The organism is Buttiauxella cochleicola, from assembly GCF_021282405.1.
GTDB lineage: Bacteria > Pseudomonadota > Gammaproteobacteria > Enterobacterales > Enterobacteriaceae > Buttiauxella > Buttiauxella massiliensis.
Genome location: NZ_JAJSOU010000003.1, coordinates 1 through 230,686, shown reverse-complemented (window position 1 = coordinate 230,686; position 230,686 = coordinate 1). Strand labels below are relative to the sequence as shown.

General features: G+C 49.9%; 200 protein-coding genes, 2 tRNA genes, 2 rRNA genes, 1 other RNA gene, 1 pseudogene and 1 other annotated feature (1 of these 207 cut by a window edge). Of the genes and pseudogenes, 83 read left to right on the top strand and 123 right to left on the bottom strand.

The window, feature by feature from the left end; genetic code table 11:
• From LVQ79_RS05400 to ybbA, 3 genes are all read right to left on the bottom strand, one after another.
• Positions 1–138, bottom strand: partial view of a porin gene (locus LVQ79_RS05400; protein WP_232864284.1) — the beginning only. The gene continues 957 nt to the left of window position 1, outside the view; 138 of the gene's 1,095 nt are visible here — the first part of the coding sequence; the start codon lies at positions 136–138; its stop codon lies off the left edge, out of view.
• Between the two features lie 278 nt (positions 139–416).
• A complete protein-coding gene (gene ybbP, locus LVQ79_RS05395) occupies positions 417–2,831 on the bottom strand; it encodes a putative ABC transporter permease subunit YbbP (protein ID WP_232864162.1) in 2,415 nt (804 codons plus the stop codon).
• Positions 2,828–3,514 (bottom strand): putative ABC transporter ATP-binding protein YbbA, encoded by a 687-nt coding sequence (gene ybbA / locus LVQ79_RS05390; protein WP_232864161.1) that lies wholly within the window; start codon positions 3,512–3,514, stop codon positions 2,828–2,830. Before ybbA ends, ybbP begins: the two co-directional genes overlap by 4 nt.
• On the opposite strand from ybbA, the gene tesA reads away from it, so the two are divergent.
• The 5 genes from tesA to LVQ79_RS05365 all read left to right on the top strand — a co-directional run bounded on the left by tesA (position 3,482) and on the right by LVQ79_RS05365 (position 7,274).
• Positions 3,482–4,111 carry a multifunctional acyl-CoA thioesterase I/protease I/lysophospholipase L1 gene (gene tesA / locus LVQ79_RS05385; RefSeq protein WP_232864160.1) on the top strand — a complete coding sequence of 210 codons (630 nt, stop codon included), beginning with the start codon at positions 3,482–3,484 and terminating at the stop codon, positions 4,109–4,111. The two genes, ybbA and tesA, sit on opposite strands and share 33 nt — an antisense overlap.
• Positions 4,101–4,910 carry an SDR family oxidoreductase gene (locus LVQ79_RS05380; protein ID WP_232864159.1) on the top strand — a complete coding sequence of 270 codons (810 nt, stop codon included), beginning with the start codon at positions 4,101–4,103 and terminating at the stop codon, positions 4,908–4,910. Before tesA ends, LVQ79_RS05380 begins: the two co-directional genes overlap by 11 nt.
• A 56-nt stretch (positions 4,911–4,966) precedes the next feature.
• On the top strand, positions 4,967–5,821 hold the full coding sequence (locus tag LVQ79_RS05375) for a co-chaperone YbbN (protein ID WP_232864158.1): 855 nt from the start codon (positions 4,967–4,969) through the stop codon (positions 5,819–5,821).
• 89 nt (positions 5,822–5,910) lie between these two features.
• Positions 5,911–6,825 carry an SPFH domain-containing protein gene (locus tag LVQ79_RS05370; RefSeq protein WP_064557085.1) on the top strand — a complete coding sequence of 305 codons (915 nt, stop codon included), beginning with the start codon at positions 5,911–5,913 and terminating at the stop codon, positions 6,823–6,825.
• The gene (locus LVQ79_RS05365; RefSeq protein ID WP_232864157.1) at positions 6,822–7,274 is read left to right on the top strand and encodes an NfeD family protein; all 453 of its coding nucleotides are present in this window, start codon (positions 6,822–6,824) and stop codon (positions 7,272–7,274) included. The genes LVQ79_RS05370 and LVQ79_RS05365 overlap by 4 nt, the downstream gene beginning before the upstream one ends.
• 51 nt (positions 7,275–7,325) lie before the next feature.
• Here LVQ79_RS05365 and cueR read toward each other — a convergent pair whose 3' ends face one another.
• The 3 genes from cueR to LVQ79_RS22545 form a co-directional block, all read right to left on the bottom strand.
• Complete coding sequence (gene cueR, locus LVQ79_RS05360; RefSeq protein WP_232864156.1) at positions 7,326–7,727, bottom strand: Cu(I)-responsive transcriptional regulator; 402 nt, start codon at positions 7,725–7,727, stop codon at positions 7,326–7,328.
• An 85-nt stretch (positions 7,728–7,812) separates the two neighbouring features.
• On the bottom strand, positions 7,813–17,313 hold the full coding sequence (locus tag LVQ79_RS05355) for an autotransporter-associated beta strand repeat-containing protein (RefSeq protein WP_232864155.1): 9,501 nt from the start codon (positions 17,311–17,313) through the stop codon (positions 7,813–7,815).
• A gap of 214 nt (positions 17,314–17,527) precedes the next feature.
• The gene (locus tag LVQ79_RS22545; RefSeq protein ID WP_232864154.1) at positions 17,528–21,238 is read right to left on the bottom strand and encodes a C2 family cysteine protease; all 3,711 of its coding nucleotides are present in this window, start codon (positions 21,236–21,238) and stop codon (positions 17,528–17,530) included.
• Between the two features lie 524 nt (positions 21,239–21,762).
• Between LVQ79_RS22545 and LVQ79_RS05345 the strand changes: the two genes are divergently transcribed.
• The 7 genes from LVQ79_RS05345 (at position 21,763) to LVQ79_RS05315 (ending at position 32,130) form a co-directional block, all read left to right on the top strand.
• Positions 21,763–23,931, top strand: coding sequence for a type I secretion system permease/ATPase (locus LVQ79_RS05345; RefSeq protein WP_232864153.1), 2,169 nt, complete (start codon positions 21,763–21,765; stop codon positions 23,929–23,931).
• The gene (locus LVQ79_RS05340; RefSeq protein ID WP_232864152.1) at positions 23,928–25,325 is read left to right on the top strand and encodes an HlyD family type I secretion periplasmic adaptor subunit; all 1,398 of its coding nucleotides are present in this window, start codon (positions 23,928–23,930) and stop codon (positions 25,323–25,325) included. Before LVQ79_RS05345 ends, LVQ79_RS05340 begins: the two co-directional genes overlap by 4 nt.
• A complete protein-coding gene (locus LVQ79_RS05335) occupies positions 25,315–26,760 on the top strand; it encodes a TolC family protein (RefSeq protein WP_232864151.1) in 1,446 nt (481 codons plus the stop codon). The genes LVQ79_RS05340 and LVQ79_RS05335 overlap by 11 nt, the downstream gene beginning before the upstream one ends.
• Before the next feature lie 104 nt (positions 26,761–26,864).
• Positions 26,865–29,372, top strand: a complete 2,508-nt coding sequence (gene copA / locus LVQ79_RS05330) for a copper-exporting P-type ATPase CopA (protein ID WP_232864150.1) — start codon at positions 26,865–26,867, stop codon at positions 29,370–29,372.
• A 90-nt stretch (positions 29,373–29,462) separates the two neighbouring features.
• Positions 29,463–30,269, top strand: coding sequence for a TraB/GumN family protein (locus LVQ79_RS05325; RefSeq protein ID WP_232864149.1), 807 nt, complete (start codon positions 29,463–29,465; stop codon positions 30,267–30,269).
• Positions 30,270–30,680: 411 nt separating this feature from the next.
• Positions 30,681–31,160, top strand: coding sequence for a Cys-tRNA(Pro)/Cys-tRNA(Cys) deacylase YbaK (ybaK, locus tag LVQ79_RS05320; RefSeq protein ID WP_232864148.1), 480 nt, complete (start codon positions 30,681–30,683; stop codon positions 31,158–31,160).
• An 82-nt stretch (positions 31,161–31,242) separates the two neighbouring features.
• On the top strand, positions 31,243–32,130 hold the full coding sequence (locus tag LVQ79_RS05315) for an AraC family transcriptional regulator (protein ID WP_232864147.1): 888 nt from the start codon (positions 31,243–31,245) through the stop codon (positions 32,128–32,130).
• Between the two features lie 85 nt (positions 32,131–32,215).
• On the opposite strand, the gene ushA is transcribed toward LVQ79_RS05315, so the two are convergent.
• The gene (gene ushA, locus LVQ79_RS05310; RefSeq protein ID WP_232864146.1) at positions 32,216–33,868 is read right to left on the bottom strand and encodes a bifunctional UDP-sugar hydrolase/5'-nucleotidase UshA; all 1,653 of its coding nucleotides are present in this window, start codon (positions 33,866–33,868) and stop codon (positions 32,216–32,218) included.
• A gap of 189 nt (positions 33,869–34,057) precedes the next feature.
• On the opposite strand from ushA, the gene LVQ79_RS05305 reads away from it, so the two are divergent.
• Positions 34,058–35,266: an MFS transporter gene (locus LVQ79_RS05305; protein WP_064516732.1), complete on the top strand. Its 1,209-nt coding sequence runs from the start codon at positions 34,058–34,060 to the stop codon at positions 35,264–35,266.
• A gap of 215 nt (positions 35,267–35,481) precedes the next feature.
• Positions 35,482–37,143, top strand: coding sequence for a YbaL family putative K(+) efflux transporter (ybaL, locus tag LVQ79_RS05300; protein WP_232864145.1), 1,662 nt, complete (start codon positions 35,482–35,484; stop codon positions 37,141–37,143).
• A 39-nt stretch (positions 37,144–37,182) separates the two neighbouring features.
• Here ybaL and LVQ79_RS05295 read toward each other — a convergent pair whose 3' ends face one another.
• The 8 genes from LVQ79_RS05295 to LVQ79_RS05260 all read right to left on the bottom strand — a co-directional run bounded on the left by LVQ79_RS05295 (position 37,183) and on the right by LVQ79_RS05260 (position 45,865).
• Positions 37,183–38,499: a type II toxin-antitoxin system HipA family toxin gene (locus LVQ79_RS05295; protein ID WP_232864144.1), complete on the bottom strand. Its 1,317-nt coding sequence runs from the start codon at positions 38,497–38,499 to the stop codon at positions 37,183–37,185.
• Positions 38,500–38,748: a helix-turn-helix domain-containing protein gene (locus LVQ79_RS05290; RefSeq protein WP_151994784.1), complete on the bottom strand. Its 249-nt coding sequence runs from the start codon at positions 38,746–38,748 to the stop codon at positions 38,500–38,502.
• A gap of 177 nt (positions 38,749–38,925) precedes the next feature.
• A complete protein-coding gene (locus LVQ79_RS05285) occupies positions 38,926–40,230 on the bottom strand; it encodes an inosine/guanosine kinase (protein WP_151994783.1) in 1,305 nt (434 codons plus the stop codon).
• Positions 40,231–40,293: 63 nt separating this feature from the next.
• Positions 40,294–41,256: a ferrochelatase gene (gene hemH / locus LVQ79_RS05280; protein ID WP_232864143.1), complete on the bottom strand. Its 963-nt coding sequence runs from the start codon at positions 41,254–41,256 to the stop codon at positions 40,294–40,296.
• Positions 41,257–41,439: 183 nt separating this feature from the next.
• Positions 41,440–42,084: an adenylate kinase gene (gene adk, locus LVQ79_RS05275; RefSeq protein WP_034458097.1), complete on the bottom strand. Its 645-nt coding sequence runs from the start codon at positions 42,082–42,084 to the stop codon at positions 41,440–41,442.
• A 206-nt stretch (positions 42,085–42,290) separates the two neighbouring features.
• Positions 42,291–44,165: a molecular chaperone HtpG gene (htpG, locus tag LVQ79_RS05270; RefSeq protein WP_232864142.1), complete on the bottom strand. Its 1,875-nt coding sequence runs from the start codon at positions 44,163–44,165 to the stop codon at positions 42,291–42,293.
• A 117-nt stretch (positions 44,166–44,282) separates the two neighbouring features.
• Positions 44,283–44,888 carry a recombination mediator RecR gene (gene recR / locus LVQ79_RS05265; RefSeq protein WP_034458095.1) on the bottom strand — a complete coding sequence of 202 codons (606 nt, stop codon included), beginning with the start codon at positions 44,886–44,888 and terminating at the stop codon, positions 44,283–44,285.
• A 107-nt stretch (positions 44,889–44,995) separates the two neighbouring features.
• The gene (locus LVQ79_RS05260) at positions 44,996–45,865 is read right to left on the bottom strand and encodes a pirin family protein (RefSeq protein ID WP_232864141.1); all 870 of its coding nucleotides are present in this window, start codon (positions 45,863–45,865) and stop codon (positions 44,996–44,998) included.
• A gap of 104 nt (positions 45,866–45,969) precedes the next feature.
• Between LVQ79_RS05260 and LVQ79_RS05255 the strand changes: the two genes are divergently transcribed.
• On the top strand, positions 45,970–46,881 hold the full coding sequence (locus LVQ79_RS05255; RefSeq protein ID WP_226812123.1) for a LysR family transcriptional regulator: 912 nt from the start codon (positions 45,970–45,972) through the stop codon (positions 46,879–46,881).
• Positions 46,882–47,168: 287 nt separating this feature from the next.
• On the opposite strand, the gene LVQ79_RS05250 is transcribed toward LVQ79_RS05255, so the two are convergent.
• The 4 genes from LVQ79_RS05250 to LVQ79_RS05235 form a co-directional block, all read right to left on the bottom strand.
• Positions 47,169–47,498, bottom strand: a complete 330-nt coding sequence (locus LVQ79_RS05250; protein ID WP_034458087.1) for a YbaB/EbfC family nucleoid-associated protein — start codon at positions 47,496–47,498, stop codon at positions 47,169–47,171.
• A 212-nt stretch (positions 47,499–47,710) separates the two neighbouring features.
• Positions 47,711–49,630 carry a DNA polymerase III subunit gamma/tau gene (gene dnaX, locus LVQ79_RS05245; RefSeq protein WP_232864140.1) on the bottom strand — a complete coding sequence of 640 codons (1,920 nt, stop codon included), beginning with the start codon at positions 49,628–49,630 and terminating at the stop codon, positions 47,711–47,713.
• Positions 48,317–48,381: a sequence feature (DnaX frameshifting element), on the bottom strand. (Overlaps the previous gene by 65 nt.)
• A gap of 163 nt (positions 49,631–49,793) precedes the next feature.
• Complete coding sequence (gene apt, locus LVQ79_RS05240) at positions 49,794–50,345, bottom strand: adenine phosphoribosyltransferase (RefSeq protein ID WP_034458083.1); 552 nt, start codon at positions 50,343–50,345, stop codon at positions 49,794–49,796.
• A gap of 149 nt (positions 50,346–50,494) precedes the next feature.
• Positions 50,495–50,872: a DUF454 family protein gene (locus tag LVQ79_RS05235; protein WP_232864139.1), complete on the bottom strand. Its 378-nt coding sequence runs from the start codon at positions 50,870–50,872 to the stop codon at positions 50,495–50,497.
• A gap of 45 nt (positions 50,873–50,917) precedes the next feature.
• On the opposite strand from LVQ79_RS05235, the gene priC reads away from it, so the two are divergent.
• Together priC and rsmS are read left to right on the top strand one after the other, a co-directional pair.
• Complete coding sequence (gene priC, locus LVQ79_RS05230) at positions 50,918–51,454, top strand: primosomal replication protein PriC (RefSeq protein WP_232864138.1); 537 nt, start codon at positions 50,918–50,920, stop codon at positions 51,452–51,454.
• A 38-nt stretch (positions 51,455–51,492) separates the two neighbouring features.
• Positions 51,493–51,648, top strand: coding sequence for a pleiotropic regulatory protein RsmS (gene rsmS, locus LVQ79_RS05225; protein ID WP_151994775.1), 156 nt, complete (start codon positions 51,493–51,495; stop codon positions 51,646–51,648).
• Positions 51,649–51,651: 3 nt separating this feature from the next.
• Here the strand turns inward: rsmS and mscK are convergent, their stop codons facing one another.
• Together mscK and acrR are read right to left on the bottom strand one after the other, a co-directional pair.
• Entirely contained in the window at positions 51,652–55,032 is a 3,381-nt protein-coding gene (gene mscK, locus LVQ79_RS05220; protein WP_232864137.1) for a mechanosensitive channel MscK, read from the bottom strand.
• A 129-nt stretch (positions 55,033–55,161) separates the two neighbouring features.
• Positions 55,162–55,803, bottom strand: a complete 642-nt coding sequence (acrR, locus tag LVQ79_RS05215; protein WP_151994773.1) for a multidrug efflux transporter transcriptional repressor AcrR — start codon at positions 55,801–55,803, stop codon at positions 55,162–55,164.
• A gap of 143 nt (positions 55,804–55,946) precedes the next feature.
• Here acrR and acrA point away from each other — a divergent pair, with 143 nt between their 5' ends.
• The 6 genes from acrA to LVQ79_RS05185 all read left to right on the top strand — a co-directional run bounded on the left by acrA (position 55,947) and on the right by LVQ79_RS05185 (position 62,945).
• Positions 55,947–57,146, top strand: coding sequence for a multidrug efflux RND transporter periplasmic adaptor subunit AcrA (acrA, locus tag LVQ79_RS05210; RefSeq protein WP_034458072.1), 1,200 nt, complete (start codon positions 55,947–55,949; stop codon positions 57,144–57,146).
• A gap of 22 nt (positions 57,147–57,168) precedes the next feature.
• Entirely contained in the window at positions 57,169–60,318 is a 3,150-nt protein-coding gene (gene acrB, locus LVQ79_RS05205) for a multidrug efflux RND transporter permease subunit AcrB (protein WP_232864136.1), read from the top strand.
• Positions 60,319–60,872: 554 nt separating this feature from the next.
• A complete protein-coding gene (gene tomB / locus LVQ79_RS05200) occupies positions 60,873–61,247 on the top strand; it encodes an Hha toxicity modulator TomB (RefSeq protein ID WP_034458068.1) in 375 nt (124 codons plus the stop codon).
• 30 nt (positions 61,248–61,277) lie between these two features.
• A complete protein-coding gene (gene hha, locus LVQ79_RS05195) occupies positions 61,278–61,496 on the top strand; it encodes a hemolysin expression-modulating protein Hha (RefSeq protein ID WP_034458066.1) in 219 nt (72 codons plus the stop codon).
• Between the two features lie 322 nt (positions 61,497–61,818).
• The gene (maa, locus tag LVQ79_RS05190) at positions 61,819–62,385 is read left to right on the top strand and encodes a maltose O-acetyltransferase (RefSeq protein WP_232864135.1); all 567 of its coding nucleotides are present in this window, start codon (positions 61,819–61,821) and stop codon (positions 62,383–62,385) included.
• A gap of 101 nt (positions 62,386–62,486) precedes the next feature.
• A complete protein-coding gene (locus LVQ79_RS05185) occupies positions 62,487–62,945 on the top strand; it encodes a YlaC family protein (RefSeq protein WP_134183996.1) in 459 nt (152 codons plus the stop codon).
• A 43-nt stretch (positions 62,946–62,988) separates the two neighbouring features.
• Here LVQ79_RS05185 and ykgO read toward each other — a convergent pair whose 3' ends face one another.
• Positions 62,989–63,129, bottom strand: a complete 141-nt coding sequence (gene ykgO / locus LVQ79_RS05180) for a type B 50S ribosomal protein L36 (protein ID WP_232864134.1) — start codon at positions 63,127–63,129, stop codon at positions 62,989–62,991.
• A 293-nt stretch (positions 63,130–63,422) separates the two neighbouring features.
• Between ykgO and LVQ79_RS05175 the strand changes: the two genes are divergently transcribed.
• Genes LVQ79_RS05175 through LVQ79_RS05160 form a run of 4 tightly spaced genes read left to right on the top strand, consistent with a single transcriptional unit; the run spans position 63,423 to position 66,732 of the window.
• On the top strand, positions 63,423–64,460 hold the full coding sequence (locus tag LVQ79_RS05175; RefSeq protein ID WP_232864133.1) for an isopenicillin N synthase family dioxygenase: 1,038 nt from the start codon (positions 63,423–63,425) through the stop codon (positions 64,458–64,460).
• 18 nt (positions 64,461–64,478) lie between these two features.
• Entirely contained in the window at positions 64,479–65,288 is an 810-nt protein-coding gene (locus LVQ79_RS05170) for a MetQ/NlpA family ABC transporter substrate-binding protein (RefSeq protein WP_232864132.1), read from the top strand.
• Complete coding sequence (locus LVQ79_RS05165) at positions 65,285–66,076, top strand: methionine ABC transporter ATP-binding protein (protein WP_232864131.1); 792 nt, start codon at positions 65,285–65,287, stop codon at positions 66,074–66,076. The genes LVQ79_RS05170 and LVQ79_RS05165 overlap by 4 nt, the downstream gene beginning before the upstream one ends.
• The gene (locus LVQ79_RS05160; protein ID WP_151994765.1) at positions 66,061–66,732 is read left to right on the top strand and encodes a methionine ABC transporter permease; all 672 of its coding nucleotides are present in this window, start codon (positions 66,061–66,063) and stop codon (positions 66,730–66,732) included. Before LVQ79_RS05165 ends, LVQ79_RS05160 begins: the two co-directional genes overlap by 16 nt.
• A gap of 51 nt (positions 66,733–66,783) precedes the next feature.
• Here the strand turns inward: LVQ79_RS05160 and LVQ79_RS05155 are convergent, their stop codons facing one another.
• Positions 66,784–68,154, bottom strand: coding sequence for a PTS transporter subunit EIIC (locus tag LVQ79_RS05155; RefSeq protein WP_151994764.1), 1,371 nt, complete (start codon positions 68,152–68,154; stop codon positions 66,784–66,786).
• A 304-nt stretch (positions 68,155–68,458) separates the two neighbouring features.
• Here LVQ79_RS05155 and LVQ79_RS05150 point away from each other — a divergent pair, with 304 nt between their 5' ends.
• Positions 68,459–69,658, top strand: a complete 1,200-nt coding sequence (locus LVQ79_RS05150; protein WP_232864130.1) for an enolase C-terminal domain-like protein — start codon at positions 68,459–68,461, stop codon at positions 69,656–69,658.
• Here the strand turns inward: LVQ79_RS05150 and LVQ79_RS05145 are convergent.
• A complete protein-coding gene (locus LVQ79_RS05145; protein ID WP_232864129.1) occupies positions 69,646–70,368 on the bottom strand; it encodes a GntR family transcriptional regulator in 723 nt (240 codons plus the stop codon). The two genes, LVQ79_RS05150 and LVQ79_RS05145, sit on opposite strands and share 13 nt — an antisense overlap.
• Positions 70,369–70,513: 145 nt before the next feature.
• Here LVQ79_RS05145 and pdeB point away from each other — a divergent pair, with 145 nt between their 5' ends.
• The gene (gene pdeB / locus LVQ79_RS05140; protein ID WP_232864128.1) at positions 70,514–72,085 is read left to right on the top strand and encodes a cyclic di-3',5'-guanosine monophosphate phosphodiesterase PdeB; all 1,572 of its coding nucleotides are present in this window, start codon (positions 70,514–70,516) and stop codon (positions 72,083–72,085) included.
• A 5-nt stretch (positions 72,086–72,090) separates the two neighbouring features.
• On the opposite strand, the gene norR is transcribed toward pdeB, so the two are convergent.
• Positions 72,091–73,605, bottom strand: coding sequence for a nitric oxide reductase transcriptional regulator NorR (gene norR, locus LVQ79_RS05135; RefSeq protein WP_232864127.1), 1,515 nt, complete (start codon positions 73,603–73,605; stop codon positions 72,091–72,093).
• A 218-nt stretch (positions 73,606–73,823) separates the two neighbouring features.
• On the opposite strand from norR, the gene norV reads away from it, so the two are divergent.
• Together norV and norW are read left to right on the top strand one after the other, a co-directional pair.
• The gene (gene norV / locus LVQ79_RS05130) at positions 73,824–75,263 is read left to right on the top strand and encodes an anaerobic nitric oxide reductase flavorubredoxin (RefSeq protein WP_232864126.1); all 1,440 of its coding nucleotides are present in this window, start codon (positions 73,824–73,826) and stop codon (positions 75,261–75,263) included.
• A complete protein-coding gene (gene norW, locus LVQ79_RS05125; RefSeq protein WP_232864125.1) occupies positions 75,260–76,393 on the top strand; it encodes an NADH:flavorubredoxin reductase NorW in 1,134 nt (377 codons plus the stop codon). The genes norV and norW overlap by 4 nt, the downstream gene beginning before the upstream one ends.
• 53 nt (positions 76,394–76,446) lie before the next feature.
• Here norW and LVQ79_RS05120 read toward each other — a convergent pair whose 3' ends face one another.
• The 3 genes from LVQ79_RS05120 to yczE all read right to left on the bottom strand — a co-directional run bounded on the left by LVQ79_RS05120 (position 76,447) and on the right by yczE (position 78,364).
• Complete coding sequence (locus tag LVQ79_RS05120; protein ID WP_232864124.1) at positions 76,447–76,800, bottom strand: DUF1428 domain-containing protein; 354 nt, start codon at positions 76,798–76,800, stop codon at positions 76,447–76,449.
• A gap of 96 nt (positions 76,801–76,896) precedes the next feature.
• Positions 76,897–77,715 (bottom strand): GNAT family N-acetyltransferase, encoded by an 819-nt coding sequence (locus LVQ79_RS05115; RefSeq protein ID WP_232864123.1) that lies wholly within the window; start codon positions 77,713–77,715, stop codon positions 76,897–76,899.
• Between the two features lie 34 nt (positions 77,716–77,749).
• Positions 77,750–78,364 (bottom strand): membrane protein YczE, encoded by a 615-nt coding sequence (yczE, locus tag LVQ79_RS05110; RefSeq protein ID WP_232864283.1) that lies wholly within the window; start codon positions 78,362–78,364, stop codon positions 77,750–77,752.
• A 90-nt stretch (positions 78,365–78,454) separates the two neighbouring features.
• On the opposite strand from yczE, the gene yczR reads away from it, so the two are divergent.
• Complete coding sequence (yczR, locus tag LVQ79_RS05105) at positions 78,455–79,885, top strand: MocR-like transcription factor YczR (protein ID WP_232864122.1); 1,431 nt, start codon at positions 78,455–78,457, stop codon at positions 79,883–79,885.
• A 59-nt stretch (positions 79,886–79,944) separates the two neighbouring features.
• Here the strand turns inward: yczR and LVQ79_RS05100 are convergent, their stop codons facing one another.
• A complete protein-coding gene (locus LVQ79_RS05100; protein ID WP_232864121.1) occupies positions 79,945–80,583 on the bottom strand; it encodes a helix-turn-helix domain-containing protein in 639 nt (212 codons plus the stop codon).
• A gap of 234 nt (positions 80,584–80,817) precedes the next feature.
• Between LVQ79_RS05100 and LVQ79_RS05095 the strand changes: the two genes are divergently transcribed.
• On the top strand, positions 80,818–82,794 hold the full coding sequence (locus LVQ79_RS05095) for an alkyl/aryl-sulfatase (protein ID WP_232864120.1): 1,977 nt from the start codon (positions 80,818–80,820) through the stop codon (positions 82,792–82,794).
• Positions 82,795–82,945: 151 nt separating this feature from the next.
• On the opposite strand, the gene ffs is transcribed toward LVQ79_RS05095, so the two are convergent.
• Positions 82,946–83,042: signal recognition particle sRNA small type (gene ffs / locus LVQ79_RS05090), an RNA gene on the bottom strand.
• Positions 83,043–83,213: 171 nt separating this feature from the next.
• Between ffs and LVQ79_RS05085 the strand changes: the two genes are divergently transcribed.
• Positions 83,214–83,522 (top strand): MGMT family protein, encoded by a 309-nt coding sequence (locus LVQ79_RS05085; protein ID WP_151994754.1) that lies wholly within the window; start codon positions 83,214–83,216, stop codon positions 83,520–83,522.
• Between the two features lie 34 nt (positions 83,523–83,556).
• Here the strand turns inward: LVQ79_RS05085 and LVQ79_RS05080 are convergent, their stop codons facing one another.
• Positions 83,557–84,132 (bottom strand): YbaY family lipoprotein, encoded by a 576-nt coding sequence (locus LVQ79_RS05080; protein WP_232864119.1) that lies wholly within the window; start codon positions 84,130–84,132, stop codon positions 83,557–83,559.
• Positions 84,133–84,346: 214 nt separating this feature from the next.
• Here LVQ79_RS05080 and tesB point away from each other — a divergent pair, with 214 nt between their 5' ends.
• Positions 84,347–85,207 (top strand): acyl-CoA thioesterase II, encoded by an 861-nt coding sequence (tesB, locus tag LVQ79_RS05075; protein WP_151994752.1) that lies wholly within the window; start codon positions 84,347–84,349, stop codon positions 85,205–85,207.
• A gap of 110 nt (positions 85,208–85,317) precedes the next feature.
• On the opposite strand, the gene amtB is transcribed toward tesB, so the two are convergent.
• From amtB to LVQ79_RS05050, 5 genes are all read right to left on the bottom strand, one after another.
• Positions 85,318–86,604 (bottom strand): ammonium transporter AmtB, encoded by a 1,287-nt coding sequence (gene amtB / locus LVQ79_RS05070; RefSeq protein WP_151994751.1) that lies wholly within the window; start codon positions 86,602–86,604, stop codon positions 85,318–85,320.
• 31 nt (positions 86,605–86,635) lie between these two features.
• On the bottom strand, positions 86,636–86,974 hold the full coding sequence (glnK, locus tag LVQ79_RS05065) for a P-II family nitrogen regulator (RefSeq protein WP_034458018.1): 339 nt from the start codon (positions 86,972–86,974) through the stop codon (positions 86,636–86,638).
• 253 nt (positions 86,975–87,227) lie between these two features.
• Positions 87,228–89,006: a SmdB family multidrug efflux ABC transporter permease/ATP-binding protein gene (locus LVQ79_RS05060; RefSeq protein WP_232864282.1), complete on the bottom strand. Its 1,779-nt coding sequence runs from the start codon at positions 89,004–89,006 to the stop codon at positions 87,228–87,230.
• Positions 88,999–90,777 (bottom strand): SmdA family multidrug ABC transporter permease/ATP-binding protein, encoded by a 1,779-nt coding sequence (locus LVQ79_RS05055; RefSeq protein ID WP_232864118.1) that lies wholly within the window; start codon positions 90,775–90,777, stop codon positions 88,999–89,001. The genes LVQ79_RS05060 and LVQ79_RS05055 overlap by 8 nt, the downstream gene beginning before the upstream one ends.
• Positions 90,778–90,843: 66 nt before the next feature.
• Positions 90,844–91,305 (bottom strand): Lrp/AsnC family transcriptional regulator, encoded by a 462-nt coding sequence (locus LVQ79_RS05050; protein ID WP_064516763.1) that lies wholly within the window; start codon positions 91,303–91,305, stop codon positions 90,844–90,846.
• Between the two features lie 114 nt (positions 91,306–91,419).
• On the opposite strand from LVQ79_RS05050, the gene LVQ79_RS05045 reads away from it, so the two are divergent.
• Positions 91,420–92,469 carry a PLP-dependent cysteine synthase family protein gene (locus tag LVQ79_RS05045; RefSeq protein WP_232864117.1) on the top strand — a complete coding sequence of 350 codons (1,050 nt, stop codon included), beginning with the start codon at positions 91,420–91,422 and terminating at the stop codon, positions 92,467–92,469.
• A gap of 42 nt (positions 92,470–92,511) precedes the next feature.
• Here the strand turns inward: LVQ79_RS05045 and cof are convergent, their stop codons facing one another.
• Positions 92,512–93,333 carry an HMP-PP phosphatase gene (cof, locus tag LVQ79_RS05040; RefSeq protein WP_232864116.1) on the bottom strand — a complete coding sequence of 274 codons (822 nt, stop codon included), beginning with the start codon at positions 93,331–93,333 and terminating at the stop codon, positions 92,512–92,514.
• Between the two features lie 103 nt (positions 93,334–93,436).
• On the opposite strand from cof, the gene LVQ79_RS05035 reads away from it, so the two are divergent.
• The gene (locus tag LVQ79_RS05035) at positions 93,437–95,140 is read left to right on the top strand and encodes an SgrR family transcriptional regulator (protein WP_232864115.1); all 1,704 of its coding nucleotides are present in this window, start codon (positions 93,437–93,439) and stop codon (positions 95,138–95,140) included.
• Positions 95,141–95,204: 64 nt separating this feature from the next.
• Positions 95,205–95,900: a 7-cyano-7-deazaguanine synthase QueC gene (gene queC, locus LVQ79_RS05030; RefSeq protein WP_232864114.1), complete on the top strand. Its 696-nt coding sequence runs from the start codon at positions 95,205–95,207 to the stop codon at positions 95,898–95,900.
• A 49-nt stretch (positions 95,901–95,949) separates the two neighbouring features.
• Here the strand turns inward: queC and LVQ79_RS05025 are convergent, their stop codons facing one another.
• The 9 genes from LVQ79_RS05025 to bolA form a co-directional block, all read right to left on the bottom strand.
• Positions 95,950–96,348 (bottom strand): YbgC/FadM family acyl-CoA thioesterase, encoded by a 399-nt coding sequence (locus LVQ79_RS05025; protein WP_151994744.1) that lies wholly within the window; start codon positions 96,346–96,348, stop codon positions 95,950–95,952.
• Positions 96,349–96,472: 124 nt separating this feature from the next.
• The gene (locus LVQ79_RS05020) at positions 96,473–96,844 is read right to left on the bottom strand and encodes a helix-hairpin-helix domain-containing protein (RefSeq protein WP_232864281.1); all 372 of its coding nucleotides are present in this window, start codon (positions 96,842–96,844) and stop codon (positions 96,473–96,475) included.
• 163 nt (positions 96,845–97,007) lie between these two features.
• On the bottom strand, positions 97,008–98,879 hold the full coding sequence (gene ppiD, locus LVQ79_RS05015) for a peptidylprolyl isomerase (RefSeq protein WP_232864113.1): 1,872 nt from the start codon (positions 98,877–98,879) through the stop codon (positions 97,008–97,010).
• A 357-nt stretch (positions 98,880–99,236) separates the two neighbouring features.
• Positions 99,237–99,509, bottom strand: a complete 273-nt coding sequence (gene hupB / locus LVQ79_RS05010) for a nucleoid-associated protein HU-beta (protein ID WP_151994742.1) — start codon at positions 99,507–99,509, stop codon at positions 99,237–99,239.
• A gap of 210 nt (positions 99,510–99,719) precedes the next feature.
• Positions 99,720–102,074: an endopeptidase La gene (lon, locus tag LVQ79_RS05005; protein ID WP_151994741.1), complete on the bottom strand. Its 2,355-nt coding sequence runs from the start codon at positions 102,072–102,074 to the stop codon at positions 99,720–99,722.
• A 251-nt stretch (positions 102,075–102,325) separates the two neighbouring features.
• On the bottom strand, positions 102,326–103,600 hold the full coding sequence (clpX, locus tag LVQ79_RS05000) for an ATP-dependent protease ATP-binding subunit ClpX (RefSeq protein WP_120066138.1): 1,275 nt from the start codon (positions 103,598–103,600) through the stop codon (positions 102,326–102,328).
• Positions 103,601–103,733: 133 nt separating this feature from the next.
• Complete coding sequence (clpP, locus tag LVQ79_RS04995; RefSeq protein ID WP_064516635.1) at positions 103,734–104,357, bottom strand: ATP-dependent Clp endopeptidase proteolytic subunit ClpP; 624 nt, start codon at positions 104,355–104,357, stop codon at positions 103,734–103,736.
• A 320-nt stretch (positions 104,358–104,677) separates the two neighbouring features.
• On the bottom strand, positions 104,678–105,976 hold the full coding sequence (gene tig, locus LVQ79_RS04990) for a trigger factor (RefSeq protein WP_232864112.1): 1,299 nt from the start codon (positions 105,974–105,976) through the stop codon (positions 104,678–104,680).
• Positions 105,977–106,332: 356 nt separating this feature from the next.
• Complete coding sequence (gene bolA, locus LVQ79_RS04985) at positions 106,333–106,650, bottom strand: transcriptional regulator BolA (RefSeq protein ID WP_034457988.1); 318 nt, start codon at positions 106,648–106,650, stop codon at positions 106,333–106,335.
• Between the two features lie 305 nt (positions 106,651–106,955).
• On the opposite strand from bolA, the gene LVQ79_RS04980 reads away from it, so the two are divergent.
• From LVQ79_RS04980 to LVQ79_RS04945, 8 genes are all read left to right on the top strand, one after another.
• Positions 106,956–107,534, top strand: a complete 579-nt coding sequence (locus LVQ79_RS04980) for a lipoprotein (protein WP_034457986.1) — start codon at positions 106,956–106,958, stop codon at positions 107,532–107,534.
• A gap of 48 nt (positions 107,535–107,582) precedes the next feature.
• Positions 107,583–109,058: a muropeptide MFS transporter AmpG gene (gene ampG / locus LVQ79_RS04975; RefSeq protein ID WP_232864111.1), complete on the top strand. Its 1,476-nt coding sequence runs from the start codon at positions 107,583–107,585 to the stop codon at positions 109,056–109,058.
• A 473-nt stretch (positions 109,059–109,531) separates the two neighbouring features.
• Positions 109,532–110,479 (top strand): cytochrome o ubiquinol oxidase subunit II, encoded by a 948-nt coding sequence (gene cyoA, locus LVQ79_RS04970; RefSeq protein WP_232864110.1) that lies wholly within the window; start codon positions 109,532–109,534, stop codon positions 110,477–110,479.
• A gap of 19 nt (positions 110,480–110,498) precedes the next feature.
• Positions 110,499–112,490 (top strand): cytochrome o ubiquinol oxidase subunit I, encoded by a 1,992-nt coding sequence (gene cyoB, locus LVQ79_RS04965; RefSeq protein WP_232864109.1) that lies wholly within the window; start codon positions 110,499–110,501, stop codon positions 112,488–112,490.
• Positions 112,480–113,094 carry a cytochrome o ubiquinol oxidase subunit III gene (locus tag LVQ79_RS04960; protein WP_151994737.1) on the top strand — a complete coding sequence of 205 codons (615 nt, stop codon included), beginning with the start codon at positions 112,480–112,482 and terminating at the stop codon, positions 113,092–113,094. Before cyoB ends, LVQ79_RS04960 begins: the two co-directional genes overlap by 11 nt.
• Entirely contained in the window at positions 113,094–113,423 is a 330-nt protein-coding gene (locus LVQ79_RS04955; protein WP_034457975.1) for a cytochrome o ubiquinol oxidase subunit IV, read from the top strand. Before LVQ79_RS04960 ends, LVQ79_RS04955 begins: the two co-directional genes overlap by 1 nt.
• A 135-nt stretch (positions 113,424–113,558) precedes the next feature.
• On the top strand, positions 113,559–114,446 hold the full coding sequence (gene cyoE, locus LVQ79_RS04950) for a heme o synthase (RefSeq protein WP_232864108.1): 888 nt from the start codon (positions 113,559–113,561) through the stop codon (positions 114,444–114,446).
• A 147-nt stretch (positions 114,447–114,593) separates the two neighbouring features.
• Positions 114,594–115,958 carry an MFS transporter gene (locus LVQ79_RS04945; RefSeq protein WP_232864107.1) on the top strand — a complete coding sequence of 455 codons (1,365 nt, stop codon included), beginning with the start codon at positions 114,594–114,596 and terminating at the stop codon, positions 115,956–115,958.
• Between the two features lie 14 nt (positions 115,959–115,972).
• Here the strand turns inward: LVQ79_RS04945 and LVQ79_RS04940 are convergent, their stop codons facing one another.
• Entirely contained in the window at positions 115,973–116,464 is a 492-nt protein-coding gene (locus LVQ79_RS04940; protein WP_064516617.1) for a YajQ family cyclic di-GMP-binding protein, read from the bottom strand.
• A gap of 127 nt (positions 116,465–116,591) precedes the next feature.
• Between LVQ79_RS04940 and panE the strand changes: the two genes are divergently transcribed.
• Together panE and yajL are read left to right on the top strand one after the other, a co-directional pair.
• Entirely contained in the window at positions 116,592–117,506 is a 915-nt protein-coding gene (gene panE, locus LVQ79_RS04935) for a 2-dehydropantoate 2-reductase (RefSeq protein WP_232864106.1), read from the top strand.
• A complete protein-coding gene (yajL, locus tag LVQ79_RS04930; RefSeq protein WP_232864105.1) occupies positions 117,466–118,056 on the top strand; it encodes a protein deglycase YajL in 591 nt (196 codons plus the stop codon). The genes panE and yajL overlap by 41 nt, the downstream gene beginning before the upstream one ends.
• 12 nt (positions 118,057–118,068) lie before the next feature.
• Here yajL and LVQ79_RS04925 read toward each other — a convergent pair whose 3' ends face one another.
• The 3 genes from LVQ79_RS04925 to LVQ79_RS04915 are packed head-to-tail and all read right to left on the bottom strand — an operon-like array spanning position 118,069 to position 121,763.
• The gene (locus LVQ79_RS04925; protein ID WP_232864104.1) at positions 118,069–118,869 is read right to left on the bottom strand and encodes a dimethyl sulfoxide reductase anchor subunit family protein; all 801 of its coding nucleotides are present in this window, start codon (positions 118,867–118,869) and stop codon (positions 118,069–118,071) included.
• 9 nt (positions 118,870–118,878) lie between these two features.
• Positions 118,879–119,427: a 4Fe-4S dicluster domain-containing protein gene (locus LVQ79_RS04920; protein ID WP_232864103.1), complete on the bottom strand. Its 549-nt coding sequence runs from the start codon at positions 119,425–119,427 to the stop codon at positions 118,879–118,881.
• A gap of 2 nt (positions 119,428–119,429) precedes the next feature.
• Entirely contained in the window at positions 119,430–121,763 is a 2,334-nt protein-coding gene (locus tag LVQ79_RS04915; RefSeq protein ID WP_232864102.1) for a molybdopterin-containing oxidoreductase family protein, read from the bottom strand.
• 171 nt (positions 121,764–121,934) lie between these two features.
• Between LVQ79_RS04915 and LVQ79_RS04910 the strand changes: the two genes are divergently transcribed.
• Complete coding sequence (locus tag LVQ79_RS04910) at positions 121,935–122,624, top strand: IclR family transcriptional regulator (RefSeq protein WP_232864101.1); 690 nt, start codon at positions 121,935–121,937, stop codon at positions 122,622–122,624.
• 37 nt (positions 122,625–122,661) lie between these two features.
• On the opposite strand, the gene thiI is transcribed toward LVQ79_RS04910, so the two are convergent.
• A complete protein-coding gene (thiI, locus tag LVQ79_RS04905) occupies positions 122,662–124,110 on the bottom strand; it encodes a tRNA uracil 4-sulfurtransferase ThiI (RefSeq protein ID WP_232864100.1) in 1,449 nt (482 codons plus the stop codon).
• Positions 124,111–124,302: 192 nt separating this feature from the next.
• On the opposite strand from thiI, the gene xseB reads away from it, so the two are divergent.
• The 4 genes from xseB to LVQ79_RS04885 all read left to right on the top strand — a co-directional run bounded on the left by xseB (position 124,303) and on the right by LVQ79_RS04885 (position 128,408).
• On the top strand, positions 124,303–124,545 hold the full coding sequence (gene xseB / locus LVQ79_RS04900; RefSeq protein WP_034493701.1) for an exodeoxyribonuclease VII small subunit: 243 nt from the start codon (positions 124,303–124,305) through the stop codon (positions 124,543–124,545).
• Positions 124,546–125,445 carry a (2E,6E)-farnesyl diphosphate synthase gene (gene ispA / locus LVQ79_RS04895; RefSeq protein WP_232864099.1) on the top strand — a complete coding sequence of 300 codons (900 nt, stop codon included), beginning with the start codon at positions 124,546–124,548 and terminating at the stop codon, positions 125,443–125,445. It abuts the gene before it with no gap.
• A gap of 71 nt (positions 125,446–125,516) precedes the next feature.
• Entirely contained in the window at positions 125,517–127,379 is a 1,863-nt protein-coding gene (dxs, locus tag LVQ79_RS04890) for a 1-deoxy-D-xylulose-5-phosphate synthase (RefSeq protein ID WP_232864280.1), read from the top strand.
• 54 nt (positions 127,380–127,433) lie between these two features.
• Entirely contained in the window at positions 127,434–128,408 is a 975-nt protein-coding gene (locus LVQ79_RS04885) for an aldo/keto reductase (RefSeq protein ID WP_232864098.1), read from the top strand.
• A gap of 685 nt (positions 128,409–129,093) precedes the next feature.
• Here LVQ79_RS04885 and pgpA read toward each other — a convergent pair.
• The 6 genes from pgpA to nrdR all read right to left on the bottom strand — a co-directional run bounded on the left by pgpA (position 129,094) and on the right by nrdR (position 133,293).
• Positions 129,094–129,609 (bottom strand): phosphatidylglycerophosphatase A, encoded by a 516-nt coding sequence (gene pgpA / locus LVQ79_RS04880; protein ID WP_151995538.1) that lies wholly within the window; start codon positions 129,607–129,609, stop codon positions 129,094–129,096.
• Positions 129,587–130,564: a thiamine-phosphate kinase gene (gene thiL, locus LVQ79_RS04875; RefSeq protein WP_232864097.1), complete on the bottom strand. Its 978-nt coding sequence runs from the start codon at positions 130,562–130,564 to the stop codon at positions 129,587–129,589. The genes pgpA and thiL overlap by 23 nt, the downstream gene beginning before the upstream one ends.
• A 168-nt stretch (positions 130,565–130,732) precedes the next feature.
• Entirely contained in the window at positions 130,733–131,152 is a 420-nt protein-coding gene (gene nusB, locus LVQ79_RS04870) for a transcription antitermination factor NusB (RefSeq protein ID WP_232864096.1), read from the bottom strand.
• A gap of 20 nt (positions 131,153–131,172) precedes the next feature.
• Positions 131,173–131,643 (bottom strand): 6,7-dimethyl-8-ribityllumazine synthase, encoded by a 471-nt coding sequence (gene ribH, locus LVQ79_RS04865; protein ID WP_034457942.1) that lies wholly within the window; start codon positions 131,641–131,643, stop codon positions 131,173–131,175.
• Positions 131,644–131,722: 79 nt separating this feature from the next.
• Positions 131,723–132,838: a bifunctional diaminohydroxyphosphoribosylaminopyrimidine deaminase/5-amino-6-(5-phosphoribosylamino)uracil reductase RibD gene (ribD, locus tag LVQ79_RS04860; RefSeq protein ID WP_232864095.1), complete on the bottom strand. Its 1,116-nt coding sequence runs from the start codon at positions 132,836–132,838 to the stop codon at positions 131,723–131,725.
• Positions 132,839–132,843: 5 nt separating this feature from the next.
• Positions 132,844–133,293: a transcriptional regulator NrdR gene (nrdR, locus tag LVQ79_RS04855; protein ID WP_064516598.1), complete on the bottom strand. Its 450-nt coding sequence runs from the start codon at positions 133,291–133,293 to the stop codon at positions 132,844–132,846.
• 151 nt (positions 133,294–133,444) lie between these two features.
• Here nrdR and LVQ79_RS04850 point away from each other — a divergent pair, with 151 nt between their 5' ends.
• Both LVQ79_RS04850 and LVQ79_RS04845 read left to right on the top strand, forming a co-directional pair.
• Complete coding sequence (locus LVQ79_RS04850) at positions 133,445–134,005, top strand: SadB/YajI family lipoprotein (protein WP_232864094.1); 561 nt, start codon at positions 133,445–133,447, stop codon at positions 134,003–134,005.
• Between the two features lie 380 nt (positions 134,006–134,385).
• On the top strand, positions 134,386–135,264 hold the full coding sequence (locus LVQ79_RS04845; protein ID WP_232864093.1) for a nucleoside-specific channel-forming protein Tsx: 879 nt from the start codon (positions 134,386–134,388) through the stop codon (positions 135,262–135,264).
• On the opposite strand, the gene LVQ79_RS04840 is transcribed toward LVQ79_RS04845, so the two are convergent.
• The 6 genes from LVQ79_RS04840 to queA form a co-directional block, all read right to left on the bottom strand.
• Positions 135,261–135,437, bottom strand: a complete 177-nt coding sequence (locus LVQ79_RS04840) for a hypothetical protein (protein WP_232864092.1) — start codon at positions 135,435–135,437, stop codon at positions 135,261–135,263. The two genes, LVQ79_RS04845 and LVQ79_RS04840, sit on opposite strands and share 4 nt — an antisense overlap.
• A gap of 119 nt (positions 135,438–135,556) precedes the next feature.
• Positions 135,557–136,528 carry a protein translocase subunit SecF gene (gene secF, locus LVQ79_RS04835; protein ID WP_120066277.1) on the bottom strand — a complete coding sequence of 324 codons (972 nt, stop codon included), beginning with the start codon at positions 136,526–136,528 and terminating at the stop codon, positions 135,557–135,559.
• 10 nt (positions 136,529–136,538) lie between these two features.
• Positions 136,539–138,386: a protein translocase subunit SecD gene (gene secD, locus LVQ79_RS04830; RefSeq protein ID WP_151995543.1), complete on the bottom strand. Its 1,848-nt coding sequence runs from the start codon at positions 138,384–138,386 to the stop codon at positions 136,539–136,541.
• Positions 138,387–138,413: 27 nt separating this feature from the next.
• Complete coding sequence (yajC, locus tag LVQ79_RS04825) at positions 138,414–138,746, bottom strand: preprotein translocase subunit YajC (RefSeq protein WP_034457929.1); 333 nt, start codon at positions 138,744–138,746, stop codon at positions 138,414–138,416.
• 21 nt (positions 138,747–138,767) lie between these two features.
• Entirely contained in the window at positions 138,768–139,895 is a 1,128-nt protein-coding gene (tgt, locus tag LVQ79_RS04820; protein ID WP_232864091.1) for a tRNA guanosine(34) transglycosylase Tgt, read from the bottom strand.
• Between the two features lie 80 nt (positions 139,896–139,975).
• Positions 139,976–141,046, bottom strand: coding sequence for a tRNA preQ1(34) S-adenosylmethionine ribosyltransferase-isomerase QueA (gene queA, locus LVQ79_RS04815; RefSeq protein ID WP_034457925.1), 1,071 nt, complete (start codon positions 141,044–141,046; stop codon positions 139,976–139,978).
• 103 nt (positions 141,047–141,149) lie between these two features.
• Here queA and acpH point away from each other — a divergent pair, with 103 nt between their 5' ends.
• Complete coding sequence (gene acpH / locus LVQ79_RS04810; protein ID WP_232864090.1) at positions 141,150–141,731, top strand: ACP phosphodiesterase; 582 nt, start codon at positions 141,150–141,152, stop codon at positions 141,729–141,731.
• A gap of 201 nt (positions 141,732–141,932) precedes the next feature.
• Positions 141,933–142,535 (top strand): peroxiredoxin C, encoded by a 603-nt coding sequence (locus LVQ79_RS04805; RefSeq protein ID WP_034457921.1) that lies wholly within the window; start codon positions 141,933–141,935, stop codon positions 142,533–142,535.
• A 72-nt stretch (positions 142,536–142,607) separates the two neighbouring features.
• Here LVQ79_RS04805 and LVQ79_RS04800 read toward each other — a convergent pair whose 3' ends face one another.
• From LVQ79_RS04800 to malZ, 6 genes are all read right to left on the bottom strand, one after another.
• Positions 142,608–144,005 carry a DUF3999 domain-containing protein gene (locus LVQ79_RS04800; protein WP_232864089.1) on the bottom strand — a complete coding sequence of 466 codons (1,398 nt, stop codon included), beginning with the start codon at positions 144,003–144,005 and terminating at the stop codon, positions 142,608–142,610.
• Positions 144,002–146,692: a DUF2339 domain-containing protein gene (locus LVQ79_RS04795; protein ID WP_232864088.1), complete on the bottom strand. Its 2,691-nt coding sequence runs from the start codon at positions 146,690–146,692 to the stop codon at positions 144,002–144,004. The genes LVQ79_RS04800 and LVQ79_RS04795 overlap by 4 nt, the downstream gene beginning before the upstream one ends.
• Before the next feature lie 140 nt (positions 146,693–146,832).
• Positions 146,833–148,701 carry an amidohydrolase gene (locus LVQ79_RS04790; RefSeq protein WP_232864087.1) on the bottom strand — a complete coding sequence of 623 codons (1,869 nt, stop codon included), beginning with the start codon at positions 148,699–148,701 and terminating at the stop codon, positions 146,833–146,835.
• 23 nt (positions 148,702–148,724) lie between these two features.
• Positions 148,725–149,267: an antibiotic biosynthesis monooxygenase gene (locus LVQ79_RS04785; protein WP_232864086.1), complete on the bottom strand. Its 543-nt coding sequence runs from the start codon at positions 149,265–149,267 to the stop codon at positions 148,725–148,727.
• 3 nt (positions 149,268–149,270) lie between these two features.
• Entirely contained in the window at positions 149,271–149,912 is a 642-nt protein-coding gene (locus LVQ79_RS04780; protein ID WP_232864085.1) for a hydrolase, read from the bottom strand.
• Between the two features lie 177 nt (positions 149,913–150,089).
• Positions 150,090–151,904 carry a maltodextrin glucosidase gene (gene malZ / locus LVQ79_RS04775; RefSeq protein ID WP_232864084.1) on the bottom strand — a complete coding sequence of 605 codons (1,815 nt, stop codon included), beginning with the start codon at positions 151,902–151,904 and terminating at the stop codon, positions 150,090–150,092.
• 171 nt (positions 151,905–152,075) lie between these two features.
• Here malZ and LVQ79_RS04770 point away from each other — a divergent pair, with 171 nt between their 5' ends.
• Positions 152,076–152,369, top strand: coding sequence for a YicS family protein (locus tag LVQ79_RS04770; RefSeq protein WP_064556978.1), 294 nt, complete (start codon positions 152,076–152,078; stop codon positions 152,367–152,369).
• A gap of 46 nt (positions 152,370–152,415) precedes the next feature.
• Here the strand turns inward: LVQ79_RS04770 and proY are convergent, their stop codons facing one another.
• The 4 genes from proY to phoB all read right to left on the bottom strand — a co-directional run bounded on the left by proY (position 152,416) and on the right by phoB (position 157,621).
• Entirely contained in the window at positions 152,416–153,798 is a 1,383-nt protein-coding gene (gene proY / locus LVQ79_RS04765) for a proline-specific permease ProY (RefSeq protein WP_232864083.1), read from the bottom strand.
• Positions 153,799–153,869: 71 nt separating this feature from the next.
• On the bottom strand, positions 153,870–155,192 hold the full coding sequence (brnQ, locus tag LVQ79_RS04760) for a branched-chain amino acid transporter carrier protein BrnQ (protein WP_232864082.1): 1,323 nt from the start codon (positions 155,190–155,192) through the stop codon (positions 153,870–153,872).
• Between the two features lie 409 nt (positions 155,193–155,601).
• Complete coding sequence (gene phoR / locus LVQ79_RS04755) at positions 155,602–156,909, bottom strand: phosphate regulon sensor histidine kinase PhoR (RefSeq protein ID WP_232864081.1); 1,308 nt, start codon at positions 156,907–156,909, stop codon at positions 155,602–155,604.
• A 22-nt stretch (positions 156,910–156,931) separates the two neighbouring features.
• Complete coding sequence (gene phoB, locus LVQ79_RS04750) at positions 156,932–157,621, bottom strand: phosphate response regulator transcription factor PhoB (protein WP_232864080.1); 690 nt, start codon at positions 157,619–157,621, stop codon at positions 156,932–156,934.
• A gap of 191 nt (positions 157,622–157,812) precedes the next feature.
• On the opposite strand from phoB, the gene sbcD reads away from it, so the two are divergent.
• Together sbcD and sbcC are read left to right on the top strand one after the other, a co-directional pair.
• Entirely contained in the window at positions 157,813–159,030 is a 1,218-nt protein-coding gene (gene sbcD / locus LVQ79_RS04745) for an exonuclease subunit SbcD (RefSeq protein WP_232864079.1), read from the top strand.
• Positions 159,027–162,182: an exonuclease subunit SbcC gene (sbcC, locus tag LVQ79_RS04740; RefSeq protein ID WP_232864078.1), complete on the top strand. Its 3,156-nt coding sequence runs from the start codon at positions 159,027–159,029 to the stop codon at positions 162,180–162,182. The genes sbcD and sbcC overlap by 4 nt, the downstream gene beginning before the upstream one ends.
• Before the next feature lie 58 nt (positions 162,183–162,240).
• Here the strand turns inward: sbcC and mak are convergent, their stop codons facing one another.
• On the bottom strand, positions 162,241–163,152 hold the full coding sequence (gene mak, locus LVQ79_RS04735) for a fructokinase (RefSeq protein WP_232864077.1): 912 nt from the start codon (positions 163,150–163,152) through the stop codon (positions 162,241–162,243).
• A gap of 125 nt (positions 163,153–163,277) precedes the next feature.
• Here mak and rdgC point away from each other — a divergent pair, with 125 nt between their 5' ends.
• A complete protein-coding gene (gene rdgC / locus LVQ79_RS04730) occupies positions 163,278–164,189 on the top strand; it encodes a recombination-associated protein RdgC (RefSeq protein ID WP_064516551.1) in 912 nt (303 codons plus the stop codon).
• Positions 164,190–164,233: 44 nt separating this feature from the next.
• Here the strand turns inward: rdgC and ppnP are convergent, their stop codons facing one another.
• From ppnP to LVQ79_RS04705, 5 genes are all read right to left on the bottom strand, one after another.
• Positions 164,234–164,527, bottom strand: a complete 294-nt coding sequence (gene ppnP / locus LVQ79_RS04725) for a pyrimidine/purine nucleoside phosphorylase (protein ID WP_034457894.1) — start codon at positions 164,525–164,527, stop codon at positions 164,234–164,236.
• 80 nt (positions 164,528–164,607) lie between these two features.
• On the bottom strand, positions 164,608–165,285 hold the full coding sequence (locus LVQ79_RS04720) for an AroM family protein (RefSeq protein ID WP_232864076.1): 678 nt from the start codon (positions 165,283–165,285) through the stop codon (positions 164,608–164,610).
• A 280-nt stretch (positions 165,286–165,565) separates the two neighbouring features.
• Positions 165,566–165,757 (bottom strand): YaiA family protein, encoded by a 192-nt coding sequence (locus tag LVQ79_RS04715; RefSeq protein ID WP_151995559.1) that lies wholly within the window; start codon positions 165,755–165,757, stop codon positions 165,566–165,568.
• Between the two features lie 44 nt (positions 165,758–165,801).
• Positions 165,802–166,326 (bottom strand): shikimate kinase AroL, encoded by a 525-nt coding sequence (gene aroL, locus LVQ79_RS04710; RefSeq protein WP_151995560.1) that lies wholly within the window; start codon positions 166,324–166,326, stop codon positions 165,802–165,804.
• A 79-nt stretch (positions 166,327–166,405) separates the two neighbouring features.
• Positions 166,406–166,867: a YaiI/YqxD family protein gene (locus LVQ79_RS04705; protein WP_064553011.1), complete on the bottom strand. Its 462-nt coding sequence runs from the start codon at positions 166,865–166,867 to the stop codon at positions 166,406–166,408.
• A gap of 159 nt (positions 166,868–167,026) precedes the next feature.
• Here LVQ79_RS04705 and proC point away from each other — a divergent pair, with 159 nt between their 5' ends.
• Complete coding sequence (proC, locus tag LVQ79_RS04700) at positions 167,027–167,836, top strand: pyrroline-5-carboxylate reductase (RefSeq protein ID WP_232864075.1); 810 nt, start codon at positions 167,027–167,029, stop codon at positions 167,834–167,836.
• 32 nt (positions 167,837–167,868) lie between these two features.
• Here the strand turns inward: proC and adrA are convergent, their stop codons facing one another.
• From adrA to LVQ79_RS04675, 5 genes are all read right to left on the bottom strand, one after another.
• Positions 167,869–168,996: a diguanylate cyclase AdrA gene (adrA, locus tag LVQ79_RS04695; RefSeq protein WP_370639829.1), complete on the bottom strand. Its 1,128-nt coding sequence runs from the start codon at positions 168,994–168,996 to the stop codon at positions 167,869–167,871.
• Positions 168,997–169,089: 93 nt separating this feature from the next.
• The gene (locus LVQ79_RS04690) at positions 169,090–169,404 is read right to left on the bottom strand and encodes a PsiF family protein (RefSeq protein WP_232864073.1); all 315 of its coding nucleotides are present in this window, start codon (positions 169,402–169,404) and stop codon (positions 169,090–169,092) included.
• A 256-nt stretch (positions 169,405–169,660) separates the two neighbouring features.
• The gene (gene iraP / locus LVQ79_RS04685) at positions 169,661–169,921 is read right to left on the bottom strand and encodes an anti-adapter protein IraP (protein WP_232864072.1); all 261 of its coding nucleotides are present in this window, start codon (positions 169,919–169,921) and stop codon (positions 169,661–169,663) included.
• A gap of 230 nt (positions 169,922–170,151) precedes the next feature.
• The gene (locus tag LVQ79_RS04680; RefSeq protein WP_151995565.1) at positions 170,152–171,372 is read right to left on the bottom strand and encodes a multidrug efflux MFS transporter; all 1,221 of its coding nucleotides are present in this window, start codon (positions 171,370–171,372) and stop codon (positions 170,152–170,154) included.
• A 70-nt stretch (positions 171,373–171,442) separates the two neighbouring features.
• Positions 171,443–172,141, bottom strand: coding sequence for an extensin-like domain-containing protein (locus LVQ79_RS04675; protein ID WP_232864071.1), 699 nt, complete (start codon positions 172,139–172,141; stop codon positions 171,443–171,445).
• Between the two features lie 133 nt (positions 172,142–172,274).
• Here LVQ79_RS04675 and ddlA point away from each other — a divergent pair, with 133 nt between their 5' ends.
• On the top strand, positions 172,275–173,375 hold the full coding sequence (ddlA, locus tag LVQ79_RS04670; protein ID WP_232864070.1) for a D-alanine--D-alanine ligase: 1,101 nt from the start codon (positions 172,275–172,277) through the stop codon (positions 173,373–173,375).
• Positions 173,376–173,378: 3 nt separating this feature from the next.
• On the opposite strand, the gene LVQ79_RS04665 is transcribed toward ddlA, so the two are convergent.
• Complete coding sequence (locus tag LVQ79_RS04665; RefSeq protein WP_134184091.1) at positions 173,379–173,609, bottom strand: DUF2754 family protein; 231 nt, start codon at positions 173,607–173,609, stop codon at positions 173,379–173,381.
• Positions 173,610–173,881: 272 nt separating this feature from the next.
• Here LVQ79_RS04665 and LVQ79_RS04660 point away from each other — a divergent pair, with 272 nt between their 5' ends.
• Complete coding sequence (locus tag LVQ79_RS04660; RefSeq protein WP_370639828.1) at positions 173,882–174,208, top strand: DUF2755 family protein; 327 nt, start codon at positions 173,882–173,884, stop codon at positions 174,206–174,208.
• 88 nt (positions 174,209–174,296) lie between these two features.
• On the opposite strand, the gene LVQ79_RS04655 is transcribed toward LVQ79_RS04660, so the two are convergent.
• A complete protein-coding gene (locus LVQ79_RS04655; RefSeq protein ID WP_232864069.1) occupies positions 174,297–175,406 on the bottom strand; it encodes a DUF1615 domain-containing protein in 1,110 nt (369 codons plus the stop codon).
• Positions 175,407–175,601: 195 nt separating this feature from the next.
• On the opposite strand from LVQ79_RS04655, the gene LVQ79_RS04650 reads away from it, so the two are divergent.
• The 3 genes from LVQ79_RS04650 to LVQ79_RS04640 are packed head-to-tail and all read left to right on the top strand — an operon-like array spanning position 175,602 to position 178,802.
• Positions 175,602–176,057 (top strand): MarR family transcriptional regulator, encoded by a 456-nt coding sequence (locus tag LVQ79_RS04650; protein WP_232864068.1) that lies wholly within the window; start codon positions 175,602–175,604, stop codon positions 176,055–176,057.
• Positions 176,058–176,077: 20 nt separating this feature from the next.
• On the top strand, positions 176,078–177,256 hold the full coding sequence (locus LVQ79_RS04645) for an HlyD family secretion protein (protein WP_232864067.1): 1,179 nt from the start codon (positions 176,078–176,080) through the stop codon (positions 177,254–177,256).
• 10 nt (positions 177,257–177,266) lie between these two features.
• Positions 177,267–178,802 (top strand): DHA2 family efflux MFS transporter permease subunit, encoded by a 1,536-nt coding sequence (locus LVQ79_RS04640; protein WP_232864066.1) that lies wholly within the window; start codon positions 177,267–177,269, stop codon positions 178,800–178,802.
• Between the two features lie 34 nt (positions 178,803–178,836).
• On the opposite strand, the gene sbmA is transcribed toward LVQ79_RS04640, so the two are convergent.
• The 3 genes from sbmA to lpxP all read right to left on the bottom strand — a co-directional run bounded on the left by sbmA (position 178,837) and on the right by lpxP (position 181,657).
• Positions 178,837–180,054, bottom strand: coding sequence for a peptide antibiotic transporter SbmA (gene sbmA / locus LVQ79_RS04635; protein ID WP_232864065.1), 1,218 nt, complete (start codon positions 180,052–180,054; stop codon positions 178,837–178,839).
• Between the two features lie 98 nt (positions 180,055–180,152).
• On the bottom strand, positions 180,153–180,674 hold the full coding sequence (locus LVQ79_RS04630; protein WP_151995573.1) for an isochorismatase family protein: 522 nt from the start codon (positions 180,672–180,674) through the stop codon (positions 180,153–180,155).
• Positions 180,675–180,730: 56 nt separating this feature from the next.
• Positions 180,731–181,657, bottom strand: coding sequence for a kdo(2)-lipid IV(A) palmitoleoyltransferase (gene lpxP, locus LVQ79_RS04625; RefSeq protein ID WP_232864064.1), 927 nt, complete (start codon positions 181,655–181,657; stop codon positions 180,731–180,733).
• Between the two features lie 396 nt (positions 181,658–182,053).
• Between lpxP and LVQ79_RS04620 the strand changes: the two genes are divergently transcribed.
• Both LVQ79_RS04620 and ampH read left to right on the top strand, forming a co-directional pair.
• Entirely contained in the window at positions 182,054–182,341 is a 288-nt protein-coding gene (locus LVQ79_RS04620) for a hypothetical protein (protein WP_232864063.1), read from the top strand.
• A gap of 177 nt (positions 182,342–182,518) precedes the next feature.
• Complete coding sequence (gene ampH, locus LVQ79_RS04615) at positions 182,519–183,670, top strand: D-alanyl-D-alanine-carboxypeptidase/endopeptidase AmpH (RefSeq protein WP_370639831.1); 1,152 nt, start codon at positions 182,519–182,521, stop codon at positions 183,668–183,670.
• Between the two features lie 37 nt (positions 183,671–183,707).
• On the opposite strand, the gene LVQ79_RS04610 is transcribed toward ampH, so the two are convergent.
• From LVQ79_RS04610 to proB, 4 genes are all read right to left on the bottom strand, one after another.
• Complete coding sequence (locus tag LVQ79_RS04610) at positions 183,708–184,328, bottom strand: helix-turn-helix domain-containing protein (protein ID WP_232864062.1); 621 nt, start codon at positions 184,326–184,328, stop codon at positions 183,708–183,710.
• A gap of 133 nt (positions 184,329–184,461) precedes the next feature.
• Complete coding sequence (ehaB, locus tag LVQ79_RS04605) at positions 184,462–187,401, bottom strand: autotransporter adhesin EhaB (RefSeq protein WP_232864061.1); 2,940 nt, start codon at positions 187,399–187,401, stop codon at positions 184,462–184,464.
• Positions 187,402–187,895: 494 nt separating this feature from the next.
• The gene (gene proA / locus LVQ79_RS04600) at positions 187,896–189,149 is read right to left on the bottom strand and encodes a glutamate-5-semialdehyde dehydrogenase (protein WP_232864060.1); all 1,254 of its coding nucleotides are present in this window, start codon (positions 189,147–189,149) and stop codon (positions 187,896–187,898) included.
• A 10-nt stretch (positions 189,150–189,159) separates the two neighbouring features.
• Positions 189,160–190,263 (bottom strand): glutamate 5-kinase, encoded by a 1,104-nt coding sequence (gene proB, locus LVQ79_RS04595; RefSeq protein WP_064516501.1) that lies wholly within the window; start codon positions 190,261–190,263, stop codon positions 189,160–189,162.
• 295 nt (positions 190,264–190,558) lie between these two features.
• On the opposite strand from proB, the gene LVQ79_RS04590 reads away from it, so the two are divergent.
• Positions 190,559–191,659 (top strand): porin, encoded by a 1,101-nt coding sequence (locus LVQ79_RS04590; RefSeq protein WP_232864059.1) that lies wholly within the window; start codon positions 190,559–190,561, stop codon positions 191,657–191,659.
• Positions 191,660–191,705: 46 nt separating this feature from the next.
• Here LVQ79_RS04590 and crl read toward each other — a convergent pair whose 3' ends face one another.
• From crl to gpt, 3 genes are all read right to left on the bottom strand, one after another.
• Positions 191,706–192,107, bottom strand: coding sequence for a sigma factor-binding protein Crl (gene crl, locus LVQ79_RS04585; protein WP_232864058.1), 402 nt, complete (start codon positions 192,105–192,107; stop codon positions 191,706–191,708).
• Between the two features lie 57 nt (positions 192,108–192,164).
• The gene (gene frsA, locus LVQ79_RS04580; RefSeq protein ID WP_232864057.1) at positions 192,165–193,412 is read right to left on the bottom strand and encodes an esterase FrsA; all 1,248 of its coding nucleotides are present in this window, start codon (positions 193,410–193,412) and stop codon (positions 192,165–192,167) included.
• A gap of 242 nt (positions 193,413–193,654) precedes the next feature.
• A complete protein-coding gene (gpt, locus tag LVQ79_RS04575; RefSeq protein WP_034457839.1) occupies positions 193,655–194,113 on the bottom strand; it encodes a xanthine phosphoribosyltransferase in 459 nt (152 codons plus the stop codon).
• A 265-nt stretch (positions 194,114–194,378) separates the two neighbouring features.
• Here gpt and pepD point away from each other — a divergent pair, with 265 nt between their 5' ends.
• Positions 194,379–195,836, top strand: a complete 1,458-nt coding sequence (gene pepD, locus LVQ79_RS04570; RefSeq protein WP_232864056.1) for a beta-Ala-His dipeptidase — start codon at positions 194,379–194,381, stop codon at positions 195,834–195,836.
• 44 nt (positions 195,837–195,880) lie between these two features.
• Here pepD and dinB read toward each other — a convergent pair whose 3' ends face one another.
• The 8 genes from dinB to LVQ79_RS04530 form a co-directional block, all read right to left on the bottom strand.
• On the bottom strand, positions 195,881–196,936 hold the full coding sequence (gene dinB / locus LVQ79_RS04565; protein WP_232864055.1) for a DNA polymerase IV: 1,056 nt from the start codon (positions 196,934–196,936) through the stop codon (positions 195,881–195,883).
• Between the two features lie 108 nt (positions 196,937–197,044).
• Complete coding sequence (nqrM, locus tag LVQ79_RS04560; protein WP_232864054.1) at positions 197,045–197,269, bottom strand: (Na+)-NQR maturation NqrM; 225 nt, start codon at positions 197,267–197,269, stop codon at positions 197,045–197,047.
• A gap of 11 nt (positions 197,270–197,280) precedes the next feature.
• A complete protein-coding gene (gene nqrF / locus LVQ79_RS04555) occupies positions 197,281–198,504 on the bottom strand; it encodes an NADH:ubiquinone reductase (Na(+)-transporting) subunit F (protein WP_232864053.1) in 1,224 nt (407 codons plus the stop codon).
• A 12-nt stretch (positions 198,505–198,516) separates the two neighbouring features.
• Positions 198,517–199,113: an NADH:ubiquinone reductase (Na(+)-transporting) subunit E gene (nqrE, locus tag LVQ79_RS04550; RefSeq protein WP_034461600.1), complete on the bottom strand. Its 597-nt coding sequence runs from the start codon at positions 199,111–199,113 to the stop codon at positions 198,517–198,519.
• 6 nt (positions 199,114–199,119) lie between these two features.
• Positions 199,120–199,758, bottom strand: coding sequence for an NADH:ubiquinone reductase (Na(+)-transporting) subunit D (locus tag LVQ79_RS04545; protein WP_081908371.1), 639 nt, complete (start codon positions 199,756–199,758; stop codon positions 199,120–199,122).
• Positions 199,751–200,545 carry a Na(+)-translocating NADH-quinone reductase subunit C gene (locus LVQ79_RS04540; protein ID WP_034461598.1) on the bottom strand — a complete coding sequence of 265 codons (795 nt, stop codon included), beginning with the start codon at positions 200,543–200,545 and terminating at the stop codon, positions 199,751–199,753. Before LVQ79_RS04540 ends, LVQ79_RS04545 begins: the two co-directional genes overlap by 8 nt.
• Positions 200,538–201,776 carry an NADH:ubiquinone reductase (Na(+)-transporting) subunit B gene (locus tag LVQ79_RS04535; RefSeq protein ID WP_232864052.1) on the bottom strand — a complete coding sequence of 413 codons (1,239 nt, stop codon included), beginning with the start codon at positions 201,774–201,776 and terminating at the stop codon, positions 200,538–200,540. Before LVQ79_RS04535 ends, LVQ79_RS04540 begins: the two co-directional genes overlap by 8 nt.
• A 3-nt stretch (positions 201,777–201,779) precedes the next feature.
• Positions 201,780–203,123 (bottom strand): Na(+)-translocating NADH-quinone reductase subunit A, encoded by a 1,344-nt coding sequence (locus LVQ79_RS04530; protein ID WP_232864051.1) that lies wholly within the window; start codon positions 203,121–203,123, stop codon positions 201,780–201,782.
• Between the two features lie 486 nt (positions 203,124–203,609).
• On the opposite strand from LVQ79_RS04530, the gene dpaA reads away from it, so the two are divergent.
• Positions 203,610–204,347 carry a peptidoglycan meso-diaminopimelic acid protein amidase gene (gene dpaA, locus LVQ79_RS04525; RefSeq protein WP_232864050.1) on the top strand — a complete coding sequence of 246 codons (738 nt, stop codon included), beginning with the start codon at positions 203,610–203,612 and terminating at the stop codon, positions 204,345–204,347.
• Here dpaA and LVQ79_RS04520 read toward each other — a convergent pair.
• A complete protein-coding gene (locus tag LVQ79_RS04520; RefSeq protein ID WP_232864049.1) occupies positions 204,318–205,085 on the bottom strand; it encodes a class II glutamine amidotransferase in 768 nt (255 codons plus the stop codon). The two genes, dpaA and LVQ79_RS04520, sit on opposite strands and share 30 nt — an antisense overlap.
• Positions 205,086–205,139: 54 nt before the next feature.
• Complete coding sequence (lpcA, locus tag LVQ79_RS04515) at positions 205,140–205,721, bottom strand: D-sedoheptulose 7-phosphate isomerase (RefSeq protein ID WP_064553165.1); 582 nt, start codon at positions 205,719–205,721, stop codon at positions 205,140–205,142.
• A 213-nt stretch (positions 205,722–205,934) separates the two neighbouring features.
• Between lpcA and fadE the strand changes: the two genes are divergently transcribed.
• Both fadE and LVQ79_RS04505 read left to right on the top strand, forming a co-directional pair.
• Entirely contained in the window at positions 205,935–208,379 is a 2,445-nt protein-coding gene (fadE, locus tag LVQ79_RS04510) for an acyl-CoA dehydrogenase FadE (protein WP_232864048.1), read from the top strand.
• A gap of 87 nt (positions 208,380–208,466) precedes the next feature.
• Complete coding sequence (locus LVQ79_RS04505) at positions 208,467–209,234, top strand: amidohydrolase (protein WP_232864047.1); 768 nt, start codon at positions 208,467–208,469, stop codon at positions 209,232–209,234.
• On the opposite strand, the gene uraH is transcribed toward LVQ79_RS04505, so the two are convergent.
• From uraH to LVQ79_RS04480, 5 genes and pseudogenes are all read right to left on the bottom strand, one after another.
• The gene (uraH, locus tag LVQ79_RS04500) at positions 209,235–209,570 is read right to left on the bottom strand and encodes a hydroxyisourate hydrolase (protein ID WP_232864046.1); all 336 of its coding nucleotides are present in this window, start codon (positions 209,568–209,570) and stop codon (positions 209,235–209,237) included. It abuts the gene before it with no gap.
• Positions 209,567–210,082 carry a 2-oxo-4-hydroxy-4-carboxy-5-ureidoimidazoline decarboxylase gene (uraD, locus tag LVQ79_RS04495; RefSeq protein WP_232864277.1) on the bottom strand — a complete coding sequence of 172 codons (516 nt, stop codon included), beginning with the start codon at positions 210,080–210,082 and terminating at the stop codon, positions 209,567–209,569. Before uraD ends, uraH begins: the two co-directional genes overlap by 4 nt.
• A pseudogene (gene hpxK, locus LVQ79_RS04490) lies at positions 210,065–211,321 on the bottom strand (allantoate amidohydrolase); the annotation flags it as partial. The gene uraD and the pseudogene hpxK, both read right to left, overlap by 18 nt.
• Positions 211,321–212,562 carry a pyridoxal-phosphate-dependent aminotransferase family protein gene (locus tag LVQ79_RS04485; RefSeq protein WP_232864045.1) on the bottom strand — a complete coding sequence of 414 codons (1,242 nt, stop codon included), beginning with the start codon at positions 212,560–212,562 and terminating at the stop codon, positions 211,321–211,323. The pseudogene hpxK and the gene LVQ79_RS04485, both read right to left, overlap by 1 nt.
• A 190-nt stretch (positions 212,563–212,752) precedes the next feature.
• On the bottom strand, positions 212,753–213,592 hold the full coding sequence (locus LVQ79_RS04480; protein WP_232864044.1) for a MurR/RpiR family transcriptional regulator: 840 nt from the start codon (positions 213,590–213,592) through the stop codon (positions 212,753–212,755).
• A 116-nt stretch (positions 213,593–213,708) separates the two neighbouring features.
• Here LVQ79_RS04480 and LVQ79_RS04475 point away from each other — a divergent pair, with 116 nt between their 5' ends.
• The 4 genes from LVQ79_RS04475 to hpxZ are packed head-to-tail and all read left to right on the top strand — an operon-like array spanning position 213,709 to position 217,264.
• Positions 213,709–215,295 (top strand): gamma-glutamyltransferase family protein, encoded by a 1,587-nt coding sequence (locus tag LVQ79_RS04475; RefSeq protein WP_232864043.1) that lies wholly within the window; start codon positions 213,709–213,711, stop codon positions 215,293–215,295.
• Between the two features lie 10 nt (positions 215,296–215,305).
• A complete protein-coding gene (gene hpxX, locus LVQ79_RS04470) occupies positions 215,306–215,494 on the top strand; it encodes an oxalurate catabolism protein HpxX (protein WP_151995598.1) in 189 nt (62 codons plus the stop codon).
• A complete protein-coding gene (locus LVQ79_RS04465) occupies positions 215,491–216,870 on the top strand; it encodes an AtzE family amidohydrolase (RefSeq protein ID WP_232864042.1) in 1,380 nt (459 codons plus the stop codon). The genes hpxX and LVQ79_RS04465 overlap by 4 nt, the downstream gene beginning before the upstream one ends.
• A 10-nt stretch (positions 216,871–216,880) precedes the next feature.
• Positions 216,881–217,264 (top strand): oxalurate catabolism protein HpxZ, encoded by a 384-nt coding sequence (hpxZ, locus tag LVQ79_RS04460; RefSeq protein ID WP_151995600.1) that lies wholly within the window; start codon positions 216,881–216,883, stop codon positions 217,262–217,264.
• A gap of 43 nt (positions 217,265–217,307) precedes the next feature.
• Here hpxZ and puuE read toward each other — a convergent pair whose 3' ends face one another.
• Both puuE and hpxA read right to left on the bottom strand, forming a co-directional pair.
• On the bottom strand, positions 217,308–218,264 hold the full coding sequence (puuE, locus tag LVQ79_RS04455) for an allantoinase PuuE (RefSeq protein WP_232864041.1): 957 nt from the start codon (positions 218,262–218,264) through the stop codon (positions 217,308–217,310).
• A gap of 31 nt (positions 218,265–218,295) precedes the next feature.
• Complete coding sequence (hpxA, locus tag LVQ79_RS04450; protein ID WP_232864040.1) at positions 218,296–219,033, bottom strand: allantoin racemase; 738 nt, start codon at positions 219,031–219,033, stop codon at positions 218,296–218,298.
• Between the two features lie 222 nt (positions 219,034–219,255).
• Here hpxA and LVQ79_RS04445 point away from each other — a divergent pair, with 222 nt between their 5' ends.
• Positions 219,256–220,749 carry an NCS1 family nucleobase:cation symporter-1 gene (locus LVQ79_RS04445; protein WP_232864039.1) on the top strand — a complete coding sequence of 498 codons (1,494 nt, stop codon included), beginning with the start codon at positions 219,256–219,258 and terminating at the stop codon, positions 220,747–220,749.
• 44 nt (positions 220,750–220,793) lie between these two features.
• On the opposite strand, the gene LVQ79_RS04440 is transcribed toward LVQ79_RS04445, so the two are convergent.
• A tRNA-Asp gene (locus tag LVQ79_RS04440) sits at positions 220,794–220,870 on the bottom strand.
• Positions 220,871–221,004: 134 nt separating this feature from the next.
• A complete protein-coding gene (gene dnaQ, locus LVQ79_RS04435; RefSeq protein ID WP_232864038.1) occupies positions 221,005–221,736 on the bottom strand; it encodes a DNA polymerase III subunit epsilon in 732 nt (243 codons plus the stop codon).
• 52 nt (positions 221,737–221,788) lie between these two features.
• On the opposite strand from dnaQ, the gene rnhA reads away from it, so the two are divergent.
• Positions 221,789–222,265: a ribonuclease HI gene (gene rnhA, locus LVQ79_RS04430; RefSeq protein WP_064516408.1), complete on the top strand. Its 477-nt coding sequence runs from the start codon at positions 221,789–221,791 to the stop codon at positions 222,263–222,265.
• Here rnhA and LVQ79_RS04425 read toward each other — a convergent pair.
• Positions 222,213–222,980 (bottom strand): methyltransferase domain-containing protein, encoded by a 768-nt coding sequence (locus tag LVQ79_RS04425; protein WP_232864037.1) that lies wholly within the window; start codon positions 222,978–222,980, stop codon positions 222,213–222,215. The two genes, rnhA and LVQ79_RS04425, sit on opposite strands and share 53 nt — an antisense overlap.
• Before the next feature lie 36 nt (positions 222,981–223,016).
• Between LVQ79_RS04425 and gloB the strand changes: the two genes are divergently transcribed.
• Both gloB and mltD read left to right on the top strand, forming a co-directional pair.
• Positions 223,017–223,772, top strand: a complete 756-nt coding sequence (gloB, locus tag LVQ79_RS04420; protein ID WP_232864036.1) for a hydroxyacylglutathione hydrolase — start codon at positions 223,017–223,019, stop codon at positions 223,770–223,772.
• A 71-nt stretch (positions 223,773–223,843) separates the two neighbouring features.
• The gene (gene mltD, locus LVQ79_RS04415; protein ID WP_151995608.1) at positions 223,844–225,202 is read left to right on the top strand and encodes a murein transglycosylase D; all 1,359 of its coding nucleotides are present in this window, start codon (positions 223,844–223,846) and stop codon (positions 225,200–225,202) included.
• Positions 225,203–225,261: 59 nt separating this feature from the next.
• Here mltD and LVQ79_RS04410 read toward each other — a convergent pair whose 3' ends face one another.
• The 3 genes from LVQ79_RS04410 to LVQ79_RS04400 all read right to left on the bottom strand — a co-directional run bounded on the left by LVQ79_RS04410 (position 225,262) and on the right by LVQ79_RS04400 (position 228,229).
• Positions 225,262–226,029 (bottom strand): class I SAM-dependent methyltransferase, encoded by a 768-nt coding sequence (locus LVQ79_RS04410; RefSeq protein ID WP_232864035.1) that lies wholly within the window; start codon positions 226,027–226,029, stop codon positions 225,262–225,264.
• 70 nt (positions 226,030–226,099) lie between these two features.
• On the bottom strand, positions 226,100–226,903 hold the full coding sequence (locus tag LVQ79_RS04405; protein ID WP_034461607.1) for an endonuclease/exonuclease/phosphatase family protein: 804 nt from the start codon (positions 226,901–226,903) through the stop codon (positions 226,100–226,102).
• Positions 226,904–227,053: 150 nt separating this feature from the next.
• A complete protein-coding gene (locus tag LVQ79_RS04400) occupies positions 227,054–228,229 on the bottom strand; it encodes an MFS transporter (RefSeq protein ID WP_232864034.1) in 1,176 nt (391 codons plus the stop codon).
• A gap of 104 nt (positions 228,230–228,333) precedes the next feature.
• Here LVQ79_RS04400 and yafC point away from each other — a divergent pair, with 104 nt between their 5' ends.
• Positions 228,334–229,236, top strand: a complete 903-nt coding sequence (yafC, locus tag LVQ79_RS04395; protein ID WP_232864033.1) for a DNA-binding transcriptional regulator YafC — start codon at positions 228,334–228,336, stop codon at positions 229,234–229,236.
• Between the two features lie 7 nt (positions 229,237–229,243).
• Here yafC and dkgB read toward each other — a convergent pair whose 3' ends face one another.
• The 4 genes from dkgB to LVQ79_RS04375 all read right to left on the bottom strand — a co-directional run.
• On the bottom strand, positions 229,244–230,047 hold the full coding sequence (dkgB, locus tag LVQ79_RS04390; RefSeq protein ID WP_232864032.1) for a 2,5-didehydrogluconate reductase DkgB: 804 nt from the start codon (positions 230,045–230,047) through the stop codon (positions 229,244–229,246).
• Between the two features lie 177 nt (positions 230,048–230,224).
• Positions 230,225–230,301, bottom strand: a tRNA-Asp gene (locus LVQ79_RS04385).
• Positions 230,302–230,364: 63 nt separating this feature from the next.
• Positions 230,365–230,480: ribosomal RNA gene (rrf, locus tag LVQ79_RS04380) — 5S ribosomal RNA — on the bottom strand.
• 111 nt (positions 230,481–230,591) lie between these two features.
• A 23S ribosomal RNA gene (locus LVQ79_RS04375) occupies positions 230,592–230,686 on the bottom strand; the annotation flags it as partial.

Below are 230,686 nucleotides of genomic sequence, written 5' to 3'. Positions count from 1 at the left end.
GTCGCTATCGCCGGTCATCATATTGAATTGCGGACGAATACTACCGCCAACGGTAAAGTTAAGGCGGCTCAGCGGGTTACCCGCCTCAGGCTCTTGTTTTAATACTGTAATTTCTGCGTTAGCAGCAAACGAAGCCATGCCCAAAAGCAGGCCTGCTCCCACTAATTGTGGAACAACGCGCAATTTTGTTTTCATCAATAAACCCTGATTAGCTACTTATTATTAGAGATGAAAATATATCCTTTTATTTAAATATATTTCTAACGAATTTTTAATGTTTTGTGCCTTTAAGAATTGATCATTTTGTTAATACATATTAACAAATTCGAAATACAAGTAGATTTATAGCGCAACATAATACCAGGAATAAAAAAGCCACGGATAACACCGTGGCCATTTTTTAGATGGAATAATATTCAGGCAACAAACTGGCGGAATAACGCTTTACCTTTCAGCAAACGAATCCCTAACCAGCCGCCACACAGAGAAAGCAGCACCGCACCGGTTAACGGCAGGATTACCCACAACCGCCAGTCTGGTTCCCATGGGAAATCAAACACGCGTGTTTGCAGTACACCGAGCGCAGTTTCAGCACCAATCGCCGCCACCAGCCCGGAAACGAACCCCAGCACTGCAAACTCACACCACAAAGTCGTACGCAGCAGGCGTTTCCCGGCCCCCAGGGTGCGATATACCACCAGTTCCTGATGCCGTTGGCGCATCCCCACTTGAACCTGGGCCAGCAGTAACAGCACACCGCAAGCGGTAACCAGCACCACCATCACTTCCAATGCCCGACTGACCTGTTCCAACACCTGTCCGACCTGGCGCAGAATAGCCCCGATATCCAGCAAACTGACGGTAGGGAATTCACGGTTAAGTTGTGTTAACACGCCATTTTTCCCATCCAGATGGAAGCTCGTCAGCCAGCTTTGCGGTTGGTTGTCGAGCGCGCCCGGCGGGAAGATAAAGTAGAAATTAGGTCGCAGACTCTCCCAATCAACTTTACGCAGGCTGGAAACTTTCGCCGAGAAATCCTGGGTATCACCCATAAACGTGACGGTATCCCCCAGTTTAATCTTCAGCCGTTTTGCTACACCCTCGTCCATCGAAACTTCGCCTGCTTTCGGCGGCCAGGAACCAGCAAGTATCGGGTTATGCGTTGGTTTCTGGCTCTGCCACGTCAGATTGAGTTCGCGGTTAAGTGCTTCATCAGGATTACCCTCGGTGGATTTTCCGTTTATCGCCGTCATACGCACACGCACAATCGGGTAGAACGATTCCGGGATGATCTGATGCTCAGCTAAAAACTCTTTCACTGGCTGAACCTGCTCGGTGGCAATGTTTAGCAGGAAATAGTTCGGGCTTTCCGGCGGCAACTGTTGCTGCCAGCGGTCAAGCAAATCGCCACGCAGCACCAATAACAATGCCAGTAACATAAACGATAGCGAGAACGCTGCGAGCTGACTTAAGGTTGCCCATGGCTGGCGCAGAAGACGATTTACAGCCAGGCGCAGCGCGAGGTTTTTCAGCGTCAGCTTCTTCAGAAGCTTCAGTACACCCCAGCCGACAATGCCGCACAAAGCCGCGAGTACAACTGTACCTGCCAGTACAGCCCACAGCAGCGTGCTGCCGCCCATAAGCAGCGCTAAAAGTGCAACAACAACTATAAAGATGACGGGCAGATAGATTTTCAACGGCCAGACATTCGCTACCGCATCACGGCGTAATACGCGCAGTGGTTGGGTTGCCAGCAACAGGCGATAAGGACGCAGGCCGACCAATAACGAAATCACCACCATCGAGCCGATTGCCCACACCCAAGGCCACAGACTGGCTGGCGGTAAGGCGGCAGGCAATACAGGTTTAAGCAGGCGCATTAGCACCGCTTCAAACACCAGCCCTGCGGCACCACCGGTAACGGCCGCCAGCGCCAGCACCATCAACCATTGGCCGATAATCAGCTTGCGCAGTGCAGCACGCCCTGCGCCGAGGGTTTTCAGTATGGCGACTAAATCGTAGCGGCTACGGCAGTAATGATTCATAGCGACCGCAACGGCTGCGACTGCCAGTAATAACGTCAGAAGAGCGGAGAGCAGCAAGAATTGTTGCGAGCGTTCCAGAGACTTCCCGAGAGCGCCATCATCTTGCTCCATACCGTACCAACGCTGTTCCGGTTTAAGCAGTGGAACAACAAATTTTTCAAACTTATCGAGCTGGGCTGGCGTACCGCCAAATTTGTAGCGCCAGGAGATACGGCTCCCTGGCTGCACTGCACCGGTTTTCTCCACATCCGCAAGGTTCATCATCAAGCGCGGGGCCATCTGGAACGGGTTAAACCCAGAATCCGGTTCCTGGATAACTTCGCCCGCGATACGCAAAGTGGTGTCGCCTACGTCCAGGGAATCCCCTACTTTGAGATTGAGCAGTGCCATTAAGCGCGGAGCCAACAACACACTTCCCGGCTCAGGTTTCAGTCCCACCGGGTTGGTGTCGAGCTGGCCGTACATCGGGTAAACCTCATCGACGGCTTTTACCGATGCCAGTTGTGGCGTATCACCGGAAAAGGTCATGGTGGCAAAAGTCAGTTGTTTGCCGACTTTCAGTCCGTCCTTTTTCGCCTGCTCCAGCCATTCCTCAGGCACTTCGCGTGAGCTGCGTAACGCACGGTCACCCGCCATAAAATCACGGCTTTGCTGGTTTAGCCCTTGTTCCATGCGGTCGCTGATATTGCCTAGCGCCAAGACACACGCCACCGCCAGGCTCAACGCCAACCAGACAATCAGTAACGATGGCGAGCGCCATTCGCGCCAGAACCAGCGGGCAATCATGCTTCCTCCCACAGTTGCCCTTCGCGCAGGCGCAGGCGGCGGTCGCAGCGGGCGGCGAGCTGTTCATCGTGCGTGACGAGAATCAGCGTGGTGGCGAAATCGCGGTTTAACGAAAAGAGCAAATCGGCGATGCGGTCGCCGGTGTGGCGATCGAGATTGCCGGTAGGTTCATCGGCAAACAGCACTGTCGGGCGACCATTAAAGGCGCGAGCCAGTGCCACACGCTGCTGCTCACCACCGGAAAGCTGTGCGGGGAGATGATCCAAACGTTTACCCAAGCCAAGTTGTTCGAGCAGCGCTTTGGCGTGGGCGCGACTGGAGGAGTCGTTTTCGCCGCGTAATAATGATGGAAGTTCAACGTTTTCCAGCGCGTTTAGCGTGGGGACTAACATAAATGACTGGAACACAAAGCCGACGTTTTTCGCCCGCAGCGCCGCGCGCGCTTCTTCGTCCATGCTGTGTAACGGCTGGCCGCATAGGTGAACTTCCCCTTCGCTGCCATCATCAAGCCCGGCGAGGATCGCCAGTAGTGTAGACTTCCCGGAGCCGGACTCACCGATTAACGCAATGGTCTGCGCCGGTTTGACAACCAGCTCAACTCCGGTAAGGATGGAGAGCTGATGTTCCCCAGTTCCTACGGACTTACTAAGATGATGAACTTCAACAATGTTTTCCGCTGGCATTTGCCCTTCCTGTTTCTGGCTTTGATGACCTGTCGTGCCGCTTTTGCGGACACGTTGTTGATTCTGGGTGATAGCCTGAGCGCGGGTTACCGAATGTCGGCAACGGCGGCCTGGCCTGCTCTGCTGGATAAGAAATGGAACCAGCAAAATACTAGAGTTGTGAACGCCAGTATTAGTGGCGACACCGCACCACAAGGGCTGGCACGCTTACCCGCGCTGCTGAAACAGCATCAGCCTCGCTGGGTATTAATTGAGCTTGGCGGTAACGATGGCCTGCGCGGGTTTCAGCCACAAGCCATCGAGAAAAGTCTGCGCCAGATAATTAACGATGTGAAAGCGGCAAACGCTCAACCATTGCTGATGCAAATACGTCTGCCTGCAAACTACGGGCGTCGTTATAATGAGTCGTTTAGCGCTATTTATCCGCAACTTGCCAAAGAGTTTTCTATCCCTCTTCTGCCATTTTTTATGGAGGAGGTCTATTTGAAACCGCAATGGATGCAGGATGACGGTATACATCCGAATAGTGATGCTCAGCCGTTTATCGCCGACTGGATGTCTTCCCGTCTGGCACCTTTAGTTAAACATGACTCATGAACAATCGGGGCACCTCTCGGGTAAAGTTATGCAAAAATCAGTTTTAATTACAGGTTGTTCCAGCGGTATTGGTTTTGCCTGCGCACAAGATTTAAAGCAGAAGGGTTATCACGTTCTGGCAGCCTGCCGTAAACCCGCAGATGTTGAGCGCATGAACCAGGCCGGATTTACCGGCGTGTTGCTCGACCTCGACTCGCCCGAGAGTGTGAAAGCGGCGGCGGAACAAGTCATTGAACTGACCGGAAACCGCCTGTACGGGCTGTTTAATAATGGCGGGTACGGCGTTTATGGCCCGCTGCAAACCCTTTCACGCGGCCAACTTGAGCAACAGTTTTCGACCAATTTATTCGGCACCCACCAACTCACCATGTTGCTACTGCCGGCCATGTTACCGCACCGCGAAGGGCGCATTGTGATGACCAGCTCGGTTATGGGACTGGTTTCTACCCCCGGTCGTGGTGCTTATGCCGCCAGTAAATACGCCCTGGAAGCCTGGTCCGATGCACTACGTATGGAACTGCATCACAGCGGTATTAAAGTCAGCTTGATTGAGCCCGGCCCGATTCGCACTCAGTTCACGCAGAACGTCAACCAGACTCAAGCTGACCATCCGGTAGAAAACCCAGGGATTGCCGCACGCTTTACACTCGGCCCGGAAGCAGTAGTGGAAAAAGTGCGCCATGCTTTTGAAAGCTCAAACCCGAAATTACGCTATCCAGTGACGCTGGTCGCCCATGCTTTAACGTGGTTACGCCGCCTGTTACCTGGCCGTATGTTGGATAAAATTTTACGTGGTTAGTTGAAGGACAGCTCCTTGCCCCCATGTAAAAGCAAATCTTTATAAGGAATTGATTTATGTCTGCCCAATACAATATCGACATCACCGAAGCGAACATGCACCAGGTGCTGGAACAGTCCGTTACTACACCGATTCTGTTCTACTTCTGGTCAGCACGCAGCCAACACTGTGAACAGTTAACACCGGTTCTGGATAAGCTTGCAGCTCAGTATCAGGGCCAGTTTATTCTTGCCAAAGTGGACTGTGATGCAGAGCAAATGGTTGCATCTCAGTTTGGTTTGCGCAGCATCCCAACGGTTTATTTGTTCCAGAATGGTCAACCTGTTGATGGCTTCCAGGGGCCACAGCCAGAAGAAGCGATTCGCGCGCTGCTGGAAAAAGTTCTGCCGCGTGAAGAAGAGCTGAAAGCGCAAGAAGCGATGCTGCTGATGCAAGAAGGCAAACACGCTGAAGCGCTGCCATTGCTCAAAGACGCCTGGCAGATTTCCAACCAGAACAGTGAAATTGGTCTGATGCTGGCGGAAGTGCAAATTGCACTGAACCGTAGCGAAGATGCAGAAGCGGTACTGAAAACTATTCCATTGCAGGATCAAGATACCCGTTATCAGGGCCTGGTTGCTCAAATCGACCTGCTGAAGCTAGCCGCCGACACACCAGAAATTCAGCTGCTGCAACAGCAAGTTGAGCAAGATCCTGAAAACGCACTGTTAGCCAGCCAGCTGGCACTGCAACTGCATCAGGTCGGGCGTAACGAAGAAGCGCTGGAACTGCTGTTTAGTCATCTGAAAAAAGACCTCGGTGCCGCCGATGGCCAGGTGCGCAAAATGCTGATGGAGATCCTTGCCGCTCTTGGAACCGGTGATGCGCTGGCATCAAAATATCGCCGTCAAATGTATTCGCTGCTGTATTAAGGCTGCGTTGCTCAAATGACCTGATTCAAACTGAATCTTTCCACGTAAAGGGTTAGACTTACATCAAATAAACAATGGAGGTTTTTTTGATGCTAATCGTCATTCCCGTACTGATCCTCGTCGCGCTGATTATCGTCGGCGCCGGGGTAAAAATCGTGCCGCAGGGCTACCAATGGACCGTGGAGCGCTTCGGCCGTTACACCAAAACCCTGATGCCGGGCTTAAGCCTTGTGGTGCCATTTATGGACCGTATTGGCCGCAAAATCAATATGATGGAGCAAGTGCTCGACATCCCTTCTCAGGAGATCATCTCTAAAGATAACGCCAACGTCGCCATCGACGCGGTGTGCTTTATTCAGGTCGTTGACGCCCCTCGCGCGGCATATGAAGTCAGTAATCTTGAGCTGGCTATCATGAACCTCACCATGACTAACATCCGTACCGTGCTCGGTTCAATGGAGCTCGATGAAATGCTCTCGCAGCGTGACAACATCAACACACGCCTGCTGCATATCGTTGATGAAGCCACCAATCCATGGGGCATAAAAATCACTCGTATTGAGATTCGTGACGTTCGCCCACCGGCTGAACTGATTGACGCGATGAATGCGCAGATGAAAGCTGAACGTACCAAGCGTGCATACATTCTCGAAGCTGAAGGTATTCGTCAGGCGGAAATCGTCAAAGCCGAAGGGGATAAGCAGTCTAAAATCCTGAAAGCGGAAGGTGAGCGCCAGTCAGCATTCTTACAGGCTGAAGCCCGTGAACGTAGTGCGGAAGCAGAAGCAGCGGCGACAAAAATGGTTTCTGAAGCTATTGCTGCCGGGGATATCCAGGCGATTAACTACTTTGTTGCCCAGAAATATACCGACGCGCTGCAACAGATTGGTTCGGCCAATAACAGCAAAGTGGTGCTGATGCCGCTTGATGCCACAAGCCTGATGGGCTCGATTGCCGGTATTAGCGAACTTATCGCGCAAAGCGGTACCGAGCGTAAAAGATGATTGCCCTGCTATTTACCCATGCGCATATCTTCTGGCTAACGCTGGGTGGCCTGCTGCTGGCGGCTGAAATGCTTGGTGCCAGTGGTTATCTGCTGTGGAGCGGTGTTGCGGCTGTACTCACAGGTTTATTGGTGTGGATGGTGCCGCTGGGCTGGGAATGGCAAGGTGTTTGCTTTGCGGTACTCACACTGGTTGCCGCTTTTCTGTGGTGGCGCTGGCTGTCGACACGTAAACAGCAGGAGCCGGGCGAAGTGCTCAATCAACGCGGCCACCAGCTTATTGGCAGGCGTTTGCGTTTGGAAACCGCGTTAGTCAATGGCCGCGGCCATGTCCGGGTAGCCGATAGCTCATGGCCGGTGATGGCAGATAGCGATTTGACAGCAGGCACCGATATTGTAGTGGTCGCCGTTGAAGGGATTACGTTGAAGGTGAAGGCCGTTCAAGCGTGAGTTAATCAGATGGCGCTACGCTAATCCAAACCAGGATTGCGTAGCGACTGATTACTGACGATGGCAGCAACCCGAGAGGTTGTCGATAATCGGGCAATCTGCGCTATCGTCCCCTGGGCAAGATTCGGCAAGCGCCAGCAGTTGTTGGCGCATCGCCTGAAGCTCAGTGATATGTTTTTCAATATCCGCCACTTTTTGTAGCGTGCGGGTTTTCACATCCGCACTGTGTCGCGCCGGGTCGTTAAACAAGTTGACCAGCTCGCGACACTCTTCAAGATTAAACCCCACCTGCCGTGCCTGGCGCAGCAAGGTCAGCTCATCAAGATGCTTTTGCGAATAGCTACGGTAGCCGTTTTCAGAACGAAGCGGTGCTGTCACTAGCCCCTTTTCCTCATAAAAACGAATCGCTTTACTGGTTAAACCGGTCCTTTTCGCTACATCGCTGATGTTCATGTTTCCTCCTGATTTTGTCGGATGTCGCTTATCCGAGCTACGAAAGCGGGTCATTCATACTAACGATCCTGGCCCCAAAATCATATTAGAAGCGGATTTTCATACCCACCGACGCCGAAACATCAGATGACACGGAAGTATCACCACCACCATCCCATGTTTTTCCGATTTCAGTATAGCCCTGCACATCCGCAGTCACTGCCCATGTAGTGCCGACGGCAACTTCTGTAGTCTGGAAACGCTGGTTGGCATTGATATCCGTTGCTGCGGCGTTATTCGCCGTGTTCTTCCAGGTAACGGTGTCCTGTCCATCAGAAAGCTCCTGCCAGTAGTTGACGCGAACATACGGTTTCACTTTGCCGTAATTAGTGTCGTAATCCGCCGCCAGACGAACCCCAAGGCGACCAATAACAGAACCGTCAGCATTCACCGAGACTTTAGTTTTGCCGCGATCTTTGAGTGTCACGTCGTCAAAATCACTGTATTGGTAGATAAGTTGCGCCTGCGGTTCAATCAGCCAGTTACTGTCACCCAGTTGCCACGGTTTACCCACTTCGACAGATGCCGTAAACGAGTTGCCATCAGGATGGTAAGTCTCGCGGTCATACATATTCTTCAAATCAACCGAGTGGTACCCGTACTGCAAAACATTATCGACATACAAGCCGTTGGTATCAGTCCAGGTTCCGTAGCCGCCAAGGTAAGACGAGAAAGTAGAGTTATAAGCGTCGCCGCCACTCATCCCGGTTATGCCACTGATTGAGCTGTCGGTATCCATAAAGGTGGTGTACAAACCCGCACGCCACTTCTCGTTCTGCCACAGATCAAGCCCCATCTGCATGCCATTGTAGTTGGTGCTACTTTGCGATTGGGTTGGGTCATCATGTTTCTGGTCGACCGACTTCACGATGTAACGCGCCCAGAAACGCCCTTCCTGATCTTCAGGCACATCGGCCTTGTACAGTTGTTCATCGCCCACACGCTGGTGAAGTGTGCCGAGCACAGTCAGATCGGCCTGGCGGATAATCGCGGCCAGCGTATCAAACCCTGGAACATCCGGACGATAGCCCGCGCGCAGGAACCAGTCCTCACCCGCTCCCTGAGCATTTCCGGCAAACAACTGGTATTCCCATGCTCCGGCAGTCAGGACATCGCCGCCGATGTTAAAGGTATCTTTCGTAGTCTGTGCGGTGGTAGTTGCACCATTAACTGCGTCAACAACCATAATGCCATCACCTGTAGTGGGCTCACCCAACTGGCTAACATCAATATCTAAAAACGTGCTGCCGGAAGCCGTGCCGCCATTGATAACCAAACGGTCAGCAACACCAGGGCTATGTTGTTGCGCAGCAATTTTCAGCGTGCCATCGACACCCACATAGTTACCATTCACCGTGAATGTTGATCCCACGTCCCCGCCACGCAAATTGATGGTTCCCTGGTTAACCGTATTGGCGACCGTCTGGCTGTAGCCCCCGGTATCCAGAGTGGCCCCACTGCTGACAATATGGCTGGATTTCTGGCTAAAGCGGTTCTCGCCCGACGCCAGCAAAGTGCCTTTTTCGACAAGAGTAATCCCGCTCCAGGTATTACTACCGTTGATAATAGTGGTGCCACTACCTTGCTGCCAGACTCGTCCGGTGCCGGAGATATCACCGTTTAAGGTGAAGGTGTCGGCCCGGTTAATCGCAAGGGTCGCGTTGTCGACAATATTGCCGCCCACATTACCCGCCGTGCCACCGTTGCCCAGTTGCAACACGCCATCACTAATGGTGGTAAGTCCTGCAAAACTGCTGTCCTGAGTGAGCGTCAAAGTGCCTTTACCCAGCTTGGTGAAGTCGCCGTTGCCGGTAACGGCACTTACCAGCGAAACTGAGTTGCCATTGGTATCTATCGCCCCACCTACGCCGGAAAGCGTCACCTGGCGTGCCGTGTCAAAAGCGGCACCGTAGCGCAATGTGCCGCCGCTCAGACCAATGCCGGTTCCCGCAGCACCAAGGTTGCTGTCAGAAGAAACCTGCAACACGCCGCCGCTGACCTGCGTTCCTCCCTGGTATTGGTTATTACCATTGAGAATCAGGGTGCCGAGATCGGCTTTGTTGATGCCCCCTTCGCCGTCGATAACCGAGTTGATGGTCGCTGTGTAGCCCGCACTCGGTGCGGTGCCATCGCCTACGCGAATCACTGTATTGGCGGTATGCGTGGTGAGGTTATCACCGCCAATTACATAACCATCGGTGGCAAATTGTGCGCCGCTAATCGCGACTTCGCCCAGGCTTGTATCTATCGTGACATTACCCGCAGTGCCGCCAAATACCGCGAATGAGCCATCGCTAAACGGTGTATTAAAACGGCCGTCCGGGGTAGTGACGTCTGTCGTCCAGTTGTCATTACCGCTGCCGCTTTGCCAGATACCGTTGCCGCCGTCGATCTCGCCGTTGTTTTTCAGCGCCCCACCCGTACCGCCGAATCCATCCCAGAAGCGCATCACATAGCCGGTGCGGTTCACCAGATTGACCTGACCTGCAATTGAGGTTTGAACATAGAGATCGTCTGCTGCCGGAGGTGCGGAGCCGATATCCAGAATATTATCGGTCAACGCGCCGGTATAATTGAAGACGCGATAAACCCCGACATCAAAGCTACCGCCCGGCGTCTGCGTGATATTCAGTTTGCCGTTAAGGTTGAGATCGCCATTGATGTTGATCAGATCGTTAAGCGCGCCGCCAACGGTGTAAGGCTGTCCGAACTGGAAGTCGACTTGCGAATTTTGGTTGAGTGTTAATGCGCCCATCGTCAGCACACCAACGCTTGAAAGGTCCTGCCCTGCGGCCAGGTGTCCGCCGTCATCAACAACAACGCTGCCACCCAAGACGCCTGCGCCACCGAGCGTTGCGCCGTTATTGACGGTGGTTTTACCTGTCGCAGCCACTTGATTACCGTTGATCAATAACACGCCCTGGTGCGCAGTAGTGGTGCCAGTCCAGGTGTTGTTGGCGGTGAGATTCAACGTGCCCGTTCCCGTTTTCACCAGGCTTCCAGCCCCGTCGATGATTCCACTGATAGTGTCATTGCGCCCTAACGCACCTTCAATCAGAGTTGCTGCACCTAATGCAACGTTACCCGCACCTGATAGGGAACCCACTGATGTGCTCGCCAAAGCAGCACTGATATCAACTAAACCACCCGCCAGGTTAGATATTACCGCACCCGCGCCTTGCGCATTGTCGGCAAAAAGCACCTTGCCGCTGTTTGCCACAGTCGCGGAACCGGCATCTGCACTGCTTTGCAGCGCGAGTGTTGAGCTGGCGTCAACGGTTACATTTGCGTTATCACCGTGGCTTTCATCAGTGAATGTCGCATTAGCACCTTGTGTCAGATTGATGGTGCTCTGCCCGGCCCCTGCGGTGTCGTGGAATGCCAGACTCGCATCATTGACTTCAAAGGTATGGACCTCACCAGAGGCTGAATTATTGAGATTTAGCAATGCATTATTGGAAACAGAAACCTGGCTGTTCACCTTGCCAAACACCCCTGTAGCATTAGCATTGACGGTCAGTTGCCCGTTATTGTCGTTGCCGACAATATTTGTATCGCCCTGATAAATATTTTTCCGGTTCATCTCGAGGAAACTGCTGTCGCTGCCGCCCGAGGTATCATAGACGTTGAGCGGCCCATCACCGGCAATCAGACCCGCCGGCGTGAAGGTGTTACCGTATAAATCAAACGAACCACCGCTTGCGCCATCAAGATAAATATTACGATTAGTATTGAAATCAGCCCCAGCCTGCAAAGCCGAAGCATTTCTGATCGTTATGGATGTCCCTGAATCGCCCAGGCTTTCGTCTTTAGAGACCTGCAAAGTGCCGCCCCAGATCTCTACCCCGCCGCTGAAATCATTGATGCCATTGAGGATCAAACGGCCCGGATCGGTTTTCAGCAATCGCACCACACCGCTGTCTAACTCGTCCTGAACCAAATTCGCATTGATTGTCGTCGTCACATCATTACTGCCCGCAGCCCCGACCCGGATAACAAAGAAACTATCCGCCTCGGTTTCTCCATCCGACTGGAAACGGTTGGCCGGTTTTGGTGCCGTAGTATTGAAAGCATCCGTTACGGTGCTGATGTAATGCAATTGAGAGATGGCATTAAGTTGTTGCAGTACATAACCATCTGTCAGGAATTGCATACCAGAGGTGATGACTCGTCCATTGTCATTACTTATAGTGACAATGCCTTTTTGTCCCTCAAACACAGCAAAGGCAGTTGCTGCCCATGGCTCATTACCGACGCCATTTCCCTGAGTCCAGTTATTCGTCTGGCCGAATCGATTAGCACGCCAGACTCCATCCCCACCGTTGACATTATTATCGCCACCAACACCGCCAGTCCCATGACCCGCTGCGCTACCACCATCCCAGAACTGCAGTTCTGAAGCAGGATTCAAGTAATTCAGAATAAGGTTAACTTCATTAGGAAGAGCAGTCTGAATATAGTAATCACCACCATTATTCGCCGGAAGTGAAGCAATATTCATGATGTGATTAGTTAATTCTCCTACGTAGTTAAACAGGCGATAGACGCCCGGAATGAAGTAGCCCCCACTTGACAGCGTGACATTAAGATCACCATCAAGAACCAGATCCCCCCCCACATTCACGACATCGTTAAGTACCCCACCAGACACATAGGGTTCGCCCAGCTCAAACTTGCTGTTGGTGGTACTCGCCAACGTCAAATCGCCATTGATCGTCAGTTTGCCGACCCCACCATCTCCCGGCGTCAGCGTGGTGTTGCCTTCAAATGCGACATCCCCACCAATGGTGCCATTACCGCCTAATGTGGTGTTCGAATGGACGGTGGTAACCCCAGTTGCCTGGCTTTGATTACCGTTGACCAGCAATGTACCTTGATTAACTTCTGTCGCCCCTTTCCAGGCGTTGGCACCACCCAGTCGCGTAATCCCGATGCCATCTTGATGGAACGCCCCGCTCCCCGAAATCACACCGTTAAGGGCAATGTTGTCAGAACGGTCGATCGTCAAAATGCCATCATCGGTGATATTGGTAGTTTCAGACACACTACCGACAGTGCCACCATCACCCAATGCCAGTTCCGCCCCCGAGCCAATATAAGTGTTTCCAGTGTAAGTACTGTTGCCAAGCAATGTAGTTTTACCCGCGCCGATGCGCTCCATACCGCCGGTTCCACTGATAACCCCGGTATAAGTCTGGTCGCTTGCACCATCGAATGACAGCAGGCTGGTCGCGCCAGATGTGGTGACATTGTAATTATGAATGGAGGCGTCAGCGGACGTAGCAGCGCTGATGCCGCTGCGCAGCGTCGCGCCGTTATTGACATTAATGGCCTGCGCACCGGAGAGTGTCAGGTTATCGACAACTCGTGCATCGGTGGCGTCGCCATTTAAAGTCAGCGAACTCCAGCCGGTACCGATATTGGTGCCTTTTGCCAGGTTATCGGCGTTAAAGCTTCCCAATAATGCCGGAGCTGCGCCTTGATGTGTGCCATTGAGGGTCAGCGCGCTGTTAGTGCCGCCGTTACTCAGAATATGGATGACGTTCGCTAGTGAAACGTCGCCCAATGTGGCCCTGTCATTACCGTCGGCACCGCTGAAAGTCACGCCGCCGTTAAATGCCCCCGCCGTCCAACTGAACTGGTCGTTACCCGTTCCCAACACGATTTCACCACGCGTATTGGCACTCGCACCGCTTAATGCCACCACGTCATTGCCGCTACCGGTGAGAATAGCCTGCGCCGTGTTATTTGCCGCCAGCAAAGTACCACTATTGTTGACCGTCGTATTTCCCGCACCCGATGCATTAATCACGGCCGCACCGGTACCGAGGCTGTTGATAGTGCCAGTATTAGTAATCGTGCGAGCCGTGTTCGCCACGCCATCGGTGGCGACTATTGCCGAACCGGCCCCCGCCGCCATATTGATGGTTGCACCCGAGCTCACATTGCCTGCTGTTCGCGCCAGAATCCCGACACTGTTAGCGCCATTCCCGTTGATGGTATAGCCATTAGCAATCGTCAGGTTTCCGGTGGTGGGATTGCCTGTGGCATTCATAAAGGCAAAACCGTAGCCGCTGCCGGAAATGTTGAGTGTGTTATTGGTCCCTGCTGCATTAAAGGTTACAGCCGTACGAATTGCCGGGCCATCCGAGGCGTTAATCGTGACGCCATTAAGATTAATGTTGGACGTGTCAGCATTGTTGTTGATCCCAGCACCGCTGCCAGAGATATCGATAATGGTATTGGTCGCGGTAAAAGAGGTGGCTCCGGTGTCCATTCTCACACCATCGGCTCCACCAGATGCGGTGATATGGTTGCCCGTTCCGTTGACTGTTAGATTAGCGCCTGAACCAATCAGTTGAACCGCCGCCAGCCCACCCGTCGCATTGACGGTACCCAGACGGTTTACGATCGCATTAGCGCCTCCAACACGCAGGCCGACATTACCGCTTCCGGCTACACCGCTGACGCTAATGGTATTGTTATTGGTCAACACCCCATTATTCTGGATATTCACGCCGATATTATTGGTACCAGAAACACTGACCGGGGCATTCACGATCGCCGAGCCATTATCGTGCAACAAAATCCCGGTGCTGCCCGTTCCATTTAATGCAATTCCCGTGCCATTAAGGGTTAATTGCCCTAAGTGAGAAACGTTATAACCCGTAATCCCACTTTGAGAGGAACTGGTGGTAGTAGACGCATTGGAAGTAACGCGGGTAATAAGTTCTTCAGGATCAATAGTGCTGTCGATATTGTAATTCCGACCATCAACCACCACCGCTGTGGTATTGTTTCCGCCTAAAATAATACCCCCATCGCTAATCGTCCCTACTGCACCGCCAGTGACTTTTACCCCGACTGCGCCATTACCATTGACGAATATTTTGGCTGACCCGGTATCAAGAGAAGTCAGAGTATCGTCAGTGATATCCGTATTATTTTTGTCATCCAGGCCGTTGGCAAATATCCCAGTAGCATTTTGACCATTGACCGTAAGTTGATAGGTTGAAGCTGCACCCGTGCTGCCAGCAAAAGAGGCCCCGTGGTCAACAGCGAATAAAATTGAGTCTTTTTGGCCGCTATCGGTAATAACCGCATTGCCGATATTGATCTGCGCTTCATCGCCCCAGGCGTAATAGCCTATCTGTTGGGTGTTTTCAAAAGAGAGTGTGGAGGCCGCGTTAATATCGATTTGTGCATCGCCACGCGCGTGAACACCGATTGCTCCGGCGGATAACAGGCGAATAGTGGAGTTGAGGTTTACTTGGGCATGTTGGGTGTTCAGCCCTTCGGCGTACACCGCGTAGTTACGATAAGTATAGGGCTGGCCATCACTCCCGCCGGTATCGCCCGCCGTCCCCACGGTAATCGAGCTGCCTGCCATCGTGGAAACCGTCGCAGCTGCTTTCTGCGCTGACACGTTAATCGCAATATTATTATCGCCATCAACGTTAATCACGCCTGAGTGGGTTACGGAGCCGATGTTATCGACAACATTCAGACCATAGTTAGCCGCCGCCGATCCATTCGTCAGTTTGCCTAAGACATTGATCGTGCCGCTGTTTGTCACAGCTCCTGTCGCACCCTGCACGGAAATCCCGGCCGCGTTACGCGTTTTGGATTCAAGGGTGATGATGCCAGTGTTATTTACCGCTCCAGAACTTTGCGTATGGATACCGGCAGAAAGGTCCCCCCCGGTCATCGGAACAGCCGTCGGCGCAGTAGCATTTAAAACCGGCGTCACCCCGAGGTAAATTTTCCCGGCATTATTAAAGGTGGCACTGTCCTGCAGATAAACGCCATAGCCGCCTGCTTTCCCCGCGGTGTTATTGCTATTGCCCACCACCGCAATCGTGGCATTGGCGGCGTTAGTGACCGCCGTTGAACCCGACGCGTTAATGCCTCGCGCGTTGTTGGTGGTGGTGTCGGTGATCGCGACGTTAATATGACCGTTGTTAGTCAAAGTGCTGCTACCGCTACCCTGCATCCCCACGCTGCCTGCGTTCGAGACATTCTGGTTTGCGCCATTTTTTTCAATAAACAGCCCGGCGTTTAAGGTGCCATTGTTGATGGCCGTGGCATCCGTGGTCAGCATGCCAATCGATATGGGGCTGCTTCCGCTACTGCGCCAGGCATTGATTGCACCATTGTTGGTGATGATTGCGTCATTGTCGGCACGCATTACCGCCTTCGCACCATCCACCGCCAGGCTACCACCAACGGTGACAAGTCCTGATGCGTTCCCACCTGTGGCATAAATAACGTTTAAATCACCCGTGTCGACGGTCGCGTTGTTGGTGTGAGGGCCTTTGTCGTCCCAGACGTGATATGTCAGGTTGATGCTGGTGTTTTCTTCTTTACCGAGCATTCCGGTAATAATCGCATCATAGGTGCTTTGAGCTTCGACCGAAGAGTCAATCACCTCGCCATTCACGGTGGCACCAGCCGTTAGCCAGTACTGTATCTGCGGTTTACCAGCGTATGCGCCCTGACCTATCAGGAAGTCGTTAACCCCGGCAATATCATTGGAGGAATTAATAACAAAGGTTTTATCAAGTAGCCTGACGACCCGGTTCCCGACCTGCTCATAATTGGGCAGCGTGATGGAGAAATCATACTTTGCACTTTGCGCCTGAAGGCTTTGAGTATCCGTTGACAGCACAATCGCCGGGCGAAAATGGATGTAGTTATCTGAACGCCATTCGGTACGGCTGGTTGCACTGCCACTACCGTCCGCTTTTGCCAGCACGGAGTTTTTGGTCAACAAATCAATGGTGTTTGCTGCCGCGGCAATGGGAGCATTAGCGTCGCTTGAACCCACGTTGATATTGGCCTGCCCGCCGGTTGATGCCACAGACGCGATGCCAAAGTTATTAAAAATACGCATCGAGTTATGATCGTAAACCGGTATAACCATATTACTTACCGGCGTGTCACCCGCAGAAATAAAGGTCGACGAATCATAAACGCTGATGACCTGATAACTGCCATCCAGCCCTGGAACTTCTACGTTTAGCTCCTGGCTTTCTTGCGGAACAGCAGGTGCCGGTGAGTAGGTATATTGCCCAATATTTGCAGCCGTAATCGTGGTGGGATTTCCCGCCGAGTCGGTTGCGACAATAGTGATGATGCGGTTCGGATCGGTGCCGGTAGTACCAGGCAAACCGTTAATTACCGTGACACCCGTGCTGGTGCCGTTGGTTCCGGGAGAAATAGTCGGAATGGGGCCAAGGATATTTAGCTCGGTGCCAACCGGGTAATGGTTTGCAACAACCAGGCTATCAATAGTGAACGCATAGCCGGTTTCTTTCACGGCATCGTATGGAGGTAATAACACATAATTTGGGTATGCAACATTCCAGGTCACATCATCCGCATGGGCAAGGGAGATGTAATTTCCGGAAAGTAGTAATGCCGCCGCTAATAGTTTTCTGCGGCCCCTTCCCCCCCTGCCACCTTTTTTTCCTGTCCGAGATATTTCTGCTACAGCAATAAAACTGTTCGCAACATGGCTCCACACCAGACGATAAATATTATTCATAAGGAATCTCTGCATGGCTAAAAAGGGTAATAACGCGCTGAAACATAAAGACAACGACAAACACGTGTCGAAACACTTTAAGTAACATTAGTACATAGCCGTGCATTGAGAAGTAAATGGTAGAAAAAGTATTACTTAACTAATACTTCCTCAGGTAATGCGTTGAATATGGGGAAAACCTCCGCCCGATGGGCGGAGGTGAAGGGCTTAATTATCAGACATGTGACGCAGCGAGCTGCGGGTTATTCATATTGGCAGGTAATGCAGCAGTGGTGAGCGCTGCCGAAGGTGAAGTGTTCATTGCCGCCATTGCGTGAACAAGTTGCCCGGCAGCGTTGGATGCACCATTTGAATTCGCGATCCAAATACCCGTGCTGAAATTTCCGTGCTGCCACATTTGATCCATTGAGGCTTCAAACGTTCCCTGAACACCATCAGTACGGTCAGCCCCCCATGGGTTGGCAACAATAAAATCATTGGTTTTCTCATCAAAACCGATAATCGCAAACGCATGTCCACTGATAAAATTTGATTGACCGGTGGTGGCATTTGTTGAGTTTTCCCAACTGGAAATTGCCGCGGGTGCACCATTGAGCACCGCAGTTTTTAGAGTTTCAAAATCCGTGGTGTCCCAGGTTCCTTCCGAAGTCGCGACTGCTCTTAGTATTGTAAGAGTGTCGCCGGTGACTTCCATTAACTTTGCTTTACCACCAACCAAGCTTGAGTAGCTATTCACATCATTTAAATAGGTCGCTTCAAATGCGACGTTCGCACGCTCAACAATCGCTACCCAACTTGAGTTTGATGAATTGGCCCCACTACTATAAGTATTACCATCAACTGTAACCCAGTGAGCCACACCATTATTAAAGAACCTTACGCTGTAAGTATCATTCGGGTTCTGAACAATCATTGATTTGATGAAATCAGGTTGTGCGTTCACCACCGTAATAAGTGAGGAAAGGAGCGAACAATCTGCTACTCCTCCTTGATGGATATCATTAATGCTTGGGCCACCTTTGGCAAACAGCGGGCGCCCATCAACGTGTGCCAATGAAGAAGACGCTGGCGCGTTCGCACCATCAAACCAGGTTGAAATTAACTGGTTAAATTGTGTGATAGACGAGCCAACAGCCAGGCTACCGATTCGCTCGCCAGGCCCCGTTGCCGTCCAGTTAATGGATGCGCCACCGGTGCCAATCAACCCATTGACCAGGGAATAGATCGCCGAATCAGTCCCACAGACATTGCCAATCGCCTGCACGTAATTATTTATATCGTTGAACTGGTTTTCGGTGAGGTCCCCCGTCAATTGCGAGGCAAAATCTTTAAGCACGGATTCAATAGTTGTGAAACTGAACAATGAAGCATCGTTGGTCACGGCGTTGTGCATGAGAGTTTTCAAACCGGTGTCGCTTATCGTATCGACTAACGAGAATCCTGTTTCGACAGAAGTGTTAATTAATGACCTCTGGCTTTCTGGCAACTGGGCCACTTGATCAAGGGACATCATTTGCGAAACCGTTAATAGCTGGTCGTTCGACAAAGACGACATGACCTCCGTTAACGCAGACAAATCATTCAAGGCCCAAAAGTGTTGATAATCCAGACTCGCAAATGTGACTGGGGTCAGGCTCGCAAGCTGTGTTGGGGTAATTCCCGCAAAAGCCGCAATAGTCAAATTGTTGAGGAACGCAGCAGTAAACGCGGAAATATCATTGGTAAATGCTGGCATTTGCGCAGCGGTAAACCCCTTGGCCGCATCCGGAGAGATCCAGTCAATATGCTGCAAAGCCTGAGTTTGCTCAGGACTCAATGAGGAAATTTGTTTCTCCGTCAGTCCCAGATATTCCGTTTTTGACATCTGCTCAATAGCTGAAACTGAAAGTTTAGAAATATCTAAATTCCCAAACTGTTCACTGGTCAAAGACTTCAGGTACGGTGCGGCTACAACCTGCTCTGCTGTTAATGCCGCCAGGTGGTTATTATCCCACTTACTGAAATTAGACGCATCAATATGGGATAACTGCGCGGCAGTCACGCCTTTGATGGCTTCATCGCTTAAGCTGTTAAACCACGTGGAAGTGAAATAGCCCATGCTAACGCTAATACTTTGCTGCTGCTCCTTTGTAAACACGGCAATAGCTTCGCTCAGTAGCCAGTCCACATGGTTCATTGCGTAGATTTGGTCGGTACTTAAGCTCGAAATTTGTCCGGCGGTAATCCCTTCATATTGCGAACGGCTCAAAGCGTTGATGGCTGAGGTTGACAGCTTAGAAATATTTAACAGACCAAACTGTTCTCCACTCAAATCGCCAAATTTATTCATACTGCCAATTTGTTCAGCGGTTAATGCTTGCAGATGTGCATTATCCAGAGCGGCCATTGTTGCCGCAGATATTTGCGCGGCCTGCGCTGGCGTCAACGCCTGGAATGCTTCAATACTCAGATGGTTTAACCAACCAGCTGTGAAGTAGCCCATGCTGATGTTAATACTTTGCACCTGTTCTGCTGTAAAGGCGGTGGCAGCATCATCTGGCATCCAGGAGGTATGCCACATTTCATATATTTGTTCTGGTTTTAAGGTCGCTATCTGCTGAGCCGTCAACCCTTCATATTCCGTTTGACTTAAATAGTTTATGGCTACTTTAGAAAGCTGAGAAATATTTAACAAACCAAACTGCTGGCTAGTCAACGCGCTCAGATGCGTTATGGCAGCAACCTGATCCGTCGTGAGCTGCGAAAGCATGTCATTGCTAAAAGATGATATCTGAGCGGCAGTAAAACCAGTGACTGTCGCTGCAGGGATCCAGTCAATACGTTGCATTGCCTGAATTTGTTCATTGCTTAGGGTGGAAATCTGATGAGCTGTCAGCCCTGAGTACTCAGTTACGGTCCATCCGGCGATAGTCGAAGCTGACATCGCGGAAAGGTCTAATAAAGCAAACTGTTCATTGCTCAAAGTGCTAATACCGGTGATTGCATTAACCTGGGCAGCAGTTAATGCTTTCAAGTGGGCATTATCCAGACCACTAAGGTCGCCAATCAACGCAACCTGCTCCCCGCTTAATGCCTTTAACGATGCAATGCTCAACTTGTTCAAATTAGCTGAGGAGAATTCTTCTGCATGGATACTCGCCATCTGTTCAGCCGTGAAGCCGGTAGCAGAATTAGCAGGGACCCAGTCAACGTGCTTCATGGACTTAACTTGTTCGAGACTTAAGGTAGAAATTTGGTGCGCAGTGAGGCCTGCGTATTGCGCCTGGCTCATATCAGCGAAAAACGAAGAGGGTAGCCCGGAAATATTCAGCAATCCGTACTGGGGGCTACTCAGTGAAGCCAGATCAGGAATTAAAGCCACCTGTTCGGATGTTAAAGCCTTGAGATGTCCATCGTTTAAGGCCGCCAGCTTCTCAGACGATATCGCCTTGATATGTTCTGCATCCAGCAGGCAAAAATCCTGTAACTTTATCTGGTTCAGTTTGTTGATCGGTATCCCTTTAAAAGCTTCAGATGTGAGGCTGTTCAGCCAGGTCGCCGAGTACCACTGGTAATTATCATTAATACCGGCCACCTGATCAGCAGATAAAAGGCCCAGATGTTTAGTATCAAGTTTAGCGAGGCTGCTAAAAGTCAGCCTTGTCATCTGATCCGGCGTAATGGCTTTTGTTGCTGCTTCATTAAGCTGGTTTAACCATTCGCCAGTAACGATATAAAAATCCACCGCCAGTTCTGGAATTTGGTCTGCCGTAAAGCCGGATATGGCTTTGGGCGCAACCAGTTGTGCATTGCTCATCAAGTGAACCTGTGCAACGGTCATTTTGCTGACAAAATCAGCGGTAAGTGACGCGTAATCGGAAGCAGTCCAGGAACTAATTTTATTAAGGTCAGGTAGTGAAGCGTTGTTTGGTGTGGAGTCAGGCACAGTTTTTCCTTTTACCGAAATGAGTACTTATTTCGAGTTATATAAAAGACTAAATAATCATGTTAAAGATTTATTTGATTAAGAATTATTTTGATTTTTCCAATAAAAATAAAGAGATGCATTCCTGTAAATATTATCAATCAAACTATGAGTCAGCAGCTTTATTTTCACGTGAAACTTCCAGGCAATGCATTAAATATAGACATTTCAAAACAACCATATATTTACATGTCGCAGGTGGTTTCTTACCAATATAAACATATTTGCTTTTTTTATGATCGCAAAAACATTAAATACGAATGCAATGGTACGCAGCTGTTAAAAAAAACCAACAAAACACAATTCAAATTAACAAAGCTCAGGACAATCAATATCACCACTATTGTCCAAAAATACCCAACTTTCACCTAAATACACATTTTACAACCCATAATGGCTGTGATATTTAATCGCGCACATCCTATATAGCCTCTTATAACTGGCCCTGTTAATTAATATGACTCTTTTGTTGTCGGCGGTATCCCATGGATAGTGGTTTCTTCTGTTTGCAGGTCATCGGTGCTTTCCATCAGGTCGCGGTCGACAAAATTAACCTTCAGCATAAATTTGCAGGACATCTTGAGATATCCCCGGACGGGCAGCCCGTGTTTGGCCGCATGGCTATATTGCTGGCAGCTCAGGAATTAGGGCTTAAAACAAAAGTCGTGCGGCAGGATGTGCGCCGAATGGATAAAGCCGCATTACCTGCTGTGGCTCAGCATCGTGATGGGCGTTATTTCATACTGGGGAAATATGATCCGGGTAGCAAGAATGATAATCATATCGTAAAACCTCGTTTACTTATTCAATATGAAAACTGCCCTCCTGAATTTATTTCCATTGATGAATTGCCCGATATTTGGACGGGCGAAGTCATTTACTTCGCAAGCAAAGTAAATTTCACAGGAACATTAGCAAAATTCGATTTCACCTGGTTTATTCCGGCACTGATCAAATACCGGAGGATTTTAGGTGAAATAATGCTCATTTCCCTGGTATTGCAGTTAATCGGCTTAGCCACCCCGCTTTTCTTTCAGGTGGTGATGGATAAAGTTTTGGTTAATCATGCAATGAAAACTCTGCATGTTGTTGCTATTGGCTTAGTGGCAGCAAATATATTTGAAGCTTTATTGAGCGGAATTCGCACCTGGGTATTTGCACATACCAGTAGCAAGCTTGATGTCGAACTCGGCGCGCGTCTATTCCGCCATATGCTCAACCTGCCGATTGCTTATTTCCAGAGCCGACGCGTAGGAGATTCGGTAGCGCGTGTGCGAGAGCTGGAAAATATCCGTTCGTTTCTGACAGGTAATGCCATCACAGTCGTGCTCGATATTCTTTTCTCGTTCGTCTTCCTCGCCGTAATGTTCAGCTACAGCGTTAAGTTGACACTTATCGTGATTGCATCGATCCCACTCTATGTTTTTTTATCGCTGGTGTTCACACCGGTGCTGCGCCGTCGGCTAAATGAAAAATTCAATAAATCGGCCGAAAACCAGTCGTTCCTCGTTGAAACCATCAGCAATATCGACACCGTAAAAGCCATGGCCGTTGAGCCGCGCTGGGTTAAAAACTGGGATGACCAACTGGCGGGTTATGTGACTTCCGGGCTTTCAGCCACCAATATCTCAACTATCGCCAGTGGCGGTATTACGCTTATCAGTAAACTGGTGACCGCCGCTATTATGTGGATTGGTGCAAGTCTGGTTATCGATAACCAGATGACCGTTGGTGCGCTCGTAGCGTTCAATATGCTCTCCGGCCAGGTGTCACAGCCCATTTTACGCCTGGCGCAGTTATGGAATGATTTTCAGCAGGTCGGTATTTCCATGAGCCGCCTTGGCGATATTTTAAATACTCATCCTGAGGTTGTTGACCAGAAATCACGGTTGCCGCGACTCAACGGCGCAATTGAATTCGACCAGGTGACTTTCCGTTATCGCCCGGACGCTTCTGAAGTGTTACGCAAAGTGAGCCTGACGATTACCCCCGGCGAAGTGATTGGTATTGTCGGGCGATCCGGTTCAGGAAAAAGCACCCTGACGAAACTGGTGCAGCGGCTATACATCCCCGCAAGTGGCCGCGTGCTACTGGACGGGCACGATCTCACGGTGATAAACACCACGTCGCTCAGGCACCAAATTGGTGTGGTGCAGCAAGAAAACAACCTGTTTAACCGCTCGATTCGCGCCAATATCGCGCTGACTAATCCGACGCTGCCGATTGAGGCAGTGATAGAAGCCGCGAAACTTGCCGGTGCGCATGAGTTTATTTGTGAGTTACCGGAAGGCTACGACACCATGGTCGGTGAGCACGGCACAGGTTTGTCTGGCGGCCAGCGCCAGCGTATTGCCATTGCGCGCGCCCTAATCTCAAATCCACGTATTTTGATTTTCGATGAGGCAACCAGTGCGCTGGATTATGAGTCGGAAAAAATCATCCAGGACAATATGCGTCGTATCTGTGAAGGCCGAACGGTATTGATCATCGCACATCGCCTGTCTGCGGTGCGTGAAGCCAACCGTATCGTGGTAATGGAGCGCGGAGAGATTGCCGAAGTCGGTCATCATGATGAACTGGTTCAACACACCGGTGGGATCTACGCGCATTTATATACTCTGCAACAAGGCCCGGTAAGAGAGGCCTGCGTATGAGCCTCAAACTCCGCTATACCGCGTGGTGCGAATTGATGAAACGCTACCGTTCTCACTTTGCGTTTTTCTGGAAGCAGCGCCACTCACTCACGCCACCGGCTTTGAAAGCAGACGAAGCGGAATTTCTACCGGCGGCGCTGGCATTACAACTGGCCCCCGTTTCACCTACTGCTCGCTGGACGGCGCGCCTGCTTATGGTGTTAATCGTTTTCATGGTGCTGTGGGCGGTATTGGGTAAGGTTGACATTATTGTTTCCGCCAGCGGGAAAATCATTCCCTCAAGTCACGCCAAAACGATTGCCTCTGTAGAAACCGCGCGCGTTGAACATATCTTTGTTACCGATGGGCAAACTGTGCATACCGGTGAACCACTCCTGCTGCTTGATACGCAAATTATCGACCATGAAAAAATGCGCGCTGAAGTTGGCCAGGATAACGCTGCCTTGCAGGTTGCACGCTCGCGCGCCTTGCTGGCATCCATCGCCGCTCATCAATTTATTGGACTGAGCGATATAGAGAACATCACGCCAGAAAAGGTCGCTGATGCCCGTCAGCATCTGGCCAGCCAGTGGCTGAACGTAGAAAGCAGACTACGGGATCTGGATGGGGAAATTGCCCGTTACAGCCAGCAATTACCGATTGTTCGTGCGCGGGCACAAAATTATAAAGATCTGGCCGAAAACCATGACGTGTCGGTCACTTCATGGCAGGAAAAAGAGCAGGACAAAATTGAGCTGGAAGGCAAACTCGCCGATGCACGCCACCAGCGTGATTCATTTATCGCAGATACTCGTAAGAAAACCGAGGATGAGCTCAATGACGGGTTACGCCAGCAGGCCGAAGCACATCAGGATGTGCAACGAGCCGACGCCCATAAAACTCAACTTCAGCTCACCGCCCCGGTTGACGGCACAGTACAACAATTAGCGGTACATACGGTTGGTGGCGTAGTAACAGCCGCCCAGCCGTTGATGGTCATCGTACCCAAACAAAATCAGGTCGAGATCGAAGCAATCGTTGAAAACAAAGACATAGGTTTTGTGCACAAAGGCCAGCATGCCGCTGTGAAAATCGAGGCATTTGACTACACCAAATACGGCATGATGCAGGGTGAAGTGACTTATGTTTCCCGCGATGCATTGAATGCCGGAACCAGCAATGCAGCCGAAAGCGCACCATCTGGCCATAGCGATAACACGCAGAAATCACAGAACTCGCAATACGCCATTCATATCAAACTTGACCACAAAACGATGGATATCGATGGCGAACCCTCGACACTACGACCGGGCATGAGCGCCTCAATTGAAATAAAAACAGGTAGCCGTCGGGTCATTGAATATTTCCTCTCACCTCTGATTCAGCATTCGCATGAGAGTCTCAATGAACGGTAAAAAGTATTTAGCCTCTGTCTGTCTGTTGGGTTTACTGGTGCTGCCCACGGCCTGGAGTGAAGGGATCAATAATGTGCTCGATGATCCACTTCAGGCCAATCCCGACCAATTACAGGCGGGGGCGACGCTCCCAGACCAGAGCCGAATAAATTGTGCGACGTCAGTTGATTTCAGCCAGCCGCTAGCCCTGAACGACGCGGTGGATACCGCGTTGTGCAATAACCCACAAATCCGTGCCACCTGGGCGGAAATTAAAGTACAAAGCGGCGTGGTTGGCGAAGCCAGAGCCGCTTATTTGCCGACAATTAGCGCCACCGCCAGCCGACTCAGAGACACCAACACCGTCCCTGCGAGTTTTTTTGAACCCAGCACCACGACCACCACACGGGGTAATCAGTACTACGGTTCATTAAACTGGCGATTATTCGATTTCGGTGGCCGCTCAGCCAATCGCGAATCCGCTAATCAGATGTTACTGGCGGCCATTGCCGGGCACGACGCATCCTTGCAAAAAACAATGGCATCGGTGATTCAGGACTATTTTGAGGCGATGACCAGCGAAGCGGAAATGAATTCCCGCCAGCAAATCGCCGAGCTTGCCCAGCAGACACTTAGTGTGGCAAAGCGGCGTGAGGAGAAAGGGGCAACGACCCAAGATGATACGTTGCAGGCCGCAACCGCACTGGCGAAAGCGCAGCTGAACGCCATACATGCCAGCGGTGATTACCAGAAAAATCTCGCGGTGCTTAAACAGGCCATGGGGATAGATCTCGCCACCGGCATTCACTTACCGGCGCAACCGGATACGGTGATCCCTGCGGATATTCACGATCTTAATCAATGGCTTAAACAGGCTGAAACCCGTCACCCTGCGATTCAGCAAGCCCGGGCAAAATGGCTGGCTGATAAAGATAAAATCATCCAGGTACGCTCAGATGGTTTACCAACTATAGATATGACAGCGTATATCTCGCAAAACGGTTTCCCTAATCAGGGGCTGTCATCCAGCACTGAAACCAGTAAAGAAGTTGGCCTGACACTGACGGTTCCGCTGTTCGATGGCTTCAGTCGCCATTACAAAATTCTCGAAGCGCGGGCACAAGCTGAACAGAGCGAAGCACAACTTGAAGACACGACCAACCAAATCCTTACCGATGTGGTTAAAGCTTACGCCGACGCCAAAACCGCACTGGGTGTGCTGACCGTAAGCCAACAACTGCTCGATGCCGCACAAGCTGGGGTCGATTCTTCCCGTCGCCGTTACGAGAAAGATGTGGCCGATATTCTTGAAGTGTTAAATGCTCAGTCTGCGCTCGCGGACGCGCAACAACAGCGAATTCAGGCTATTGCCGAATGGCAATCCGCGCGCTTAGGCTTGCTGGCGAATACCGGGATATTAAGTCAGTTGCCGGGGGCAGAAAAAGTGAATGAGTGACAGACGCCAAAACAGTAAAAGAGATATTCCCTCGAGGGAAGCTTGACCTTCCCCTGAGGGGAAGGTTTAAGCTTGTCGTACTGTTAAATAAAAGGAGTCTGAAAATGTCTCACGTTATCGATCTAAACCTTGATGGCCTGACCTGTGGCCATTGCGTTAAACGCGTTAAAGAAAGCCTGGAGCAACGTCCTGACGTTGATACAGCTGAAGTCACGCAAACTCACGCCAGCGTAACCGGAACGGCTTCCGTTGATGAGTTAATCAACACCATAAAACAAGCCGGGTACGAGGCAACTGCGGCCAGCCACCCAAAGTCTGATCCGCTGACAGAGTCATCAATCCCGTCGGAAGTGCTGACAGCGGACGCATTGAAGCTTCCGACAGCTACCGAAGATGACGACGATAGCCAACAGTTGTTGATCAACGGGATGAGCTGTGCCAGCTGTGTCACCCGGGTACAAAGTGCATTGCAAAATGTCCCTGGTGTCAGCCTGGCGCGGGTAAACCTTGCCGAGCGCAGCGCCCTGATTATGGGCTCTGCCTCTGCCGAATCTTTAGTAAAAGCGGTGGAAAGTGTCGGGTATGGTGCGGAAGCCATCGAAGATGATGCGAAACGCCGTGAACGCCAACAAGAGACAGCCAACGCCGCTGTGAAGCGCTTCCGTTGGCAGGCTATTCTGGCCCTGGCTGTCGGTATCCCGGTAATGATCTGGGGAATGTTCGGTGACAACATGATGGTCACCGACGACAACCGCTCGTTATGGCTGACCATCGGGATTATCACGCTGGCCGTGATGGTGTTTGCCGGTGGGCATTTCTATCGCAGCGCCTGGCGCAGCTTGCTGAACAAAACCGCCACCATGGATACGCTTGTTGCGCTAGGCACCGGCGCCGCGTGGATTTATTCCATTACGGTGAATATCTGGCCACAGCACTTCCCAATGGAAGCGCGCCACCTCTATTACGAGGCCAGTGCGATGATTATCGGCCTGATAAACCTTGGGCATATGCTGGAACAACGTGCGCGCCAACGCTCTTCTAAAGCGCTGGAACGGTTGCTGGACTTAACGCCACCAACAGCACGAGTTGTCACCGAAGAAGGTGAAAAGACGCTGCCACTGGCAGAGGTCACCGCAGGCATGATCTTGCGTTTAACCACCGGTGACCGCGTGCCGGTCGACGGTGAAATCACCCAGGGCGAAGCCTGGTTTGATGAAGCGATGCTGACCGGAGAACCTGTTCCGCAGCAAAAATCCAACGACGAACCGATTCATGCAGGCACCGTGGTACAAGACGGCAGCGTATTATTCCGTGCCACCGCAACCGGCAACCACACCACGCTTTCGCGCATTATTCGTATGGTGCGCCAGGCGCAAAGCAGCAAGCCTGAAATTGGCCAGCTTGCCGATAAAATCTCAGCGGTGTTTGTGCCTGTAGTGGTACTGATTGCTTTGTTTAGCGCCGCAATCTGGTACTTCTTCGGCCCGGCTCCGCAAATTGTTTATACGCTGGTGATTGCCACTACTGTACTGATTATCGCCTGCCCTTGTGCCCTGGGTCTGGCAACACCAATGTCGATTATTTCCGGTGTAGGTCGTGCCGCTGAGTTTGGCGTATTAGTGCGTGATGCCGATGCCCTGCAAGGCGCCAGCACACTCGATACAATTGTGTTTGATAAAACCGGTACGCTAACCGAAGGCAAACCGCAGGTTGTCGCCGTCGTGACTTACAACGACTGTTCAGAAGCTGATGCATTAAGACTTGCGGCGGCCCTTGAACAAGGATCAAGCCACCCACTTGCTCGCGCTATTCTCGATAAAGCCGAAGGGGCTGAGTTACCGCAGGTTAATGCCTTCCGCACCCTACGTGGGTTGGGGGTTAGCGGTGAAACCGAAGGGCATCAATTACTGCTTGGCAACAAAGCACTGCTTGATGAGCAAAACGTCGATACCGGCCCTATGGCTGCTGAAATTGAAGCACAGGCAAGCCGTGGTGCAACTCCGGTGTTGCTGGCGGTCGACGGTAAACTGGTCGCCCTGCTCGCCATCCGCGACCCGCTGCGTGCCGACAGTATTAGCGCCCTGCAACGCTTGCACCGTAACGGCTACCGCCTGGTGATGTTGACCGGCGACAACCCCACTACGGCTAACGCCATCGCCAAAGAAGCGGGTATTGATGAGGTCATCGCGGGCGTATTGCCGGATGGCAAAGCCGAAGCGATTAAAAAGCTGCAACAACAAGGGCGACAAGTTGCGATGGTCGGCGATGGTATCAACGATGCGCCAGCGTTAGCACAGGCTGAAGTGGGTATTGCAATGGGAGGCGGCAGCGATGTGGCTATCGAAACCGCAGCCATCACGTTGATGCGCCACAGCCTGGTGGGTGTCGCTGATGCGCTGGCAATATCTAAAGCGACTTTGCGTAACATGAAGCAGAACCTGGTCGGGGCGTTTATCTACAACACGTTGGGTATCCCAATTGCTGCAGGGATTTTATATCCACTGACCGGAACGCTGCTCAACCCAGTAGTTGCAGGTGCTGCAATGGCACTGTCATCTATTACTGTGGTCAGTAACGCCAACCGTTTGTTGCGCTTTAAACCGAAGGACTGAATGAACTTCCCCACGGCGTAAAAACCGTGGGGAAATTTGCACCAGGCCACTCGCAGCGGTAGCATGACTTTTTAGCCAGGGAATCTGCAAATGGGTCTGCTATCGCGAATTACCTCATTGTTTTCAAGCCTTTTTAAACCCCAATACCCCTGGCCTGCTATGGATATTGTTCTACCCGGAGATCGCCATCTTCACCTTGTCGGCAGCATTCATATGGGTACGCGCGACATGGCGCCGCTGTCGAGCAAGCTTATCGATAAACTCAACAATTCCGATGCGCTAATTGTTGAAGCCGACATATCCGAAGGCGGTTCCCCCTTCCCGAATAATCCCGATGAACTCCCGCTTGAGCAACGACTATCAGCTGATGATTGGGCGCAGGTGGTGTCGTTAATCCAGGAGTTGGGAATCCCCCTGAGCCAAATTGATAATCAACCCGCCTGGCAAATTGCGCTGGTGCTACAGGCCCACCAGGCACAGCGACTAGGATTAAGAGCCGATTACGGGATTGATTTTCAGTTGCTGGAAGCCGCGAAGGCGCAGGCAGTACCGATTATTGAACTGGAAGGTGCGCAGCATCAGGTGGACATTCTCACCCGCCTTCCTGATGGCGGCATGCCGTTATTAACCGATACGCTCACCCATTGGCACACCAATGCGCGTTTGCTGCAAACGATGATTAGCTGGTGGCTGGAGTCGCCACCGCAAAGTGGGAAAGTGCTATTGCCCAATACATTTGGCGATGAGTTATACGATGTTCTTATGCATCAACGTAACCTTCAGTGGCTGCATTTCTTGCAACAACTTCCTGCCGGACGCTACGTTGTGGCCGTCGGAGCACTGCATTTATACGGTGAGGGAAACTTACCAGGGCTATTGAAAAATCCCACTAAATAAGCGGAAAGCCTGGTCTAAATAATTCGAGTTGCAGGACAAAAGGCTTTAGCCTTTTGAACAGCGCTTGCGCTGGCCCCTTCGGGGCGAGGCTACGCCGAGTAACGCGGCGACGCAGTGAATCCCCGGGAGCTTACTCCAGTAAGTGACTGGGGTGAACGAGGAAAGCCAACGCACCAGCAGCTTGAAGTATGACGACCGGGAAAAAAAACGGCCAATATCGCTATCGGCCCGTCAAAGAGGAATTTGTATATTATTTTAATTATTCTGGCCAAATTAATGGCCAGATACAGAATTGTCGCTCAATGTAACGATTAACGCCAACACTATTGCGTGACATTATAGTATTTGAAAGACTTATCACCCTGTTTATTAATTTGTGCGTATACCATACAAATTTACTAAGAAGGCTCCATGACACCCGCCGTAAAACTTCTCGAAAAAAACCGTGTTCCATTTCAGTTACATGCTTATGACCACGACCCAAGTGAAACAAACTTTGGTGATGAAGTGGTACGTAAACTCGGCCTGAATGCCGAGCAAGTCTACAAAACCCTGCTCGTTGCCATTAACGGGGACATGAAACACCTGGCGGTTGCCGTCACCCCAGTTTCCGGCCAACTGGACTTGAAAAAAGTGGCAAAAGCATTGGGTGCCAAAAAAGTGGATATGGCCGATCCCATGGTCGCGCAGCGCATTACGGGTTATCTGGTGGGCGGTATCAGCCCTCTGGGGCAAAAGAAGCTGCTGCCAACGGTTATCGATGCCCCCGCTCAGGAATTCCCGTCGATTTACGTGTCGGGTGGTAAACGCGGGCTGGATATCGAACTTGCCGCAGCGGATCTGGCAAAACTGCTGAAAGCCACGTTTGCTGAGATTGCTCGCCGCGACTGATCGTTATTTCCTCCCAAAATAGCAATCTCAGTCAGGACGTAAAAGAGAGTCGCTGGCAAAGTAAATGCTTGAGGGAGGAATAATGAATAGCGAAAGACACGAACTTTATGCCCGACGTTTTGAGCAAGTGTTTGCCTGGATTGAACAGCATCTTGATAGCGCGTTAACGGTCGAGCAACTAAGTGAAGTCGCCTGTTTTTCGCGTTTTCATTTTCACCGGCAATTCAGCCAGTTTTGCGGAATCAGCGTTAGCCGTTACATCACTCTAATGCGGCTAAAACGGGCCTCTTTCCGGCTGGTGAGCAACCCGCAGGAAAGAGTGATTAACATTGCTCTCGATGCCGGGTTTGAAAACCCTGAATCATTTTCCCGTGCCTTCAAAAATACCTTCGGCCTGACACCCAGCGAGTTTCGCAAAGATCCTGTTTGGGTTGACTGGCATGTGCATTTTCAATTTCCCGGACGGGAAAATCAGCAGAGGTTAAAAAATATGGACGTGAAAATCATTATTGTCGAACCGATGAAAGTCGCGGTGCTTGAGCATCTTGGCGATCCTATGCACGTAAATAATACCGTCGCGGCGTTTATTGAATGGCGTAAAGCATCAGGGCTTTCGGATTACAGTACTCAAGGGACTTACGGCGTTCCGTGGAACGACCCGCTGACCACACCGGGCCCGGAATTTCGTTTTGATGTATGTGGAGAGCTAAACCCGAAGGCCAACGGACGGGTTCCTGAAAATCCTCAGGGCGTTATCAGTAAAACATTACCCGGTGGGCGTTGTGCCGTGGTGCGTCACGTTGGTGCTTATGAGCGCATCAGCGATAGCGTTTATTATCTTTATCGCCAATGGTTGCCAAACAGCGGTGAGGAGTTACGCGATTTTCCGGTCTATTTCCGCTACCTCGAACTCGATAAAGACCATCCCGAGCATGTGCAGCAGACTGATATTTTACTGCCATTGAAATAAAGAATGGTGGATGTCGTTTCCGCTAATCCCCTTACAAAAGTTACCTTGTAGGTTGGATTAGCGTAGCGACATCCGACAAATTGCCTTACTGCCAGATCACCTCGCCTTTCGGCTCATAAGCATTAACATCAAGTGGTGAGTTCTTCTCGATATATTGCTTCAGCACTTCTGCATCCACAAAACCGGTGTTCACATAGCCCGGTTTTTTATCGATAGCAGGATAGCCATCACCTCCGGAAGCGTTAAAGTTTAACGTCGCCATACGGTAGGTTTTCGCAGGGTCAACCGGCTCACCTTTGATTTTCAGGTCCTGTAGGCCAGTAGCGGTTGCCACAAAGCTGACATTCGCGAACTGCGGGTAGGCACCCGAGTCTGGTTTTTTCTGCGCTACGGCACTGAGATATTCGGTAGCTTCTTTGCCCGTCATATCGGTATAAACCACTGTGTTACCAAACGGCTGAACCTTCAGCACATCTTTATAAGTGATGTCGCCGGTTTCAATCGAATCACGAATGCCACCGCCGCTCATCACAGCAAAATCAGCACCGGTACGGTCCATTTGTGCCGCCAACAGCAGACGCGCCAGGTTGGTTTGCACGAAACGTACTTTGCTACGATCGCCTTCCAAGTGGCCGTTAACGCTGCCCACTTTAACATTCAACTGCGCCTGGCCTTTATTCTGGAATGGCGTCAGCAGTGAGAGCATTTGCTGGTTTTCCGGGATCTGTGGCGTGTAAAGCACGCGCTCGCTTTCACCGTTATCGTAGGTGATTTTTTTCTTCAGATTGATGGGGATCAGCTGGTAATGCACCAGTTTCATTTCACCATTACGGAATTCAAAATCAGCACGACCTACGTATTTGCCCCACTCATGGGCCTGCACAATCCAGATACCGTTTTGCTGATCCGGCGCACATGGCGTGCCAGGCACGTAATCCACCTGCTTTTTATTTTCCGAAGCCATGCAGACCGGATCTTGTGAGTGCCCGCCAACAATCATCGTCAACGCACCAGCAGGGAGGCTGCGCGCCATTTCTACGTCGCCCGGCGCGTTAGAGCCATGGTCGCCGTTGTCATAGTGGCCCATATGGGTTGCCGCGATTAACACATCTGGTTTTTCAGTACTTTGCAGCTCCTGAATCACCAGCTTTGCTTCTTCAGCAGGTTTGCGGAATTCGATATCGGTGAAGTTTTCCGGGTTGCCAATTTTCGCGGTGTCGTCTGTGGTTAAACCGATAACCGCGATTTTAATATCCTGTGGCTTAAAGATGGCCCAAGGCTTAAATAGACGCTCGCCGGTGCTTTTCTGGTAAATGTTGGCCGAAAGCAGCGGGAATTTGGCCCACTTTTCTTGCTGACGTAATACGGTCAGCGGTTTGTCGAATTCGTGGTTGCCGATTGCCATCGCGTCATAACCAATCAGGTTCATGCCACGAAAATCAGGTTCTGCATCTTGCAAGTCAGATTCAGGTACACCAGTGTTGATGTCGCCGCCAGAGAGTAACAGTACGCTGCCTCCCTTCTCTGCCACCTCTTTACGAATGCTATCCACCAGAGTTTTCTGTGCAGCCAGGCCATATTCCGCGTGTTCATTGCGCCAGAAATGACCGTGGTGATCATTGGTGTGTAAAATGGTGATGTTATAAGTTTTATCTTTTTCCCAGGCCAGTGCAGATGCGCTGGTCAAGCCGACTGCGATAAGCAGTGCTGCGGTCACCCCTTTCACGACGAACTTCATTGCAAATCTCCATATTCAAAAAAATACTTCCGCACCAATAGCAGACAGCTACTAGCATAGACAAATAACTTTTCACGATTGTGACTTTCTTCAGAAAGTTCCTGCAGGTATGTTAGCAGGGTAACTGTTTCCCACGGTTCCATCGCTGAACCGATATAAAATAATACAATCAATTCTTTGCAGGTATTTATGGCAATCTCGGAACAAACTCTCGCATCGCCTGAGCCTAAAAAGGCTCGCACCGCGTTTGGCATTCTGGGGGCAATTAGTCTCTCCCATTTGCTCAACGATATGATTCAGTCGCTTATTCTGGCGCTCTACCCGCTACTCCAGAGCGAGTTCTCTCTGAGCTTTGTGCAGATTGGGATGATAACGCTCACCTTCCAGGTGACCTCATCGCTCCTTCAGCCGGTGGTAGGATACTACACCGACAAATACCCGATGCCGTGGTCGTTGCCGATTGGTATGTGCTTCACACTTTGCGGGTTAGTTATCCTCGCTTTGGCGGGCAGCTTCCCAATGGTGCTATTGGCAGCCGGGCTTGTAGGAACCGGTTCTTCCGTTTTCCACCCGGAATCATCCCGCGTAGCGCGTATGGCATCCGGTGGCCGTCACGGCCTTGCGCAGTCGCTGTTCCAGGTTGGCGGCAACTTTGGTAGCTCTCTAGGGCCGTTGCTGGCTGCGCTGATTATTGCGCCTTACGGCAAAGGCAATGTGGGCTGGTTTGTGTTGGCCGCTCTACTGGCAATTATCGTATTGCTGCAAATTAGCCGTTGGTATGCGGCGCAACATCGTATGGCGAAAGGTAAAACCGCAGCACCTGTCGTTAACCCGCTGCCACGCAAGCAAGTGATTCAGGCGGTGTCTGTATTGCTGGTACTGATTTTCTCCAAGTATTTTTATATGGCGAGTATCAGCAGCTATTACACCTTCTACCTGATGCACAAATTTGGTTTATCGGTGCAAAATGCCCAATTCCATCTATTTGCCTTCCTGTTTGCAGTCGCTGCCGGGACAGTAATTGGTGGGCCGGTGGGCGATAAAATCGGTCGCAAATACGTTATCTGGGGTTCAATCCTGGGCGTCGCGCCATTTACCCTGTTTCTGCCATATGTTTCGCTTTACTGGACCGGGATTCTGACCGTGATTATTGGCTTTATCCTAGCCTCCGCATTTTCAGCGATTCTGGTTTACGCGCAAGAGCTGATGCCTGGGCGTATCGGCATGGTTTCCGGGCTATTTTTCGGTTTTGCTTTTGGGATGGGTGGGCTGGGTGCTGCAATACTCGGCCTGGTAGCCGACCATACAAGTATCGAGTTAGTCTATAAAATATGTGCTTTCCTGCCACTTCTCGGCATATTGACCATATTCCTGCCTGATAATCGCCATAAGTCATAGTTATAAAGGGTCAGAGATTGCCTCTGACCCTTTATATTACCCACGTTTACCCATACCTTTCTTAAACTAAGTGTATAAAACCCCCTTCAGATGCCAATTTTTGTCTAAATGCGCCTTTTATTAAAAAACGATCTATTTAACACACACATCGATTAAAAAATTGTCATAAACTAAATGTAGGTTATTGGATCTTATTTGTTACGAAAGGAGACGGAATGCATCACGCCACCCCGCTTATCACCACCATTGTCGGCGGCCTCGTATTGGCCTTTTTGCTCGGTATGGTCGCCAACAAACTTCGCATCTCACCTCTGGTGGGCTACTTACTAGCAGGGGTATTGGCCGGCCCTTTTACGCCAGGCTTTGTCGCAGACACTAAACTTGCCCCCGAATTAGCTGAGCTGGGCGTGATTCTGCTGATGTTTGGCGTTGGTTTGCACTTTTCGTTAAAGGATTTGATGGCGGTAAAGGCCATCGCCATCCCCGGAGCTATCGCCCAGATTGGTGTGGCGACGCTACTGGGAATGGCGCTCTCATCATTGATGGGCTGGTCGCTGATGACCGGCATCGTATTTGGGTTATGCCTTTCAACCGCCAGTACCGTGGTGCTGCTACGCGCGCTTGAAGAACGGCAACTCATTGATAGCCAGCGCGGGCAAATCGCCATTGGCTGGCTGATAGTTGAAGATCTGGTGATGGTGTTAACGCTGGTTCTGTTGCCAGCTGTCGCCGGAATGATGGAACAAGGCGACCTTGGCTTTGCGACTCTGACTCTGGATTTGGGTTTGACCATCGGTAAAGTGGTGGCGTTTATTGCCATTATGCTGATTGTTGGCCGCCGCGTGGTGCCTTGGATTCTGGCGCGAAGTGCCGCAACCGGTTCGCGCGAACTCTTCACGCTAGCCGTTCTCGCGCTGGCGCTGGGCATTGCTTTTGGTGCGGTCGAACTGTTTGATGTTTCATTCGCCCTGGGGGCATTCTTCGCAGGCATGGTGCTCAATGAATCTGAATTAAGCCACCGTGCCGCACACGACACGCTGCCACTGCGTGATGCGTTTGCCGTGCTGTTCTTTGTCTCCGTAGGTATGTTGTTCGACCCATTAATTTTGATTCAGGAACCGCTCGCGGTACTAGGTACGGTTGCGATCATCGTCTTTGGTAAGTCGCTAGCCGCCTTCTTCCTGGTGCGTCTGTTTGGTCACTCGCAACGCACGGCATTAACCATCGCCACAAGCCTTGCACAAATTGGTGAGTTCGCCTTTATCCTTGCAGGCCTCGGTATGGCGCTAAACCTGCTGCCGCAGACCGGGCAAAATCTGGTGCTGGCAGGGGCGATTTTGTCGATTATGCTCAATCCTATTTTGTTTGCAGTGCTTGAGCGTTATCTCGCAAAAACCGAAACGCTGGAAGAGCAGACGCTGGAAGAAGCTATCGAAGACGAGAAGCAAATTCCGGTCGATATTTGCCACCACGCGTTGCTGGTTGGTTTTGGGCGTGTAGGCAGCTTGCTGGGTGAGAAATTGCTGGCTCAGGGCATTCCGCTGGTGGTGATTGAAACGTCTCGCAGCCGGGTCGATGAGCTACGTGAACGTGGGATTCGCGCAGTGCTCGGCAATGCGGCCAATGAAGAGATAATGAATCTCGCCCATCTGGATTGCGCCCGTTGGTTATTGCTGACGATCCCTAATGGCTACGAGGCGGGTGAAATTGTTGCAGCAGCGCGTGCGAAATGCCCGAATATCGAGATTATTGCCCGTGCTCATTATGACGATGAAGTGGATTACATCACCGAACGTGGTGCCAATCGTGTCGTGATGGGTGAGCGCGAGATAGCCAATACCATGATGGGAATGCTGGAACATTCAACCGTTCAGTAAGTAGTCATTGGTGATGTTTTAGAGTGGGTCCAGCCCACTCTAATTTAATTTAGCAAGGCGACAGACCGCGTTTTCCACACCATTAAATATTGCATCACTGATATGCTCAGGGAATGTTGCAGGAAGCAATTCTCTTGCCTGCTTGAGTACTTCTGGTGTCTTTAGGTAAAACTCCTCTATCAACTCCGCCATGCGGGACTCACTAAAACCACATTTTTTAGCCGTTGCCAGGAAATGGCGTGGAAAGATCATATTCCATTCATATTTTTTTCCTTTCCCTGTTGAAGCCAACGCCATCGCCATTTTGATATCCTGCTTCGCAAGACCACCCCCACCAATAAGTGGGTAACAGGACATAATATCGTATAGCGGCGTGAGGCAGTATCCTCCACCCGGCATAATCGAGACTGAATAGTTTTTGGCATGGCCATCACTCGCAGCTAATAACCAGAAAAGAATATGGCTACGCATAAAGTTATCGCGATCTTTTTCAGCATGATCAGAGCCCAATAAAAACCTCATGATCACAGAAATCCCGGGGCCGCCGTCACTTTCATATTTTTTGGTTGATGAGATGCCAAGCGCCTGGCAAATATCTTCCTGTGGCAAACGGGCGATCCAGCTATTATTACTAACAAAACGACGATCAAAGCGTTTTACCGCTAACGCCTTAGTGTTCTGGGTGGCAACGATTTCACAATCTGCTACTTCCAGCCCATACAACCTCGCCAATAACATACTGAGCCACTCATTTTCGACACTTTCACGGAGGTCTAACGTAAAGCTATGCCCCTGGATTTCGCCAACGGGCAATTTGAATATATGGGTAGTCGGTGTAATGCCTTTAGGTAATTGCCAGCAATCCTGATAGCGAAGCAATGCCGTCTTTTCTTGTGCCCCTGCGATTGAAATACGAAAATCGCGCACTTCTTGTTGCCGGTAACGGGAGTAATTCAAATAGCCAGTCAGAATGATGTCGAGTTCTTTGCTATCAAGTACCTCGCCATCTATTTTCTCTATATTCTGAATAGCCTCTTCTGGCGGTTGTAGTATCAGTGCACCAACGCAATCCCTGCCAATTTCATAAAGTAAATCAAATGGCTGAAGAGAGTTTGCCTGATAGCGACTGGCTATCCGCTCGCGAGTTTGGCGGCTATCAGGTAACAAATTATCAAAAAAGTTAAAAACAACTTCACCCGTATATTCTGTTGCCCGCAGCGGCATGGAAAGTGATATTGGACGGGCGCCGCTGGTGTTTAGCCAGCTATCTTCATACTGAAAAGAATTAGCGCCGTTCTCTTCTTGCATCAACTTCCCAACCAGATATCCATTCATAAATACGGACAAGCTTTTCATCTACCACTCCTCTTTCCATGCCTCGGCACGGCCATGACCGGTTTTCGGCTCAATATGAAGTTCCATATTCATGGAAGATAGAATTTTAAACAGAGTTTCGATTTGCGTTTTAGCAGGATTTTTTTCGAATTTTGAGATTGTATCCTGCCGTAAACCGACTTTCTCAGCTAACATTTCCTGCGTTTGCTTTTCCTGTTTGCGAGTGTCCTTCAGGAAAATGGCTAACTGTTCTGGAGAAGTAATTTTCATTGTGCGTCTTACCCCTTTTACCGGCACTAGCGTGTAAAATAAATTTTACCGGCACTAGCGTATAAAATCAATTTTACCGGCACTAGCGTGTAAAATCTGTTTTACCGGCATTAGCGTATAAAAAAGGCCGGTAAGTTTTGCTTACCAGCCTTCTGAAGCATTACTGCACCTAAAGTTTTAACGCGCCCAATAAGACTCTTCGAGGCTATCTTCGCGCTCTGGCAAGCCACGCGTCAGGCGCGGAGAGTGCTGGTTCAACACCTGGTAACTTACGCGGTTTGCATATTTACACACTTGTGCCAAAGACGAATAGGTCAGCCAGGTATGCTGGTGTTTGCTGGAGTTTGGCACGTTAGAACGGTGATAATTGTTCGCTGTAATATCGTGCAGCAATGCCGCTAGCGCACCGTCGCCCGCACCATTGGTGTTCATGATTTTTTCAGGCCCGCCCATGTATGGCGCGATATGCGAGAAAATACGCATCGGGTTCTGGCAGTCTTTATGGCGCATTGCACGGCTAAATTCGTACTGGTTAAACTCGGCAATCGCACCCGGCAGCAGCGGATGTTGGGTCGTGCGTTTAGAGGACTCTTCAGTAAAGCCCGCCATGTACAAACCAACTGGCCCTGCGGTACACAACACTAAATCAACCCAATCCAACGCCTTATCCGCCGCCAGTAATGGATCGCTCTCACCGGTCAGTGCCAGCCCTTCCTCTTCGTTCATCGCAAGAATTGAGACATGTTCTTTCAAGAATGCCTGCCACCACTCCGGGTTTTCTGCGATGACGTATTTGGTGCCAAGTGTGAGCACCACAGGAACGTTGTATTTTTTCGCATACGCGATTGCTTGCATGGTGGCTTCCGGCATTGGTTCGCCATCTTTGCAGCGCACCAGATAGGAAGTCAGAACCAACGCAGAGGCACCCGCAATCACCTCTTCAGGGATATTTTCGGCACGCAACTGGTTCATATGGCCAGGGCTTATCGCAAAAGTACGCTCGCCCTGCTCGCCAATCAGCGTAAAGCAGCGGCCAATCGCGCCGTTAACACCTTGTAGATAGTTGAGATCGGTACGGCTGGAGGTGTTGCAAAGGTAGCGGTAGGCGTAGCTACCAATTTCGATATTGCTGCACATCACGCCCAGCAAAACAGAGCGGTCATCGGCCAAAACCGAATAGTTGTGCATGGTGTTGCCAATGGTGCCACCAGCAAACTGGTGGGTAATCAGATCTTTTTTCACCAACTCCTGATACAGCGCTTCCGCAACATCATCTTCAATAACCAGTGAGTGCCCGAAACTCAGACCGTAACGATGAACGAACGCATCGTCCACTTTGGCTTCGATATCCACCAGCGTTTGGTCTATCCCGACTATCCAGGAAGTGCCTGTTTCGCTTTCAGGCTGAACCTGTTGCAGTAATGGGTCACGTGCGTTTACAGGGAAGTAGTGTTTGGATTTTCGTTTGCCGGGAAATTTCATGATGTTGTTCGGAGGTTGCTAATCAGGCCGGAAATGGTAGCACATTAACGGCCCTAGTCGAGATCAGCGATATTTCTGCACCAGATTCATCATCATTGCGATGTGGGCTGGGTCGTCATTGAGCGCAGGAATATATTCATACTTTGTACCGCCTGCTTCGAGGAACACTTCACGGTTTTGTACCGCCATTTCTTCAAGCGTTTCGAGGCAATCGGCAGAAAAACCTGGGCACATAACCTGAATGTGTTTCACCCCTTTCTCCGCCAGCATTTTCAGCGTTTCATCGGTGTAAGGCATCAACCACGGCTCACGGCCAAAACGCGACTGGTACGTCATCATCACTTTTTCTGGCGGGAGCTCAAGTGCCGAAAGCAATTCACGGGTCGTGTCTCGGCATCGTTGCGGGTAATCATCGCCTTCGTTGGCGTAACGCTGGGGAATCCCGTGATAGGAGAGCAGCAACAAATCTGGTTCGTCGTGCTTTGCAAAAGATTCTCTGACCGACGCCACCAGCGCGTTGATGTAGGACTCGTCGTCAGCATAATCACGAATCAGGGAAATCGACGGCAAGGAACGGTAATCGGCAAAAATGCGCCCTAATTCGTCCCACACGGCGGCGACCGTCGAGCAGGAAAACTGCGGATACAGCGGCAGCACAACGATATGGTCAACGTGATGCGTCATCAGTTCTTCCACCGCACTTTTCAGCGACGGCGTGCCGTAGCTCATACCGAGTGCGACCGGTACATCAGGTAATTGCGCGGCCAGTGCGGCCTGTTGGCGACGGCTATAAACCAACAGTGGAGAACCTTCGTCCATCCATACCGACTGATAAAGCTTGGCGACACGAGCAGAACGCAGAGGGAGAATCACGCCACGCAATAGCGGCCACCAAATCAGGCGCGGTGTATCAACCACGCGTTTGTCGCTCAAAAACTGGCGTAAATAGCGTTTTACCGCCGCCGGAGTGGGTGCGTCAGGCGTGCCAAGGTTTGCCAGTAAGATACCCACTTTTTCCTGATTCATTTCCACTCCTTATCAACAGATTGCTGATAATTGTAACGTAAAAGCGCTTCAGGAGAACCGATTACAATGAAAGGGTAAAATTTGGGTAAAAAAATACCAGGAACAGGTCCTGGTATTTTTATCTACCCAAAAGATTTCGAGGTGCAGGTGTGTTATCTGCAACTTGAAAGATTACGGGTGGGGTTAGCCGAGGATTTTAGCCAGCTCAGCACTCACTTCGGTCACTTTACGGGTGCCGTCGATTTTCACGTATTTGGTGTTACCGGCTTCAGCTTCTTTGCTGTAGTAAGAGATCAGCGGAGCGGTCATCTGATGGTATTCCACCAGGCGCTTACGCACGGTCTCTTCCTGATCGTCTTTACGGGTAGTCAGTTCTTCGCCCGTTGCGTCGTCTTTACCTTCCACTTTCGGTGGATTGAAGGTGACATGATAAACGCGGCCCGATGGCGCATGTACGCGACGGCCAACGATACGCTCAACAATCAGCTCATCCGGCACGGCGAACTCCAGAACTACGTCCACATTGATGCCCGCTTCTTTCATTGCATCAGCTTGTGGAATAGTGCGAGGGAAACCATCAAGCAGGAAACCGTTACGGCAATCTTCCTGGGTAATGCGTTCTTTAACCAGAGCGATAACCAGTTCATCTGTAACCAGTTTACCGGCATCCATGATGTCTTTTGCTTGTTTGCCCAGTTCTGAGCCAGATTTCACTGCAGCACGCAGCATGTCACCGGTGGAGATTTGCGGAATGCCATATTTCTCCATGATGAACTGAGCCTGAGTTCCTTTACCTGCGCCCGGAGCGCCAAGCAGAATAATACGCATTGCGTAATTCCCCATTCGTTTGGATTTTTGATTATTTAAAGCAGAGGCGATGACCTTACCATTAAAGACGTATTCACCTCAAGAATAGCGGGGCTTGTGAGCGCTGTTAGCGGCGTTTAGATGAAAAAAAACCTGCCGTTTTGGCAGGTTTTTATCTTTTCTTGATGGCGATGGCGGGTAAACGTAATCGCTACCCGCCCCTGTCATTAAGAAACCAGCAACTGGTTCATACGACGGATAAACTGGTTTGGATCTTCCAGAGTACCGCGCTCAGCTAACAGTGCCTGGTCAAGCAGCAGCTCAACCCACTCAGAGAACTGTGCTTCATCCTGAGTATCCGCAACACGTTTCACGAGACCATGATCCGGGTTCAGCTCAAAGATGTACTTCACTTCCGGCACTTCCTGGCCCGCAGCAGCAAACAATTTGGCCATTTGCGTGCTCATGTCGTTGCTGTCGGTGGTCACGATAGCTGGCGTGTCGGTCAGACGGTGCGTCAGACGCACTTCTTTCACGCGCTCACCCAGCAGGGTTTTCACACGGTCAACAAACGGCTCAAGTGCTTTTTCAGCTTCTTTCGCTTCCGGAGTCTCTTCGTCAGCCATTTTTTCCAGTGACTCGTCAGTTTTGCTGACTGACTGGAACATTTTGCCGTCGAATTCGGTCAGGTAGCTCATCATCCACTCATCGATGCGGTCAGAAAGCAGCAACACTTCGATGCCTTTCTTACGCAGCAATTCCAGATGCGGGCTGCTCTTCGCGGCGGCATAGCTGTCGGCAGTGATGTAGTAAATCTTCTCCTGCCCTTCTTTCATGCGCGACACGTACTCTTCCAGCGACACGGTTTGTGCAGCGGAATCGGTATGCGTGGTCGCAAAGCGCAGCAGTTTAGCGATAGCTTCCTGGTTTGCGTTGTCTTCAGCAGGGCCTTCTTTCAGCACCAGGCCGAAGTTTTTCCAGAAGGTCTGGTATTTTTCGCTGTCGTCTTTCGCCAGTTTTTCCAGCATCTGCAATACGCGTTTGGTCAGCGCACTACGCAGATTCTGCGTTACACGGCTGTCTTGCAGAATTTCACGCGACACGTTCAGCGGCAGATCGTTGGAATCTATCAGACCACGCACGAAACGCAGGTAGTTCGGCATGAACTGCTCAGCGTCGTCCATGATGAACACGCGCTGCACGTACAGCTTTAGGCCGTGTTTATGGTCACGGTTCCACATATCCCACGGCGCCTGAGACGGGATATACAGAAGGCTGGTGTACTCTTGCTTCCCTTCCACGCGGTTATGGCTATAAGTCAGCGGGTCGGTAAAGTCATGAGCCACATGTTTGTAGAACTCGTTGTACTCTTCGTCTTTGATTTCAGACTTGCTACGCGTCCACAAAGCCTGCGCTTTGTTGATTTTTTCCCAGCCGATGATGGTTTCGCCATCTTTCTCTTCGCGAGTTTCAATCTCAACCGGCAAAGCGATGTGGTCAGAGTATTTGCTGATAGTCGAACGCACGCGCCAGTCGTCTAAGAACTCATCTTCACCTTCACGCAGGTGCAGGGTAATTTCAGTTCCGCGATCGGCTTTAGTGATATCCGCAACGGTATATTCGCCAGCACCTTCTGATTCCCAGAACACAGCTTGATCTGCAGGCACACCTGCTGCGCGAGTACGCACAGTCACTTTATCTGCCACGATAAACGCAGAGTAGAAGCCGACACCAAACTGGCCGATAAGCTGGCTGTCTTTCGCCTGGTCAGAACCCATAGATTCGAGGAACGCTTTGGTGCCAGATTTTGCAATCGTACCGAGGTGATCAATCGCTTCGTCGCGCGTCATACCGATGCCGTTGTCGGCAATGGTCAAAGTGCGTTTTTCTTTATCAAAAGAGACACGCACGCGCAGCTCACCATCACCTTCGTACAGGTCTGCCTGAGACAATGCGCGGAAGCGCAATTTGTCTGCCGCATCAGAGGCGTTGGAGATCAGCTCACGTAGGAAAATTTCTTTATTTGAGTAGAGGGAGTGGATCATCAGGTGCAGAAGTTGTTTCACTTCAGACTGGAAGCCACGTGTCTCTTGTCCTTTCATGGTCATTGATACCTCAACAAAATCAAAATACGCAGGGGGTTTTAAAACGCTGAGGGTGATATGAGGATAGAAAGGAGGGTTTTCAAGCGGGAGGATTAAAAACCTCCCCGCAAGTGATTAGAAATTAATCTTGTGACGCCCTGCGAGAGAGTGCGAAAGCGTGGTCCCATCGACCATTTCCAGCTCGCCGCCCACAGGTACACCATGCGCGATACGACTGGCATCCACACCATATTGCCCGCATAACTCGGCAATGTAGTTGGCGGTGGCTTCACCTTCCACGGTTGGGTTGGTGGCAAGAATAAGTTCTTTAATGGTTTCGCGCTCAAGACGCTGTTCAAGCCTATCGAGGCCAATGTCTTGCGGGCCAATACCATCTATCGGAGATAAATGCCCCATCAGTACGAAATAGCGCCCGGAAAATTGGCCGGTCGCTTCAATAGCGTGAATATCTGCCGGGGTTTCCACCACACAAATCTGGCCATTTTCCTGACGACGCGGATTGGCGCAGATTGCGCACACTTCCTGTTCAGTAAAAGTACGGCAATCAGCACAGTGGCCGATTTCAGACATCGCGCGTGTTAACGCTTGAGCAAGACGCATCCCACCGCTGCGGTCGCGTTGCAGGAGCGCGAACGCCATACGTTGGGCAGACTTTGGGCCAACGCCTGGCAGGCAGCGCAAGGATTCCATAAGGGCGGTTAGTAAAGGACTGGTTTGCATCGCTCAGACTTCTGAAAAAAGAGTGGGCCATAGCCTAACATTAGCCCCGCTGAAGGACATAGAAAAAGATATTCCCCCTGCGCGATGACTCGCACAGGGGGAATGATTTACGCTATCTTCTGACCAAATTTTCCCTGATTAAAATCGTCAATGGCCTCTTTGATTTCCTCACGAGTGTTCATCACAAACGGTCCGTAGCCGACCACTGGCTCATTAAGCGGCTCACCGCTCAACACCAACACAACGGCATCATTGTTGGCTTCAAGCGTCACCGTTTCGCCTTTAGCATCCAGCACCACCAGTTGCGCTTCGCGAACCACTTCCTGCCCATTGACCTGTACCGTGCCTTTGAGAACCACCAGCGCCGTGTTCCAGCCATCTGGCAGCGTCAGTTGTGTAGAACTGTGCGCATTGAGCCGCATATCCAGCACACGCAGTGGAGAAAACGTGTGTGCCGGGCCTTTTGCGCCATCCATTTCACCTGCGATGACTCGCACCTGTCCTGCGTTATCCGGCAGTGTCACGACCGGAATATCGGCGTCGGTAATGGACTGGTAGTTCGGTGGTGTCGACTTGTCTTTGGCTGGCAAGTTGACCCACAGCTGAACCATTTCAAGCGTACCGCCCTTCTCGCTAAACACCGGTGAGTGGAACTCTTCATGCAAAATGCCACTACCCGCGGTCATCCACTGCACGTCACCCGGGCCAATCACCCCGCCGCTGCCGGTGGAGTCGCGGTGCGCCACTTCGCCTTTGTAGACGATGGTGACCGTTTCAAAACCGCGGTGCGGGTGTACATCAACGCCACGCTGCCCTTTGTTGCTCGGCTTAAATTCCGCTGGGCCTGCGTAATCGAGCAGCAGGAACGGGCTGAGCTGTTTTTCAAATTTTGAGTAAGAAAACAGTGAGCGAACCGGGAAGCCATCGCCCACCCAGTGGGAAGCCGGTGCTGAATAAACGCCAAGAATTGATTTCATCGTTATCTCCATTGAGTGTCGATTTCTGTTGAGATAAAGCTTACTCATAAGACGAATCCCCCGGTAGACTCTGAAAATGAACTCAGTGTTCCATAAACAGGACAATGGCAATGCAAGACCTCAACGATCTGTGGTATTTCGTGCAAGTGGTCGATAACGGAGGGTTTTCTCCAGCGAGCCGCGTTATCGGTATTCCAAAATCACGCTTGAGTCGCCGAATTGCACTACTGGAAGAAAGTCTTGAGACACGCCTGATTCAGCGTTCAACACGCAGTTTCACAGTGACCGAAGCCGGGCAGATTTTTTATCGCCACTGCAAGGCGATGATTATTGAAGCCGAAGCCGCTCAGGAAGCGATTAACTCTTTGCGCGCAGAGCCTCGCGGGCTGATCCGCCTGAGCTGCCCGATTGCCCTGCTGCATGTGCATATCGGGGAGATGCTGGCGAAGTTTATGGCGCTTTATCCGCAAGTCACCGTGCAGCTAGAAGAGACAAATCGCCAGGTTGATGTACTAAATGAAAATGTCGACTTAGCGGTGCGGGTACGTCCATTGCCGTTGGACGATAGCGATCTGGTGATGCGTAAACTGGCGGATCGCGGCATGTGCCTGGTCGCCAGCCCGGAACTGGTTGAGCGCTTTACAACGCCTGCATCACCGGCAGATCTTCAGCACTGGCCAAGCCTTGCGTTGTCAAAACCGCAGCAGATTTACCGCTGGTGCCTGTTCGGCCCGGATAATCAGGAAGTAACGCTGCATCACAAGCCACGTTTTGTGACCACTGATATGGATGCGCTGCGAGCGGCTGCGCTGGCAGGTGTGGGGTTGGTTCAGTTGCCGATATTGATGGTCAACAAGCAACTGGCAGACGGAAGCCTGGTGCGTTTGTTACCGGAGTGGCGAGCAAGGCGTGAGGTTATTCATTTGGTGTTTCCTTCACGGCGCGGCCAGTTACCGGCTGTCAGGGCATTGATTGATTTTCTGGTGGAGAGTTATGCAGAGTTTGAAGAGGAGTAGACCTGGAAAATTGATTTTCCAAAATAATTCGCGTTGCGGGAAGGCGGCAAGTGAGCAACAAATCTGTCTGGAACAGATTTGAACAGCGCTTGCGCTGGCCCAAAGGGTGAGCCTCATGGACGAGGCTCATAATCCCCAGGAGCTTACATCAGTAAGTGACTGGGGTTTGTGACAAATCTGCCGGGAGCAGATTTGAACGCTGCTTGCTGCGGCCCCGAAGGGGTGAGGCTCACGGATGAGCCGAATAACGTAGCCAACGCCCCCGCAACACGAAGAATGACGGAAAATCAGAATGGCATTTTGAAGCCTGGTGGCAACTGCATCCCGCTGGACACGCCAGCCATTTTCTCTTTCTGCGCTTCGCCGATACGACGAGCCGCATCGTTGAAGGCCGCAGCAACCAGATCTTCAACCATCTCTTTGTCGTCTTCCATCAGGCTTGGATCGATTTCCACGCGACGGCAGTTGTGCGCGCCGTTGATGGTGACTTTGACCAGACCCGCGCCAGATTCGCCAGTGACTTCCATTTGGGCGATTTCTTCCTGAACCTGGGCCATTTTTTCCTGCATCTGCTGGGCTTGCTTCATGATGTTGCCCAGACCGCCTTTTCCAAACATAGTCTTCTCTCTTTTGCTCGGGCCGACTAACCGTACGTGACGATTATCGGCTATCAGGGTTTACAACAAACCGGCATATACCCAAGCTACTTCAAGATGCAGGTAGGCGGCAATCGAATGAATCCCGATGAGCTTACTTGAGTAAGTGATTCGGGTGAACGAGAGCAGCCAACAACCCTGCAACTTGAAGGGCGAAGGGTATAACCGGTCTGTCAAATTGGTCGAATACTATCGTCATCCAGTTCCGCATCAAAGAAACGACGCAGCGTCTGAATGTTGTTGTCAGTTTTCATTGCTTCCCGCGCTTGTGCCAGCTTCTCTTCATAGATAGCCTGGCGCCATTCAAGCGGGGTTCGTTGCGCAAGATTATCATCTTCAATAATAGTCAGCTCAACAGTTTCACCACTAAAAGTACTCAATGCGTCCGCCAGCGTTTTCTGCGCCGACGGTGAATTCAAATGCCGTAGTGCCGGGCGCAAGTGCAAACACACTCGGTTGCCGTCCTGCTCTTTCCAGGCATTTAATGCAAGCTGCTGCACTAATTTCGGCAGCACCAGTTGGCTAATTTCAGCCGACCAGCTATCGCGCTCAATCGCCTCCAGAGCCAGTTTCTGCGCAAGCTCAGGCGTTTTCTCATGCTCCATCGCGCGTTTTAATGCTTTTGGTGTCGCAACCGGTTCTTCGACGACATCAGAAACAATTTGCGACTTCCAGCGATAAGCCTCGGGCTTTGGCTCAGGCTTTTCCTCTGTCTGCGCTGCGGGCCGGGACTGGATACGCTCGCTCACCGAGGCTAAACGTTCCAGAGCAGTGCTGTTCTTTGCCGGCCGCGCTAGATTTGGCGCTGCCGGCTCACTCTTTTTTGCTTTGTTCGCTCCCTGCTGGCGCATGAGCTGTGTTCGCGCTTGCAACACCTGACTGGTGGTGTCTGGCAGCGCAGTCTCATTTGTCCGTGGCGCGGGTGCTATTTGTTGGCGCACCGGAACAGGGTTCACCACCGGAATACTTGGCGCCTGACGCGGTTGTTCTGGCTCTGGTAGCGGCTTGCGCGGGTGGAATGCCAGTGCGCGCAGCAGAGTCATTTCAATGCCCATACGTCGATCTGGCGCCCAGGACAGTTCTTTGCGGCCAATCAGCAAGGTTTGGTAATAAAGTTGGACTTCAGCAGGCGGCACGACGCGCGCCAGCTCACGCATACGCTGTTCAATCGCGGCCATGTCGCTGCCTAACGCAGCAGGCGAAAGCTGAACCATCGCCACGCGATGCAGCAAACTCAGCATTTCCACCAGCAAAGCTTCCCACTCAACACCACGCCCGGCGGCTTCATTAAGCAAGTTCATCACCCGCTCACCATCAGCCTGCACCATCGCCTCTACTAACGAAAGAGCCTGGTCGTCATCAAGCGTACCCAGCATCGTGCTGACAGCGGCAGTTGTTACCTGCCCATCACCGCTGGCAATCGCCTGGTCGGTAAGACTTAGTGCATCACGTAGGCTGCCATCTGCGGCGCGAGCCAACAGTTGCAGAGCTCGGGTTTCGCTGGGGATTTTTTCTTCGCCAAGAATGTATTCCAGTTGATGGCGGATTTGTTCGACATCCAGCGCTTTCAGGTGGAATTGCAGGCAGCGAGAAAGAATAGTGACCGGCAGTTTTTGCGGATCGGTGGTCGCCAGCAGGAATTTGACGTGCGATGGCGGCTCTTCAAGCGTCTTCAACAATGCATTGAAGCTATGGCGGGAGAGCATGTGCACTTCATCGATAAGATAAACTTTAAAGCGGCCACGCGCTGGCGCGTACTGAACGTTATCCAGCAAATCACGCGTATCTTCGACTTTGGTACGCGAGGCGGCATCAATTTCAATCAGGTCAACAAAGCGACCTTGTTCGATTTCGCGGCAATTGTCGCACACACCGCAAGGGGTGGCGGTAATGCCGGTTTCACAATTTAACCCTTTCGCCAACAGGCGAGCGATGGATGTTTTACCCACGCCGCGCGTCCCCGAAAAGAGATAGGCGTGGTGGATTCGGCCCATGGATAAGCCATTAGCCAGAGCAGTCAACACGTGTTGCTGGCCGACTACATCAGCAAAAGTTTGTGGCCGCCATTTGCGGGCTAAGACCTGGTAGCTCATTCGAGATAGGCTCTACATCGCGGGAGTGAATTCAGGGGGGTAATGCTAACATAAGCCTCACCTGATGGGCGAGGCTTCTATACCCATCATCCTTCAAGCTGCAGGGGTGTTGGCTGCAACTCGAATGCTAATGGGTATAATTTGGGGAATACGAAGGCTGAACTCAGTGACCTGGGAAAAGTACGAGGCTGTAGCTTTTCACGCCCATTTTTTCCAGGCGCTGTTCACCACCAATATCAAACAGATTGATGATAAACGCAGCGTCAGTCACTTCCCCACCCAGACGGCGGATAAGTTTCACTGTTGCTTCAATGGTACCGCCGGTTGCCAGCAGATCGTCCACTACCAGAACTTTGTCGCCAGGCTCGATTGCATCAACGTGGATTTCCAGTTGATCGGTGCCGTATTCCAGCTCGTAGTTTTCAGCGATTGTTTCGCGTGGCAGTTTGCCTGGCTTGCGAACCGGCACGAAGCCAACACCTAACTCCAGCGCAACCGGTGCACCAAACAAGAACCCACGCGCTTCGGTACCCACCACTTTGGTGATACCGGCGTCTTTAAAGCGTGAGACTAATAATTCGATGCTGGTGGCGTAAGCTTTCGGATCTTCAAGCAAGCTGGTAACGTCACGGAATAAGATCCCAGGTTTTGGGTAGTCTGGAATGCTTTTGATGCTGTTTTTCAGATATTCAAGCTGCTGCGCAGTCGCGGTCATAATTAATGCCTGCTAAAAACAAGGTTCTAACAAAGCACGGAACAGGTTAATTAATGAAGTATTGATGATTCATTAATCAGTCATACCATGCTCGAAAACGGTCGAATTTACTGGCTGGCACCAACAATTGCAACCACTGCAAATGCGCTTTATGGCTTTTGTTGCTTTTCGTCAATTACCGGCATGCGCCACATAAAGAACAGCAGTGCGCACATCATCATCAATAATAGTAGCCTGACCCAAAGAATGTTGACCAGGTAAAGAGAGACGGCAAAAGTTAACACGATGAAAATCAACGCCCTGGGTTTGGCACCCGGTGGCAGCGCACGATGGTCCTGCCAATGGCGGATATAACTGCCAAACCATGAGCGGTACAGTAACCAGTGATGAAAGCGCGGCGAGGAATGGGCGAAGCACCAGGCCGCCAGCAGCAAAAATGGGGTTGTGGGAAGTAAAGGCAAGACAACACCCAGCGTCGCAAGGACTACCGCCAGCCAACCAATGATGATTAAAATGATCCGTTTCATTCATTATTCCGTACTTAAACACGTGCAACACTGGAGATTCATTTTGTGAAAACCGCCGCGCTGTTACAAGCTTTGGATGCTCGCGTCGCGGAACTCGCACAGGCCATTGCGCCTGTCTCGTTACAACGCGCATCGCAAGCACGCTTCGATCGTAAACTGTTTTCCACTCACAGCACGCAACTTAAAGATTATCTGACCGAAGTTCAGGCAAATCTCGCGCAGTTAGAGCTTAGCGTGAAAGTCGGCAAAGCGGAGCAGGTTGCCTATATTGCCGAAAAACTAGTGGCGCAAATTGCCGCCTTGCAGCGTGAACTCGCCACCGTGAAGATGCGTAAAAATGATCCGCAGCCCGTGGTTGCCGAGAATCTGTATGAGAAACTCTCAACGCATCAGGATTACGAACGCCGCATCCAGATTATGATTAGCGATCGTGAAAGCCAACTTTCGATACAAGTCACGCTTGCCGGGCAGCAAAAACTCCAGAAGGAACTGGCGGCTCTCGAAGGGCGTTTGCAGCGCTGCCGCCAGGCGTTGACGCGAATTGAACGCGCCATCGAACGCCGCGAACGTGGGCTAAGCTAACGCTTAAACCAAACCATTTACTTGAACGGATAAACGTAATGTCGCTGGAAAACGCACCAGAAGAAGTCAAACTGGCGGTCGATTTGATAATGCTGCTAGAACAACATGAAATCCCGACGGAAACCGCGCTCGCAGCGCTTGAGATTGTCCGTCAGGATTTTTTGCGTAAGCGGGAAGAGAACAGCTCCCGCTAATTTTTACTGAGCAGGAACGATGTCACCACCGTTTGATTTGCCATTATGATCGCGTTTCACTTCTGTCAATTCATCGCCTTTGTCATTACGCAGATGAACTTCAAGTTGGTTGAAGGCGATATTAATGCCATTTTCTCGACACAGACGATCGATAGTCCGGTTTAGCTCATCGACGGTGTAGCTGCGATCACGCAGTTCACGCACATACAGACGCAGTTCATGATCCAACGTACTGGCCCCGAAGGTAGTGAAGAACACCGTAGGCTCAGGGTCGTGCATCACTTTCGGATGCTCATGGGCCGCTTTCAGTAAGATCTCACGTACTTTATCCAGATCGGAGCCGTAAGCCACTCCCAGACGGATAACCACGCGAGTGATGGTGTCGGTAAGCGACCAGTTGATCAGTCGTTCCGTCACAAACGCTTTGTTCGGAATGATCACTTCTTTGCGGTCAAAGTCTGTAATCGTGGTGGCACGAATACGAATTTTGCTCACGCTACCGGAATAAGCACCAATCGTGACGGTATCGCCGATACGCACCGGGCGCTCGAAGAGGATAATCAGGCCGGAAACGAAGTTACCGAATATCTCCTGCAAACCAAAACCTAAGCCCACTGACAACGCCGCCGCCAGCCATTGCAACTTATCCCACGACACGCCGAGTGAACCAAAGATGGTCATCGCCCCGACAGCAGTAATGACGTAGTTAAGAATGGTCGTGATGGCGTATGAAGCACCCTGACGCATTTGCAGACGCGAAAGCACCAGTACTTCAAGCAAGCCCGGCAAGTTGCGAATCAGCACCCAGGCAACAGCAAAAGCAATCGCGGCAAATAACAGGCTGCCCATAGTGACGTTTTTCACTACTGCTACACCCGCTTCGGAAGCGCTATAACTCCAGAGTTGGATGCTATCCAGGTAACCGAATACCCCGAATAAATCTGACCAAATGGTGTAGAACACCAGAGCAAACAGGGCGAACAGAGCAATGATAGCCAGACGCATAGTTTGTTGGTTGATTTGGTCCAACGCTAACGGTGGCTCTTCTACCGGCTCGCCCCCTTCTGCGCCCTCTTTCACCAGATTCTCACGGCGCGCAACGGCACGGCGGTAAGCCATACGACGCGCTGCAACACTTAATCCGCGCAGGACGGTCTGATAAACCAGGTTCCAGATAAGTATCAGATAGATAGTTTCAATCCAGCGACCGGCAAGGCGAAGTGTCGTATAAAAATATCCCATCGCTGTCAGCACGATTAACACCGCGGGCACCACACCCATCATCGTGACAGTAAACAACTGCATGGTGTGGTTGTTTTTGTTGCGCCAGTTTTCACGGCACATTGGGAAGACCAGCGCGGTGATAAGCAACAGGTTGAAGAAGATGATCAGTTGACCCAACGCATCTTCAACCAGATGTAGAGGCGAACGTTCACCGAGCACCGACCAGAATAACAACGGTAATAGCGCACAACCAATACGCACCAGCTGGCGGCGATAATGACTGCACAGCTGCGGTTGCATATTAAAGTGGCTGACAGCTACACCATTTTTAGAGAGCACCTGGTAAGTTAAGCCGAAGACTAACCAGAACAAGGAGAGCTGTTTGCAAAATGCCAGCATCGATTCGCTGATGTTCATCTGCAAGCCAGCAAACACCAGGCCGATTGAGTAGATGACCAGAGCGCCGGGCAAAACTTTAACCAGCGTCAGAGCAATGGCTTTCGGGGTCAGCATTTGGCTGTCGTTACGCAACTGCCCGACACGACTCGCCTGCTTTTCCAGATAGCGGTCTATCGCTTTAAATCGCCAGCGTATAACGCCTGCCAGCAACAAAGCAGGAATCATCAGTAGCAGGATGGCGAGAATTTTAAGCGAGTTCTCAGGCCCTTTAAAATTGAGATTGGCGTTTTTAAACTGATCGCGCAATGAAGAAGGCAATGATTTCAGCCAGTCCCAATCCATCGGCTTATTACTGGTTACCCAGAAAATTTGCTCAGTCAGGATCTGGTCGAGTGATTTCGTGACGTTTTGCAGCTGCTGCTGGTTATTCTGCAAGTTGATTGCCAGCATTAATTGCATGCCAAGCTGCTTATTCAACTGATCAAGCAATTCGCGGCGAGTATCCAGAACCTGCAATAACGCATCGTGGACCTCTGGCGTGACATCCGCTTTATGCCCATCCTCGATTTTCGCCACCAGTTCATCCGGCTGGAATAGCGCGTCACGTTGTTGGTTCACATCGAACTGTTCGAGACGAATATCCGCAATGCGGTTGGTCAGATCTTCAGTGTCTTCCGCAGACGGCAGGTTCTGTTGCTGTTGTTGGTAAAGAATACGCGACAACAACAAGCTGCCTTTCAGAACGGCGATCTGCTCTTTGAGGTTACGTTCAGATTGCAGAGCACGATCCAGTGTATTTTTAATGCGAATGCTCGAAGGCACCATTTCATTGGCATGCTGAGTGGCGTCTATCAGACGCTGACTCAGCTGATGGTTGATATCCAGCTCCTGCTTAACCAGCGGATTTTGCTGAATCTTAACGGTATCCTCAGAGTCTATGGCGTCCTGTGCGGTCTGCTGCGTAAGGGTTAAACGCTTACTGCTCGCCACTTTTTGCAGGATCTGGAGGGTCGCCTCCATTTGATTAATATGCGCGTTGGTGTAGTCACGTTGCTTTTGCAACGTATCTTGCAAGATGGTGTTGCCTTTGAGGCTGTCACGCTGTTGATCTAACTGCGCGTTCAATAATGCTTGTTGGGCCAGTAATAAAGTTTGCTGACTTGGTCGTAAGTCTACAGCGCCTGGCGTGACACCATTAAGACGATTACGAATCGCTTCAAGCTGAGTCGATGCCGCAGTCATGGCATTCTGAACACGCTCAGGTTGCGTTTGCAGCGAAATCAGTTGGCTATTCCAGGTCGCCAAATCGCTTTGCGCGTTCTGTAACTCCGTCATTAAATCATTCAGACGAGACTCAAGTTGGCGCAAACTGAGCGCTTCGATTTCCGCTTCTTCATCAGCCGGGTTGGCGTGTTGGTTTTTAATCTCGTTGAGCGCATCAGTGGCTTTACGCAGCACTTTCGGTGCTTCCGTCACCTGCTGATGGAGTTTTGCCGTTTCATCCTTGACCCGATCAATTTTATCCAGCACCTCAAGAGTCTCATTGAGATCTTGTTGGGTGAGTTTGTCATTTGGAGACAGTGTCTTTTGCTTATTCAGTGCAGACAGCTGATTTTGAATCTCATCGCGGCTCGGGAGATCGCTACCATTTTTTTGCGCCCAGACTGGCTGCGCCAACACGCAAAACAGGCTAACGAATGCAATGAGCAAAAAACGTGCGGGTACGCGACGTGAATACAGTGAACACAAGAGTTGCGGCATAGTTTGACAGTGTTTGAGAACAGGCCGAAGGATGGCGAGTTAAAGACGAAATATGAGCCGCAAGATTAGCACGTCTTTTCGGAAAAACCTTGGTCAACTATGTTCGGAATTACCCTAATAAGCATATTTTTATTGTGGGATGGATCTCAGGGTTGGGCAGGTTTGAAACATTTCCAGCAGAATGGCGACGTAGTCCTCGGCCTGGCTGTGGAGATCAAAACTATCCGGTGCAACCAGCCAGTTTTCAATCAGCCCGGTAATATAACTACGCAGTAAAATAACGGCGTGGGGAAGTCGCAAGTTTTTTGGTAACATTTCAGCATCAATACAACGCTGCAAACTGCTCTCAATTCTCTCGTTTCCTTCCATATAAAGTTCACGTCTGGCCTGTTGTAAAACAGCCAGTTCACCTACAAACTCGCACTTATGGAAGATGATTTCGGTCATTAAGCGGCGGCGTTCATCGGCGACAGTTGCTTGTAATATGTAAATAAGTAACTCTCTGACAACAGAAAGTGGATCGTCAGGAAATTTTGCCCGATACTCAGTTTCTAAATCGCCAATACTGGACTCAGTTAGCTCCCAGATTTCATTAAACAAATCCGACTTATTTTTGAAATGCCAGTAGATTGCACCACGGGTTACTCCCGCTGCTTTTGCGATATCTGCAAGCGAAGTTGCGGAAACTCCGTGTTGTGAAAACAAGCGGATTGCAACATCCAAAAGGTGTTGGCGTGTTTCCAGCGCTTGTTGTTTGGTTTTTCGTGCCATAAGTGGGTGAAATAACGGTAGTTAGATTTACATACATTTGTGAATGTATGTACCATAGCACGACGATAATATAAACGCAGCAATGGGTTTGTGGACATTTGATCCATTGAACAACTTTGAAATCGGACACTCGAGGTTTACATATGAACAAAAACAGAGGGTTTACGCCTCTGGCGGCCATTCTGATGCTCTCAGGCAGCTTAGTACTTACAGGATGTAATGACAAAGAGACAAAACAGAGTGCGCCGCATACCCCAGAAGTGGGTGTGGTAACTCTGAAAAGTGCTCCTTTGCAGATAACTACAGAGCTTCCTGGCCGTACAAGCGCTTATCGTATTGCAGAAGTTCGCCCACAAGTCAGTGGCATCATCCTGAAACGTAACTTCGAAGAAGGAAGTGAAATCAAGGCTGGTGTGTCGCTGTACCAAATCGACCCTGCAACATACCAGGCAGCATATGACAGCGCCAAAGGCGACCTCGCTAAAGCACAAGCAAGTGCAAACATCGCTCAGCTGACGCTTAAACGTTATCAGAAACTGTTAGGTACTAAGTACATCAGTCAACAAGACTACGACACTGCACTTGCCGATTCTCAACAGGCAAACGCATCTGTTGTGGCTGCTAAAGCCGCCGTTGAAACTGCTCGCATTAACCTTGCATATACCAAAGTGACTTCACCTATTAGCGGTCGCATTGGTAAGTCTTCTGTTACAGAAGGCGCTCTGGTCACTAGCGGACAGGCTTCTGCATTGGCAACCGTACAACAGCTCGACCCGATTTATGTTGATGTGACCCAATCCAGCAATGATTTCTTGCGCCTTAAGCAAGAGCTGGCAGAAGGCAAACTGAAACAAGAAAACGGTAAAGCTAAAGTCAAATTAGTGACCAACGACGGTATCACTTTCCCGCAGGAAGGCTCTTTAGAGTTTTCTGATGTGACGGTTGACCAGACCACCGGCTCTATCACTTTGCGAGCTATCTTCCCGAACCCAGATAAAACATTACTGCCGGGCATGTTTGTTCGTGCACAACTGGAAGAAGGTACCAATCCAAACGCGCTGTTAGTTCCACAACAAGGTGTAACTCGTACACCGCGTGGTGATGCTTCAGCAATGGTTATTGGTAAAGAAGACAAAGTGGAAGTACGCAATATCACCGCAACTCAAGCTATCGGCGACAAATGGCTGGTAACCAGTGGGTTGAAGGATGGTGATCGCGTTATTGTGACCGGTTTGCAAAAAGTGAAACCCGGTGTTCAGGTGAAAGCGCAGGAAGTGGCGGCAGAAAATAAAGGCCAGGATCAAGCAGCCGCTGGCGCACAGTCTGAACAAACGAAGTCTTAACTTAAACAGGAGCCGTTAAGACATGGCTAAGTTTTTTATCGATCGCCCGATTTTTGCCTGGGTAATCGCCATCATTATTATGTTGGCGGGCGGGCTTGCGATCATGAAATTACCGATCGCGCAATATCCAACCATTGCGCCACCGGCAATTTCGATCTCAGCAAACTACCCTGGTGCAGATGCGAAAACGGTACAGGATACCGTTACACAGGTTATCGAACAGAACATGAACGGTATCGACAACCTGCTGTACATGTCCTCATCCAGTGATTCCTCTGGTTCTGTAACCATCACCATTACCTTTGATTCTGGTACTGACGCGGATATCGCACAGGTACAGGTTCAGAACAAACTGCAACTTGCGATGCCACTGCTTCCTCAAGAAGTACAGCAGCAAGGTGTTAGCGTTGAGAAGTCTTCCAGTAGCTTCCTGATGGTTCTCGGTATGATCAACACCGATGGCTCCATGACACAGGAAGATATTTCGGACTACGTTGGCGCAACTATTAAAGACCCGATCAGCCGTACTCGCGGTGTTGGTGATGTTCAGCTGTTTGGTGCTCAGTACGCGATGCGTATCTGGATGGATCCGAACAAACTGAACAATTATCAGCTCACGCCGGTTGATGTTATTGCCGCTATCAAAGCGCAGAACGCCCAGGTAGCAGCAGGTCAGTTGGGTGGTACTCCACCAGTTAAAGGTCAACAACTTAACGCCTCTATCATTGCTCAAACCCGTTTAAAATCTGCCGATGAGTTCAGCAAAATTTTGCTGAAAGTGAATCAGGATGGCTCACGTGTTCTGCTTAAAGATGTGGCAAAAGTTGAGTTGGGCGGCGAGAACTATAACGTTGTTGCACGTTTCAACGGCCAACCAGCCTCTGGTTTAGGTATCAAACTGGCAACCGGTGCTAACGCCCTGGATACCGCGAATGCGGTACGTGCCACTGTGGAAAAACTACAGCCATTCTTCCCTGCGGGTCTGAAAGTTGTTTATCCATATGACACCACGCCATTCGTTAAAATCTCTATCAAAGAGGTAGTAAAAACCCTCGTTGAAGCAATCGTGCTGGTGTTCCTGGTAATGTATCTGTTCTTGCAGAACTTCCGCGCCACATTGATTCCAACGATTGCGGTACCAGTGGTACTGCTGGGGACGTTTGCCATCCTTGCCGTCTTTGGCTATTCGATAAACACCCTAACGATGTTCGGGATGGTGCTTGCGATAGGCCTGTTGGTTGATGATGCCATCGTGGTAGTAGAGAACGTTGAGCGTGTAATGGTGGAAGAAGGATTGCCGCCAAAAGAAGCCACACGCAAATCAATGGAGCAGATTCAGGGCGCTCTGGTCGGGATCGCGATGGTACTGTCGGCGGTATTTATACCAATGGCATTCTTCGGCGGTTCTACAGGTGCAATCTATCGTCAGTTCTCTATTACCATCGTATCGGCAATGGTGCTTTCTGTACTGGTAGCAATGATTTTGACACCAGCACTTTGCGCCACCCTGCTTAAGCCAATTGCGAAAGGCGAACACCACGAGAAGAAAGGTTTCTTCGGCTGGTTTAACAACATGTTCGACAAGAGCACGCATCACTATACCGACAGCGTCGGTAATATTTTGCGTAGCACCGGTCGTTACTTAGTGCTTTATCTGCTGATAGTGGTTGGCATGGCCTTCCTGTTTATTCGCCTGCCAAGTTCCTTCTTGCCAGATGAAGACCAGGGCGTGTTCCTGACCATGGCACAGCTGCCTGCAGGTGCGACGCAAGAACGTACACAAGCCGTTCTTGATGATGTGACCAAGTACTACCTCGAAAAAGAGAAAGACAACGTTAACTCCGTATTTACCGTTAACGGCTTTGGCTTCTCTGGTCAGGGGCAGAACACAGGTCTGGCATTCGTATCATTGAAAGATTGGGATGAGCGTCCTGGTGAAGAGAACAAGGTTCCAGCGATTGCTGGTCGCGCAAGCGCCGAGTTCTCGAAAATCAAAGATGCCATCGTGTTCGCATTCAACCTGCCAGCTATCGTGGAACTGGGTACAGCAACGGGCTTCGACTTCCAGTTGATTGACCAGGCAAACCTTGGGCACGAAAAACTGACTCAGGCGCGTAACCAATTGTTTGGTGAAGTCGCTAAACACTCTGATCTGTTAGTGGGCGTGCGTCCAAACGGCCTGGAAGATACGCCGCAGTTCAAAATCGATATCGACCAGGAAAAAGCGCAAGCATTGGGCGTTTCTATCAGTGACATCAACACCACACTGGGTGCTGCATGGGGTGGTAGTTACGTGAACGACTTCATCGACCGTGGTCGTGTGAAGAAAGTTTACCTGATGGCGGATGCGCCATTCCGTATGCTGCCTAGCGATATCAACAACTGGTATGTCCGCGGCTCTACCGGACAAATGGTGCCATTCTCAGCGTTCTCTTCTGCGCATTGGGAATACGGCTCACCGCGTCTGGAACGTTACAACGGTTTACCGTCCATGGAAATCCTTGGTCAGGCAGCTCCGGGTAAGAGTACCGGTGAAGCAATGGACCTGATGGAACAGCTGGCCAGCAAACTGCCAACCGGTATTGGTTATGACTGGACGGGTATGTCCTATCAGGAACGTTTATCTGGTAACCAGGCCCCTGCCCTGTATGCCATCTCCCTGATAGTGGTGTTCCTGTGTCTGGCTGCACTGTACGAGAGCTGGTCGATTCCATTCTCGGTCATGCTGGTTGTTCCACTCGGGGTTGTCGGTGCACTGCTTGCCGCGACGATGCGTGGGCTGACCAACGACGTGTACTTCCAGGTAGGCCTGCTGACAACCATTGGCTTGTCGGCGAAGAACGCGATACTTATCGTAGAATTCGCCAAAGACTTGATGGAGAAAGAAGGCAAAGGCTTGATTGAAGCCACGCTCGAAGCCGTACGTATGCGTCTGCGTCCGATTCTGATGACATCACTGGCATTTATCCTCGGGGTAATGCCGCTGGTAATCAGCTCGGGTGCAGGCTCTGGTGCACAGAACGCCGTAGGTACAGGGGTTATGGGCGGGATGGTTACTGCAACAGTCCTGGCTATCTTCTTCGTACCAGTGTTCTTCGTGGTAGTTCGTCGTCGCTTCAGCCGTAAGTCTGAAGATGTTGAACACACTCACGCTGTTGAGCACCACAAGTAAGTCTTAAATCTGCAATTTAACGGCCGCGCAAGCGGCCTTTTTTATATCTGCGGTTCCTATTTGTCATATTAATAAATAACGATAGTTGCTGGCTTTTTCTACGATAGGTTACTAAATGTTGCAATAAGAACTCAGTTGGACTTAAATATGATGACAAGATATTTCTTAAATTCACTGGCAGATAAGGCAAGAAGGTTCATACTTATATATTAGGATGATTCTTAATTAACCCCTTATTTACTCCCCGTTTAAGGTTCATTGCAGCAACACAATATTAACCTATTGAATATAAACTGCTTTCCCAAACGTTCACTTAAGTTAATTTATCAGACGATGCTTTTAAAAAAAGTGAAAGTCTTAATAAACATTACGTTAGAGTAAACAGCTTTGCTGTAAATGTAATTTTTCGTAATAGTGAAAGGAAATCTACTACGGATTGATTTATAGTAAACGTATATGGAATAATCGTTGTAATTGATTCCCACCTCATCCAGGTGTGTCCACCCCAAGGCGTTTTGTTTATCAAATTTTCTTCGATAAAAAGGGGCTGCATTATGGACGAATACTCACCAAAACGGCATGATATCGCGCAGCTTAAATTTCTCTGCGAAAACCTGTATCATGACTGCCTTACCAACCTTGGCGAGAGTAATCATGGTTGGGTTAATGATCCTACGTCGGCCATTAACTTGCAGTTGAATGAATTGATTGAGCATATTGCTGCTTTCGCACTTAATTACAAAATTAAGTACGATGATGAGAGTAAATTGATTGAACAAATTGACGAATATTTAGACGATACATTTATGCTGTTCAGTAACTATGGCATCAATGCCCAAGACTTGCAGAAATGGCGTAAGTCCGGGAATCGGTTATTCCGATGTTTCGTCACAGAGAGTCGCGCTAACCCTGTAAGCCTCTCCTTTTAGAACTATTACAAGATGTAATAAGGTGATTTCATGACAACAAAACCACTTACTAAGACCGATTATTTGATGCGCCTGCGACGCTGCCAAACAATTGACACTTTAGAGCGCGTAATCGAAAAGAATAAATACGAATTACCAGATAATGAGTTGGCTGTATTTTATTCAGCAGCAGACCACCGTTTGGCTGAACTGACCATGAATAAGCTTTACGATAAAATACCACCATCCGTATGGAAATTTATCCGCTAATACCCCTTAACTGTTATTACCTTTATGGTTTCAGACTGACATGCTGTTGTAATCAGCCGCAACTGGATTCAGAAACTCTTTTAGTCACTTAACAGAGTGCTAAATAGATATTTATCCTGGGCTGTTCAGCTTTCGAGATACAAGCTGCTCATCGCTCTTTTGTAAGGCTTACTACATTCTGTCCGTCGCTCCCCTTAATTTGTGATTGTTAATAGCACATTTAACCATGTGATTACCGTCACAAAAAGGAACTATAGCCACATTAATTACAAACTAATCGCTTAGGGTAACGGGTGTCCTGTCTATTTTAAAAGGCATCACCATGAGTGAAGAAAAAAAGAAAATGATTGCAGGCGAACTTTATCGCCCTGCAGACCAACAGCTTCGAGATGACCGCGTAAAAGCGCGCCATCTGATTCACCGTTTTAATCACACCGCTCCAGATGAAAAGGCCATTCGTAGTGAACTGCTCGAACAACTATTAGGCCAAAGTCTGGATGCTTATATTGAGCCATCGTTTCGTTGTGATTACGGCTACAATATTTTCCTCGGCAAAAACTTCTACGCCAATTTTGACTGTGTGATTCTCGACGTTTGTCCTGTCCACATCGGTGAGAATTGTATGTTAGCCCCAGGTGTTCACATTTATACTGCGACTCATCCGCTGGATGCTGAAACGCGCAACAGTGGTGTTGAATTTGGTAAACCTGTCTCGATTGGCAATAATGTCTGGATTGGCGGGCGCGCGGTTATCAACCCTGGTGTGACTATTGGCGATAATGTAGTGATAGGTGCCGGCTCCGTCGTCACGAAAGATATTCCGGCGAACTCGGTAGTTGCTGGAAACCCAGCTCGGCTGATTAAAATGGTGCCTGACACGCCACATTAACTGTTATGGTTTTTTATGGCGAAACTGTTACTTTTTTACCCTCGCAGGGCTTCTTAAAATAACAGTTCTCTGCCTGTCGCGTTCCTGTTCAGAAGGCCATCATGACTGAAATTCAGCGTCTGCTCACCGATACAATCGAACAACTCAATGCGGAAGAAAAACGCGACAATCGCCCGCGTTTTAGCATCAGCTTTATTCGCAAGCATCCGGGGTTATTTATCGGCATGTGGATAGGTTGGTTCGCAACACTATGGGTGATGCTGGAATCGGATACTCTGTCGGGATCGGTTTGGCTATTGGTTGTGTTGTTTGCGCTGCTAAACGGCTTTTTCTTTTTTGATGTGAATCCCCGTTACCGCTATGACGATATTGATGTGCTTGATTTACGCGTTTGCTATAACGGTGAGTGGTACAACACGCGTAACGTTCCACCCACATTGATCGATAAAATCCTGCATTCCCCTGGTGTTGACGAACAACAAAAATCGTTACTGCATAAGATGGTGGCGACGAAAGGCGAGCTCTCATTTTACGATATTTTCTCGCTCGGACGTCCGTAACGTTCACAGCTTATAAGAGCCAAGGGGCGAAGTGCCCCTTGTCTTAACGCCGCTTCTTCCCGCCCTGCACCGCTTTGAAACGCGGGTTACTTTTGCAAATCACATACAGCCGCCCTCTACGCTTCACAAGCTGGCAATCTGAATGGCGCTGCTTTGCACTACGTAATGAATTCAGAACCTGCATAAATCCCACCCCAATAATTATGTTATAACATAACAATAAATGACAAATAAGCAGAATGCAACTGCGTTTATTGGCATTGCTGAGTTTCGCAAATGCTTAGAACCCCACCCGGCAATAACTTAGAAGATAACAATATTGGGCGGCGTGACGCAGTTGCGGCAATGTCATTTCCACGAACAACACATCAATCCAGAAGGGATAAACCATGAGTCAGCGCTGTCGTTGTGAAAATTATTGTTGGGCTAAAACATCAATACGTGACGGGAAAACATCTGAATTACGTGGAGTTCAAAATGAGCAAAACAACGACCCAGGCATTGCCAATACTCGATCTCTTAGCCCTTGATGGCACCGATACCGATCGCGCAGCCTTTCTTGAACAACTACGCCATGCTGCTCGTGACATCGGCTTCTTTTATCTGATAAATCATGGCATCAGCCCGGAACTGCAACAGGCCGTTCAGGATGAAGCCCAGCTGTTTTTCTCTTTGCCTGACGCAGAAAAACAAAAAGTCGCGATGATTCACTCCCCGCATTTTCGCGGTTATAACCGCGCCGCCAGCGAATTAACACGTGGTAAACCTGACTGGCGTGAGCAATTTGATATTGGCGCTGAACGCCCGATACTTTCCGTCAGTCCATCACAACCTGGCTGGCTGCGTCTGCAAGGGCCCAACCTGTGGCCTGAATCGTTGCCAACTCTCAAGCCGACTCTGTTGCAATTTCAGCGTGAAATGACCGCTGTGGCGTTGAAATTACTACGCACTTTTGCATTAGCGTTGAAGTTACCGGCTAATAGCTTTGATGACCTGTATGGCAACAAACCCAACGAGCATATCAAGCTGATTCGCTATCCTGGCCAACAGGCTACCGATAGCAATCAGGGTGTTGGCGCTCACAAGGACTCCGGCTTCCTAAGCTTTCTGCTACAAGACAGGCAGCAGGGTTTACAGGTTGAAGTCAACCCCGATAACTGGATAGATGCAGCCCCCTTGCTCGGTAGCTTTGTGGTAAATATTGGTGAGTTGCTTGAATTGGCAACCAATGGCTACTTGCGCGCCACGGTTCATCGAGTGGTTTCTCCACCGCCAGGGCGGGAGCGCCAGTCCATCGCATTTTTCCTCGGCGCACAGTTAGATGCCGTGGTTCCGGTTTATACATTGCCTCCTGAGCTTGCAAGCCAGGCTCATGGCCCGGAAAGCGATCCTCACAACCCGTTACTGCGTGATGTTGGCTGGAATTACCTGAAAGGCCGCCTGCGATCTCATCCCGACGTGGCAGAACGTTATTATCCGGATGTCTTGCGTAGCAGCACTGAACTCATCGCTTAAATATTGAAGGAAACCACCATGAAATATGCCTCTTTTAAACTGGCAGGGATCGCGTTGTCTTTGACTCTGGCTTTCAGTGCTCAAGCAGCAGATACCTTACGTATTGCAGCAGATGCTGTACCACACGCAGAAATTCTGGCCTTTGTGCAGAAAATCGATCCTAATTTAAAACTCAAAGTCATTGAGCTCAGTAACGGCGTAAATGCCAACGAACTGCTGGCCAACGGCGATGTGGACGCCAACTACTTCCAGCATGTTCCGTATTTACGCGACCAGGAGAAAGCGTTAGGTAAAAAATTCACCGTTGCGGCCACTGTTCACATCGAGCCACTGGGGATTTACTCACACAAATATAAAGACCTGAAAGCGGTGCCGGAAAACGCCACCATCGCCTTACCAAATAACGTCACCAACCTAAGTCGGGCACTCTATCTTTTGCAGGACAAAGGGCTTATCACCCTGAAACCTGAGTTTAAAGATGCAGCGCAAAACCAGGCGACACCGCGCGATATCGCCAGCAATCCTAAAAAGCTGAAGATAATTGAAATCGAAGCACCGCAACTGCCGCGTTCGCTGGATGATGTCGATTTAGCCGTGATTAATGGTAACTACGCATTGGAAGCTGGGTTAACTCCGTCAAAAGATGCGCTGGGGCTGGAAAGTGCCACTCATAACCCGTATGCCAATATTCTGGTCACCAACCCAAATCTGGCAAACGATCCACGCATCAAGGAGCTGGCGAAAGATCTGCAATCACCGCAGGTTGCTGATTTTATTCGCAAGCAATTTAATGGCTCAGTGATCCCGGTTGCTACGCCACAGTCATGATAACCCTTGAGCGGCTGAGCAAAGTGTATGCCGGAGGAGGCCAACCGGCACTGGATGATGTCTCACTGACTGTGCCAGACGGCGCAATCTACGGCATTCTCGGGCGCAGCGGCGCTGGAAAAAGCACCTTGATTCGCTGCCTTAATTTGTTGGAGCGGCCCACTTCGGGCCGCATTCTGATGCAAGGTGTCGATATCACCACTCTTAATAATCGCGAGTTGCGGGTACACCGCCAACGCACCGGAATGGTATTCCAACACTTCAACCTGATTCATGCGCGAAATGTGGCGGACAACATCGCCGTACCGTTAGAAATTGCGGGACTTCCCCGTGAAGAGCGGCAAAAACGCATCACTGAGCTACTCGAGTTAGTCGGCCTTAGCGATAAAGCACAGGCTTTTCCTTCTCAGCTTTCCGGTGGGCAAAAACAGCGTGTGGGGATTGCTCGCGCGCTGGCTGCTCATCCTGATGTTCTGCTGTGTGATGAAGCAACCAGCGCATTAGATAGTGAAACTACCGCGTCCGTGCTGGCACTACTAAAAAATATTAACCATAAACTGGGGGTCACCATTGTGCTGATAACCCATCAACTTGAAGTCGTGAAAGCTATTTGCGACCACGCAGCATTGCTGGAAAACGGCAGGCTTATAGAAAGCGGCTCGTTGTCTGAATTACTGCTCATCCCCAGCTCCCGTCTGCGCCAGGCGTTACTCCCTGGAGATGCGGCCGAACAAGCATTCTTACGCCGTATCGGCGTGACAAGGAGTCTATTATGCGAAGTCGCCTAGACTGGGATGATTTATGGCCATTACTGTTAGATGGCTCACTGGATACGCTGTACATGGTCAGCCTCGCAGCACTCTTTACCGTGCTGATTGGATTGCCATTGGGGGTGCTGTTATTCCTCACTCGCCGTGATGGAGTATTGCCCGCTCCGCTATTCAATCAGGTCATTGGTAGTGTCGTGAATATCGGTCGTTCACTGCCGTTTATTGTGCTATTAATTGCGCTGATCCCCTTTACCCGCATAATTATCGGCACCACGTTAGGCAGCACAGCCGCAGTGGTTCCGATAACAATTGGCGCCTTCCCCTTCTTTGCGCGGGTAGTAGAAAACGCGTTAGATGAGGTCGATAAAGGTCGCATTGAGGCCATTTTATCCATGGGAGGAAATGTCTGGCATATCATCAGCAAAGTACTGCTGCCCGAAGCGCTGCCTGCTCTGCTGGCAGGGATCACCCTTACCATCGTAATGCTAATCGGCTTTTCGTCGATGGCTGGTGTGATTGGCGGTGGCGGCCTGGGAGATCTTGCAATTCGCTACGGTTATCAGCGATTTAATGACCAGGTCATGGTGGGCACCGTTGTCATTCTGGTGGTGATGGTGCAATTAGTACAAAGTATTGGAGACCGTCTGGTGCGCCGCCTGGCGCACCGACGTTAATTTCGCAATCTTTCTTAGGGCGGATAAGCGCAAGCGTCATCCGCCAGTTTTTCAGGCTTTCTCGCGCACTAGCAAAGTAGTCAGCGTAAATGACAATCCCAATGCCAGCGCCACCCCCATCAAAGCAAAGATAAAGTATGGCCCGATGTAAGCCGGCAGGCTGAAAATACTCGATAAAATATAGCCATACAAACGCACACCAAAGAAGGCAATAAATGCCGAGGCGATGGAGCTGGCAACCGTGGCGGCGATAAACGCTTTCTTGTAGCGCGTCAGAACACCAAACAGCGCAGGTTCGGTAATACCCAGTAATGCGGAAATAGCCGCGGGCAGAACCACCGATCTTTCTTCGCGAGATTTACTTTGCTTCCAGATGGCAAACGTTGATCCGGCAATCGCCATATTAGCCATAAACATCATTGGCATCAGCATGTCGTAGCCGCGGTCGGTAAAGTTTTGCAGTGCGATTGGTGTCATCGCATGGTGCATTCCGGTCAAAATCGCTACCGGGCGAATGGCTCCCACTACCAATCCTGCAAAACTTGCGGATACACCAAACAGCCCTTCAATAAACCACGCCAACGCTTTACCCAAATAGATCCCCAATGGCCCAATCACCACCAGCGCAACTAACGCGGCGAGGAACAAAGTGAGCGTCGGAGTAAATACCGTTTTCAATACATCTGGCATAAACCGGTCCACCCATCGATGGATGTAGCTCAGGGCCAGAACCGAGAAAATCACCGGGATCACGCTTGAGGCGTAGTTAAATACCGAAACCGGTACCACGTTCAGAAAATAGAACGTATCGACAGCATTCGGCGCATGGCTTGCCAGTAACTTTGCTGCTTCGATAAGCGATGGATACATCAGACAGGCCGCCACCGCTGCGGCCAGGTATTCATTAGTTTTAAAGATACGTGCCGCAGAGATAGCGAGGAAAAACGGTAAAAAATAGAACACGCCGCTGGCAATTAAATCGATGACAATTACCGTATCGCTTTTTGCCGAAACGAATTTAAGTGCAATCAAGCCTGCTAACAGACCTTTGATCATCCCGGCGCCAGCGATAGCGGGAACAATCGGCCCAAACACGCCCGATACGGTATCCATAAACATCGACACCAGGCTTTTACGGGCTTTCTTGTGAGTCGCGGGGGCAATTTGCTCACCAGATGTATCCAGCGCGCTGCTCAGCTGTTCGTACCAACTGTTCACCTGCGGGCCAATAATAATCTGGAATTGGTCACTCTGAATCTGCGCCCCTAATACACCGGGGATTTTTTTAATTTCGGACTGATCAATTTTATTCTCATCAATCAGAGAGAAGCGCAAGCGCGTCATACAGTGCCAGGCTTTGTTAATATTATCCGCACCACCTACAAGGTGAATAATATTATTAATTGCATCACGAGTCCCCATCTGTCGCTCCCAAAGAATTACTAATTATTATGTGTTGAATGCCTGAGATGGTAGAGAATCGAAAGAACCAAAACAAACCAATAAACTTTGAGCAACATCACAATTACGCCTAACAAAGGGCATCAAACACATCAAACTAACAAATTGGTATGGTATTTAGGTCACATTCAACTATTTTACGGACCAATAAAAATAAGCAAAAATAATGGTTTACCCACATATAAAAATAAGGTGATAGTAAATAACAGAAGCCTTTAATTGATGAGTAAATGACCGCGATTGACAAGGTCTGTGGAGTAATCTCGTGCAACCAACCATTATTGAAAATATTGAATGTTTTATTACCCGCCCTGACCGTCACAACCTGATTACGGTGCGTGTCACCACCAATAAGGGTGTAATAGGTCATGGATGTGCGACCTTCCAGCAACGCCCCCTGGCGGTAAAAGTGATGGTCGATGAATATCTCAAACCACTGCTAATAGGGCGCGATGCCAATAACATTGAAGATCTGTGGCAGCTGATGATGGTCAACGCTTACTGGCGCAACGGACCGGTTATCAATAACGCTATCGCAGGTGTCGATATGGCACTTTGGGATATCAAAGGCCAGCTGGCAGGAATGCCGCTATACCAACTTCTGGGCGGTAAATCGAAAGACGCTATCGCGGCATATAGCCACGCCGCCAGTGAAACGCTTGAAGGCTTGTATCTGGAAGTCGACAAACTTTTGGCACAAGGTTATCGCTACATTCGCTGTCAGTTAGGGTTTTATGGCGGAACACCTCAGGGGTTGCATGCCACAAAGACACCTACTCAGGGCGCCTACTACGATCAGGACGAATACATGGCCAATACTGTGGCAATGTTTAAGGCTCTGCGCGAAAAGTACGGCAACCAGTTCCATATACTTCACGATGTACATGAGCGTCTGTTCCCACAACAAGCGGTGCAACTGGCAAAAGCTCTCGAGCCATACCAGCCATGGTTTATCGAAGACATTCTACCGCCGCAACAAAGCGCCTGGCTTGAACAGGTTCGCGCGCATTCTTCGGTTCCACTTGCTTTAGGGGAGCTATTTAATAACCCTGCCGAATGGCATGATTTGATTGTTAATCGCCGCATCGATTTTATCCGCTGCCACGTTTCGCAAATCGGTGGAATCACCCCTGCATTGAAGCTCGCTATTCTATGTCAGGCATTCGGTGTACGCCTGGCATGGCATGGCCCATCGGATATGACGCCAATTGGCGTAGCGGTAAATACCCATTTAAATATCCATCTGCACAATGCAGCGATTCAGGAATTTATTCCCAATATGCCAAATACCGAATCGGTCTTTCCAGGTAGCCCGGTTGCGGAGAAGGGCTATATTTATCCGCTTGAAAAACCGGGTATTGGCGTAGGTTTCGACCAACAAAGAGCGGAAACCTTCCCGGTGGAGTATCGCCCACATGAGTGGACGCAAAGCCGCTTACCTAACGGAGCCATTCACACTCCCTGAATGCCCTGCCGCCAGGCCAAATTATCGTGGTTATAGGGGGTAACGTAGGTACAGGAATAATTGATATCAATGATATCGCTGATTTCAAAAACCCGTCCTCCTTCAAGAATTCCCCGGTTGATGATGTGCATCGCCGGGATACCTTTTTTACACTCCAGCAATACCGCCTGCTCTTTACTGACTGCTACCGCCTGATAACTGGTTAACAGGTGCGAAATCCACAACCCTTTACTCAGCACATATTGTTGAATCGAGCGCTCGATGACCTGCTGATTCAGATCGGGAAAGTCCTGTACTGGCATGCGCGAAATTTCAATTTGTATCTTTTGATTTTCAACATAACGCAGGCGGCAAAATTGCCAAATGTAGTCCTCTTTACCCAGACCAAATACTTGCTGCTCTTCGCGATTGGGTAATTTCTTATGCAGATTAACCATGCGAAAGGCTATCTGGTCGAAATGCTTTTCGGTGATGGAGTTATAGACCAATGGGTTATTTCTGGCCTGCGGATTAATCCAAATCCCGGAGCCCTGAATAATCTCAATGACCCCAATGCTGACCAGCTTTTCCAGCGCTTTACGAATCGTGAAACGCGAGACATCATATTCCAATGCTAATTGGCGCTCAGGCGGTAATTTTCGCCTTTGGTTATCGTTGTGCTGATAAATTTTGCTCAACAGATCCTGAATAACAAACTCTTTTTTCTTCATTTATTGCTCACCAGTCACTCACTTTCACAGGTTATCCCACCGCATAGGCAGAGGAAAACATAACATCGCCTATTCATGTGAGATACACTGTTCTCGTCTATGAAAAACCATTATAAAAACTAACTTCTTAACTGGGTCTAAAAGAATGACATCCCGAAAGCTCATCAGCCTGGTAAGCGGTGTACTTATTTTGGCAGTTTTGCTACCCATTCTGTTAAGCATTTATCTTGCTCATCGTAATGCCGAACACGCATTTCACGATGAATTAGTAGAGTTTGCCGATCACGCTTTGCTTCGCACTGACAAGGTGATCGACCAAGCTGTTTCTGCGATTAATGATATTAACCGCTTTAATGACAATACATGTTCGCAAGCACACGCGGAAGCCATGCATCGTGTCGCTCTTGAATATCGCTACGTGCAAGAAGTGATGTTCCAGGAAGATGAGCATATTTTGTGTACTTCACTGGAGTCCATTACTCATAGTGCTACATTAGGTAAACCAGACCGTCAGGGTATTCATGGTTTTAACGCCTGGTATACCACTCCACCGATACCCGATTTTCAACGCAAGATGGTATATATCGGCAAGAAACCTCACCTTGCATTAATTGACCCAATGTCATTTATTGATGTTCTCCCCTTTGGTAATCACACGCTAAATATTGCGATGATTGGGCTACATAATAATCAGCTTATTGCCAGCAACAGTCGATATATTTCTGAGACATGGCACGAAGCGCTGGAAAAAGGTACGGACGAATTTCAGAGCAACGACAATTTCTATGTGATTCGCCGGGATAATAATCTTGGCCTGGCTATGATTGCCTGGGCGTCAATGGAACCCATGACGACCGCCTGGTATAAGCAATTGTTTATCTGGCTACCAGTAGGCTTAATTATAAGCCTCGTTGCAGGTGGACTCTTAATTCGTATTTTGCGTCGGTTGTTATCGCCTCGTAACAGGCTGATGGATGCTATCAAAAACAATGAATTTAGCGTGGTTTATCAACCTATTGTTCATCTTCAAAGCGGCGAAATTGTCGGCGCGGAAGCCTTAATTCGTTGGCAGCAACAAGATGGCTCAATGTTAAACCCGGATGTGTTTATCCCACTGGCGGAGCAAACCGGGTTGGTAACACAATTAACAGAGCTGGTCATTAAGCGCATTTTCCTCGAGTTGGGCGACTGGTTAAGCAAGCACCCTCACTATCATATTTCTGTGAACATGGGTGTTCAGGATGCCCGTAGCCTGCATATTCTTGATATTACTCGTCCGTACCTGGCACGTTATTCAGTTAATCCAAAACAAATAGCATTTGAGATTACTGAACGTGGATTTTCTGATCCGAAAATTACGGCACCGATTATCGCGAAATATCGAAAGGCCGGGCATGCCATCTATATTGATGATTTTGGAACCGGTTATTCCAGCCTGAGTTATTTACAAGATCTCGATGTTGATACCCTTAAAATAGATAAATCATTCGTCGATGCCCTCGAATATAAAAATGTCACTCCGCATATTATTGAAATGGCAAAGGCTCTGGGGATTTTGATGGTGGCCGAAGGCATTGAAACCCCTAGCCAGGCGGCATGGCTACGCAAACAGGGTGTGCAGTACGGACAGGGCTGGTTCTTCAGTAAAGCCCTGCCTAAAAATGAATTTATCGAGTGGGTAGCAAGCTCTTGTGCCAGGAAATCAAAAATCCCCTGAAAAAACTACTTCACACCGAGACGTTTCGCCAGGCGGTGTAAATTAGCAACATCTAACTGCAACTGCCGGGCACTCGCAGCCCAATTCCCCACATTAGCCTCCAGCGTGCTGATAATAATCCGCCGCTGGAAATCATCAGTCGCCGTCCGCAAGTTATCGACCTCAGCCACGCGGGCAACAGCTGTACTAGCAGGTTTCGCTTCAGTATCTGTTAGTTGAAAATGTTGTGGTTCCAACCAGATTTCGCCATCTGGTTTACCGGAGCGCGCAAGCACAGTGGCGCGATAAAGAGCATGCTCCAGCTCGCGAATATTTCCAGGCCAGTCATATCGACGCAGTAATTCCCGAGCGCCATCCGTCAAGGCGACCTGTTTCAGCCCCATTTTTACGCGGCTTTGCTCGCAGAAAAACCCGGCTAATAGAGTGATGTCATCTCCGCGCTCACGTAGCGGTGGAACATGCAGTGGGAAGACGCTTAAACGATGGAATAGATCGGCACGAAAATCACCTGACAGTACGTGCTGCTTTAAGTCGCGATTGGTCGCTGCCAGCACCCGCACATTTACCCTTTGGCTGCTGTCATCGCCCACACGCTGAATATCGCCATACTGTAAAACTCGCAATAATTTTGCCTGTAACGTTAATGGCAGCTCCCCTATTTCATCGAGGAATAGCGTGCCGTTATCCGCCATTTCAAATTTGCCGGTTCGATGATGAATAGCCCCGGTAAATGCCCCCTTTACGTGACCGAACAGTTCACTTTCCGCCACGCTTTCCGGCAGTGCCGCACAGTTGAGATACACCAGAGGATTTGCGGCACGTGCCGACCCACTGTGAATGGCACGCGCCACTAGCTCTTTCCCAACACCCGTCTCCCCCGTTATCAGCACATTCAGGTCAGAACCGGCGACAATTTCTATCTCTTTCTTAAGCTGCATAATCCCAGTAGACAAGCCCACCATCTCGGCGCTGCTGGTTTTGCTCGTAATGGGAGTGGAGACAACCGCAGGCGTTTGGTTTTCAAGCTGTTCCATCAGCAAGGCGTTATTCAAAGCACCTGCTGCCAATACGCTAATTAAGCGCAACTCTTCATCGCTGAAATGATCGAACTGCAAAGGGTCCATTCCATCCACTGTTAATGCACCTATCAGGTTCTGATCGGCAAATAGTGGCAGCCCAAGACAGGCATGGACTTTTAAATCGGTATGGTCAGGAATGAGCCCATCGTAAGGATCGGGTAATTCGCTGTCCGCCGGGAAACGCACCACATCGCCTGCGCGCGCAATAGCTTCAAGACGTGGATGTTCATCCAGATCAAACCGCCGCCCGAGCACATCCTGCGCCAGGCCATCAATCGCCAGCGGGCGAAACTGCCGCGCTTCGTAACGCAACAACGCCGTGGCATCACCACCCAAAAGCTGGCGCAGCGTCCGAATCAAACGCGCGAAACGATCCTGATGAGAAATGCCGCTTTGCAGGTCAATGGCAATGTTGGCAAGGGATGTAATTGAAAGGCTCATAAGCGGCTCCAGACGACGATTCGGCTAACTTAGCCCTTGGTAGTCAAAAAGACAATTAAATTGTCAAAAAGACAAATACCGGCATTGTCATTTTGACAATCAAAAGTTAAACAGAAATAAAAATATTCATATTAATCAATATCATAAAAAGTTGGCACGCCGTTTGTAATACATCTAATACGAGCACTGTTTTTTCATTCTTTTTGAGGTACTGACAAATGGCTATTCAGGTTAAAAACAACATTCAATGGGTTGGTCAACGTGACTGGGAAGTGCGTGATTTTCACGGCACCGAATACAAAACGCTGAAAGGTAGCAGCTATAACAGTTACCTGATCCGTGAAGAAAAAACGGTGCTGATTGATACTGTCGACCATAAGTTTAGCCGTGAATTTGTGCAAAACCTGGCGGCTGAAATTGACCTGAATAGCCTTGATTACATCATCATTAACCACGCGGAAGAAGACCACGCGGGCGCGCTGACCGAGCTGATGTCGCGCATTCCCAACACGCCAATTTACTGCACTGCCAACGGCATCGATTCGATTAATGGCCACCACCATCACCCGGAGTGGAATTTCCACGTTGTGAAAACCGGCGACAGCCTCGATATCGGCAACGGCAAGCAGCTTATCTTCGTTGAAACGCCGATGCTGCACTGGCCGGACAGCATGATGACCTATATGACCGGCGACGCGGTGCTGTTCAGCAACGACGCCTTTGGTCAGCACTATTGCGATGAACATCTGTTTAACGATGAAGTCGACCAGGCTGAATTGTTCGAGCAGTGCCAGCGTTACTACGCCAACATTTTGACGCCGTTCAGCCGCCTGGTAACTCCCAAAATCACCGAAATTCTCGGCTTCAATCTGCCGGTAGATATGATTGCGACATCTCACGGTGTGGTATGGCGTGATAACCCAACACAAATCGTGGAGTTGTACTTAAAGTGGGCGGCTGATTATCAAGAAGATCGCATCACCATTTTCTACGACACCATGTCCAACAACACCCGCATGATGGCGGATGCAATTGCGCAAGGGATTACCGAAGTCGATCCCCGCGTGGCGGTGAAAATCTTTAACGTCGCCCGCCATGATAAAAACGAAGTTCTGACCAACGTGTTCCGCTCCAAGGGCGTGCTGGTCGGCACATCAACGATGAATAACGTGATGATGCCGAAAATTGCCGGGCTGGTTGAGGAGATGACTGGGCTGCGTTTTCGCAATAAGCGCGGCAGCGCGTTCGGCTCCCACGGCTGGAGCGGCGGCGCGGTTGATCGCTTGTCCACGCGTTTGCAGGATGCCGGTTTTGAAATGTCGCTAAGCCTGAAAGCGAAGTGGCGTCCGGATATCGACGCGCTGGAAATCTGCCGCGAACACGGTCGTGAAATCGCCCGCCAGTGGGCGTTAACGCCGCTCGCTTCTGCGCCCTTTGTAGCACCGCAAGAAAGCGTGGTTGAAAAGCCAGGCTGCGCCGATTTTGGCCCACGCATGCAATGCAGCGTTTGCCAGTGGATTTACGACCCAGAAACCGGCGAACCGATGCAGGATGTCGCGCCAGGAACGCCGTGGAGCGAAGTGCCGGACAGCTTCCTGTGCCCTGAATGCTCGCTTGGGAAAGACGTATTTGACGTGCTGGCAACGGAGGCAAAATGAAGCATGGCATTGTGATTATCGGTTCGGGCTTTGCCGCCCGCCAGCTGGTGAAAAATATCCGCAAACATGACGCGCAGGTACCGGTGCGCATGATTGCCGCCGACAGCATGGACGAATACAACAAGCCCGATCTCAGCCATGTTATCAGCCTGAATCAGCGTGCGGACGACCTCACCCGGCAGCGTGCCGGGGAGTTTGCCGAGCAGTTTAACGTAACGCTCAACGCCAACAGTTGGGTGTCAGAAATTAACGCTCGCGAACGCCTGGTGAAATGTGGCGACCAGCAATGGCAGTACGACAAACTGGTGCTGGCAACGGGTTCCCGCGCCCTTCTGCCGCCAATTGAAGGCAAAGAGCTGATGCTGACGCTCAACAGCCAGCAGGAATATCTGGCCTGTGAATCAACGCTGCGCGAGGCTAAACGCGTGATGATTCTGGGCGGTGGTTTGATTGGCACCGAACTGGCGATGGATTTTTGCCGCGCCGAGAAACAGGTGATTCTGGTGGATAACGCCGCCAGCCTGCTCGCCTCGTTGATGCCTGCGGAGGTTAGCAGCCGTTTGCAGCAGCGCCTGAACCAAATGGGCGTCGAACTGTTGTTTAATCAGCGGCTTGAATCACTCAGCCAAACGCCACAGGGAATTCATGCGGCATTGAGCAACGGGCGAATAGTCACCGTGGATGCCGTGGTAGCGGCGATTGGCCTGCGTCCAAACGTCGACCTGGCGCAGCACGCCGGGCTGGCGGTAAACCGTGGGATTCAGGTGAACCGCCAGTTGCAGACATCTGACGCGAATATTTATGCCCTCGGTGATTGCGCGGAAATCGACGGCAAAGTGCTGCCGTTCCTGCAACCGATTCAGTTCAGCGCCATGACGCTTGCCAAAAATTTGCTGGGTGCCGCTGACGGCCTGAATCTCCCCGCGATGCTGGTAAAAGTGAAAACGCCGGAGCTGCCGCTGCACCTTGCGGGTGAAACACAACGCCATGATTTGGCCTGGCAAATCAGCGCCGAGCCGCAGGGTCTGATTGCCAAAGGCTATGACGAAGCACAGCAGTTACGGGCGTTTATTGTCAGCGAAGCGCACATGAAAATGGCGTTTGGATTGTTACGGGAATTGCAGGTTTAGCGGATGTTCATGCGGGTGGCGCTCGATATGATGTCGGCGCCGCCCGCGTGACGTTACTCGTCAAGAATTGGCGCAAAGCCGCCATAGATCATACGTTTTCCATCAAATGGCATCGACTCACCAAACTCTTTCATCCTTGGGTCAGACATCATCTTCGCGTTGGCGGCATCGCGTACTTCTTTGGATGGATATTCAATCCAGCTAAACACCACTTCTTCGCTCTCTTCGGCTTTCACCGCCATGCGAAAATCAGTGAGCTTGCCGTCAGGCACATCATCAGCCCAACACTCTACGACGCGTAGCGCACCAAACTCTTTAAACAAAGGTGCCGCTTTTGCGGCTAACTGCTTATACGCTTCTTTATTGGCTGCGGGTACCGCAACTACGAAACCATCAACATAACTCATTGTGAACCTCCACGGAGTGGGGAAGACGGGTAGATAATTTCCACCCGTGATGATTACGATTGATAAGTTTAGTCGTTAAGAATGGACACTACCTGTTCATAATTTGAGCAGCATCTCATATTGGGTAATGGGATCCTGACGGTAGCCGCTGCTCAGATAAAGAGGTGCCAATTGCTCAGGGATAGCTGTTGCGGTAAATAATCCAGGGAAACGTTCACGTAATAGCGTGAGCAATTTTTTCGCCTGCCCTTTGCCACGAGCCACCGGGTCAACATAGAGCATCCGTAATCTGGGCTTAGGGGTTGTGGCAACCATTGCGTATGCAGTGTCATTGAGAACGAATGCTTTACCCGGTAATTTATATAGCGTTTCAGGTGCGCTTAACCACGGCAGATTCAGGCTTTCGTCCATCATCATTTTTTTCGCCATCACTAGCGGGTCGATTTCCTGCAATTCGCCGGTTTCTGTAAACTGCGGCGACTGAATGGTATCAAACCCGACCAATGTCTGCTGGCGAACAAACCCCATACGTTCATACAGTGACACTCCATTCTCGTTGCCAACAATAACTTCCAGCCAAAAGTTACGGTCACCACGGGCTCGCGCACCATCAATTAACTCCTGCATGAACTGTTTGCCAAACCCCTGCCCACGTAATTCAGGACGAATCGCGAATGCAGCAAGGCGACAGCTCTGCCCGCGGCGCGTGATGAGCGCCAGCGCCTTTGGCTCACCATTTTGCGTCCAGACTCGGCTGTCATTGAGACTGAGATCTTCAGCGCTAAAACGTGACGCAAAAGTTTCACCATCAATAGTGAAAGGGACCAAATACCCTTCAAAACAGTGGGAAAGAATTTCAGCCAACTGATGGCTATTCCAGTGCGCCGCCGCGTTGCTGATTACCTTGCTATTCATCGCTACCTCATCCAATGGGGGTTTGGCTTCAACATTAGGGTACGACGGTCGGTTCAACCAGGTTTTTTTGTGCTCTGGGTACAGTACGGAACCATGGTAAACAGATCTGGATAAGCGGGCCGATTGCCAGCGCGTACAACACCGTACCCACACCAAATGTGCCTCCCATCAGCCAACCGGCCAGTAAAACCGTCAACTCAATCGCTGTTCGCACACTACGCACAGACCAGCCAGTACGGGCATTGATTCCAGTCATCAAGCCATCACGAGGGCCTGAGCCAAAACCCGCACCGATGTACATTCCGGTCGCAATGGCATTCACCAAAATAGCGGCAAAGAGCAAGAAGCTTCGTGCCACCAATGACTCAATCGGCGGCATTAATGCTAATGCCGCATCAGCTGCAAGCCCCAAAACAATCACGTTGCTTATCGTGCCCAATCCAGGTTTCTGGCGCAGCGGAATCCACAGCAACAACACCACTGCGCCCACCACGATCATCACCATGCCAATATTCAAAGAGAAGATCCGCGCCACGCCGAGGTGAAACACGTTCCAGGGATCGGCACCTAAATTGGCCCGCACGAACATAGCCGTGGAAACCCCATATAAAACTAGCCCGGTATACAGTTGCAGCAAGCGACGAGCGATCATGTTATTCACCTCAGAATTCTTTCGTGGCTTTACTTTCAACCAAAATGGATATGATATTAAGGTCCAGTTATCAAAAAGTGGATTGCTATGGCACAGCGCAGAACAGGCTCATCATCACTGGTAAAATTGCTGGGTAACTGGCATCAGGATTTACCGCGTACCGCGGTTTACCGGCAACTGGCAGATGGATTACGGTTGTTGATTCTGGATGGGCGACTGCCACTTGATAGCCGCCTGCCGGGCGAGCGTGAGTTGGCAACGGCCCTGGGCATTAGCCGAACTACAGTGGCAAATGCGCTGGCACAACTACGTGATGAGGGATATCTGGCAAGCCGCCAGGGTTCGGGTTCCGTCACTATGTTGCCAGAAGGCACGCAAACCGTTTCGCCATTACCTGGACGCACCACCACACTGGATCTTTCAACCGCAGCACTGTCTGCCGGGCCGGAAATTCATCAGGCTTATGCGAACGCCCTGATCGCACTGCCGGAACATCTCGGCAGCACTGGATACAATCAACAAGGCTTGCCCGAATTACGTCAGGTGATTGCAAAGCGTTATGTCGAAAGAGGGTTGCCGACAACCGCTGAGCAAATCATGGTGGTCAATGGCGCGTTAAGCGGCTTTGGCCTGATTCTGCGGCTGCTGACGGGGCCTGGCGATCGCGTGGTTCTCGATAATCCCACTTACCCGATGGCACTTAGCGCAATCAAAGGTGCGTCGTGCCGCCCTGTTCCTGTGAGCCTGACCGAACACGGTTGGGACACCGAAGGATTAGCCGCCACCATTGCACAAACCTCGCCACGGCTGGCCTATTTGCTGGCAGATTTCCATAATCCCAGCGGGCTTTGTATGGATGCGCAAACCCGCGAGGCCATCGCAGAAATTGCCGCACGAACACGCACCACTATTGTGGCCGATGAAACCATGGTTGACCTGTGGTATGACGCTCCCCCACCGCCACCGCTGGCCGCGTTTGATCAGGCTGACAGGATTATCACGTTAGGTTCTGCCGGGAAAAGTTTTTGGGGCGGGCTGCGTTTAGGCTGGATACGCGCCGACTCACGCACGATTGCCTCGCTGATTCAAATTCGCGATTCCTTAGATTTAGGGTCTCCCATTCTTGAACAGCTTGCCGCCATCAATCTGTTTAATGAGGCCGAAAACTTCCAGCCGCAACGCCGCGAAATGCTACGTCAGCAACGTGATGCCTGTGCGGAAGTCGTTAAAGAATTATTCCCGGACTGGAAAATGACGGTGATACCACAAGGTGGTTTATCCTGGTGGATTGAACTACCAAAACCACTGGCTACGGTTTTTGCGGCCAGTGCTGAGGCCATCGGCATTCGTATTGGTGCAGGGCCACGTTTTGGGTCAGAAGGCGCATTTGAGCGCTATTTACGTTTGCCATTCACACTTGAAGCTGCACAAATGCGTGTCGCTCTCGAAAGGTTAAAACCACTTTGGGATAATATGGCGCAGACTAGAAATGAGAGTTTGAGAAGATCTGTTGTTTAATTTTTTAAATTAATGGTTCACATTATTAAAATGTGAACCTCATTCCCTTTTCAAGATGATTAATAACCATCCGGCAGATCCTTATCAATGGATATCAGCTTGCCACTTTTCATCGTGATATATCCACCTTCTTTTAAATCGGCCAACACCCGGAATACATGAGTACGGGATAACTTAGTGCGACTTATAATAAAACTCGCCAAACCTTCGGTTTCATTTGGAAAAGCGAGGGAACGATAGAGATAACGGTAAAGCATAGGTTTAATGGTTTGGTAGCTGGTCAGTTGCTTTCTTTCCGCATGCAGATCTAGTGAAAAAATAGTCATAAAAATCAAAATTTTTGAGAGAGCCTGCATGCTCTCAGCGTTCTGAAAGAAAATCTCATCAAATTTCTCATAAGAGATTTCAACTACTTTCACGGACGTCATGCACTTATATTGAAAATTCAACATTGGGCAATACCGCTCCATCAAACCAATGGGCATATAGTCAATAGCATTACCAATAGTGAGTTCGTTTTCTGCATGTAAAATGGCCACTGAACCTTCAACAGGAATGTAAATAAAGCCGGGCGTTATGGCTAATTTATCTGTCGCGGCAAAAAGGAGTTCTTTGCCATTGCTGCGGACATCATTAACCTGGCTCTCTATATTCAGAGATTTATAATAAAGATGAATACTTTCAAAACTGGCGCCCATAACACATCCAAGATATATCATTAATTATTATAGTATAGCGCTATCAATAGAAAATGCCTGTACAAAATGAAGAGCGTAATTTCGTCAATATATCAAAACAAATCGTAGTCCCATATGGCACTACTTCCAGGTTAATTCATCCATTAAAATTGCCTGTGTTAATCCACAGGTTATTTAAATTATCGAAACATATCTTCTATCTTTTAGAATTTATTAATTTCTGAGGTTGAATTAATGAGATTGAATCTAATAGCCAACAGCCTGATTGCCGCGGGGTTACTGACGACACTGTCAGTTAACGCAGCAACTCCAGCGCCCACTAACGATGCGACACCTGCAACAAAACAAGCCAATGAAGCGCTTTATCAGCAGCTCCCGTTTTCTGATCACACCGATTTCGTGAATGCTCATAAAGGCTTTATCGCTGCACTGCCACAGGATGTGATAAAGGGCGAGCAAGGCAATGTTATCTGGAATCCACAGCAATACGCCTTTATTAAAGAGGGCGACAAAGCGCCAGCGACGGTTAATCCAAGCCTGTGGCGCCAGTCCCAGTTGATTAATATCAGCGGTCTGTTTGAAGTGACCGACGGTGTTTATCAGATTCGTAATCTCGACCTTTCTAATATGACCATCATTGAAGGTAAAACCGGGATTACCGTTGTCGACCCGCTGGTTTCTGCTGAAACCGCGAAAGCGGGCTTGGAACTGTATTACAAAAATCGCGGCAAAAAACCTGTAGTGGCGGTGATTTTCACCCACAGCCACGTTGACCACTACGGCGGCGTGCGCGGCGTGGTTGATGAAGCCGATGTCAAAGCGGGCAAAGTGAAACTGTATGCTCCACAAGGCTTTATGGGCTCTGCCGTCGACGAAAACATTATGGCGGGTAACGCCATGAGCCGCCGCGCAAGTTACATGTACGGCAACTTGCTGCCAGCCAATGCTAAAGGCCAGGTGGGCGCGGGTCTGGGCACCACAACCTCTGCGGGTACCGTGACGCTGCTGGCACCAACCAACTACATCACGCATACCGGCCAGGAAGAAGTGATCGATGGTCTGACTTACGACTTTATGATGGCTCCGGGTTCTGAAGCGCCGTCGGAAATGCTGTGGTATGTCAAAGAGAAGAAAATGATCGAAGCGGCGGAGGATGTAACTCACACGCTGCATAACACCTATTCTCTGCGCGGCGCGAAAATCCGCGACCCGCTGGCTTGGTCTAAATACATTAATGCCGCGATTGACCGCTGGGGCAGCGATGCGGAAATTATTATCGCCCAGCACCACTGGCCGACCTGGGGCCAGGATAACGTCGTTAACCTGATGAAAGGTCAGCGCGATATGTATCGTTTCATCAACGATCAGACGTTGCGCATGGCAAACGAAGGTCTGACGCGCGATGAAATCGCCGCGAACTTCAAACTGCCACCGAAACTGGCGAAAACCTGGGCGAGTCGAGGTTATTACGGTTCGGTTAGTCACGATGTGAAAGCCACCTACGTGTTCTATCTCGGCTGGTTCGATGGCAACCCGGCAACCCTAGATGAACTGCCGCCGGAAGAATCCGCGAAGAAATTCGTTGAATACATGGGCGGTGCGGACAGCATTCTGCAAAAAGCGAAATCTGATTACAGCCAAGGGAATTACCGTTGGGTGGCGCAGGTCGTAAGCAAAGTGGTGTTTGCCGATCCAACCAACAAAACGGCCCGCAACCTCGAAGCCGATGCGCTGGAACAGATGGGGTATCAGGCAGAATCCGGCCCATGGCGTAACTTCTATCTGACGGGTGCGCAGGAATTGCGTAATGGCGTGATTAAAGGCCCTACGCCAAATACCGCCAGCCCGGATACCGTTCGTGCGATGACGCCAGAAATGTTCTTCGATTACATGGCTGTCCATGTCAACGGTGAGAAAGCGGCGAATGCCCACGCGGTGCTGAACTTCAACTTCGGCGACCAGGGCGGGAAGTACAAACTGGAACTGGAAAACGGGGTGCTTAACCACACGCCAAATTCAGAAGCCAGCAACGCTGACGCAACGATCAATCTTTCCCGCGATACGCTCAACCGTATTATTTTGAAAGAAGAAACATTGCAGCAGGCGAAAGATAAAGGTGATGTGAAAATCACGGGTGATGCAGGCAAACTAGATGAAGTGCTGGGCTATATGGACAAGTTTAACTTCTGGTTCAATATCGTTACGCCATAAGCCAGATACATAATTACGCTTTATCCCTGATGCTCTGTGACTCAAGTTGCAGGGCATTTTTTTGTTTTGTGTTTTTTTTGAGTGTGGCGAAGTAGAACAGAGACAGGCATAAGCATGTTGAAATTTTACATGCGCCAGAATTGGGTGGGGGCCCTGCCAGCTACATCCCGGCACACACGTCATCTGCTGCGGCTGCTTCCTTCCGGACCTGACCGAATTCACAAATTAGTGTTGCGGGAGAACCAACAGGGCCCCCATTGAGAGCGCTAGTTACCTAACGCGCTGGCGCATTATCCACGTTGCCCTATGCAATTGCAAGCAAGGTGCGGTCAGGTGTTGCTTTCTTGCGCACCCGCTGTTTTCCTTCCCTGTTTGATCATCGCCGATTATCCTAAACCCTGGCTGTTTTGGAGTTTGCTATGGACAACGATTCATTCCCGCAACGTGTTTACCAAATTATCGCTGCTATACCGGAAGGGTTTGTCACAACGTATGGTGACGTAGCACGCCTGGCCGGATCACCGCGTGCAGCAAGGCAAGTGGGAGGCGTACTCAAACGGTTACCCGAAGGCAGTAAACTGCCCTGGCACCGAGTGGTCAACCGTCATGGACAGATATCTCTGACTGGCCCGGATTTGCAACGCCAGAGGCAAGCCCTGCTTTCAGAAGGCATTATGGTTTCTGGAGATGGGTATATAGATATGGAACGTTATCGCTGGAATTACTAAAGAGCGCCTCCGTAGAGGCGCTTAAGCATCACAATCAGAACTGCGTTGGTGCAGGAACCGCTGAAGAAGGGTTCACCTGAGTCGGTGATGTTGAAGGCACTGTTGTTACCGCCCCGCCATTCGTCTGAACTGGAACCGCGGTTTGCTGAACAGGAACCAGTGTCAAATCCACTTTTGTTCCACCCTGATTAACAGCCGGTTGAATGATATCGGTGATAAACATCAGTTTATCGTTCACGGTAATGGCCGCACTCAGGATAATGCGCGCGTTCGGCTGTATATCAGCCGGGTTATACGGCAGCACAAAACTGAATGGCGACTGCTTCCCTTCGGTACGCACCGCTTTTTGCGCTAACACTTTTGACGGAGCATCCGCCAAAGAGGCATCAGACAACGTAACAGTGAGCACCGCATCAGGCGGCAATGCAACTTTTTGACGAATCCAGACCGTACCGGAAACGTTAGGCTGTCTAATATCAGACTGCGCCGTTGCCGCTGCCGATGAGGTCGTTGCAGCAGGTGCAGGCGTTGGGATATCGGCGCTTTTCTGCGCGCATCCCGCCATTGCTAAGGCAATGGCTAAACCACTTAACGTGTGCACAAGTTTCATTGATTTGTTCTCCTTATTATCAATGCACCAGCAGGCCACGGGCCTACAAGTAATGAGTGGTTAAACATGCTTATCATGCTAAGTGTGGCACATATCACTGATTTCTGCCCAAAACCGAAACACATCATCAGGTCGGGCCACTACGTGGCGAATGTTGGAAACCTGTTATAATCAGGCCAATTGCACGATTTTATTTTTTTACTGAGGACACTTTATGAGTCAGGCGCTCAGCAATTTGTTGGCATTACTCAATCTGGAAAAGATTGAAGAAGGTATTTTTCGTGGCCAGAGCGAGGACTTAGGTTTACGTCAGGTATTCGGTGGACAAGTCGTTGGCCAGGCGTTATATGCCGCTAAAGAAACCGTGCCGGTTGACCGTCTTGTGCACTCATTCCACAGTTACTTTTTGCGCCCGGGCGATAGCCAAAAACCGATTGTTTATGATGTGGAAACTCTGCGCGACGGCAATAGTTTCAGTGCTCGCCGCGTGGCAGCGATTCAGAATGGCAAACCGATTTTCTACATGACAGCTTCTTTCCAGGCGCCCGAGCCGGGGTTTGAACATCAAAAAACCATGCCTACAGCCCCTGCCCCGGAAAATCTGAAATCTGAAACTGAAATCGCCATGGCGTTTGAAAAGCTTCTCCCTCAGACGCTCAAAGAGAAGTTTCTGTGTGAAAAGCCGCTGGAGATTCGCCCGGTGGTGTTCCATAACCCAATGCAGGGCCACGTCGATGAACCTGTACGCCAGGTTTGGATGCGGGCAAATGGTCAGATGCCAGCCGATTTGCGCATCCAACAATCTTTACTGGGTTATGCCTCAGACTTCAACTTCCTGCCAGTAGCCCTCCAGCCTCACGGCGTAGGTTTCCTGGAGCCGGGTATGCAGGTTGCCACCATCGATCACTCAATGTGGTTCCATCGTCCGTTCGATATGAATGACTGGTTACTGTATAGCGTGGAAAGTACGTCAGCTTCGAGCGCACGTGGTTTTGTACGCGGTGAGTTTTATTCACGCGATGGCGTTCTTGTGGCGTCAACGGTGCAGGAAGGCGTGATGCGCAAGCGCGGTTGAGATTGTGCCAGTTGACGCGACACTGAACCGACTTATGGTTTTGTCCGGGTTAATCTTGAAAGCATAAAAAAAGCGGAGCCTGTGCTCCGCTATTTTATTTAATGTCTTACTTATGCGTTGTAAGCATTTTCGCCGTGGCTGTTCACATCCAGACCTTCGCGCTCATGCTCTTCAGGTACACGCAGGCCCACAGTCAGGTCGGCAACTTTGAAGCCGATGAATGCGACTACCGCAGACCACAGAATCGTCACACCGATACTTTCTAACTGCACCAGCACTTGATGGCCCATAGTCACGCCTTCTGCGTAGCCTACACCGCCAAGGGATGGAGCGGCGAAGATACCTGTCATGATGCAACCAACGATACCGCACACGCCATGGACGCCGAACACATCGCAAGGGTCATCTACACGCAGCCATTTTTTCAGCAGCGTCACGCCCCACAAGCCAGCCAGACCAGCAACGATACCGATAATCAATGCACCGCCGACACCAACATAACCACAGGCAGGAGTAATACCAACCAGTCCTGCGATAGCACCGGAACATGCCCCCAGCAAAGATGGTTTGCCGCGCAATGCCCACTCGCCAAATACCCAACCGAGTACCGCAGCCGCTGTTGCAACAACAGTATTCACAAAGGCCAATGCAGCAATTTCGTTAGCAGCGCTTGCAGAGCCTGCGTTGAAGCCGAACCAACCGAAATAGAGAATTGCTGTACCGGTAAATACCATCGGCAGGTTGTGCGGTTTGAAGGCTTCTTTACCATAACCCACACGTTTGCCAATCAGGTATGCACCCACCAGGCCTGCTACTGCGGCGTTGATGTGAACCACTGTACCGCCTGCGAAGTCCATTGCGCCATGCGTCGCCAGCAGACCACCACCCCATACCATATGTGCAATCGGCAGGTATGAAAGCGTCAGCCAAATTACGACAAAGATAAGTACAGCCGAGAAGCGAATACGTTCAGCCAGTGCACCAACAATCAGGCCAACAGTGATACAGGCGAAGGAGCCCTGGAACGCAACATGAATATATTGGTAGAAAGAACCAGTCAGCGCGGTGAGCTGGATGTTCTTCAACATTACCCAATCGAAGTTACCGAAGAAGTTACCACCAGCACCGAAGGTTAATGAGTAGCCGTAAACCACCCACAGTACACAAACCAACGCAAACGTAACCGTAATCTGAGTCAGCATTGACAGCACGTTTTTAGAGCGAATCAGGCCGCCGTAAAACAGTGCCAGCCCAGGAATTGTCATAAACAGCACCAATGCGGTGCTAATCATCATAAAGGCGTTGTCTGCTTTATCGACTACAGCCGGTGCCGCGAGGGCAATTGATGGCGCAAGTGCCAGGGCTACAACGCCTAAGATAGAGGCTAATTTTTTCATTTTTTCCATCCCTTCACGAGTGGCAAGACGATTACAGTGCAGCTTCGTCGGCTTCGCCGGTACGAATGCGGACGACTCGTTGCAACTCAGCAACGAAAATTTTGCCATCGCCGATCTTGCCGGTATAGGCAGCTTTGCTAATGACATCAATAACTTCATCGAGTTGATCATCGGCAATTGCCACATCAATTTTCACTTTAGGCAGGAAATTGACGCTGTACTCAGCACCGCGGTACAACTCTGCATGACCCTTTTGACGACCAAAGCCTTTCACTTCAGTCACGGTCAGCCCTTGAATACCGATTGAAGACAATGCTTCACGAACGTCTTCGAGTTTGAACGGTTTGATCACCACGGTAACCAGCTTCATAGATCCCCTCCAGTCAGAATTGGGTAATAGCCTCTGCGATACGAATTAGATAAAGCAAAGGTCATGCCAAATTTGAAAAAGAGGTAATTTCAGCGCGCTAAGCTGCGCCAAATGGGGATTTTCAGGAGTGAAATTACGATGACTGGGATTAAGAAAGTTCTTAGAGAATAAAAACGCACCATTTTAGTGCATGGTGCGTTTCGCTTCTGCACCAATGGTGATAACCATTGGCTTTATGCGTGATTTTGGTGCATTACGCGGTTGCGGGTTCTTCACGCGTGGTGGCGGCTAATTCTTCACCAGCCAGTTGCAGTTGGTACATTTGCCAGTAACGCCCTTGTGCAGCCAGTAATTCGCTATGTGTGCCACGCTCTACAGCCTGACCGCGGTGCAGCACCAGAATCGTGTCGGCATCGGTAATAGTCGATAAGCGGTGCGCGATAACGACCAGCGTGGTGTGCTCACGGACGGCTGCCAGTGCTTGTTGGATTGCCTGCTCGGTGCCAGAGTCGATATTTGCCGTTGCTTCATCAAGGATCAGAATCTGCGGAGCATCCACCAGCACCCGAGCCAGCGCCAGTAGCTGTTTCTGGCCGACGGACAAATTATTACCCTGCTCGCCCAGCCGTGTATGAATTCCATCAGCCATGGTTCGAGCAAGTTCCGCAAGTTGCACCGTCTCCAGCGCTTGCCAGACGGCATCTTCGCTGATGTCGCGCCCAAGCGTAACGTTGGCAAAGAAAGAATCCGCCAACACCACCGGGTCTTGCTGAACCATTGCAACACCCTGGCGCAGCACGCGATGACTCAAGGTATCCAGCGGGCGACCATCCAGGCGGATTTCACCGTTGGTGAGTGGGTAATAACCCATCAGCAAGTTAGCAAGAGTGCTTTTCCCGCTGCCTGTGTGCCCCACCAGCGCCACAAAACTGCGCGCAGGAACATCCAGATTAATGTCCTGCAATACCAGTCGATCGCCGCGATAAGCAAAAGAGACGTTATCGACTTCGATATGGCCGCTCTCAAGCGGGCGGTCGTCGTTGCCGTAATCCTGGCGCTTACCGTCCATTAGCTCAAATACTCGCTCACCTGCAACCACCGCCTGTTGCAGCATGGATTGTTGGGTGGTGAGTTCGATTAATGGCTCATTAAGACGCCCGAGGTAGTTGATAAATGCGTATAACACGCCAACTTCAATAGTGCCGACCGAGGTAAAACCAAATAGCATCAGCAAGCCACACAACACCATTGCAGAGAACAGACTAAGCAACGGACGCAGTAAAAATCCATCGAGACGCAGGGTTTGCATTCGCGCCAGGTAATGCGAGCGGCTGGCCGCATTCATACGCTCACCAAAACGGGCCTGCTGGCGGAACTGCTGGATAACGCTCATGCCGTTGATGACTTCGTTGAAGCCATCGTTGATATCGGCCAGATAACTACGAACACGGCGCACGATCGGCGTGCTGTATCGCTGATAAATAAACATCACGATAATCACTGCCGGGAAGATGCAAATCGCCACCGTCGCCATGCGCCAGTCGAGTGTGAACATCGCCACCAGCATCGCACCAATCAATGCCGCACTACGTAATACGGTGGCTACCACCGTCACGTAGAGATCGCGAATCACTTCGGTATCGTTAGTGACGCGCGAGATCAACTGCCCAACCGGTTGGGTATCAAAAGTGCTTAATGGCTGGCGTAGTGCTGCATCCATTACATCAGTACGTAATTTTTGCACTACGCCAACGGCTGCCTGGTTAAACAGCAATGCCTGCCAGTAGTGCAGGCCCGCGGCCGAAATCGACAGTAGCAAATACGCAGTCGCAAGCCCTGCCACAGCGGCAACCGGCAACCGATGTTCAGACACCATATTATCGATGAAATAACTCACCAGAATAGGACCAGTCACTTCAGCAGCCGCCGCAATCCACAGCATCACAACCGCTCCCGCGAGCGGTTTACGCCACGGTGAGCCGTAGGCCAGCAAGCGTTTGATAGTTGGCCACTGCTTGATTGCCTTACGCATTGGCGGATTCCTCGTCTGGCGTTGCTTCTGGCGCATCATCCAGCGCCGCTTCCAATTGTTGATAGCGATACATATCGCGATACCAACCAGGCTTACCCACCAGCGCATCGTGATTACCACGCTCCACCACCTGGCCGTGTTGCATTACCAGAATTTCACTGGCTTCGGTCAGCGCCGACAAACGGTGCGCACTGATGAGAACCGTGCGGTTTTCGCCCCACTGGCGCAGGTTATGAAGAATTTGGTGTTCTGTACGCCCATCAACTGCAGAAAGTGCATCATCGAGAATTAAAATTTCTGCATCGAGCAACAATGCTCGCGCAATCGAAAGACGCTGTTTCTGGCCACCGGAAAGCATCACGCCCCGCTCGCCGACTTCAGTTTCATAGCCTTGTGGCAGACGTAAAATATCTTCGTGCACGCTGGCAAGCCTTGCGACGTGTTCGATCTCTTCCTGCGTGGCACCAGGTTTACCCAGCGCGATGTTGCTGCCAACGGTGTCGGAAAACAGGAATGGCGTTTGGTTGACTACCGCCAGGCGGCTACGCCATGAGTCGAGCTGCATCTGTGCCAATGGGATTCCGTGGAAGCAAATCTCGCCCTGGTCGATATCAAAATGGCGCTGGATAAGCGACAGAATAGTAGTTTTCCCAGCACCCGTTGGCCCGCACAGGCCAAGCATTTCGCCCGGTTTCAGGGTAAACGAAACGTTCTCAAGAGTCGGTCGTGCCGTTTGCGGGTAGTGGAACGCCTGAATATTGGCTTCCACCGTGCCGCGCCCGGCAGGCACTTCTTGCTCGCCATCTTTCACTGAAGGCGCTTCCTCCAACATGCTGCGAATACGGCTGTACGCTGCGCTGCCACGCTCAACAATGTTGAACATCCACGCCAGCGCCAGCATCGGCCAAATCATCAGGCCGAGGTACATCACAAAGCTGGTGAGTTGTCCAAGCGTCAGCGTGCCCTGAATTACCATCCAACTGCCGCCGCCAATCGCAAGCAGGTTTGCTGTGCCAATAGTGATATAAATCGTTGGGTCAAAACGCGCATCTACGCGGGCAACTTTCATATTCTTCGCACCGGCATCTTTTGCTTCGGCGGCAAACAACGCAGACTGCCTGTCTTCGAGCCCGAATGCTTTGATCATGCGGATGCTGGACAGGCTTTCCTGAGTGCGGTCATTGAGCGTAGAAAATGCAGCCTGTGCCAGTTTGAATCGCTGGTGTAACTGGTCGCCGTAACGTTTGATAACCAATGCCATAACCGGCATCGGCAATAGCGCAAGCAGCGTTAATTCCCAGCTGATTTGCGTCGACATCACAATCAACACCGCGCAGCCCATCACGAGTGAATCCACCAGCGTTAATACGCCCTCACCTGCGGCAAATACCACACGGTCGACATCGTTTGTTGCGCGCGCCATTAAATCACCGGTGCGGTGACGCAGGTAAAATTCGGGGTGCTGGCGGCTCAGTTGACGGTAGTAATCTTCGCGCAGTTCAACGGCGAGTTGATAAGACGCACCGAATAACAGTACGCGCCAGACGTAACGCAGCATGTAGACAACCACTGCGATAACCAGCATGACGCCAATCCACATCAACACGTCGGTGCCTGAAAGCGTCTGTTGGGTAACACCATCGACAATCACGCCCACCAGTTTTGGCGGCACAAGCTGCAAGATGGCAATGATAATAAGCAAGGCAACCGCCCCGAGATAGCGTCGCCACTCACGGGTGAAGTACCAGCTTAATTGAGCAAATAATCGCACGCAGTCAGATTCCTGAGATATCGTCTGCCGATGCATGGCAGAAATTGGAGGCCGGGAGCGCGGGACTTAGCGCTCTAAAGGCAAAGCCGTGGTGTATTTTATCTGTTCCATGGCGAAACTCGAAGTCACATCAGTTAAACCTGGAATGCCGTTCACCAGCCGTTTGTAAAAATCGTCATACCGTTTCATATCTTCTACCTGCACACGCATCAGGTAGTCATACTCGCCAGCCATACGCCAAAACCCCAACACTTCGGGCATTTCCGCAACGACCGAAACAAATTTGCAGTACCACTCACTACTGTGTTGTTGAGTTTTGATAAGCACAAAAGCCGTCAGCCCAAGGCCGAGTTTTTCCGGGTCTAGTAATGCTACTTTTGCCCGGATAACACCGTCGTCTTCAAGACGTTTCAGGCGCTTCCAGCAGGGTGTGGTGGTCAGATTAACGGCATCCGCGAGAGCCTGCAAAGAGAGGGTGCAGTCGTTTTGCAGCAAGGATAGCAGCTTACGGTCAATTTTATCTAACATGGCAGTATCCAGGAGAAAATTTTTCTCCATTGAATCGCCAATTAAGGCTAAAAGGCAACTTTTTTATCTTCCATTTGCATTACTCTAAGCACAAATAGACAAACGGACATCACCATGACCAGTACCTGGGTAAACCACGCGATTAGCGAAATTAATGCCGACTACCAACGCTCTGCCGACACACATTTGATTCGGCTGGCGCTACCTGGTTTTCCCGGTATTCAGCTCTATCTGAAAGATGAAAGCACACACCCAACGGGTAGCCTCAAGCATCGTCTTGCTCGCTCGCTGTTTCTGTATGGTTTGTGTAACGGCTGGATTAAAGAAGGTACGACGATCATTGAAGCGTCTTCCGGTTCAACTGCGGTTTCTGAAGCCTATTTTGCCCGTTTGTTAGGTTTACCGTTTATTGCCGTCATGCCCGCCTGCACCGCCAAACGGAAAGTAGAGCAAATTGAATTTTACGGTGGCCGCTGCCATTTCGTAGAGAGCGCATGCGAAATTTACGCGGCCTCCGAAATGCTGGAGCGTGAGTTGAATGGCCATTATATGGACCAGTTCACGTACGCCGAACGTGCGACAGACTGGCGCGGTAACAACAATATTGCCGACAGTATTTTCCGCCAAATGGAACATGAGTCTCACCCGGTGCCAGATTATATTGTAATGAGCGCGGGCACTGGCGGTACATCGGCGACCATCGGGCGTTACTTGCGCTACCAGGGCCACCCAACAAAACTGACCGTAGTCGACCCGCAAAACTCTGTATTTATGGATTACTGGCAGAATCGTGATTGCAGTTTGCGCAGTGCCATTGGCAGCAAAATTGAAGGGATTGGTCGCCCACGCTGCGAACCGTCGTTTATCCCGGATGTCATTGACGAAATGATGCGCGTGCCAGATACCGCAAGCATTGCAACTATGCAGTGGCTGGAAACGATTCTCGGCCGCAAAGTTGGCGCATCAACTGGCACAAATATGTGGGGTGTTCTGCAATTGGCTGCACGCATGCGCACTGAAGGCCGCACGGGTTCAATTGTGACACTGCTTTGTGACAGTGGTGAGCGCTATCTCGAAACCTATTACAACGCAGAGTGGGTGAAAGCAAATATTGGTGATGTGCTGCCAGCTCGAGCGGAAATCGAAAAGCTGCTTGAAAGATAACGAAAAAAAGCCGGGCAAACGCCCGGCCGGCTTAATGCCTTATCATTCGGGGGAATAAGTGAGGTTTGGTGTATCTAGCCAATGCGTCAAATAATGAGAAACAGCCTGTTTATTGCAGTGCCCAATAACAGGTAAATGCGGTAAATCTTCTTTCAGTTGCGCCATTGCGTTGCCCATGATCAAACCATGACCCACGCTTGAGAGCATTTCGCGATCGTTCATCGCGTCGCCAAATGCCATACAATCTTTCATCGTTAAACCCAGGTGCTGGCTCAATACATTGAGCGCAGAGCCTTTATTGCAGCCAATCGGTAACACTTCCAGGCAATCTACTGCCGAGAAACATAAGAATGCCCGCCCGCCCAAAGCCTCATCCAACTGAACTTTCAAACGAACAAGATCCTCGTGAGGAGCGCAGAAACAAATTTTGGTGACTTCATCGGACGGGAGGCGTTTGACGTCGACAATTTTCGGGCTAAAACCACTATAAACGTGAGCATTCAACATTTCGCCGACTTCATATTGGGTGAGCCAACCGGTGTCATTAAACACATGCAGACTCGCCTGAGTGTCCCACTGCCCGTGGATAACCATTTCCGCCGCCTCAGGAGATAGATCCTGGCGATGCAGAAGATCGCCCTGCGTTGAGTGAATACGCGTGCCGTTGCCGGTAATCAAAAACGCTTCAAGGGAGAGTTTGCTCAGCACATGACGCATTTCCAGCACATGGCGGCCCGTGGCAAACGCGAGGGTTATCTGGCGTTCATCCCGCAGACGGTTAAGAGTACGCACGGTTTCTTCACCCAAAAGATGATTGGGCATTAACAGCGTACCATCCATATCAAATGCAGCCAGACGAGCCATGTTTACTCCGATTTGTGACGACTAAAACACTGAGGGCAGTATCGCCTGGCATATACGGAACTAATAGTGAATACTTTCTGAAAATTGTTCCGGGTTTACACCAATGCGACTGTTAAACCGATTAAACCAATTTCAACGCTTATGGCAGCCTTCGGCGGGAGAACCGCAGCAAGTGACGGTAGCTGAACTCGCGGCGCGCTGCTTTTGCAGTGAGCGCCATGTACGAACGCTGCTTAATCAACTTGAAGATGCGGGTTGGCTGACATGGCATGCTCAGTCTGGGCGCGGTAAACGCGGAACATTGAGTTTTCTGGTGACTCCAGAAAGCGTGCGTTCCGGAATGATGGAGCAAGTACTCCATAAAGGGCAGCACCAGAATGCGCTAGAGCTTGCGCAAATCGCCCCTGAACAGTTGCGCCAATTGCTGCAACCGTTCCTTGGAGGGCAATGGCAAAACGATACGCCGACTTTACGTATTCCCTACTATCGCCCATTAGAACCGTTGCAACCGGGGTTCCTGCCTGGTCGTGCCGAACAGCACCTCGCGGGCCAGGTGTTTGCCGGGCTCACCCGATTCACCTCGAACTGCGCGGCACCGCAGCCCGATCTGGCTCACCACTGGCAAGTCTCCGAAGATGGCCTCAGTTGGTACTTTTTCATTCGCTCGACACTGCACTGGCATAATGGCGAACCGGTGGAAACCACGCAGTTACAGCAACGGCTGATGATGTTATTGACGCTCCCTGCGATGCGACGTTTGTTCATCAGCGTGAAGAGCATTGAGCTTGCCCATACGCAATGTATCCGCTTTGTATTGCATACTCCCGATTACTGGCTGGCGCATCGGCTGGCGAGTTATTGCAGCCGCCTGGCGCATCCTGAAGATACCCAAATCGGCTGTGGGCCATTTCGCATCAACAGCTTTAAAGAGAACCTGGTGCGTATCGAGAGTTTTGAGTATTACCACCTCAGCCACCCGCTGCTCAAAGCAGTAGAGTTCTGGATTACCCCGCAATTGTTCGACACCGAACTGGGCACCAGTTGCCGCCATCCGGTGCAAATCGCCATTGGTCAGCAAGACGAGTTGGTTCATTTACGGCCTGTAAGCAACAGTATCAGTCTTGGATTTTGCTATCTGGCGGTAAAACAAAACGGCAATTTAACACCAGAGCAGGCACGCTTCCTGATGCAAATCATTCAGCAGCAGCAGTTGATTGAAAGCCTTCCGGTCGATGAGTCGCTGATCACCCCAAGCAGCGAGATGATCCCTGGCTGGAAACTCCCCGAATGGCCATTGTCCAAATCGATAACGCTGCCGCCGCAATTAACGTTGATTTATCACTTGCCCGTTGAGTTGCACGTCATGGCGCAGCAGCTTAAAACACATCTGGCTGATTTGGGTTGCGAGCTCACACTGATATTTCATGATGCGAAAAACTGGGCAGGATGTGAGGCGTTGGCTGAGGCCGATTTAATGATGGGTGACCGTCTGATTGGCGAAGCACCTGTCTACACGCTGGAGCAGTGGTTACGCAGCGATGTGCTGTGGCCAGCGGTGCTTACTGAAAGCCAGTACACCCATTTGCAGGCAACGCTTGACCGCGTACAAATCCACCCGGATGAACACGCGCGCAGCACCGGTTTGCAGGAAGTATTCAGCGCACTAATGCGTGATGCGATAGTCTCGCCGCTGTTTAATTACCGCTACCAAATCAGCGCGCCGCCGGGTGTCAACGGCATTGAGCTCAACGCCTGGGGCTGGTTCGATTTTACCCAGGCGTGGATACCGCCACCAACGATGGCGTGAAGAAGCTGGGCAGCTATCTGCCCACGAGTTACCATAGGTTTTTAGCTGTTTAACAGGATTACTCATGAAACGTGCAGTTGTCGTCTTTAGTGGTGGCCAGGATTCCACAACCTGCCTGATTCAGGCATTACAGCAGTATGATGAAGTCCACTGTGTGACATTTGATTATGGCCAGCGCCACCGTGCTGAGATTGACGTTGCTCGTGAACTGGCGCTGAAACTGGGTGCGCGTGCGCATAAAGTGCTGGATGTAACGCTATTGAATGAACTGGCTGTCAGCAGCCTGACGCGCGATAGCATTCCAATACCAGGATACGATCCCGAAGAAAAAGGTATTCCAAGCACTTTTGTTCCAGGACGCAATATTCTGTTCCTGACGCTGACGGCGATTTACGCTTATCAGGTTGAGGCCGAAGCGGTGATCACCGGTGTTTGTGAAACGGATTTCTCCGGTTACCCGGATTGTCGTGATGAATTCGTAAAAGCTCTGAATCATGCCGTAAGTCTTGGCATGGCTCGCGATATTCGCTTCGAAACACCACTGATGTGGCTCGATAAAGCAGAAACATGGGCGTTGGCGGATTACTGGCAGCAACTGGATCTGGTGCGTAGCGAAACGCTGACCTGCTATAACGGCATTAAAGGCGACGGCTGTGGCGAATGTGCCGCCTGCAACCTGCGTTCTAACGGGCTTAACCATTTCCTGGCGGATAAACCTGGGGTAATGGCAGCAATGAAAAAGAAAACCGGCCTGAAATAAATATTAGTGGGCGTGGTCCGCTAATTGCCACGCCCCTTTATCGACTTGATTACTCCATCATTTGAACTAACTTCTCCCGCAGTTCCCCTTCCAGTGGAACCGACTTCTGAGTTTTCAAATCGATACAAACGAAAGTCAGTAACGCATCTGCGACGATCTCACCTTCTGGTTCAAGTTTAACCACCTGGCTCAAAACACCGCTTTTACCATTGAGTTGTTGTAACGAACTCTCAATACGTAGCAAATCACCAAGCACCGCCGGACGACGATAATTGATGTTGATATTCACCACGATGAAGGCGATGTTGTGCTCTGTCATCCATTGGAATCCTGCCGCATTTTCCAACCCTTCCCAGCGGGCTTCTTCGAGAAACTCAAGGTAGCGGGCATTGTTAACATGCTGATAGAAATCAAGATGGTAACCCCGAACTTTGATTTGTGTTTGCATAGCGCTAAAACCCTTTCACTGTAGTTTTAATATTCAGGTGAGGTATCAGGCCACACCAAACTGGTATGACCTGTTATTTAGCATAGCAAACTTTCCCGCCTGCGCGAGCAAGGAGCACTAAGCGTTAAAGCTTAATGTGAGACAGATTACGTTCTACCAATGCACTGCCAATCCCTGGTACCTCTTGCAATTGTTCCAGTGCCTTGAATGGGCCGTACTCTTCCCGGTAACTCACTATCGACTGCGCCTTTTTCAAGCCAACACCATTCATTGCTTTTGCTAAAGCTTCTGCGCTCGCCGTGTTAATACTTACCACGCCATCATCAGCATCGCTCGATTTAGCGGTTGCAACGGGGGTTGCAGGGGTTTTATCGCTGCGCTGTTGAGCTTGGGCCGTATCATTTTTGACAGCAACTGGGGCAGCCAAAGCCTGAGTGCAGATACTTGTACCAATAAATGCCACGGCAATGCACACTGCTTGTATTCCACTTTTGATTCCTGTTTTCATGCTGTTTCTCCTTGTGTGTTGACAGCGAAGCCACCTTACCGAGGAAAAAAAACAGCTACAAATGGCAATCTTCAAATGTGGAAAAGGCCGCGAAAGCGGCCTTTGAATGTTGCAGAGCATTGCAGTTAACTGCGAGAAACCTCGAGGTTAATTACTGCTGTTCGATGCTGTCACCCATCTTAATTTTCGCTTCTTTGCGCAAGTTGGTCATCAGCGCTTCGAAAGTGATCTGGGCGTTGTTCTGGGTGATACCCTGAACCATCGCTTTTTTCTGTTCTGCCGGCATGTCACCAGGTTTAACTTGATCCAGAGCTAACAGAACCACATTACCCTGCATGTCATTTGCCACGCCGTAGGCTGGCTTATCTTTTGCTGGTAATGGCAGATTAAAGGCAGCCTGACTGATTGGGTCCTGACCAGTACGGGTCAGCGTTTTCGCTTCACCGAAGCTCAAGCCAGCGGCTTTCATAGCTTCATCACCTTTACCCAACTTCAACGCATTCAGCAGCTTGTCTGCATCCAGCTTAGCTTGTTGCTCAGCTTTCTGATGTTTAACCTGCGCGATAACTTGCTCGCGAACTTCAGCCAACGGTTTGATAGCTTCAGCTTTGTGCTCAGCGACACGAATAACAAACGCACGATCACCATCTACTGTAATGATGTCGGAGTTCATACCCGGAGCACCATTCGCACCGACCAGACCACCATTGAAAATAGCATCTGAAACAGGTTTGAAATTCAGCTCAGCAGGTAAGTTGTCGTGACCAAACCAACCGGTCTCGACAGCTTTAACACCAGCGACTTTTTCAGCACTTGCCAGAGATTCGTTGTCATTGCTCGCCGCATCGCTAACTTTCTGCTGCAACGCGTAGTAAGCATCAACCGCTTTCTCTTGCTTCACTTTCGTAGCAATGGCGTCTTTTACTTCTGCCAATGGTTTAGTTTGCGCAGGCTGAATGTCATCAAGACGAACAACCAGGAAGCCAACAGAAGATTTGATCACACCAGAAAGCTGGCCTTTGTCTTTCAGACCGGCATTTTTCAGCTCATCAGGTGTAGTGCCTGGTTCAAGCCAACCCATGTCACCACCGTTACGGGCGGAAATAATGTCAGCTGATTTTTCTTTTGCCAGAGCAGCAAAATCACCGCCTTTGCTCAGTTCATCAAGAATCGCTTTAGCTTCGGCTTCAGTTTTAGTCTGAATCACGCTGTAACGGTTACGTTGAGGCTGAGTGAACTCGTCCTGATGCTGGTCGTAGTAAGCCTGAATATCTGTATCGGCTATTTCGACATTCTGAGAAGCCGCATCAAGCATGATGTAGCTTACTTTGAACTGCTCAGGGGCAATGTAGTTGTTTTTGTTCTGCTCATAGCTGGAGTTGATTTCCTGCTCGGAAACTTCCTGCTTCGCAGCCAGTGCGTTTACATCAATTGTGGCTTCACGAACCACACGTTGCTGCGACACCAGGGCTGCCAGTTCGTCAGTTTCACCCGCCAGCATGAAATCAGTACCCACAACGGCATTAATCAGCTGCTGAGTGGTGAGTTGATTACGCAGTGCCTGAGCGTATTGATCCGCAGTCATACCCATATTGCCGATAATCGCGGTATAACGCGCGTTATCGAATTTGCCGTTGTTCTGGAATGCGGGTTCTTTAAAGATGGCTTGTTTGATTTGTTCGTCGCTGATGCCAAGACCAAGATGTTTGGCGTATTGGTCCATTAACGCTTCATCAATCATGCGCGACAGCACCTGTTGGCGCATCTGCTTCATGTAGCCTTCATTGCCGGCTAGCACAGAGAACTGTTCGCCAAGCTGTTGCTGCTGGCGATTACGCTCACTGGCAACAGCATTTTCAAACTGACCCCGGCTGATTTCCTGGCCATTCACTTTTGCGGCGTAGTTGGCACTACCGCCAATCAGGTAGCCACTCACGCCAGTCAAAATGAATGACACGATAATGATCCCGAAAATTATCTTGATTACGAGGCTGTTTGCCGCCGTACGTAAATTGTCCATCATGGTGTAACAACACTCCACTGTAGTGTGAATGGTAAACCCAGCGCAGTCGCTAAATGGGCATCCCTGAATATGCGTACTGCTGTGCCGCTGCGTGCAAGCGGGTATTGTGACAAGAAAACGGGTTCAAATCATCAAACATGCGCAAAATTAGCCATCAGGCATAAAAAAAGGCACATCTAACGATGCGCCCTGACCTAACTTTACTAGCCTTGCCCTGTATAACCATCATTCTTCAAGCTGTAGGGGCGTTGGCTGTACTCACTTACCCAAATCACTTACTGAAGTAAGCTCATCGGGATAAGCTCTCTGGCCGCCTACCTGCAACTCGAATGCTAACGGGTATTAGCTAGCGATAAATCAGTTAACTGCTTCTTTCAACGCTTTACCAGCACGGAAACCTGGTACTTTTGCAGCAGCGATAGTGATTTCTTTGCCTGTCTGAGGGTTACGGCCTGTACGGGCAGCACGGTCTTTAACAGCAAATGTACCAAAGCCAACCAATGCAACTTCTTCCCCAGATTTCAGAGAGTCGGTAACAGCAGCAATCACAGCATCTAATGCACGTCCAGCCGCAGCTTTAGAAATATCAGCATCGGCGGCAATTTTGTCTATCAGTTGAGATTTATTCACTCTTCTCTTCCTCTCTTTATAATTTATATCGCACCAGTATCCTTCAAAGTGCGACCGCGCAGCAGTTATATCAGGCCTGTCATGCCCTTACAACACCCGTTGTTAATGGCATGCATCGCCAGCGATCTAAAGTAGCGATACAAAAAAAAGCTGGCAAGTGACAATTCACCAGCCAGCTCTGATTTTATTAACCGAATATGCGTCAGGTCACTATTTTGCGGTCACAACCTGCATTCCGTAAGGTTCGTTCTGTAATGCAAGGGTCAGAACTTCCTCAATGCGCTTCACCGGATGAATATCCAGGTCGGCGAGAACGTTGTCAGGAATCTCTTCCAGATCGCGTTTATTTTCATCCGGAATCAGAACCGTTTTGATACCGCCACGGTGTGCCGCCAGCAATTTTTCTTTCAAACCACCGATTGGCAGAACCTGACCACGCAACGTGATTTCACCGGTCATAGCCACATCTGCACGAACAGGGTTCCCTGTCAGGCAAGATACCAACGCAGTACACATCGCAATACCCGCACTTGGGCCATCTTTCGGCGTCGCACCTTCTGGCACGTGAACGTGGATATCACGTTTTTCATAGAAATCAGCATTGATGCCTAATTTCTCTGCACGGGCGCGCACTACGGTCAGTGCAGCCTGGATAGACTCTTGCATAACTTCACCCAGAGAACCGGTGTAAGTCAGCTTGCCTTTGCCCGGCACACATGCGGTTTCGATAGTCAGCAGATCGCCACCCACTTCGGTCCACGCAAGACCAGTTACCTGGCCCACACGGTTTTCGCTGTCAGCACGACCATAGTCAAAGCGCTGAACGCCGAGGAAATCTTTCAGATTGTCGCCGTTAATGGTGATGTGCTTGAGCGATTTATCCAGCAGCAGCTGTTTGACCGCTTTACGGCACAGTTTGGAGATTTCACGCTCCAGACTACGCACGCCCGCTTCACGAGTGTAGTAACGAATAATGCCGCTTATAGCACTATCCTCAACCGTGATCTCACCTTTCTTCAGCGCATTGCGTTCAATCTGCTTGGTCAACAGATGCTGTTTGGCAATGTTCAGCTTCTCATCTTCGGTGTAACCGGAAAGACGAATAACTTCCATACGGTCCAGCAGCGGTGCCGGAATGTTCATGGAGTTAGAGGTTGCCACGAACATCACGTCGCTGAGATCGTAATCCACTTCCAGATAGTGGTCGTTAAACGCCACGTTCTGTTCTGGATCAAGGACTTCCAGAAGAGCAGATGCCGGATCGCCACGCATGTCTGAAGACATTTTGTCGATTTCATCCAACAGGAATAATGGGTTTTTAACGCCCACTTTCGCCATTTTCTGAATCAGTTTGCCTGGCATAGAACCGATGTATGTACGACGGTGACCGCGAATTTCCGCTTCATCACGCACGCCGCCCAAAGCCATGCGCACGTATTTACGTCCGGTCGCACGTGCGATGGACTGACCCAGAGAGGTTTTACCTACACCAGGAGGCCCAACCAGGCACAGGATTGGACCTTTGAGCTTGTTAACGCGACTCTGGACTGCGAGGTATTCCAGGATACGATCTTTCACGCGCTCAAGGCCGTAATGATCGGTATCGAGGACTTCCTGCGCCTGACGCAGATCTTTTTTCACTTTGCTGCGCGCATTCCACGGTACCTGCACCATCCAATCGATGTAGCCACGAACCACTGTTGCTTCCGCAGACATTGGCGACATCATTTTCAGTTTTTGCAGTTCCGCTTCGGTTTTTTCACGCGCTTCTTTCGGCATTTTAGCCGCGTCGATTTTGCGTTTTAGCGCTTCGTTTTCATCTGGCGTGTCGTCCATTTCGCCGAGTTCTTTCTGAATGGCTTTCATTTGCTCGTTCAGATAGTACTCACGCTGGCTCTTTTCCATCTGCTTTTTAACGCGGTTGCGAATACGTTTCTCAACCTGCAGCAGATCGATTTCTGACTCCATCATGGCCATCAGATATTCAAGACGTTCGTTAATATCGGACATCTCAAGAACTGACTGTTTATCAGTCAGTTTCAACGGCATATGTGCAGCAATGGTGTCAGCCAGACGAGCAGGATCGTCAATGCTGTTCAGCGATGTCAGCACTTCTGGCGGGATTTTTTTGTTCAGTTTGATGTAGCCTTCAAACTGACCAATTGCGGTGCGCACCAGCACTTCCTGTTCGCGCTCTTCGATAGCTGGCGAATTCAGGTACTCAGCCTGCGCTGAGAAATGGTCACCGTTGTCAGAAAGCGTGGTGATACGCGCACGCTGTAAACCCTCAACCAGCACTTTTACCGTGCCGTCTGGCAGTTTCAGCATTTGCAAAATGGATGCGACGGTTCCCACTGAGAACAGGTCATTGACACCTGGCTCATCTGTCGAGGCTTCTTTCTGCGCCACCAGCATGATTTTTTTATCATGATCCATGGCCGCTTCCAGGCAACGAATGGATTTTTCTCGCCCGACAAACAGTGGAATTACCATGTGCGGATAAACCACCACATCGCGCAATGGCAATACGGGGATTTCAATGCGTTCAGAACGCTCAGGATTCATAGAGCTCTCTCTTAGTTAAGGTCCGCCTGGTGATGGGGCGATGTCCTCTGTTTATACCTTAAATCTTTCAATTTGCAGGAAGGCGTAAACAACGCTCCTGCACTTGAAGGATGACAGGAATCATGGCATCACCAACAAGTAATTCAGTATATGGGGATGTTTCCCGAGCATTCAATGCCAGGAATGAAGGAAAAGCAAAAGGGGGATATAAATCCCCCTTTTTAGACTAACTGACTGGTTATTTTGGCGAATTATTCACCGGATGCTTGTAGCTCTTCCGGCTTGCCATAAATTAATAATGGCTTGCTTTGACCGTCGATGACGGATTCGTCAATCACCACTTTCTCGACGTCTTCCATAGAAGGAAGATCGTACATGGTATCCAGCAATGCGCCTTCTACGATGGAGCGCAGACCACGAGCACCGGTTTTACGTGCCATTGCTTTCTTAGCAATGGCATCCAGCGCTTCGTCGCGGAATTCCAGATCAACACCTTCCAGATTGAACAACGCCTGGTACTGCTTGGTCAGGGCGTTTTTCGGCTCTTTCAGGATCTGAATCAGTGCTTCTTCGCTCAGTTCAGTCAGCGTAGCAACAACTGGCAGACGGCCGATAAATTCAGGGATCAGACCAAATTTGATCAAATCCTCAGGCTCAACCTGGCCTAACAGCTGACCTTCGGTCGCCTTCTGAGATTTACCTTTTACGGTCGCGCCAAAGCCAATACCTGAACCGGTTTCAACGCGGTTAGCAATAACTTTGTCCAGCCCTGCGAATGCACCGCCACAGATAAACAGAATCTTGGAGGTATCAACCTGCAAGAACTCTTGCTGCGGATGCTTACGGCCACCCTGAGGTGGAACCGCCGCGACAGTACCTTCGATAAGTTTCAGCAACGCCTGCTGCACACCTTCACCAGACACATCACGAGTGATGGACGGGTTATCAGATTTACGGGAGATTTTGTCGATCTCATCGATATATACGATACCGCGTTGTGCTTTCTGCACATCGTAATCACATTTCTGCAACAGTTTCTGGATGATGTTTTCGACATCTTCACCCACGTAACCTGCTTCGGTTAACGTTGTGGCATCAGCCATGGTGAATGGAACATCCAGTAAACGTGCCAGGGTTTCAGCCAGCAGGGTTTTCCCGCTACCCGTCGGCCCGATGAGCAGAATGTTACTTTTGCCCAGTTCGATACCGTTGGTGCTGTCGCCGTTACGCAGACGTTTGTAGTGGTTGTAAACCGCAACCGCCAGGACTTTTTTAGCCTGTTCCTGACCGATGACGTAATCATCGAGATGGTGACGGATTTCATGCGGAGTCGGCAGCGCACTACGTTCCCGGTGCGGAGCGACTTCTTTAATCTCTTCGCGAATAATGTCGTTACATAAGTCGACACACTCATCGCAGATATACACTGACGGCCCGGCAATCAGTTTACGCACTTCATGCTGGCTTTTGCCGCAAAAAGAGCAGTACAGCAGTTTGCCTGAACCGTCTTTGCGCTTATCTGTCATCGGTAAAACCTCTTATTTGTTTCTGTGCACCGAACAGGACGGCGCAAGTGCCATTCTACGGCGCAGCCAATCGTAAGCGCGCTATGAGCCGCTGCTATAACAATAATAGTACACGGCTCACTATTTTCGGGCATTAGCTACGGTGAGTCAGGATTGAGTCAACTAAGCCATACTCTACCGCTTCATTTGCTGCGAGGAAACGGTCACGCTCGGTGTCTCTCTCTATTTCTTCAAGAGATTTGCCCGTGTGTTGCGCCATAAGTTCGTTCATACGAGCTTTCACTTTCAGGATTTCGCGGGCATGGATTTCGATATCCGTAGCCTGGCCCTGATAACCGCCCAGCGGCTGGTGAATCATCACTCGTGAGTTCGGTAAGCAGAAGCGCTTACCCTTCGCCCCAGCGGTCAGCAGGAATGCACCCATAGAACAGGCTTGTCCCATACAGATGGTACTGACATCTGGTTTAATAAATTGCATCGTATCGTAGATAGACATACCAGCGGTAATCACACCACCTGGTGAGTTGATGTAGAGATAGATGTCTTTTTCTGGGTTTTCTGCTTCCAGGAACAGCATCTGCGCTACGATCAGGTTAGCCATATGGTCTTCGACCTGGCCCGTCATAAAGATGACACGTTCCTTAAGCAGACGGGAATAGATATCGTATGAACGCTCGCCACGCGATGTCTGTTCAACAACCATCGGCACCAGGGCCATATGGGGTGCAAATTGATCTCTTTCGCCACTGTATGACATTTCCGTCTCCTGGAATAATTAAGCCTTCGATACCTGCAGCACTGATTCTACTTGAGGTGCCAGAAGAAGACTACGCTCCTGCTTACACCTATTACCTTATTCGGACGGATTATCAGTCAGGGATCCATTTTCGAGCCATGCCCTTATTTATGGGGATAAGCTTGCCCTGTTTCAAGCATAACAACCTTTTCTTGTTACGCTAACCCTGAAACTGCGTTTTATTGATGGGTTTTCAGGGAGTCACTGATAAAAAAAGCCCGCCACCAGTAGGTGACGGGCTTGATGCAGCAATATTTTGGCGATGATGCCAAAAATTATGCTTACGCTTGCTGGTTCATCAGTTCGCTAAAGTTAGTGGCTTTCTCAGTCACTTTCGCTTTAGACAGAACAGCTTCAACAGCTTGTTCTTCCAGAGCAACATTACGCATGTTGTCCATCAGTTCTTTGTTTTTGCTGTAGAATTCTACAACTTCAGTCGGATCTTCGTAGGCAGAAGCCATTTCTTCGATCAGACCTTTAACGCGTTCTTCATCAGCTTTCAGCTCGTGGGTACGAATGACTTCGCCCAGCAGCAGGCCAACAACTACGCGACGTTTAGCTTGTTCTTCGAACAGTTCACGTGGCAGTTCCAGCGCTTGTTTTTCGTTGCCACCAAAACGCTGAGCAGCCTGGCGACGCAGAACGTCGATTTCGCTGTCGATCAGTGCAGCTGGAACATCGATGTTGTTCGCATTAACCAGACCGTCGATTGCTTGAGACTTGATGCGGTTACGCACAGCGCCTTTCAGCTCACGATCCATGTTTTTACGAACTTCGGTGCGCAGACCAGCTACAGAACCATCTTCAACGCCGAAACGCTTGATGAATTCTTCAGTAAATTCTGGCAGTTCACGCTCTTCTACTTTCTTCAGAACGATGTCGAACTTAGCCGCTTTACCTTTCAGGTTTTCAGCGTGGTAATCTTCCGGGAAGGTCACTTCGATAGTGAATTCTTCGCCAGCTTTGTGACCAACCAGACCGTCTTCAAAACCTGGGATCATACGACCCTGGCCCATTGCCAGCACGAAGTCAGACGCTTTGCCGCCTTCGAATACTTCGCCGTCTACAGAACCGGTGAAATCGATAGTTACGCGGTCTTCTGCAGTTGCAGCAGCGTCTGAATCTTTCCAGGTCGCCTGTTGCTTACGCAGGGTGTCCAGCATTGCATCAACGTCTTCGTCAGTCACTTCTACAACCGGTTTTTCAACTTCGATTGCTTCCAGACCCTGCAGCTCAACTTCTGGGTACACTTCAAACTCAACCGCGTAGGTGAAGTCTTCGCCCAGTTTGTATTCGCCTGGAACGTAGTTCGGTGCGCCAGCTGGATTGATTTTTTCTTTGATGATCGCTTCAACAAAGTTGCGGCTCATCAATTCGCCCAACACGTCCTGGCGAACAGAAGCGCCATAGCGTTGTGCGATAACAGTCATCGGCACTTTTCCTTTACGGAAACCGTCGATACGGGCTTTCTTTGCCACGTTGACCAGCTCGCTTTTTACAGCGGTTTCGATGCTGTCTGCAGCGATAGTAATCGTGAGACGGCGGCCAAGGCCCTGAGTGGTTTCAACTGAAACTTGCATCTTGTTACCTCAAAAAATCACAGTGCTCGGTCAACTCTGGAAGCGCTCATTTGCACTTCGCAGAACCGGGATGCCTTCTGTATCAGAATCACATTCCCTGTCGTCAGAATCGTCCCGAAGACATTCCGAAAAATAAGACGCAGCATTATAGCGGCATCACCAAGGTGAGTCGAGAACGGCAACACAGTGTTGCTGCGGCCCTTTTCACAGTTCTTTTGGATTTTTTGCCCAAACCCTGGAATAACGAGGGCTATTTCAGACAAAACAAAACGGCCCGCAGGCCGTTTTATAAAACACGATTCATATACCGCAACATAAAGGAAAAGTTCCCTCAGTTGCAAGTCTGAAGGTTAACTTCAGGCGATTGACCCTGCTCCACGGCAAGGTGGGGAGGCGAGAATAGTGTCATGCAACCCCTCCCATTCCTTTATGGTGTAGGTATGCAATGCCAGCGCATGCACCGTTGACGAGAGTTCTGCACTCAAAGTGCCATAAATCATACGATGACGATTTAAAAAACGCTCACCCACAAAACGATCGCTGACCAGAACCACTTTGAAATGACTCTCTGAACCTGCCGGGACATTGTGACGATAGCTTTCATCCGCGACTTCCAGGATCACGGGTTCAAACGCTGCCCTTAATTTTGATTCTATTTGCTCGCGCATCATCATGAACTTTCTCCTCGACTACGTAGAGATGCCACTCATCCCTTTAAATGTTAGCCGCTTTTAGCCGTTTTAATAACGGAATTACAACAATTATTTAGCTTTCGTCTGATTTTCTTAGCCAAGCCCCTGTAGATTAATGTGATTACGGCACTAATCGAGGGCAAAGTGGTCAGATAGCTTTGCAACCGCTCAGAAAAAGCGCAACGCGATGAAATTACGTGCGTTAACTACTTCCCCTGGGCAAACGCAGTGTTATGATGGCGTGATTTTTTATCTGCCTGCCCCTTGAGTACATTGAGATAGCGAACATGTTAAAAAAACTATTATTCCCGTTGGTCGCCGTATTTATGCTGGCCAGCTGTGCAACACCACCAACTACTATTGATGTTTCTCCAACCATTAGCTTGCCACAGCAAGACCCAAGCTTGATGGGTGTGACTGTCAGCATCAACGGTGCAGATCAACGTAAAGACCAGGCTCTGGCTAAAGTCACTCGTGATAACCAACTGGTTACATTGACTCCATCTCGTGACCTGCGCTTCTTGCTACAAGAAGTGCTGGAAAAACAGATGACTGCTCGTGGTTACATGGTTGGACCAAACAGTCCGGTTGATCTGCAAATCATCGTAAACCAGTTGTTTGCTGACGTGTCTCAGGGCAGCGTGCGCTACAACATCGCCACTAAAGCTGACATCGTGATCATTGCGACGGCGAAAAATGGCAACAAGATGACCAAAAACTACCGTTCTAGCTATAACGTAGAAGGGGCGTTCCAGGCCACCAACAAAAATATCGCCAACGCGGTGAACTCCGTATTGACTGATACCATTGCTGATATGGCTCAGGACACCAGCGTTCACGACTTTATTAAGCAGAACGCTCGTTAATCAATACCCCACCAGCCCGCATCATGCGGGCTGGCTGTAGAGCAAAGTATGCCCAATCATTATCTGCGTCTCTTCCAGCAACCTAAGTCAGCCATCCTTTTGATTTTAGGTTTTGCATCCGGTCTGCCACTCGCCCTCACCTCCGGCACGCTACAAGCATGGATGACGGTCGAAAACATCGATCTTAAAACCATTGGTTTCTTCTCGCTTGTCGGGCAAGCCTATGTATTTAAGTTTCTGTGGTCGCCGATTATGGACAGATATACGCCGCCGCTACTTGGACGGCGTCGTGGTTGGTTGCTGATCACCCAAATTCTGTTGCTGGTTGCTATTGCGGGCATGGGTTTCCTTGAACCCGGCTCGCAATTACGTTGGATGGCAGCATTGGCGGTTGTCATTGCTTTCTGCTCGGCCTCTCAAGATATCGTCTTTGATGCATGGAAAACGGATGTTCTTCCGGCTGAAGAACGCGGCACGGGTGCAGCAATCAGTGTGTTGGGTTATCGCCTGGCGATGCTGGTATCGGGTGGTTTAGCACTATGGCTTGCGGATAGATATCTTGGCTGGCAAGGCATGTACTGGTTGATGGCCGCATTGATGCTGCCCTGTATCATCGCGACATTGCTAGCCCCAGAGCCCACCGATGCAATTCCGGTCCCAAAAAGCCTTGAACAAGCCGTCGTCGCGCCGCTGCGTGATTTCTTTGGTCGCAACAATGCATGGCTAATCCTGCTGCTGATTGTTTTGTACAAACTTGGTGATGCATTCGCCATGAGTTTGACGACCACATTTTTGATTCGCGGCGTCGGTTTTGACGCAGGCGAAGTCGGCATGGTGAATAAAACGCTGGGACTGATTGCCACTATAATTGGCGCACTGTACGGCGGTATTTTGATGCAGCGCCTGTCGCTTTTCCGCGCATTGCTGATCTTTGGCATTTTGCAGGGTGTCTCTAATGCTGGTTACTGGCTTCTTTCGATTACTGATAAGAATATGTTCAGCATGGCAACCGCCGTTTTCTTTGAGAATCTTTGCGGTGGCATGGGCACGGCGGCATTTGTCGCGTTGCTTATGACGCTGTGTAATAAATCGTTTTCTGCGACTCAGTTTGCGCTGCTTTCGGCACTTTCGGCTGTAGGTCGAGTTTATGTCGGCCCGATTGCCGGTTGGTTTGTTGAAGCCCACGGCTGGCCGACGTTTTACTTGTTCTCAGTAGTTGCCGCTGTTCCTGGCATTTTGCTGCTGTTAGTGTGCAAAACAACGCTGGAATACACCCAGAATAACGATAGTTTTATCCCACGCAGTGAATTTTCATCCGCCTATCGCATTGCTCTACGGGCATTGATGCTGGGCTGTGCGCTTCTCGCCGTGTGGTTGGTGGTGTTGATTACCAATGCCATCGGCCTGACAAACTGGGCGTTCAACCTTCAGTTCCTTGAATGGGGTGCGCTTTTTGCTATTGGCGGGATTTTGTTTGGTGGGTTGCTCGATTACCTGGCTTTGCGAAAAACGGCACTGGTCTAAAAATCACCCAATAAATATTAATAATAAGTTTCGACGCGTGATTATATTGTTCAGTTAACACGCAGTTATTCGTTGGGTGAATTATTTCTCGAAAGCAAGACTCTTTTTTTACATTATTAGCAGGAAAATTATTTTCTTCGTACCTTTAACCGATTCAGCCAGCCGGTCAATTAATTTACAGCTCATCTCGTTTGTTAATTGATGCTATTTTGTTAAATTTATGTTTAGCCAAATGATTGGTTATACCAATTAACCTACACTATTTATAGCAACATAGGTTTTCGTTATAACCCAGCAAGGTGCGGGCTATCTCGATATTTTACAGTTTGTTGCATTCTATGTGACATTGTCGGCAGAACCCGGTAACACCACACTGACACTACGCCATTCATGTTTACAGTAATGTAACCTTCCCGTAAAATGCCTTCACACTTTAAACGACAATTAGAGCTCCCCGGAATTGAGGTCGTTAAATGAGACTCAGGAAATACAATAAAAGTTTGGGATGGATGGCATTAATTACAGGCACTTTTTTACTGAGTGGCTGTGATTCTGCACTTCTGGACCCCAAAGGACAAATTGGACTGGAACAACGTTCATTGATACTGACAGCAATCGGGCTGATGTTGATAGTAGTAATACCCGCTATCGCAATGGCTATCGGTTTTGCCTGGAAGTATCGTGCTTCAAACACAAACGCCAAATACAGCCCCAACTGGTCGCATTCGAACAAAGTTGAAGCTGTGGTCTGGACGATTCCTATCCTTATCGTCATCTTCCTCGCGGTACTAACCTGGAAAACCACGCACGCTCTTGAGCCAAGCAAACCGCTTGTTCACGATGCAAAGCCGGTGACCATCGAAGTTATCGCCATGGACTGGAAATGGTTCTTCATCTATCCAGAGCAAGGTATTGCTACGGTGAATGAAATCGCCTTCCCAGCCAATACCCCGGTGGAATTCAAAATCACTTCTAACTCAGTGATGAACTCCTTCTTTATTCCGCGCCTGGGCAGCCAAATCTACGCAATGGCAGGTATGCAGACCAAATTGCACTTGATTGCTGACGAATCAGGCACCTACGACGGTATTTCGTCTAACTACAGTGGTAAAGGTTTCTCTGGGATGAAGTTCAAGGCAATCGCCACCCCAGATATGGACACCTTTAACCAATGGGTTGCTAAAGCTAAACAATCTCCAGAAGTCATGAACGATATGGCAACTTACGAGAAACTGGCACAGCCTAGCGAATACAACAAAGTCGAATACTTCTCCGCTGTTAAGCCAGATTTGTTTAAAGACGTAATCAACAAATTCATGGGGCACGGGAAGAGCATGGACATGACCCAACCTGAAGGCGAGCACGCTGCGCACGAAGGTATGGAAGGCATGGACATGAGTCACGCGGAAACCTCTCACTAAGGGGCCGAGGAATAATACGATGTTCGGAAAACTTACACTGGATGCAATCCCATACCATGAGCCCATTGTCATGGTTACGGTGGCAGCAATTATCGTCGGGGGACTGGCGCTAGTTGCAGCTATCACTTACTTCGGTAAGTGGGAATATTTATGGAAAGAGTGGTTCACCTCGGTTGACCACAAACGCCTCGGCATAATGTACGTGATTGTCGCAATCGTCATGCTTCTGCGTGGCTTTGCTGATGCCATCATGATGCGTAGCCAGCAAGTTCTGGCTTCCGCCGGAGAAGCAGGCTTCCTGCCACCTCATCACTACGACCAGATCTTTACCGCCCACGGCGTAATCATGATCTTCTTCGTGGCGATGCCATTTGTTATCGGCTTGATGAACGTTGTCGTGCCGTTGCAGATTGGTGCGCGTGACGTTGCCTTCCCATTCCTGAACAACCTGAGCTTCTGGTTCACTGTTGTGGGTGTGGTGCTGGTTAACCTGTCTCTTGGGGTAGGTGAATTCGCGCAAACCGGTTGGGTGGCTTATCCGCCGCTATCGGGCATTGAATACAGTCCGGGGGTTGGCGTCGACTACTGGATATGGGCACTTCAGCTCTCGGGTATCGGTACGACATTAACGGGTATTAACTTCTTCGTTACTATCCTGAATATGCGTACGCCTGGCATGACAATGTTCAAAATGCCGGTGTTTACCTGGGCTTCGCTGTGTACCAACGTACTGATTATCGCGGCATTCCCAATCTTCACCGTGACCGTCGCACTGTTGACCCTTGACCGCTACCTTGGCACCCATTTCTTTACCAATGATATGGGTGGCAACATGATGATGTATATCAACCTCATCTGGGCATGGGGTCACCCGGAAGTTTATATCCTGGTGCTGCCGGTGTTTGGTGTGTTCTCAGAAGTGGTTGCGACATTCTCGAAAAAACGCCTGTTCGGTTACACCTCTCTGGTGTGGGCGACCATCGCGATTACGGTACTGTCGTTCATCGTTTGGCTGCACCACTTCTTCACCATGGGCAGCGGCGCGAACGTCAATGCGTTCTTCGGTATCGCCACTATGATTATCGCCATCCCAACAGGGGTGAAGATCTTCAACTGGCTGTTCACCATGTATCAGGGTCGTATCGTCTTCAACTCCGCGATGCTGTGGACCATTGGCTTCATCGTCACCTTCTCTATCGGTGGCATGACCGGTGTTCTGTTAGCGGTTCCGGGTGCTGACTTCGTACTGCACAACAGCCTGTTCCTGATTGCTCACTTCCATAACGTGATTATCGGTGGTGTGGTGTTCGGTTGCTTCGCTGGCCTGACTTACTGGTGGCCAAAAGCCTTCGGCTTCACGCTGAACGAAACCTGGGGCAAGCGTGCATTCTGGTTCTGGATCATCGGCTTCTTCGTCGCATTTATGCCGCTGTACGTGCTGGGCTTCATGGGTATGACCCGTCGCCTGAGCCAACAGATTGATCCGCAGTTCCACACTCTGCTGGTTGTTGCAGCTTGCGGTGCAGCGCTGATTGCTCTGGGCATCCTGTGCCAGCTGATTCAGTTCTACGTATCAATCCGTGACCGTGAGCAGAACCGTGATCTGACTGGTGACCCGTGGGGTGGCCGTACGCTGGAGTGGGCAACTTCTTCCCCTCCTCCGTTCTACAACTTTGCCCACCTGCCACACGTTCATGAACGTGATGCATTCTGGGAAATGAAAGAGAAAGGTGAAGCGTACAAACAGCCAACGCATTATGAAGAGATTCATATGCCACGTAACAGCGCTGCGGGCATCGTAATTGCTGCGTTCGCTACCGTGTTTGGTTTTGCGATGATCTGGCACATCTGGTGGCTGGCGATTGCTTCATTCGCAGGCATCATCATCACCTGGATTGCGAAAAGCTTCGACGAAGATGTGGATTACTACGTTCCGGTTGCGGAAGTCGAAAAACTGGAAAACCAGCACTTCGATGAAATTACCAAAGCAGGGCTGAAAAATGTCAACTGAAACTCTCACTCACGCTAACGCCCACGCCGCTGAGCATGGGCATCACGATGCAGGAACCAACAAGGTCTTTGGTTTCTGGATCTACCTGATGAGCGACTGCATTCTGTTCTGTTGCTTGTTTGCTACCTATGCCGTTCTGGTGAACGGCACTGCCGGCGGCCCGGCAGGGAAAGACATTTTCGAACTGCCATTTGTGCTGGTTGAAACTGCCCTGCTGTTGTTCAGCTCCATCACCTACGGCATGGCGATCATCTCCATGAACAAAGGCAACAAGAGCCAGGTTATCTCCTGGCTTGCGCTGACCTTCCTGTTTGGTGCGGGCTTCGTCGCGATGGAAATCTATGAATTCCATCACCTGATCAAAGAAGGTTTCGGTCCGGATCGTAGCGGCTTCCTGTCAGGCTTCTTTGCCCTGGTTGGTACGCACGGTCTGCACGTAACTTCGGGTCTGGTCTGGATGGCGTTGATGATGTTCCACGTTTACCGTCGCGGCTTGACCCCTGCTAACCGCACTCGCCTGATGTGCCTGAGCTTGTTCTGGCACTTCCTGGATGTGGTTTGGATCTGTGTATTCTCGGTTGTTTATCTGATGGGGGCGATGTAATGAGCCATTCAAATGAACACGCTGGCGCCCACCACGGTAGCGTTAAAACCTATATGACTGGTTTTATCCTGTCTATCATCCTGACGGCAATCCCGTTCTGGATGGTGATGACAGGTACAGCATCCCATGCCGTTATTCTTGGCGTGGTGCTGGTAAGTGCTGTGGTACAGATTTTGGTTCACCTGGTGTGCTTCCTGCACATGAACACCTCTTCTGAGGAGCGTTGGAACCTGGTGGCCTTTGCCTTTACTGCGCTGATAATAGCCATTCTGGTGGTCGGCTCTATCTGGATTATGTGGAACCTCAACCAGAACATGATGGTTCACTAAGAACGGCCTATACCCAAATCATTCGGGTTGCAGGAAGGCGGCAACCGAGTGAATCCCCGGGAGCTTAGTAAGCTAAGTGACCGGGGTGAAAGAGGGCAGCCAACACCCCTGCAATCTGAAGGATGACGGGTATATATGATTAAGCAATACCTGCAAGTAACAAAACCAGGAATTATTTTCGGCAATTTAATTTCTGTCATTGGCGGATTTTTACTGGCCTCAAAGGGCAGTATTGATTATTCCCTGTTTATCTCCACCCTGGTTGGGGTGTCGTTGGTCGTGGCGTCGGGTTGTGTTTATAACAACTTCATCGACCGCGATATTGACCGCAAGATGGAGAGAACCAAGAACAGGGTTTTGGTCAAAGGCTTGATTGCGCCGAAAACCTCGCTGGTATACGCCACCTTGTTGGGTATTGCTGGCTTCATGCTGCTGTGGTTTGGTGCTAATCCGCTGGCTATGTGGTTAGGTGTAATGGGCTTTGTGGTTTATGTCGGCGTTTATAGCCTGTACATGAAACGCAAATCCGTTTACGGCACGCTAATTGGCAGCCTGTCAGGTGCTGCACCGCCAGTTATTGGTTACTGCGCTGTAACCAATGAATTTGATGCCGGTGCTTTAATCCTGCTGGCTATCTTTAGCCTGTGGCAGATGCCGCACTCGTACGCGATTGCTATCTTCCGCTTTAAAGATTACCAGGCCGCCAACATTCCGGTGTTGCCGGTGGTTAAAGGGATTTCGGTCGCGAAAAACCACATCACGGTTTATATCATCGCTTTTGCTGTCGCAACGTTGATGCTGTCGCTGGGTGGTTATGCCGGATGGAAATATCTGGTTGTTGCCGCCGCCGTCAGTGTCTGGTGGTTGGGTATGGCATTACGTGGTTATAAAGTGGAAGACGATAAAGTCTGGGCGCGCAAATTGTTCGTCTTTTCAATCGTTGCTATTACCTCATTAAGCGTGATGATGTCGGTCGATTTCATGGTGCCAGATTCACAAAATCTTATGACTTACGTCTGGTAAGTCATGAACCTCATAAAAGGGCGCAATTGCGCCCTTTTTTATTAGTGCCATCAAGCATTCCACATTGTAATATTTATTAAACAACCAGCCATTTACCCTCCCCTGCCCACGCACTACACTAAGGCCTGCTTTTTATCTGAGGTGGTAATGAACGATTACAAAATGACGCCCGTCGAGTTACGAGCGACGTGGGGTTTAGGCACGGTATTTTCACTACGCATGCTCGGCATGTTTATGGTGCTACCGGTTCTTACTACTTACGGAATGGCGCTACAGGGTGCCAGTGAAGCGCTAATTGGTATTGCCATCGGCATCTATGGTCTTGCTCAAGCTGTCTTCCAGATTCCTTTTGGTCTGCTTTCCGACCGTATTGGCCGCAAACCGCTAATTATCGGTGGCTTGCTGATATTCGTGCTTGGTAGCGTAATAGCTGCGCTGTCTGACTCTATCTGGGGCGTTATTCTTGGCCGTGCATTACAAGGCTCAGGTGCAATTGCTGCGGCTGTAATGGCACTGCTTTCGGATTTAACCCGCGAACAGAATCGTACCAAAGCCATGGCTTTTATCGGCGTGAGCTTCGGCGTCACCTTTGCCATCGCCATGGTACTGGGCCCAATCATCACCCATAGCCTCGGCTTAAACGCACTGTTCTGGATGATTGCCGTATTGGCAAGTTGCGGCATTTTAATCACCCTGTGGGTGGTGCCAAACACCAAAAGCCATGTGTTGAACCGCGAGTCCGGCATGGTGAAAGGCTGCTTTAGCAAAGTGCTGGCCGAGCCGAAACTACTGAAGCTGAACTTCGGCATCATGTGCCTGCACATCATGTTGATGTCGACGTTTGTCGCGCTCCCAGGCCAACTCGAGCAGGCGGGTTTCCCGGCGTCTGAGCACTGGAAAGTTTACCTTTGCACTATGTTGATTGCTTTTGCTTCAGTGGTTCCATTTATCATTTATGCGGAAGTAAAACGCCGTATGAAACGCGTGTTTGTGGGCTGTGTTGCATTATTGCTAATCGCTGAAATTGTTCTGTGGGGTTCCGGCCCGCACTTCTGGGAACTGGTGTTGGGTGTCCAATTGTTCTTCCTCGCCTTTAACCTAATGGAGGCTATTTTACCGTCGCTTATCAGCAAGGAATCTCCGGCAGGTTACAAAGGAACGGCGATGGGGATTTACTCCACCAGCCAGTTTTTAGGCGTAGCCATTGGCGGTTCACTGGGCGGATGGATTGACGGGTTATTTGATTCGCAGACGGTATTCTTGATGGGCGCATTACTGGCAATGGTGTGGCTACTAGTCAGTAGCACTATGACTGAGCCACCGTATGTGGCAAGCCTGCGAATTGAACTTCCGGAAGATGTGACCGCAGACGAATCACTAAAACAGCGTTTGCTGGCTCAACATGGCGTGAGTGATGTGAATATTATCGCGCAGGAACGCAGCGCCTACGTGAAGATAGACAGCAAGCTAACGAATCGATTTGAGATTGAACAGTTGGTGAAAGGGGCATAAAGCCCCTTTAAAAATCAGTCGCGGAAGTTTTTAAACTGGAACGGTTGCCCCAAATCACCACCACGAACCAGCGCCATTGCGGCCTGTAAATCGTCGCGAGATTTGCCGGTTACACGCAGCTCTTCGCCCTGAATCTGCACCTGAACTTTGGTCTTGCTGTCTTTAATCAGCTTCACAATTTTCTTGGCGATAGTCGATTCAATGCCCTGCTTGAGCTTCGCTTCAACGCTCCAGGTTTTACCGCTGTGCACGAACTCTTCCGGCACATCAATTGAAGCTCCTTCGATACCGCGCTTAAGCAGCTTGGCACGAAGAATATCCAACAGTTGGTTGACCTGGAAGTCAGACTCGCTGGCAACTTTGATGGACTGATTTTTCTCATTCAGTTCAAATGTTGCCGGCACATTACGGAAGTCAAAACGAGTAGCAACCTCACGTTCCGCGTTTTCAATCGCGTTACGCACTTCCTGGATATCAATTTCAGACACAATGTCAAAAGATGGCATGCTTTCTTCTCCCTCTCTTTTTGTTGCGTTGCATAATACCTGCTGGGCCGCGCAAAACAACCCGTTAAAGCAGGAGAGAGCCCTGTATAATATAGATTAAGCAAAACATCTGCTGCCAGGAGGCAAAATGAAAATCACCGTGCTAGGTTGCGGTGCGCTCGGCCAACTCTGGCTGGCATCGCTTTTTAAGCAGGGACATGAAGTTCAAGGATGGCTGCGCGTGCCGCAACCTTTTTGCCATGTCAATCTGGTCGAAACCGATGGTAGCGTGTTCAACCAAACGCTTATCGCCAACGATCCTGATTTTCTCGCAAGTAGTGAATTATTGCTGGTGACACTAAAAGCATGGCAGGTTTCTGACGCCGTGAAAGCACTGGCCGGCAAACTTCCGACTAACTGCCCTATTCTGCTGCTACATAATGGTATGGGCACTCTCGAAGAATTAGGGGCATTGCACCAACCCCTTTTATCAGGTGCTACCACGCATGCTGCCCGACGCGATAACAACATCATTATTCACGTAGCCAATGGCATCACACATATTGGGCCTGGGAACGCTGCGGGCAACGATTTTAGCTTTCTTGCAGATATGCTGCACCATGCGTTACCTGAAATAGCCTGGCACGACAACATTCTTGCAGCGAACTGGAAAAAACTGGCTGTGAACTGTGTGATAAACCCACTTACTGCACTCTACAATTGCCCGAATGGTGAGCTGCGCCATCATCAGAGCGAAGTTGATGAGATATGCCATGAGGTCGCCAGAGTAATGGAACGTGAAGGTCACCACACTACGGCCGAAGACTTGATTTATTATGTCGGCGAAGTTATCGAAAGCACGGCGGAAAATATTTCATCGATGCTTCAGGATGTGCGCATCGAACGCCACACTGAGATTGATTACATTACTGGTTATTTACTGCAACGCGCGCGCGCCCATGGCCTTTCAGTGCCGGTGAACAGCCGCTTGTATGAGCAAATAAAGCGTAAGGAGAATGAATATGAGCGCTCGAGCACTGGTTTGTCTGGCTCCTGGGACTGAAGAGACCGAAGCTGTCACCACTATCGATCTTCTGGTCCGTGGCGGTATTAGCGTTACTACAGCAAGCGTTGCCAGCGATGGGGATCTGACGATTACCTGTTCGCGTGGGGTAAAACTGCTCGCTGACGCGCCGCTGGTTGAAGTGGCGGACGGTGAGTTTGATATCATCGTTTTGCCGGGCGGCTTAAAAGGTGCGGAATGTTTCCGCGACAGCCCACTGCTGGTTGAAACCGTGCGCCAATTCCATCTTTCAGGGCGCATCGTTGCCGCTATATGTGCCGCAGCCGGTACGGTATTAGTTCCGCATGAACTTTTCCCAATCGCCAATATGACTGGTTTTCCTGGGCTAAAAGAGACGATTCCAGAAGAACAATGGCAAGATAAACGTATGGTCTGGGATCCGCGTTTTAACCTGTTGACCAGTCAAGGGCCAGGTACTGCGATGGATTTTGCCCTAAAGATTATCCATCTGCTGGCAGGGAAAGAAAAAGCCGCTGAAGTAGCGGCTCAGGTTGTCTTGCCTCCGGGTATTTTCGATTATCGGATCTAATCTGTAAGCGCCCTAAAACCAGGGCGCTCCGCTCATGACGTTGCCATAAAACAACATCCTGCCTGCAAATTCACCCGATAGAATTATCCCTACCAGCAATATCCCTGCAAATAACGGGATTTTTCTACTGCCTGCGCGAGATAATAGCCAGCCACTTACGACAAGACTTGCCAGCAACTGCCACCAGAACAACGCACTGCTGGCTTCCGCACCGGGAATTCTGTATCGCATCCACAGCGACATTGCGACCAACGCGATTCCCAGCAACAACCCAAATTTAAGCGTAGCCGGGAGATTTTGCTGAACATAATTTGCCATGACGCTGACACTGGCAAATCCAAGCAATATTGAGGTGCCGAAGAAAGCGGACGGAGTGGCGAGTGTGTTCCACAATGGGTGCAGCGTCATCTGGTAATAGATCTGAGAGCTGACAAGTATTGCGCCAATGCCCAGTAAACACACGCCCCAGTTGGCGACTTTCATCCATACTGAATCGTTCGCAAACCAGCACATTATGAGCCACAGCGTCAGAGCGCCATTAAGCAAAATAAAGGCAACGACTTCACGACTAAGCCATGAGCGCCCTATCCCAGCAAAAGCCCGATAGGCTCCCAATGGCGACCCCAAATGTGCCAAAGAAGCACAGGAACCTACTACAGTTACCAGCCAAAAAGCTGATGCAATTTTGCGCGTTGTTAGCGTATCAAAAACCCTATCTCTCCCAACCAGGCAAAGAGTTAAAGCGATGACACCACCTATCCCCCATTGCGCCAGAACAGTAAAGAACACGAGCGGTAATTCATAAATTTCCATATAAGCTCCTTATTCATCCGCAGGAATGATCACGATATTTGGCCCACTGATCCGGTGGTCAGGCAGGTGATAACGTTTCTCCAGCCGTTCCCAGGGAGTTTGATATTCCGCTCGTAGTGCCGAAATTTCGCCAAAGCGCAGCACCCCTGCAGGGCAAGACTCAACACAACGCGGTAATAAACCTTCATCTAGCCTCTCGGCACAAAGATTACATTTACTCGTTTTACCTTCATTGGGATCGAACACGGGTGCGTTATATGGACAAGCCATAATGCACATACGGCAACCGATACAGCGGTCGTGATCCTGTACTACGATGCCATCAGGACGTTTATGGTAGGTATTCGCCGGGCAAACTTTTATGCATTGAGGATCGTCACAGTGGTTACAGGACATCGTAATAAATGCCTGACTGTTTGGATCATCCGTCCGACACTCCCTTACACGTCGCCAAAGCACGCCCAGAGGTGTTTCGTTTTCTGATTTACACGCCATGCTGCATGTTTTGCAGCCATAGCAGTTTTTCATATCGATGAGAAAACCATATTGTTTAGCCACAGTTACGCCTCCCTTCTCACATCAACCAACGTACTGTTACAGCAATGTCCGTTGCTTAATGGTTCCACATGATCATTCGTTACATGGCTACTACTACCGCCCTGTTGTTCCCACCAACCGTTATCTAACGACACCACACCACGCTTTATATGAGTGGTTACATCCGCTATCGCCCGATGTTCGCCGCGATGGTTATAAACCACCACCCATTCGCCAGCGCTGATATCGCGCGAGCGCGCATCATCGGGATGAATCATCACGTTTGGACGGTTACGTTGAACCTCGAGGATCCATTCATTCATGCCGTGGCTAGAATGAACGCTGCGGGCCAGCTTTCGCTGTACCGCCATTAGAGGATATTTTTTCGCGAGCTCAGGAGAGCCTTTTACTGACTCAGAAACCTGTTTCCAGGTGACCACCGGTGAAAAGTTTTTCTTTTGCCACTCTTCTATAAACAGATTTGCTTTGCCCGTACTGGTCCGGAATTGCCCGTCTTTGAATGGAATCCAATCGCCCTCCGTTGGGCGAACAGGTCCTTTAGCCAACATCTCACGAGTAATACCAGAACCTTCCAGGCAAGCATCGATGTAGTGCTCTATTGGCTGGTTGAACACCTCACCAAAGCCAAAGCGCTCTGCGAGTCGGGCAAAAATCCAATAATCAGGTTTCGCTTCACCCGGCGGTTCCACAGCCTTTTCCATCAATTGCACGTAATGACTACGCACACCAGCCATCAGGCTTACATCTTCAAAAATGGTCGTAACTGGAAGCACCAGATCCGCATACAGCGCTGAGGAAGTCATCAAGTTGTCCGCAACCACAACAAAAGGAACGCTTTTGAAGGCTTCCCGAACCTGGTTGGTATTGGGGAGTTGAGTCATAGCTCCCATCGTCATGTTCCACCAGAACTTAACAGGATGAGGTTTCTGCTGGACAATCCATTCCCCAATTTTCGACACAGGAATTGGCGCAATTTTTTTTGCATTTGGTGCAGGTGGGATAATGGGGGAGAACTTAGCCATCTGCCTTGCGCCACCGGCATCGCAAACACCAGCGCCCCGTTTACCAATATTCCCAGTGAGCAATGCCAGATAGAATTGGCTCGCAGCGACATAAGTCCCAAATTCAGTGCGTTGCGCACCGGACATATTCTGGATAATCATCGAAGGTGTTGTGCTGGCGTAATCACGAGCAAGTCGCAATACCGTCTGTTCAGGAATATCAGTTTCTTCTGTTACTCGTTGAACATTCCAGGGCTCTGCTTCTTGTTTTATCTGGTCAAGAACGGTGGTAAACGCGCTGCCAACTGGCAATTCGTTGCTGAAAAGAGCAGGTATTACTCCGGGTAAGTCATGACGCACAACGCGCTGACTGCGGGTATCGAAGACCAGATAGCTATCCGGATCTTCAGCTTTTTCACGCAATAATTTTTGCTGTGCGTCTATTAGATAAACGGCACCGGTATGTGCTCTCAAAAATTCCGCGTCATAACGCTTTTCATCAATGATGATTTTGATCATCCCCAAAGCCAAAGCAATGTCAGTACCCGGAACAATAGGGATCCACTCATCTGCTTTTGCCGCCGTTTCATTGAAACGAGGATCGATAACCACCATGCGTGCGCCATTGCGCTGCGCCTGACTATAATTTTTGAAATAAGCATGCATGGTTACTGCTGGATTGTTCCCCCAGCAAAGAATGTAACGACTGTCAGCTATCGTATCGCGTGTATCTGCATAGCGTAGGCCCAGCATGGGTATCATGGCTGCAGTCACCGCTGCACAGCAAAGAGATCCCGCCTGTTTGGTTGATCCACCCAGATAGTCGAAAAAGGCTTTCCCCATATCATTCTTGATGGAGTCCATATTCCCGGCATGGGTAGTGATTAACAGCCCTTCATTGCCATGAGCCTCAATCGTGTCACGAATCTTATTTTCGATAAGATCGAGAGCTTCATCCCAACCGATCGGTTTAAAAATCCCTTTCCCTTTCTCACCGGTACGCAAAAGTGGCTGGGTCAAACGTAGTGGGTGATATACCCATTTGGTACGGCTAATACCGCGCAGGCAACATTTCACATTGAAATCTTTGCTTGCCTCGATTTTCATCAAACGGTCTTGCCAGACAAAGGCAGTCAAATTGCAATGCAAGCACTCCATTGCACAGGTGGAGCGGTAGGTCTTGTAATCCGAGAGTTTCAGGCGCACCCGTGGTAGTGGCTCGCCGTTTGCCTGACGTAAACCCAACATACAGGGTGTAAGTGAAGCTAACCCAATAACGCCCATCCCTTTAAGTAACATTCTTCGTTGTAATCGATATTTGCTCAACGCTTCCATGAAATACCTCCTGTTTTTAATCACCATTAGTGAACCATGGTAAACCAATGGTGAACTTGAGAGATATCAACGATCGTTTAATCCCGAAATCAAGGTTTAAGGAATGTGAAGTCGGATCGATATCAGAGGGTTTAGTGATAGACTCAGCGAAGATTGAGAACGGGATATACCATGCCAGAAACGATACAAGGTGTTAATTCAGTCGATATTGCGGTCTCCATTATGGAGTACATCGCCACGCAGCATGGCCGGGCTAGAGCAACGGATATAGCAAAAGGTTGCGGCTTATCAAAAAGCCGTCTGCATAAGTATCTTGTTTCACTTTGCCGGACGGGAATATTGTTTCAGGATGGCAGCGGGCAGTACTGCTTGGGTGACACGATTGTGCGGCTCGCCAGTAGTGCAGCAACTCACGCCGATCCACTCTCTTTGATCAACAACTTGCTGTGCGAGTTTCGCGATCGGATGAATCTCTCAACTGGTATGGTCATTGCTCAATCGGGCAATCTTGTTCTACGCCACTATCACCGCAGTTTTCGAAATGTCGAAATTGATTTTCGCGATAATACGCCAATCCCGCTTCACTTAAGTGCTGCCGGGCAAGTGTATATGTGCTTTGGCAATTACACGCCAGCGAATGAGCGAGAACAGCAATTAATTGAAGAGACAACAAGACGGGGATACGCCGTGCGTTATAAACCTGCGCAGGGAATCCCTGGTGCGCAATCAATCGCCTGCCCGATACTGAACCGTAAAGGCAACCTGTTGGCTATTGGTGTCACAATGGGATTCTTCGAAAAAGAACAGATTCCTGAGATTGCACGGGAATTGAAACAAGCGTTATCGACACTGGAGTTGTGAAAGGGTCCTCCTGTAAGAAAGACCCTTGTCGAATAATTTAAGCGCGATAAACCTTCACGTTCTCAAAACCTTGCTCACGCAGATACAGCGCCTGCAAACGGCTCATCACACCACGATCGCACCACAGCAAATAGTTTTTGCTCTGGTCCAAATCGCCGAATGCGGTGCTCAGTTTATAGAATGGCAGTGATGCCACTTCCACGCCTTCTGGCTTGAATGGCTTATCGTCTTGCTCGTCGATAGAACGGATATCCAGCAGCACGTCATTCGGGCCAAACGCATCAACGGTTTCAACTTCCGTTACCACTTCTTTGCTCTGATTGGCAATTTCACGGATATCGATGTTGGTGGCTTCTTCAATCACACGATCGAGGACAGAGAAGTCAAAATTGGCTTCTTCTGCTTCAATCTTCGCCTTCACCGCTTTAACGGTTGGGCTCTTCGAGATAACACCACAGTATTCCGGCATGGTACGAGCGAAATCAGCGGTACCAATTTCACGTGCCAGATCGATGATGTGCTCTTTATCGTGAGAGATAAGCGGGCGCAGAATCAGCGTATCGGAAACATTGTCGATTAAACGCAGGTTGGTCAGCGTCTGGCTGGAAACCTGGCCCAGTGCTTCACCAGTCACCAGCGCCTGCACGCCGTAGCGCTCTGCCACACGGGAAGCGGCACGTACGAACATACGTTTGAGCACCACGCCCATCTGGCCGTCTTCGACTTTCTCGAGGATTTCGCCAACAACCGGCTCAAAGTTGATCGCCACGAAACGCACGCGGTGGGAGCTACCGAAACGGTTCCACAGATAATGCGCCACTTGTTTAACGCCGATTTCGTGCGCCGCACCACCGAGGTTAAAGAAGCAATAATGCACGCGGCAACCGCGACGCATCAGCATATAGCTGGAAACCCCGGAGTCGAAACCACCGGAAATCAGCGACAGCACATCTTCTTGCGTACCAATCGGGAAGCCGCCGATACCTTCGTAACGGCCTTTCACCAGCAGCAGGCGATCGTTTTCGATTTCCAGATTCACGGTCACTTCAGGCTTAGTCAGTTTTACGCGCGCTGATTCAATGTGCTGATTCAGGCCGCCGCCGACATAGCGTTCAACTTCAATCGAGCTAAACTCATGCTTACCACGACGTTTCACACGCACACAGAAGGTTTTGCCCTCCAGTTGCTCGCGATAAAGTTCCAGCGCCTGTTCGAAGATATTGTGCAAATCGGTAAACGGCACATCTTCAACTTCCAGAATGTGGTGAATACCAGGAATGCGGGTCAATGCTTCACGAATGGCGATGCGCTGATTTTCATCTTTAGCGCGAACTTCAATGTTGTCCCAGTGGCGAACAACCGCCAGATCTTCATCGTAGTGTTTTAAAACGTTGCGAATGTTCCCGGTGAGCATCTTAATAAAGCGTATGCGCACAGATTGACTCTTGATTGTGATTTCCGGGAACAATTTAATGATAAACTTCATGGCGGCTATGATTCGTTGATGAGCCAGGCATGGTAAACCATGCGGGCTGAAAGACTTAAAGAATTGCAGCGGCAATAAGCGCCGTTACATCCGAGGCGCAAAAGTATATCACTAAGAGCTTGCCATGGCGTTACACAAATGACTCCGCTACCATGGTGGGGTCGCAAAAATTATTAGAGTCAGACATTCACTATGCCGAAAAAAACCGAAGTCCCGGCCAGTTTTGAAACTGCGCTTGTGGAGCTTGAGCAGATTGTTACTCGTCTTGAAAGCGGAGATTTAGCGCTCGAAGAGGCGTTAAATGAATTTGAACGTGGCGTGCAACTGGCGCGTCAGGGTCAAGTGAAACTGCAACAGGCAGAGCAACGCGTACAAATCCTGCTAAACGATAGCGAAGACGCCCCACTCAAGCCTTTTACCCCGGATAACGAGTAAATGGATTTTAACCATCAGTTGCAGGCCCACGCCGAGCGGGCCAACGATGCGCTGCTGCGTTTTCTGGCACCGCTACCGTTTCAGAACACTCCTCTGGTTGAGGCTATGCACTATGGCGCACTATTTGGTGGCAAGAGACTGCGCCCTTTCCTGGTTTATGCGACCGGGGAAATGTTCGGCATAGCGCAAGAGACGCTGGATGCACCTGCTGCGGCAATCGAATGTATCCATGCTTATTCATTGATTCATGATGATTTACCTGCCATGGACGACGACGATTTACGTCGTGGGCAGCCGACCTGTCACATTAAGTTCGGTGAAGCCAGTGCCATTTTGGCCGGAGACGCCCTACAAACGTTGGCGTTTTCTATACTCAGTGATGCACCTATGACTGGCGTGGCGATTGCCGACAGGCTGGCAATGGTAAAAGAACTGGCAACAGCCAGTGGCGTTGCGGGAATGTGCGGTGGCCAGGCACTGGATCTGGAAGCGGAAGGTAAGCATGTAGATTTGCAAAGCCTTGAGCGCATTCATCGCCATAAAACAGGTGCGCTAATTCGTGCCGCCGTTCGTCTGGGTGCATTGAGCGCAGGTGATGCAGGCCGTAACGCCCTGCCGTTGCTTGACCGTTACGCTGAAAGCATCGGGCTGGCATTCCAGGTTCAGGACGATATCCTCGACGTTATTGGTGATACCGCTACACTGGGTAAACGCCAGGGCGCCGACCAGCATCTGGGTAAAAGTACCTATCCGGCCTTGTTGGGGCTTGAAAATGCCAAAACTAAAGCTTGGGATCTCTACCAGGATTCTCTCAGGGCGTTGGAAGGCCTGGCTCGCCAGTCGTTAGACACTACCGCACTGGAAGCGTTAGCGAGCTATATAATCCAACGTGATAAATAATTATTAACTTACCCTTTGGCATTCGGGCGCAGGCTTGAAGGATGAAGAGTAAACACCACGATGAGTTTCTAATGAGTTTTGATATTGCCAAATACCCGACCCTCGCACTGGTGGAATCAGCCCCTGAGCTACGCCTGTTGCCAAAAGATAGCTTGCCGAAACTGTGTGACGAGCTGCGTCGTTACCTGCTCGATAGCGTAAGTCGCTCCAGTGGGCACTTTGCCTCTGGCCTTGGCACGGTTGAACTGACCGTAGCGCTTCACTATGTGTATAACACTCCGTTCGACCAGTTAATCTGGGATGTCGGTCATCAGGCTTATCCGCATAAAATCATTACGGGTCGTCGTGACAAAATTGGCACTATCCGCCAGAAAGGTGGTTTGCATCCGTTCCCGTGGCGCGCCGAGAGCGAATATGACGTATTGAGCGTGGGCCACTCATCCACCTCAATCAGTGCGGGAATTGGTATCGCAGTAGCCGCAGGAAAAGAAGGCAAAGACCGCCGCACAGTTTGTGTGATTGGCGATGGCGCAATCACTGCGGGTATGGCGTTTGAAGCGATGAACCATGCAGGCGACATTCGCCCAAATATGCTCGTTATTCTCAACGACAATGAAATGTCGATTTCCGAGAACGTCGGTGCGCTCAATAACCACCTCGCACAACTGCTTTCGGGCAAACTCTATTCATCGCTGCGTGAAGGCGGCAAGAAAGTTTTCTCTGGCGTACCGCCGATTAAAGAGCTGCTCAAACGTACCGAAGAGCACCTGAAAGGCATGGTCGTTCCAGGAACGCTGTTTGAAGAGCTGGGTTTTAACTATATTGGCCCGGTCGATGGGCACGATGTGGTCGGGCTGGTGAACACGCTCAAAAACATGCGCGACCTGAACGGCCCGCAGTTCCTGCACATCATGACTAAAAAAGGTCGTGGTTACGCGCCTGCTGAAAAAGACCCAATCAGCTTCCATGCGGTGCCTAAATTTGACCCGCAAAGCGGCACGTTGCCCAAAGCTGCGGGCGGCCTGCCAAGCTATTCGAAAATCTTTGGTAACTGGTTATGCGAAACCGCAGCCAAAGACGACAAACTGATGGCAGTCACGCCTGCGATGCGTGAAGGCTCGGGCATGGTGGAGTTTTCACGCCAGTATCCGTCGCAGTATTTTGATGTCGCGATTGCTGAACAGCACGCCGTGACATTTGCGGCAGGCCTCGCTATTGGCGGTTACAAACCGGTTGTCGCCATTTACTCGACCTTCCTGCAACGCGCGTACGATCAAGTAATCCACGACGTCGCCATCCAGAAGTTGCCGGTGTTGTTTGCCATCGACCGTGCGGGGATTGTTGGTGCTGACGGGCAAACCCACCAGGGCGCGTTCGACATCTCCTTCCTGCGCTGCATTCCGGAAATGGTCATCATGACCCCAAGTGATGAAAACGAATGCCGCCAAATGCTGCACACCGGTTATCACTACAACGCTGGCCCATCTGCCGTGCGTTATCCACGTGGCAACGGTACTGGCGCGCAATTGCAGCCGCTGGAATCATTACCAATCGGTAAAGGTGTGAAGAAACGCGCTGGTGAGAAAGTCGCGCTGCTGAACTTCGGCACGCTGCTGCCAGAAGCTGAAGCCGTTGCGCAGTCTCTTAACGCGACGCTGGTCGATATGCGTTTTGTGAAACCACTGGATGAAGCGCTGATTCTTGAGCTGGCCGCCAGCCATGAATCGTTAGTGACCATTGAAGAGAATGCCATTATCGGCGGTGCGGGTAGCGGTGTGAATGAAGTGCTGATGGCAAAACGCAAAGTGGTTCCGGTTCTCAATCTTGGTCTACCGGATTACTTTATTCCTCAGGGCACCCAGGAAGAAGCACGTGCGGCTATCGGCCTGGATGCTCCGGGCATGGAAGCGAAGATTCGCGACTGGCTTAAATAATCCCCTCCTCCACTCCTGCTATGCTTAAAGAACCTGAATAGCCGGAGTGGAACCATGCAATACAACACGTTAGGAAAAACAGACCTCAAGGTTTCCCGTCTTTGCCTGGGTTGCATGACCTTTGGAGAGCCAGACCGTGGCAATCACGCCTGGACGCTTCCCGAAGAGAGCAGCCGCCTCATCATCAAACACGCCATCGATAACGGCATTAATTTCTTTGATACCGCCAACAGCTATTCCGACGGTAGCAGCGAAGAGATTGTCGGGCGCGCCCTTAAAGATTTCATGCGTCGCGAAGATGCGGTTCTCGCTACCAAAGTCTATTTCCCGGTGGGTGATTTAACCGAAGGTCTTTCCCGTGCGCAGATACTGCGTTCAATCGATGACAGCCTGCGCCGCCTCGGCACCGATTACGTCGATCTGCTACAAATCCATCGCTGGGATTACAACACGCCAATCGAAGAGACACTCGAGGCGCTCAATGACGTGGTGAAAGCGGGTAAGGCGCGTTATATCGGCGCGTCGTCGATGCACAGTTCACAACTCGCACAGGCGCTGGCCTTGCAGGATCAACACGGCTGGGCGCGTTTCGCTACCATGCAGGATCACTACAATCTGATCTATCGTGAAGAAGAGCTGGATATGCTGCCGCTATGCTACGAGCAAGGGATCGCGGTGATCCCGTGGAGCCCACTGGCGCGAGGCAAACTCACCCGCCCGTGGGGCGATACTACCGCACGTTCAGTATCCGATGAAGTGGGTAAAAACCTGTACGACGGCAGTAAAGACAACGATGCGGTGATTGCCGAACGACTGGCAAATGTGGCTGACGATAAAGGCGTGTCGCGGGCGCAAGTTGCGCTGGCGTGGCTGCTGAGTAAACCGGGCATTGCGGCACCGATTATTGGCGTTTCGCGTGAGCATCAACTGGATGATTTGCTTGGCGCGGTAGATTTAACGCTGAAGCCGGAAGAGATTGCCGAGCTGGAAACGGTTTATCAGCCGCATGAAAGGGCTGGATTTAAGTAACGCCCTCACCCTGGCAATTTTGTCAGGGTGAGTTCTGCAAGCCTTGCTGATTTTCCGTTCACCCGTGCGTTCAGTTATCTCTTTAATGCCCGAAAACGGTGAACGTGCCAGGTGGATAACGACATCCCCCTGGCGACCCCGTCGCCCGGTCATTAAATTGCCGCTGCGCGGTAAACCCCAGCTTATCCCCAACATCAGGGTCGTTCGCGACTCGTTCCCGACGATCGCTCTCTTTCGCTGCTCCCGGCAGCTCAACCCTGATTTATGGGGGAACACTGGGGCAATTTATACCGGGAACAAGGTCAAAACCGGCTCGGTGTGGTCTTTCGGTTTTGACGTTGACCTTTGGTTCCGGCTTCAATCGCCTCCATTTTGACTCCAGGTGGCCGGGTCCAGCCGTCGGGAACGGCTGGAGGGCGCGATCGTCTGGAACGAATCGCAACCGACCCGGACACGGAGGCAAAATGGAGGTTTACCGCTTGCGGCGATTGATTTGCCGGGAGTCCGGGTTCTTAGGGTGGCGACGGTGGCCACCCTAAGTCGTTCACCGGTTCAGTGGCTATATGAAACACTGAACACCAGGTGAACGGAACTGTCTCGCGACTCACAGAGATGTGACTAAGAGACAATACAGGAGAGGGAATAGTCGGTTTCTCCCTCGCCATCAGGGAGAGGGGCGATTAATCTAGAACAACCCAATCGGCCAGTGGTGCCCAATCAGGTAAATAATCCCCGCGGAGAAAACGCCCGCGACAATATCATCCACCATAATCCCCATTCCGCCGTGAACGTTACGGTCGAACCAACGGATTGGCCATGGTTTCCAGATATCGAGAATACGGAACACCACAAACCCTGCGGCTACCCAGCGCCAGTCGTTGATGGGCAGCGCCATCAGCGTAATCCACATGCCGATGAACTCATCCCACACGATACTGCCGTGGTCATGAACGCCCATGTCGCGTGCGGTCTGGTGGCAAAGATAAACGCCGATACAAATACCGAGCATGATGACCATGGAGTAAACCTGCCACGGCAGGAAGGTCATCAGGTACCAGAACGGGATCGCTGCAAGCGACCCCGCCGTTCCCGGCATAATCGGGCTTAAACCACTACCAAAACCGGTAGCCAGTAAATGCCAGGGATTGCTGAGCTTGAGACGGCTTTTTGCCACATCTTTAGAGCGCCGCAAAGTGGTCATATCCTTTTAAGTTCAACGTTACAGGTTTGCCGTTCTGCAAGAATTGTAGCCCTTCGGACTCAGGCCCAACCTGGCCGATGCAAGTAAATGGAATCCCAAGATTGCCAATAGCCACATCCAGCGCGCCACGATTGAGTTCCGGCACCGTAAAGCACAGCTCGTAATCTTCACCGCCGGAAAGCGCCCATTGCAGGGCCTGCTCGGCGCTGACGTTTGCTTTTACGGCATCCGAATATGGCAGAGCGTCGAGATCGATACGCGCCCCGCACTCGCTGGCTTTAAGGATATGACCCAAATCGGAAATTAGCCCGTCGGAAAGATCAATCGCGCTGCTCGCTAAATCACGTAATGCCTGACCATGAAGGATTCGCGGCGTCGGTCGCAAATGGCGTTTTTTCAGATACGCAGATTGCGTAGCATCTTTAACGGCTAAACGATCCTGCAAAATAGCCAGACCTGCCGCGCTATCGCCAGGTGTGCCGGTGACATAAATCCAGTCGCCAGGGCGCGCTCCGCTACGTTTAAGCGCACGCCCCACCGGCACAAGGCCGTGGATACCCAGCGTCATCGCGAGCGGACCACGGGTGGTATCACCGCCGATGAGCTGCATATCGTAGTATTCGAGTTGTTCAAACAGACTATCGCTGAAGGCTTCAAGCCAGCTTTCATCGACTTCAGGAAGGGTAATAGCCAGCGTCAGCCAGGCCGGATCGGCGCCCATAGCAGCCAAATCGCTTAGATTAACCGCCAGAGCTTTGTAGCCCAAATCGCGAGGATCGATATCCGGCAGGAAGTGGATACCTGAGACAAGCGTATCGGTGCTTATCGCTAAAAGTTGCTTCTCGGCTACCGTCAGCAATGCACAATCATCGCCGATTCCGGTTTCCACATCGCGACGGGAACTGCTTACGCGATCAAAATAACGGGCAATTAAGGAAAACTCACCGCATGCCATTCGTTACGCCTCTGAATATACCCGTCATTCTGCAAGCTGCGGGGTTGTTCGCTGCAACTCGAATACTAACGGATATAGAATAAAAAAAGGCCGGGTATTCAATATTCTTTAGGCTACAGCGTTGTTAGCTGTAGCTCAAAAACTCATGAATAATCACCGGCCAGAAGATTACTTTTTGCGGGGACGAATCTGTGGAGCAGCCTTATCAAGCACACCATTTACGAACTTGTGGCTGTCTTCGGCACCGAAGGTTTTCGCAAGATCGATGGCTTCGTTGATTGCCACTTTGTATGGCACGTCATCACGCTTAGCCAATTCAAACAGTGCGATACGCAGAACCGCTTTTTCTACCTGACCCAACTCTTCGAGTTGACGGGACAGGTAAGGCTTCATGAGCCCATCCAGATACGCGCTGTTAGTAGCCACCCCGATCAACAGCTCGCGGAAGTAGACAACGTCAACGTCTTTGACGTCCTGTTCCGCCAGGAACTGGTATTCGACATCAGCGATGTCATTTCGAGATAACTGCCAGGAGTATAGCGCCTGAACGGCACACTCACGGGCACGGCGACGAGCAGCAGGTTTCACAGATTTCCCCTTACAAAAAATCAGGCCTTGATGGCTTTCAATACATTAATCATTTCAAGCGCGGTCAGTGCAGCTTCTGCACCCTTGTTACCGGCTTTTGTGCCAGCGCGTTCGATGGCTTGTTCAATACTTTCGGTGGTCAGCACGCCAAAGGCGACTGGAATACCACTTTCCTGCGCAACATGTGCCAGGCCATTGCTGGCACCACCAGCAACATATTCAAAGTGAGCTGTGCCGCCACGGATAACCGTACCCAGCGCAATCACCGCGTCATAATTACCGGTTTTCGCCAGTGCATCTGCCGCCAGTGGCAACTCGTAAGCACCCGGAACCCAGACCACGGTGATATTTTCATCCTTAACTTGGCCGATACGTTTCAGGGCGTCAAGCGCACCATCCAGCAGGCTGTCATTGATGAAGTTGTTAAAACGCGCGATGGTGATGGCGACGCGAGCGTCTGGAGTAGCAACGGCTGCTTCAATGATGTTCATATTCTTCCTTTACGGTTCTGTTTAGCCCCGTTAGGGGGGCGGATTTTATCATAAACTTTTCGTGCCCGCTTACGTTTTACTAGCGACTGTATCGCGGCGTCAAATGCAGGCACAAATCAGGGCCGACCTGACGGACTTCACTAAAGCTAAATTCTGGCGCATCGGCTAATTTTTCAAGCCCTGGCAGGTTACATAAGCCACGTGCGTCGTTACCTAATAATTTCGGTGCTACATACACAATCAACTCATCAACCAGACCGGCTTGAAGTAATGCCCCACCAAGTGTTGCGCCCGCTTCAACCCAAATGGAATTCACCTGGCGTTTGCCCAGTAACATCATCATGACGACCAAATCGAGATGACCGTTATGCTCTGGCACGATAAATTGCTCAACACCATCAGGCCATATTTGCTCATCCGCTTTACAACGTGCAAGCCAGGTTTCACCTGCCTGAGCGACAATTTTGTGTTGCGGCGTCACGAGATTTTCACGATCGAGAATAATGCGCGTTGGCTGGCGTAAGTTTTCTTCGGCGTAAACTGCCTGAGTCGCGCTGTCTAATTCATTCCAACGCACAGTTAAAGAAGGATCGTCAGCCAGCACCGTTGCACTGCTGCTCAGAATAGCTGCACTTTGCGCACGCAGGCGCTGCACATCACGGCGTGACTCAGGCGAAGTGATCCACTGACTTTCACCACTTGCCATCGCGGTGCGTCCGTCCAGCGACGCGCCAAGTTTGAGTTGGATGTATGGGAAGCCAGTGCGCATACGTTTCAGGAAGCCACGATTAATTACCTCAGCTTCGTTCATCATCAAACCATGGCTGACTTCAATGCCCGCTTCTTTCAGGCGATACAAACCACGCCCGGCAACTTGTGGATTCGGGTCTTGCATCGCGGCAACCACACGCGAAACACCAGCCGCAATTAACGCATCGCAGCATGGAGGTGTGCGACCGTGGTGACTGCAAGGCTCCAGCGTGACATACGCTGTTGCACCTTGTGCTTTGTCACCCGCCATCCGCAATGCGTGAACTTCTGCATGAGGTTCGCCCGCACGAAAATGGAAACCTTCACCGACGATTTCGCCATCTTTGGCGATCACGCAACCGACATTTGGGTTCGGCATGGTGGTGAAACTCCCGCGCTTTGCCAGTTGCAGCGCACGAGCCATAAACTTTTCATCAAGCGACATCAGCATTAATCCTGTAAACGGGCAATTTCTTCGCCAAACTCGCGGATATCTTCAAAGCTGCGATAAACCGAGGCAAAGCGGATATAAGCCACTTTATCGAGTTTCTTAAGCTGTTCCATAACCAGATTGCCGATCATTTTGCTTGGTACTTCACGCTCGCCTGTGCCACGCAATTGGGATTTGATGTGGTTTACTGCCATTTCAACGTCGTCAGAGCTCACTGGGCGTTTTTCCAGTGCTTTTAGAATACCGCTACGTAGCTTGTCTTCATTAAACGGTTCGCGAACATCATTACTTTTCACGACACGTGGCATCACTAGTTCCGCCACTTCAAAAGTCGTGAAGCGTTCATGACAAACCAGGCATTGACGGCGGCGACGCACGGATGACCCTTCGCCGACAAGCCGGGAATCAATCACTTTGGTGTCTACTGCGAAACAGAATGGGCAATGCATGGCGCGTCCTGAAGGATTATTTAAATGAACAATAGTTTACCGCGAAGTAGCGGGAGTACAAAGGTAACGCCACATCATGCCAACAAATATGACTTTTCATGAGCGACAAGCTACGCTTAAAACAGGACAAAACTTCAAGGAAAAATTAGAAATGACAAAGAGTTACCTAAGAATCCTCCTGGTTACCAGCCTGGTGAGTCTCAGCGCCTGTGCCCAACAAACTGAAGTGCGCCAAATGAAGAGTGAAGTAGGCTCATTGAATAAAGAAATGACAAAGCTCACTGACCAGACAATCAAGTTGACGCAACAAAATGCGCTGAATGCGAAATCAACGACTGGCGTCTACTTGTTACCAGGTTCTAAAACCCCGGCACGTCTGAATAGTCAGTTAGGCAATTTGCAAATGTCGCTGAGCAGCATGACTCCAGAAGCAAATGGCACCCGTGCGATGCTCGTTATCAAAGGCGAGTCTAACGATCCTCTGCCCGCTTTTACCGGCAAGGTAGAATGGGGACAAATTCAGGGCACCACGGATAACTACCAGGAAGTGAACGTCCAGTCGCAGCAATTCAGTGCGCCAGCTAGCGTGTTAGCACCGAGCGATGTCAGTATTCCATTGTTGCTTTCAGGTCTTTCGCCGGAACAATTAGGTTTTGTGAGAATTCACGATATACAACCAGTCGACCCTTCTCAGGCACTACCAGCCCAATAATAGATAATTGCCCTCGCACTTGCGGGGGTAACCCTCAGTAACATCTGCGTTTTTTGTTACAACTAAACAAATGAAACACGATCAACACCTTTCACTTCAGTGAATAAATCTAGTGATCTTAGTCACATATACCTGTAACAGCGGACCAGCTATTTGCTTAAATTTCAGAAGCAGGTAGAATCTCGCCCGTTTTTAATGTGCGCAATTGAGAACGCAATCGATTACGTACTTAACGATAATGTGAAATGAAACATATTTTTGTGAGCAGGGATTTCTATAATAGGCGCGTCAATAAAAAGCCAAGTTAATGGTTGATGACCTTAGGTGATAAAATACCTCCTGCCCTCACGGGATCCATGTAAAAAACAGTGGCATATAAAATGAAAAAAATTATTTTGGCGGCTAGCACCGTCCTGACGCTTTCAAGCTCTTTCACGGCTCAGGCTGAAGAAACAAAAAATACCGAATACCTCTCTGATTGGTGGCACCAAAGCGTTAACGTTGTGGGCAGTTACCACACCCGTTTCGGGCCACAAATCCGTAACGATACCTACCTGGAATATGAAGCTTTCGCCAAGAAAGACTGGTTCGACTTCTATGGTTACATGGATGCACCAGTATTCTTCGGTGGTAACACTGACGCGAAAGGTATCTGGAACCACGGTTCTCCGCTGTTTATGGAAATCGAACCGCGTTTCTCTATCGACAAACTGACTGGCACTGACCTGAGCTTCGGTCCGTTCAAAGAGTGGTATGTTGCAAACAACTATATCTACGATATGGGTCGCAACAAAGATGGCCGCCAGAGCACCTGGTACATGGGTCTGGGTACCGACATCGATACTGGCCTGCCAATGAGCCTGTCCATGAACGTGTACGCGAAATACCAATGGCAGAACTATGGCGCATCCAACGAAAACGAGTGGGATGGCTACCGCTTCAAAGTGAAATACTTTGTACCGATTACTTCCCTGTGGGGCGGTAACCTGAGCTACATCGGTTTCACCAACTTCGACTGGGGCTCCGATCTGGGTGATGACAATTTCCTCGACCAGAAAGGCAAACAAGCTCGCACCAGCAACTCTATCGCTTCCAGCCATGTTCTTTCTCTGAACTACGATCACTTCCACTATGCAGTTGTTGCCCGTTACTGGCACAACGGTGGCCAGTGGAACGATGACGCAGATCTTAGCTTTATGAATGAGAACGTGCGCTCTACTGGTTGGGGTGGTTACTTAGTGGTTGGTTACAACTTCTAATAGCTGTCTGAATCTTTAAAAAGCCGATCCGCTAATTGCCGGTCGGCTTTTTTTGTTTCTGGAAGAGAACCTTCAATTTGCTGCAACTCAATAAAATGGTTTAGAGAACGGTCGGAACGCTCTGAGAAGTACAATCCTGTAGTTTTGACCGACAAGCAGCGATCCAGATCCACTCGAAAACTCCGATAAACTAGTCCCTCCTGACAGCATACTGTCAGCAGACTTTTATACTGGCGAAAAAAAACCGCAGCACGATGGCTGCGGTTTTTGATATCAGCAAATACCCTGACTATTAAGGCAGAATCGACGGTTGATCCGCACCTTCTTTCTCTACTTTCTGCTGCAACATGTGCTCACGCTTCATGCCCAGTTTCAACGCCAGTGCAGACGCCACGTAGATAGAAGAAACAGTACCGATTGAAACACCAATAAGCATGGTCAGTGAGAAGCCTTTCAGCATCGCACCACCAAACAGATAGAGCATCAGAATCACGACTAAGGTAGTACCGGATGTAATCAACGTACGATGCAGTGTCTGCGTCAAAGAAACGTTGAAGATTTCGTAAGGTGTTCCGCGACGAATCTTACGGAAGTTTTCACGAATACGGTCAGATACTACGATACTGTCATTCAGTGAGTAACCGATAACCGACATCAAAGATGCAACGATTGTCAGGTCAATCTCAATGTGGAATAACGACAACACGCCCAGCGTAATCACCACGTCGTGCATCAACGCGATAACCACACCCGCAGCCAGACGCCACTCAAAGCGGAAGCCTACATAAACCAGAATAGAGATCAGTGCCGCTAACAGCGCCAGAGCACCATTCTGCGCCAAATCCGCACCCACGCTTGGGCCGACGAATTCGATGCGTTTTACACCGGCATTCTGGTTAGTCGCTTCGTTAATCACCTGAACAACTTTGCTGCCCAGCACTTGCCCGCCGGTTTCCCCTTGAGCAGGTGGCATACGCACCATAATATCGCGGCTGCTACCAAAGTTCTGAACCAGCGGCTCAGCAAAGCCAGCCTTCTGTAGTGCTTCGCGCATCTGGTCTAAATCCGCTGGTTTTTCCAGCGAGATTTCGATAACCGTACCGCCAGTGAAATCCAGACCCCAGTTAAAACCTTTCACGCCGATAATCACGACAGAAAGGATTAGCAGGAAACCGGAGATACCGAAAGCCCAGAAATCCCAGCGCATAAAGTCATGGACTCTACGGCCGTAGTTCAATTGTTCAACAGTATATTCCTGTGCCACAACGCACTCCTCAGATAGACAGCTTGTTGACGCGTTTGCCGCCGTACAACAGGTTTACGATGGCACGGGTACCGACGATAGCAGTAAACATGGACGTCGCCACACCAATACCGGTCGTGATCGCAAAGCCTTTAATTGCCCCGGTGCCTACGGCATACAGGATGATGACCTTGATAAGCGTCGTGATGTTAGCATCGAAAATAGAGCTGAACGCGCCCTGGTAGCCCTCGTGGATAGCCTGTTGTACCGAACGTCCGTTACTAAGTTCTTCCTTAATACGTTCGTTTATCAGTACGTTGGCATCGACGGCGACGGCAAGGGTTAACACGATCCCCGCAATCCCTGGCATGGTGAGCGTTGCCCCCGGCAGCAGGGACATAATCCCAACAATCATTACCAGGTTAACCAACAGTGCAGAGGTCGCAATCAGGCCAAACTTCTTATAGAAGAACAGCATAAAGATGATTGAAACGGCCAGACCTGCCAGACACGCTTCCAGACCTTGCTTGATGTTTTCCATACCCAAAGTTGGGCCGATGGTACGTTCTTCAACAATCTGAATTGGTGCAATCAATGCACCCGCACGCAACAGCAAAGAAAGCTGGCGCGCTTCATTTGGATTGCTAATACCGGTGATACGGAAGCTGTTACCCAGACGCGACTGAATGTTCGCCACGTTAATAACTTCTTCTTGTTTCGCCAGAATCGCACGACCTGTTGAATCTTTCTTACCGCTGTCTTTGTACTCCACAAACAGGGTTGCCATCGGTTTACCGATGTTGTCCTTGGTGAAGTTAGACATGATGTTACCGCCAGCGCTATCGAGTGAAATATTCACCTGAGCCTGGTTGTATTCATCGGTGCTGGAAGTGGAGTCAGTGATATGGTCACCGGTCAGAATCACACGTTTGTACAGGACAACCGGTTGACCTTCACGGGTCTGTTTCACTTCGGAATCACCCGGTACACGGCCAGAAGCCGCAGCGGAAGCATCCACATTAGTGTTGACCAGACGGAATTCAAGCGTTGCAGTCGCGCCAAGAATCTCTTTCGCACGCGCAGTATCCTGAATACCTGGCAGTTCAACAACAATACGATCCGCACCCTGACGCTGTACCAATGGTTCAGCAACACCCAGTTGGTTTACACGGTTACGCAGGATATTGATGTTCTGTTGAACGGCATACTCACGCGCTTCACTCAGGCGAGCATCTGTCATTACAGCGCGCATTGCGTTGCTGCCTTGAGCAGAAATCACCAGATCACGATGGCGTGGAGTTAAATAGGAGATAGCTTGATCACGCGTTTGGCTGTCACGGAAAACAACATTGACGCCATAGTTATCGGCTTTACGCACGTTGGTGTACGCAATGCTCTTATCGCGAAGATCGCTACGCAGGTTATCAATGGTTTGTTCCTGCAACTTGCTCAGCGCGGTATCCATGTCCACTTCCATCAGGAAGTGCACGCCACCACGAAGATCCAGACCGAGTTTCATCGGTTCTGCGGAAATAGCGGATAACCAGCGAGGAGTGGCCGCAGCTAAGTTAAGTGCCACAACGTACTTATCGCCAAGGACGCTCATCAGAGCCTCACGAGCACGAAGCTGTGTATCAGTGGTGTCAAAGCGTGCAAGAATCGCACCCTCTTCCAGGGCCACAGACTTAGCGGGGATTTTTTCTGCGTTTAAGGTGTTCTGGACCTGGATCAGCGTTTGCTCACTGGCGGCGACGCCGCGCGCGCCAGTGATCTGAACTGCCGGATCCTCACCATATAGGTTGGGAAGTGCGTATAGCAGACCGACGATAAACACGACGATCAGCATGATGTACTTCCACAAAGGATAGCGGTTTAGCACGGTAGTTCCCTTAGGGAAAAACGAATATTACAGCGCCTTCATAGTGCCTTTCGGCAGAACGGCAGCTACGAAATCACGCTTGATAACCACTTCAGTGGTGTCGTTCAACGCGATAGAGATATAGCCAGTTTCAGCTACTTTCACTACGCGACCAACCAGACCACCAGTAGTCAGCACTTCATCCCCTTTAGAGATGGAGTCCATCAGCTTTTTATGCTCTTTGGTACGTTTTTGCTGTGGGCGCAAGATCATGAAATAGAAGATCAGACCAAATACCACCAGCATAAGAATCAAAGAGTACGGGCTACCCTGCGCCGGAGCACCTGTTGCAGCAACCGCATCAGAAATGATAAAGCTCATTAAAAATCCCTCATTATTAAATTAATCAACATTCAAAGGTGGAACTGGTTTACCGATTCGCTCGTAAAAATCACTTACGAACTGCTCTAATTTACCCTCTTCAATGGCCTTGCGTAAACCTGCCATTAAACGCTGGTAATAGCGCAAGTTATGAATCGTGTTGAGGCGTGCACCGAGTATTTCGTTGCAACGGTCAAGATGATACAAGTAGGCACGTGAATAATTGCGACACGTATAGCAATCACACTCAGCATCCAACGTCGAAGTGTCATCTTTATGCTTCGCATTACGGATTTTCACCACGCCATCAGTGACGAAGAGATGACCATTACGTGCGTTACGGGTTGGCATCACGCAGTCGAACATATCAATACCGCGACGAACACCTTCAACCAAGTCTTCCGGCTTCCCTACGCCCATCAGGTAACGTGGCTTGTCAGCAGGAATTTGCGGACAAACATGTTCCAGAATACGGTGCATGTCTTCCTTCGGTTCACCTACAGCCAGGCCGCCGACAGCGTAGCCATCAAAGCCAATCTCTACCAGACCTTTTACCGAGATATCTCGTAAATCTTCGTAAACACTGCCCTGAATAATACCGAACAGCGCATTTTTATTCTCAAGAGAATCAAAGCGATCGCGACTACGCTGTGCCCAACGCAAAGACATCTCCATTGAACGCTTAGCGTAATCCCAGTCAGCTGGATACGGGGTACATTCATCGAAGATCATTACGATATCGGAGCCAAGATCGTATTGAATTTCCATCGATTTTTCTGGATCGAGGAAAATTGCATCGCCGTTGATTGGGTTGCGGAAGTGCACACCAGCTTCGGTAATCTTACGGATGTCACCAAGGCTGAAGACCTGGAAACCGCCGGAGTCAGTCAGGATTGGACCTTTCCACTGCATAAAATCATGTAAGTCACCGTGCAACTTCATGATTTCCTGGCCAGGACGCAACCACAGGTGGAAGGTGTTACCCAGAATAATTTGCGCGCCAGTGGCTTCAACTTCTTCCGGCGTCATCCCTTTCACGGTGCCGTAAGTGCCAACAGGCATGAACGCAGGCGTTTCTACAACGCCACGGTCGAACACCAGGCGGCCACGACGAGCGCGTCCGTCGGTAGTATCTAATTCAAATTTCACATTTCCTCCAGCATCAGAGAAACAGTCTGATGGTTAAGACAAAACGCCGTCGGAGTAACCGGCGGCGTAGAATTTAGTGATTACGCGCCTGGGCGCTCATCAATAGCCTGCGGATTGTACGTGATGAACATGGCATCCCCGTAACTAAAAAAGCGATATTCGGAACTTACGGCTTCTTTATAGGCGTTCATGGTGTTTTTATAACCAGCAAACGCGGAAACCAGCATGATCAGAGTCGATTCCGGCAGGTGGAAATTGGTCACCAGCGCATCAATCACTTTGTATTGATAACCTGGGTAGATGAAAATTTGTGTATCGCCAAAGAAAGGTTCGATCAGGTCATTTTTTGCAGCCTGTGCCGCGCTTTCAAGCGAACGAACTGATGTCGTGCCAACCGCGATAACGCGATTACCACGTGCTTTACAGGCTAATACGGCATCAACAACATCTTGTGGCACTTCCGCATATTCGGAATGCATGATGTGATCTTCGATGCTATCAACGCGCACTGGCTGGAATGTCCCGGCGCCTACGTGCAGCGTGACAAACGCTTGTTCAATACCCTTGCTGCGCAGTGCTTCCAGTAACGGCTCATCAAAGTGCAGACCCGCAGTCGGAGCCGCAACAGCACCTGGTTTCTGGCTATATACCGTCTGGTACAGCTCGCGGTCAGACTCTTCATCCGGACGGTCAATATACGGTGGCAACGGCATATGGCCGATACTGTTTAAAATATCGAGCACGCTGCGTTCATCTTCAAACTGCACTTCGAACAGCGCATCGTGGCGCGCAACCATCGTGGCATGTACGCTTTCATCATCGCCCAACAACAACTCAGCACCCGGTTTCGGTGCTTTAGAAGCACGGATATGCGCCAGAATACGTTTGTCATCAAGCATGCGCTCGACCAGCACTTCAATCTTACCGCCGCTCGCTTTACGACCAAAAAGACGCGCCGGGATTACGCGGGTATTGTTAAAGACCAGCAAATCTCCAGGGTTGAGCTTATCGAGCAAATCGGTGAAAGTGCCATGCGTTAAATTACCCGTCGGCCCTTCCAGCGACAGCAAACGACACCCACTACGCTGTGCTTGTGGATAATGAGCAATCAAGGATTCAGGTAATTCAAAGGAAAAATCGGCAACGCGCATGGTTTAGAACTCAAGACTTAAAAAGTGGCGCTACAGTCTAGTGCCAGGGGACTTTCCCTGCAAGGAATAAGCCGCCCTTACGCTATTTACGAATAAGGTTACTATGAATTTTCTCGCCCATTTACATCTCGCAAGCCTTGCTGACAGCTCACTTCTGGGTAATTTGCTGGCTGATTTCGTACGTGGCAACCCGGATGAAAGTTTTCCAGGCGATGTGGTGGCAGGCATCCGAATGCATCGTCGTGTGGATGTTCTGACCGACGGTTTACCGGAAGTGGCGATTGCACGTCAATGGTTCCGTCCTGAAACGCGCCGTGTCGCACCGATTACGCTGGATGTTATGTGGGATCATTTCGTTTCACGCCATTGGCAAACGCTAAGCCCGGATATCCCGCTACCAGAGTTTATCTCCAGCGCCCGCGCCAATATTGAACCGTTCTTATCGGACACCCCACCGCGCTTTATCAATCTGAATCAATATCTGTGGGAAGAGCGCTGGATGGAGCGTTATAGCGACATGGCATTTATTGCTAATGTTCTCAATGGCATGGCTAGCCGTAGACCAAAACTAGATGCTTTGCGAGCTTCCTGGCAAGATCTTGATGCTCACTATGGTGAGCTTGAAGAGCTGTTCTGGCAGTTTTACCCACGCATGATGGCGATGGCCGAGCAAAAGAATTTGTAGCCTGTCGCAGCCTCACGATTAAATTCTTGCCCTTTTACAAAAAAGGGCTATTTTGGATCGCCGCTGTGCCAATATTCATTTTTTGATAGGTAAATCCTATCTGATTAATCGGCGCAGTGTGCTTGAGTTAGAGGGATTGCCACCCCTATACTCCCCCCCGTTGCGTTAACACTCACTTTAACAAAATTAACAGGAGTACATATGGTCCTGGTTACTCGTCCAGCCCCTGACTTTACAGCTGCAGCCGTTCTCGGTAGCGGTGAAATCGTTGAAAACTTCAACTTCAAAGCACACACCAATGGTAAAACCACCGTTGTGTTCTTCTGGCCAATGGACTTCACTTTCGTTTGCCCGTCTGAGCTGATTGCTTTTGACAAGCGTTACGAAGAATTCCAGAAACGTGGCGTAGAAGTCGTTGGTGTATCTTTTGACTCCGAGTTCGTTCACAACGCATGGCGTAAAACCCCTGTTGAAAACGGCGGCATCGGTGAAGTGAAATATGCGATGGTTGCTGACATTAAGCGTGAAATTCAGAAAGCTTATGGCATCGAACATCCAGACGCAGGCGTTGCTCTGCGTGGTTCTTTCCTGATCGACAAAAACGGTATCGTGCGTCACCAGGTTGTTAACGACCTGCCGCTGGGCCGTAACGTTGATGAAATGCTGCGTATGGTTGATGCGCTGCAATTCCACGAAGAGCACGGCGAAGTGTGCCCAGCTCAGTGGGAAAAAGGTAAAGAAGGCATGAACGCGTCTCCAGACGGCGTTGCTAAATACCTGAGCGAAAACGTTTCTAGCCTGTAATCGCTAAACGTTTTTGACAAGAAAGGCCGCGCAAGCGGCCTTTCTTATTATTAATAGATGACTAATCGACCCTTACTCTTTCTTTTCGCTGCGCACTTCGCGCCAGAGTTTCATCGCCATCCACAGCAATACCGCCACGCCAAGTATCAATACGCCCCAAATCAGCACTGTCTGCCACTGGCTTTTCCGCTCAACGGGAGAAACCGCATTCAAGCGTGCCTCACCGCCTAAGGTGATTTGTTCTTGCGCCTGCGCCGAGGCGAAAGTCTCAAGCCCCGTTTCTTTGCGGAGTTCCGGTGGAATGAGCATCCCGATGTCCAGCGCAGCACTTTTTGCCGTTCTATTGCCCCATGCCAGAGTAAATGGCGCGGTACCCTGAGCGTTAAAGATCAGAATCTGGCTCTCCCGTTTGCCGGTAATTTCAGGAAGCGATTCAGGAAGGCGCGCGTTAAGCGTTGTTATTTTTACCGCCTGAACAGGTTCATTCGGCATAATAATCGGCGCAGATGCTTTACCATTTAGCTGATAGATAACCTGTTTCGCGAGCGGATGCCACTCATCACTTTCTGCACGACGCCAGGCCATTTCAATCGGTAACACCCCATCTTCGTGAAGGGTAATCTCCAGTGAAGTCAGCGGCTGCGGGTGCGACCAGTGCCACACCGCTTCAATTAGAGAAGTTTTACTCGCCGTGGCGGTCAGACTGATACGTTCCTGCGTTGGTGACTCATGCTCTCTTACAGCATTGACACCGGTTAGCTGAACCGAATGCGGCTGAGCGTCAAACACCAGCAACAAATAACGCAGCTTATTTGGCGTCATCGTTACATTTATGTCCAGTTTATCGAGGGTGAGCCTGTCGCTCCCACTGCTTAAGTCCATCAGCGGTGCGCCGTCGGAAATCTGATTCCATTCACGAAGGTCATAGCTGTAATAGAGCGAAACTTTACCTTGCCAGTTTTCTGCTGGCTTATCCCAGATAAGTTGCAACTGGGAAATATTGAGGGGTTGCTGCTGATCTTCTGGAAGCGTCAGCAAATAACTTTGCCCCATGCTTTTAACATTTTCACCTTCCAGCCGGATCTCAATCCCATTTTTTGAACGCAGGATAACCGACTCCGAACGTACGCCCGCTTGCTGGTTGGCTCGGGTATCCGCAGAAGAGTCCAGCGTGAAAATACGCAAAGCAACCGGTTCAGAAACCACAGCCGAAGAGGTTTGCGCCTCAAGACTAAACGGAACGGCTTCACCCTGATGGTTAAAAACGCGCACATCGCGCAGGTCTGGCCAGACGCTTTGTTGATAGACATTGAGTGGTAATTCAACACGATACCAGGGAGATGGCGCAGCCAGGTACAACTCGCTGCCATAGGCATAATCCTGTGGTGTCTGTGCTATTTCTTCCACGGCCAAAACGGGAAGTGCGGCGCATAACATTGCCCCGAGCATAAATCCTTTATTCCATTTCATTCCTCTTCTCCCTTTTTCAGCGCCAGCCCTGCCTTTGGTGGCAGAGGCGAGAAATAGCCCACAATCAATACCAGAACAGCCACGCCAATAAAGGCAATCGCCCGTGCCAGCCCGCCGCCTCTGGCGCTGTCTACCAGCATCAATTTTACAATCACAATTCCCAGCAGAACGGCCCCTGCTACCCATACCTGCCGTGAACCCCGGCGTGTTGCGTAGAGCATGGTGACCAATGCCCCCAACATCCAGAAAAGGGCAAAGCTGGTTTGCACCAAACGCGATTGCCACAGGCTTTCAACATACCAGGCAATATCGCCATAAGCCGCAAGTGCGCGTAGCAAAAGCCCATTTCCCCACCAGAACACCAGCCCTGCCATCACCATCAGCAGATACTGCCGACGTACTGCCCACGCAGGGACTTGCTGGAAAAGGTGACGTGCATAGCAGAACACAGCAAGTATCGCGAAACCGGCACCTTCCTCGAGTGGATTGACCAGCGGAATATAACGATGCTGGAAGACCACACCATCCAACAAATTGCCAAACACCAGCAGTAAAACCAGGATTGGCAGCACAGGAGCGACGCCCAACACATTGTAAACCACCGGCCAGTTTCTAAATGGCCATACATTACGTTTCGCGCCAGCCTGAACCAGCAAGATAATTATTGCCCCAAAGGCCATCGTCAATCCGGCTCGCCACGCCTCCATTCCCCAGCCCAGCGATTCGATAAACCAGTAATATTCCATCCCCAACGCCATCAATATCAGCCAGAAAAGGGATAAATGTAGCCCCTGAGAAATTTTTACAGGCTCCCTGTCACCTTCTTTCCACAGCATCAATACTGCCGATGGGAATGCGACGCACCAGGCAAGGTTTTTCCAGTCAAGGCTAAACAGATGTTGCTGTTCAGCCAATTGATAGCTCAGTCCCAGCAGGATTGCTGGCCACAAGAGCCATTGCGCCCATTTCATCTCCGGCCATGCCAGATTCATACTGCCGTAGCGCCATAACCAAACTGACAGGCCGACTAAGGCAAGCACGCCAAACCCGGCTGCCGGTTGAGTGTGGAACGCCAGCAACGAACCTCCGCTGAGCGCGACACACCAGAAAATTATCCCACCGGCGAGCAAAGCATGACTGATATAGGCCTGGATACCACGCCATAGCCACGCGGCAGCAAGCCAGGTCGCGCTCAAAATGGCAAAGATCATTAATGTTGAAAGGGGTCTCACATCGTCAATGCAAGCCCACATCGCGCTGAGCCACGCCAAGACCAGTAAACCGGTGCCGCTGTAACTCATACGGCGCTGATGTTGTTGAACACCCAGCCACAATATTCCCAACCCTTCCAGAGCCCAGGCCATTGATGTCCAACGAGCAGAGAGTGCCAGAGGGATAGCCAGCGTGGCGAAAGCCCCTCCCAAGGCAAGAGCCGCCAGAACCAAAGGTTTTCCTGCTGAAGGATAGCGTTTGAGTACCATCCAGCCGAGCATCAAGTAAGCGCCACCATAACTGAGTGCACTTAACGCCGGTCCCCAGACGAAGTGCTGTGTAATGGCATACTGCATGCCAAACCCCACCAGCGGCGGGGCAAACAGCAGTACCCCGTCGATAATGCGCGCCCCTTTATTTTGCGCACGCAACGATAAGGCCACGCTCAAGACACCAAACAATAAAATGTTCGCGATCAGAAATAGCTGGCAGCTCAGGTAAAACGCTGGCTGGTAGTCCTGCATTCCCCAAATTCCGCCAATACCAAAAGTGAAGAGCATTCCCAATAGATTGAGTTCACGCCAGTGCTGCCAGGCACTGATCGCCAGAATCCCACCAGAGAGCAACAAATAGAACGAGAAGAGAGCGACATGACTGCCTCCCCCGGTAGAAAGCAGTATCGGAGCCAGGTAACCGCCAAGGCTTGCAAGCATTGCCAGGCTCAATGCCCGCTGCAATACAGCCAGCGCAACACTTGCCGCACAGACCAGAATCAGTAACGCAAAAGCCAGCCCCATCGGCAGCATTTGCCACAACCGGAAAGCGCCAAAGATGGTCAAATAGAGCGTGCCTGTTGCCCCACCCTGTAGGATAAGCGCGTAAACCGGCTGTTTATGCCTAAGCCGCCAGCCAAATACCAGCAACACCAAAGCACCCAGCGCCACCGTTATCACCCGCAGTTCGAGTGGGAAAAGCGAGAGTTCAACGGTGTAGCGCAGCAGAAACGAAAACCCAAGAAATAGCAGGATAATACCCAGCTTTGCCAGTGGATTTCCGCGCATAAACCAACGCACCAGCGATGTCACCACGCCGCTAAGCAATTTGTCTTGTTCCGCAGGTGCCGTGTTTGTATCTACTTTTTCGTAAACTCGCTCAACCGAAGTTGAATTGTTGGCCCAGAGGTTTGCTACCACTGGGGCCGCAACATTTTGCGGCACATTTTCTGCGACAAACTCATCAGCGGCAATTTGAGAAGGTACCTGAGATGGCGGTGACGAAACCACTCCCTCCTCAACACTCAATGGCGAAGACGGCGATTCAGTACGATTTTGCTCGAGGGTTTCAATACGCTTTCTGAGCAATATTATTTCATCGCGCGCCTGCCCGCTTCGGCGCCATGCCCCAATAGCCAGAATGGGCGCAATCACCAAAACTAAAAATAGAACTATACCCGCAAGAATTATTAAATCGTCCATGTCATGACCTTCATCCAGGAAGAGGCATATTGTTTAACTTTGGCACACTAAATATCGGTACACCATTTACGACTGACAAACGGCAAAAAATAGGAATTTGTCCTGAGAGGATTATCCTGGTGGATATGATGACCCGGGGATTAAAACGCAAAACAAGAACATCCCATCACACCCCAGAATGCCCCTTCATCCGCAATCGGGATTGCCGATTTACGCGCAGTGTCATGCTGGTGACCATGCACATTACAACTCCCACAACACTGATGAACCTGCGCCATCATGCCAACTTTCGCGGCTTCTGGTGGTGCTGAGCGGTAATGTCCAGGCACAGTGGTGACCGGTGACCATTCAGGCACGACCGGAATTGGCGGCGGTGCCAACGGCGTAAATGCCCCAGCGGCATACACCACTTTCCCATCCACCAGCGTAAGCACCGATTCAATCCCTTTAATTTCATCCTCGGTTACTTTGAAGAAATCTTTCGAAAGCACGACCAAATCCGCCAGTTGCCCGGTTTTAATGCGACCTTTTTTACCTTGTTCACTGGAAAACCATGCGCTGCCTGCCGTCCACAACTCCAGTGCCACTTCGCGTGAAAGCCGGTTATTGTCGTCATACATTTGCATGCCGCCAACGGTACGCCCCGATACCAGCCAGTAAAGCGCCGTCCATGGGTTGTAGCTGGCAACTCGTGTCGCATCTGTGCCTAATCCAACAGGGAGTTCAGCGGCAAGCATTTTGGCAATCGGTGGCGTTTGTTTGACGGCTTCGATGCCATAGCGTGCGGCATAATATTCCCCCTGAAACGCCATACGGTGCTGTACAGCAATCCCACCGCCCAACGCTTTAACACGCTCGATATTTTTCTCGGTAATCGTTTCTGCATGGTCGAAAAACCAATGCAAACCATTAAACGGGATATCGCGATTCACCTTTTCAAATACATCCAACATACGGCTGATGGATTCGTTATAGGTCGCGTGCAAACGGAATGGCCAACGATGCTCTACTAAATGGCGTACCACTCGTTCCAGCTCTTGCTCCATGCCTTCTGGCAAATCGGGGCGTGGTTGCAAAAAGTCTTCAAAATCAGCGGCGGAAAACACCAGCATTTCACCCGCGCCATTCGCGCGATAGAAATCCGTTCCCTGCCCCGGTTTGAGCATATCCGTCCATTTTTCAAAATCTTCCAGCTCATGCTGTGGGCGCTGGGTAAACAGGTTGTAGGCAATGCGCACCGTCATCTGTTTTTGCGCGTGAAGCTGGTCGACAATCTGGTAATCCTCGGGGTAATTCTGGAAGCCGCCCCCCGCGTCAATGGCGCTGGTCACGCCGAGTCGATTGAGTTCGCGCATAAACTGGCGCGTGGAATTAACCTGCATCTCCAGCGGCAGCTTCGGCCCTTTTGCCAGCGTCGAATACAAGATCATCGCATTCGGCTTGGCTATCAGCATCCCGGTTGGGTTGCCGTTGCGGTCTCGCATGATTTCACCGCCCGGCGGATTGGGCGTCTCTTTGGTGTAACCCACCGCTCGAAGTGCCGCCTGGTTTAGCAATGCACGGTCGTAAAGATGCAGCACAAAAACGGGCGTATCTGGAGCCGCCTCGTTGAGTTCTTCAAGCGTTGGCATACGGCGCTCAGCAAACTGAAACTCCGTCCACCCTCCAACCACACGTACCCACTGCGGCGAAGGGGTACGCAAAGCCTGCTCTTTTAGCATCCGCAGTGCATCCGCAAGCGATGGCACACCTTCCCAACGCAGTTCCAGGTTGTAATTGAGCCCACCACGAATAAGGTGCAAATGTGAGTCATTAAGGCCGGGTATTACCGTATGGCCCTGAAGATCAACTCGCTGTGTTTCCCCACTCGCAAAGCTCATCACCCACGACTCATTTCCTACTGCGATAATTTTGCCGTCTTTGATAGCCACCGCTTCAGCCAGCGGCGCTTCGCTATCGAGCGTGTGAAACTGCCCGTTGGTGAGAATTAGTGAAGCAGATTGCGACATAACCTGTTCTCCTCGGTGAAACGTTATTTTTTCAGCCAGCCCGCAAACAGACGCGTCATGATGGGCATCCATAGCCACACCACTAACGCCACCACTAACGCGTCATTGATGAGATGTAACAAAAGCGACCCATGCAGCGAAGGGAAAATCATGGCGGTGATGCGTGGCACTACATTAGTGCTTGGGAAAATCACGGCCAGCGTTATCAGGAATTGCTTCCACTGTGCCGGACGTTTGATCGTTGGTGTTTCCGGGGTGAACCAAAATGCATTTTCGGTGCGCACTTCCAGATGATCGTCCTGGCTGAGGATCGGTTTGATCTCATCAACCAATGCTTCACGCTCAGCCGATTTCGTCCAGGTGGTGAGATTCTCCAGCGTGTCGAAGCGGATAACGATGTTGTACACATCGTTCCCGGTCGTTGGGCGAATAACATGCACACCGCGATGCCCTGGATAACGAGCGGCGGCAGGCATGATTTTCTCAAGCCACTGCTCATAACGCGCGGCCTGCCCCGCTTTAAGGGCGTGAGTAATCACCAGCGTAACCGTGTTGTTGTCCGCCATAGATCAGGCTTTCCGTTCCGGCGCATCATGAACCATGGTGTAGGCATAATCGACCCCAATGCCATACGCGCCGCTATGCTCACGCACCAGATCCATTACTGCATCGTAAGTGTCGCGTCGCGCCCAATCGCGTTGGTATTCCAGCAGTACTTGCTGCCAGGTCACTGGCACCGCACCCGCCTGAACCATGCGGTCGATTGAGCGCTCGTGCGCATCCACCGACGTGCCGCCTGAGGTATCAGTCACTACGTAAACCTCGAAGCCCTCTTCTAGTGCCATTAGCGCCGGGAATGTCAGGCATACTTCGGTCCACAGCGCAGAGATAATCAGCTTCTTGCGCCCGGTCGCTTTCACCGCTGCAACAAAAGCAGCATCTTCCCAGGAGTTCATTGAGGTGCGTTCGATTGGGGTTATTTCAGGATGAACAGCCAGCAGTTCGGGCCAGATGTAACCGCTGAAGCTTTTAGTTTCGACCGAGGTATAAATGGTAGGAACGTTAAAGATCTTGCCCGCTTTTGCCAGCGCTACCGTGTTGTTTTTCAAAGCTTGGCGGTCAATATTGGCGACGCCAAAAGACATTTGTGGCTGATGGTCGATAAAAATCAGAGTGGAGTTGGTGGGGTCGAGAAGTTCACGTATAGACATAAAGTTTTCCTTAAATTTCATCTAATTGATTAGGGAGATAGTCCAAGCGGCTGCCTCCCAAACGGTATGAGATCTGGAAATGTCTAACTTAAGGGGATCTTATTGAAGGGAACGAAAACTAAGAATAGCACCGGTTTTCCCCTTCGCTCGGCAAAAGGGAAACCGGTTTCAGGATACCTAATTACGCCACACTGAAACTGAAACCGCAGGCAGCAACAGTTCGCAGTTTTCAAACGTCGCTTCACCTTCCAACTGCGTCCAGACTTTGTCGTTTAACAGCGGTTCCCACGGCAGCGTGAGCACCGTTTGTTCACCACGGTTGATCGCCACCAGTACGCGCTCGCCCTGGTAAACACGCACAAAGACCACCACGTCGCCTTCGGCGTAAATCACCTGACAGCCACCGTGGCGCAAAGCGCGGCTTTTGTGGCGCAATTTACCAAGGCGCTGGTAAAGCGCCAGCAAATCCTGATCCTGCCGATCGGGGTCCCATGGGAATGGCTTGCGGCAGAACGGGTCGTTATTACCATCCAGACCGACCTCATCGCCGTAGTAAACACAAGGCACACCAGGCCAACAATACAGCCACACTACAGCCAGCGGCAATCGCGCAACATCCTTACCGAGGATCGACTTGAAACGTGCAGTGTCATGACTATCAAGCTGGTTAAACATGCGCAATTGCTGCTGCTGAGAAAGCCCCGCACGATATTCATCCATCCAGGCCATACATGTTTGTGCGTCGATATGCTGCGGATCGTAGGAAATATCGGTGTTAGCGAGGAATCCCCAAATTGGGAAAGTAAAACCGCGATAGTTCATCGCCGCATCTTCGGCATCAGTCTGCAACCACTGGCGTGCATCCCCAAAATGCTCACCCAAAATATAGGCTTCGGGATTGGTTTCTTTCGCCGCTTTGGTGATACCACTGACGTGCAGCAAATTGTTTTTTGCCCCGCCCGCTTCACCAAGCATATGCACCACATCAAGCCGCCAGCCGTCGATGCCCCACGGTTCACGCAGCCAGTGGCGCACAACGCTGTCTTCGCCCTGGTAAATTTCATCAACTAGGGTGGCAGATTGATAATCGAGCTTTGGCAAACTGGAGTACCCAAGCCAGTCGAGCGCATGCCCCTCCTGGTTATAGCTGTAAAAATCACGCCATGGAGATTGTGGATTGTGGCTCGCCCCCTCTCCATGAGTTTGCTGCCTGTCAAACCACTGATGCGTATCACCACTGTGGTTAAACACCCCATCGAGCATCAGGCGCATGCCGTATTTCTGAGTATTTTTACGCAAACGTAAAAAGGCGTGATCGCCGCCGAACTGCACATCTACGTGGCGATAATCCTGAGTATCGTATTTATGTACGCTCGGCGCGGTAAAGATCGGATTGAGATACAGCGCGGTGACACCCAGCTTTTTCAGGTACGGCAGGTTTTCGCTAATCCCATCCAGATCGCCGCCATAAAATGTCGATCCGCCGGCATCTCCACTGAGCGGTTCGTCCCAATTGCGCAAAACAATGTCGCGTTTTGCCGCATGGTGATAATAAACCTGATCCTGCTCGGGCGAGCGTTGCTCACTACGCGCAAAACGATCGGGGAAAATTTGATAGAAGATCTGATCCTGTACCCATTGCGGGCCGTCATCCGGAAGATCAACCGCAAACTGCTCAAGTCTTGCAGGCGGAATTGATCCCAAACCTTGCGGTGTTAGCCAGCGCTGTTTATCCAACCACAGCAGCTTGAAGCTGTAGCGTCGGCGCGGCTGCCCTTCGGTTAGATCAATCACGCCGCGCCATGCCACCACTCCTTCTTCAGGAGCCACTTTTTGGCGCGTCATCTGTATTGAGGTTTCTTCATTATCCTTTTCGTAACGCAGAACTACACGCTGCGGTAAATCATCGCCAGAAACCCACAGCGTGATATACAACTTGTCTTTACGTGTTTGTATGAAAGGGGGCACCGGAAGGTGCCATGCATTCAACATAATCGTATCCCCAGAAAATTTATTGCGCCACCTTGCCACAGCGTAGCTGGCTATCACTCATCGTTGCTATTTTTATTGGGGGATGAAAGCGGGGGATGAGAAATTGAGCCGTTTGCTTAATAAGTTAGCGCTACCTATAGTGAGAATATTCTCACCGTTCAGGAGACCGTTATGTCTATCGTCCGAAATATTACGCTGCTTCTTTGCGTGGTCTGGTCTGCCAATTCTCTGGCAAATTCGGCTTACGAATCTCTGCAGTTTGGCAAATATAAACAGCAAATTATCAGTGACTTGAAGAAGGCTTGCCACCCGCAGAAGAAGACATCTGATGAGGTTTGGGCGAATAAAATCCTCTCTAACGAGGATAACAAAGCCTATATCCGTGATGCGAGGATTGCGCTTGAGCGCAACAACGAGAAAAACTACTGGGATGCAATAAGTAAAGTGGAATGCCCGGAGATGTAAGCAAGAAGGTGGATGTCGCTTTCGCTAGTCCACCTGACAACGGTGATTATACTCCGTTGCTGCTTTCGCTTGCGGCGAGTATCTGGCGGCGTTTGAATAGCCAACCGACCAACAGCAAAACTATCCACACACAGCCAACATACAGTGAAATGCGGGTGTCCGGGTGCCAGCCGATAAGCGCGATAATAAACACCAGGAACACTAGCCCGACTGCTGTAGTTGCAACGCCGCCCGGTACCGGGAATTTCAGCGCCTTTGTTTGTTCTGGTGAGAGTTTGCGGCGGAAAGCAATCTGCGACAGCAGAATCATTATCCATACCCACACGGTGGCAAAGGTTGCCAGCGACGCAATCACCAGGAAGACATTTTCTGGAATTAGGTAATTTAACACTACCGCCAGCAACAACGCGAAACACATCACTAAAACCGTCACCCACGGGATACCATTACGTGAGGTTTTAGCGAAGACTTTCGGCGCACTGCCCTGCTCTGCCATGCCGTGTAACATGCGACCCACGCCAAATACATCGCTGTTAATCGCAGAAAGTGAAGCGGTGATCACCACAAAGTTCAGAATACCTGCCGCCGCCGTTATCCCCATATGCTGGAAGGTCAGCACGAACGGGCTGCCTCCGGTTCCCACGAGGTTCCATGGGTAAATCGACATGATCACAAACAGCGTACCCACATAAAACACCAGGATACGCAGCGGTACGGAGTTGATGGCGCGCGGAATAGATTTTTCCGGGTCTTTCGCTTCACCGGCAGTAATACCGATGATTTCAATGCCGCCGTAGGCAAACATCACCATCTGCAATGACATAATCATGCCTATCCAGCCATTGCTGAAGAAGCCGCCATTGCTCCATAAGTTATGAATACCTGTTGGCTGGCCGCCGTTACCAATACCCCACACGATGATACCGATACCGGCAGCAATCATGATGATGATGGTGGCAACTTTAAAGAACGAGAACCAGAACTCCAGTTCGCCAAACACTTTCACGCTCATCAGGTTGATGGCACAGATAATCAATACAACGCTCAAAACCCAGACCCAATGCGGCACTGCTGGGAACCAGAGCCCCATATAGATACCGAAGGCGGTAACATCCGCAATCGCTACTATCAGGATTTCAAAACAGTAGGTCCAGCCAGTGATGTAACCCGCCAGCGGGCCAAGGTTATCTTGCGCGTAACGCGAAAATGAACTGGCTGAAGGGTTATGAACCGACATCTCACCAAGTGCACGCATAATGATATATGCAGCAACACCGCCAATGATGTAGGCCAGCAACACACTCGGCCCGGCCATTTTGATAGCATCTGCCGAGCCATAAAACAGCCCGGTGCCAATTGCCGAACCCAACGCCATAAAGCGTATGTGTCGGGTACTCAAGCCACGCTTAAGTTTATTAGCGTTTTCCATTGATTCCATACCTGCTTAACAATAAAAAAAACCACGGAGCTAAGCCCCGTGGTTGAACATAATTTTAATTTTTAGTGGGCGGCGGATGCCACCTGTCGCCCTGCGGCGCGGTCCCAAATGATGGCAATAACTACCATGACAACCGTTGGTGCCAGCCATGCCAACCCCTGATCCGCAAGCGGTAAACGCGCCGTCCAGGCTGGTAAAACATCACTGATTGCCGAAGCTTTAATCCCATCAAGGATACCGAACAAGGTACTGATGATCATTGCCGGAGCGATAACGCGAGTTGAATTATGCCACCACGGACGGGTGAAACTCAGTACCACCAGCGCAATACACGGTGGGTAAATCGCCGTCAGCACTGGAATCGAAATCTGAATCAAATGGCTCAGACCGAGGTTAGAAACCACCATCGAGAACAGGCCAAGGATAAACACCAGCGAGCGGTAAGACAGCGGCAGATACTGGCTGAAGAACTCAGCACACGCACAAGTCAGGCCAATCGCCGTTACCATACACGCCAGGAAAATCAGTGCCGCGAGGAAGAAGCTACCGGCACCACCGAAGGTATGAGCAACATACGCATGCAGAATTGCGGCACCGTTCGCGTTTTGATCGCTAACCAGCGATGCACTGTCAGAACCCAGGCGGAACAGAGCAAGGTAAATCAGCGTTAAACCAACACCTGCAATCAGGCCAGCCCAGATGGTATAGCGCGTCAGCAAACGAGATTCAGTAACGCCACGCGAACGCGCCGCGTTAACAATGACAATCCCGAAGACCAATGATGCCAGCGTATCCATGGTCAGATAACCATTGACGAAGCCGTTAGAAAACGCCGCATGTTGGTATGCTTCGGTCGCGGTGCTGATACCGCCTGCAGGCCACAGAATCGCGCCGACTGACAACGCCAATAACGCGACAATTTTTACCGGAGCCAGCACATGACCGACGGTATCCAGCAATTTTCCCGGATACAAAGAGATGGCCATAACAATGGCAAAATAAACCAGGCTGTAGATAAACAGCGCAAGTTCACTGCTGCCTACCAACGGTGCAATCCCCACTTCGAAGGAGACAGTCGCTGTACGAGGTGTCGCAAACAGTGGGCCAACGGCCAGATAACAAACGGTGGCCAACAGCACCCCGGCACGGCGGCCGATTGGCGAGCTCAGGCTATCAATACCACCACCAACGCGGGCGATAGCGACAATAGTCAGAACGGGCAGGCCAACTGCGGTGACCAGGAAGCCAAGGGAGGCAATCCAGACATGCTCACCAGCCTGTAAACCCACCATTGGCGGGAAAATGATATTGCCTGCTCCGACAAACAGCGCAAAGGTCATAAAGCCCAGTGCGAGGATGTCTCGAGATTTCAAATGATGAGTCATAAAATTTATGCAGCCTGTGGATGTGTGGTGTTGAAAGTATTCAAATTTTTATACCTGTTAACTCGGCATAAAAGCGGCAATTGGTAGTTACGACAGCGGAAAATCCTTTCCGGGATCGGTGGAGAAGAATAGTTGTTTGAATTACCACTCAAATCCAGTCGGACTACTAATTACAGGGCCGCAATTAAAACGCTTATAGCGAATGAAGGCAAGAAGGGATCCAAAAACCAGATTGATATACTTAAATTAACCATGAAAGCAGAGGATTAGTTTATCCATCAGAAATGATTATGGTCGTTTATATGGTTAAAATATCACCAACTGAGGGTTTTTGATTTACATCTGAGTAAAAAAAAGACAGACCAGAAGACTGGCCTGTGGAAAGTTATTTTGACACGGTTTGAGTAAGCTACTCTGCCTGAATGGCTTTCTCGTTAACAATGAGACGCTCAGGCAGTACAAAGGAAAACGTCGTTCCTATACCCAGTTGGCTTTCGATATGGAGCCGCGCATCGTGGTGGCTCAAAGCATGTTTTACTATCGCCAGCCCCAGTCCACTGCCACCGGTTTGCCGTGAACGCGCTTTGTCGACACGGTAGAAACGCTCGGTCAATCGCGGAATGTGTTCAGCTGAAATGCCAGGCCCTGTGTCTGCAACACTAAAGCAGGCACCACCGGCAATCCTTTTCCAGCTCACCGTAATATATGTGCCATCTGGCGTATGGTTTACTGCGTTGTATACGAGGTTCGAAATCGCACTGCGCAATTGTTCTTCATTACCAAACACTTTCAGGGTTGAGTCGATATCAAACTGTAACGTCTGTCTTTGCTGGCTGAGGGTTTGCGCTTCGCGCTCCACCACACGCAACATCAGTGGCACATCAATCTTTTCATTGAGCACCATCGCCGGAGCCGCTTCAATTTTTGACAGCGTGAGAAGCTGCTTAACCAGCCCTTCCATACGCGAGGTTTGTTCGCGCATCGTGCCCAGCGCTTTCTCGCGCAGCGGGCCTTCAAGGGTTTGGTCCTGCATCATTTCCAGGTAACCTTGCAGCACCGTCAATGGTGTACGGAGTTCATGGCTAACGTTGGCAAAAAAGTTACGGCGTGCCCCTTCAAGTTGGTGCATCTGAGTCACATCACGCGCCACCAGCAGCCACTGTTCGTCGCTGTAAGGCATTACGCGAAATTCCAGATGACGGCCATTGTTGAGCACGAGAGTCAGCGGGCGAGCAAAATCTTTATGTGATAAATAGCGGGTAAATTCAGGGTAACGCAGCAAGTTAAGGATGTTTTGCCCGTTATCATCCGGCCAGCGTAAGCCCAGCAACTGTTGAGCCAGGCCGTTACACCAAAAAATCGTCCCTTCTTCAGTGGTAAGCACAACCGCATCGGGCAATGATTCCGCACCGCTACGAAAGCGCTTAATCAGGTTACCTAACTCTTTGCGGCGTTTTTTATTACGCAACTGCATCTGGTGAAGGCCGTAGAGCAACGGATCCCAGCTCCCCCGCCCTGGCGGAGGCGTCATGCTGCGATCAACCCACAACCACCACGACAAACGCAGCAAATTCCAGAAATGCCAAACCAGCAGCCCAGTGACTGCCAGTAATAAAAACCAGGGTAAATGGCCAAAAATAAGGCCTAAAATGACGGCAGGTATACAACAGAGCAGCAGCTCCAGTACCAGCCTTTTCCATGACAACCGTTCCAGCACGCGTCACTCTCCTGATAAGGAATTAAAAGCGGGTTGAGAACCGATAACCCGTACCGCGTACTGTTTGTACCATTCTGTCATGCCCACTATGTTCGAGCGCTTTGCGTAACCGCCGAATATGTACGTCCACCGTTCGGTCTTCGACATACACATTGGTGCCCCATACATGATTGAGCAATTGTTCACGGCTATACACCCGCTCCGGGTGCGTCATAAAGAAGTGTAATAACTTAAACTCGGTTGGCCCCATATCCAATGGGTTTTCACCGGCCATGACGCGGTGCGACGACGGATCAAGTGTTAGCCCCTGCATATCGATCACTTCTTCTACTGCCATAGGAGAAATACGACGCATGACAGCTTTAATGCGTGCCACCAGCTCCTTCGGGGAAAATGGCTTTGTAATATAATCATCAGCCCCGACTTCAAGACCACGCACACGATCTTCTTCTTCGCCACGCGCTGTCAGCATCATCACCGGGATCTCGCGGGTCAATGCTTCACGTTTCAGATGTTTAATAAACTGAATACCAGAGCCGCCTGGTAGCATCCAGTCCAGCAAAATCAGGTCAGGAAAGGGTTCAATCAGCAGATTCACTGCGCTGTCATAATCTTCCGCTTCTACAGGTTGAAAACCGTTTTGTTCGAGCACAAAGCTCACCATCTCACGGATTGGAGCTTCATCTTCTACGACTAAAATACGCTTCGCCATGATTCGCCCTGCTCAAGGAATAATTATTGTTGTTTCAATGCGGCGCCATTATGCGTCAGATTTATGACAGATTTATGAAAAACATGACTGTTTGATGACCCATCACTTTGATTTATGACACAGAGACATATGCCGTTTTTTGCCTCGTCCCCTTATAATCGGGACTTCATTTTTAAGCCACCGGACAGGTCATGCGCATAATTCACACATCAGACTGGCATCTAGGTCAAAATTTTTATACCAAAAGTCGCGGTCCTGAGCACCAGGCTTTTCTTGAATGGCTGCTCAACGCTGTCGTTGAAAATGATGTGGATGCCATAATCGTCGCGGGTGACATTTTTGATACCGGCTCGCCGCCAAGCTATGCGCGAGAATTGTATAACCGCTTTGTGGTGCAGCTTCAGGCGACGGGATGCTCGCTCGTGGTGCTGGCCGGAAACCATGATTCCGTCGCGACACTTAATGAGTCTCGCGAACTCATGGCCTGCCTGAACACATATGTGATTGCCAGCGCCCGCCATGATACCAGCCAGCAAGCTATTGTTCTAAAATCCAAAAGCGGTCTTCCCGGTGCGATTCTCTGCCCTATTCCATTTTTGCGCCCACGCGATATTCAAAATAGCCAGGCGGGGCTGTCCGGCCATGAGAAACAGCGTTCATTAATGGAAGCCATCAGCGAGCACTATCAACAGTGCTATCGCGCGGCCTGCGATTTACGCGCTGATGCCAGGCTGCCAATTATCGCTACCGGGCATTTAACTACAGTAGGCGTCACCAAAAGCGATGCGGTACGCGACATCTATATTGGCACGCTTGATGCTTTCCCGGCGCAGCATTTCCCGGATGCCGATTACATCGCGCTTGGCCATATTCATCGTGCGCAATTAATTGGCGGCACCGAACATATCCGTTACAGCGGTTCACCTATTCCGCTTAGTTTTGACGAAACAGGCAAGAATAAGAGCGTTTATCTGGTTGAGTTTAATGAAGGTAAGCTTCACGAAGTTACCCCGCTGACGGTTCCTGTCAGCCAACCTTTAGCCGTTATCAAAGGCTCGCTGTCTGAGATTGAACAGCAACTAGAACAGTGGCGCGATGCCCCCGCAGAACCCAAAGTGTGGCTGGATATTGAAATTGCCACCGACGAATATCTACATGATATGCAACGCCATATTCAGCAACTGACCGAAACACTCCCCGTCGAAGTGGTTTTGCTACGTCGCAGCCGTGAGCAGCGAGAGCGCGTAATTGCTCAGCAGCATAAAGAAACGCTGAGTGAACTGACGGTTGAGGAAGTATTTGAGCGCCGTTTGGTTCAGGAAGAGACCACCGAAGAACGCGCGCAACGCCTGCGCACTCTGTTTGCTCAAACCGTAGCAAGCCTGCATGACACGGAGGAACAGGCATGAAAATCCTTAGCCTGCGGTTAAAAAACCTCAACTCCCTGAAAGGGGAATGGAAAATTGATTTCACCAGTGAGCCTTTTGCCAGCAACGGATTATTTGCTATCACCGGGCCAACCGGTGCGGGGAAAACCACGCTGCTCGATGCGATTTGTCTCGCGCTTTACCACAAGACCCCGCGCCTCAATACTGTCTCACAGTCGCAAAATGATTTAATGACACGAGACACCGCCGAATGCCTGGCGGAAGTGGAGTTTGAAGTTAAAGGAGTGGCGTACCGTGCTTTCTGGAGCCAGAACCGGGCACGCAACGCGGTAAACGGCAATCTGCAAGCCCCGCGCGTAGAACTTGCTGAAGTGGAAAGCGGCAAGATTGTCGCCGATAAAGTCAAAGATAAGCTCGATATCACAGCAAAACTGACCGGGCTGGATTACGACCGTTTCACCCGCTCAATGATGCTTTCGCAGGGGCAATTCGCTGCCTTTTTAAATGCCGACGCCAATGACCGGGCTTCCCTGCTTGAAGAGCTTACCGGAACTGAAATCTACGGTACCGTTTCAGCGGCAGTATTCGAAAACCATAAAAATGTGCGCAGCCAACTTGAGAATCTGCAAGCCCAGGCTGCGGGTGTGGCGTTATTAAGCGAAGAGCAGCGTCAGCAGCTTTCTGAGAGTTTGCAGGCACTTACTACTGAAGAAAAAGTACAGCTTGCAGAACAGATTAAACTCCAACAGCAGCAGCAGTGGCTCGGCCTGCTTTCGCAGTTCACGCAGAAGCATACGCAGACCCAACAGGCGTTGAATGCAGCAACCCATGCGATAACAGAAGCGGCACCGCAGTTAGAAAAACTCACCCGAGCGCAACCCGCAGAAAAATTGCGCCCGGACTGGAAACGGTTACAGGAGTTACAAACCACTCTACAAGCAACGCGCATTAAAACTGAAGAAGTGAACACTCGCTTACTTCAGACAATGGTACGCCGCCAGCAAACCCGGCTCGCTGCAGCAAGCCAGGCTGCAAAACTAACTGATGAGAACACTCAACTTCAGGAATGGCTGAAAACCCACGGACATTTTCGCTTGTGGGGCGCAGAACTGGCGGGCTGGCGAATGGCTTTCAGTCAGCAACAGCGTGATGCCACTCAGCTACAAACTTTGCAACGAGATATCGACGCCAGCCAGAAAAAACTCGCTCTGCTGCCCGTCATTGAATTTTCTCTTAGCGCAGATGAAGTTAGTGCTCATTTACAGACGACGATTGCCGCACGCCCTCAGCGCCAGAGGCTTGCAACGCTTCAACCGCAGATCTCCTCATTACTCAAGCGCAAAGCTCTTCAGCAACAAGAGCTAGCCATTCTTGAGAAACAGATTACCGAGGGCGATGCGCAGCTGGTGCTTAAACGTCAGCAATATAAAGAACGCCGCCAGCATGAGAGTGATTTGGAGAAAGTCTGTGAATTGGAAAAACGCATTGTCAGCCTGGAAGCTGAACGCGCCCTTTTGCAGCCTGAGCAACCTTGCCCATTGTGCGGCTCCACGCAACACCCGGCGGTCGCTGATTACCAGGCGATACAACCAGGTGAAAACCAGCAGCGCCTGGATAAATTAAAACTGGAAGTGGCAAGCCTTGCAGAAGCGGGCTTTGCGATGAAAGGCCAGCTTGATACACAGCGTAAACAACGTGAAAACCTTATTCATACCATCAAGACCCTGGATGAAGAGGAAAACGAGCTGCGCGCTCACTGGCAACAACTGTGCGCCAGCCTGCAATTGGTACTGGCACCCGAAGATGATATTCAGCACTGGCTCGAAAGTGAGGAGCAGCGCGAACAACAGCTGCATCAGCTTAGCCAGCGCATTGTGCTGGAAGAACAGCTAACTCAGGCGAAAGTCCAGCATCATAAACTTGCCGATGAAATTGCAACCCAACGTGAAGCGTTGAACACCGCCCTGGAAAATGTTGGCCTGCAACATCCCGCTCACGGTGAAGAAAATAACTGGCTGGCACAGCGACAGCAGGAATCGCAACTCTGGCAGCAACGCAGTGAACAGTTACCGCGTGTGCAGCAACAACTGGCAAGCCTTGAGGGTGTGTTAAGTGCCTTTATTGACGATGGCACCGTGCCAGCGTTGCTATCCGAAAGCGAACAAATCGCAGCATTACAAAACTGGCACCAGTTGCACAGCGATTGCATCGCACTAGAGAGCCAATGGCAAACGCTGCAACAGCAACTGCAGCAAGAGGAAACTCGTGTTACTCAGGCAAACGCACAATTCCTGAGTGCGCTTGCCGCAAGTCCCTTTGCCGATGTCGAATCATTCCAGACTGCGTTGCTGGATGAAAACGAACGCCAGATGCTTGAGCAGAAGAAACAGCAGCTTGAGCAACAGCACCAGCAGCAAACCGTGCTCTGCCAGCAGGCTGAGAAAGCGCTAGCAGAGCATATTGCGGCTCGTCCGCAAGCACTTGCGGAAGATATACAACTGAGCGTACTGCAAGAACAACTGGCTCGCTGCAACCAACAGCTGCGCGAGAACACCACTCAGCAAGGGCAAATTCAACAACAGTTACAACATGACGTGGAAAACCGTCAGCGCCAACAAGGGCTGATGCAGGCCATTGTTGAGTGCCAGCAGCAAGTTGAAGACTGGGGTTATCTCAATGCGCTGATTGGCTCAAAAGAAGGCGACAAATTCCGTAAGTTTGCCCAGGGGCTGACGCTCGACAACCTGGTATGGCTTGCCAACAACCAGCTCAACCGACTGCACGGCCGCTATTTGCTACAACGAAAAGACAGCGAAGCGCTGGAATTACAAGTGGTGGATACCTGGCAGGCCGATGCGGTGCGTGACACGCGTACACTTTCTGGTGGCGAGAGCTTCCTGGTCAGCCTCGCGCTGGCACTGGCGCTCTCCGATCTGGTGAGCCATAAAACGCGTATCGACTCGCTGTTCCTTGATGAAGGCTTTGGCACACTGGACGCTGAAACATTGGATACCGCGCTAGATGCGCTGGATACACTTAACGCCAGTGGAAAAACTATCGGTGTTATCAGCCATGTTGAAGCAATGAAAGAGCGCATTCCGGTACAGATCAAGGTTAAAAAAATCAACGGATTGGGAGTGAGTCGCCTGGCGAAGGAGTTTGCTGTCGGGTGATTTTTGTCGATGACGCTGCGCTTATCTGAGCTACAGGCACAGCGTCATAGGCCCGCTTTTATTTCTCTAATGGCCACAACCATGCAGCACCACGGACGCCGCTGGAATCACCGTGCACCGCTTTACGAATTGGGGTTTCGCACTCTCCACCAAATACCCATGGTTTCACTAGCTGCGGCACCGTTTTGTACAAGCGTTCGTTGTTGCTCATCCCACCGCCCAATACGATCACATCGGGATCGAGAATATTGACGATGTGCGCCAGTGATTTTGCGAGACGCATTTCGTAACGCGCGATCGCCAGCTCAGCGACAGGATCTTGTTGATCGACTAAATGCATGATCTCATTGCCTTTGAGCTGTTTTCCGCTCAGGCGATGGTAATCCGTGCCAAAGCCGGTACCGGAAATAAAGGTTTCGATGCACCCTTGTTTGCCACAGTAGCAAGGCACTTCCTCGCGAAAACGTAGCTCGTCTTCGTCCATCCACGGTAATGGGTTGTGCCCCCATTCGCCCGCAGTACCGTTGCCACCAATCAAACTGCGGCCATTAATGGCAATACCTGAGCCACAGCCGGTTCCGATGATCACCGCAAAAACAATCGCTGCCCCTGCTGCTGCACCGTCTATGGCTTCGGAAACCGCCAGGCAGTTGGCATCGTTTGCCAAACGCACTTCACGGCTTAGCGCATCGCATAAGTCTTTGTCGAAAGGTTGGCCATTGAGCCAGGTTGAGTTGGCATTTTTTACCACACGGGTATAGGGCGAAATCGAGCCTGGGATACCAACGCCGACCGTTCCCTTCTCACCTGTGGCCTCCTCAGCCAGGCGTACCAATTCAGCAATGGTGCCAATGGTTTGCTGATAATCATTTTTCGGTGTTGGCAGGCGATGACGGAAAAGTTGTTTACCATCATCCGCCAGTGCGATCACTTCTGTTTTTGTTCCACCTAAGTCGATACCAATGCGCACAGCGATGCCCTCATTTAATTAGTGTTATCAACAGAATAGAAGTGCGGCCCCGTAAAGGCAATGAAACACAGCGGCTGATTGGTTATCATGCCCGCTGCGTTTAACTGACAGTCCGGGAAATAATCATGTTGTGGTTCAAAAATTTAATGGTTTACCGTTTAAGCCGTGACATCACGCTTTCAGCGGATGAGATGGAAAAACAGTTGGCCGCGTTTACTTTCACCCCATGTGGCAGCCAGGATATGGCGAAGACTGGCTGGGTGTCGCCAATGGGTTCGCACAGCGATGCATTAACCCATGTAGCCAACGGGCAGATTGTGATTTGCGCCCGTAAAGAAGAAAAAATCCTCCCGGCCCCGGTGATTAAACAAGAACTGGAAGCGAAGATCAGCCGTCTTGAAGCCGAACAAGCTCGTAAGCTGAAAAAAACCGAGAAAGATTCTCTGAAAGATGAAGTGCTGCACTCTTTACTGCCACGTGCTTTCAGCCGTTTCAATCAAACAATGATGTGGATCGATACCGTCAACGGTTTGATCATGGTCGATTGTGCCAGTGCTAAAAAAGCTGAAGATACGCTGGCGCTGCTGCGTAAAAGCCTCGGTTCGCTGCCTGTTGTGCCACTTGCGCTGGAAACCCCTATTGAGCTGACGCTGACTGAGTGGGTGCGTTCTGGCGATGTGCCTCCAGGCTTTGCGCTGATGGATGAAGCTGAGCTTAAAGCTATTCTCGAAGGCGGCGGTGTGATTCGCTGCAAGCAGCAGGATCTGGTTTGTGATGAGATTGCAGCCCATATCGAAGCTGACAAAGTGGTAACCAAACTGGCTCTCGACTGGCAAGAACGTATTCAGTTTTTGATTGCTGATGACGGTTCGATTAAGCGCCTGAAGTTTGCCGATACGCTGCGTGACCAAAATGAGGATATTGACCGTGAAGATTTCGGTGCTCGTTTTGATGCAGATTTTATTCTGATGACGGGTGAACTGGCAGCGTTGATTAAGAACCTGGTTGAAGCGTTAGGCGGCGAAGCCCAGCGTTAAAATTGCGAGTCCCTCTTCCTGTGAGGTAGAGGGACATAAAATTCTTACTTATCGGCAAGATAGCGGCAAAGATAGGAAGTCGGTTCAGCCACTTGTAAATGGAATTCACTGTGTCCAGGAACATGGAACACGGTGCCCGCTGCATAAGTTTTCCACTCGGTTTCACCCGGTAGTAAAACGTGTAATGCACCACTGATGACGGTCATTTCTTCTGGTTGAGCCGTGCCAAAAGTGTATTCACCTTCAACCATGACCCCAACACTCGCGCGGCCAGTGCTGCTGCTTGTAAAACCAATAGATTTCACTTTACCGGAAAAGTACTCATTACTTTGAAGCATGACCAGGCCCTTTTTAAAATAGTTGAAAAAACAATATAGAGGGGAACTTGAGAGCCTGTCACGCAAATTATTACCTGCCGTTATGCGAGCAATTCCGAGGCTAAACGTGCAATCAACACGTTCGATAACAATACCGGGACATCTAAGGATTTTTGCAACAAATCGCGATGTTTTTGATGGAATCCAAGGCAGTCCAGCACCAAAACATCTGCACCACTTTCTACCAGTTTTTTTCCTGCCTCGATGAGATCTTGCTCAGTTCCATGAACAGGGTTAGCCAGTTCATACAGCGGCTCAATGGGGAGTAACTCCCATTTTTTATTCTGATATTTCATCATTTCGGGAACGGGAAGAATGATACCGACCTGGTGTCCATCGACTATTGAAGCCACAAGCGGTGGAATAATTCGCTCAGGCTCCAGCAAGATACCTTTACGCACCGAGAGGTTGGCTAAGCGGTGTGTGCTCATCAATAAAATGACATCGAAACCCTGGTTATCCAGCACCTCAATAACACTTTGCAACGCTCGCTCTACTTTCTGCTTCCCCACGTAAGCCAAAACATTACCGGTTAACAGCGTCAGAAGTTGTTCTTCATCGGGTGACGGTGAAAATTCTTCCATCACTTCGTCATAAGAAAGATTACCTAACAGACTGAAAGTTTTAATTTGTTCTTCAGAAATATGGTCTGTGAGTAGCGGCAGTATTTCACTGACCGGGACGACACCAATGGTGAGAATTGCCAAAGTTTGTTTCATGTTTCGTTCCGCCCTTGTCCCATATCAGTCCTTCACTGCTGCACTGGTATCTTTCCTGTGAATGATACTCTGCTGAAGGTCGCTCAATAATTAACCACAAAGCGTAGCAGCATAATTGCAGAGCATCTGCCGGAATGTTCAACGAAACGTCAACGACATATATACAACATCACGATAATGATTTGTTAACAACAAGATTAAACGAAAGGTGTGATTAGTGACCAGGTCATTGAGTTAATTCGGAAAACAGGGGAGTAATCATGGCGTCCATGCCGAGGTACTACGTTTTTTGCGGATCTTCATAACGCCGCTTCGCATCCAGCGCTTCTTGTTCTGTTTCGTGTTCACTAATCAGCGTATCAGGATGGGGATGGTCAGCACGGAGTTGATACCAGGTCACGGTCTGGTCAGTAGCGCCTTTTTCAACAGTAACAATTCGTGCTTCTCGGGGATAGGGAGGATTGCTCGCCATCGCTCTTCCTTAGGTTATGGATGAGCGTTAAGTATAGACAATGATTAGCTGGCACGAACCGTATGCAATGCTGTAATCACCGCTTCGACAATCTCGGCTGGCGGACGAGTGGCATCAATCACATGGTGTGCAGCCTGGTTGTACAGCGCTTCACGCGCCGCGAGAACATCAACGATTTCGTCGGTAATAGGTCTGCCAGTCAGTGTTGGGCGTTGGCCCTCTTCCGGGAAGGCTTCTAAACGTGAAGCAAGGATTTGCGCCGGTGCACGTAAATAGATAACCACACCATGCTCACGCATAAACTGGCGATTACTTTCAGCCAGTACCATACCGCCGCCGGTTGCGATGACCGTATTGGGGGCCGTGACACTTTTCAGTGCGCCAGATTCTCGGCGACGAAAACCGTCCCATCCTTCTTGCGCCACAATATCAGCAACACTCATCTTGGTGCTGGTTAAAAGGTAGTGGTCGGTATCAACAAAGTTACAGCCCAATGCCTGCGCTAATGCAACACCGACGGTTGTTTTGCCACAACCTCGCGCGCCGACTAAATAAATGGGTTGAGTCATCGGTGGCTAATCCTTAGAAGTCCGCCAAAGGTTGCCATCATACCAGCAAGCTAGTACGTGGAATAGAATTACATCGGTATTAAGCGCTTTTTGAACGACCGGCGACAAGCAGCCATTTTTCCAGTTCATTGGCAAACATTTGGCGGTCGCGCTGATTAAGACTATCAGGCCCACCAGTTTGCACCCCACTGGCTCTTAATGTATCCATAAAATCGCGCATCGTCAGGCGCTCACGGATGGTAGCAGGTGTGTAAAGCTCACCGCGAGGATTAAGAGCAATCGCCCCCTTTTCCAGCACATCCGCTGCGAGCGGTATGTCAGCCGTGACCACTAAGTCACCTTTTTCACAACGGCGCACAATTTCGTTGTCAGCCACATCAAACCCCGTCGCTACTTGCAGGGTACGAATAAAGCGTGAAGGTGGGGTTTTCAGCCCCTGATTGGCTACCAGAGTTACCACAATTTGCGCGCGCTCAGCCGCACGAAACAGCACTTCTTTTATGACTTTTGGACACGCATCGGCATCCACCCAAATTTGCATGACGACTCCTGATTGTCTGTGGGAATGGGGCGATCTTGCCGTGCTTTTCCGTCAATCGCCAACTTTATCTTTGCTTGCTGTTCCGCCTGGACGTAGCGTGAGCGCCTGAAAGCACGGTAAGCTATGCTCATCACACAACTCAAAAGATGGAGTGAGACTTTGGATAAGAAAATTGGATTTATTGGTTGCGGCAACATGGGAAAAGCCATCCTGGGTGGCCTGATAGCCAGTGGACAGGTAATTCCAGGTAATATCTGGGTCTACACACCGTCGCCCGATAAAGTGGAAGCCTTGCGCGACCAGTACGGTATTAATGCGGCGCAAAGTGCACAAGAAGTGGCGCAGATCGCCGATATCGTCTTCGGTGCAGTGAAACCCAATGTGATGCTAAAAGTTCTCGGTGAAGTTAATTCCAGCCTGAATAAAGATACCGTGGTGATTTCAATTGCCGCAGGCATTACGCTGGATTCGTTGGCTAAAGCATTAGGCCATGACCGCAAAATTATCCGCGCAATGCCTAACACACCAGCATTAGTGAATGCAGGTATGACCTCGATTACGCCAAACGCCCTGGTTACTTCAGAAGATATTGCCGATGCGGTGAATATTTTCCGCAGCTTCGGGCTTGCCGAAGTCGTCTCTGAAAACATGATCCACCCGGTCGTTGGTGTCAGTGGTTCAGCACCGGCTTATGTCTTTATGTTTATCGAAGCTATGGCTGATGCCGCAGTGCTAGGTGGAATGCCGCGCAAGCAAGCGTATCAGTTTGCAGCACAGGCAGTGATGGGTTCAGCCAAAATGGTATTGGAAACAGGCCAGCATCCTGGTGAGTTGAAAGATATGGTGTGTTCACCGGGCGGTACAACGATTGAAGCGGTAAAAGTTCTGGAAGAAAAAGGGTTCAGAGCCGCAGTGATGGAAGCCGTAGTGAAATGTATGGCCAAATCCGAGCACTTGGGTAAATCATAATTTTTCTGCCCTCTCCTGCAATGGGAGAGGTTTTAAGCCGCTATATCGGCGACCTCTGTGCGGCTACGACCCAGGTTTTTGGCTTTATATAGCGCCACATCGGCCGCTTTTAGCCATTCGCGATAATTAACCATACTTTTATCAAATTCCGCCACTCCTACGCTGATGCGCAGCGAAATACGCGGTGCATGAGGTATGCGAAACTCTTCAAGATATTCCCGTACTCGTGCCATTGCCTGTATTGCGCTTTCTTGAGCCGTGCCGGACATAATTACGCCAAACTCATCCCCACCAAAGCGCCCGATAACATCGGTAATACGCAGAGTCAGTTGCAGATGCTCGGTAAGCGCCAGAATAGCCTCATCCCCCACATCGTGCCCGTATGAGTCATTAATTGATTTAAAGTAATCAATATCAATGAGTAACAAAGTGGCACTACGCTGGTAACGCTGGCAGTTATCATACTCGCCATGCAGCAGGTGCTCCCAGTGGCGGCGGTTATATACACCCGTCATGCCATCGCGAGTGCTCATATACATTAAACGCCGTTTATGTTCGGAGAGTTTGAGCGCAGTTCGGTAACTGACCAGGCCAAAGTAAGTCGGGTAAATCAGCAGGAATGGTAGGCAAATCCATACCTGTGATGGCATGGTTTGTAGATTGAGCGGCATGTGAAACAAACCCAACGTCAGCAGGCAACTCAGCACAATTACACCCAAGCCACCCAGGAACAATTTCAATCCGCCACAGCCGACGTTATTCATACACAACATTGCGATAATTAGCGCTGATGGTAAAGCGTTCAACCCCATCACCGCAATCCACACGCCACCCATCAAAGAATCGACCATTAAGTTACGGATTTCGGCTCGAGCGGGATCGGATGCACGATCTGCAGTTTGCCATGCGAAGTGTGGCCAAATAAAACTATAGGCGACCAGTAGCAACCACCACCACCCCGACACCGGTTGCATAACGAGCACTGAGGAGACACAGAAAAAACCTGTCGCTAATCCTATGATTCGAGGGATGTAAAGTCGTCGGGCAAATCGTCGCGCCGAGCGATGCCGGTCTTCATCAAGGTACGTTGCGCTCTCCATAAATCCCCCAGGAAGCCATCTTCCAGAACTGTGTTCATCTTTCATGATAATTAGGAACATTCTGAAATATTTGCCGTAATTATAGAAAGTTTAATCCGGGGGAAAGTATGATTTTATGAGTGAGTCAGCGAACCGACTCACCCATTTAGGCTATCAGGATTGTTTTTTCAGGCAATTACTCATAAAAGTTTTTCGTGTATCGCCGGATAATGTTTTTTTGCCTGCTTCAGCATTACAGTCTTTCATTTTCTGCTGCTGCGGCGTCAGACTTTTATCTGCTGGCGCTGACTGACTGTTTTTCAGGCAATTGCTCATATACGTTTTACGGGCGTCCCCTTTCAGAGTTTGAGAGGTCGCCTGTTGGTTACACGACGTCATACGTTGCTGCTGCGGCGTCATCGCTTTATCTGCCGCCGCCGCCGACCCCATCACACCCGCCATTAACACCATTATCAATACAGTTTTCATAGCACCATCCTTTTTATTGTGGTGCATTAATTTTGGTCTGTAGTTGGGAAAATGGCGAACCGGCAGGCCGTGTATTGCTCTGTCTATTGCTTAAGCGAAGCGATAAAGCGCAGCAATCGGCACCGGGTTTCAGGGGGATTAAAATGTACCAGGAGAGATAAGATAGCTGGAAGCTAATGTAGTTTAGTTATTCTAATTAATAATAAGAAAATAAATATTGTGAAACTCCCACAAAAGAAATTAAGAATAGATGAAATCAAGTAGCCAGAGGAGTCAATAATCGCGATAAATATTGTTTAAGCACAGTATTATCATTAGCAGTCACTGAATCATCAGGCTGAGTTTCATTTAAAGCATCTTCAATATTTTTGATTATTGCTAGTCGTTCGCTGCGCTCCATTCTTTCGAGAATGGCGAAAATCACTATTTCCAGGGCTTCTATCTGTGCAACAAACTCTTTTGACTCTTCTTCTTTTTCAGCGAGTTTAGTCAGTAACTCAGAAATAAGGTTTTTCATAGTTCTAACCACCAGGGATTTGAAGCATGACGTTAGCATTATGATTTCAGATTGCCTAGAGGCTGAAGCGAATATTTTTATATGACTTATTAAATATGTGCCGGAGCCCAAAAATATTATCAGGTAACTATTCCGACACTAAAATGAATGACAACTATGGTATAGTAATTTCATGACTGACTATTTTTTAAGCAATCAATAAAAAATAGCTTCAGAATAAATGGGATAAATTATGAGCCAAACTGTTTTCTCTGGGCATCTTGTTGCTTTTTGCGCCGTAACATTACCGCCAGTTGCCAGACATTCAGCAATACAACCAACGCGGTAGCAAGAAATACCCAACGGTAACCCGCCATCGCGGAAACGCCAGCCCCCATGAGCGGCCCAACAACGTTTCCAAGATACATAAATGACTGATTATATCCAAAAATTCTTCCTGTAACCTGGTCACTGGAATACTTAACTAGCAAAGTTTGAACCGCAGGTAGCATCGCACCATCTGCAAAGCCAAGTAAAAAGCGCAATACAGCCAATTGCAGCGGTGATGTTACCCAGGACATAGCAAAAAATAATATTACTGCAAAGATTAGCGTCGCCATTAATACTCTGGCTGTGCCGATTCTGTCTCCTAACTTACCTAATCTGGGAGCAGAAATAAGAGCTGATATACCTGGAACAGCAGCAATAAAACCACTAATGAATGCAATATTATTGCTTTCAGGGGAAAGATGCTTGATGAAAAGGGCAAGTATTGGCCCGACTGAACCATTACAAAGTTGAATGACCATCGTGGTGACGAACAGACTTATCATTAATTTAGGATAAGGTAATGACGCAAACACAGCTTTACCCGATAAACGATCGGCCTTGCTAATATTGGGACGCGCGCCTTCTTTTATCAGAAATAACGTCACTAAAAAACTTACCATCAACAATGCAGCCGTGACGTAGAAGACCATCCGCAACCCAAGGGTATCAGCCATATATCCACCCAAAAGTGGACCAACAATAACACCACTGATTTGTGCGGTGGAAAGTGTACTTAACGCCCAGCCACTGCGTTCTCTTGGAACTTGAGAAGCCACCAGCGCCATCGCGTTTGGAATATAACCGGAGGTTAACCCCATCACAGCGCGTAAAATAAAGAGTTGCCAAACATTAGTCGCAAATGCCTGTAGCAAAATAGCGACCGCCATGCCCAGAGAAGCACGCAGCAGCATTAATTTTCGGCCTTTGCGGTCTGCAAGGCTTCCCCACATCGGAGAAACAATGGCGGACACCAGAAACGTCACGCTAAAGGTCAGACCCGACCACATTGATAACGCTTCGTGAGAAGTCACACCAAGTTGTTCTACATAAAGCGGTAAAAACGGCAGTATTTGGCTAATGGCAAGCCCGGTAAAAAAACAACCGAACCACACCGAGATAATGTTGACCTTCCAGGATTCCATACCGTTTACGCTTTATTAGTGGGATAAAAAGAACAGCAGAATAATGTGAAGTTTATCATACAAATTAATTTTATCGACAAAGCCCATGGCCGCGCATCCCGAGATGGAAATGGTCAGCATGCGCTGCGTTGTATTCTGGTCCGAGGGAGTTGCCAAAAAATGGGCAGCCATTTTCAAACACGGCATGAAGATATTCCCGCCCTTTCCCATTCGCACGCCAACCCTTCAGGACGCTGATTTGTTGCTTGTTGGCAAAACCAAATCCACTGATATCCAGCGCATCCGCCGTGGCATGCTCGCTTAAACGAGCGCCTTCTCGATTGTAAATATTCCGACAGGCGAAACTGCCTAAGTGATTAATGCGTGTGAGTTTGCTGTCAAATTCTGTTTGCGCTAGCGGTGCCGCGCGTTGGTGAACAAACATTGTGCTGCTTACTGCCAATGGGCAACTAGCCAGAAAACTGCTGCTCAGCGTAACACTGCCAAAATCCTGCACGCGTACAGCATCGGTCAGCGGGCAATTGCCAGTGGTATCGGACACCCTACGGAAATTCAGCTGCCCACGGGATTTTGCCTGTTCTAACAGTGCAAGGCAGGCTTGCGGATGATTAGCCAACGCCCGGAGTTTATAGCGCGTGACCAGCGTCGGCGGGTCATCAATGGAAAGTGGGGCAAACGGATTGTACTGCGCGGGCAGCCGCTCATAGAGCCAAAAGCCAGCCGTCGCCACGATGACCATTCCAATCACAATCGTCACTCCTTTTGCCATCCCATCACCTGATATTGTTTACGGAATAATCATTATAGAAGCCGGTCGGTTTTAAGCGGCAGGAAGCACATGAATCCTCGTAATGAGCGTGGTATGTTGTCCGCCTTTGTACTGTTTAAGGATGGATTTGGGCATGGCAAAACTGCGGGTTGGTATCGTGTTTGGGGGCAAGTCAGCTGAGCACGAAGTTTCATTACAGTCGGCGAAAAATATTGTCGACGCCATTGATAAATCAAAGTTTGAAGTCGTGTTACTGGGTATTGATAAACAAGGCCAGTGGCATATCAATGATGCGTCCAACTATCTGTTAAATGCAGAAAACCCGGCATTAATCGCTCTGAATCGCTCAGGGACTAATGTTGCCGTAGTGCCTGGTCAAACAGAAAACCAACTGATTGAATCCTCCTCCGCCGAGTTTTTAGCGCCTGTAGATGTCATTTTCCCGATTGTTCACGGCACGTTGGGCGAAGATGGCTCTTTGCAAGGCATGCTGCGCATGGCTAACTTACCATTCGTTGGCTCAGGTGTGCTGGGTTCAGCCGTAAGCATGGACAAAGATGTCACTAAGCGCCTGTTACGTGACGCTGGTCTGAATGTTGCTCCATTTATTACCCTCACCCGTTCAAACCGAAACAAAACCAGCTTTGCCGAAGTCGAAGCAAAACTTGGCCTGCCATTGTTTATTAAACCTGCCAACCAGGGTTCATCCGTCGGCGTCAGCAAAATAAACACCGCTGAGCAATATGAAACGGCAGTCACGTTAGCCTTCGAGTTTGACCATAAAGTTGTGGTGGAAACCGGCATTAAAGGCCGTGAGATTGAATGTGCTGTGTTAGGTAACGATGAGCCACAAGCGAGTACCTGTGGTGAAGTGGTGGTAAGCAGTGATTTCTACTCTTACGACACTAAGTACATCGATGATAAAGGCGCGCAAGTTGTTGTTCCTGCATCTATCCCGGCAGATATTAACGACAAAATCCGTGAGATTGCAGTACGTGCTTATCAGACCCTGGAATGCAGCGGAATGGCGCGAGTTGACGTATTCCTGACAGCTGATAATGAAGTCATTATCAATGAGATCAACACACTGCCAGGTTTTACTAATATCAGCATGTATCCAAAACTGTGGCAGGCAAGCGGTTTAGATTATCAGACACTGATTACACGTTTAATTGAACTGGCTCTTGAGCGCCATCTACAAGATTGCGCTCTGAAGAGTTCGATTACGGCCTAAGCCTTACTCTTTCGCCGTCTCCGTATCCTCGGGTTCTGGACGACGGCGAATAATAAACCCAGCCAGCCAGAAACAAATTACCCAAGTCACAAGCCCAACAGCATAATTTTGCCAGCCTTCGGTTTTAAACCCCAGCAAGCCAATCACACCATTCAAAATAAAGATCAAACCAATCGCTACAGCGTAATAGTGCCAGTCACGGCGCATTTTTAAAGAGAGTGTTTTCGCAGACATGGTGCAATCCGTCAGGGCAAAAAGAGGACTTATTGTGGCATAGGGAGAAACGAGAATCCGCACGTTAATGCGGGCTAAACAGAATATTGTTACGCAAATTCCATTTAAGTTACAAATATGTGATCTCAAACATACATTCACAAACCAGGAGCATTCCGCCCGTTAAATTACCAACAATCTGATATTGACAACCCATATGACCTGCCAAACTCAACGCAATTGAAGTAGCAGGCCGCAGCCTGAATCGTTTTACTGTTGCATGGGAGGTCGTGATGGCTGATATGAGTTTGTCGAAACAGGTTGTTCCTGTAATAACCACGATTTCAACAACGAAAGCAGAGGGATCTACCCGGAGTAATCTGGCTTACGCTGTGTTCATTTTGTTCTGCTTTTGGGTCGGTACGCAGATACTGAGTTTGATGGTTCACTCTCCTGGAGTACTTGAACATCTCGCGCAGGGTAATGATGCGTCACGTCCGCACATTGAAATGGGATTTGCAGTAAGCACTGTATTTGGACTGGTGCCATTCCTCGCAGGATGTACGGTCATCGGTTTGATTAGCCTTGCGCTAAAATTCTACCAACGCCACCATTTTTAAAGGTGTCTTATCCAATGCAGAGCCGAAAACTTCGTTCGTAGGGCGGGTAAGCAAAGTATCACCCACTTAGCCGCCCTGGCAGTCTGACTTACAATTTCATACAGGCTGCACGCCGCTCATCAACCCGCTTTGCAAACCATGCTGTCGTCAAATTACGCGTAATTTTCGGACTCTCAAGCGTAATACCCGGCAACATTTCACGCGGCAATTTCTTGCCCGCTTTTTTCTCTGCTATCGCATAAACCTGCTGGTATAACTCCGTTTTTTCGAAGTCGATGCTGTCACCTTTTTGCAAAGCACGATGAATCTGGCTTTCGCCCATGTCGAGTTTGCCTGCCAGTTTCCTTACTGCCAGTTCAGTGCTGCCTGCTTTGTCGGTGTTATATAAAATTAAGTCGCCATCCAGCTCCAGTTTCACACCGGTTGCCTTACTGACCGCACTCTGGAATGCCGCATTACGACTGGCGTACCAGCCCGCATTGAAGTCGGCAAAACGATATAGCGGCTGAGTATAATTTGCCGGGTAATTCAGCAAATGATAGGTACCGAACCATAATCCACCACGCCGAGTGAACACTTCCTGGCGCACTGTGCCTTCCATCTTCCACGGGTAACCTGAAGTGTGCTGCTCAGCAAAAGCGATGCTAACTTGCATTGGCCCGCCAGTGTGTACCGGGTTCAGATTGCCGAAAAGTTTCTGCCCCATTGGTACCATGTCGATAAAATCATCAAAGATCGCACTCAGCTGCCCTTCGGTTTTCACATTATCCAGGCGCTCGCTGTAGCTCTTCCCATTTGGCGATTTAATTAATAACGCGGTGTGGACCAGAAAAACCGGGATATGCATTTTTTCAGCGCGACGGTCGATCTCCTTCCAGGCAATTTTGTTTAGATTTGGCACCGCCGGGTCAGCAACCAAATTGGATTCCTGCTGCGCCACCGCCAACACCGAACAGATATTCTCTTCACTTGGGGCAATATTCTGGCTCTTAAACGTGGTTGCCAAATCCTTAGCCCAACTGTTGCGGTCTTTCACGCTGGCAGGGATTTTTTGCTTCACTACACTTTCAACATCAACAGGTTTTTTGGTTTCCGAAACAGAGGGCGTGCTTTTAGTGGCACACCCAGCCAGGACAAAAATAGCACCGAGGCTGAGGGCAAAAAGCCCATGCTGTCTGCTTAAAGTGACTGTGGTCATAACGTTCCGTTGTAATTGTTTTCTAACGCAGGATGAAACAATAGCAGTTCTGCAATCTGCCGTTTATCAGAGATTGACTGATAAATGCTAAGGGCCATCGGCTCGCTGACATAAAGTGCGATCTTCTTGACATAAACTTGACACTTATCTGCCTGGTCAGTAATTTCACATGTAATTACTGACCAGGCAGATATCATGAAAAACAATCCGGGTATTATCGACAACAAATTTCATCTCGGTTTGCTTATCCACCTTGCGAACCAGTTTAAAGACCAGCTTATCAGCCAGTATTTCTCTGGTATGGATATTACCGCCGCGCAATTTAAGGTGCTGATTAATATTTATAAAGGCGTCACAAGCCCGGTCGAAATCAGCAAAACTCTAGTGATGGATGCTGGCGCAATGAGCCGCATGGTTGATCGTATGGTCAAACGCGAACTGATCGTTCGCTCCCCAAATCCACACGATAAGCGCCAGGTGATTCTGGCTCTGACCGATAAAGGCCAGATAATTTGCGACCATTTTCAAAATGAAGCGCTCGCCTCAATCATCGGCGATCTCACCGCACGCCTGACGCAGGATGAATCGGAACAATTGGTAGCGTTGATTACCAAAATGTTGCCCGACGACATTACTGCGCCACATCGATAACAGCGAATAAAGGCCAAATAATGGAAACCACTCCAGAAGTCCACGTTCAGCGTTCCAGTAAGCGCAAACGTAATTTTATTATTCTTATCCTGATTCTTGTGCTGGCAGCCGCGGGGTGTCTGGCCTGGTATTTGTTATATGCGCGTTATTACGAGTCAACTGACGACGCCTATGTGAATGGCAACCAGGTCACGTTAACGCCGCAGATTGCAGGCACGGTGACGCAGGTGAGCGTTGACGAAGGTGATTATGTGCAAAAAGGCCAGCCGCTGGTGCTGCTTGATCCGAGTGATACCGAAATCGCGCTTCAGCAAGCGGAGGCCAATCTGGCGAATACCGTTCGCCAGGTTCGCGGGTTGTACAGCACTGCGGATAATTACCGTGCACAAGTCGCAGCGAAAAAAGTCGCCCTGCAAACGGCGCAAAACGATTACGCTCGCCGCCAGAAAATCTTCTCAACCGGCGCTATAGCGGCTGAAGATCTTTCCCATTACCGCGACGCTGTGACCAGCGCACAGAGTGATTTGGCCGCCGCACAAGAGGCGTTACGCACCAATACCGCGATGGTGGATGACACCGTTATTGATAGCCATCCAGAGATCAAAAGCGCGGTCGCCACTCTTCGCCAGCGTTACCTTGATAACTCACGTAGCACTATCGTTGCGCCGGTAAGCGGGTTTGTCGCTAAACGCGCCGTGCAACTGGGGATGCGAGTGACTTCAGGCACCACGCTTCTGGCTATCGTGCCGCTCAATGAAGTGTGGGTGGATGCCAACTTTAAAGAAAGCCAAATGAACACCATGCGCCTGGGGCAAAAAGTGACGCTCAACGCCGATCTGTACGGTGATGATGTGGAATACCACGGCACGATTGAAAGCCTGGGGATTGGCACCGGTAGCGCGTTCTCACTGCTGCCTGCCCAGAACGCCAGCGGTAACTGGATCAAGATTGTTCAGCGTTTGCCTGTTCGTATCACACTTGATCCACATGATATGCAGAAGCACCCATTGCGCGTGGGTCTGTCGATGAATGTCCGTGTCGATATTCGTGATGAAGGCGGCCATCTTCTGCCACAGCAAACGGTTAGCGCCCCGCGTTTCACCACGGATGTGTATCAAAACCCGCTGGCTGAAGCGGACAAACTGGTGGCTAAAATCCTTCATGACAATAGCAAAACGGTAGCCGCAAGCGCCCGTTAAGAGAGACGTTATGCAAGATAAGGCTGCATTTACGCCTCCCAATATGTGGCTGGCGGTGCTCGCGCTGTCGCTGGCTACATTTATGCAGGTGCTGGATTCCACCATCGCCAACGTGGCGTTGCCGACCATCGCCGGTAATCTCGGCGTCAGTGCGGATCAAGGCACGTGGGTTATCACTTCGTTTGCAGTGTGTAACGCTATTGCCCTACCGCTGACCGGCTGGTTTACCCGGCGCTTTGGGCAGCTCAAGCTGTTTATTGGCTCGGTGGTGATGTTCACCCTCACCTCGTTCCTGTGCGGTTTTGCACACAGCATGACCGAGCTGATTTTCTTCCGCGCGCTGCAAGGTTTCTTCGCCGGGCCAATGTTCCCGATGTGCCAGACGCTGCTGCTGGTTATATTCCCCTCCAGCAAACGCAGTATGGCGCTGGCGCTGCTGTCGATGGTGACCGTGGTTGCGCCGATTGTCGGGCCGATTACCGGCGGTTGGATCACCGATAATTACTCGTGGCCGTGGATTTTCTATATCAACGTGCCGATTGGGATTTTCGCCTCGATTGTGGTCTGGACGCAGTTACGTGCTCGCGAAGAAACCACGACACACGCGCCAATCGACTATATCGGTATTGCGTTGTTGGTGCTTGGCGTTGGGCTGCTACAGGTGGTGCTGGATAAAGGCAACGATCTCGACTGGTTCGCCTCGCCGCACATTATTATTATGTCGGTCATTTCGGCTATCTCACTGGTTTCGTTTGTGATGTGGGAACTGGGCGAACGCCACCCGATTGTGAACCTGCGCCTGTTTAAGGATCGCAACTTTGCGATTGGCACGCTGTCGCTCACATTGGGTTATGCCGCATTCTTTGCCATCAATATTATTTTGCCACAATGGCTGCAAACGCAGATGGGTTATACCGCGATTTGGGCCGGGCTTGCCGCCGCGCCAATGGGGGTGTTACCGCTAATGATGACGCCGATTATCGGGCGCTACGCCAGTAAGTTTGATCTGCGCATTCTGGCTTCGCTGTCGTTCCTGACCATGGGCGCGTCTTGTCTGATTCGCGCGCAGTTCAACACCGATGTGGATTTCCGCACTATCGCCGAAGTGCAGTTGTTTATGGGGATTGGCGTGGCGTTCTTCTTTATGCCGATTACCACCATTGTGCTGTCGAATTTGAACGGTGCGCAAGTGGCAGAAGGTTCCGGCCTGGCGACGTTCTTCCGCGTGTTAGGCGGCTCGTTTGCCTCTTCACTGACGACGTGGATTTGGTCGCGCCGTGAGGTTTTCCATCACGCCAACCTTACGGAGAGCGTATCCAACTACAACCCGGCGGCGGTGGATTATCTGGATAAAATGGGTGGCGCGACGCAGCAGCATATGGCGTTTATCGATAAAACCATTGAGCAGCAGGCGTACATGATGTCGACCATCGATTATTTCTGGATTTTAGGCTGGGGGTTTATGGCGCTGATTATCGTGATTTGGTTCGCGCGCCCGCCGTTTGTACGTTCGGGCGCACCAAGCGCTCCGTCTGCGGGGCATTAAATTAAATGGGCGGGGAAAATTCCCGCCCATTTTTTTAGACTGACTCGCTCGCTGCTTCTACCGGAATATCCTGCAACGTGCGCTCAAAGCTGCGCAGACGTTTATAGATAGACATCAGCTCAACAAGCGTAGTCCACGAGCTAATCAAATACTGGAATGAACCACGAACCTGACCAAACACGTTGGTGATTTGCGTCATCAAGCCAAGCGTAATAGTCCCAGCCACAATCGATGGGAACAGCAGGAACAAGCCGAACACATTATCAACCTGCAAGTAGAGAATACGTGCAATGTTGAAGTACATATAATGGAAATAGAGTCGGAAATAGTTTCTGCGCACACCATCAAACAGCTCTTTTACTGTTGGTGGAGAAGCACGAGATGGGTCGTCCTCGCCATAAACCAGCTCTTTACGGTACGCCGCTTCAACACGCTGATTTTTGAACTCAAGCCCTGGCAGTTTAATCCCTACCACAGCCAGCAACCCTGTTCCCAGAAGTGACCAGATAATGGCAGCAATCACCAGACCGTAAGGAATATGCCCAACAATCGGTAAATCTGGAACGTGAGCTGACAGAGTGACTAACACAGGCAGGAAGGCAATTAACGTCATAATCGCGTTAATAAAGCTGACGCCCATATCTTCGAGAGTGGAAGCAAAGCGCATGGTATCTTCCTGCACACGCTGTGCGGCACCTTCGATATGGCGCAGCATCTGCCAGTTCTCCATGTAGTATTCGTTCATTGCGGTACGCCAGCGGAAGACATAGTGGCTGACGAAAAAGTTATTCATCACACCAACGATCACCGCAATCAGTGCAATACCGAGAAATACGCCAACCTCATGATAGAACTGCTCAATGGTCACTTTATGGGGAGAACTGAGCGCAGTCTGGATTAAATCGTAGAATGGGGCATACCACGCATTCACCGCCACCCCGACTTCCACCAGGAACCAGGTCACGAAAATAATCAGCGAGGAGCCGAGAATAGACCAATACTGCCAACGGTGCGGGCTGTAGATAAACCAGAATAGTGCAAACATACCCACGCAAAGAGCGTAATAGGCGTAAAACACTAGATAGCTTATCGACCAGAAACGAGCAGCACTGATTGGCACTTCGCCACTCGCGCCGGTGATATGCTCAAGCCAGTTGCCTCCACCAGCCTGCCAGAAAATAACGGCGATCATTGCCCAGATAAAAGCCGACACGAAAAATGCTGTCGGGCGTGGGAAAAACGATTTAAACATTACAACACTCCTGAAAACACACTCTTATTGTTATAACTTTCCCGGAAAAATAAGGCTCACTGAATGTTGTATCAAGAGATGTAAGGGTTAGTGCAGCTCTACCATTGCTCAAGGATTTCTGCGGTAGATTTTACCCGCAGAGTATTTCCAGGAATCGTAAAGTTACGCCAGACATCGTTGTAATGCTCGATCAACACTTCAGCAAGAGCCGCCGGACGATTTGCTGTGGTATGGGCGTCAAGGGCAACAGTCATGGCATAGCCGCGACTGGCTCCATTTTTAATAGTAGCGTCCACGCAATAATCTGTGGCACAACCGCACACCACAAATTCGTTTATTTTGTGGCGTTGAAGCAGTTCATCAAGTTCCGTGCGATAAAAAGCGTCACAGGCTGTTTTGGTTACATACAGCGCATCGGCTGGCTGTATTAGCTCAGGTAACAAACTAAACGCCGTGCTCCCCTGCTCAAAGCCAGGTTCTGTATGTTGGATGAAAATAACTTTTTCTGCGGCATCGATCAGTTGGTTAATACGAGTCGTGCAGGTTTCACGGTTAAAACGTGGGGTATCAAATACCCCGTTTTGCATATCGATAACCATCAGTACACGTTGGGCAGGCATAATTAAGCTCTCAATGAACAAGGAAGTCATGAGCGTAGCATAAGCCTGGTTTTGCTTTAAACCGTGTAAAGTTTGGGTTGACCGTCAGGCCGGGTTTTAAAACGACGATGCAACCAAAGGTACTGTTCTGGCGCACGCATAATTTCATGCTCAATTTTACGGTTCATATATGCCGCTGCGGCTTGTTCATCATCGAGCGGGTAATCATTCATCTCTGGCCCAATAACCAACTGATAACCTGAGCCATCAGATTTACGGTACAGAACAATTGTAAGAAGCACAGGCTTCGCCAGACGGGCAATAGTGTAAGTCCCGTTGGTGGTTGCTGCCTGCGGTACAGCGAAGAAGGGTGCAAATGAACTGCCTTTTGGGCCGTAATCCTGATCGGGTGCAAACCACACCGCTTCACCGGACTTAAGCGCCTTCACCATGCCTTTCAAGTTACGCCTGTCGATCATGGCTTTATTGGAACGAGAGCGACCACGGGTCTGCACGAACTCCATCGCTTTATTATTGTGTGGGCGATACATCGCCATCATTGGTCGGCAAAGGCCCATGACGCGGCCACCTAATTCCAGCGACATGAAATGCACGCCAATGGCCAGAACGCCTTTCCCTTTATCACTAGCTGCAGTGATGTGTTCAAGGCCGCTAACATCAAACCATTTCCGAACCCGCGCATCAGACCAAAACCAGGCCATTCCTGTTTCAATCAACCCCATCCCCAACGAGGAGAAATTCTGCTTAACGAGTTCTTCAATTTGCACGTCGCTATAATGCGGGAAGCAAAGTTTGAGATTCTGACGAGCAATAGAAACCCGGCGTTTAAGAAAACGCATTGATGCCCGACCAATTAAGTCGCCCATTTTAAGCAGCACGGGATATGGCAGTTGCACCCAAAGCCACAAGATGGCAAGACCAAACCAGGTCAGCCAATAGCGAGGGTGAAGGAGATCTTTTCGAAATGACGGTTTGCTAGACATTTTCTGCTTCTTTATGCGTAATTGGTGTGTATCGCATAAGGAGTTAAATCATTAGCGGTACAGCGAGGTGCCATAACTAAGACGCGATCGGGCAGTAATAGTTGCAGCACAGTAATCAATGTTCCGCTGATGATACGCATTTTCTGATCAAGCTATGTATAGGAGTTGTCAGTTTTTTTGCTTATTTCCTACAATTACATCAGCAACAGGCGTTATACGCACTTTTAAGCTCAAAAAACAGACAACAAAAGTCTGATTTTGTTCTTTCTAAGGTAAAACGCAACCAATCACTCCCCCATTCCTGATGAATAAATTTTCATCTTTTCACCTGTCGCAAACCGATATTTGTGCCAATACTTATTGGGATTTCCCTACATACTTCAGGAACCTGGCCCTATGAAAAAACTAACATTAGCCTTATTTTCAAGCACTCTTTTGTTCGCATCCGCAGGAGCATTTGCCGAAAACCCAGCTACCAGTACCTCAGGTATGCAGGCTGAGAAAGAACAACTCAATAACCCGGGCCATATTATTGATGACTGCCGTGCAGCTGGAAACGAAAACAAAAAAGGCTGCGAATCAGGGCACGAAATGCGTTCTGAGCACAAAGGCGACGATAAAATGCTTAAAAAAGGCGGCACAACTGACGACGTAACGCAGAAAGACGTACAAAAAACTAACTAATATCAGGTGCACCACGGCGACAAGCAGTGGTGCATTACTGAGCGAAAAACTCGTTGAAATGGCGCGTTACGCTTTTTCTTATCACATTCCTCATTTTCCGCGTTTGCGCAGCGCCATAGAGTAGTATAAATACGATCAATATCGCTTCTCTTCGTTTATGGATTACCTGCGTTGAAAATTCTTCTCCCGCGTCTTGCGGCGCTCGTTATTGCTGCGCTGCCAATTTTGAGCTTTGCACAAACATCTCCCGATCCGGTTTTTGCCTCCGAGATTGCAGACCGTTATGCCAACCATATTTATTACGGCAGCGGAGCTACGGGTATGGCAATGGTAGTGATTGATGGTAATCAGCGCGTTTTCAGAAGCTTTGGTGAAACACGGCCCGGAAATAACGTCCGTCCGCAGCTTGACTCTGTTATCCGCATTGCATCGTTGACCAAGCTGATGACCAGTGAGATGTTGGTAAAAATGTTGGATCAGGGAAAAGTTCAGCTTAATGATCCGTTAAGTAAATATGCCCCGTCGGGAGCCAGGGTCCCAACATACAATGGTAACCCCATCACTCTTGTTAATCTGGCTACGCATACAAGTGCCTTACCCCGTGAACAACCCGGCGGTGCGGCTCATCGAACTGTGTTTACCTGGCCGACACGCGATCAGCGCTGGAACTGGCTTGCCACTGCAAGTTTAAAGAGCTCTCCAGGTACTATCGCCGCTTATTCAAACCTTGCTTTTGACTTGCTGGCTGATGCCCTGTCTCAGGCAGCAGGGAAACCGTATCCCGCACTGTTCGAAGAACAGATAACTCGCCCACTAGGGATGAAGGACACCACGTTCACTCCTTCACCTGACCAGTGCAAACGCCTGATGGTCGCTGAAAAAGGGGCGAGCCCGTGCGATAACACACTTGCGGCAATTGGAAGCGGTGGTGTTTACTCCACGCCTGATGACATGATGCGCTGGATGCAGCAATTCCTGAGCTCTGATTTCCATCGCCGTAATACCCAGGCAGACAGAATGCAGACGCTTATCTATCAACGTACTCAACTGACTAAAGTGATCGGCATGGATGTCCCAGGAAAAGCAGATGCTTTAGGGCTTGGCTGGGTATATATGGCGCCTAAAAATGGCCGACCAGGTATTGTGCAGAAAACTGGTGGTGGTGGTGGCTTCATCACTTATATGGCAATGGTCCCGGAAAGCAATGTCGGCGTTTTTGTCGTTGTCACTCGCTCATCATTAACTCGTTTCGTGAATATGAGTAATGGTGTGAATGATTTAGTTTCAGAATTAAGTGGGTTTACCCCACAGACTAGCCCCGCCTCTTAAGTGGTAAAGCAGGTCGGTATGCCGACCTGCTTATTTTTTAATAACTAGTCGGTAAACGATTGACTGATTTAAGCTTACCTTTGTCCATCTCAATATAATTACCTTTGCGTAAAGCAGATAAAATTTCCGCAATAACTGAGCGTGATATTTTAGTTCTTTTTTGTACAAACGTTATGACACCTGTACGCTCACGTAATTCAGGACTCCATGAATCCATAATGAGCAAGGTCGCTCGAATTTGAGAATACTTTGATGCACCAATGAAACGAGCATCACGACTCTCAAGACTATGTAATAGGAAGGTGGTCCAGTGACAAACCTGTTGCCACAGTTTATTTCTTTCGATGATTTCTAATGCAAGGCTTACGGGAATAGTAAATCCCTGACAATCAGTTTGAGTAATTACTCGGTATTTAAATTGAGAAGGTTTCAATATATTTGCCAGGCCAATACATGTTGGCGCCGATATAAGATCCATCAAAAGTCCATCAACTTCTCGATGTAGTACAATCGTCCCCTCACTAAAGAACAAAATAAGTTGCTCGTTATCTTCATTGAACATCCCTAATTCACTGTCTGCAGGCAAATTGAACCTCTTGCCTGCGTCCACCAACCTGCTGCGAATAGCTTCGAGCTGGGTTAATGGTTTCATATGCATAATCGATATTCCTTTATCTTAAGAGCCACAAGAAAATGCCTGTCTCTATTCGAGACAGGCATTTATTACTGTTAATATATTCATATTAGATATGGTTCAGATTATCGTTTGAACCACGTCATTCATTATATTATTACCAGATGTACTTAACACCAACATTTGCTGACCAATCCTGATCAACATCGCCACCACCGAGATAGTTAGTGTCAGCATAAGCTGCGAAGTTTTTGGTAAAGCTGAACTGGCTACCCAGACCTACACGTACAGCTGAACCTTCAACACCATTGTCGATGTCATCACCGTTGACATTAGCACTGTTGCCGTTTGAATCATCATAGACGTACGCCAGTTTGAAGTAAGGAGTCAGAGCTTGATCACCGTAGTTGAAGGTGTATCCCGCATCCATACCCAACTCATAACGCATGCTGTCATATGACTGGCTACCCACTTTCATATTATTACTAAGTTGATAGTTGTCGCCATCCTGGAACAAGCCAGAGATAGAAGCATATGGAGTCAGGTAACCTTGCTGATTAATCTGCCAGTCATAGCCGAGTTTCATACCGAAGCCCCAGGCATCAGAAGAAATATCGCCATCAACCGCAGATCCGTTACTCATGCGTGCAGTCAAATCGTTGCTGTAGTGGCTATAGCTCAACGTTGAATCCAGGAAAATATTGTTCTGGAAACGAGCTGAAGAGTAGATACGAGCAGATTGGCTGTCTTGATCGACATTACCGCTGTTATCGCTGATGCTGCCTTTCGCAAAGCCTGCTGCTGCACCGATAGTCCATTTAGCCGAGTTGCCGTCGATCTGCTTATCCAAACCAACCATGATGCCATTTACGTCTTGATCGTAGTTCAGCGTGCCGTTATCGCCAGAGAAGCCACCGCCGATATAAGTAACCCAGGCACCACCAGTATCACCATTTGGAGTATGGCGACCATTCGCCAGACGAGTCGCCAGAGCGTCTTGTTCCAAATTCCAGGTATTAGTGTTAGCTGAAGGGATGCTTAACGCCATATTAGCGTAATCAGTCAAACGATCCTGCTTCAGAACTACAGTGTTACCTTTCTGCTCAGCTTGGTAGGTGTAGGCACCCAAGTCAGCTTTATTAGCAGCAGAGAAGGTTGCAGTGCTGTTCTTGTCGTTAACATAGACCAGCTCGTTACCTTTATAGTCAGCAACAGAACCTGTACCAGTCGCGTTGTCGATACGCACTTTATAGTTACCGGTAGCAGCAGCTACGACGTCACCTGCGTTATCAACTTCGTTTTGGCCTGCTTCTGTGTGATTTGTGTCATAAGCGTCGCCATTGCCATTAATGGTCAGGTGACCATCAGAGTTCATAGCGACAACACCATAGCCATAGTTAGACTTAGAAGTATCGTTCGTACGGTCATTGCTCAGATCAGCATCAAGCACATAACGGTTACTATGAATGTCGAACGTACCTGCATGGATGTTGCCTGCACTATCAGTTGTGCTGGTTACATTCAGTACATCAGTACGGAACGAACTAACATTAGACTGATCAGTTTTCACATCAAACAGACCATTGTTGGTCACAGTGATTGTGTTTGCATACAAAGCAGCATCAGCAGCAGTCCAGCCTGCAGACACATCACTAGCGAGAGATACTGTACTATTATTGATAGTCAGAGAATCTGTTGCAACATGACCATCTTCACCGATATTCAGAGAAGAACCGCCGGTCAAAGCAATTGAGTCAGAAACCAAGGAAGAATCTACAACATTTACCCGAGAACCGCTGTTGATGCTCAATGTATCAATCAGAGATGCTTTAGTCGTATCCCATTCTGAACGCCCATTCAACGTAACGTTGAACAGACCGCTCTGATAAACTTCGTTACCAGCAACGTGACCTTCATTGTATGCAGTATCAGAGTTATCGATACCGAAAGTTGATGATGGCCATAGGCTATTAGCAGTGATATCGATCAGTGTTGCAGTTGCATCGGTACCTGATGCGGAACTGTCGTAAATACCATCACCATCAGTATCCACCTGATGAACAGACATTGCTGCACCGACCCATTTGCTACCATTATTTAGGGTAACATCCATACGGTCGGTACCATCCCAGCCGTTAGTATCAACACTTGCATCTGTATCGCGATAAGAATCAGCACCATTCGGGAAGAAGTTCTCATCAAAGTTACTTGAGAAGAGAACATCACCCATCAGCGTGGAATTGCTGAGGTTAACAGTTGTCTGCATGGCATTGTCAGCATTCGGGTTGGCAATTGCAGAGATCGCAATATCATCACGAGTAACAGTGTTGCTATAATCACTTGCATTCTTGGTATTACCAAACCAACCAGATGTACCTTCATCTGTCCATGAACCTGAAGTCACGGTAGAATCGGCCACAGTAATGGTATTATTGAACACCTCACCGCTATTTACGCCAGTACTAACAGTGTTGTCATCAATATCTTCCCACTCATAACCCTGAGTCAGCGTAATACCCGCAACGTGTGAGTTATTTTTAATGGATAGATCAACTTCCTGATCCAGAGTGATGGCTGTACCTTTATTGTATACATTTATAATATGCGTATCTGCTGCATCATTATACGTACCGTTATAGGTATAGTGTTCGTAGTTGTCATCAATCGTTGAATTATCAACTGTCAGCGTCAGACGGTCGTAAACATAACCAGTAGTGCGGTCAACACACTCAGTTGTCATACAATCAGAAGTTATCATACCGTGAATGGTACTATTTGCGATTGTCAGACTGTTGTTATTGGTGTTGGTAGAAATACCATCATCAAGGTAATATGTGGAAATAACACCATTTACGGTAGATTTATTGATTACTGGGTAAATATTTCCATTGTAAACACTGTCAGTACCATAGTTATTCCAGCCCACATACCCCTGATAGTAAACACCGTCAGCGAAAGTAGAATCATTATAGTGAACGTATGTATTGTATGTCGTACCTGAGATATCTTTACTTGCAGCATGTGCCTGAGAAGCAATTGCCAAAGTGCAGGCTAATGCAAGTTGTGATACAACGAGTTTCTTTTTCCAAGAGTGCATTTATCATCCCTCCTCAGGGACTAGAACTTATGTTGGTCCATCAATAGTCAATGCAATAAGCGGTTATCACTAATAGATGTAATGATGTTAGCGGAAAGATTATTATGCCCCGATAGCGAATGGTTCAATTAATTTATTTAGTAAGTACGAAAAAAGACAAATATCACAAAGATGCCGCAAGCACTTATGACCAATAATTACCTATATATTAACGACATGCAAAAATATAAAAGCAAATCATATATAAAATGTATCAATCACCTTTATTAATATATTATTTAAATGAAGTGAATTAACATTAAGTTAGTGTGATATGTAATATAGACAACATGTAAATAACTGATGGTTTTTATACGCAGAAGTACAGAATTGAACAGTAGAGATATTGATTCATTTCAAAATCAAATGTGCTAGATGCATTTAATTTAAGAAAGTGATAGGTAATACATATAAGCTTATAATTTCCAGATTTATATGTATTACCTTTGATTCACTTATGCGCGAATGGTATCGTCGCCGAATCCGATCCATTTATAAGTCGTCAGTGCTTCAAGACCCATTGGACCACGTGCGTGAAGTTTTTGTGTACTTACGGCCACTTCAGCACCTAAACCAAACTGGGCGCCGTCGGTGAAACGCGTTGAAGCATTCACGTAAACAGCTGAAGAATCGACTTCATTCACAAAGCGATTCGCGTGGCTTAACGTACGCGTCAGAATTGCATCTGAGTGCTGTGTGCCGTGCTGCCGAATGTGATCGATAGCGTCATCAATATCAGCGACAACTTTCACATTCAGATGCAATGACAACCATTCATCGTCGTAATCTTCTGCTTTCACTGGCAGCACTTCTGCCGGCCCGTTTTGCAAAAGTAGCAACGATTTTTCATCCGCATGTAACGTAACGCCAGACTCTGCCATTTGCTTACTTAAAGCCGGTAGGAAAGTTTCGACAATTTCCTGATGCACCAGCAAAGTTTCCACCGTATTACAGGTGCTTGGGCGTTGTGTTTTCGCATTTACGATGATTTTCAACGCAGGAGTAAACTCCGCACTTTCATCGACAAAAATATGACAAACACCGATACCACCCGTTATCACCGGAATGGTGGATTGCTCACGGCAAAGTTTATGCAGACCAGCACCACCGCGCGGAATTAACATATCTACGTAGCGATCCATGCGCAGTAACTCGCCCACCAAGGCGCGATCCGGGCTTTCAATCGCCTGAACGGCCGCCGCTGGTAAACCGCACTCCATTAGAGCTTGCTGAATAACTTTTACTGTCGCGGCGTTTGTACGCCATGTTTCTTTACCACCACGTAGAATCGCTGCATTACCAGTTTTTAGACACAATGAGGCTACATCAACCGTTACGTTAGGGCGGGCCTCATAAATTACCCCTACGACACCTAATGGAACACGGCGACGTTCGAGACGCAGGCCGCTATCAAGCAAGCCCCCATCTATTACCTGACCAACAGGATCGGCCAAATTGCAAACCTGGCGAACATCATCGGCGATGCTTTTCAGACGTGAAGGTGTAAGTTGTAGGCGATCGAGCATCGCTTCACTCAAACCATTGGCTTTTGCTTCAGCTAAATCCTGCTCGTTGGCCGTTAAAATACCTTCAGCTTGTTCTTCCAGATAATCTGCAATTCGTTCCAGCGCACGATTTTTTTCGCGACTGGAGAGCAGGGCCATCTGATAAGAAGCCGCTTTAGCGGCTTTGCCCATTTGTTCCAGCATTACCTGCTCCTTAATTAACAATCATATCGTCACGATGAACCGCTACTGGGCCGTATTCGTAGCCAAGGATTTCACCGATCTTTTGAGAGTGATGGCCCGCAATACGACGTAAAGCATCGCTGTTATAGCGGCAGACCCCATGGGCAATATCACGCCCTTCGAGGCTACGAATGCGAATAACTTCTCCACGAGAGAAGTTGCCTGTCACATTTTTGATACCCTTGGGCAGTAAAGAACTACCACGTTCAAGGATCGCGGCCAGCGCGCCATCATCAACTGTAATTTCACCGGCTGGCGGTGCGCCAAATATCCAACGCTTACGATTTTCTAACGGGGACTGCTGCGCATGGAAACGTGTTCCGACAGGAGTCCCTGCCATCACATCACCAATAACGCCAGGTTTGCTTCCTGCCGCAATCACAACATCTATTCCAGCACGGCAGGCAACATCAGCTGCTTGTAATTTAGTGCCCATACCACCGGTCCCAAGCCCGGAAACACTATCACCGGCGATGGCGCGCAGCGCATCATCAATACCATGGACTTCTTTAATTAATTCAGCGGCTGGATTATTACGTGGATCAGCAGTGAATAACCCTTGTTGATCTGTCAGCAGGAGTAACTTATCGGCACCCGCAAGAATAGCGGCCAGCGCAGAAAGGTTATCGTTATCGCCAACTTTAATTTCTGCCGTCGCAACAGCATCGTTTTCATTGATTATAGGTACGATATTGTTGTCCAGCAGCGCTCGCAGGGTATCTCGCGCATTCAGGAAACGTTCGCGATCTTCCATATCGGCACGCGTGAGCAGCATCTGCCCAACATGAATGCCATAGATAGAAAATAGCTGTTCCCAGAGTTGGATCAACCTGCTTTGCCCAACAGCGGCCAGTAATTGTTTCGACGCAATAGTTGCGGGGAGTTCGGGGTAGCCCAAATGCTCACGTCCTGCGGCAATCGCCCCAGACGTCACAATAACGATACGATGCCCGGAGGCATGAAGTTGTGCACATTGGCGCACCAGCTCAACAATATGAGCCCGATTCAGGCGGCGTGAGCCACCGGTTAATACGCTCGTGCCTAGTTTTACCACCAGCGTCTGGCTGTCACTCATGATTCTCTGCCGTGTTAGCGAAATTGGAAATTTAAAATGCCAAATGACGTTGTAACAGGAGTCGCGATGAATGCCAACTGCCCCGGCACGGAAAACGGTTAACTTCGCGTAAACGATCGATAACCGTAACGGCAAATTTTGACAATTTCATGACAAATATAAATTATTACGTTTATTTAAACTTTCTCTTACTATGTCATAAAACTTTCATCTCAAGGCGATAAAACTCTCTGCGTTTTTTAACGGGATATTTCCCGATTAAATTTTAGCGCGCATACATCATTGGGATGAGAAAATGAAAAAAAGCACACTGGCATTAATGGTATTGGGTTTTCTGGCGTCATCAACTTCTTCGCAGGCAGCGGAAATTTATAATAAAGATGGCAATAAACTCGACCTTTACGGAAAAGTAAAAGCAGAACACTATTTAAGTGATAATAACGCTGTAGATGGCGACCAATCTTATGTCCGCCTGGGGTTTAAAGGCCAGACTCAAATTAACGACCAACTAACTGGTTTCGGGCAGTGGGAATATCAAGTTGCCGCTAACAAAGCCGAAGGTGATGTTAATACAACCAAAACTCGCCTGGCATTTGCTGGGTTAAAAGCGGGTGATATTGGTTCATTTGATTATGGTCGTAACTACGGCGTGTTGTACAACATCGCTTCCTACACCGATATGATGCCTGAGTTTGGTGATGATTCTTACACCAAAACCGATAACTTTATGACTGGCCGTGCTAATGGTGTTGCGACCTATCGCAATAACACCTTCTTTGGTCTGGTTGATGGCCTGAAGCTTTCCCTGCAATATCAAGGAAAAAACGAGAATGACGGCCGTGCAGCCAGCAAACAAAACGGTGACGGTTTTGGTACTTCACTGTCTTATGATATTGGCGATACTGGCCTGACAGTTGGTGCGGGTTACGCCAACTCCAACCGTACTTTGGCGCAGAAAAACCAGGCTTACGGCAAGGGTGAGAATGCCGAAGCCTGGACTACCGGCGTGAAATATGACGCGAATAAAGTGTATCTGGCTGCAATGTATGCCGAGACACGTAATATGACGCCAATTTCTGGTACGGCATCAATTAATGGAATAAATAGTAGCATTAGCGGCTTTGCAAATAAAAACCAGGCATTCGAAGTTATTGCACAGTATCAATTTGATTTTGGACTTCGCCCATCACTTGGTTATGTCCAGTCAAAAGCCAAAGATATTGAAGGAATCGGTGATGCCGATTTAGTGAAATATATCGATGTCGCTGCGACTTATTACTTTAACAAAAACATGTCTACTTATGTTGATTACAAAATAAACCAACTCAGTGATGACAATGCATTAAATCTGAATAGTGATGATGTTGTTGCAATCGGTATTGTTTATCAATTCTAATTAGAAAAAGAAAACCCCCATCCATCATGGGCGGGGGTTTTTTATTTCAGGCCGAAAGCTTTACTGGTTTTTCTGCAAAGTTTTCTGCAGGCACCAAACCCAGACCCAGAGTGCTTAATAACTCGCGCAGACGCTCATGGAAACCACGCAGTGTTTGCTCAAGTCTTTCATCTACTTCTTTGTCTTTTGCTGCTGTTGCAGTCCACTTACCATCTTTGTCGAACAGACCAAAATGGTATGTATAGGTAAATTGCTTTTCCTGCGCTTCCAGTTCCATCCACCAGCCCCAAAATTCACGTTTTTCTGGTGCAGGCTTCACATTAACGCACACAGCCAGGCAATCGAAGAAGAAACGGTTATCTTCACATTGCTCTTCCCGGATATATGGGCCAAGCGAGGCGAATTTTTTAATCAATCTACTTTTCGGGTGTCCACTCGGTAACGTCATTGCGATCTCCTGTTGTGAAGCAACTGTTTTACCAAACCAATGAAATTTAGCAAATCATTAACGTAATCTATGCTTGATCCATCCGGTAATTTCTTTCAGCGCTTTGTCAAAGTTGCGATACACCGGGTTAAACGGGATCGCTAGCAACTTACCATCCGCAGATGACGAAGTGATTAAACGAGAGTCTTCTTCCGGGCTGAACGGATCGTTTTCCCAATAACCAGATAGCATTGGCGTTGGGCAATGGCGCCCTAACAGTCCCTGGGTTTTTAATGAATAGCGATTCAACTCCACGCGCAAGGCGCTATCTGATGCATCATTCATCCCAAGGCGACTAGCCAGTACATCAATATACATCTCCGGTACCTGTGCCTGACGTGATGCATCGCTCAGTAAGCTATGAACAACAGGCCCAAGGCATGCCACAGCTTTCAAACGTGGTGCTTCGATATAGCCTAAGCGCACTGCGACGTTCGCGCCGAAACGGAAACCAAACGCTGCGACACGGGTATGGTCAATCCAGGGTATGTTTGGCAATGCTTTAAGCACATGCTGGTGCAACAGGCTGGAATCCTGAGTCAATTTCCATTTTGAAGAAAACCCGACCGATGGCATATCAATGGTCAACATCGCCATACCTTCAGGTGCAAAATACTTATCAAACAAGTTGTAATAATCGCTCTGCAAAGCGTCAAGGCCACCGCAAATTAACACAGTCGGGAATGGCCCCTGCCCTTCTTTTGGAAGGTGTAAGAATCCGGTTATTGTTCCGCCACCAGGAATTGGGAATTCAAGTTCGCGCAAGCCTCCAGAAAGACGTGGAGCAGCTTCTTCATACGCGCGATTTGCCAGAACTTGTGCCTGTTCTGCAAGTTGATCACCTTTCAGATGCGGGTAGGCTGCAATGCTATAAAGATTAGCGGCCTGTAACCAATACTTGCCGCTAAGCACCTTGTCTGTTTCCTGGTTAGCTCGCTGTTGCCATTGCATTGCTTGCTTTGACCATTCATAGATCCAGTTCCCACCACGATAGCCAATGACCGTATCAAATAACTCATCATTGGTACGTTCGGCCTGGCAAATGGCAATTCGCGACTGTACTTCGAGGATTTCAAGAGGATCGACACCGCGCCAAACCCAGAGCAGTCGGTTGATCATACGATACCACTGAGGGGCTGTTGCACCGTCCAGAGCAGACTGGATAACGGGGGCCGCTTGATGCTTAGCGCGCCGAACCAGAGTCGATGTTTCGGGGTGCTTAAATCTTGGTTTAAACAGGGTTTCGCTAAGATTGGCCTGTGACATCGTTTCTGCCTCCATACAAACGTCAGGAATGAGGCTATTGTACTCTGTCAGCATCCAAATAACACAAACGCCCGGCTATGCCGGGCGTAAATCAGTGCAAATTCTCAGGCTATTAATTAATAACTAAATCATTCGTGTCACAACAAGGCGGCAAGCGAGCGAATCCCCAGGAGCTTACTAAAGTAAGTGACTGGGGTAAGCGAGCGTAGCCAACACAGGTGTGACTCGAAGGATGACGGTTATTAACGACCAGCTAATGGTGGTACGAACACAACGCCCATATCCCACGGCTGTTCAATCCAGGTATCTTGCGGGATATCGATAACGTAATCATCAACCAAAGGCTGGCCAGCAGGCTTGGCGAAGATAGTGACGAAATGCGCTTTTGGATACATTTCACGGATAGCAACTGCGGTACCGCCAGTGTCTACCAGGTCATCGATAACGATGAAGCCTTCACCATCACCTTCAGCACGTTTCAACACGGTCAGCTCACGCTGGTTGTCGTGGTCATAGCTGGAGATGCATACAGTATCAACATGACGAATCCCCAGTTCACGTGCTAGCAGTGCGCCAGGAACCAGGCCGCCACGGCTAACAGCAATAATGCCTTTCCACTGTTCAGCAGGAAGCAGACGGCTTGCCAACTTACGCGCGTGAATCTGCAACATGTCCCAGGTGACGATGTATTTTTCGCTCATGTGAAATTATCCCAGCCAGTTATTAACGGCTTAAAAATGTTCAAAGGGGTTTTGGTTGCGCGAGATTATAGAGATCTGACGCACTAAAAACCAGTACTGTAGGCCTGTCTCCCTCGTTTTTACGTGCTTTAGGTCGTCACAGCCTTAGTTATAGTGGTATTCTCAGGCCAGCGCACAATGCTTACTTGTGTTGTATTTCATTAAGATCAATCCTGCGCTCTGCGAACCAAAATTGTCAGCAGAGTCGATGTCAAGGAGACTTATCGTGTCTGAATTGTCTCAATTATCTCCGCAGCCGCTGTGGGATATTTTTGCCAAAATCTGTTCTATTCCGCACCCTTCTTATCATGAAGAACAACTCGCGGAACATATTCTGTCCTGGGCAAAAGAAAAAGGCCTGCATGTTGAGCGCGACCAGGTTGGTAATATCCTGATCCGCAAACCTGCAACAGCTGGTATGGAAAACCGTAAAGCGGTCGTCCTGCAAGCTCACCTTGATATGGTGCCGCAGAAAAATAACGACACTGTTCATGATTTCACCAAAGACCCGATTCAGCCGTATATCGATGGAGAGTGGGTTAAAGCGCGCGGCACTACGCTGGGTGCGGATAACGGTATCGGTATGGCGTCTGCATTGGCAGTGCTGGCTGATGATTCCGTGTCTCATGGCCCGTTAGAAGTCCTGCTGACCATGACCGAAGAAGCGGGTATGGATGGTGCTTTTGGCCTGCAAGCTGGCTGGTTACAAGCTGATATCCTGATCAACACCGATTCTGAAGAAGAAGGTGAGATCTATATGGGTTGTGCTGGCGGGATTGATTTTATCTCCACGCTGCCACTGCAACGTGAAGCGATTCCAGCAGGTTACGAAACCTACAAACTGACCATCAAAGGTCTGAAAGGTGGTCACTCTGGCGCTGAGATCCATTTAGGTTTGGGCAATGCAAACAAATTGCTGGCGCGTTTCCTGTTCGCTCACGCAGCAGAACTGGATGCTCGTCTGATTGATCTGAACGGCGGTACGCTGCGTAACGCAATCCCTCGTGAAGGTTCAGCTATCCTTGCTGTACCTGCCGATAAAGCAGCACAACTCAAGCAATTGGCAGCGCAGTTCTTGTCAATTCTGCAAAATGAGCTGGGTGCCGTTGAAAAAAACACCACCGTTCTGGTTGAAGCGACCAGCACAGACAAATCTGCGCTGACAGTAAAAAGCCGCGAAGCTTTCATTAACTTGCTCAACGCAATGCCGAACGGCGTTATCCGCAATTCCGACGCTGTAAAAGGCGTAGTTGAAACCTCACTGAACGTGGGTGTGGTGACAATGACTGACGAAAGCGCAGAAATCATCTGCCTGATTCGTTCGTTGATTGATAGCGGTAAAGATTATGTGGTGGGCATGCTTCACGCACTGGGTCAGCTTGCTGGTGCAGAAAGTGTTGCCAAAGGCAGCTACCCTGGCTGGCAGCCGGATGCTAAATCCCCGGTAATGGCACTGGTTCGTGAAACTTACGAAAAGCTGTTCAACAAGACGCCAAACATCATGGTTATCCATGCCGGTCTGGAATGTGGTCTGTTCAAGAAGCCTTACCCTGAGATGGATATGGTTTCTATTGGGCCGACCATTACAGGTCCGCACTCGCCTGATGAACAAGTTCATGTTGCAAGCGTTGGCCAATACTGGATCCTGCTGACTGAGTTACTGAAAGCGATTCCAGCTAAATAAGCCAAATACATGTTGATCAAAACCCTCTCATTGAGAGGGTTTTTTTATAATCCCAGAACCAGTTGACGCTCCAACTGTGGGTCAAGTAACGTGACATGCAGCCCCACCAGCCTTACGCCTCGCCCTCCCCGGCGCTCTTCCCATGTTTTCTTCGCCGTTGCGATTAAATCGGCTTTATTTAGTTGCGGCCAGACATGTTCCTGAGTGGTTTGCTGGAAATCATTAAACTTGAGTTTGACTCCCTGACGAGCAATCAATAAATCTGGTTTCACCTTTTTCAGCCGTCGCTCAAGTTCAGCATAAAGCTGCTCAATAATGGCTTCACACTCACGCCATTCATGAATGTCTTCGGCCAATGTTTTCTCTACTCCAACAGATTTGCGCTGCCGTTCATTGTTTATCTCCCGCTCGTCAATGCCCTGGCTTCGCTCCCACAGTACCCGCCCAAATTTCCCAAAACGTTTGAGTAACGAGGCTAAATCAGTTTTTTGTACATCGGCACAGGTGCGCAGCCCCAGGCTTTCCAGTTTTCCAGCGGTGACTTTGCCCACGCCTGGAATCTTACCCAACGGCAAGGTTGCTAAAAATTCAGGGATTTCATCGGGCGTAATGACGTACTGCCCGTTAGGCTTATTAAGATCGGAAGCAATTTTGGCGAGAAATTTTACCGGGGCTATCCCCGCAGAGGCTGTGAGATTAAGTTCGTCGGAAATAGACTGGCGGATTTCCTTCGCCATCAATGTTGCGGAGCCTTGGCAGTTCAGGCTATCGGTAACATCCAGATAAGCCTCATCAAGCGATAGCGGTTCAATAAGATTGGTGTAGCGGCTAAATATCTCACGAATATGATTTGATGCATCTTTGTATGCGTCAAAACGCCCAGGCAGAAGTGTCAGGTGTGGGCATAATTTGAGTGCCATTGCAGTCGACATTGCGCTGTGTACACCGAATTTTCGTGCTGGGTAATTTGCGGTACTGATCACTCCACGTCGCTGCGCGCTGCCGCCAATCGCTAGCGGGATATCCCGCAAGTTGGGGTTATCACGCATCTCCACCGCTGCAAAAAAGCAGTCCATATCGACATGAATGATTTTACGCATACTTTTTCACACCAGTTATTTTACTGGATAAGTATACAGTCAATTAATAAAGAGTGGAAAGTGTGGAGCGAAGAAAACCTCCCGGCGATGCGGGAGGTTTCAGAAGGCTTACAAGATGCGGTTTTGCTGAAATTTTGCCTGCCGCTCCGCTCTCGCGATTCGCTTCTTACGCGCATCGCAAGGTTCAGGGCAGTTGCAGACTTTCTCCATGCCGAGCGCGGCAATACCACCGCAGCTACCCTGAAGCGCTTTACGCTTCACGATAACGCCGAGCGACATACCGAATATCACCAGAATAAAAATGGCGAAGGTGGCTAAAAATACCGTCAGCATAATGGCTCCCGTCAGCCGCCAAAGTCGTCGAGCATGATATTTTCATCCTCAACGCCCAGGTCTTTGAGCATTTTGATCACCGCTGCGTTCATCATTGGCGGCCCACACATATAGAATTCACAATCTTCCGGCGCCGGATGGCTACGTAGATAGTTTTCCAGCAATACGTTGTGAATGAAGCCGGTATAGCCCGTCCAGTTATCTTCTGGCTGTGGATCAGAAAGCGCCACATTAAAGCTAAAGTTCGGGTTCTCCTGCGCCAGCTTTTCAAACTCTTCTTCGTAGAACATTTCACGTAAAGAACGAGCGCCATACCAGAAGCTGATTTTGCGGGTGCTGTGCAGGCGTTTGAGCTGGTCAAAGATGTGTGAACGCATTGGTGCCATACCCGCACCACCGCCAATAAACACCATTTCAGCGTCCGTTTCTTTGGCAAAGAACTCACCAAATGGCCCGGAAATTGTCACTTTATCGCCCGCTTTCAGCGACCAGATATACGAGGACATAATCCCCGGAGGAGCATCTGGTACATTCGGCGGAGGTGTCGCGATACGCACGTTCAGCATGATAATGCCTGCTTCGTCCGGATAGTTCGCCATGGAATATGCACGAACACAGGGTTCTTTCACCACAGATTTGAAGCGGAACAGGTTGAACTTGTCCCAGTCACCACGGTATTCCTGTGGAACATCGAAGTCTTGATAGTTAACTTCATGCGGCGGGCTTTCAATCTGGATATAGCCACCAGCACGGAACGGCACCACGTCGCCGTCAGGAATACGCAGCTTGAGCTCTTTGATGAAAGTCGCTTTGTTATCATTAGAGATAACTTCACACTCCCATTTTTTCACGCCGAATATCTCTTCCGGCAGCTCAATTTTCATGTCCTGTTTCACAGCGACCTGACAGGCAAGACGGCAACCCTCTTTCGCTTCACGCTTGGTGATATGCGAAAGCTCGGTCGGTAGAATATCGCCACCACCTTCTTTAATGGTCACACGGCATTGCCCGCACGAACCACCACCGCCACAAGCCGAGGAGATGAAAATCCCCTGATTTGAAAGCGTGTTAAGCAGCTTGTCCCCAGCCGGAGCATGGAACTGCTTATCGGCTTCGTTGTTAATTTCAATCAGCACATCGCCGGAGTTCACAAGCTTTGATTTGGCAAACAGAATCAACAGCGCCAGTGCCAGAACGATTAGCGTGAACATCACCACGCCAAGAATAATTTCCATACGTTTTCGCCCTTATAGCTGCACACCGGAGAATGACATGAAGCCCAGCGCCATTAATCCAGTGGTGATAAAGGTAATTCCTAAGCCGCGCAATCCTGCGGGCACATTGGCATATTTCATCTTCTCGCGGATCCCAGCCATCGCGACAATCGCCAGCATCCAGCCCACACCGGAACCCACGCCATAAACGATGGATTCGCCAAAGCTGTAATCACGCTGCACCATAAACGACACGCCACCAAAGATGGCGCAGTTAACGGTGATAAGCGGCAGGAAGATCCCCAGCGCGTTATAAAGCGCCGGGAAGAAACGATCGAGGATCATCTCAAGGATTTGCACCAGCGCTGCAATCACACCAATGAAGGTGATGAAATTCAGGAAGCTGAGGTCAACACCTTCAACCAGTGCACCGTCGCGAAGCACAAGGTTATAAACCAGGTTATTCGCCGGAACAGCAATCCCTAAAACAACGGTAACCGCCACACCCAAACCAAATGCCGTGGAAACCTTCTTGGAAACCGCCAGGAAGGTACACATGCCAAGGAAGAACGCGAGCGCCATGTTTTCAATAAACACGGCACGCACAAACAGACTAATCATATGTTCCATAGTCAGTTAGTCCTTTTCCTGCTGCGCAGGCTTCAGCGTACGCAGTGCCCAAATCAACAGGCCGATAATGAAGAACGCACTCGGCGCCAGCAGGAACATCCCGTTTGGCTGGTACCAGCCACCGTTTTGAACCGTTTCAAGCACCGTGATACCAAACAGTTTGCCGCTTCCTATCAGCTCACGCAGGAAACCAACCAGCAGCAGAATCACGCCATAACCCAGGCCGTTACCGATGCCATCCATAAAGCTCGCCAGCGGCGGTGACTTCATGGCGTAGGCTTCAGCGCGCCCCATCACAATACAGTTGGTGATGATTAGGCCAACGAATACCGAAAGCTGTTTGGAGATCTCGTAGGCGTAAGCACGCAGAATCTGATCTACGACGATAACTAACGAAGCAATGATCGCCATCTGTACGATGATTCGCACACTGTTTGGGATCAGGTTACGGATCATCGAGATGAACATGCTGGAGAACGCTGTCACCACTGTTACCGCGATGGTCATTACGAATGCTGTTTCCAGCTTCGTTGTTACAGCCAGCGCCGAACAGACACCGAGTATTTGCAAGGCAATCGGGTTGTTATCCACAAGAGGACTAACCAGTACCCGTTTGACCTCTTTCATGTCTGAAATATCAGCCATTGTTGAGCGCTCCTTCACGTACTTGTTTCAGGAATGGACCAAAACCGAGCTCACCCATCCAGAAATCAAAAGTGTGTTGTACACCGTTTGCTGTGAGCGTGGCACCAGATAAACCATCTACCCCGTATTCATCGCCCTGACGCGCACCGCCTTTCACAACACGAATTGCAGGCTTGCCATTATCATCAAGCAGCTTCTTGCCAATCCACTGCGCACGCCAGTTCGGGTTTTCAACTTCACCGCCCAGACCCGGGGTTTCACCCTGGTCATAGTAAGTGATGCCTTTAACCGTACGGCCATCGGTTTGCAGAGAAACGAAGGCATACATCATCGACCACAAGCCTTTGCCATACACGGGCAAGACAACTTCCTGGATTTTGTTTTGCTCATCTCGCACCAGGTAAATCTCAACAATATTGCTGCGATTTTTTATCCCGGCACGATCTTCGTCAGATGTGAGTGCTTTGCTCTGATTAGGGTCACGTAATGCTGCCGCCTGGTCGAATTTAGACGAGTCTTTATCCAGTAACTCGCCACTTTTCAAATCCAACAAACGCGGTGTAATGCGTGATTCAAAGACTGCTTTAACATCTTCACCTGTCATTTTTGGTGTGGCTAAGCCCGCAACATCAAGAATGTTACGTTGCTTATCGAGGGCTTTTTGCTCTTGCTGACGAGCTTTAAGCCCAACAGCAGAACCTGCCACCACAACGGAGCAAACCAGGCAAAGCACCAGCACCACCAGCAGTGTTCTGCCAATGCTATCGTTACTTTTTACTTCAGCCACGCGACTTCCTCCGCTTGATATTGGCTTGCACCACCAGGTAATCGAACAACGGTGCAAAGAGGTTGGCGAACAAAATCGCCAGCATCATCCCTTCTGGATAGGCCGGGTTTACAACTCGAATTAACACACACATCACGCCGATGAGTGCCCCATACCACCATTTACCTTTGTTGGTAAACGATGCCGAAACCGGATCGGTCGCCATAAACATCATGCCGAAAGCAAAACCACCCAGCACCATATGCCAGTACCACGGCATCGCAAATAACGGATTGGTTTCAGAACCGATGAAGTTAAACAAAGTTGCTGTGGCAATCATACCGAGCATAACGCCCGCAACGATGCGCCAGGATGCGACTCGACCGAACAGGATAATCGCCCCGCCAATCAGAATCATCAGCGTTGAGACTTCACCAATCGAACCGGGAATGTTGCCGAGGAAAGCATCCATCCATGTCACTGGTTGGCCCGAAACAACATTGACTAATGCTTCACCACCGCCATGGGACCATTGTGAAAGCGGAGTTGCTCCAGAGAAACCGTCAGCCGCGGTCCACACCAGGTCGCCCGAGATTTGCGCTGGATAAGCGAAGAACAGGAATGCACGGCCAGCCAGTGCAGGGTTCAGGAAGTTACGGCCTGTTCCACCGAAAATCTCTTTGGCGATAACCACACCGAAACTGATACCGAGGGCGGCTTGCCACAAAGGCATAGTTGGTGGCACCACCAGCGCAAACAGAATCGAAGTCACGAAGAAGCCTTCGTTAATCTCGTGTTTGCGAATGATAGAGAACAGCACTTCCCAGAAACCGCCTACCAAAAATACCGTGATGTAGATTGGCAGGAAGAAGACAGCACCCAGTGTCATCATGCTGAGCCAGCCAGCATCAGGCGTAAAGTTCACTCCCAGCCACTGCGCAATCACATAATGCCAGTCGGATGAAATCACCTGCTGGAGTTGTTCTGCGCCATACATCTTGTTCAGGGCAGGAATAGTTTGCAGCCCGACGTTGTACATGCCCCAGAACATTGCCGGGAATACAGCGAACCACACCAGGATCATCATGCGCTTCAGATCGATAGCATCACGAACGTGGGAGGCGCCAGGCGTAACGATACCTGGCGTATAAAACAGAGTCGCCGTCGCTTCAAAGAGCGGATAGTACTTTTCTAGCTTTCCGCCTTGTGTGAAGTGCGGCTCTAGTTTTTCAAATAAATGCTTCAAGCCCATGACTTATCCTTCCTGCTCGATGCGGGTTAATACCTCGCGTAGCACCGGGCCATACTCATATTTCCCCGGGCAAACGTAGGTACAAAGCGCCAAATCTTCTTCATCCAGCTCCAGACACCCCAGCAATTGAGCGCTGTCAGTATCTCCTGCCAGTAAGTCGCGCAATAACATCGTGGCCAGAATATCCAGCGGCATGACACGTTCATAGTTGCCAATCGGCACCATTGCGCGTTCACCACCATTGGTATCGGTTGAGAAGTTAAATAGTTTGCGCTTCAGGAAGTGGCCAACCGTGGTGCGTGTAATTGAATATTTATCGGCACCCGGCATTACCCAGCCAAATAGTTCTTTTTCACGCCCTTCTTTCAGAACCGTGACCTGCAGGTGGAAACGACCAAGCCAGGCACGAGGACCAGCGGCCATGGTTCCACTTAATACAGAACCGGATACGATGCGGTTTTCACCTTCTTCCAGCTCACCGGCTGTGAGTACTTCCAGACCGGCCCCCAGGCGAGTGCGAATCAGGCGTGGTTTTTTAACCTGCGGACCGGCTAACGCAATAACACGTTCGGTCCACAATTCACCTTCAACAAACAATTTGCCGATGGCAATCACATCCTGGTAATTAAGATGCCATACCGTTTTTTGCAGGCTAACGGGCTCAAGGAAGTGAATGTGTGTGCCCACTAACCCAGCAGGATGAGGGCCAGCAAATTCATTAAACGTCACTTGTCCGGAAGCATGGCCGCCCAATTTACCGCCACCAGCCTGGCAGACATGGACTTTTCCATCAGTCAGCCGTGACAACAGTGTTAAGCCCGCGTCAAACATTTCGCGATGTGCACGAATAATAGGTTGCGGATCGGCCGCCAGCGGATTGGTATCAATAGCGGTCACAAAAATGGCCGCGGGAACACTCGCAGGCTGCGGTGCTTTACTGAATGGTCGCGTACGAAGTGCAGTCCACAGGCCCGAAGATAGAAGTTGTGCCTGAACTGTTTCACGCGGGAGTTTGCCAAGGTTTTCTGGTGCAAATCGTTCAAAAACGACCTGATCATCACCCTGAACCTCAATAACCAGCGATTGCAGTACGCGACGTTCACCACGATTAATCGCCGTGACCGTTCCACTCGCAGGAGCGGTAAAGAGCACGCCAGGGTTCTTTTTATCTTCGAAGAGAGGCTGGCCTTTCAATACCTTGTCGCCTTCCTGCACAAGCATAGAAGGGCGCATGCCGACATACTCTTCACCGAGCAGGGCCACGAAAGGTATCGCTGGGCCGTCATGGATTTGCTGTTCCGGTAAACCGGCAATAGGCAAATCCAGACCTTTTTTGATTTTTATCATAAGGTTATCACGTTTAAAATTGGCTTAAACATACCGACAAAAAACTGTAGCCGACAACGGATGGGTCGAATAAGGGTTCAACCGATGCGACATATAAGGCAGATAAAACAGGAAACGCATCCATTCACTATTACGAGAGGGAGGTATAAGTCGCCCGAGTAACCGGAACAACTGACTTATGGATAGTTTCCTTTCATATCCGCAGGTCAACATTCGCGAAGGATTTTAGCATCATTAGCCCGCTGAAGGGGCAGAAATCAGCATAGAGATATCCAGCAATGCGAGCTGTTACGCAAAACGCTTGCTCTCCCGCTATCCAAAAGTATTCTATAAAGTCCAATTTTATAGCTTAATACGCTCTGCTTTAGGGTTGCGAAAATTCATAACGATGCTAATGTGAGCGCTCCTAATACAGAGTAATCTGATTTCGGGTCTCTTTTTGCCGTCCTGGCATTTGGTCTAAGCTTTATCAAGGAATCAAGCAGTATGCGTAAGATCGCACTTATTATTGCGATGCTTCTGATACCGTGCATGTCGTTTGCCAGCCTTTTAAGCGGCAACTCGTCTAACACGCCTGTCAGTAAAGAATTCAAGCAACAACTTATGGGCTCTCCGGTTTATATTCAGATATTTAAGGAAGAGCGCACGCTAGAGTTATACGTGAAGATGGGCGAGAAGTTCCAATTACTCGACAGCTACAGCATCTGTAACTATTCCGGTGGGCTAGGTCCAAAACAGCGTCAGGGTGATTTTAAAAGTCCTGAAGGTTTTTATAACGTGACCCGCAGCCAGCTCAAACCCGACAGCCGTTTCTATAAAGCCATTAATATCGGCTTCCCGAACGAGTTTGATCGCCAGCATGGTTATCAGGGTCAATATCTGATGATTCACGGTGCTTGTGTGTCCGTCGGCTGCTACGCCATGACCGACACCAACATTGATGAGATTTTCCAGTTTGTGACCGGCGCGTTGGTCTTCGGCCAGCCGAGCGTACAGGTCAGCATCTATCCGTTCCGCATGACAGATGCCAATATGCAGCGTCACAAGTACTCTTACTACATCGACTTCTGGAAACAACTGAAGCCGGGTTATGACTACTTCATGGCGAATCACCAGCCGCCGGGCGTTTCAGTTGTTAGCGGTAATTACGTGGTTAGTAAGCCGGTTACGCCATCGACGCAACCGCAGTTGGCATCAAACTACGCGCTCCCCGAGACAAAATAGTTCAGACTCACCTGGTGCAATTTTGTGCCAGGTTTCGTTGCCAGTCAGGGGCTGAGTCGCAATTACAGTGACCACATCGTTGAGTGTGGTCTCTTCCTGAAAATCAATTTCCACATCCTGGTCCAACAGTTTTGCCACGCCAAACGGTGCCCGTCGGGTTATCCAGTATAAATTGGTGGAACAGAACGCCATCACGTAGCGCCCATCCGACAACAACATATTGAACACGCCCTTCTCACGCAATTGCACCGCAAGTTCGGTGATGTAGCGGAACACCGCCTCCATATTGCCAGGTGTGCGTGGATAACGTTGCGTCAATTTATGAAGCAGCCAGCAAAATGCTTGCTCGCTGTCGGTTTCACCAATCGGGCGAAACGGGCCGGTATCGAGTGAACGATGCCCTTTGAGCTGGCCATTGTGGGCATAGGTCCAGTTACGACCCCATAACTCGCGCGTAAAAGGGTGGGTATTTTCAAGCGCCACTTTGCCGCGGTTAGCCTGACGAATATGCGCGACCACTGAACAAGATTTGATCGGGTAATCTTGCACAAGTTTTGCGATGGGAGAGTTAAAACTCGGTTGCGGATCTTTGAACGTACGACAGCCTTTACCTTCGTAGAAAGTAATACCCCAGCCGTCTTTATGCGGCCCTGTTCCCCCGCCACGCTGCACCAGACCGGTAAAACTAAAGCAAATATCCGTCGGCACATTGGCGCTCATCCCGAGCAGTTCGCACATCTTAACCTCCCACAACTTAATACAACCCTCTCCGTTTCGGGAGAGGGGAACTGGTTAAGCCTTAACCATCTCTTTTTCAATCAACTGAATCAGGATATGAATCACTTTGATGTGAATTTCCTGAATACGGTCAGCGTAGCCAAAGTGTGGAACACGAATTTCAACATCCGCAGTTCCATCCATTTTGCCGCCGTCTTTCCCGGTCAGGGTAATGACTTTCATGCCTTTCGCACGCGCCGCTTCAATGGCTTTAATTACGTTGCCAGAATTACCTGAAGTGGAGATCCCCAGTAACACGTCGCCTTCACGACCTACCGCTTCAACGTAACGAGAGAAAATGTGGTCGTAGCCAAAATCGTTGCCCACGCAAGAGATGTGGCTAACGTCAGAAATCGCAATCGCCGGGTAACCCGGACGGTTTTCGCGATAACGCCCAGTCAGTTCTTCAGCAAAGTGCATAGCGTCACAATGTGAGCCGCCGTTGCCGCAAGAAAGCACTTTACCGCCTGCCTTGAAGCTATCAGCCAGCAGCACCGCCGCACGCTGAATGGCGTGAATGTTAGCGTCATCTTTCAGGAAGTTAGCCAGCGTTTCAGCCGCTTCATTCAATTCATTACGAATAAGATCCTGGTACATGAGGATGTCCTTCAGTATTTTTCGATTGATTAACCCCAGCAGTTTACCGGATAGCGCGAGAAGCGCCATATCCTCCTGCTTTTGCTGTTCCGTGCGGTAACAATGTGAGCTGAGTTGTAATTATTTTGTGAATATATTGCTAAAAAAAACCACATGAACTAAAACCAATACATCCAAGTGGTCAGACCTCCTACAAGCAAGGGAGTTTCCTTTATGTTGATTTTGAGTATTGTCGCAACCGTTGTTCTCCTCGGTGTGCTTTTCTATCACCAGGTCAATTTGCTGCTCAGTAGCGCAATTCTACTGGCGTGGACAGCCGCGCTTGGTTTTGCTGGTATCTGGTCTATCTGGGTACTGGTTCCACTCGCGATAATTCTGGTACCGTTCGTCTTTACGCCAATGCGTAAATCTCTGATTTCAGCTCCTGTTTTCCGCAGCTTCCGTAAAGTTATGCCGCCGATGTCGCGTACTGAAAAAGAAGCTATCGATGCTGGTACCACCTGGTGGGAAGGCGATCTTTTCCGCGGTAAACCAGACTGGGAAAAGCTGCACAACTACCCGCAGCCAAAACTGACTGAAGAAGAACAGGCCTTTATCGACGGCCCGGTTGAAGAAGCCTGCCGTCTGGCGAATGACTTCCAGATCACCCACGAAATGGCCGATTTGCCGCCAGAACTGTGGGCATATTTAAAAGAACATCGCTTCTTCGCGATGATCATCAAGAAAGAGTACGGCGGCCTCGAGTTCTCTGCTTACGCACAATCTCGCGTGCTGCAAAAACTGTCTGGGGTTTCCGGGATTCTGGCGATTACCGTCGGCGTGCCTAACTCATTAGGCCCGGGCGAATTGCTGCAACATTACGGTACTGACGAGCAGAAAGATCATTACCTGCCACGCCTGGCGCGTGGGCAAGAGATCCCATGCTTTGCACTGACAAGCCCAGAGGCAGGTTCCGATGCAGGTGCAATTCCTGATACAGGTATTGTCTGCATGGGCGAATGGCAAGGCCAGCAAGTCCTCGGTATGCGTCTGACCTGGAACAAGCGCTACATTACGCTCGCACCAATTGCTACCGTTCTGGGTCTGGCCTTCAAACTGTCTGACCCGGATAAACTGCTGGGCAATGAAGAAGAACTCGGCATTACCTGTGCGCTGATCCCAACGCACACGCCGGGCGTAGAAATTGGCAAACGCCACTTCCCACTTAACGTACCATTCCAGAATGGTCCAACTCGCGGGAAAGATATTTTCGTACCGATTGATTACATCATCGGCGGCCCGAAAATGGCCGGTCAGGGCTGGCGTATGCTGGTGGAATGTCTGTCTGTTGGCCGTGGTATAACCCTGCCATCCAACTCTACTGGCGGTCTGAAATCTGTGGCGATGGCAACGGGTGCTTACGCGCACATTCGCCGCCAGTTCAGGATCTCTATCGGTAAAATGGAAGGGATTGAAGAGCCACTGGCGCGTATTGCCGGTAACGCTTATGTGATGGACGCCGCAGCTTCTCTGGTGACTTACGGGATTATGCTCGGCGAAAAACCGGCTGTGTTGTCGGCTATCGTGAAATACCACTGTACCCACCGCGGCCAGCGCGCGATCCTCGACGCAATGGATATTCTCGGCGGCAAAGGCATTATGCTCGGCAACTCCAACTTTGTGGCGCGAGCATATCAGGGCGCACCGATCGCGATTACCGTTGAAGGCGCGAATATCCTGACCCGCAGCATGATTATCTTCGGCCAGGGGGCCATTCGTTGCCATCCGTATGTTCTCGACGAGATGAATGCGGCGCAAAACAACGACGTCAACGCGTTCGATAAGCTGCTGTTCAAGCATATCGGCCACGTCGGCAGCAACAAAATGCGCAGCCTGTGGCTCGGCCTGACCAACGGTTTGACCAGCGCTACGCCGACCAAAGACTCTACCAAACGCTACTACCAGTATATGAACCGCCTGAGCGCCAACCTGGCGTTGCTGTCAGACGTTTCCATGGCGGTGTTGGGCGGTAGCCTCAAGCGTCGCGAACGTATCTCCGCTCGTCTGGGTGATGTGTTAAGCCAGCTGTACCTCGCCTCTTCCGTGCTGAAACGCTATGACGATGAAGGCCGTAACGAAGCGGATTTACCGCTGGTTCACTGGGGCGTGCAGGATGCGCTGTATCAAGCCGAGCAAGCGATTGACGACCTGCTGCGTAACTTCCCGAATGCGTTTGTGGCTGGCATGTTGCGCGTGGTTATCTTCCCACTGGGCCGTCGTTACGATGCACCATCGGACAAGCTGGACCATAAACTGGCGAAGATTATGCAGATCCCATCCGCTACCCGTTCACGTATCGGTCGCGGTCAGTATCTGACACCAAGCGAGTTCAACCCGGCTGGACTGCTGGAAGAAGCATTGATGGACGTGATGGCTGCTGAGCCAATCCACCTGCGCGTTTGCAAAGAAACCGGGCGTAACCTGTCGTTCACCCGTCTTGATGAGCAGGCGAAACAGTGGCTGGCAGAAGGGAAAATCAACGCGGAAGAAGCGGCGATCCTCACCAAAGCTGAAGCAAGCCGTTTGCGCAGTATTAACGTCGATGAATTTGAGCCGGAGGAGCTGGCAACCATGCCGGTAAAGGTGCCGGAAAAGCATCGTAAGATTGAAGCGGCATAAGCCTTCCTAAAACCCCGTTCGCGGGGTTTTTTCTTTTCTACTCATGCTAAAGTGAATGAAACACTGTTTATCATGAGGCTTCCGATTGTGTCTGGTTTGAAAATCACCGTTCTGCAACAACCGCTGGTCTGGATGGACGGCGCGGCAAACTTGCGCCATTTCGATGTACAGTTGGACGCTATTCATGGCCGCGATCTGATTGTCTTGCCGGAAATGTTCACTACCGGTTTTGCAATGGAAGCCGCCACACAGTCGCTTGCTGAAGAAGAAGTGATTGACTGGATGCAGTTTAAAGCCCAGCAAACTCAGGCGATGATCGCCGGAAGCGCTGCCCTGCAAACCGAACGCGGGCCGGTAAACCGTTTCCTGCTGGTACAGCCCGACGGCAAAGTGCATTTCTACGATAAGCGCCATTTGTTCCGCATGGCGGATGAACATCATCATTATCAAGCCGGTAACGAGCGTGTCATCGTCGAGTGGCGTGGCTGGCGCATTCTGCCGCAGGTTTGTTACGACTTACGCTTCCCGGTATTTTCACGCAACCGCAACGATTACGATCTGGCGTTATATGTGGCGAACTGGCCTGCCCCGCGCTCTTTGCACTGGCAAAGTTTGCTGGTGGCTCGCGCCATTGAAAACCAGGCGTATGTGGCAGGCTGCAACCGCGTCGGCACCGACGGTAACGGTCATCATTACCGTGGCGACAGCAAAATTATTAATCCGCAGGGCGAAATTCTGGCGAATGGCGAAGCCCATCAGGCGATGCGCCTCGACGCCGATTTATCGCTGATCGCTTTGCAGGAATACCGCGAGAAATTCCCCGCCTGGCAAGACGCAGATCCGTTTAGCCTGTAATCAACTTCCCCGATAGGTCGACCACGACCACGGGGAAATCAGAAACGGCAGGTGATAATGCCCGCCGTGTTGCGTAATAACGAAATCAATTTGTGCCGAGGGATATAACGTCTCTCGGTGTGTTTTTGCAAAATATGAACCGATCTCTGCGCTCAGACGATAGCGCCCTGGCATCAACTCTTCCGAAGTGAAATCTTTCAGGCGCCCGTCAGAATCAGTGACTCCGTGCGCAATCCGTTCCCAGTTTCCTGCAGTTTGGTGCTCAAGGTAAATCACCACATCCGCGGCTGGTTTACCCAGTGCCGTATCAAGAATATGAGTACTCAGTTGGCTCATTGGGCAAATACTCCTTCCAGACGTAGTAACGTGATTTGGCGTAATTGCTCCAGCGCTTCAGTTTCTTCCTGTGCAGGGGAATTGTTCAGGCGGCGATGGAGTTCAGTGAGAATATCTTCACCACTTCGCCCTTTCGCACGAATAAGAAACACGCGCCCAAACCGCTCTTCATATTCAGCATTACCCTGTGCCAGTGCGAGAGTTAACGCGCTATTTTGCGTATCTACAGCAGACTGCTCGCCTTTAGAAAATAGGGCTTCTTTGCCATCGCCCTGTGCTTTTTCACCGATACGCGCATGTGCCGCCAGCGCATGATCCAACTCCTCCCCTCCCCAGTCCAGCGTCAGTTGCGAAGCGTAATGCTGTAACACGTCAACGTTTAAATATGGACGCGCTGCTACCAGCTTTTCGGTCCATGCAGGGATTGCCACACATGGCGCTATCAGGTTTAGGGCTTCATTCTCTGAGCCATCGTTAAATTCAATCAGGGTATTTTTCGCAGCCAATGCCATAACCGTTTGCGTATAAGCCCTCACAGCTTGCATCACATCAACTTCCATCACTGACTCTGCAGGATGGTGGCTAATTCCACGGTCACAACGCGCAAACAACATACCCACCGGCCACTGTTCAGCAATCGCAATCGCATCATGCCCCGCGCCACTTGGCAGAGATAAACTACGCCCCTGCACCGAAGCAATGGCTGATGTTAACTGGCGCTGTAAACCCGCGTCGCATGGCGTGGCGGGAATCGAATAATAGATTTCAGAGTCGAACGTCACACCTCGTTGAGCGGCGATTTGCTGCGCTTCGCTTAACAAGCTTCCCAGCAATGCTTCCAGATCTGCATCTCTCGGGCTACGGATATCCAGCGTGAGCAGGACTTCACCTGGAATAACATTCGCCGCGCCCGGCAAGCATTGCAGCGAGCCGACTGTCGCAACAATATCTGGGGCGTAAATGGCAGTCGCGCTTTCGATGTAAGTCATCCAATTAGCGGCGGCCGCGAGCGCATCTTTACGAATAGTCATCGGCACCGTGCCTGCATGCCCTGCTTCGCCAACAAAGCGGCATTTCAAACGGCGAGCGCCGTTAATGGCGGTCACCACGCCGAGCGCCAGATTTTCACACTCCAGCACCGGCCCTTGTTCAATATGCAATTCGAGATAGGCGCTGAACTCTTCCGGACTACGCGCAGCACTTTTAATTCGTGAAGGGTCAAAACCGGCATTGACCAATGCTTGTGCAACGCTAATCCCTGCAGCATCAACACATGCCAGCCAGTTATCCGGCCAGGTTCCGGTCACCCCACGGCTACCTAATAATGTGATGCCAAAACGCGTGCCCTCTTCATCTCCAAAGCCAACGATTTCAATCGCCTGTTCGAGCTGAAGATCGTGATGGTATAAATAACCGACTACTTCCAACGCAGCCAATACACCCAACATGCCATCGTAACGACCGGCATTGCGCACAGTATCGAGATGAGAGCCCAGCAAAATGGCCTGAGCGCCTTCACTTGCCCCTTCGTAGCGCCCACAAATATTGCCCACGGCATCCTGCCAGGTAGTCATCCCGACCTGCTCCATCCAGTTTGCCACCAGATGATTAGCGCGTAGATGTTCAGGGGAAAGATACACACGCGTGAGTTGGCCTGGCGTTTCACTAATTTGCGCCAGTTCATCCGCTCGCTGCATCACGCGCTTAGCAGCAATGCTGGCTTCGGCGGCATTCATCACAAGTTTTACCATCAGCTTTTTCCTTGTGAATAAACATCCCATGCAGCCTGCATCGCCGCCCCTTGCGTCGTTTTGAAACCAAGCCGGTTCAATACTGCTTCAAGTGCAGTCAGAGTTTGCAACACGCAATCTTTACGCGCGTTATAACCCATGGTGCCGATGCGCCAGATTTTGCCTTGCAGCGGGCCGAAAGAGGTGCCGATTTCGATATGGAAATCTTCGAGCAACATTTTGCGCACCTCTTCTCCGTGAACCACTGATGGGATCACCACGCCAAGTACGTTATTCATTTTGTGTTGGAGGTTTCCGAAGGTTTCCAGACCCATACCTTGTATACCGGCCACCAGCGCCCTCCCATGCAATTCATGACGAGCGATTCCAACATCCAAACCTTCTTCGAGAATAATGCGCGCGCATTCACGGGCGGCGAACAACATGCTGGTCGCTTCCGTGTGGTGGTTCAGGCGCTCCGGCCCCCAGTAATCCATCACCATGCCGAGATCGAAATAATTCGAATAGATCATTTCGTCGTCGCCATCCTGGTGCGCAGCCGTACGGATCCCTTCTTCAACACATTTACGGCGGCGAATCACCTCTTCCATCTGTGCGCTGAGAGTTATCGGCGAACTGCCAGACGGGCCGCCGAGGCATTTTTGCAGTCCTGCGGAAACTGCGTCTAATCCCCAGCCATCCGTTTCAAGCACATTGCCACCAAATGAAGCCGTTGCATCGGTATAGAACAAGACTCCATGACGACGGCAGATTTCGCCCAGCTCAGCCAGCGGCTGCAACATAGTCGTGGAAGTGTCGCCCTGAACGGTCAACAGTAAACGTGGTTTAACACTTTTGATGGCATCTTCGATTTGATCCGGGGTAAACACTTCGCCCCAGGGAACCTCAATGGTGTGAACTTCAGCACGGCATCGACGTGCTATTTCACATAATAGATGGCCGAAACGCCCAAATACCGGCACCAAAACTTTGTCGCCCGGACGAATCGCTGACAGCAGAATCGCTTCGATACCAGAACGGGAAGTCCCATCGACCAGCATCGTCCAGCGGTTTTGCGTGCGGAAAAGCTCACGATACAGCACCATCACTTCATTCATATAGCCAGTCATCACCGGGTCATACTGCCCAATCAACTGGCTCGCCATAGCTCGTAATACACGGGGATCGGCATTGATTGGACCCGGCCCCATCAACAAACGGTGTGGCGGATTGATTTGCGCGAAGTGCTGAATATCTAACATGGCATTTCCTTTAGTTCTATATGAAACAAAAGATTCTTTATAAAAATATTCTGCAACTAATGTGCCATTCATTTTCATCAGTGGCAAAGAAACAAAAGCCGATACTTAACGTAAATAATGATACTTACCTGACCAGGTTAATGAACCAGAATGGTTCCCACGATGTGTGCAAAAGCACCAACATGGTGCGCTAGCGTTGTTCTAACTCATCAAGCTCAGTATAGAGTTCGGCAATATGATGAATGCGCTGACGACCAGTGGTTAACGCTTCATGTAGCACTGCGTTGGCTAACAGATTCACCAGACTCATCGCACTGCTATAACTATCGAAAGCTGAAACGCTGTCCAGCGGTGCCGCAAAGTGCCAGCGGCAGTATGGGGTCAGGCCGGAACCCTGTGCTTCGCTCATTACCAGCAGCGGTACCTGCCGCTTATGTAAATTGGCCAGCAGTGGCTTAATGATGCGAGGTCGCCTGCGGAATGCGATAGCGATAACGCAGTCATGTTCGTTGATATCCACCACCTCTTCTGCCAGCGTCTGCCCTGGTTGAGGCAATAACCAGACATCACTACGAACCTGTAGTAACTGCTGGCGTAGGTGCATCGCTACAGGCCATGAATTTCGTAAACCAATAATAAAAATACGTTTTGCTGAAGTAAGTGCCGAGACTACATCGATAAATTGTTGAGTATCTAACAAGCTAACCCACTGTGTCAGGTTGGCCATTTCCTGTTTGTAATGCCGCGCCAGTAACGTGTTACCTTGTACTGCATCGCGGTTTTCCGTCAGGGGCATTCCGCTCTGACGCAAGGTTCGCAGTTCTTCACGCATATCTTTGTATCGGTCATAACCCAGGCGCTTAAATAGACGACTCACAGTGGCTTTAGATACGCCAGAAAGATGGGCCAACTCAGCGCTGTTGTAGCTAATCAGGTCATCAAAATGATCGACAATAAAAGCAGCAACTCGCTGTTCCTGCGGAGAAAGCTGCTCGTATGTCGCTCTTAAGCGCTCGTCTAATTGTTTCATTATGACCTCTGTAACTATTGTTTCATTCGAGCCTGACACAGTGAAACAAACCGCGTCAACCTGGAACATCTCTTGCTTAAATATATTACCCAGCTTCCGTTCTGAGAGATAAAACGATGATGCAAAGCAATATGGCACCTTCCGGTATGGCCGTTACACCGCACCACTTAGCCAGTGAAACCGCATTATCCGTGTTGCGCCATGGTGGTGATGCCATCGAGGCGATGGTGGCAGCGGCGGCAACGATCGCCGTGGTTTATCCTCACATGAATGGCATTGGCGGCGATGGTTTTTGGTTGATAGTACCGCCGGAAGGTGAGCCGATTGCGATTGATGCCAGCGGTGCTGCGGGATCACTCGCATCGCTGGAATTTTACGCAGGCGAAACATCGATTCCTCATCGTGGCCCCAAAGCCGCGTTAACCGTGCCTGGAACCCTTAGCGGTTGGGACGAAGCGCTAAAAATTGCCGCACAGCTTGGTGGTGGGCAACTGCCGCTCTCGCGCTTACTTGCCGATGCGATTCGCTATGCGGCTGATGGCATTCCGGTGACCCAATCTCAAACGCTTGCGACCCATAGCAAATACGACGAGCTGGTTAACATTCCCGGATTTGCCGAAACCTTTTTAGACCGAGGCGAAATCCCCCGCGCGGGCAGCCGTTTCACTCAGCCACGCCTGGCCGAAACCTTAACGCGCCTGACAGTTGAAGGGCTTGATAGCTTTTATCGCGGCCCGCTCGCAGCCCTGATCACCGAAGAACTTGCTGAATCAGGCATGCCGATTACGTTGCAGGATCTTGCCGCGCAACGCGCCAAACGGCGCATCCCGCTGCATCTGAGCCACCAGTTGGGCGATGTTTATAATATGACGCCGCCGACGCAAGGCTTGGTTTCACTGGCGATCCTGGGGATCACCGAGAATCTGGATATGGCACAAGCCAGTGAAACTCAAACAGTTCATCGCATCGTCGAAGCGACCAAAAAAGCCTTTGCGCTGCGGGACAAATACATCACCGATCCACGCCATATCACCACGTCCATCCAGAGTTTGCTTGAGCCAGAAGCGCTCGCCGCCCTCGCCGCAGAAATTGATGACAACCAGGCCGCAGACTGGGGAGCCGGCAAAGGCCCCGGCGACACGGTGTGGATGGGCGTGATAGACAGCAGCGGCCTGGCGGTTTCGTTTATTCAGAGCATTTATCACGAATTTGGCAGCGGCGTGGTGCTGCCAAAAAGCGGTGTGCTGTGGCAAAACCGGGGGGCGGCGTTCAGCCTCAACCCGGAAAGTTTGCTCAGCCTGGCTCCCGGAAAACAGCCGTTCCACACGCTGAACCCGGCCGCCGCACGCCTGGCTGACGGGCGCACGATGGTTTACGGCTCGATGGGTGGCGACGGGCAACCGCAAACTCAGGCGGCTATTTTTACGCGCCACGTAATTCAGGGCATACCGTTACAAGAAGCTGTAACCGCGCCAAGATGGTTATTAGGCAGAACCTGGGGGCAAGCCTCCGACAGCCTGAAATTAGAAGGTCGGTTTAGCCCGGAAACTTTCAAAGCACTGCGTGAATTGGGTCATGAAGTCGAAGCATTGCCAGATTTTAGCGAAGCTGTGGGCCATGCCGGAGCCATCGTGCGCCATACCAACGGTATGCTTGAGGGCGCATACGATCCACGCAGCAACGGCAGCGCAGCCGGATTTTAAGGAGAACAAAATGCTATTAAATTCTATCGACTGGCCCGCGTACATCAAAGTCATGGAGCAACTGCTTGACGTTCCTCTTGATGAGCCACGCCGCCAGGAACTTGAAGTGCAATTGACTCGCATGGAGAAACTGGCAGAACCGCTCATGGATTTTCCATTGCCTGAACGCCAGGAAGTCGCGGGGATTTATAAGCTATGAATGCACTCTCCATTCGCGATATTCAGCAAGGATTAGCTATTGGCGAGTTTTCCGCACAGGAACTGGCGCAGCTTACGCTTGCGAAAATCGAGCAAGCCAATTCTGAAATTAATGCGTTTACGGAAATCACTGCCTCGCGTTTACTGCAAGAAGCCGCCGCCATTGACCAACTCCGTGTGCGCGGGGAAACGCTGCCGCCGTTGGCTGGCGTGCCTTATGCGGTAAAAAATCTTTTTGATATTAAAGACGTAACAACGCTTGCCGGGGCCGAGCTATTTAGTATGCAATCGCCCGCCAGCACTGACGCCTTCGCGATTAAAAAATTAAACGCTGCCGGAGCCATGCTTTCAGGCGCGCTGAATATGGATGCCTACGCCTACGGCTTTACCACCGAAAATAGCTATTATGGCGCAACCCGCAACCCGCATGATTTAACACGAATTGCGGGCGGTTCATCCGGTGGCTCTGCCGCAGCCGTCGCGGCTGGAATGGTGAATTTTACCCTCGGCACTGACACTAACGGCTCGATTCGCGTCCCCGCTTCGTTATGCGGCATTTTGGGTCTGAAACCGACTTTCGGCAGATTGTCGCGCAGCGGCAGCCAGCCTTTTGTTGCAAGCCTGGATCATATCGGCCCGCTGGCGCGCAGCGTGGACGATCTGGCTCTGGTTTATGATGCGCTTCAGGGAAGGGATGCGAATGACCATTTCCAATCGACTCGGGGAGTTGAACCCCTCGCCGATAAACTGGAACAGCCGGGGAATTTACGCTGTGCGGTGTTGGGTGGTTTTTTTGAGACTTGGTGTGATGACGATGCCAAAACTGCCGTCGCTCGAGTGGCTCAAACGCTTGAAGCACTGGATTACATCACGTTGCCTGAAGCTGAATTTGCTCGCTCGGCAGCATTTTTGCTCTCTGCCGCTGAAGGGGGAAACCATTACTTACCGGCACTACGTGAACAGGCGGAACGTTTTGAGCTTAACTCCCGTGAACGCCTCCTGGCTGGAGCGATGACACCATCAGCCTGGTACACTCAAGCGCAACGCTTCCGATCATGGTTCCGGGATAAAACTTTACCGCTCTTCGAAAAGTATGATCTGCTTATCGCACCAGCAACACCCTGTAGTGCCACACTAATTGGACAGCAAACCATGCAAATTAACGGGACGGAGCTTCCCGTGAAAGCCAGCATGGGTATGTTGACACAACCTATTTCATTCCTTGGTTTACCAGTCGTCACGGTGCCATTGATGACTGCAAGTGGGCATCCCATCGGTGTGCAGCTCATTGCACCACCATGGCGGGAAGATATCTGCCTGAGAGCTGCCCATCAGCTTGAAATACAGGGTATGCTGGCAGGGAAAACCACCAGGTAAGGTAAATACTATGATGCGTGACAATATTGATCGCCCGGCAATCGTCAATGAGGTGAGTGCCGCTTTTTACCGCTACGAACAGGCGTTGATCAGCAACGATGTTGCGGTCTTAGATGAGTTGTTTTGGGCCGATCCCCGTACCGTTCGCTTTGGTGCGAGTGAAAATCTTTATGGTATCGATGAGATAAGAGCTTTCAGAAATGCTCGCTCGTCTCAAGGGCTAGACCGGCTTTTGCAAAATACCACCATCACCACCTATGGCGATGATATGGCTGTTGCCAGCACTGAATTCACCCGCGAGGGAAGCGACAAAATTGGCCGCCAGATGCAAACATGGGTCAAATTTCCTTATGGCTGGCGAATTGTCGCCGCACATGTCAGCGTGATGGGTTAAAGACCGTGGGCGGGAAACGAAATGTCACCCGCCGCCACATCATTTATTCACAATATGGATGCGTCTTCACCCAATGCTCGGCAATCTCCTGACGACGGCAAATCCACACATCATCATGCTGTTGCACATAATCAAGAAAACGCTGCAACGCTCTGAAACGACCCGGCCGCCCCAGTAAACGGCAGTGCATACCGATAGACATCATTTTCGGTGCAGTTTCCCCTTCTTCGTACAACACATCAAAGCTGTCTTTCAGATAGGTATAAAACTGTTCGGCGGTGTTAAAACCCTGCGCGGTTGCAAAGCGCATATCGTTGGCATCAAGCGTGTAAGGCACCACCAAATGCGGTTTTGTCGAACCATCGCTACAGCTAACTTTGCTCCAGAATGGCAAATCGTCGCCGTAATAATCGCTGTCGTAAAGGAAGCTGCCATTTTCCGCCACCAGCCGACGCGTATTCGGACTATCGCGGCCGGTATACCAACCGAGCGGTTTGCTGCCGAACAAATCTTCGAGGATTTCGATGGCCTGGTGCATATGCTGGCGCTCAGTTGCCTCATCCAGATTTTGATAGTGGATCCAGCGCCAGCCGTGACTTACCACGTCGTAATCAGCTGCTTTTATTGCTTCAACAATTTCAGGGTTACGCGCCAGTGCCATTGCTACGCCAAATACCGTCATGGTCAGGCCACGTTTTTGGAACTCGTTATGGATGCGCCAGAACCCGGCTCGCGAACCGTATTCATAGAGAGAATCCATCGACATATGGCGGTCAGGGAAACTGGCCGCACCGATGATATCGGAAAGAAATTGTTCCGAGCCGCTGTCACCATGCAGAACGTGGTTTTCACCCCCCTCTTCAAAATTGAGAACGAACTGCACAGCTACGCGGGCGTTATTTGGCCATTGCGCATGTGGCGGCTTACCCGCATAACCTTTCATGTCACGCGGGTAGTTTTCAGTGAAGTGATAGTTTTTAGTTTTCGGTACTTCATTCATGGTTCGGTTCCTTATGAGCCGAGCCAGAATTTCAACTCAGCATGTCAAAACAGCCTGATAACGGCTTTTTATTCGGATACGCGAGGTCACCATGTTTGCTGGTTCCAAGCCCAAGAGCGATGAGGGACTCGACCATTTTCACAGCTGCTGTTACGCCATCAATTACGGGAATACCCAACTCAGCAGTAAGTTCCCGTGCAAGATTAGCCATCCCGCCACAACCGAGCACAATCGCTCCGCTGTTATCTTCTTTCATGGCTTGTATACAACGCTCGCGCACCTTCATCTGAGCAAGACCCGTGCCATCTTCCAGAGCAAGTACCGGTAAATCGATCGCATGCAGCGCTGCGCAGTGGTGCTCGAAGCCATACTGGCGTAATAAATGACGCGCAATAATCACAGTGCGCGGCAAAGTGGTGACGATAGAAAAACGTGTCGCAACCATGGTTGCAACATGCATCGCAGCTTCGGCGATGCCGATAACCGGGCCACTGGCGAGTTCACGTGCGGCCAGTAAACCAGGATCGCCAAAGCAGGCGATGACGTGACCACTGACCCCCTGCTCTTTGCCAAGTTTGATTTGCTCAAGCACACCAATAGCCGCTATCGCTTCATCAAAATGTCCTTCTATTGACTCCACGCCCTGTGATGGGCAAACCGCGATGATTTCGCTGGAAGGTGCAGCGACACTGCGCGCCGCTTGCGCGATGGTGTGCGTCATTGCCACGTTAGTATTCGGGTTAATCACCTGAATCAAATGTTTCGTCATGTTGAGTCCTCTGTATTTTTTGCCACCGGTTTAGCACCAGATCCGGGCAACGAAATGTTAAAATGCACCATAGCAAAGCGCAATAAGTAATCACACGGCCTTATTAATGCACCAAAAAGCCTGAATAATCCATTTGTTCCACAAAACATGAAACCTGGCCCGGTTAATGCAACGAAAGTTGCAGACATTCCGTCAGCATCTGTTTTTAAAGGAGCAGATTTCATGCCAAACAATGAAAATACGTCATCAGCTTTGACCGAGAGCGCCAATGCCGGCTACAGCCTGCGCCTGTGTAATGATGATCTGGCGCCGACGCGCAACCAGACATGGTCCTGGTACAATATTTTTTCTTTCTGGATGTCCGATGTTCACAGCATGGGTGGCTATGTGGTGGCTGCCAGCTTCTTCACACTAGGGCTGGCAAGCTGGCAGGTTTTGCTTTGCTTGCTGGTAGGGATTTGCATCGTACAGCTGTGCGCGAACCTGGTAGCAAAACCTAGCCAAATGGCGGGCGTACCCTACGCAGTAATTTGCCGCCAGGCATTTGGCGTGTTCGGTGCCAATATTCCGGCAGTGATACGCGGGTTAATCGCGTTCGCCTGGTACGGTATCCAGACTTATCTGGCCGCAAATGCATTGATGCTCGTTATGCTGAAATTCTGGCCCTCGCTTGCGCCAATGACCACCGGGCATTTCCTGGGGCTGTCGCATCTCGGCTGGGTTTGCTTCGGCATTATGTGGGTGCTTCAGGCGATGGTGTTCTGGCACGGCATGAACGCTATCAAACGATTTATTGATATTGCAGGGCCTGCGGTATACATCGTGATGATGGCGTTGGCGGGCTGGATTTTGTATCAAACTGGATTTGACGGAATTTCATTTACGCTTGCCAGCAAACAACTTAGCTCTGGTGAGCAGGCGTGGCAGATGCTGACCGCAACGGCGCTGGTCGTTTCATACTTCTCAGGCCCATTGCTGAACTTCGGTGACTTCTCGCGCTATGGCAAGAGTATGAAAGAGATCCGTCGTGGCAACCGCTGGGGGCTGCCGTTTAACTTCCTGCTGTTCTCTATCGTGACCGTGGTGATTGTTTCCGGTACACAATCCCTGTTTGGCAAAATGATCACCGACCCTATCGAAACGGTAAGCCATGTGGGCAATAGCCTCGCGATGGCCATCGGTTTACTGACCATGATCACCGCCACTATCGGTATTAATATCGTGGCAAACTTTGTATCACCTGCTTTCGACTTCTCGAACTGCTCGCCGCAAAAAATCAGCTTCCGTACCGGTGGGATGATTGCAGCCGTGGGATCTGTACTGCTGACACCATGGAACTTGTTCCAGTCACCAGAACTTATTCACTACACGCTGGATGTGCTGGGTGCGTTTATTGGGCCACTGTTCGGTATTCTGCTGACTGACTTCTACATCATTAAACGCAGCAAAATCTATATCGACGATCTGTTTGATGACACGCCAAAAGGCCGCTACTGGTACAAAAGTGGTTTCAACCCAAAAGCGATTCTCGCACTGCTGCCATCGGTTACCATTGGCTTAATCATCAGCTTTATTCCGGCACTGCATGAGGTGGCTAACTTTAGCTGGTTTATCGGCGCATTCCTGAGTGCAGGCTGTTATCGCTGGTTGGCACGTGCAGATAAAGTGAGTGACGTTGCGGGATACAATGGACAGGTTGTAGTTTCGAAGGAATAAAACGACGAAAGCCTGAATCATTTCTGATTCAGGCTTTCTAATTGTGGCGGAACGGACGGGACTCGAACCCGCGACCCCCTGCGTGACAGGCAGGTATTCTAACCGACTGAACTACCGCTCCGCGTTTTGTTCCCCGTCGGGAACGAGGCAAATAATACGTATAGGGCTGATGAGCGTCAACGTTTTTTCTTATTAAACTAATCGTTTGCCGTTAATTTCACCCAAACGGTGATTTTTAATGCATTTGCGCTGCTTTTATAAACGCCACAGGCAACTTCCGCCCTTTTTTTCCACCAGGTCGAGTCGCGATTCATGCGCTTCCAGTTCTGTATCGCTGGCACGAATGACGCGTATACCCGAACTGCGGCGTACAACACGTTGAATTCCGTTATCTCCACTACGCTGCTGCACATCCCCTTCCATCGCAAACTTCAGAGAAGTTTGTCCACCCGTCATCATTAAATAGACGTCGGCCAGAATTTGGGCATCGAGCAATGCGCCGTGCAACGTTCGCTTGCTGTTATCTATTTCATAACGTGAGCAAAGTGCATCGAGGCTATTACGCTTGCCCGGGAACATTTTTCGGGCGAGAGCGAGGCTATCGGTAACTTTGCAGAAGGTATTAGTTTTTGGAATATCGCGTTTGAGTTTGCCGAACTCATAATCCATAAACCCGATATCAAACGATGCGTTATGGATGACGAGCTCTGCGCCGCGAATATAGTCCATGAACGAATCAGCAACCTGATCAAAGGTTGGCTTGTCTGCCAGAAACTCATCGGCAATTCCATGCACGCCAAAGGCTTCCGGGTCTACCAGACGATCAGGTTTCAGGTATACGTGGAAATTATTACCCGTCAGGCGGCGGTTGATGACTTCAACCGCACCGATTTCAATAATGCGGTGCCCTTCATAGTGAGCACCGATTTGGTTCATACCGGTGGTTTCTGTATCGAGGACGATCTGTCGTGTAATTGCTGTGCTCATGGCGCTCGTTTATGTCAGACTTGGTTTTTTAATCACAGGAAGTCTACCAGAGATGCGCAAACAGGTAGAAATTTTCACCGATGGCTCTTGCCTCGGCAACCCGGGCCCGGGTGGATATGGTGCTATTTTACGCTACAAACAGCACGAAAAAATTTTTAGCGTCGGCTTTCGCCTGACCACAAACAATCGCATGGAAATGATGGCGGCAATCGTTGCACTTGAGGCGTTGGTCGAGCCTTGTGACGTTGTGCTTAGCACCGACAGCCAATATGTTCGTCAGGGTATTACCCAATGGATTCATAACTGGAAAAAACGTGGCTGGAAAACGGCCGATAAAAAACCAGTCAAGAATGTCGATTTATGGAAGCGACTGGATGCTGCCTTAAGCGAGCACAAAATCAGTTGGGAATGGGTGAAAGGCCATGCCGGTCACCCTGAAAACGAACGTTGTGATGAACTCGCCCGTGAAGCTGCTTCTAATCCAACTCTCGAGGACGTGGGTTATCAGCCAGAGACGGCGAAGCCTTAGTTGCTTCACGAAATTGCCGTGTTGCCCCCACAGCTGAGCGGATTTGCGTTTTTGCTTTCCTGCTTTTCATTGGATTGAGCGTAAGAGGCAATGTCCGCTTACGCGCCACAATGACATGCATGCATCCCAACGCAGGAAGATGGGTACTGAGCATTTTCCCACCTTGTTTACTCCAGGGTAAAACCTGGAAACTGCGTTGGTGCATCACTTCAAAATTCAGCAATGCCAGCCAATCGAACATCCTCATCGGCGTAAACATTCGGCAGCGATATGGCGCACGTTTGCGGATAAATGGCACGACTTTGCCTAAACCTAATAAACTCACCGGGTTGAAACTGCTGATAATTAGCCAGCCATCATCAATTAATACCCGGTCAGCTTCACGCAATAACCCATGAGGATCCTGGCACCACGGCAATGTATGAGCCAACATACATGCATCGACTGATTTACCCGCAAAAGGCAAATACAGCGGATCGGCATTCACCTGGAGTCGTTCGCCTTGTAAGGCAACATTAACCTGGTGTGAAATAGCACAGGCCTCTGTGTTGATTTCGGTGCTTAAGTTACCGATTTTCAGCAAGTGGAAACCAAACATCTTAGCAAACCACGGCTGAAGTTGGGATTCCAGCGCCTCACGGTAGTACTCGCCCCAGGGCAGTTCTCCCCAATGATGCGGTGAAATGAAATTTACAGGTATCCTTGCCGGTTTCATCACTACCTTCTTAGCGCAATTCAGAGAGGTTGAATTATGAATCTTAACAGTATTTCTGCGTTCCAGGATAACTACATCTGGGTTCTGAATGATGAGCAAGGCAGATGCATCATCGTCGACCCGGGCGAAGCTCATCCAGTACTAAAAGCCATTGAAGATAACCACTGGCAGCCAGAAGCTATTTTACTGACCCATCATCACAACGACCATGTTGGCGGCGTAAAAGAACTACTCAAAAAGTATCCAGGCCTTGTGGTATATGGCCCAGAGGAGACACAAGATAAGGGAACGAACCGGGTAGTCAGAGAGGGCGAAACGGTCAATATTTTGAAGTATGAATTTACTGTAATTGCCACACCGGGTCACACTTTAGGACATATCTGTTTCTATAGCGCACCTTATCTTTTTTGCGGTGACACGATGTTTTCTGGCGGCTGCGGAAGGCTTTTTGAAGGCACGGCGGGAAATATGTATGATTCTTTTCAAAAACTTAACAAATTACCCGCCGATACGTTAATTTGCTGCGCACACGAATACACTCTTTCAAATATGAAGTTTTCCTTATCTATCCTTCCAGACGATGAGAAGTTAAACCGATACTGTCGAAAAGTTAATGAGTTACGTGCAAAAAACCAATCAACCTTACCAAGTTCTCTGGTAAATGAACGCGAAATAAATTTATTCTTAAGAACAGATGATATTGATTTAAAAAGAAAAATAAACAAAGAAACAAACTTGCAACAACCACAGCAAATATTCGCCTGGTTACGGACAAAGAAAGATACCTTCTGAATTTTTTGGTTGTGTTGTTTTAAAGTGGAAGGTATTCTTGCTCGTCTTTTAAGCAACCATTTGACACACACATGAAGGCAAAAGCGATATTACTCGCCTCTGTTTTGCTTGTGGGGTGCCAGGCGTCAAGGCATGACGGCAACATCCAACAGCACGCACAGAGTCTGTCTGCAGCTGGTCAAGGTGAAGCAGGAAAGTACACAGGTTCGCGATGGATGGACGATGGGACATACCTCGCGGATAACCAAAACTTGTGGAACTTCATTGGCGACGAGCTAAAGATGGGGGTACCGGAGAATATCCGGATCCGCGAACAGAAACAGAAGTACCTGAAGAATAAGAGCTATCTCCACGATGTAACATTACGGGCAGAGCCGTATATGTACTGGATTGCCGGGCAAGTTAAGAAACGTAACATGCCAATGGAACTAGTACTGCTACCCATAGTGGAGAGCGCTTTTGACCCCCACGCTACCTCTTCTGCGAATGCCGCTGGCATCTGGCAGATTGTACCGAGTACGGGTCGAAATTATGGTTTAAAACAGACCAAAGCATACGATGCACGTCGTGATGTAGTGGCTTCCACCACTGCCGCACTCGATATGATGCAGCGTCTGAACAAGATGTTTGACGGCGACTGGTTATTAACCGTAGCGGCGTACAACAGCGGCGAAGGTCGTGTACTGAAGGCAATGAAAGCGAATAAAGCTCGTGGTTTACCAACGGATTTTTGGTCGCTTTCACTGCCACGGGAAACCAAAATTTACGTACCAAAAATGTTGGCTTTAAGTGATATTCTCAAAAACAGCAAAAAGTACGGCGTACGCTTACCAACTACTGACGAAAGCCGTGCATTAGCACGCGTAGAAGTAAGTGATCCGGTTGAGCTTACGCAGGTTGCCGAAATGGCAGGTATATCATTAAGCACGCTGAAGACATTCAACGCCGGGGTGAAAACTTCCACCGTTGGCAAGAATCAGCGTTATGTAATGGTGCCTAAAAAGCATGCTGATCAGCTAAAAGCCTCTTTGGCTTCTGGTGAAATTGCAGCAGTGCAGCCTCGGCTAGTCGCTGATAACCGCAGTACTGCAGGTGGCAGCAAATCTTACCGTGTTCGTTCAGGTGATACCTTATCGAGCATCGCTTCACGCTTAGGCGTGAGTGCAAAAGATTTGCAAAGCTGGAACGGCATACGCGGCGCGCACATTAAAGTCGGCCAAACACTCAGCGTCAAAAATGGCGTACAGAGTTTAGCTAAGAACGATAGCATCACTTATAAGGTGCGTAAGGGTGACTCGTTGTCGAGTATCGCGAAACGTCACGGTGTGAACATCAAGGATGTTCTGCGCTGGAACGACGATACAGACGATCTGAAACCTGGAGATCAGTTGACGCTATTCGTTAGCAACAACTCTACACCTGATACTTGATTGTTAATCAAAGAAAAAGGCACCTTTTTGGGTGCCTTTTTTATTTCTATTTCAAAACATCAAACCTTTTTGGCTTCCACCATAATAATGTCACTGGTGAAAGAGCCATCTCCCTGCAACTCAAAATAGTGCTGCACTTCGTCTGATGCACTCTGTTGGTAGATTCGAATAGCGTCAGCCAGAGCTTCAGGTGTTCTCATTCTGGCAATCCAGGATGTGAACTCCAGATTCAATCGGTCGCATAAGAGGTTTTGCGAGACCAAGCCCGCATCATTAAACAGGCTCAACCACTCGCCACTGGAATAATTCCGAACGTGAGATGTATCGCGCAATGCTTCAACCGTTTGCAGCCAGATATCGAGAACTGGATGGCCTGGAGACATCACATCCATAAAAATAACTACACCACCTGGTTTCAGGACTCGTTTTACTTCACGCAATGCTTTACCAACATCATGCCAGTGATGAGCTGAATAGCGGCTAATCACCACATCAAAAGAGCCATCATCAAACGGCAACACTTCTGCATAACCCTGTCGAGTCGTGATGTTGAAGATGCCACGCGTTTTAGCAGCATCATTGACCACACTCAGCATCTGTTCCGAGAGATCATAAGCAATCACCTCTTTCACCTGAGCGGCCGCAATAAAGCTCGCATGCCCCGCCCCACACCCCATATCGAGCAGACGTGCATCAGGAAAATCAGCCAGACGCGCGCTTAGACGCTCCAGATCGCGGCCAGCAGCGTGCACAGCACTTGTCAGATAGGCACTGGCCTGCGAGCCAAACTGTTGATCGACTTTGTCATGGTGAGATTGTGTTGTCATTGTATTGTCCTTGCAGATGATTGTAAGTAAGGGCAGCACATAGTCTGCCCAATGGCAGACCTGACTTACCTTACTTCAGCTCAGGTTTGCCAGGACGGAATTCGACTAGTAGAGGATTGTGATCGGACGCACGAGTCACCAAAACAGAGGCTTCCGCAACGTTTAAACCACGGTAAAACACGAAATCAAGCGGACGACCGAAAGCACGGCGGCGATGGTCATCGGTGAAGCGTACTTCCCGCAAAGTCATTTCACGAGCGAAGCGGTAAAGCGCATTCATACGTGGACGGCTCCAGGCGTTAAAATCACCCGCCATAATAACCGGCCCATTATGGTGACCAATTTGATCGCCAATCGGCCCAAGCTGTTTGCTGTAGACATCGACACCAAGACTGAAATTGACCGCGTGGATATTTACAACCATCAACAGCCGACCATCAGGCAGTGGATATACGGTCACTAATGCGGATTTGGATAAGCGTAAAATCGGCTCACGTTCACGTAGTGGGCAACAATAAACAGGATGAGCAGCGGAAAGTGTCATAACACCTGAGGGGTGTTGAGGCAGAACAAATGCCGGAACCTGGTCAGCAGCCAGATAATTACTGGTGGCAAACTTTACCAGTTCAGGGGTCGTTTGAGCCTCCTGCAATAAAACAAGGTGAGCATCTTTACCGAAGTTTTGCAGTACAGAAAGCCATTCTGCACGCTGCTGTTTGAAGATATTCCACACCAATACTTTTAGTGAGCCTTCACTTGGTAAAGGTTCTCCGGGCGGCAATGCCTGACCAATAGTTGCAAATGAGCCAGGAGGCAGAATGCGTTCTGCTGGCTGACCGGCAACATATCTCATGGCATAAGTATTTTTGCGCACGTTTTTACTAATGACCTCTGTAACTAAAGAAGCCTCCAAATCGAAGGCTGTCTTTCAGTTATAGGGACTTTGGTGTCGAGTTTCAACGACCAATTCAAACCATTGACGAACAAGACCGTAAGTCATTGCTAACAGCCATGTTCTAATTCACTAACTGATAGCAACTTCACGACGTGCATCTAGTCGACCACTGATGGTAATTAAGAACAGTGCACCAACAACAATTACAGCCCCAATCCACGGCGTCTGAGCTAAACCAAAGCTTTGAACTGTTTGACCACCGATAACAGATCCTAATGCAATCCCGACGTTAAAAGCGGCAATGTTCAGTCCAGAGGCAACATCCACAGCATTTGGCGCATATAACTCTGCTTTCTGCACAACATATACCTGCAATCCCGGTACATTACCGAATGCAAAGACGCCCATAATCAACACCGTCACTAAAGCGCCAATATGTGAACTCGCAGTAAATTGGAAGACCAGTAGTAATGCTGCAAGTGCTGCAAAAATGAATTTCAAAGCAGGCACTGCACCATGGCGATCGGCAAGTTTACCGCCCCAGATATTACCGATAGCAACAGAGACACCGTAGCCCAGCAAAATCCAGCTCACTGCCGCTGGTGAATAACCTGCAAGGTTTTGCATCATCGGAGCCAGGAAGGTAAATGCAGTAAACACGCCGCCATATCCCAGAGCCGTTATTGCATAAATGATCAATAGGCGGGGATGAGTCATCACTTTCAGTTGATCTTTTAAGCTAGCAACCGCACGTGTTGGAATATTTTTTGGGATCAGAATAGTGCTACTGATCAAGGCAATAACACCAATAGCTGAAACGGCGAGGAATGTTTCGCGCCATCCGAAATGCTGGCCGATAAATGTTCCGAGGGGCACACCTGTAACCAATGCAACGGTTAAACCACCAAACATAATGGCGATTGCGGTAGCAGCCTTTTCTTTAGGTACCAGACTGGTTGCAATAGTTGAACCAATTGAGAAGAAAACACCGTGTGCGAGGCCTGTAAGTAGACGAGCAACGACCAGTGTTTCATAATTTGGCGCAAGCCAGGCAAGTAAATTACCTGCCGTGAATAGCGCCATCAAGCCAATCAGTAGCTGTTTACGAGGCAACTTTCCTGTCAGAGCGGTTAGCACAGGAGCGCCAACCGCAACCCCTAATGCATAAATTGAAACCAGCAATCCCGCAGAAGGGAGCGAAATTGAAAGTTGGTCAGCAATAGTTGGTACCAGCCCAACAATCACAAATTCGGTAGTACCGATTGCAAATGCACTGATAGTCAGTGCCCAAAGCGCCAGAGGCATAATTTACTCCATAACGGGTGTCTTTTGATGACACGCATTATGGCAAGATGGTTAAATAACAAAAATATGCAAAATCTCAATAGAATATTGTCTCAGGAGCAATAATGAAGGCCACCTCAGAAGAACTGGCGATTTTTGTCGCTGTCGTAGAAAGCGGGAGTTTTAGTCGCGCAGCGACTCTGCTCGAGATGGCAAATTCGGCAGTCAGTCGCTCGGTAAAGAAATTAGAAATGAAGCTAGGTGTGACTCTGCTAAATCGTACAACGCGCCAACTGAGTCTCACAGAGGAAGGCGAGCGCTACTTCCGTCGTGTTCAACAGATTTTGCAGGAAATGGCTGCTGCAGAAAATGAGCTGATGGAGACCCGACAAAGCCCTCGTGGTTTACTACGCATCGATGCTGCAACGCCTGTCATGCTGCATCTTTTAATGCCGCTGATTAAGCCCTTTCGTGAACGCTATCCAGAGGTGACGCTTTCCCTCATCTCATCTGAGACATTTATTAATTTGATTGAGCGAAAAGTCGATGTAGCGATACGAGTGGGCACATTGACAGACTCAACGTTGCGGGCACGGCCTCTTTTTTCCAGCCGCCGTAAAATTATTGCCTCGCCGGAATATTTAGCGCAGTTCGGTATGCCACAATGTGCTGAGGATCTTCAGGATCATATCTGTCTGGGATTTTCTGAAACAGAGAGCTTGAACAAATGGCCAGTCGCTCAGGCTGATGGGCTGCGTTATGACATCACGCCGGGAATAACATCGAATAGTGGTGAAACACTTAAGCAACTATGCCTGACGGGAAATGGGATTGCGTGTCTATCTGACTATATGATTAATAAAGAAATAGCTGAAGGGAAGTTTGTGGAATTGCTGACAGACAGACTGCTGCCCGTAGAAATGCCATTCAGTGCGGTGTATTACAGCGATCGCGCTGTCAGTAGCCGGATTAGAGCATTTATTGATTTTCTAAGTGAGCATGTACAACAGCCCCCGCAGGGGCTGTAATGAAAAATTAATCCCAGTGTGGAGCCAGACCTTCTGGGCTAACCAGTCGATCGTTACAGTCCAGTTTACTTATATCCATCATATCTTCCTCATCGAGCATGAGAGTCTGCGCTTGTAGATTACTTTGCAGATTCTCACGTTTTGTAGATGAAGGAATCACCGCATAACCCAACTTCATTGCCCATGCCAGGATGACCTGTGCAGGCGTTGCATTGTGCTTCTGCGCAATGCGGCCAATCACTTCATCTTCCAGCGCTTTACCATAAGCCAACGTCATATAAGAAGTGATATGGACGTTATGTTCATGTGCCCAATCAACGACTTTACGGTTGTGCAAATACGGTGAAAGCTCAATTTGGTTGGTCGCTATATTTTCTGCCCCCACCGCATCAATAGCCTGCTGCATCAGGTCGATAGTGAAGTTAGAAACACCAATTTTGCGCGTCAGTCCTTCTTTTTTCGCTTCAAGTAACGCCTGCATAAACTCTGCAACCGGCACTGAATCGTTTGGTGATGGCCAGTGAATTAGAGTCAAATCGACATAATCTGTACGCAATTTGCGCAGACTTTCTTTCAAGCTTGGGATTAATTTTTCTTTGTTAAGATTCTCGATCCAGATTTTGGTGGTGATAAAAAGCTCACTGCGTGCAACACCACTTTCTTCAATCGCCTGCCCTACAGCAGCTTCATTGTCATAAATCTGTGCGGTATCGACCGCGCGGTAACCTAATTCAAGCGCGGTTTTTACTGATGCGATAACTACGTCGTCTTTTAAACGGAAAGTACCTAAACCAAATGCAGGAATTGTCATTATTAACCTCGTTGGGGGACGTATCTTTGTCTTTCGAGGATTATGAAGGGTTTAACTTTGGTGAAAAAGATGGATAAATGCAGAAGATAATTGCGTAAAAAGCAACAATAGGAAAAAATTCATGAATTTTATGTATAAAAAAAGCCCTGAGTCTAAAAGACTCAGGGCTTAATTAAGTGGCGGAACGGACGGGACTCGAACCCGCGACCCCCTGCGTGACAGGCAGGTATTCTAACCGACTGAACTACCGCTCCACCGAATTTCTTTCTTATTACCACCAGATGTCACATTCTGGCTTTTACTGCTTTGAATTTAGAGCCTGGCAGTTCCCTACTCTCGCATGGGGAGACCCCACACTACCATCGGCGCTACGGCGTTTCACTTCTGAGTTCGGCATGGGGTCAGGTGGGACCACCGCGCTGTTGCCGCCAGGCATATTCTGTTTCATCAACCGTCATACTTTCACATAACCATCGACTTAAAATCTCGGTTCAAGCTGAAAATCAATATCGTAGTCTCTCAACCAAAACACCTTCGGTGTTGTAAGGTTAAGCCTCACGGATCATTAGTACTGGTTAGCTCAACGTATCGCTACGCTTACACACCCAGCCTATCAACGTCGTAGTCTTCAACGTTCCT

Coding starts and splice junctions, on each gene's coding strand:
- mltD (WP_151995608.1), top strand. CDS start 223,844: ATGAAGGCAAAAGCGATATTACTCGCCTCTGTTTTGCTTGTGGGGTGC.
- LVQ79_RS04610 (WP_232864062.1), bottom strand. CDS start 184,328: ATGCATATGAAACCATTAACCCAGCTCGAAGCTATTCGCAGCAGGTTG.
- LVQ79_RS04715 (WP_151995559.1), bottom strand. CDS start 165,757: ATGGCGAGCAATCCTCCCTATCCCCGAGAAGCACGAATTGTTACTGTT.
- thiL (WP_232864097.1), bottom strand. CDS start 130,564: ATGGCATGCGGTGAGTTTTCCTTAATTGCCCGTTATTTTGATCGCGTA.
- norV (WP_232864126.1), top strand. CDS start 73,824: ATGGCTATTCAGGTTAAAAACAACATTCAATGGGTTGGTCAACGTGAC.
- LVQ79_RS05340 (WP_232864152.1), top strand. CDS start 23,928: ATGAGCCTCAAACTCCGCTATACCGCGTGGTGCGAATTGATGAAACGC.
- nrdR (WP_064516598.1), bottom strand. CDS start 133,293: ATGCATTGCCCATTCTGTTTCGCAGTAGACACCAAAGTGATTGATTCC.
- LVQ79_RS04620 (WP_232864063.1), top strand. CDS start 182,054: ATGAAAAAACTAACATTAGCCTTATTTTCAAGCACTCTTTTGTTCGCA.
- ispA (WP_232864099.1), top strand. CDS start 124,546: ATGGATTTTAACCATCAGTTGCAGGCCCACGCCGAGCGGGCCAACGAT.
- phoB (WP_232864080.1), bottom strand. CDS start 157,621: ATGGCGAAGCGTATTTTAGTCGTAGAAGATGAAGCTCCAATCCGTGAG.
- LVQ79_RS05380 (WP_232864159.1), top strand. CDS start 4,101: ATGACTCATGAACAATCGGGGCACCTCTCGGGTAAAGTTATGCAAAAA.
- ybbA (WP_232864161.1), bottom strand. CDS start 3,514: ATGCCAGCGGAAAACATTGTTGAAGTTCATCATCTTAGTAAGTCCGTA.
- rsmS (WP_151994775.1), top strand. CDS start 51,493: ATGTCGCTGGAAAACGCACCAGAAGAAGTCAAACTGGCGGTCGATTTG.
- acpH (WP_232864090.1), top strand. CDS start 141,150: ATGAATTTTCTCGCCCATTTACATCTCGCAAGCCTTGCTGACAGCTCA.
- LVQ79_RS04955 (WP_034457975.1), top strand. CDS start 113,094: ATGAGCCATTCAAATGAACACGCTGGCGCCCACCACGGTAGCGTTAAA.
- recR (WP_034458095.1), bottom strand. CDS start 44,888: ATGCAAACCAGTCCTTTACTAACCGCCCTTATGGAATCCTTGCGCTGC.
- hpxZ (WP_151995600.1), top strand. CDS start 216,881: ATGATGCGTGACAATATTGATCGCCCGGCAATCGTCAATGAGGTGAGT.
- LVQ79_RS04805 (WP_034457921.1), top strand. CDS start 141,933: ATGGTCCTGGTTACTCGTCCAGCCCCTGACTTTACAGCTGCAGCCGTT.
- LVQ79_RS05305 (WP_064516732.1), top strand. CDS start 34,058: ATGGCAATCTCGGAACAAACTCTCGCATCGCCTGAGCCTAAAAAGGCT.
- htpG (WP_232864142.1), bottom strand. CDS start 44,165: ATGAAAGGACAAGAGACACGTGGCTTCCAGTCTGAAGTGAAACAACTT.
- dkgB (WP_232864032.1), bottom strand. CDS start 230,047: ATGACAATTCCTGCATTTGGTTTAGGTACTTTCCGTTTAAAAGACGAC.
- LVQ79_RS04445 (WP_232864039.1), top strand. CDS start 219,256: ATGCCAAACAATGAAAATACGTCATCAGCTTTGACCGAGAGCGCCAAT.
- ppnP (WP_034457894.1), bottom strand. CDS start 164,527: ATGCTTCAAAGTAATGAGTACTTTTCCGGTAAAGTGAAATCTATTGGT.
- LVQ79_RS04720 (WP_232864076.1), bottom strand. CDS start 165,285: ATGAAACAAACTTTGGCAATTCTCACCATTGGTGTCGTCCCGGTCAGT.
- LVQ79_RS05185 (WP_134183996.1), top strand. CDS start 62,487: ATGACTGAAATTCAGCGTCTGCTCACCGATACAATCGAACAACTCAAT.
- ybbP (WP_232864162.1), bottom strand. CDS start 2,831: ATGATTGCCCGCTGGTTCTGGCGCGAATGGCGCTCGCCATCGTTACTG.
- proY (WP_232864083.1), bottom strand. CDS start 153,798: ATGGAAAACGCTAATAAACTTAAGCGTGGCTTGAGTACCCGACACATA.
- LVQ79_RS05100 (WP_232864121.1), bottom strand. CDS start 80,583: ATGGGCGCCAGTTTTGAAAGTATTCATCTTTATTATAAATCTCTGAAT.
- apt (WP_034458083.1), bottom strand. CDS start 50,345: ATGACCGCGACTGCGCAGCAGCTTGAATATCTGAAAAACAGCATCAAA.
- nqrF (WP_232864053.1), bottom strand. CDS start 198,504: ATGGAAATTATTCTTGGCGTGGTGATGTTCACGCTAATCGTTCTGGCA.
- ykgO (WP_232864134.1), bottom strand. CDS start 63,129: ATGCAGGTTCTGAATTCATTACGTAGTGCAAAGCAGCGCCATTCAGAT.
- LVQ79_RS04795 (WP_232864088.1), bottom strand. CDS start 146,692: ATGGACGATTTAATAATTCTTGCGGGTATAGTTCTATTTTTAGTTTTG.
- LVQ79_RS04790 (WP_232864087.1), bottom strand. CDS start 148,701: ATGTCGCAATCTGCTTCACTAATTCTCACCAACGGGCAGTTTCACACG.
- ushA (WP_232864146.1), bottom strand. CDS start 33,868: ATGAAGTTCGTCGTGAAAGGGGTGACCGCAGCACTGCTTATCGCAGTC.
- nqrE (WP_034461600.1), bottom strand. CDS start 199,113: ATGGAACATATGATTAGTCTGTTTGTGCGTGCCGTGTTTATTGAAAAC.
- sbcC (WP_232864078.1), top strand. CDS start 159,027: ATGAAAATCCTTAGCCTGCGGTTAAAAAACCTCAACTCCCTGAAAGGG.
- LVQ79_RS04535 (WP_232864052.1), bottom strand. CDS start 201,776: ATGGGCTTGAAGCATTTATTTGAAAAACTAGAGCCGCACTTCACACAA.
- lpxP (WP_232864064.1), bottom strand. CDS start 181,657: ATGTCTAGCAAACCGTCATTTCGAAAAGATCTCCTTCACCCTCGCTAT.
- ybaK (WP_232864148.1), top strand. CDS start 30,681: ATGACACCCGCCGTAAAACTTCTCGAAAAAAACCGTGTTCCATTTCAG.
- LVQ79_RS05285 (WP_151994783.1), bottom strand. CDS start 40,230: ATGAAATTTCCCGGCAAACGAAAATCCAAACACTACTTCCCTGTAAAC.
- hha (WP_034458066.1), top strand. CDS start 61,278: ATGACAACAAAACCACTTACTAAGACCGATTATTTGATGCGCCTGCGA.
- LVQ79_RS04675 (WP_232864071.1), bottom strand. CDS start 172,141: ATGGCAAAAGGAGTGACGATTGTGATTGGAATGGTCATCGTGGCGACG.
- LVQ79_RS04545 (WP_081908371.1), bottom strand. CDS start 199,758: ATGGCTGATATTTCAGACATGAAAGAGGTCAAACGGGTACTGGTTAGT.
- norR (WP_232864127.1), bottom strand. CDS start 73,605: ATGAGCCTTTCAATTACATCCCTTGCCAACATTGCCATTGACCTGCAA.
- gpt (WP_034457839.1), bottom strand. CDS start 194,113: ATGAGCGAAAAATACATCGTCACCTGGGACATGTTGCAGATTCACGCG.
- LVQ79_RS04850 (WP_232864094.1), top strand. CDS start 133,445: ATGACAAAGAGTTACCTAAGAATCCTCCTGGTTACCAGCCTGGTGAGT.
- maa (WP_232864135.1), top strand. CDS start 61,819: ATGAGTGAAGAAAAAAAGAAAATGATTGCAGGCGAACTTTATCGCCCT.
- LVQ79_RS04660 (WP_370639828.1), top strand. CDS start 173,882: ATGGCTGATATGAGTTTGTCGAAACAGGTTGTTCCTGTAATAACCACG.
- LVQ79_RS04590 (WP_232864059.1), top strand. CDS start 190,559: ATGAAAAAAAGCACACTGGCATTAATGGTATTGGGTTTTCTGGCGTCA.
- nqrM (WP_232864054.1), bottom strand. CDS start 197,269: ATGCTGACGGTATTTTTAGCCACCTTCGCCATTTTTATTCTGGTGATA.
- sbmA (WP_232864065.1), bottom strand. CDS start 180,054: ATGTTTAAATCGTTTTTCCCACGCCCGACAGCATTTTTCGTGTCGGCT.
- LVQ79_RS04630 (WP_151995573.1), bottom strand. CDS start 180,674: ATGCCTGCCCAACGTGTACTGATGGTTATCGATATGCAAAACGGGGTA.
- panE (WP_232864106.1), top strand. CDS start 116,592: ATGAAAATCACCGTGCTAGGTTGCGGTGCGCTCGGCCAACTCTGGCTG.
- aroL (WP_151995560.1), bottom strand. CDS start 166,326: ATGACTCAACCCATTTATTTAGTCGGCGCGCGAGGTTGTGGCAAAACA.
- LVQ79_RS05060 (WP_232864282.1), bottom strand. CDS start 89,006: ATGCGTAAGGCAATCAAGCAGTGGCCAACTATCAAACGCTTGCTGGCC.
- LVQ79_RS05345 (WP_232864153.1), top strand. CDS start 21,763: ATGGATAGTGGTTTCTTCTGTTTGCAGGTCATCGGTGCTTTCCATCAG.
- LVQ79_RS05165 (WP_232864131.1), top strand. CDS start 65,285: ATGATAACCCTTGAGCGGCTGAGCAAAGTGTATGCCGGAGGAGGCCAA.
- cyoB (WP_232864109.1), top strand. CDS start 110,499: ATGTTCGGAAAACTTACACTGGATGCAATCCCATACCATGAGCCCATT.
- ehaB (WP_232864061.1), bottom strand. CDS start 187,401: ATGCACTCTTGGAAAAAGAAACTCGTTGTATCACAACTTGCATTAGCC.
- LVQ79_RS05365 (WP_232864157.1), top strand. CDS start 6,822: ATGATTGCCCTGCTATTTACCCATGCGCATATCTTCTGGCTAACGCTG.
- LVQ79_RS05170 (WP_232864132.1), top strand. CDS start 64,479: ATGAAATATGCCTCTTTTAAACTGGCAGGGATCGCGTTGTCTTTGACT.
- LVQ79_RS04655 (WP_232864069.1), bottom strand. CDS start 175,406: ATGACCACAGTCACTTTAAGCAGACAGCATGGGCTTTTTGCCCTCAGC.
- LVQ79_RS04845 (WP_232864093.1), top strand. CDS start 134,386: ATGAAAAAAATTATTTTGGCGGCTAGCACCGTCCTGACGCTTTCAAGC.
- LVQ79_RS04885 (WP_232864098.1), top strand. CDS start 127,434: ATGCAATACAACACGTTAGGAAAAACAGACCTCAAGGTTTCCCGTCTT.
- LVQ79_RS04520 (WP_232864049.1), bottom strand. CDS start 205,085: ATGTGCGAACTGCTCGGGATGAGCGCCAATGTGCCGACGGATATTTGC.
- proA (WP_232864060.1), bottom strand. CDS start 189,149: ATGCTGGAACAAATGGGCAAAGCCGCTAAAGCGGCTTCTTATCAGATG.
- adrA (WP_370639829.1), bottom strand. CDS start 168,996: ATGTTCCTAATTATCATGAAAGATGAACACAGTTCTGGAAGATGGCTT.
- LVQ79_RS05115 (WP_232864123.1), bottom strand. CDS start 77,715: ATGAATAGCAAGGTAATCAGCAACGCGGCGGCGCACTGGAATAGCCAT.
- yafC (WP_232864033.1), top strand. CDS start 228,334: ATGAAGGCCACCTCAGAAGAACTGGCGATTTTTGTCGCTGTCGTAGAA.
- LVQ79_RS04665 (WP_134184091.1), bottom strand. CDS start 173,609: ATGTCTGCGAAAACACTCTCTTTAAAAATGCGCCGTGACTGGCACTAT.
- cyoE (WP_232864108.1), top strand. CDS start 113,559: ATGATTAAGCAATACCTGCAAGTAACAAAACCAGGAATTATTTTCGGC.
- iraP (WP_232864072.1), bottom strand. CDS start 169,921: ATGAAAAACCTTATTTCTGAGTTACTGACTAAACTCGCTGAAAAAGAA.
- dpaA (WP_232864050.1), top strand. CDS start 203,610: ATGCGTAAGATCGCACTTATTATTGCGATGCTTCTGATACCGTGCATG.
- tomB (WP_034458068.1), top strand. CDS start 60,873: ATGGACGAATACTCACCAAAACGGCATGATATCGCGCAGCTTAAATTT.
- lpcA (WP_064553165.1), bottom strand. CDS start 205,721: ATGTACCAGGATCTTATTCGTAATGAATTGAATGAAGCGGCTGAAACG.
- ddlA (WP_232864070.1), top strand. CDS start 172,275: ATGGCAAAACTGCGGGTTGGTATCGTGTTTGGGGGCAAGTCAGCTGAG.
- LVQ79_RS05295 (WP_232864144.1), bottom strand. CDS start 38,499: ATGAAAAGCTTGTCCGTATTTATGAATGGATATCTGGTTGGGAAGTTG.
- LVQ79_RS05095 (WP_232864120.1), top strand. CDS start 80,818: ATGAGATTGAATCTAATAGCCAACAGCCTGATTGCCGCGGGGTTACTG.
- LVQ79_RS05050 (WP_064516763.1), bottom strand. CDS start 91,305: ATGTTAGATAAAATTGACCGTAAGCTGCTATCCTTGCTGCAAAACGAC.
- LVQ79_RS05335 (WP_232864151.1), top strand. CDS start 25,315: ATGAACGGTAAAAAGTATTTAGCCTCTGTCTGTCTGTTGGGTTTACTG.
- fadE (WP_232864048.1), top strand. CDS start 205,935: ATGTTGATTTTGAGTATTGTCGCAACCGTTGTTCTCCTCGGTGTGCTT.
- acrA (WP_034458072.1), top strand. CDS start 55,947: ATGAACAAAAACAGAGGGTTTACGCCTCTGGCGGCCATTCTGATGCTC.
- yajC (WP_034457929.1), bottom strand. CDS start 138,746: ATGAGCTTTATCATTTCTGATGCGGTTGCTGCAACAGGTGCTCCGGCG.
- LVQ79_RS05085 (WP_151994754.1), top strand. CDS start 83,214: ATGGACAACGATTCATTCCCGCAACGTGTTTACCAAATTATCGCTGCT.
- glnK (WP_034458018.1), bottom strand. CDS start 86,974: ATGAAGCTGGTTACCGTGGTGATCAAACCGTTCAAACTCGAAGACGTT.
- LVQ79_RS05175 (WP_232864133.1), top strand. CDS start 63,423: ATGAGCAAAACAACGACCCAGGCATTGCCAATACTCGATCTCTTAGCC.
- dxs (WP_232864280.1), top strand. CDS start 125,517: ATGAGTTTTGATATTGCCAAATACCCGACCCTCGCACTGGTGGAATCA.
- tesA (WP_232864160.1), top strand. CDS start 3,482: ATGATGAACTTCAACAATGTTTTCCGCTGGCATTTGCCCTTCCTGTTT.
- LVQ79_RS04770 (WP_064556978.1), top strand. CDS start 152,076: ATGTCTATCGTCCGAAATATTACGCTGCTTCTTTGCGTGGTCTGGTCT.
- dnaQ (WP_232864038.1), bottom strand. CDS start 221,736: ATGAGCACAGCAATTACACGACAGATCGTCCTCGATACAGAAACCACC.
- frsA (WP_232864057.1), bottom strand. CDS start 193,412: ATGTCACAGGCCAATCTTAGCGAAACCCTGTTTAAACCAAGATTTAAG.
- LVQ79_RS05325 (WP_232864149.1), top strand. CDS start 29,463: ATGGGTCTGCTATCGCGAATTACCTCATTGTTTTCAAGCCTTTTTAAA.
- ribD (WP_232864095.1), bottom strand. CDS start 132,838: ATGTCGCTTGATGAAAAGTTTATGGCTCGTGCGCTGCAACTGGCAAAG.
- LVQ79_RS05025 (WP_151994744.1), bottom strand. CDS start 96,348: ATGCAAACACAAATCAAAGTTCGGGGTTACCATCTTGATTTCTATCAG.
- proB (WP_064516501.1), bottom strand. CDS start 190,263: ATGAGTGACAGCCAGACGCTGGTGGTAAAACTAGGCACGAGCGTATTA.
- LVQ79_RS05255 (WP_226812123.1), top strand. CDS start 45,970: ATGGCAATGCAAGACCTCAACGATCTGTGGTATTTCGTGCAAGTGGTC.
- LVQ79_RS05145 (WP_232864129.1), bottom strand. CDS start 70,368: ATGAAGAAAAAAGAGTTTGTTATTCAGGATCTGTTGAGCAAAATTTAT.
- tig (WP_232864112.1), bottom strand. CDS start 105,976: ATGCAAGTTTCAGTTGAAACCACTCAGGGCCTTGGCCGCCGTCTCACG.
- LVQ79_RS04945 (WP_232864107.1), top strand. CDS start 114,594: ATGAACGATTACAAAATGACGCCCGTCGAGTTACGAGCGACGTGGGGT.
- norW (WP_232864125.1), top strand. CDS start 75,260: ATGAAGCATGGCATTGTGATTATCGGTTCGGGCTTTGCCGCCCGCCAG.
- LVQ79_RS04910 (WP_232864101.1), top strand. CDS start 121,935: ATGCCAGAAACGATACAAGGTGTTAATTCAGTCGATATTGCGGTCTCC.
- clpP (WP_064516635.1), bottom strand. CDS start 104,357: ATGTCATACAGTGGCGAAAGAGATCAATTTGCACCCCATATGGCCCTG.
- hpxA (WP_232864040.1), bottom strand. CDS start 219,033: ATGACGAAACATTTGATTCAGGTGATTAACCCGAATACTAACGTGGCA.
- LVQ79_RS05355 (WP_232864155.1), bottom strand. CDS start 17,313: ATGAATAATATTTATCGTCTGGTGTGGAGCCATGTTGCGAACAGTTTT.
- LVQ79_RS04425 (WP_232864037.1), bottom strand. CDS start 222,980: ATGAAACCGGCAAGGATACCTGTAAATTTCATTTCACCGCATCATTGG.
- LVQ79_RS05370 (WP_064557085.1), top strand. CDS start 5,911: ATGCTAATCGTCATTCCCGTACTGATCCTCGTCGCGCTGATTATCGTC.
- ybaL (WP_232864145.1), top strand. CDS start 35,482: ATGCATCACGCCACCCCGCTTATCACCACCATTGTCGGCGGCCTCGTA.
- LVQ79_RS04940 (WP_064516617.1), bottom strand. CDS start 116,464: ATGCCATCTTTTGACATTGTGTCTGAAATTGATATCCAGGAAGTGCGT.
- thiI (WP_232864100.1), bottom strand. CDS start 124,110: ATGAAGTTTATCATTAAATTGTTCCCGGAAATCACAATCAAGAGTCAA.
- LVQ79_RS04410 (WP_232864035.1), bottom strand. CDS start 226,029: ATGACAACACAATCTCACCATGACAAAGTCGATCAACAGTTTGGCTCG.
- LVQ79_RS05160 (WP_151994765.1), top strand. CDS start 66,061: ATGCGAAGTCGCCTAGACTGGGATGATTTATGGCCATTACTGTTAGAT.
- LVQ79_RS04480 (WP_232864044.1), bottom strand. CDS start 213,592: ATGAAACAATTAGACGAGCGCTTAAGAGCGACATACGAGCAGCTTTCT.
- dinB (WP_232864055.1), bottom strand. CDS start 196,936: ATGCGTAAAATCATTCATGTCGATATGGACTGCTTTTTTGCAGCGGTG.
- LVQ79_RS05045 (WP_232864117.1), top strand. CDS start 91,420: ATGACCAGTACCTGGGTAAACCACGCGATTAGCGAAATTAATGCCGAC.
- LVQ79_RS04530 (WP_232864051.1), bottom strand. CDS start 203,123: ATGATAAAAATCAAAAAAGGTCTGGATTTGCCTATTGCCGGTTTACCG.
- brnQ (WP_232864082.1), bottom strand. CDS start 155,192: ATGACTCATCATTTGAAATCTCGAGACATCCTCGCACTGGGCTTTATG.
- rdgC (WP_064516551.1), top strand. CDS start 163,278: ATGTTGTGGTTCAAAAATTTAATGGTTTACCGTTTAAGCCGTGACATC.
- yajL (WP_232864105.1), top strand. CDS start 117,466: ATGAGCGCTCGAGCACTGGTTTGTCTGGCTCCTGGGACTGAAGAGACC.
- malZ (WP_232864084.1), bottom strand. CDS start 151,904: ATGTTGAATGCATGGCACCTTCCGGTGCCCCCTTTCATACAAACACGT.
- LVQ79_RS05155 (WP_151994764.1), bottom strand. CDS start 68,154: ATGGGGACTCGTGATGCAATTAATAATATTATTCACCTTGTAGGTGGT.
- uraD (WP_232864277.1), bottom strand. CDS start 210,082: ATGGCATTGGCTGCGAAAAATACCCTGATTGAATTTAACGATGGCTCA.
- pdeB (WP_232864128.1), top strand. CDS start 70,514: ATGACATCCCGAAAGCTCATCAGCCTGGTAAGCGGTGTACTTATTTTG.
- LVQ79_RS04925 (WP_232864104.1), bottom strand. CDS start 118,869: ATGGAAATTTATGAATTACCGCTCGTGTTCTTTACTGTTCTGGCGCAA.
- pgpA (WP_151995538.1), bottom strand. CDS start 129,609: ATGACCACTTTGCGGCGCTCTAAAGATGTGGCAAAAAGCCGTCTCAAG.
- queA (WP_034457925.1), bottom strand. CDS start 141,046: ATGCGCGTTGCCGATTTTTCCTTTGAATTACCTGAATCCTTGATTGCT.
- LVQ79_RS04650 (WP_232864068.1), top strand. CDS start 175,602: ATGAAAAACAATCCGGGTATTATCGACAACAAATTTCATCTCGGTTTG.
- queC (WP_232864114.1), top strand. CDS start 95,205: ATGAAACGTGCAGTTGTCGTCTTTAGTGGTGGCCAGGATTCCACAACC.
- LVQ79_RS05290 (WP_151994784.1), bottom strand. CDS start 38,748: ATGAAAATTACTTCTCCAGAACAGTTAGCCATTTTCCTGAAGGACACT.
- LVQ79_RS04960 (WP_151994737.1), top strand. CDS start 112,480: ATGTCAACTGAAACTCTCACTCACGCTAACGCCCACGCCGCTGAGCAT.
- gloB (WP_232864036.1), top strand. CDS start 223,017: ATGAATCTTAACAGTATTTCTGCGTTCCAGGATAACTACATCTGGGTT.
- LVQ79_RS04780 (WP_232864085.1), bottom strand. CDS start 149,912: ATGTCTATACGTGAACTTCTCGACCCCACCAACTCCACTCTGATTTTT.
- hpxX (WP_151995598.1), top strand. CDS start 215,306: ATGCTATTAAATTCTATCGACTGGCCCGCGTACATCAAAGTCATGGAG.
- LVQ79_RS04640 (WP_232864066.1), top strand. CDS start 177,267: ATGCAAGATAAGGCTGCATTTACGCCTCCCAATATGTGGCTGGCGGTG.
- copA (WP_232864150.1), top strand. CDS start 26,865: ATGTCTCACGTTATCGATCTAAACCTTGATGGCCTGACCTGTGGCCAT.
- LVQ79_RS05235 (WP_232864139.1), bottom strand. CDS start 50,872: ATGAAACGGATCATTTTAATCATCATTGGTTGGCTGGCGGTAGTCCTT.
- LVQ79_RS04800 (WP_232864089.1), bottom strand. CDS start 144,005: ATGAAATGGAATAAAGGATTTATGCTCGGGGCAATGTTATGCGCCGCA.
- LVQ79_RS04705 (WP_064553011.1), bottom strand. CDS start 166,867: ATGCAAATTTGGGTGGATGCCGATGCGTGTCCAAAAGTCATAAAAGAA.
- LVQ79_RS05250 (WP_034458087.1), bottom strand. CDS start 47,498: ATGTTTGGAAAAGGCGGTCTGGGCAACATCATGAAGCAAGCCCAGCAG.
- adk (WP_034458097.1), bottom strand. CDS start 42,084: ATGCGTATTATTCTGCTTGGCGCTCCGGGCGCAGGTAAAGGAACTCAG.
- LVQ79_RS05120 (WP_232864124.1), bottom strand. CDS start 76,800: ATGAGTTATGTTGATGGTTTCGTAGTTGCGGTACCCGCAGCCAATAAA.
- LVQ79_RS05315 (WP_232864147.1), top strand. CDS start 31,243: ATGAATAGCGAAAGACACGAACTTTATGCCCGACGTTTTGAGCAAGTG.
- LVQ79_RS04980 (WP_034457986.1), top strand. CDS start 106,956: ATGTTAAAAAAACTATTATTCCCGTTGGTCGCCGTATTTATGCTGGCC.
- puuE (WP_232864041.1), bottom strand. CDS start 218,264: ATGAATGAAGTACCGAAAACTAAAAACTATCACTTCACTGAAAACTAC.
- ppiD (WP_232864113.1), bottom strand. CDS start 98,879: ATGATGGACAATTTACGTACGGCGGCAAACAGCCTCGTAATCAAGATA.
- ribH (WP_034457942.1), bottom strand. CDS start 131,643: ATGAACATCATTGAAGCAGCCGTTGCTACTCCAGACGCTCGCGTCGCC.
- acrR (WP_151994773.1), bottom strand. CDS start 55,803: ATGGCACGAAAAACCAAACAACAAGCGCTGGAAACACGCCAACACCTT.
- tesB (WP_151994752.1), top strand. CDS start 84,347: ATGAGTCAGGCGCTCAGCAATTTGTTGGCATTACTCAATCTGGAAAAG.
- lon (WP_151994741.1), bottom strand. CDS start 102,074: ATGAATCCTGAGCGTTCTGAACGCATTGAAATCCCCGTATTGCCATTG.
- cof (WP_232864116.1), bottom strand. CDS start 93,333: ATGGCTCGTCTGGCTGCATTTGATATGGATGGTACGCTGTTAATGCCC.
- cyoA (WP_232864110.1), top strand. CDS start 109,532: ATGAGACTCAGGAAATACAATAAAAGTTTGGGATGGATGGCATTAATT.
- uraH (WP_232864046.1), bottom strand. CDS start 209,570: ATGAGCCAACTGAGTACTCATATTCTTGATACGGCACTGGGTAAACCA.
- hemH (WP_232864143.1), bottom strand. CDS start 41,256: ATGAATCAGGAAAAAGTGGGTATCTTACTGGCAAACCTTGGCACGCCT.
- rnhA (WP_064516408.1), top strand. CDS start 221,789: ATGCGCAAACAGGTAGAAATTTTCACCGATGGCTCTTGCCTCGGCAAC.
- mscK (WP_232864137.1), bottom strand. CDS start 55,032: ATGCCGCAACTCTTGTGTTCACTGTATTCACGTCGCGTACCCGCACGT.
- LVQ79_RS04645 (WP_232864067.1), top strand. CDS start 176,078: ATGGAAACCACTCCAGAAGTCCACGTTCAGCGTTCCAGTAAGCGCAAA.
- amtB (WP_151994751.1), bottom strand. CDS start 86,604: ATGAAAAAATTAGCCTCTATCTTAGGCGTTGTAGCCCTGGCACTTGCG.
- LVQ79_RS04485 (WP_232864045.1), bottom strand. CDS start 212,562: ATGTTAGATATTCAGCACTTCGCGCAAATCAATCCGCCACACCGTTTG.
- LVQ79_RS04690 (WP_232864073.1), bottom strand. CDS start 169,404: ATGAAAACTGTATTGATAATGGTGTTAATGGCGGGTGTGATGGGGTCG.
- LVQ79_RS05080 (WP_232864119.1), bottom strand. CDS start 84,132: ATGAAACTTGTGCACACGTTAAGTGGTTTAGCCATTGCCTTAGCAATG.
- LVQ79_RS05035 (WP_232864115.1), top strand. CDS start 93,437: ATGCGACTGTTAAACCGATTAAACCAATTTCAACGCTTATGGCAGCCT.
- crl (WP_232864058.1), bottom strand. CDS start 192,107: ATGACGTTACCGAGTGGACACCCGAAAAGTAGATTGATTAAAAAATTC.
- dnaX (WP_232864140.1), bottom strand. CDS start 49,630: ATGAGCTACCAGGTCTTAGCCCGCAAATGGCGGCCACAAACTTTTGCT.
- xseB (WP_034493701.1), top strand. CDS start 124,303: ATGCCGAAAAAAACCGAAGTCCCGGCCAGTTTTGAAACTGCGCTTGTG.
- yczR (WP_232864122.1), top strand. CDS start 78,455: ATGGCACAGCGCAGAACAGGCTCATCATCACTGGTAAAATTGCTGGGT.
- sbcD (WP_232864079.1), top strand. CDS start 157,813: ATGCGCATAATTCACACATCAGACTGGCATCTAGGTCAAAATTTTTAT.
- acrB (WP_232864136.1), top strand. CDS start 57,169: ATGGCTAAGTTTTTTATCGATCGCCCGATTTTTGCCTGGGTAATCGCC.
- LVQ79_RS04400 (WP_232864034.1), bottom strand. CDS start 228,229: ATGCCTCTGGCGCTTTGGGCACTGACTATCAGTGCATTTGCAATCGGT.
- clpX (WP_120066138.1), bottom strand. CDS start 103,600: ATGACAGATAAGCGCAAAGACGGTTCAGGCAAACTGCTGTACTGCTCT.
- LVQ79_RS05260 (WP_232864141.1), bottom strand. CDS start 45,865: ATGAAATCAATTCTTGGCGTTTATTCAGCACCGGCTTCCCACTGGGTG.
- LVQ79_RS04475 (WP_232864043.1), top strand. CDS start 213,709: ATGATGCAAAGCAATATGGCACCTTCCGGTATGGCCGTTACACCGCAC.
- cueR (WP_232864156.1), bottom strand. CDS start 7,727: ATGAACATCAGCGATGTAGCGAAAAGGACCGGTTTAACCAGTAAAGCG.
- LVQ79_RS04785 (WP_232864086.1), bottom strand. CDS start 149,267: ATGGCGGACAACAACACGGTTACGCTGGTGATTACTCACGCCCTTAAA.
- ampG (WP_232864111.1), top strand. CDS start 107,583: ATGCCCAATCATTATCTGCGTCTCTTCCAGCAACCTAAGTCAGCCATC.
- LVQ79_RS05375 (WP_232864158.1), top strand. CDS start 4,967: ATGTCTGCCCAATACAATATCGACATCACCGAAGCGAACATGCACCAG.
- LVQ79_RS04915 (WP_232864102.1), bottom strand. CDS start 121,763: ATGGAAGCGTTGAGCAAATATCGATTACAACGAAGAATGTTACTTAAA.
- LVQ79_RS04680 (WP_151995565.1), bottom strand. CDS start 171,372: ATGGAATCCTGGAAGGTCAACATTATCTCGGTGTGGTTCGGTTGTTTT.
- LVQ79_RS04465 (WP_232864042.1), top strand. CDS start 215,491: ATGAATGCACTCTCCATTCGCGATATTCAGCAAGGATTAGCTATTGGC.
- bolA (WP_034457988.1), bottom strand. CDS start 106,650: ATGATGATGCGCGAGCAAATAGAATCAAAATTAAGGGCAGCGTTTGAA.